Source organism: Sphingomonas sp. PR090111-T3T-6A, assembly GCF_000383095.1.
Classification (GTDB): domain Bacteria; phylum Pseudomonadota; class Alphaproteobacteria; order Sphingomonadales; family Sphingomonadaceae; genus Solisphingomonas.
In genome coordinates this window covers 56525-275493 of the sequence record NZ_AORL01000010.1, presented here as the reverse complement: position 1 = coordinate 275493, position 218969 = coordinate 56525, and the positions used below count along the sequence as shown (strand labels likewise).

Below are 218969 nucleotides of genomic sequence, written 5' to 3'. Positions count from 1 at the left end.
GCTCGCCATCGTCCATCGCAGCCATTTCGCCGAGATGGAGGTGAACCATGGCATCGCGCTGCGCCCGATGATCGGGGAACTGGCCTCCAATCTGCGCGCCTCCGTCCCCGCCGGCGCGGCGCCGCCCTCCGTGACGCTCGACCTTGCGCAGAGCTTTGTGCATCAGGATGTCGCCGTCTCGGTGGCCTTCCTGCTCGTCGAGCTGATCGAGACGGCCATGATGCGCGTGCCGGGCACCAGCATCGCCATCTCGCTCGACGAGATGGAGGATCAGCCCGAGCGTGCCCGGCTCACCGCCCGCTCCCCCGCCCTGCGTCGTGACGCCGCCCCCGTGGACCCGCATTTCGAGCAGTTCGAGCGCGTGATCGGCGGCCTTGCCCGCCAGCTCCGCTCACCACTGGAACGCGACGAGGGCATCGGGATCGTCGCGATCGAGATCATGGTGATGCCAGACCCCAACCTCCCCTGACGCTACGGCAAGGCGGCCCTCTGGAATAAATTTTCGAGGGCTTGGAACCAGCCCCGCGGCTTGGCCGTTTTGCACCCCGGATAGCGACCTTTTGCCCCCCCGCTCTCGCTATCCGCACATGAAATGGACCCGGTCACGCTGCCTTCCCCCCGGCTGTGTGGCCGGGTCCAAATTCTTTTGGGATCAAGGGCTTGGGGTCTCTCCCGGCCATAAGGCGGAACCATAACGCGGCCCCCCGCATTGTCTTCCCAACGGAACCCAGATTCCGTGCATGAGAAGGAGTGGGAACTTGGTTCGCAAGCTCATCGGCGCCGGGCTCATCTCGGCCGCACTGCTCATCACCGCGTGCAACACGATCCACGGGGCGGGCAAGGACGTCTCGTCGGCCGGCAACGCGGTCGCCAACGCGGCGGACAAGTCGAAATAGGCCAAGCGTCAGCGGTAGCAGGCAGGGCGTCGCCGAGGGTTTCGGCGGCGCCCTATTTGCGTTCAGGCGGTGGCGCTCTCCGCCTCCCGCGCGCGCTTGCGCTCGGTGAACCAGATCGCGATCAGCGCCAGTTCGTAGAGCAGGCACAGCGGCACCGCGAGCAGCAGCATCGACACCGCGTCCGGCGGGCTCAGCACCGCCGCCAGCGCGAAGGAGCCGACATAGGAATAGCGCCGCCCCTTCACGAGCTGCCTGCGGCTGACGATCCCCGTCCGCTCGAGCAGCATCAGCAGCACGGGCAGCAGGAAGGCCACGCCGAAGCCGAACATGAACTTGGTGACGAAGCCCAGATAGTTGCCGATGGCGGGCAGGGCCTCCTGCTGCACGCCGCCGATATTGCCCTGGAAGCCGAGCAGGAAATGCAGCGCCAGCGGCATTGCGATGAAATAGGCCATCGCCGCCCCCGACAGGAACAGCACCGGCGTCAGCAGCAGGAACGGGCGCAGCGCCCGCTTCTCCTTGGTGTAGAGCCCCGGCGCGACGAAGCGCCACAACTGGTTCGCCACGATCGGGAAGCTCAGCATGATCGCCGAGAAGAAGGCCACCTTCATCTGCGCGAAGAAGGCCTCGAACACATCGGTGTAGATCAGCTTGCCCTGCCCCGCGTGCAGCAGCGGCTGGACGAGGAAGGCGAAGATCGGCTTCGCGAAATAGAGGCAGACGAGGAACGCCGCGCCCAGCGCAAGGAAACTCCAGATCAGCCGCTTGCGCAGCTCGATCAGGTGATCGAGCAGCGGCGCGCGCGTATCTTCGAGTTCGTCTTCGACGTCGGCCATCGTTTTCAGCCCTGGCGTTGCGCGTCGGCGGGCGTCGCGATGGGGGGTGTGGTGTCGGAAGAGCTGACCGGAGCGGACGGAGCCTCCAGCGGCAGCATCTGCGGCTGCGCTGCGGTCTCCGGCTCGGGCGTGCTGTTGGCGGAGCCGATCAGATCGGAATGCTCGCGCATGATCCGCTCATTCTCCGCCTTCCACTTCTTCTCCATCTCCTGAAGCTCGGATTCGCGGATCATGTCGTCGATCGCGCCGCGGAAATGGCGGGCCATGGTGCGGCCACGGCCGACCCATTGCCCCACCACCCGCATCACGCGCGGCAAATCCTTGGGTCCGATGAGGACGATCGCGACCAGCGCCACGATCAGCATCTCGGAGGGCGCGATATCGAACATCGGCGCTGTGCTTCGTCAGTCGATGGCGCTCAGTTCCGCGGCCGATCTTCCGGCTGCGGCTGAAGATGCTGATCGGCGTTCGGCTCCAGCGGCGGCTGCGCCTGGAGGCGCTGCGCCGGCTTGGGCTGATCCTCATCCTCGTCGGCCATGCCCTTCTTGAAGCTCTTCAGCCCCTTGGCGACGTCACCCATCATCGAGGGAAAACGGCCGCCGCCAAACAGCACGATCGCGATGATCCCGAGGATGATCCAGTGAATTGGCGAACCGAAACCCATGACACTTTCTCCTAAGTCTTATCTATCTAGCCCTCATCGTCGCCGCTTTCCACCTCGACGTTGAGCATTACCTCATCAATCGGGTCGAGAAGGCCGGCGGCGCGCAGATCGTCGATGCCGGGCAGGTCGCGGCGGCTGGTGAGGCCGAAATGGGTGAGGAAGGCCGGCGTGGTGGCGTAGATCAGCGGCCGGCCGGGCACTTCGCGGCGGCCGGCGGGACGGACCCAGCCCGCCTCCATCAGCACGTCCAGCGTCCCCTTGGAGATCTGGACGCCGCGAATGGCCTCGATCTCCGCACGGCTGACCGGCTCGTGATAGGCGATGATGGCGAGCGTCTCGATCGCCGCACGGCTGAGCTTGCGCGGCTCCTCGCGGGTACGGCGGAGGATGTGGGCTAGGTCCGGCGCGGTCTGGAAGTGCCAGCGCCCGCCGCGCTCGACCGGGTGGATACCCCGCGCGGCATAGCTCTCGGCGAGCGCGCGCAGGCCTTCGGCGACATCGACGCCCTCGCCCGCCGCCGCCCGGATCTCGGCGAGCGTCATCGGTGCCTCGGCGGCGAACAGCACGGCCTCGACGGCGCGCTCGTCATGGCTGGGCGGGTTCACGCCGCGCGGACCCAGAGCGTGTCGAAGGCGCTTTCCTGCCTGAGTTCGAGCCGGCCCTGCTTGGCGAGTTCCAGCATCGCGAGGAAGCTGGATGCGCGTGAAGAACGGGCCAGCGACGGATCGGTGGTGGCGGGGAGGAAACGCTCCAGCGTCGTCCAGTCGAGCGCCTGCCCCAGCATCGCCTCGACGCGCTGGAGCGCCGCCTCCAGCGTCATCACCGGGCGGCGCGAGACGACGTGCATCACCGGCCGGTTGCGCGCGGTGATGGCGCCATAGGCCGCGATCAGGTCGAACAGATCGGCCTGCCACGCCGCCTTGCGGACGAGCTTCAGCCCCTCCGGCGCGCCGCGCGGGAAGACGTCGCGGCCGAGCCTGTCGCGGCCCATCAGCCGCGCGCCGGCCTCACGCATCGCGTCGAGCCTCTGGAGGCGGAGGTGCAAGCGCAGCGCCAGTTCTTCGGGCGACGGCTCCACCTCGGGATCGCGCGGCAGGAGCAGGCCGGATTTGAGGTAAGCCAGCCACGCCGCCATCACGAGATAATCGGCGGCGATCTCCAGCTTGAGCGCCTTCGCGCCCTCGATGAAGGCGAGATATTGCTCGACAAGGGCGAGGATCGACAGCTCGCGCAAGTCGACCTTCTGTTGCCGGGCGAGCGCCAGCAACAGGTCGAGCGGCCCTTCCCACCCGTCAATATCGATGGTGAGCGTATCCCCCGTCTCATCCATCGGATGAGCCTAGCAAAGCGTCAGGCGAGCGCCAGCAGCGAATCGCGCCGGGCAGCGAGTTCCTCGAAAGTCTCGGACGAAGCCTGCGTCGCCACCGTCGCCATGGCGCGCTGGAGGCGATCGTAGCTTTCCTTGGCGATCGGCCCGAGCGCGCCGGCCACCGCTTCCATCTCGGCCATGTCGCCCGAGCAATGGAGCGCGATGTCGCAGCCCGCGGCGATCACGCCGGCCGCCCGCTCACCGAAGCTGCCCGAGAGCGCGTGCATGCCGAGATCGTCCGACATCAGCAACCCGTCGAACCCGATCCGCCCGCGGATGATCTCGCCGATCACCACCGGCGACAGGCTGGCGCAGCGCTCCTTGTCCCACGCGGTGTAGACGACGTGCGCGGTCATCCCCATCGGCGCGTCCCGCAAGCCTGCGAAGGGCGCGACATCCTCGGCCAGTTCCGCCTCGGAGGCCTCGACGACGGGGAGTTCCTTGTGGCTGTCCGCCATGGCGCGGCCGTGGCCGGGCATGTGCTTGACGACGCCGACCACCCCGCCCTCGCGCAGGCCATCGATCACGAGACGGCCGAGCGCCGCCACCTGCGTCGGATCGGAACCGAGCGCGCGATCGCCGATGATCGCGTCCGCATCGGGGCGGCGCACGTCGAGCAGCGGCAGGCAGTCGACATTGACGCCGACCTCACGGAGCATCGTCGCGATCGCCTTGGCGTTGAGCCGCGCCGCCTCCATCGCAGAGACGGGTGCCTTCTCATAGAGTTTCGCGAAGGGCTCGGCCGAAGGGAGCTTCGGCCATTCGGGTGCGCCCATGCGCTGCACCCGGCCGCCTTCCTGATCGATCAGGATCGGCACATCATCCCGGCCGGAGAGCGAGCGGAGTTCGTCCGTCAGCGCCTTCATCTGCGCCCGATCGGTGCAGTTGCGCTTGAAGAGGATAAACCCCGCCGGCTCCACCGAGCGGAAGAAGGCCCGCTCGGCATCGCCGAGCGTCGGGCCGGCGAGGCCGAAGAACGCTGGTATCATGAGGATGAGGCGGTAAGCCTCACCCCACGACGACGCAAGCCTCGCCCGCGATCTTGAGCTTCGAGCAGATCGACGAGGCCTGGCCACCCGCCGAGGCGCGAAGGCGATAGACCGTCTTGCCGTTCGAGGTCACCGGCACGATCGACTTGTTGAGCGCCGCCAGATAGCCGAAGCGGCCCGAGAGCGACTTCCACGCCTCGTTCGCCTTGGCCTCGCTGGAGAAGGCGCCAAGCTGGATCTGCGCGCCGCCCGACGACGGGGCCGCAGCCTTCTCCTCCTTCGCGGGCGCAGGCTTCGGCTCGGGCTTCACCGGAGCGGCCTTGGCCACCTCAGTCTTCGGAGCGGCGGCCGGGGCCGGCTTCGACGCCGGCAGCGGAACCGTCTTCACGGGCGTGGGCGCCGGCACGGCCTTCGCGACCTCGACCGGCTTGGCCGGAGCCGGAGCAGGTGTCGGCGCGGCCGCCTGCTGCTGCGCGGGCTTGCCGTTGTCGCGCGCGATCGGCGCCTCCGGGATGGCGGAGAGGTCGATCTTGCCGTCCGGGTCCGCGCCCTCGCTGGCGGCGTAGCTGCTGTCGCCCTGGCCCTTGACGTCCATGCCGCCGGGCTCGGTGGGCTTCACCTTGTAGGCGCCCGGCTGGGCCGCGATCAGCGTCGGATCGCCCTTCGCGCTCGCCGAACCGTCTGCGCGCTGCTTCAGCCAATAGACGCCGCCCACGATCAGGCCGAGCGCGACCAGCGCCACCACCAGACCGGCCACCAGCCGACCTGCGGACACGCCCTCGTCGCCACCCTCGTCTTCGACAGGCTCAAGCCACGGCAGACGATCCTCTTCGGCCGTACCGCCACCGCCCATGCCACGCCCCAGATCGGACATCCGCTTACATCTCCTCGGCCGCGGCGACCCCCATGATCGCCAGCCCATTGCGGACAATCTGCCCCAAGCCTTCGGCGAGGGAAAGCCGGGCGCGGGTCATTTCCGGGTTGTCCTGAACCAAAAAGCGACGATCCGGGCGATCGTTGCCGCGGTTCCACAGCGCGTGGAAGGCCGCCGCCAGATCATAGAGATAGAAAGCGACGCGATGCGGCTCGCGCGTGTTCGCCGCCTGCTCGACGATGCGGGGGAACTGGGCGGCGAGCTTCACCAGCTCCAGCTCTTCGGCGTCGAGCAGCGTGATGTCGGACGCGCCCTGATCGAGGCCCATCTCCTTCGCCTTGCGCTGCACCGAGCGGACGCGGGCATGGGCGTACTGCACGTAGAAGACGGGATTGTCCTTCGAGGCTTCCACCACCTTGGCGAAGTCGAAGTCCATCTGCGCGTCGGCCTTGCGGGTGAGCATGGTGAAGCGCACCACGTCGCGGCCCACTTCGTTCACCACGTCGGCCAGCGTCACGAAGGTGCCCGCGCGCTTGGACATCTTCACCGGCTCGCCGTTGCGCAGCAGCTTGACCATCTGGACGAGCTTCACGTCGAAACGCTTGCCGCCGGTCAGCGCCGCGACGGCCGCCTGGATGCGCTTGACGGTGCCGGCATGGTCGGCGCCCCAGATGTCGATCAGCTCGTCGGCCTCGGCCGCCTTCTGCGCGTGATAGGCGAGATCGGTGCCGAAATAGGTGAGCCCGCCATCCGACTTGCGCACCGGGCGATCCTGATCGTCGCCGAACTCGGTCGCCTTGAAGAGGGTCATCTCGGTCGGCTCCCAGTCGTCGGGCAGTTCGCCCTTGGGAGCCTCAAGAACGCCCTCGTAGAGCAGGCCCTTGGCGCGGAGTTCCGCGAAGGCCGCCTCGACCTTGCCGGCATCCTGCACCGCCGCCTCGGAGGCGAACACGTCATGATGGATGCCGAGCAGCGCGAGGTCCGCCCGGATCATGTCCATCATCGCGGCGACCGCCCTGGTGCGGAACAGCGCGAGCCACTCGCTCTCGGGCGCGTCGACATAGCGCGTGCCGAACTCGGCGGCGAAGGCGATGCCGACCGGCTTCAGATAGTCGCCGGGATAGAAGCCCTCGGGGATCTCGCCGATGTCCTCGCCCAGCGCCTCGCGGTAGCGCAGGTGCGCCGAGCGGGCGAGCGTCTGCACCTGCGCGCCGGCGTCGTTGATGTAATATTCGCGCGTCACCGGATGGCCGACGAACGCCAGCAGGCTCGCCAGCGCATCGCCCACCACCGCGCCACGGCAATGGCCCATGTGCATCGGTCCGGTCGGGTTGGCCGAGACATATTCGACGTTGACGCGATGGCCGTTACCGGCGGTCGAGCGGCCATAGTCGCCGCCCTCGCCGAGGATCGTCGCCAGCTCCTCGTGCCACACCTCGTTGGCGAGGCGCAGGTTGAGGAAGCCCGGACCCGCGATCTCGACGGCCGTGACGCCTTCCACCTGCTCCAGCTTCGGCGCGAGCAGCCCGGCCAGCGCGCGCGGATTGCTGCCCGCCGGCTTCGCCAGCACCATCGCCGCGTTGGTGGCAAGGTCGCCATGGCTCGGATCGCGCGGCGGCTCGATCGTGATCGCACGTCGCGACAGCCCGGCGGGGATGGCCCCCTCGGCTTCGAGGCTGTCGAGAATGCGGCCGATCTCCTCGGCGAAGCGATTATAGAGCGTCACGGGCGTCCGGTTCTGTTGGATGGATCGAGCCCGCGCCCTTAGCGCGACCGGGCCTCCGGGGCAAATCACCCGCCCGTCAGCGATATTCGTGGGTGACGTCCCGCTTCAGGCCATGGAGCCGCACCACGCGCCCGCCCACGCACATCGGTGCGGCCGAAAGCCGCATCCAGCGATGTTCGCCGCCGACGGTGCGGATCTCGGCATCCAGCGTGAAGCCGCGGCGATGCTTGATGGCGTAGGCGCGCAGCCGCTCCATCGCCGCGCGAGACTCCTCGCAATAGAGCGCCACGATCTCCGGGCGGGACAGCACGGCGTCGCGGGGCAGGCCGAACAGGTCGAACACCTCCGCCGACCAGGTGAGGCTGCTGTCCGCAAGGTCGCATTGCCAGAGGCCGATGCCATGATCGGCCAGAAGGCGCGCATCGGCGGAGAAGGGCGCGGGCCCCGGCAGCAGGAACTCCTCGCCATCGCCAACGAAACCCAGATCGAAGCGCTGTCCACGCTCGAACAGCGGCCAGCTATGATCGAGTTGCAAGGGCCGTGCGGGCGTCACGATGGCAATCTCCCCGCCATAGCGAGACTTCTACCAAAGTCGATATTAACAACTGGTGAGGCTCTCCGCCACGGCGATCAGAAGCCCTCCGGCAAATCCACCGGGCCGACCACCTCCTTGTGCCGCGCGATGGCGTAGCGATCGGTCATGCCGGCGATGAAGTCCGCGATGTGGCGGGTGCGCTGCGGCTCCGCCTCGGGGAGCGCGGCGCGCCACTCGTCGGGTAGCAGCGACGGGTCCGCCGCATAGGCGGAGAACAGGCGCGAGAGCAGCCCGCGCGCCACCTCGGCCGCCGCGAGCTGCGAGGGGCTGTGATAGAGCGTCGCGTACATGAAGCGCTTGAGCGTGCGCTCGGCCTGCGCCATCTCGGGCGAGAAGCCGACAAGCTGGCGCCCGGCGGCACGGACATCGTCCACGGTCTCGACCCCCGTCTCCGCGATGCGGCGGCGGCTCTCCTCGATCACGTCGTTGACCATCACGCCGATCTGGTCGCGCACCAGCTCCGGCCGGAGCTTCGCGAGCGGGACGCCGGCATGGCGATCGCACACCGCCCCCCAGCGCGACGCCACCAGCGGCACTTCGCACAGCGCGTCGAGATCGAGGATGCCCGCGCGCAGGCCGTCGTCGATGTCGTGATTGTCGTAGGCGATGTCGTCGGCGATGGCCGCGACCTGCGCCTCCAGCGAGGCCCATTGGCCGAGTTCGAGCGGATAATCCGCATCCGCCTCGGCCAGCGCCCAGCTCGGGTGACGGACAGGGCCGTTATGCTTGGCGAGGCCCTCCAGCATGTCCCAGCTCAGATTGAGCCCCGGCCAACGCGGATAGGGGCTTTCGAGCTTGGTCAGGATGCGCAGCGTATGCGCATTGTGATCGAAGCCGCCCGCCGGCATCGTCGCCGCCTTCAGCGCATCCTCGCCGGCATGGCCGAAGGGCGGATGGCCGATGTCGTGGGCGAGGCAGAGCGCCTCGGTCAGATCCTCGTTGAGGCCGAGCTGGCGGGCGATCGTCCGCCCGATCTGCGCCACTTCGAGGCTGTGGGTGAGGCGCACGCGAAAATGGTCCCCATCGGGCGCGACGAACACCTGCGTCTTGTGGCGCAGCCGCCGGAAGGCGATGGCGTGGATGATCCGGTCGCGGTCGCGCTGGAAGGCGTCGCGGGGGCCGCGCGTCTCCCCGCCCGGCTCGATATGACGGCGCCCCCTGCTCCTCGCCGGGTCTGCCGCATAGGACGCCGTCCACCTCATTCGCCGCCGCCGACCTTCTCGACCTTCTGGCCCTTGGTCGTCTTCACGACGAAGCCCGACAGCCCCTTGCCGGACATCTTGTTGACGAAGGCCTGCGCCTCCGCCTCATCCTTGAACGGGCCGACCATCAGGCGATGCGTGGCGCGCAGCGGCGTGGTGGAGGGCGACTTGCCCTTCATCAGCTCGGGCGCCTTCTTCTTCACGCCGGCCCAGGCCTTGTCCATGTCGGCCTTGTTCGCGCCGCCCGCCACCTGGACATAGATGCGGCTGCCCTTGGCCGAAGCCTTGGTGTCGTCCTCATCGTCGGACGCCTTGCCCTTGTGCGTGGACGCCGTGGCCTTCTTGCCTTTGCCGCTGCTGTCGTCGGCGTCGTCGGACGCGGCCTTGGCCCCCTTCTTCGCGGTGGCCTTGTCGTCGGCGGCAGGCTTGCACACCGTTTTGGTGACGCTGTGGCTCTTGCCGTGGCGTCCCTTCACCGTGGATTTCACCGGCGTGCAATCCTCATCCGCGCTCGCGGACCTGGTGCTGCGCGACGAGGCCTTGGCGGTGGCGCTGTCGTCCGCATCGCGGGGCTTGCAGACCTGCTTGGTGGTCGCCTTCCCATGACGCCCCTTGGCGCGCACGCGCATCGTGGTGCAGTCCTCGTCGGCGTGCGACGCAGCCTTGCTCGCCGAGGTCTTGGACGGCGTGGCGTCGTCGTCCGCACGCGGCTTGCAGACCGTCTTGGTCGTGGCCTTGCCCTTGTGATGGCGCCCCTTCGCGGTCGTCTTGACGGTCGTGCAATCCTCGTCGGCGCGCGAGCCCGCCTTGCCGGCCGACTTCGCCGAGGAGCCGTCATCGCTGCGGGCCTTGCACGCCGTCTTCGTGGTGGTGTGGCCCTTGTGGTGCCGGCTGCCCTTCGAGGTGGTCCTGACCGTGGTGCAATCCTCATCGGCCTTGCCGCGGCTGGACGAGGCGCTCTCGGACGACTTCGAGCCCGACGCCTTGCACACCAGCCTGGTCGTCGCCGGCTTGCCCCGATGATGGCGCGTCGCACGGACGGCCGGCACCTTCACGCGGGTGCAGTCCTGCTCGTCGCTCGCGGACGAGGCGCGGCGCGCGCTGCTGTCGCCGTGGTAGACCGGCGTGCCGACCGTGCGGCGATCGGCGGCGACATGCGGCAGGTCGTAATGGCCGGTCGCGGCCGGGCTCGGCATCCCGATGTCCACCTGCGGCGGCGTGAGGCCGGTCGCCGGCGCGGCCGCAGGCGGCAGCGTCGTGGTGCGGACCGGCGCCAGCGCGGGCGCATTGGCGAGATCGCTCGACTGCGAGGCCACGATCGTGCCCGGCGTCGTCGGCTTGATCGGCGCGAGGTCACTGCGCGGCGCGGTGGCGGTCGAACCCGCATAAGTGGGCGGCGCGCCGATATTGGCGAGCTGCGTCGGCGTATAGTTGTGCCCGGCCGCCGGCATCTCGCCGAAATGCACCGCCTTGGCCTTGTCCGCCGCCGACAGCGTGCCGAGGCGCACGAGGAACGGCTGCAGCATGTCCGCCTGCTGCGGCATCATGATGTGAGTGATGTCGCTCGCGCCCTTGGCGTCGCCGGTCATCGCCAGCACGAAGGTCTTGTCGCGCCAGCCCGCGATGTCGCGTGCACGCAGCAGCGGATCGAGCGTGGCGAGCGCGGCCGCCTGATCGCCCGAAATGCCCTGCGACAAGGCGAGGCGGCGGCGTATGGTGGCATCCGCCGGGTGCGCAGCCAGCGCCGTCGCATAGTCGCGCTGCGCCTTCCTCGAATCCCCGGTCAGGTCATAAGCGAGGCCGCGATCCGCCGCGAAATCGGTCTCCGGCACGCCGAGCCGGCTCGCCTCGCCGAACAGGCGGAGCGCCTCCTGCGGCTTTTCGAGCTGCACCAGCGCCGAGCCGAGGCCCGCCTTCACCCGCCCGTCGCGCGGCGAAATCTCCTGCGCGCGGCCGAAGAAGCCCACCGCCGCGTTCGCATCGCCCAGCACCAGCGCATTATGGCCGGCGGCGGTCAGCGCCTCGAGATTGTTGGGCTCGGTCGCCAGCGTGCGCAGCGCGCGGGCGAGCAGCTCGCTCGGATCGTCATTCTGCTGCGCGGCGGGCGTGGGCGCCGGCAATTGCGCCAGCGCGACGGGCGTCACCGCGAAAAGCAGAACGGGAAGCATGAACCGGCGCAGCGCACCGGACGAAGGCAGGATCGGCATGGCCCATGGCTTTGGGCGAGGACGGCGACGCGCGCAAGGGGCTCCGGCCTGCTTCACGGCGGGCACGCTCCAGCGCGCGCCGATCCGATGATCCGGCCGCACCCACGAAAAGGGCACCGGAACCTCGCGGCCCGGCGCCCTCGCCCACCCCTCGGTGGAGGGAATTACTGGTTGTTCTGGCGGTTCAGGAAGCCCGGCAGATCGTTCGAGTCCCGGCGCTCGCTCGGGCGATCCTCGTCCACCTGCGCCTTGGCAGCGCCGCGCGCGATCGAGGACATGCGCTCGAACAGCGTGCCGCCGCTGCCGCCCGCGCCCGTGGTGCGCGCGGTGCGGGTCGGCTCGATGTCGGCGCCGGAGCTGAGCCAGCGGCGACCGGGCGCTTCCGGCTCGGCCTCGGCGGCGGCCGGACGCTCCGGCTGCTCCTCGGCCTGCGGGGTCAGCATGGTCTCGCTGCCGAGCAGCAGCTCGTCCTCGGCCGGCTCCGGCTCGGGAGCCGGTGCAGCGGCGACCGGCGGCTCGACCGGCGCGGGGGCGGGAGCGGCCACCGGCGGCGGCGCCACCGGGGCGGCCTCGACGCGCGGCTTGGCGGCCGGGAAGCTGAACACCTTGGCGGGCTCGGCATGGGCGCCGGCCTCGGCCTCGATACCCGTCGCGACGACCGACACGCGGATCTTGCCGTCCAGCTCGTTGTTGAACGCCGAGCCCCAGATGATGTTCGCGTCCGGGTCGACCAGCTCGCGGATATGGTTGGCGGCCTCGTCGACCTCCATGAGGCGCATGTCCTCGCCGCCGGTGATCGAGACGATGACGCCCTTGGCGCCCTTCATCGACACGCCGTCGAGCAGCGGGTTCGCGATCGCCTTCTCGGCCGCCTCGATGGCGCGGTTGTCGCCCGAGGCCTCGCCCGTGCCCATCATCGCCTTGCCCATCTCGCCCATCACCGAGCGGACGTCGGCGAAGTCGAGGTTGATGAGGCCCGGCATGACCATCAGGTCGGTGATGCCACGGACGCCCTGCTGGAGCACCTCGTCCGCCATCTTGAACGCTTCCTTGAAGGTCGTGTTCGGGTTGGCGATCAGGAAGAGGTTCTGGTTCGGGATGACGATCAGCGTATCGACGTGCTTCTGAAGCTCCTCGATGCCGCTATCGGCCGAACGCATGCGGCGGCTGCCCTCGAACGAGAAGGGCTTGGTGACGACGCCGACGGTCAGGATGCCACGATCCCGCGCCGCCTTGGCGATGACCGGGGCCGCGCCGGTGCCGGTGCCGCCGCCCATGCCGGCCGCGATGAAGCACATGTGCGCGCCTTCGAGCGCCTTCTCGATCTGCTCGATCGTCTCCTCGGCGGCAGCGCGGCCGATCTCGGGCCGCGAGCCCGCGCCGAGGCCCTGCGTGATGCGCAGGCCAAGCTGGATGCGACGTTCCGCCGGCGAATGGTTCAGCGCCTGCGCGTCTGTGTTCGCGACCAGGAAGTCCACCCCCTGCACTTCCGCGTCGATCATGTTGGCGATGGCGTTGCCGCCCGCGCCGCCGACGCCGATCACGCTGATGCGCGGCCGAAGCTCATCCACTTCCGGCCGAACGAATTCGATGCTCATACCTCAAACTCCCCGAACGCCCGGAATGCCCCAAAACACCTATCTCGGGCCGATTCTGCCAAAACACTCACTCGGACGCACGCAAAAAGACCAACAATCCACATATTTCTCAGGTCAGCCGTTCAATATCCGCTCCTGAACGCCGCGATGAGCCTGTTCACCAGCCCCGTCGGGGACACCCGCTCGGGCACGGGCCGCGTCGGATCGGCGCCGCGCAGGTCCACCGGGTTGGACGACGCATAGAGCGCCAGCCCCGACAGCGTGGCGAAGGCCGGCCCGGCATGAGCCTCCGGCAGCCCCGCCAGCCCGCGCGGCCGACCGATCCTGACGGCCCGGCCGAGCACACCCTGGATATAGTCGGCAATGCCCTTCAACTCTGCCCCGCCGCCGGTCAGCACGACCTGCCGGCCGACCGGCCCGGCGAAACCGAGCTGCTTCAGAGCGGCCGCAATGTCGCCCGAGAGCAGGTCGAGCCGCTGGCGGATCACCGAGATGAGCTGCGCGCGGGTGATGCGCTGCGGCTCGGTCCCCTCCTCGCCACCGGCCATCGGCGCGACGTCGATCATGTCGTGATTGTCGCGCGGAGACGTGGTCGCCGAACCGTAGAAGCATTTGATCCGCTCGGCTTGGCTGCGGCGCGTGCCGAAGGCGGAGGCGATATCGTCGGTGATGTCCGACCCGCCATAGGGGATCGCCGCCAGCCCGACGAGCATCCCGCCCGCGAACAGCGAGACGTTGGTGACGCCCGCCCCCAGTTCGACGAGCGCGACGCCCAGTTCCCGCTCCTCGTCGGAGAGGCAGGCGAGCCCCGTCGCGATCGGCGCCGCCACGATCGACTTCACCGCCAGATGCGCCGAACGCACCGACAGATCGAGATTGCGCACCGGCGAGGCGTCGGCGGCGATGACGTGGATGTCCACGCCCAGCTTGTCGGCATGAAGGCCGAGCGGCTTCTTGACGCCACGCACATCGTCCAGCGTGTAGAGCGTCGGCTGCGCGTGGAGCACCATGCGCCCTTCCGGGTCGATCGAGTTGCGACCGGCGTCGAGCAGGTCGTCGATGTCGCTCTGCTCGATGCGATGGCCGCCGAGTTCCACTTCCACCGACGCGACGCGGCTGACCAGCCCGCCCGCCGAGAAGCCGACCCACGCCTCCTCGATGTTCACGCCGGCGATGCGCTCGGCCTGCTCCACCGCCTCGCGGATCGCGACCTCGGTGCGCTCCATGTCGGCGATATAGCCGCGGCGCACGCCCCGGCTCTCGCGCTGGCCGGTGCCGAGCACGGTGAGTTCGCCCCCGTCGCCCTTCTCCGCGATCAGCGCGCAGACCTTGGAAGAGCCGATATCGAGAGCGGTGATGAGTTTGTCGTTGCGTCCCTGCGCCATTTGCCCCCCGGCCCCTCAGATCGCGTCCGTGCCGGCCGGCGCCGGCGGCGGAACCGTGGAGGGATCGGTCACCTCATGGCCCGGCTCCTTGGAGACGCGGACCACGAACTTGCCCGGTATTCTCATGTCGAAATGCACGAAGCCCTGTCCCAGCAGGCGCGCGGCCTGATCCATCCTGTCGAACTTGGCATAGGCCGCCCTGGCCGCATCGTCGCCCTCGGGCAGCGAGAGCGTCTCGCCCGACTGGAAGCGCATGTCCCAGCGGCGCATCCCCACCCAGGTCGCGCCCGCCAGCATCGGCTTGAGGCGCGGCGCGGCATCGATCAGCGCCGAGAGCTGCGTCGCCTGCTGGTTGGCGCCGGGGCCGACCACCACCGGCAGGTCCGGCATCGCGCGCGGATCGACCGGCTGAAGCACGACGCCGTCCTTGTCGATCAGGCTGAGCTTGCCCTGATACTGCCAGATCGCGGCCGGCTCCCGCTCCACCACATCGACCACCAGCGTGTCCGGCAGGCGGCGCGAGACGCGCGCGTCGGACACCCAGCCGAACTGGAGCAGCTTGCGGCGGATCTCGCCGAGATCGAGGAGCGGCATCGCGGTCGACGTCTGATCCAGCGCCACCGAATAGACCGGCAGGCGATCCATGTGATGGATGCCCTGAATCTCGACGCGCTTCACCGCGAAGCCCGCCTTGCCGACCAGCTCGCCGGCTTCCGTGCCCGCCATCTGCGGCAGGCCGAGATAGAACAGCCCGCCGATGGCCGCGACGCCCGCCGCCAGCCATGCCAGCTTCTGCCCCAGGCGCAGAAGCTGCTCCGCTGGAACGGGGATGGTCGCCAGCGCCTTGCCCGTCATCTTGCGGGCGCGCGCGTTGGCTGCGGCGGCACCGCGCCGCGCCGCCGTCGTCTGCCGCTTGTGTCGCGGCTGCGCGCCCCGCCTGATCCGGGCCCTTTCGCTCACGCCTTTGTCCCCCGATCCAGCGCCTTGCGCTCCAATGCTTCCTCGATCAGGCGCTGCACAAGCGCCTCATAGCTCATGCCGACATGCCGCGCCTGCTCGGGCACGAGGCTCAACGGCGTCATGCCGGGCTGGGTGTTGACCTCCAGCAGATAGAGGCCGGCTTCGCCCTGCGTATCGTCCCAGCGGAAATCCGAGCGCGAGCAGCCATGGCAGCCAAGCAGGCGATGCGCCTCGGCGGCCATGCGCTTGGCGGCCTCCGCGATGTCCGCCGGGATCTCGGCCGGGCAGACATGGGTGGTGATGCCATCGGTATATTTATGCTCGTAGTCGTAGAAGCCGCTGTCGATCTTCAGCTCGGTGACGGCGAGCGCGCGCGGCCCGTCCTTCTCGTCGAGCACGGCGACGGTCAGCTCCTTGCCGGCGATGAAGGGCTCGGCGAGGAGATGGTCGAAATGCCGCCACGGCCCTTCGGCGTCGCGGGCGATCGGGTTGCCGTAGTTGCTGGCGTCGGTGACGATCGCGACGCCGACCGAGCTGCCCTCGTTCACCGGCTTCAGCACATAAGGACGCGGCAGCGGATCGCCTGCATAGAGGCTCTCGCTCGCCACCACCTTGCCCGCCGGCATCCGGATGCCGTGGGGAACGAGCGCCTGCTTGGTCAGCTCCTTGTCGATCGCGATGACCGAGGTGGTGAGGCCCGAGTGCGTGTAGGCCACGCCCATGATGTCGAGCATCCCCTGCACCGCGCCGTCCTCGCCGGGCGTGCCGTGCAGCGCGTTGAACACCACGTCTGGCGCGGCCAGCGTCAGCTTCGCGGCGATGTCGCGCTCCATGTCGATCGCGACGACACGATGGCCCAGATTGTCGAGCGCCTTCGCCACGCCGCGCCCGGACGAAAGCGACACCTCGCGCTCGGCCGACCAGCCGCCCATCAGAACCGCCACATGGAGAGGCTTCACGCCGCTCACTTCGCCACACCCACGCGCTGAATCTCCCATTCCAGTTCGATGCCGCTCTGCGCCTTCACGCGCCGGCGGACTTCCTCGCCCAGTTCCTCGATATCGGCGGAGCTTGCTGAACCGAGGTTGAGCAGGAAATTGCAATGCTTTTCGGACACCTGCGCATCACCGACCTTGAGCCCACGGCAGCCCGCCGCATCGACCAGCGCCCAGGCCTTGTGGCCATGCGGATTCTTGAAGGTCGAGCCGCCGGTCCTGGAGCGCAGCGGCTGCGAGGCCTCGCGCTCGGCGGCGATGCGGTCCATCTCGGCCTGAATAGCCTCCGGCTCGCCGGGGATGCCCCGGAAGGTCGCCGAGACGACGATCGCGCCTTCGGGCAGCTCGCTGTGGCGATAGGTGTAGCCGAGATCACCGAGCGCCAGCGTCCGCCGCTCGCCCGAGCGCAGCACCACGTCGGCCTCGACGAGGATGTCCTTCACCTCGCGGCCATAAGCGCCGCCGTTCATCCGCACGAAGCCGCCGACCGTGCCGGGGATCGAGCGCAGGAACTCCACGCCCGCAATCCCCGCGTCCCGCGCCGCCGAGGAGACGAGGATGCCGCTCGCCCCGCCGCCGCACTTCAGCGTCTTGGGATCAATCCGCTCGACCTGCGCGAACGCCTTGCCGAGACGCACCACTACGCCCGGCACGCCGCCGTCGCGCACGATCATGTTGGAGCCGAGCCCCAGCCCCATCACCGGCGTCGCCGGATCGAGATCGGCAAGGAAACCGGCGAGATCATCGATGTCCTTCGGCTCGAACAGCCACTCGGCCGCCCCGCCCGCCTTGAACCAGACGAGCGGCGCCAGCGGCGCCTGGTTCGTCAGGCGCCCTGCGACTTTCGGCAGGACGGCAGCCTGGCTCACGCAGCCGCCCCTTCCGTCTTCGCGCGTTCCGCCTCGACGGCCGAAGCGAGGCCGGCGGCCCACTTGGTGATGTCGCCGGCACCGAGGCAGACCACCATGTCATCCGGCTTGAGCACGCCTGCCAGCTCCTTCGCCAGCGCATCGGCATTCGCGATCTCGTTGGCCGAGCGGTGGCCGCGCTGGCGCAGCCCTTCGACCAGCGCCGCCGCATCGACACCCTCGATCGGCTGCTCGCCCGCCGGATAGACCGGGGCGGCATAGACGATGTCGGCGTCGTTGAACGCCTGCTGGAACTCGTCCATCAGATCACGCAGGCGGGTGAAACGGTGCGGCTGGACCACCGCGATCACGCGGCCCTGCGCGCCCTCGCGCGCCGCGGACAGCACGGCGCGGATCTCGACCGGATGGTGGCCGTAGTCGTCGATGACGATCGCGCCGCCGACTTCGCCCACCTTGGTGAAGCGCCGCTTGACCCCGCCGAACTTGGCGAAGCCGGTCTTGATGACCTCGTCCTTGACGCCCAGCTCCAGCGCCACGCCAATCGCGGCCAGCGCGTTCGAGACATTGTGGCGGCCCGGCATCGGCATCTCGATGCCCTCGATCGAGCGGGTCGTGCCATCGCGATGGCGGATGATCGCCTCGAAGCGGTTGCCGCCGGGGATCGGCGTCACGTTCACCGCGCGAACGTCGGCCTGCGCCGAGAAGCCGTAGGTGACGACGCGGCGATCGCGGACGCGCGGGATCAGCTTCTGCACCTCGGGATGATCGAGGCAGAGCAGCGCGGCCCCGTAGAAGGGCACATTCTCGATGAACTCGACGAAGGCATCCTTCACCTTCTCGAACGAGCCGTAATGATCGAGATGCTCGGGATCGATGTTGGTGACGATGGCATAGGTGCCGTCGAGACGCAGGAAGCTGCCGTCGCTCTCGTCGGCCTCGACCACCATCCAGTCGGACGCGCCGAGGCGGGCGTTGGAGCCGTAGCTGTTGATGATGCCGCCGTTGATGACGGTCGGGTCCACCCCGCCCGCGTCGAGCAGGGCCGCCACCATCGAAGTGGTCGTCGTCTTGCCGTGCGTGCCCGCCACCGCGACGGTGGACTTGAGGCGCATCAGCTCGGCCAGCATCTCCGCACGGCGGACGACGGGGATACGCTCTTCCAGCGCGCGCTCCACCTCGGGGTTGCCGCGCTTGATCGCGGTGGAGGTCACGACCACCGCCGCGTCGCCGAGATTGGCGGCGTCATGGCCGATCATCACCTCGATGCCGCGCTTGCGCAGGCCTTCGACGACATAGCCCTCGGCCACGTCGGAGCCCTGCACGCTATAGCCCAGATTGTGCATCACCTCGGCGATGCCCGACATGCCGATGCCGCCGATGCCGATGAAATGGATAGTGCCGATGTCGGTGGCGACGCCCTTCACGCGAATGCTTCCTTGAGGTCTGTAGTGGGTTGGATCGGAGCCGGGGTCGGCCCGCTGAGATTCTCGACGAGGTCGGCGAGGTCCGACGTCGCATTGGGATAGCCGGCCTCGCGGGCGCGGCGCGCGGCATTCTCCAGCGCGCCGGGTTCGAGCGCCATCTTCTGCATCTGCTTGGCCAGCTCGACCGGGGTGAAGCGCGCCTGCGGGATCGAGCGCGCGCCGCCCGACGCCGCCATCTCGCGCGCATTGGCGGTCTGGTGGTCGTCCATGGCGGACGGCAGCGGCACGAGGATGGCGGGGCGGCCCGCGGCGGTCAGCTCCGCGATGCTCGACGCGCCGGAGCGCCCGACGAAGAGATGCGACCAGCCCAGCCGCTCGGGCAGGTCGCCGAGATAGGTGGCGAGGTCGGCGGGGATGTCCAGCTCGGCATAGCGCGCGCGGACTTTCTCGATGTCCTCGGGGCGGCACTGCTGCGTCACCTGAAGGCGCTGGCGCAGCACGATCGGGAGCAGGCCCAGCGCATCGGGCACCACGGTCGAGAGCACCGACGCGCCCTGCGACCCGCCCGTCACCAGCAGACGGAAGACGCCGTCCTCGCCGAGCGGCGGGTAAGGCTGGTCGCGCAGCGCGAGGATTTCGGCGCGGACCGGATTGCCGACCACGATCGGCTCGATGCCGTTCGGCACGCGATCGACCTGATGATAGGCCGTCGCCAGCGCATCCACGCGGCGCGCGAGCAGGCGATTGACGCGGCCCAGCACGGCGTTCTGCTCATGAAGCGCGGTCGGCACCTTGAGCGACAGCGCAGCGAGCAAGGTCGGCAGCGCGGGATAGCCGCCGAAGCCCACAACGGCCGCCGGCTCGAACTCGCGGATCAGCGCCCTTGCCGCCTTGCGGCCACGCCAGATACCGCCCGCCGCCTTGATCCAGCCGAGGATGCCACCGCCGAGACGCCCCGCCGGCAGGACATGCACGTCCACGCCGTCGAACAGGCCGGGAATCTTCGCCCCACGCGCGTCCGTCACCAGCGCGACCTTGTGCCCGCGGCGCATCAGCTCCTCGGCCAGCGCGTGGGCAGGAATCATGTGACCGCCGGTGCCGCCGGCGGCCAGCAGGAAATGACGTCTGATCTGGGCGGGCGTTTTGCTCACCGGCTCTGGTTCCATGTCACGACATAGGGGGAACGCGAGAGATACGGGTTCCGGCGCGTGAACGCCAGCAGCAGACCGAAGCCCATCGACAGCGCGACCATCGACGAACCACCATAAGAGATGAACGGCAGCGTCATGCCCTTCGACGGCGCAAGCTGGACGTTCACCGCCATGTTGATGATCGCCTGCGCGCCGAACTGCGTGGCGAGGCCGGCGCCCGCGAGCAGGATGAACTGGTCCTCCTCGTCGAGCAGCTTCACGAACACGCGCACGAGGATCGCCACATAGATCAGCGCGATCGCGAGGCAGGCGATCAGGCCGAACTCCTCGCCGATCACCGAGAAGATGTAATCGGTGTGCGGCTCGGGCAGCTTGAACTTCATCGTCCCCGCGCCCGGCCCGGTGCCAAACAGGCCGCCATGCATCAGCGTGCGGCGCGCCGAGTCCACCTGATAGGTGTCGCCCGACTGGAAGAGGAAGTTGTTAATGCGCAGCGTCGCCACCGGGTAGAACAGATAGGCCGCAACCACCGCCGCCACGCCGAGCCCGCCCAGCGCCGCCAGCCCCTTGAGCGGCGCGCCCGAAAGCGTCAGCAGCGCCGTCCACATCAGCAGGAAGATCACGGTCTGGCCGAAGTCCGGCTGCTTCATCAGGCAGGCGGCGATGAAGCCGGTCGCGAGGAAGCTGATCGGCACCACCGGAAGCGTCCGGTCATGCTGCTTCAGCGACAGCAGCCACGCCATCGCCACCACATAGAGGGGCTTCAGAAACTCCGACGGCTGCACCTGCGCCATGCCGACGCCGAGCCAGCGCCGCGCGCCGTTCACCTGATGGCCGATGAAGGGGGTCAGTGCCAACGCCACGACGAACACCGCCGCGCCGATCAGGCAGAGCCGGCGCGCCAGATCCTTGGGCAGCATCGAGACGACGAACATCACCGGCACGCCGATCGCGAGCCAGATGCACTGGCGGTAGAAATAATAGAGCGGCGGGAACTGCACCGCGCCGTCCGAATAGCGCACCCCCGCCGCCGGCGAGGCCGCGGCCACCGCGATCAGGCCGATGCCGATCAGCACCGTCACCAGTGCGAGCAGGACGAGGTCGATCTCCCAGAACCAGCGGCCCAGCGCCGAGCGATCCGCCCGGCCGAGGCGCGGAGCCTTGCCGTTGCGGAGCTTGGCCTTGCGGCTGCTGGTCGTGGTGACCGCGTCCATCTTCATCAGCGCGCCTCCAGCCCCGCCACGGCGACGCGGAACGCCTCGCCCCGTGCCTCATAATCGCTGAACTGATCGTAGGAGGCGCAGGCCGGCGACAGCAGCACCGTCTCGCCGACGCGCGCCACGCCCGCCGCCTGCCGCACCGCCTTGTCGAGCGTGCCGCAGTTGGTGGCGTGGATGCCGGCTTCGAGCAGGATCTTCTCGAACAGCTCGGCCGACTCCCCAATGGTGTAGGCCGCCACGACATGGCCGTAGAAGGGCACGCAGGCGTCGAGATCGTCGGTCTTGCGGCGGCCGCCCAAAATCCAGTGGACGCGCGGATAGGCCCCGAGCGCAGGCGCGGCCGAGGTCGCGTTGGTCGCCTTGCTGTCGTTGACGTAGAGCACGCCCTCGATCTCCGCGACACGCTCCATGCGGTGCGGCAGACCGGGATAGGTCTCCAGCGCGCGCTGGATCACCGCCTTGGTGATGCGCAGCGCACGGGCGACGGCCACCGCCACCGCGACGTTCTGCGCATTGTGCGGCCCCTGAAGCGCCGGCCATGCCGACTGGTCCTTCACGGTCGCCGCCGTCACCTCGACGACGGTCGGCCCGGTCGCGGGCATGGGCATCGGGATCGCCGAGCCCAGCATCCCCTCCATCGCCAGCGGCGGAGCGGGCGGCGTCGAGAGCCGCTCGGCCAGCGCGCGCGTCTCGTCGTCGTCGACGGCGATCACGGCGACCTGCCCGACCTGCTGCATCGCGAACAGCCGCGCCTTGGAGGCGGCATAGCCCGCGAAGCCGTCATAACGGTCGAGATGATCCGGCGTGATGTTGGTGATGACCGCCACGTCGCAGGCGAGGCTGTGCGTCAGGTCGATCTGGAAGCTCGACAGCTCCAGCACATAGACGCCGCCTTCCGGCAGCGGCTCCTGCCCGAGAATCGGGAGCCCGATATTGCCGCCCATCGTCGTCGGCACGCCCGCCGTCTGGAGGATGTGGTGGATCAGTGCGGTGGTGGTCGACTTGCCGTTGGTGCCGGTGATGCCGACGACCTTGTGCCTGGGCAGCGAGGCCCGCGCCAACGCGAACAGCTCGATATCGCCGATCACCGGCACGCCCGCTTCCTTCGCGCGCGCCGCGATCGGGTGCGAATTGAGTGGCACGCCCGGCGAGACGATGACGGCGTTATAGGCGCTGAGGTCGATCACCATCGGATCGCCCAGCTTCGCACCGGCCGGCACGATGGCGCGCGCCTCGGCCCGGCTGTCCCACGCGGTGACGTGGGCGCCGCTCTCGATCAGGGTCCGCACCGTGGCGAGGCCGGAGCGCGCGAGCCCCAGCACCACATAGCGCTTCCCCCAGAAGGCGGAGGAGGCGATCACCGGAGCTTCAGCGTGGCGAGACCCGCCAGCGCCAGCACGAAGGCGATGATCCAGAAACGGATCACCACGGTCGGCTCGGACCAGCCGATCTGCTCGAAATGATGGTGGATGGGGGCCATCTTGAACACGCGCTTGCCGGTGCGCTTGTAGAAGAACACCTGGATGATGACCGACAACGCTTCGACCACGAACAGGCCGCCGACGATGCCCAGCACGATCTCATGGTGCGCGACCACCGCGATGGTGCCGAGCGCGCCGCCGAGTGCGAGGCTGCCGGTGTCGCCCATGAAGACGGCAGCCGGCGGCGCGTTGAACCACAGGAATGCCAGCCCCGCCCCGATGATCGCGGCGCAGATCAGCGTCAGCTCGCCCGCGCCCGGAACGTGCGGGATGCCCAGATAGGTCGCGAACTTGGCGTTGCCGACCAGATAGGAGATCACGAAGAAGGCGAGGCAGGCGATGATGACCGGCATCGTCGCAAGGCCGTCGAGCCCGTCCGTCAGGTTCACCGCGTTGCCGAACGACACGATCGTGAAGGCGGCGAACGGCACATAGAACCAGCCCAGATCGATCACCGGCCCGTTGTAGAAGGGCAGGTAGAGATGGGTGTTGCCCATGTTGATGATGAGGTAGCTCGCGATGCCCGCGATCAGGAACTCAGCCGCGAGGCGCGCCTTGCCCGACACGCCCTTGGTCGAGCGCTTCTTCACCTTGTCGTAATCGTCGAGGAAGCCGATCGCGCCGAAGCCCAGCGTCACGAACAGCACTGCCCAGGTGTAGCGGTTGGAGAGGTCCATCCACAGCAGCATCGAGACGACGAGGCTGGTCAGGATCATCAGCCCGCCCATCGTCGGCGTGCCGCGCTTGGCGAGGTGCGTCTGCGGGCCGTCGGTGCGGATCGGCTGGCCCTTGCCCTGCCGGATGCGCAGCCAGCCGATGAACTTCGGCCCGATGATAAGGCCGAGGAACAACGCCGTGATCGCGGCCGCGCCCGCGCGGAAGGTGATGTAGCGCACCAGATTGAGCGCGTGGGGAAAACCCAGATATTCGGCGAGAAGGTAAAGCATTAGGCGATTTCCCCCGCCAGCGCCTGAACGACGCGCGCGAGCCCGATGGCGTTGGAACCTTTGACGAGCACCGCGTCGCCGGGGCGGAGCATCTCCGCCAGCCTGTCCTTCGCGGTTGCAGCGTCGGCGACATGCGCGACATCCATGTGCCCTGCAAGCGATTCGGCCAGCGGCGCCATACCCTCGCCGACGAGGATCACGGCCTGCGTGCGGGCCTCGATCAGCGGCTGGGCGAGCGCGGCGTGATAGCCGGCCGATCCCTCGCCCAGCTCGCGCATCTCGCCCAAGAGCGCGATGCGGCGCGTGGCCCGCTCTTGCCCCAGCTCGTGGATGGTCGCGGCCATGGAGGCGGGGTTGGCGTTATAGCTCTCGTCGATCAGCAGCGCCTCGCCCTTCTCCAGCACGACGGTGCGGCGCGCACCACGGCCGGGGAGCCCGCTCATCTCGCCGAGCGCGAGCCCGGCGGCGGCGAGATCGCCCCTCACCGCCTCGACGGCGGCGAGAACGGCGAGCGCGTTCGACACCCAATGCTCGCCGGGAAGCCCGATCGTGCAGGTGAGATGGCCCTTGGGCAGCTTGACGTTGACGAGCGTACCAGCGGCGCTGCGCACCGCCTCGGTGGCGCGAACATCGGCGCCGGGCGCGCGACCGAAGGTGACGATATGCGCCGCATAGGGCTCTGCCGCCGCAATCAGGCGATCCCGGTGCGGACTATCGAACGGGACGATCGCGGTGCCGCCGGGTTCGAGCCCGCGGAAGATCTCGCCCTTGGCATCGGCAATAGCCTCCTCCCCGGAGAAGAAGGCCGAATGCGCCGGCGCGATCGCCGTCACCAGCGCGACATGCGGGCGGACAAGCTTCGTCAGCGTATCCAGTTCGCCAGCATGGTTCATGCCCATCTCGAACACGCCGAAGCGCGTCTCCGCCGGCATCCGCGCGAGGCTGAGTGGCACGCCGACATGGTTGTTGTAGCTCTTCACCGAACGATGCACGCGGCCCGGCACGGCGCGGTCCAAAGCAGCGTAGAGTGCCTCCTTGGTCCCCGTCTTGCCGACCGACCCGGTGACGCCGATGATCTTCGCCTCGGTCCGTGCCCGCGACGCCGCGCCGAGCGCGTTGAGCGCCGCCGTGGTGTCGGCGACGAGGATGTGCGGGCCGTCTACCGGCTCGGAGACGATCACGCCTGCCGCACCCTGCGCGAAGGCTTGGGCCACGAAGCGATGCCCGTCGGTCGCCTCGCCTTTCAGTGCGACGAACAGGTCGCCGGGGCCGACTTCCCGCGAGTCATAGGCGACACCGGAGATGGCGAAGTCAGCCGAAGCCTTGCCGCCTGTCGCGGCCGCGACGGCGGCGGAGGTCCAGAGGCTCACGCCGCCACCTCGCGCGCGACCTGTACGTCGTCGAACGGCAGCACGAGATCGCCGACGATCTGGCCCGTCTCATGGCCCTTGCCAGCGACAAGGACGATGTCCCCCTCGCCCGCCTCCACCACCGCAGCGGCGATGGCCGAGCGACGATCGCCAATCTCCTGCGCGCCTGGAGCCGCCGCCATGATCGCGGCGCGGATCGAGGCCGGGTCTTCGGTGCGCGGATTGTCGTCGGTGACGATGGCGACATCCGCCATCTTGGCGGCGATCGCTCCCATCTCGGGACGCTTGCCGGTATCGCGATCCCCGCCTGCGCCGAACACGACGATCAGGCGATCCTTCGCATGGGGCTTCAGTGCCTCGATCGCGGCCTGAAGGCCATCAGGCGTGTGGGCATAATCGACATAGACCGGCGCGCCCTTCGCCGTGATGACCGCGCGCTCCAGACGCCCGCGCACCGGCTGGAGGCGCGCCATGCCGGCCAGCACGTCGGCGAGCTTACCGCCCGTCGCCAGCGCGAAGCCGGTCGCCACCAGCGCGTTCGCCGCCTGATAGGCGCCGATCAGCGGCAGGTTGACCTTGTGGGTCTTGCCCTCAGCCTCGATCAGGAGGTTCTGGCCGAGCTGGGTCGGCTGGCGATCGACGAGCTTGAGCGTCTCGCCCCTTGTGCCGACGCTGATGAGCTTCAGCCCCCGCTCCTGCGCGATCTCGGCAACGCGCGTGGAGGCCGGATCGTCCGCCCACACCACGGCCGTGCCGTCGCGGTCCACCACCTCGGTGAACAGGCGCAGCTTGGCCTCGAGATAGGCCTCCATCGTGCCGTGATAGTCGAGATGGTCGCGCGTCAGGTTGGTGAAGGCGCCGACACGCACGGGCAGGCCCTCGGTGCGGAACTGGGCGAGACCGTGGCTGGAGGCCTCGAACGCGGCGTGGGTGACGCCCTCCATCCGAAGGCCCGCCATGTTGGAGAGGAAGGTCACGATGTCGGGCGTGGTGAGCCCGGTCGAGACCTGCTGGGCATTGCCCTCGGCATCGGTGGTGGTGACGCCGAGCGTGCCGATCGAGGCGGCGACATGCCCCTGCATCCGCCACAACTGACGGGTCAGCTCGACGGTCGAGGTCTTGCCGTTGGTGCCGGTGACGGCAACCACCGTCTCGGGGAAAGGCGCGAAGAAATGTGCCGCGATGCGCGCGAAGGCGCGGCGCGGCTCGGCGTCAGCGATGTGGAGTGCTCCGGCCGGCACGTTCGCTTCCGGTCGCGCGACGACGGCGACGGCGCCGGCCTCGACCGCGCCTGCGATGAAGTCCTCGCCATTGCGGACCGCGCCGCGAAAGGCGCCGAACACCGTGCCGGGCGCCACCTTGCGATGGTCGATCGCGCAGCCTGTCACCCGTGCCTCGCCCGCTGGGCCCGACAGTCCTTCGATCAATTCGCCCAGTTTCATGCCTTCGATCTCAGTCCTTGTCGTGTGCCGCCGCGGCGGCGCCGGTCAATGCGGCCTTCTTGTCCTTGTCGGGCCGCCAGAGCAGCGGCAGCAGCTCGCTCTCGTCGACGTCATGCCGTTCGTCGGGGATGACGCCGAGCAGCGGGCCGATCCGCGCCACCGTATGCGCGATGGCGGGGCCGACCACCCAGGCCGCCGTCGTGAAGCCGAAGGTATCTTTCGTGCCATGCGGACTGTCGAGCGTCATCATGATGACATAGCGCGGATCATCCATCGGAAAGACGCCCGCAAAGGTCGAGACGTTGAGCTTGTGGTTGTAGCCGCCGCCCTGCGCCACCTCGGCAGTGCCCGTCTTGCCGCCCAGCCGGAAACCGGGCACGTCCGCCTTCTTGCCGGTGCCGTCCGCGATCGGCAGCACGACGAGGCGCAGAAGCTGCCGCACGCGCGCGCTCGTCGCCTCGGAGATGACACGATGGCCCTCGGGCACGGGATTGTCCGGTCCCCGCTTCAACAGCGTCGCCGGGTGGTAGACGCCGCCGTTCACCAGCGCGGCATAGGCGATGGCGAGGTTGAGCGGCGTCACCGCGATGCCGTGGCCGAAGCCGACGGTCATCACCGTTGTGCGCCCCCAATAGCCCGGCCACAGCGGATGGGCCGAGCCGGTCAGCTCCACCGCCGGCGGCTTGTCGAAGCCGAGCTTGCGGAACATCGCCACCTCGCGATCCTTGCCGAGTTCATCGGCGATGCGGGCGGTGACGATGTTGGACGACAGCACCATCATCTCCGGCACGTTCAGCCAGCGATTGGCGGGATGGTCGTCGTGGATCTTGTAGCGGCCGATCTGGAGCGGCTGGGTCGCGTCGTACTTCTTCGTCATCGACGTGACGACGCCGCTGTCGATGGCGTTGGCGATGGTGATCGCCTTGAAGGTGGAGCCCAGCTCATAGACCGACTGGGTGGCATTGTTCTTCAACGCGGCGATCGGCGTCGCGCCCGGATCATTGGGGTTGAAGGTCGGGAACGAGGTCATCGCGATCACCTCGCCCGTGCGCACGTCGAGCACGAGGCCCTCGCCGCCGGCCGCGGTGAACTTCTGCACGGCGGCGCCCAGCTCCGCCTCCATCGCCGCCTGCACGCGGCTGTCGATCGATAGCGACACCGGCGTGCCGCGTTTGTTCGGATCGAGCAGGCGGTTGTTCAGCACCTTCTCCATGCCGAACACGCCGCGCCCGTCGATGTCGGTCCAGCCGAGCACATGGGCAGCGAGCGTGGTCTGCGGATAGAGACGCTCCGGCTCGCGGGCGAGCGCGATGGCGGGCTCGCCGATCGTGTTCACCTCGGCCACCAGCTCGGGCGTCGCGCGGCGGCGCAGATAGATGAAGCTCTTGTTCGACTTCAGCATCGCATAATAGTCGGCGACGCTGTGCTCGGGCATCACGGCGGCGAGCTTCTTCGCCACCTCCATCGGATCGTTGACGAGCTGCTTGGGATGCAGGCCGATCGACCAGGCCTGGATGGTGCGCGCCAGCGGCACGCCGTTGCGGTCCACGATGTCGCCCCGCGCGGGCAGCAGGCCGTCGGCGGCCGGCGTGGAAGGAGCGCTGCCCGCGAAGATCGAGATCCACAGCAGACGGAGCGCAATCACGCCGACCACGCCCAGGAACAGCAGCATCACCACCATCAGGCGGAAATGAACAAGCGCCAGCGATTGCTGGCGCTGACCGGCGAGCCGGACCCTGTCAGGGCGCGTGACGGTTGCGGTCACGGCCGCCGGGTCTTCCCGCCCGTGTCGAGATACGCCATCCGCGAAGCCCCGCCGAGCGCGTCGGACGCCGGACGGCGCAGCGCCACACGGCGAAGCACCGGCTGCTGATCCGCCGGCGCGTCGAGGTCGAGCGACACCGAATGCACCAGCCGCGTCGCGGGCGCGTCGGTCACGCGACGATAGGCCACCTGCGCCACCGCGGCGGGCGCCTGGAGACCGGATGCGTCGGCGACGGCCACGGCAGCGGTCGCCGCGACGGCAGGGGTGGCAAGGCTGGCAAGCTGCATCTCGCCCGCCAGATACTGGTGCGCCTTGGGGGCGGTCAACGACAGCACGTCGGCATTCCACCGCTCCAGCTGCACGAGCCGGCTCCGCGTGTTGAGTTCGGTCTGGAGCGAGCGGATGTCCTCGCGGGTGGCGACGACGCGACGGGTGAGCTGATCGACCTGCGCCCGCTCGGCCGCCACGCGGAGCGAGACAAGGTAGCAGCCGAGCGCCGCGACCGCGACGCTGGCGACCCATCCCACAGTCCGGAAACGTGTCGCGATCATGATCTTGCTCCTCGGCGGGCGGCGCTTTTGCCGGACTTCGCCTGGCGGGTGGGTGCCTGGGTTTCCGCCGGCCAGGCCGGCGCTGCGGTGCGGTGCGCGGCGCGCAGGGTCGCCGAGCGGGAACGGGGATTACGGGTAAGCTCAAGCTCACTGGCACGGATGCCACGCGACACGGACTCGAAGCTGGGCGCGGGGCCTTGGGCCGCCGCCGGAAGATGACGCGAGCCGGCCGGGCGCGGCTTGCCCCGCATGTTCAGGAACCGCTTCACCATGCGGTCCTCAAGGCTGTGGAAGCTCACCACCGCCAGCCGCCCGCCGGGCGCCAGCAGCGATTCGGCGCCGGCCAGCCCCTCGTCCAGCTCCTCCAGCTCGCGGTTGAGATGGATGCGGATCGCCTGAAAGGTGCGGGTCGCCGGGTCTTTCGGCATCCCCGGATGATGGCCGACCGCGCGGCGCACGACCTCGGCCAGCTCGCCGGTGCGCGTCAGCGGGCGCGCCGCGACGATCGCGCGGGCGATGCGGCGGGCGCGGGTTTCCTCGCCATAGATGTAGAGGACGTCGGCGATCTCGGCCTCGTCGGCCTCGTTCACGAAGTCGGCGGCACTGGTGCCGGCCTGCTCCATCCGCATGTCCAGAGGCCCGTCGCCCTGGAAGGAAAAGCCGCGCGCGGCCTGATCGAGCTGCATGGACGATACGCCGATATCAAGCGTCACGCCGTCCACCTGCTCCACGCCGCGCGCGGCCAGTGCCTGGGACATCCGGGAAAAACGCTCCGCAACCAGTACGAGCCTGCCCCCGCTCTCCGCCTCCAGCGCGCGGCCGTTGGCGATGGCGTCGGGATCGCGATCGAAAGCGAACACGCGCGCGGCCCCCGCGGCGAGGATCGCCCGCGTGTAGCCGCCCGCGCCGAAGGTGCCGTCGACGATCGTGTCGCCCGGCTTCACCGCAAGCGCATCCATCACCTCGTCGAGAAGCACGGGGATGTGGGGAGCGTCGGTCATGCCGAGATCCCCCGCTCCTTGAGGAGGAAGGCCAGCGTCTTGCGGTTGCGCGAGCCATCCGGGAAGGCAGCCAGCGCCTTCACCGGGTTCCAAATCTGGAAGGACGAGCCCGCGCCCAAGAAGAAAGCCAGATCCTCGATCTCGCCGACCGCGCGCAGCATGGGGGAGAGCACCATGCGGCCCGCGCCGTCGAACTTCACGGCTTCGAGGCTGCCGAAGGCATCGACGCGGGCTTCCTCAAGCGCGGAGAGACGCTCGGCGGCGGGGAGGTCTGCCACGCCATCGCGAAGCTGCTGGTCGAATTCGGCCGAGGCGACGGCGTCGAGCGCGGTGAGGCAGTGGCCGCTCGAATGCTCGCCGATCATCAGCGTGTTGTCAGGGTCGAGAGCGTTCTTGAGGGCGCGCTTTTCGATGAGCGAACGGAAGCCCGCCGGCACGGACACCCGTCCCTTCGCGTCCACCGCGTTCAGCGCATGGCCTTGAAAGAGATGGCCGATGTCCAAGCTCTGCCCCGATCGGAGACGGCCTCGCCCCGTCCCCCTTCCACGATCCCGATGACCCCCGCTCCCCGACGGCCCCCTCGTGGACGACGTGGGAGTATCATGGGGAGGACATGGGTTTCAATACCACTGCATGGGTATCTCTGTGCATTTCCTGGGCGTCATTGGTCAAAGCTCTGGTGATGAAAGTGCGGAAAACCGCGCCTATTCCGCGTTTGTTCTTGCGATAAGCCTGTGGATAACTTCGTTGATTACAATCTTCGTCCACAGGCGGCAGGACGCGGGAACCCACTGCAAGGGGCGGAATCGGGCGCGAATCTCCGGGGTCCGGCCATGGAAGCCCATGCCGTCCCGTGACTCGGATGTGGATAAGAGCGGAGCCGGATCGGCCCGCTAGGGCTTAGCCCCGCGGCGCGGGGGGAGCCTCATGGTGCGCGGAGGCTCCCTGCGAAGCGCCGGCGGCCGGCGCCTGCTGCTGCGCCGGAAGGATGGGCGCCGGCGGCGACAAAGTGGGGATGGCCTTACCCGGCTGGGCCGGCGTCGCCGCCTTGGGCATGTTTCCGCCGGGGGCCACGCCCAGCTCGGCCAGCGGCTCCTTGGGCTGCTCGTCGCCCGCAGCCATATTGGAGGCGACCGCTCCATTGGCGAGCCGCGCGCCGTGCTGGTCGTCCTGGCCGAGCAGGTTGAAGATCGAGGCCGCCAGCAGGGTCAGCAGGAACACCGCCGCAAGGCCGGTCAGCCCCACGCGGACGCGCTGGATGATCGCATCGCGCTGCTCTCGGCCGGGGGCACCTTCCTCTTCGGACATGCCCCCTTCTATCGCAGGCTTCACCGGCGCTCCAGCCAGGACGGAACCTCGAAACCCTTGGCGCGCAGCCAGTCCGGATTGGACAGCGTCGAGAGATACCGCATTCCCGAATCGCACAGCATCGTCACCACCGTCTTGCCGGGGCCGAGCTGCTTCGCCAGCTCCACCGCGCCCGCGACGTTGATGCCGGATGACAGGCCGATATGCAGCCCCTCCTCGGTCAGCAGCCGATGGACCCAATGAAGCCCCGCCTCGTCAGAGATGCGGAACTGGGTATCGACGGGAGCGCCATCGAGATTGGCGGTGATGCGGCTCTGGCCGATGCCCTCGGCCACCGAGTTCCCCTCGGCCCGCAGCTCCCCGCAGGCGTAATAATTGTAAAGCGAGGCGCCGTACGGATCGGTGAGCGCGATCACCACATCCTCGCGATATTCCTTGAGGCCAAGCCCCACGCCCGCCAGCGTGCCGCCGGTGCCGGCCGCGCAGGTGAAGCCGTCGACCTTCCCTTCGGTCTGCGCCCAGATCTCGCGCGCGGTGGTGCGGATGTGGGCCATGCGATTGGCAGTGTTGTCGAATTGGTTTGACCAGAAGCCGCCCTCCGTCTCCTCCGCGATTCGGCGGGAGGTGTGGACGTAGTGGGCCGGGTTCGAATAGGCCGTCGGCGGCACCTCGACCAGCTCGGCGCCGAGCGCGCGCAGCGTGTCCTTCTTCTCCTGGCTCTGCGTCTCGGGGATGACGATGATCGTGCGATAGCCCTTGGCGTTCGCCACCAGTGCCAGGCCGATGCCGGTGTTGCCCGCCGTGCCCTCGACGATCGTGCCGCCAGCCTTCAGAAGCCCCCGCGCCTCGGCGTCTTCGACGATGTAGAGGGCCGCACGGTCCTTCACCGAGCCGCCGGGATTCATGAACTCGCACTTGGCGAGAATCTCGCACCCGGTCTCCGCACTGGGACCGGCGAGACGAACGAGCGGCGTATTGCCGATCAGCGAGAGCGCGTCGGACGCAACCTTGGTCATCGGCCGGACATAGGCGGCGGCAGGCGCGGCCGCAACGGAGCTTTGCTTGACGACAGCCAAGAGGTTGAGCATGTCATGCATGAAATATGTGTCATAGCGCTCGATCCGGGACGTCGGCGGGCGTAAATTTGTGCTATCCGACAACAAGTGGCTTGACCTGAGCGGCGACGTTCGGAATCAGCGGTGACGCTATGCGAACCCCCTTCCGCCCCCTCCGCGCCGCGCCGGCCCTCTCGGGTCTGCTCTTCCTCGCCCTTGCCGCCTGCAACAGCCAGCCCGAGAATATCGTGGTCGGCCCGCGGGACGACATGGAAGAGCAGCTTGCCCACGCCAAGCCGGTCGAGCTGCCGCCGTCCATCTCCGCCACCAAGACGTTCCGCTGCAAGGACAACAGCGTCGTCTATGTGGACTTCTATTCGGACGGCAAGAGCGCCGGCCTGCATCAGAAGAAGGATGGCGCGCCGACCATGGTGAAGGCTCCGGCCGCTGGCGAGCCGATGGTTGCCGACGGCGGCTACGCCCTCACCGGCACCGCCACCGCGGCGACCGTGTCGGTCACGCTGCCGGGCAAGCCGAAGCAGGATTGCGACAGCAACTGATCGCATCGCCTGCTTCCCGCGAACGTCAAACAGGCCGGCGGCATCCCCGCCGGCCTTTTTCTTTGCCCGAAAGCCCGCCTCGCGCTATCGGGCCGGGCCATGACCGACGCCACCGCCATCACCCCCGAAGTCGTCGCCCAGCACGGGCTTTCCCCCGAAGAATATGAGCGCGTCCTGCATGCGCTCGGCCGAGAGCCCAATCTCACGGAGCTCGGCATCTTCTCGGTGATGTGGTCGGAGCACTGCTCCTACAAGTCGAGCCGGCTCCACCTGAAGAAGCTGCCGACCAAGGGCCCGCAGGTGATCTGCGGCCCCGGCGAGAATGCCGGCGTGATCGACATCGGCGACGGCCAGGCCGCCATCTTCAAGATGGAGAGCCACAACCACCCGTCCTACATCGAGCCCTATCAGGGCGCGGCCACCGGCGTCGGCGGCATCCTGCGCGACGTGTTCACGATGGGCGCCCGCCCCGTCGCCAACATGAACGCGCTGCGATTCGGCCGGCCGGATCATCCCAAGATGCGCCACCTGATCGCGGGCGTCGTCCACGGCATCGGTGGCTACGGCAACTGCGTTGGCGTGCCGACCGTGGGTGGCGAGACCAATTTCCACGCCGCTTATGACGGCAACATCCTCGTCAACGCGATGACGGTGGGCGTCGCGGATACCGACAAGATTTTCTATTCGGCGGCGTCGGGCGTCGGCAATCCGATCGTCTATGTCGGCTCCAAGACCGGCCGCGACGGCATCCACGGCGCGACCATGGCGTCGGCCGACTTCGACGAGGATTCGGAGGAAAAGCGCCCGACCGTGCAGGTGGGCGATCCCTTCACCGAGAAGCTGCTCATCGAAGCCTGCCTCGAACTGATGGCGTCGGATGCGATCGTCGCCATTCAGGACATGGGCGCGGCGGGTCTCACCTCCTCCTCGGTCGAGATGGCGTCCAAGGGCGGCGTCGGCATCGAGCTGGACATGAACAAGGTGCCCCAGCGCGAAGTCGGCATGACGCCCTATGAGATGATGCTGTCGGAGAGCCAGGAGCGGATGCTCATGGTGCTTAAGCCCGGCCGCGAGGATTTCGCCGAAGCCATCTTCCGCAAGTGGGAGCTGGACTTCGCCGTGATCGGCACCGTCACCGACACCGGCCGCATGGTGCTGACCTTCAACGGCGAGACGGTGTGCGACATCCCGCTCGGCCCGCTGGCCGACGAAGCGCCGCTCTACGATCGCCCCTGGGTGAAGACCGAAGCCCCCGCCCCGCTCTCCGGCACCTTCGAATCGAAGGACATCGCCGGCGATCTGGTCAAGCTGATGGGCTCGGCCGACCTCGCCTCGCGCCGCTGGATCTGGGAGCAGTACGACCACATGGTCGGCGCCGACACCGTGCAGCGCCCCGGTGGCGACGCGGCGGTGGTCCGCGTCCACGGCACCCAGAAGGGCCTCGCCATCTCGACCGACTGCACCCCGCGCTATTGCTATGCGGACCCGTTCGAGGGCGGCAAGCAGGCGATCGCGGAATGCTATCGCAACATCTCGGCCGTCGGCGCGCTGCCGCTCGCCACGACCGACTGCATGAACTTCGGCAACCCGCAGCGCCCCGAGATCATGGGCCAGTTCGTCGGCTGCATCGAGGGCATGGCCGAGGCCTGCGCCACGCTCGACTTCCCGATCGTCTCGGGCAACGTCTCGCTCTACAACGAGACCAAGGGCGAGGACGGCACCGGCTCGGCGATCCTGCCGACGCCCGCGATCGGCGGCGTCGGCCTGCTGGCGGACTGGTCGAAGAGCGCGACCATCGCCTTCAAGGCCGAGGGCGAGGAAGTCTTCCTCCTCTGCCATTCGCACAGCCATCTCGGCCAGTCGCTGTGGCTGCGCGAGATTGCCGGCCTCGAAGGCCGCAACGCCGGCCCTGCGCCGTCGGTCGACCTCAAGGCCGAGAAGGCGGCGGGCGAGCTGGTCCGTGGCCTCATCAACGACGACCTCGTCACCGCCGTGCACGACTGCTCGGACGGCGGCGTCGCGGTCGCGGTCGCGGAGATGGCGCTGGCGTCGAACATCGGCGTCACCGTCCCCGTCGTGGCCGAGGCGCCCGCGCCGACCGGCCTACTCTTCGGTGAGGATCAAGGCCGCTACATCGTCACCACCACCGATCCCGAGGCGCTGCGCCAGCGTGCCGAGGCGGCGGGCGTCAACTGCATCGCGATCGGCGTGACCGGCGGCGACGCGGTGGCGTTCGACCTCGTCGGGCGCGGCGGCGTCTCCTCGGTGACGCTGGCGGACCTCCGCCGCGCGCATGAGGGCTTCTTCCCGGCGCTGATGGGCGCCGACGCCGCGCTCGCCTGAAGCCGTGGATTGACGCGGCGGTCATCTTACAGTGGTCTGTGCCGGCTTCGACTCAGGGGAGAAGAGCATGATCCGCAAGCTGATGACCGCCGCCGCCGTCCTCGCGCTGACGAGCGCACCGGCCTTCGCCGCGCCCTGCAAGGACGCCAAGGGCAAGTTCACCAAATGCCCTCCGGCCAAGGCCGCGCCGGCCACGCAGTGCAAGGATGCCAAGGGCAAGTTCGCCAAGTGCGGCACACCCGGCGCCACGCCCGTCAAGAGCAAGTGACCCATCCGGCGGCCCGGTGAGCGCCGGGCCGCCGGCTTCCCTTCCTCCAGCCGATGATGCGGCTCACCGCTTGACGGGCGCGCAGCGAACCGACAGGTCCGCGCCATGAACCCATCGCCGCGCTACGCCACGATCGACGGCCTTCGCGGGCTGGCGGTGATGGGCATCCTGCTCATGAACATCGCAGGCTTCGCGCTGCCGTCCGGCGCTTATTTCAACCCGCTTGCAGGCGGCGGCACCGGGCCTGCCGACCTTGCCGCCTGGGCCGCGAGCTTCGTGCTTGTCGACGGCAAGATGCGCGCGCTCTTCTCGATCCTGTTCGGCGCCTCGACGCTGATCGTGGTCGAGCGCGCCGAAACCGCCGGGCGAAGCGGCCCGCGCACCCACGGCCTGCGCATGGCGACGCTGGCGCTGTTCGGGGCCGCGCACCTGCTGTTCGTCTGGTCGGGCGACATCCTGCTCCATTATGCGCTGGTGGGCCTCATCGCCCTGCCCTTCGTTGCGCTGGAGAGCCGTCAGCAGCTTCGCATCGCGATGATGCTGCTGCTGATCCAGCTCGTCATCGGCGCGGCCTTCCTGGGCAGCTTCGTGGCCCTGCGCCATGCCGCCCAACTCCCCGACGCAGACGCTGCCACCATCTCCGCCTGGCGGGACTTCGCCGCCGGCGTCGGCATCGGTTCGCCGGCAGACGTGGCGAAAGAAGTCGCCCGGCTGCGCGGCCCGTGGAGCGGCATCGTCGCCGACAACCTCTCCCACGCGCTCGATGGGCCGCTCTTCCTGCTCGCCTTCGACGGGCCGGAGACGCTGGCCTTCATGCTGATCGGCATGGCGGCGCTCCGCTCGGGCTTCCTCACCGGCGAATGGCTCCGCAGGCGATACCTCAAGGCCGCCGCGATCGGCTTCGCCCTTGGCCTGCCGCCGACCGTCGCGCTCTGCTGGTGGTGCTTCGCAAGCGGCTTCGACACGCTCACCACCTTCGCGGCGGCCACCGAGGGCGGCATCGCCTTCCGCCCCATCCTCGGGCTCGCCGAGGCCAGCCTTGCGCTCGCATGGCTCTCGGGTCGCGAGAGCGGCCTCAAGGCCCGTCTGCGCGCCGCCGGGCGGATGGCATTCAGCAACTATCTCGGCACCAGCCTCGCCATGACCTTCCTCTTCTATGGCTGGGGGCTGGGCCTGTTCGACCGATTGGGGCGGCTCGCGCTTTACCCGGTCGTGGCGGTCGTCTGGCTGCTGATGCTGCTCTGGAGCCCCGCCTGGCTTGCCCGTTATCGCTACGGCCCGCTCGAATGGGCATGGCGCTCGCTGGCGCGCGGGAAAGCACAGCCGATGCGACGAACTGATATTGAGATTGTATCGCAATAGCCCTATAGAAGCCCCGTCGCCACGGAGGCCCTATGATCGTCTGTGTTTGCAACGCGTTGAAGGAACGTGAAGTCCGCGAGGCCGCCCGTGCCGGTTGCCGGGACCCGTTGTCCGCCTACGCGTCGCTCGGTTGCCGCCCGCGCTGCGGCCAGTGCGTCCCTTTCGCCCGAGACCTGATCGCCACCGAGCAGCAGGACAGCTGAGCTTCTGAGAACCGCTTGCGCGAGTCGTTCGCGGTGGGATTATCGCCCTACAAGCGGTAAAACGCCGGCTTTCCGAGGTAAGGAGGCCGATGATGAAGGGCGACGCGAAGGTTATCGAGCTGCTGAACCTCGCGCTCAAGAATGAGCTGACGGCGGTCAACCAATATTGGCTGCATTATCGCCTGCTCGACAATTGGGGCGTGCAGAAGCTGGCCGACTTCGAGCGGCACGAATCGATCGACGAGATGAAGCACGCCGATCTGCTGGCCGAGCGCATCCTGTTCCTCGACGGTCTTCCCAATTTCCAGATGCTCGGCCGCCTGCGCGTCGGCGAGACGGTGGAGGAAATCCTCAAGGCGGACCTCGCCGCCGAGGAGGAAGCCGTGCCCGTGCTGCGCGAAGGCATCGTCCAGGCCGAAGCCGTGCGCGATTTCGTGAGCCGCGATCTGTTCGTGAAGATCCTCGCCAACGAGGAAGAGCATATCGACTATCTGGAAAAACAGTTCGACCTCATCAAGCTGATGGGCATCCAGAACTATGTCCAGCTTCAGTCGAAAGCCGCCGACGAGGAAGGCGCTACCACCGGCGATTGAGGCCCGGTCATCCCGTCGCGCCGCCTTTCGGGGCGGCGCGGCCGGTGTCAGCGCTGGGCCATGCCGAAGCCGCCAGCGGGCTTGCGGCCGAAGGCGGGGCGGCGATCGGCGAGCGGGCTCACCTCGCGATCGAACAGGCGCAGCGTGGCGTCGAACAGCGGGCGCAGCTCGACCACACGCTCGATCAGCTCGTCCGGCGTCTCACGGGCCTCCACGCAGCGGCGGGAGGTCATCTCGATCACCTCGGCCAGCGCGGCGAGCGGCTCGGCACCGAACTGGCGCGATTCGCCCTTCAGCGTATGCGCGGGCAGCACCAGCGCGGCGGCATTGCGTTCCCGGATGGCCGTTTCGATCGCATCGACGGCCTTGGCGCCGTCCTCCCGGAAATAGCCGAGGATTCGCACGAAGCCGCTGCCCAGTTCCGCACGGACACGGGCAAACGCGTTCCAATCGACCAGTTCGGCGGCTCCCATCGCCACGAGCAGATCCCCCAATACTCTTACCCTGTTACCACGCCTATGCCGCGTTTCGGGTAAAGAGAGGGTTACGCCTGATCCGCAATTAGTCGAAGGGCCGCCCCGATCGGGCTGACGACCTCGGAAAAGCGCCATCCGCGCTCGGCCGCGACTGCGCCGATCTCGCGCGGGGCGATGGGATCGTCGGCCACCGCGACGATCGCCACGCCCGCGCCCGCCTCCCGGATCGCGCGCGCCACCCGAATCGCCGGCCAGGGGCAGCGCAGGCCCCGCAGATCGAGCAGAGTCTCGCTCATTCCTCGCCGGGCTTCTTCGCCCCATAGGGATTCTTGGGCGCGCGCAGCGTGAGGCGCACCGGCACCGCGCCGAAGCCCAGATCCTTGCGGATGCCGTTGATGAGATAGCGCTGATAGCTGGTGGGGAGCTGATCGACGCGCGTGCCGAACACCACGAAGCTCGGCGGCCGGGTCTTATTCTGGGTGAGATAGCGCAACTTGATGCGCTTGCCGCCGGGCGCGGGCGGCGGGTTCTTCTCGACCGCCATCTCGAACCAGCGGTTGAGCTGGCCGGTGGTGATGCGGCGCGACCAGGCGTCACGCGTCTCGAACGCCGCGCCGAGGAGCTGGTCGAGCCCCTTGCCGGTCGCCGCCGACACCGCGATCAGCGGCACGCCGCGGACCTGGCTGAGCCCCTCGTCGAGCGCCGCCTTGACGCCGTTGAACAGCGCCGACTGGCCTTCCGCCACATCCCATTTGTTGAGCGCGATGACGAGCGCGCGGCCCTCCTCCAGCACCTTGTCGGCGATGCGCAGGTCCTGCGCCTCCAGCCCGCGCGTGGCATCGAGCAGCAGCACGACCACTTCGGCGAAATCCACCGCGCGCATCGTGTCGGAGGCGGAGAGCTTCTCCAGCTTGTCCTCGATCTTGGCCTTCTTGCGCAGGCCTGCCGTGTCGATCAGGCGGACTTCGCGGGTGCGCCCCTCCGGGCTCGCCCACAGCCAGTCCACCGCGATCGAATCGCGGGTGATGCCGGCTTCGGGGCCGGTGATCATGCGCTCCTCGCCGAGCAGGCGGTTCACCAGCGTGGACTTGCCCGCATTGGGGCGGCCGACGATGGCGAGCTTGAGGATGGCGTCGGGGTTTTCCTCGTCCTCCTCTTCCTCCTCGAAATCCTCGCGGTCGATATGGGGGAGGAGCGCCTGGAACAGATCGCCCATGCCCTCGCCATGCTCGGCGGAAAGCGCAATGGGGTCGCCAAGGCCGAGGCCGAAGCTCTCATAGACGCCGGGCTCGGCCGCCTTCCCCTCCGCCTTGTTGCAGACGAGGATGATCGGCGTGTCGCTGCCGCGCAGCCAGTTGGCGACCGTCTCGTCGAGCGGGGTCACGCCGGCGCGGGCGTCGATCATGAACAGCGCGGCGTCGGCCTGCGCGACGGCGGCCTCGGTCTGCGCGCGCATCCGGCCTGGGAGCGTCTGCGGATCGTCGCTCTCGAACCCTGCGGTGTCGATCACCTTGAACGGCACGCCCAGCAGATCAGCGTCGCCCTCGCGACGATCGCGCGTCACGCCGGGGCGATCGTCGACCAGCGCGATGCGCTTGCCGACGAGGCGGTTGAACAGGGTCGACTTGCCGACATTCGGCCGGCCGACGATCGCGACGGTGGGCAGCTTCGCCATACTATCTCCGCAGCCGGCTCATCGCCGCTCGCTCTCCAGCGATCGGCGTCCGGCGGCTCTTCCATAAAGCCAATCCGCCCCAGGTCGAAGCGGTTCGCGCTTCGCCCTAGGGCGTGATCAGGGTTTTGGCCATGGGGCGGAGGGATAAGCCGCCCCGGGCCGGTTCAGCCCGGGACGTCCGGGAACTTAGCGCCAGGCCGACAGCTTGCCGTCGCTGGAGAGCAGGTACATCGTACCCCCCGCCACCACCGGAGCGAGCGTGAAGGGCTTGTTGCTCACCTGGCGGATGGTCTGCACCTTGCCGTCGGCGACCGACACATAGGCCAGCTCGCCCAGCGAATTGGTGAGGATCAGGCGGCCGCCCGCCAGCACCGGGCCGTTCCAGAAGACGAGCTTGTTCTTCTTGTCCGGGTTCTTCCAATGCTTGAGCTGGGTCGACCAGCGGATCTTACCCGTGGTGCGCTGGATGCAGTAGAGGCGCGCATCGTCACCCACCACGAACAGCCAGTCGCCGCCGAGCGCCGGGGTCGAGATGCCGCCGACGTTGATTTCCCACAGGCGCTGCCCGGTCACGAGATCGAGCGCCACCATGCGGCCGCCCGCGCCCACGGCGTAGACGCGCGTGTCGTCCACCACCGGGCTCGCGTCGACGTCGGTGACGTCGCCCACCGTCGTCGACATGCTGGTGCGCGTCAGCGCGTCCTGCCACACGACGCGGCCGTTCTCGTAGCGATAGGCGTCGAGATCGCCCGACGAATAGCCGGCGATCACCGTGCTGTGCGCGATGGCCGGAGCCGCCGCGCCGAACACGCCCGCCGTCTCCAGCGGGCCGCTGGCGGTCCACTGGGTGGAGCCGTCCGTGAGGCTGAGGGCGAAGAGCTGGTTGTCCTGGCTCATCACATAGGCCGAGCCGCCCGCGATCGAGGGCGCACCGCGCAGCGGGCCGCCCGGCGTCACCTTCCAGCCGATCTTGCCGGTCGCCGCATCGAGCTGCGCGACATCGCCGAGGCCGGTCGTGGCGTAGAGCTTGCCGTCCTCGAAGCTGACGCCGCCGCCGAACAGCGAGGCGGTGTAGCGCTTGCGCTCCTTGCGGCCGAGCAGGCCCATCACGCCCGCCTTCTTGAGCGCGGGGCCCATGCGGCCCTTGATCTGCATGGACCATAGCTGGCGGCCGGTCTGCGCGTCGAACGAGCGGACGTTCGCCATGGTGTCGATCACATAGACATGGCCGTTGGCGATCACCGGCGTGGCGGCGAGACGCTCATTCTTGCCCGACTTGCTGAGCTGCGCCGCCCACACACGGCCCGGACGCTCGGCCAGCGCGACGTTGCCCATCGCCTTCTGCGCGTCGCCGCCCGGCTGCGTCCACATCGCGTTGGCGTCGGCCGGCGGCACGATGACCGGCATCGCGGAGATGGAGGCGTCGGTGCCGGCGCTGCTTTCCACCGTCAGCACGGGGATGCGTTCGCCCAGCACGGCCGTCTTCGGCTTCTTGTCGCCGCCGCCGTGGAAGATGCCGCAGCCCGACAGCAGCGTCGCCGCCGTCAGCGCCGCCGCGAGCGAAGCCCGCTTTCGATCCGTCAATCCCCGCCCCATCATGTTCGTCTCACATCCATGTCCAGGCCCCGGGCTCCCCGCCCGCCGGGCCACGCGGCAAGCCGCAATCAGGAATCCGCGCTGTCGGTAGGCTGAACGGCGTCGACGCCGAGGTCCGCCGCAAGCTGCGACACGCGCGCGCGGAGCGAACGCGGCACCGACTTGTCCTTGGCGATCGCCGCGAAGAGCGCACCGGCCTGCTTGGGCTGGTTCAGCTTCATATACGCGACGCCAGTCATCTCGCCGGCGCTGCCGAACCACGGGTTGCCGGGCACGGCGAGCGGCTTGAGGCGGTTGATCACCTCGGCGGGCGGCAGCTTGTCGAAGTCGAGCGTCGTGCCGCGCAGGACGGCGACGTCGCGAAGCTGCTGCGGGACGCTGCTGTCGGCGGCGATCTTGGCGAAGGCGGCGGAGGCTTCCGGCAGCTTCTCGTCGCGCACCAGCATGTCGGCGAGCAGCATCCGCGAGAGCGGCGCATAGCCCTTCGAGCCCTCGTCCGCGAGCGCCTGAAGTTGCTTGCGCGCATCGGCTTCGTTGCCGGCGGTGAGCGACGACATCGCCTGAACGATCTTCTCGCCCTTCTCGCCGGCGACATCCTGCTGGTGCGAACGCCACCACAGCGTGCCGCCGAACGCGACGAGCGCGAGCAGCACGATCACGCCGACGATCACGCCATAACGGCGCGCGGCCTTCTCGACGCGCTCGCGCCGAACTTCGTCATCCACCTCGCGGAAGAAGGCTTCATTGCTCTGCGGGGTGAGTGCCAATCAACTTCTCCATAGGGCTGCAAGGCCCGAAAACGCGCCGGACCTTAGCGGCGCGCGCGCCGGAACGGAACAGCTATCACTTGGGCGCGTATGTTTCCGCCGCCGTCGGGAAGGTCCGTGCGCGGACTTCGCCGGCATAGGCCTCGGCCGCGGCCGAAATCCGGGGCGCGAGATCGTCGTACCGCTTCACGAAACGGGCGGTCCGCTCGAACATGCCCAGCATGTCGTCGATCACCAGCACCTGCCCGTCACACTGGACGGACGCGCCGATGCCGATGGTGGGGCAGGCGACTTCCCGCGTGATCCGGGCCGCGATGGGCTCGACCACGCCCTCGATCACCAGCGTGAAGGCGCCGGCATCGGCGATGGCGCGGGCGTCACGGACGATCTTCTCGGCCTCGGCGTCGCTGCGGCCCCGCGCAGCATATCCGCCGAGCACGTTCACGGCCTGCGGCGTGAGGCCGACATGTCCCACAACGGGAATGCCCCGCTGCGTGAGGAACGCGACCGTCTCGGCCATCGCCTCCCCGCCTTCGAGCTTCACGGCCGCAGCCCCCGTCTCCTTGAGGATGCGCGAGGCAGATTCGAAGGCCTGCGCGGGGGAAGCCTCATAGCTCCCGAACGGCATGTCGATGGCGACGACGCTGTGCCAGCTCCCGCGCACGACGGCCGCGCCATGCGCGCACATCATCTCCATGCTGACCGGAATGGTGGAGGGCAGGCCGTAGATCACCTGCCCCAGGCTGTCGCCGACCAGCAGGATGTCGCAATGCGGATCGAGGATCTGCGCCATGCGCGCCGTATAGGCGGTGAGCATCACGATCGGCTCGGCGACGGGCTCGCCCTTCGTCTTGCGGCCGCGAATCGCGGGGACGGTGAGGCGCTTGACCGGCGCGGGCGTGGGATTCGCCCGGCTGGTGGAGGTGTCGAGCGTGAAGGTCGTGGACATGGCCCTGAACTAGCCGCTTCGGCCTGAGGGAGCAAATCGCCGGGCGGCGATCAGCCCAGCGCCTCGGCATATTGCTCCGGCTTGAAGCCGACCAATGTGCGCCCGCCCAGATCGAGCACCGGGCGCTTGATCATGGAAGGCTGGGCCAGCATCAGGTCGATCGCCTTGGCCTCGTCGATCCCCTCGCGGTCGGCATCGGGGAGCTTGCGGAAGGTCGTGCCCGCGCGGTTGAGGATCTTCTCCCAGCCATGCTCGGCCACCCAGCCGCCAAGCGTCGCCCGGTCGATGCCGACGGCCTTATAGTCGTGGAAACCGTATGCCACGCCCCGCTCTTCTAGCCAGGTACGGGCCTTCTTCATCGTGTCGCAGGCCTTGATGCCGTAGATGGTGATCGCGTCAGTCATGGTTCGTCTTTTGCTGTTTCTGGAGCGTGGTGGCAAAATCGGCGCGGGATCGGGCGACGATCTGCCCCAGCAGGGCTGGATCGACCAGCGCACCGCGATGCGCGCGACCGATCACGTCGGCGATGTCGGGATGAGCGGGCAGCACCACGTCCGCCTTCATCGCACCGAGCGTGTCGAAGCTCTTGCGGAAATCGGCGACGATGCCGGGATAGGCCTTGTTGCCGACGAGCTTGTTGCCCGCGACGCTGATGCTGCACGGAAAGACGACGCCAAGCGGACGCCCCTTCTCGCGCACCTGCATCGTCCAGCTCATGCAGCCGGGCGTATGCCCAGGCGTCGCGCGTGCGGTGAGCGTGACGCCGCCGAGCGTCACCCGGTCGCCATCCCGGATCGGCCGGTCGACATGCACCGGCGGATAGGGTCTGGGCGTGTAGAGCACTTCACCGGGCGACCGCCCCTGCTCCAGCACAGCGACGTCGCCCGCGCCCGCCGCCACCTTGGCGCCGCTGTCCCGCGCGAGCGCCGCGACGGCACCGGCATGGTCGAAATGGGCGTGGCTGACGAGAATCCACTTCACGCGGCGGATGGGGACGCCCATCGCCTCGATATGCTGGCGGACCATGGCGGCGTTGGCCTGTGGCGTGCCGTCGATCAGGATCGCGCCGGCAGGCGTGTGGATCAGATAGGCCGCGATCCCGGCGCTGCCGACATAGTCGATCGGCCCGACCAGATGGAACGGCGCGATCGGCTGGGTCCATTCGGCGGGATCGGGCGTGTCCGCTGCGACCGGCGCAGCGATGAGCAGTGCGGCGAGCACAGCCCCGCGGCGGCTTGCACCGCTGAATGAAGCGGGCGGGCGCTTCACTCCCACTCGATCGTGCCCGGCGGCTTCGACGTGAAGTCGTAGACTACGCGGTTGATGCCCTGCACCTCGTTGACGATCCGGGTCGCCACCCGACTCAGGAAGCTCGCGTCGAACGGATAGACATCCGCCGTCATGCCATCGACCGAAGTGACGGCGCGCAGGCCGCACACCGAATCATAAGTGCGGTGATCGCCCATCACGCCCACCGTGCGCACCGGCAGCAGCACCGCGAAGGCCTGCCAGATCGCGTCGTAGAGCCCGGCGTTGCGGATCTCTTCGAGATAGATCGCGTCGGCCTTGCGCAGGATGTCGCAGCGCTCCTTGCTAACCTCGCCGGGGATGCGGATGGCGAGGCCCGGCCCCGGGAACGGGTGACGACCGACGAACGCCTCGGTCAGCCCCAGCTCGCGGCCGAGCAGGCGGACCTCGTCCTTGAACAGCTCGCGCAGCGGCTCGACCAGCTTGAGGTTCATCCGCTCGGGCAGGCCGCCGACATTGTGGTGGCTCTTGATCGTCACCGACGGGCCGCCGGTGAAGCTGACGCTCTCGATCACGTCCGGGTAGAGCGTGCCCTGCGCCAGGAACTCGGCGCCGCCGATCTTTTTCGCCTCTTCCTCGAACACCTCGATGAAGGTCTTGCCGATGAACTTGCGCTTGGCCTCGGGGTCGGTGACGCCCTCCAGCCCCTTCATGAACAGCGTCTCGGCGTCCACATGGACGAGCGGGATATTGTAGTGGTTGCGGAACAGCGAGACGACCTGCTCGCTCTCGCCGGCCCGCATCAGGCCGTGATCGACATAGACGCAGGTGAGCTGGTCGCCGATCGCCTCATGGATCAGCACCGCCGCGACCGACGAATCGACGCCGCCCGACAGCCCGCAGATCACCTTGCCCTTGCCGACCTGCTGACGAATCTCTTCGATCTTGGCGGCGCGGAAGCCGGCCATCGACCAGTCGCCTTCCAGCCCGCAGACATGGCGGACGAAGTTGGCGATCAGCTTGCCGCCATCGGGCGTATGGACGACCTCGGGGTGGAACTGCACGCCGTAGAAACGGCGGCTCTCGTCGGCGGTGATCGCGAAGGGCGCGCCTTCGGAGACCGCGATCGGGTGGAAGCCCTCCGGCAGGCGCGTCACCTTGTCGCCATGGCTCATCCAGACCTGATGGCGCTCGCCTTCCTGCCAGAGCCCGTCGAACAGCCCCGAACGATCCTTCACCTCGACGAAGGCGCGGCCGAACTCGCCGCCCTCGCCCGAGACGACCACTTCGCCGCCGAGCTGCTTGCACATCGTCTGCTGGCCGTAGCAGATGCCGAGGATCGGCAGTCCCGCCTCGAAGAAGCGCTGCGGCGCGGAGGGCGCGTTCTCCTCCGTCACCGAAGCCGGGCCGCCCGAGAAGATCAGGCCGGCGGGCTTCAGCCGGTCGAACGCGGCGTCGGCGGACTGGAAGGGCGCGATCTCGCAATAGACGCCCGCTTCACGCACGCGACGCGCGATGAGCTGGGTCACCTGGCTGCCGAAATCGACGATGAGGATGCAGTCTTGCGGGGCGACGGTCATGGCGAGCCCCTAATGTGCGAGGCCTCCCCTGTCCAGCGGCGGCGGCATGGTCAACGCTTCGTTTACACATGGGACTTAAGTCGAACGGCAATCGTTTTCGGTGGGGGATTACCGAATGCCGCGTCGTATCCGCTCGCTGCTGTCCACGCTTCGCGAGGAAGTGCAACATTACGCATCCGAAACGGAGGCCATCGCCGGACGGACCAATCTGCTGGCGCTGAACGCCACGATCGAGGCGGCGCGCTCGGGCGAGGCCGGGCGCGGCTTCTCGGTGGTGGCGCAGGAAGTGAAGGCGCTCGCCGGGCAGGCCCGCTCCAGCGCGGCCAATTTCCGCGCCGAGGTGCTCGACCGTCTCGCGCAAGGCGCCCATATCGCGGACGAGCTGGTCGGCGAAGTGGAGGGCGCGCGCCTCGCGGAGCTTGCCCAATCGATCATCCAGACGGTGGCCCGATCGCTCTATGACCGCTCGATCGACGTGCGGATGCTGGCGACCGACCCCGCCGTAGTCGCGGGCGCCGCCGAGGCGCTGACCGATCCGGTGGCGGAGCAGCGCGCGCTCGACCGGCTGCGGGCGATGCTCCATTTCTCGCCCTATTTCCTCAACGCCTTCATCACCGACGACAAGGGCAATATCGTCGCCTGCGCGCATGCCAATGCCGAGGTGCGCACCCACAATCTGCGCAACGAGCCGCAATACAACATGGCCCTCGCCGCGACCGGGATGGACGACTGGTTCACCGACGAGGTGTGGGAGAACCCCTTCTCCAACAATCGCCATGTGCTGATCTACGTCGCCCCGATCCGGCAGGACGGGCGCAATGTCGGCGTCTGCTATCTCGAATATGACTGGCAGGGGCAGGCCGACGCGATCCTCCACAATGTCGGGCAGGCGAGCGCCAACGCGCTGGTCAGCATCGTCGACGAGCAGGATCGGGTGGTGGCCACCACGGGCCGCTATGCCTTCAACGAGTTGCTGCGCATCGCCAATGCCGGCCTCGCCGAGGGGCGCCATGTCGAGACACGCGACGAATCGATCGTGGCGCAGGCGATGGCGATCCCGGCCAACGGCTTTGACGGACTCAAGCTGCGCTGCGTGATCGAGCAGCGCGTCCCCGGCGAGCGCGAGATCGCCGAGGCCCTCTCCGGCACGCGCGAGAAGGCGAAGGCCGCGGCCTAGAGCCGCAAGCCCGACCAATAGGCGGCGAACGCCCAGAGGTCCGCCACCTCCTCAATCTGCTTGGCGAGCGGCTTGCCCGCGCCATGGCCGGCGCGCGTCTCGATGCGGATCAGGTGCGGTTTCGGCCCGATGTCGGCGGCCTGAAGCGCGGCGGCATATTTGAAGCTGTGCGCCGGCACCACGCGATCGTCGGTATCGGCCGTCGCGATCAGGATCGCCGGATAGTCCGCGCCGTGGCAGATATTGTGGATCGGCGAATAGCCGAGCAGCGTCGCGAAATCCTCCTCGACGCCCGGATCGCCATAATCGTCGATCCAGTAGCGGCCCGCCGTGAAGCGGTTGAAGCGCAGCATGTCGTGGACGCCGACGCCCGGCAACGCGGCGGCAAACAGCTCCGGCCGCTGGTTGGTGACCGCCGCGACGAGCAGCCCGCCATTGGAATGGCCATGGATCACGAGCCCCTTCCGCGCCGCGATCCCGCGCGCCATCAGATGCTCGGCGGCGGCGATGAAGTCGTCGAAGACGTTCTGCTTGTTGGCCCGGCGACCGGCGTCGTGCCACGCCTTGCCATATTCGCCTCCGCCCCGGATGTTGGCGACGGCATAGACGCCCCCCATCGCCGCCCAGCCGAGCGCGGCCGGCGAGAAGCCCGGCGTCAGTGATATCTCGAACCCACCATAGCCGTAGAGGATGGTCGGCGCGGGCGACACAACGTCGCGACGGCGCAGCACGAAGATCGGCACCACGGTGCCGTCCCTGGACGTGCAGGCGGTCTGCTCGACCACGAACTCGGACGGATCGAAGGACAGCGGCGGCCGCGCGAACATGCTCGTCGCGCCGGTGGTGACGTCGAGACGATGGATCTCGGTCGGCCGGTCGTAGCTGGTGAAGGCGAAGAAGGCCTCCGGATCGCCGCCCTCCCCGTCCATCGCCGCGACCGCGCCGACGGCGGGCAGGCCGACATGGTCCATCAGCCGCCCTTCGAGGTCATAGATGCGCAACTCGCTCGCCACGTCGCGCAGCACCGAGACGAGCAGGCGCTCACCCACCACGCGCGCGTCGGCGATCAGGTCGTGCCCTTCGGCAATGATCTCGCGGCGGCGGCGCATCTCGGAGGCGACGTCGATCGAGACGATTCGGCGGCGCGGCGCCTCCAGATCGGTGACGAAATAGAAGAGGTCGCCCGCCGTGCCGGCCAGCCGCCAGTCATTCTCCAGCCCGCGCACCAGCGTGCGGGGCAGCAGCTTCTCGGCGGTGAGATCGATCAGCGTCAGCTCATAACGCGCCTCCGTCCCCTCGGCGGAGGAGATGAGCAGCCAGCGCCCGTCCTGCGTCACCTCGGCGACATGGGTGAGGCGTGGCCGGTCGGGCGTCGCGTGGACGAGGAAATCCTGCTCCTGCGCCGTGCCGAGGCGGTGGAACCACACCGCATGGTCGAGGTTCGAGGCCTGATGCTCGGCCCCCGCCTCGGGCTCGGGGAAACGCGAGTAGAAGAAGCCCGAGCCGTTGCCCGCCCAGGCAAGCGCGCTGAACTTCACCCAATGCACCTCGTCCGCCAGCGTCTCGCCGCTGTCGACATCGAGGATGCGGACCGTCCGCCAGTCGCTGCCGCCGTCCTGCACCGCATAAGCGAGCCGCCGGCCGTCGCGCGACACCTCCCATTCGCCGAGCGCGGTCGCACCGTCATCGGACCAGCCGTTCGGATCGATCAGCACGCGCGGCTCGGCCATCAGCCTGTCGCGCACGCACAGCACCGGCTGCGCGTCGAGCCCGCTGTTGCGCAGATGGAAATAGCGCCCGCCCCGCCGGAGCGGCAGCGAGACGCGCTCGTAATTCCACAACCCCGTCAGCCGCTCGCGGATCGCCGCGCGGCCGGGCAGCTTGGCGAGATAGGCCTCGGTCAGCCCGGCCTCAGCCTCCACCCATGCCTGCACACGCGCATCGTGACGGACATCGCCTTCGAGCCAGCGATAAGGATCGCTGATCGTCCGGCCGAACAGCGTGTCGACGATGTCGCCGCGGGTCGTCAGGGGATAGGCGATCGGTCCGTCAGGGCTCATCAACGAGGCATCCTCTGCTGTGCCGCGCCTGAAGCGCGGCAGGAACGGCGGGAGGCGACGTTCCCCATCTTCGCTCTAGCCGGCCGGGCGGGCGATTCAACCATGCGCCGCACACAAGCAAAAAGAGCCGCCCCGATCCGGGACGGCCCTCTTCACTGTTTCGGCGATGAGACCGGTGCGCAGCTTACGCCGCGTCCTCCAGCTCGTCCGCGATCTCAACCGGGCCCGAATCCTGGCCCTTGGCCGACGTGTCACGGTCGACGAACTCGATGATCGCCATCGGGGCGGCGTCCGAAGCGCGGATGCCGGCCTTGATGATGCGGGTGTAGCCGCCGTTGCGCGACGCATAACGCTCGGCCAGAACCTCGAACAGCTTCACGAGCTGCGCGTCGTCCTGGAGACGGGCGTGGGCCAGACGACGGTTCGAAAGGCCACCCTTCTTGGCGAGGGTGACGAGCTTCTCGACGTACGGGCGCAGTTCCTTCGCCTTGGCGAGGGTCGTCGTGATCTGCTCATGCTTGATGAGCGCCGCCGACTGGTTGCGGAACAGGGCGATACGGTGGGACGCGGTACGCTGAAGCTTACGACCGCCAACGCGATGACGCATGGTTTTCTTCCTTCATGTTCGTCCCGCAGCCGTTCAAGGTACTGCGGGCCAGGCGGTGAAACGGGGCACCGCCCATACCCCTATCGACTGGAAACTCGGTGCGGGGGCCGCAGCCCCCGCCACAGGATCAATATTCCTGTTCGAGCTTCTTCGCCATTTCCTCGATGTTCTCCGGCGGCCAGCCGGGGATGTCCATGCCGAGGCGCAGGCCCATGGACGAGAGCACTTCCTTGATCTCGTTCAGCGACTTGCGGCCGAAGTTCGGCGTGCGGAGCATCTCGGCCTCGGTCTTCTGGACCAGGTCGCCGATGTAGATGATGTTGTCGTTCTTCAGGCAGTTCGCCGAACGGACCGACAGTTCCAGCTCGTCCACCTTCTTGAGGAGGTAGCGGTTGAGCTGGTTGGCGTCCGTCTCCGGCTCGGCGCCCGCGGACGGCACGGCCACGCCGGCAACCGACGGGATCGAGGTCTGGAGCGTCAGGCCGTCGTCGAAGTGGACGAAGAGCTGGAGCTGGTCCTGAAGGATGCGCGCGGCATAGGCCAGCCCATCTTCCGGGGTGACGGTGCCGTCGGTCTCGATGGTCAGCGTGAGCTTGTCGTAATCGAGCTCCTGGCCGACGCGGGTGTTCTCCACCTTGTAGGCAACCTGACGGACCGGCGAGTAGAGCGCATCGACCGGGATGAGACCGATCGGCGCATCGGCCGGACGGTTCAGCGCGGCGGCGACATAGCCCTTACCGGTGGCAGCGGTCAGCTCCATGTTGAGCGTCGCGCCGTCGTCGAGATGGCAGATCACGAGATCCGGGTTCATCACCTCGATGTCGCCGGTGGTGGCGATCATGCCCGCGGTGACTTCGGCCGGGCCGGTCGCGGAGAGCTGAAGGCGCTTGGTGCCCTCGCCCTGCATCTTGAGCGCGATCTGCTTGACGTTCAGCACGATGTCGGTGACGTCCTCACGGACGCCCGCGAGCGACGAGAACTCGTGCAGCACATTCTCGATCTTGATCGAGGTGACGGCGGCACCCTGGAGCGACGAGAGCAGAACGCGGCGCAGCGCGTTGCCCAGCGTCAGGCCGAAACCACGCTCCAGCGGCTCCGCGACGAAAGTGGCGCGACGCTTGCCATCGCCGCCAGCCTTCTTCTCGAGGCCGTTGGGCTTCTTCAGTTCCTGCCAGTTCTTGGCGTTGACGGCCATATGTCTTCCCTCAAGGGTTGGGCTTTACTGGGGGTGCGTCCACCCCCGGCCGGAAGTACGGCGAGGCCGGCCCGAAGGCCGGCCACGCCGGTAGTACGATCAGACGCGACGACGCTTGGACGGGCGGACGCCGTTGTGCGGGATCGGGGTCACGTCGCGGATGGACGTGATCTGGAAGCCGACCGCCTGGAGGGCGCGGAGCGCCGACTCACGGCCCGAACCCGGACCCTTCACCTCGACCTCGAGCGTGCGGACGCCGTGCTCGGCGGCCTTCTTGCCCGCATCCTCGGCGGCAACCTGGGCGGCATACGGGGTCGACTTGCGCGAGCCCTTGAAGCCCATCATGCCCGCCGACGACCACGCGATGGCATTGCCCTGCGCGTCGGTGATGGTGATCATGGTGTTGTTGAAGCTGGCGTTCACATGGGCGACGCCGGCGGTGATGTTCTTGCGTTCGCGACGGCGAAGGCGCTGCGGTTCACGAGCCATTTTCTGCTGATCCTACCTGAGAGGAACGGGAGCCGCCCGAAGGCAGCTCGACCGACCTGCTTACTTCTTCTTACCGGCGATCGGCTTGGCCTTGCCCTTGCGGGTGCGCGCATTGGTGTGCGTGCGCTGGCCACGGACCGGCAGGCCCTTGCGATGACGGAGGCCGCGATAGCAGGCGAGGTCCATCAGACGCTTGATGTTCATCGCGGTCTGGCGACGCAGATCGCCTTCCACGGTGTAGCCGGCGTCGATCGCCTCACGAATCTGCAGCACTTCCTGATCGGACAGATCCTGCACGCGGCGCTCCTGGGCGATGCCCAGCTTGCCGGTGATCTCCTTAGCCTTGGCCGGGCCAATGCCGTGGATGTAGGTCAGCGCGATTTCGACGCGCTTGTTGGTCGGGATGTTGACACCCGCAATACGAGCCACTGTGTTCTTCTCCTGCTCCACAGGGCGCCTCGGGCAAGGCACCCCATCTCGTCGCTTCGACCCGCAACACTGCCCGGTCGACGCGCGACAGGGCGCCGACGGGATGTCGGGTTGCGGGATTGAGCGCACCTAATGATCGACTCGGGGTCTGTCAAGCGAGTCGCGGTGGATCGCAAGCCCCGAAAAGCAAAGGGGAGAGGCCCCGTCGGAGCCCCTCCCCTCATGCCGGTCCGCATCCTTGCCGTTCAGGCCGTCACGCGATCCAGGATGCCGTCGATGGCCTCGCCGACATGGGCGATATCCGCCATGCCGTCGACCCGGTCCACCAGACCCTTCGCCTCGTAATAGGGAAGGATCGGCGCGGTCTTGGCGCGATACTCCGCCATGCGGGTGCGCACAGTTTCCTCATTGTCGTCCGGCCGGCGCTTGAACTCGTGCCCGCCGCAGATGTCGCAGGTGCCTTCCACCTTCGGCCGCTTGAACGTGTCGTGATAGCCAGCACCACAGGTGGCGCAGGTGAAGCGGCCGACGATACGCTCGACCAGCGCATCTTCGTTCACCGCCAGCTCGATCACATGGTCGAGCTTGCGACCACGCTGGGACAGGATCGCGTCGAGCGAGACGGCCTGCGCGTGGGTGCGCGGATAGCCGTCGAAGATCACGCCCGTTTCCTGCGGCAGCGCGTCGAGCGCGTCGCCGATGATGCCCGAGACGATCTCGTCGGAGACGAGCTGTCCGGCATCCATCACCGCCTTCGCCTGGAGGCCGGTGGGCGTGCCCGCCTTCACCGCCGCGCGCAGCATGTCGCCCGTCGACAGCTGCACCATGCCACGCGTCTCGACCAGCCGGGTCGCCTGCGTTCCCTTACCGGCGCCGGGCGGCCCGAGCAGGATGATGTTCATCTATTCTTTCCCCCTCTCTTACTCGAGGTGTCGGCGGCGGCGTCAGCGACGCAGCGCGCCGCCCTTGAGCTTCGCCTTCTTGATCAGATCGCCATACTGGTGGGCGAGCAGATGGCTCTGGATCTGCGTCACGGTGTCCATCGTCACGTTGACGACGATGAGCAGGCTGGTGCCGGTGAGCGGCATCTGCGGAAGGCCGAACGCCTTGATGACGGCTTCCGGCACGAGGCAGATCGCGGTCAGGTAGGCTGCGCCGATCACCGTGATGCGGGTGAGGACGTAGTCCAGATAGTCGCCGGTCGCCTTGCCCGGACGGATGCCCGGGATGAAGCCGCCATAGCGCTTCAGATTGTCCGCCGTCTCCTCCGGGTTGAACACCACGGCCGTGTAGAAGAAGCAGAAGAAGATGATGCCGGCCGCATAGAGCGTCAGATAGAGCGGCGAGCCGTGCTGAAGCGCGGTGCTGACCGACAGCAGGATGTCGTTCCAGCGGCTGGAGCCCTGGACATGGTTGCCGGCGAACTGCGCGATCGTCAGCGGCATCAGCAGCAGCGACGAGGCGAAGATCGGCGGGATCACGCCCGAGGTGTTGATCTTGAGCGGCAGGTAGCTCTTGTCCCCCTGCATCATGCCGCGCGCGGTTTGTCGCTTGGGGTACTGGATCAGCACCCGGCGCATCGCGCGCTCCATGAAGCAGATGAAGTAGATCATGCCGAACGCGATCACGAACGCGGCGATGATCGTTAGCGGCGAGATCGAGCCCGAGCGGCCGCTCTCCAGCAGGTTGGAGATGACGGTCGGGAACTGGCTGACGATGCCGGCCATGATGATGAGCGACACGCCGTTGCCGATGCCGCGCGAGGTGATCTGCTCGCCCAGCCACATCAGGAACATGGTGCCGCCGATCAGCGAGATCACCGTGGTGATACGGAACAGCATCCCCGGCTCGACCACCGCCGACACGCCCGACGAGGCGCCCCAGCTCTCAAGGCCCACCGAGATGAAGTAACCCTGCACCGCCGTCAGGAAGACGGTGAGGTAGCGGGTGTACTGGTTGAGCTTCTTGCGGCCGGTCTCGCCTTCCTTCTTGATCGCCTCGAGCTGGGGCGAAAGCGAGGTGGCGAGCTGCACGACGATCGAGGCGGTGATGTAGGGCATCACGCCCAGCGCCACCACCGACATGCGATGGAGCGCGCCGCCCGAGAAATTGTTGAAGAAATCGAGCACGCCGCCGTTCGTCTTCTGGAACAGCGAGTTGAGCGCGCGCGGATCGATGCCCGGCAGCGGCACGAAGCTCAGCAGGCGGAACACGACCAGCGCGCCCAGCGTGAACCACAGCCGCTTCTTGAGATCGGTGGCCTGCGAGAACTTCGACAGGCTAAGCCCTGCGGCCGTCTGGTTGGCGGCGGATGCCATGAATTGAACGTCCCCGAAAAACGAAAAGCGGCGGGTCGCACAGATGCGCCCGCCGCTTCCATATAAGCCTCAATCGAGCTTGTCTAAGCCCTATGCGGCAAAAGGTTCGAACCGATCCCGGCTCAGGCGCGGGCGGCGCGCTTCGCGTCGCGGACGGTGTTCTTCTTGGCCGCGGCCTTCTCGGCGGCCGGAACCACCTCGATCACCTCGACCGAACCGCCGGCCTTCTCGATCGCGTCCTTGGCCGAAGCCGACACGCCGGCGACCTTGAAGGTCAGCTTCGCGGTCAGCTCGCCCTTGGCGAGAACGCGCACGCCGTCCTTGCCGCCACGGGCCACGCCGGCCGCCTTCAGCGTCGCATGGTCGATGAGCGCCGAGGCGTCGAGCTTCTTGGCGTCGACCAGCTTCTGGATCTGGCCGAGGTTCACCTCAGCGAAGTCCTTCGCGAAGATGTTGTTGAAGCCGCGCTTCGGGATACGCATGTGGAGCGGCATCTGACCGCCCTCGAAGCCGTTGATCGAGACGCCCTCGCGGGACTTCTGACCCTTCTGACCGCGACCCGAGGTCTTGCCCTTGCCCGAGCCGATGCCACGGCCCACGCGCATACGGCGGTGACGGGCGCCTTCGTTGTCGCGGATGTCGTTCAGTTTCATGATATGCACTCGCTTTCGCTTTTGTCGCGCGGATAGGAAGCGGCGGCCCTTAACGACATTCCGCCCGTTTGCCAACCTGATTCCCGAAGGAATCAGGGTGCGGTCATCGCGCGCTCGCCCGCCAGGGCCTCCCGGCGGCGGCGCAGATGCGTCGAGAGCTTCCGCCGGACGGGCGTATCATACCAGCGATCCACCGCCGCGCTCAGCAGCACCAGCGCCGCGATCGCGCCGAGTCCCGCCATCCAGACCGCATCCGTCCGAGGGCGCAGATAATGGAAGATCGCCAGTTTCGCGAACTGGAGCACCGGCCCGTGCAGCACATAGACCGCATAGGAGGTGAGCCCGGCCCAGCGGAACAGCCGGTCGAGCCCCGGCGCGGGCTCCAGCCGCAGCCCCACCCACACCAGCAGCGGCAGCACGAACAGCGCACAGGCGAGATCGAACAGCGGTCCGCCGCCGCCCATGGCGAGGATGGGCACGAGGCACAGCGGCACCAGCGCCGCCACCCACCCCCGGCGGACGCGCCCATCATAGGCGCGGAAGATCAGCACGCCGAGCGAGAAGGAATAAAGCACCCGCACCAGCCCGCCGGCAACCGAGCCCCAGGTCGAGCCCATGTCGACACCGCCATGCGCCAGGCTCGCGGCGGTGAGCACCAGCCCCGCCCCCGTCACCACGACCCATAGCAGCGCGTTCGACATGCGGCGCCACGTCCACGCGTAGAGCGCGTTGATCGCCAGTTCCAGCACCAGCGACCAGCCGGCGACATTGAGCGGCATCACCCAGTCATGCCCGGAGAGCGACGGCGACGGCAGCAGCGCGAGGCCCGTCACCAGCGCCATGGCGATGCTGGCGGGCGTGTCATGCCCCACCCCCATGTTGAGCCGCAGCAGCGCGAAGGCGAGCCCGATCAACAGGCTCAGCGCGAACAGCGGCCAGAGCCGGATGAAGCGGATTCGCATGAAGGCGCGCGTCGAGAGCCCGGCGGCCAGCCGCTCGCGATAGGAGGCCTCCAGCACGCAGCCGGAGAGCGCGAAGAAGAGGTCCACCGACAGATAGGCCGAGGCCGGGTGGAAATGCCCCACGATCGCGCGCGAATGGAACAGCACGATCATGATCGCGGCGATGCCCCGCAACCCATCCAGCGTCAGGAATATGCGCTTGTCCGCCTGCATGGCCTCTCGCAACGCCCCGGCGCGGGAGCCCCTGCCCCGGCCGCCTTCCATAAGACAAAGGCCCCGCTACCTTGCCGGCAGCGGAGCCCCTGTTTCTAGCACCCGGTGATCGGGCGAAGGGCTTAGCCCTCCACCTTCACCATGTGCTGCACCTTGCGGATCATGCCGCGGACTTCAGGGGTATCCTGAAGCTCGCTGGTCCGGTGCATCTTGTTCAGGCCCAGGCCGACGAGGGTCGCGCGCTGGTCCTTGGTGCGACGGATCGGAGAACCCGTCTGCGTCACCTTGATGGTCGCCATGGTCGATTACTCCACGATGGCGGCGGCATCGGCTTCGGCGGTCTGGGAACCACCGCGGCCGAGCAGGTCCGCAATCTTCTTGCCGCGGCGAGCCGCGACCGACTTCGGGCTGGTCTGATCCTTGAGCGCCTCGAAGGTCGCACGGATCATGTTGTACGGGTTCGACGTACCGACCGACTTGGTCACCACGTCGGCCACGCCCAGGCTCTCGAAGATGGCGCGCATCGGGCCACCCGCGATGATGCCGGTGCCCTGCGGCGCCGAGCGAACCGTCACGCGGCCGGCACCGAAGTGGCCGTTGCCGTCGTGATGGAGCGTGCGGCCGTCCTTGAGCGGAACGCGGACCATCGCCTTCTTGGCGGCGGCGGTCGCCTTCGAGATCGCTTCCGGAACTTCGCGGGCCTTGCCGTGGCCGAAGCCCGAGCGGCCCTTGCCGTCGCCGACCACGACCAGAGCGGCGAAGCCGAAGCGCTTACCACCCTTCACGGTCTTCGAGACGCGGTTGATGTGGACGAGCTTTTCGATCAGCTCTTCACCACCGTCCTCGGCGTTGTTGCGACGGTCGTCGCGACGGCCGCGCTGGCCGTCGCGGCCGCGGCCGCCACGATCGCCACCCGGGCCACGGCCACGGCCGCCACGCGGGCCACGGCCCTCGCGGGGCGCGCCCTCGGTGCCCTCGACGGGCGCCGGCTGGTTCTGCACTTCATCGGCCATCATCAGAACTCCAGACCACCCTCACGGGCGGCGTCAGCGAGCGCCTTGACACGCCCATGGAAGAGGAAGCCGCCACGATCGAACACAACCGCGGAGACACCGGCCGCCTTGGCGCGCTCGGCGACGCGCTGGCCGACGGCGACAGCCGCCTTGACGCCGGCGCCGGAGGTGCCGCGCACCTCCTTCTCCAGGGTGGAAGCCGAAGCGACGGTGCGACCCGCCGCATCGTCGATGACCTGCGCATAGATGTGCTGGCCCGAGCGATGGATCGACAGGCGCGGACGCCCACCGGCCTTGGCGCGCAGCTGCGTGCGGACACGCTGACGGCGCTTCGCGAAGAGAGAGAGCTTAGCCATCTTACTTCTTCTTCCCTTCCTTGCGGAAGATATACTCGCCCGCGTACTTGATGCCCTTGCCCTTATACGGCTCGGGCTTGCGCCAGCGACGGATCTCGGCGGCCACCTGGCCGACCTGCTGCTTGTCGATGCCCGAGATGTTCACGGTCACGGGATCGGGCGTCACAATCGTGATGCCCTCCGGGATCGCGAAATCCACGTCGTGGCTGTAGCCGAGCTGCAGCTTCAGGTTCTTGCCCTGAACCGCCGCACGATAGCCGACGCCGGTGATCTGGAGCGTCTTCGAGAAGCCCTCGGTCACGCCGGTGACGAGGTTCTGAACGAGCGTGCGCTGCATGCCCCAGAACGAGCGCGCGCGCTTGCCCTGGTTCGCCGGCTGCACGGAGACCGTGCCGTCCTCGACGGCATAGGTCACCTCGTTGGCGAGATCGATCGAGAGGGTGCCCTTCGGGCCCTTCATCGACAGCTTGCCATCGGCGATGCTGGCGGTGACGCCAGCAGGCACGATGACGGCCTTCTTACCAATGCGGCTCATCAGAACACCTCCGCCAGCACTTCGCCGCCGACGTTCTGCTCGCGCGCTTCCGCGTCCGAGAGAACACCCTTCGGCGTCGAGACGATGGTGATGCCGAGACCGTTGCGAACCACCGGAAGCTCCTTGGAGCCCGAGTAGACGCGGCGGCCCGGCTTCGAGACGCGCGCAACGTGCTGGATCGCGGGCTGGCCCTCGAAATACTTCAGCTCGATGCGGATGCCGGGGTGCTCGCCCAGCTTCTCGTCCGAATAGCCGCGGATATAGCCCTCGCGCTGCAGCACGTCGAGCACGCGGGTGCGCAGGCGCGAGGCGGGCGAAAGGACCGAGTCCTTGCGCGCGCGCTGGCCGTTGCGGATGCGGGTGAGCAGATCGCCCACGGGATCGTTGATCGCCATCTGTCTGCCCTTACCAGCTCGACTTGGTCACACCGGGGATCATCCCCTTGTTGGCGAGATCGCGCAGCATGACGCGCGCGAGCTTGAACTTGCGGTAATAACCGCGCGGACGCCCCGTCAGCTCGCAACGATTGCGGATGCGGGTCGGGTTGCCGTTGCGGGGAAGCTCGGCCATGCGGAGGCGCGCGATCAGGCGCTCGCCCTCGTCCAGGCTCTTGTCGGCCGCAATGGCCTTCAGCTTCGCGTACTTCGGTGCCGTCTTCTGAACGAGCTTCTTGCGACGCTCGTTCTTCAGGATCGAACTCAGTTTCGCCATGACTTAAGTTCTCTTTCTAGCTTACGCGGCCTGCTTCTGCTCGGCGTCGCCCACGAAGGGGAAACCGAACAGGCGCAGAAGCTCGCGAGCCTCGTCGTCGGTGTTGGCGGTGGTCGTGACGATCACGTCCATGCCACGGATACGGTCAACCTTGTCGTAGCTGATTTCCGGGAAAATCAGCTGCTCCTTGAGGCCGGTCGCATAATTGCCACGGCCGTCGAACGACTTCGGGCTGAGGCCACGGAAGTCGCGGACGCGCGGCAGAGCCACGGTCACGAAGCGGTCGAGGAACTCGTACATACGCTCACGGCGCAGGGTGACCTTGCAACCGATCGGCATGCCTTCACGCAGCTTGAACTGCGCGATCGACTTCTTCGCCTTGGTGATGACCGGCTTCTGGCCCGCGATGAGTTCCATCTCGGCAGCGGCCTGGTCGACACGCTTCTTGTCCTGGGTGGCGTCGCCGACACCCATGTTGATGACGATCTTCTCGATCTTCGGGACCATCATCGGGTTGGCGTAACCGAACTTCTCGGTCATCGCCGCGACGATCTTGTCCTCGTAGAGCTTCTGAAGCCGGGCCTTGTAGGCATCAGCCATCGATCTTCTCCCCGGTCTTGACGGCCACGCGGACCTTCTTGCCGTCCTGCGTCTCGAAGCGCACGCGAGTCGGCTTGCCATCGGCGGTCGCGATCGCGACCTTCGAGACATGCAGAGGCGCTTCGATGCGCTCCAGGCCACCCTGCGGGTTCGCCTGGGTCGGCTTGCGGTGGCGGGTCGCCACGTTCACACCGGCGACGACAACCTTGCCCTCCTGCGGGAGAGCTTTGGTGACCTCGCCGGTCTTGCCCTTGTCCTTGCCGGACAGGACGACGACCTTGTCGCCCTTCTTGATCTTCAACGCGCTCATTACAGCACCTCAGGCGCGAGCGAGATGATCTTCATGTGGTTCCGGGCACGGAGCTCGCGCACAACCGGGCCGAAGATACGGGTGCCGATCGGCTCCTCGTTCTTGTTGACGAGGACGGCGGCATTGCCGTCGAAGCGGATGGTCGAGCCGTCAGCGCGATGGATGTCCTTCGCGGTACGGACGATCACCGCGCGGTGAACGTCGCCCTTCTTGACCTTGCCGCGCGGCGCCGCTTCCTTGATCGAGACGACGATGATGTCGCCCACGGTCGCGAAACGACGCTTGGAGCCGCCGAGCACCTTGATGCACTGGACGCGCTTGGCGCCCGAGTTGTCAGCGACGTCCAGGTTGGACTGCATCTGAATCATGTGTCAGTCCTCCCCTTACGCGTTGTCGGTGGGGACCGGGGTGGTGATCGCAGCGCCGATGCGGCCGATCGCCTTCCAGGTCTTGAGCTTCGAGATCGGAGCACACTCTTCGATGCGGACGGTCTCGCCGATGCGATACTCGTTCGCCTCATCATGAGCGTGATACTTCTTCGACCGCTTGATGATCTTCCCGTAGAGTTCGTGCTTCACACGACGCTCGACGGAAACAACCACGGTCTTGTCGGTCTTATCGGAGACCACCGTTCCGGTCAGCACGCGCTTCGGCATGGCTGGTTGCTCCTTCAGGCCTTGGCCGCAGCGGCACGCTGCGTCTGGGCGGTCTTGATGCGGGCGATGGTCTTGCGGACCTCCGCCACGCGGCTCGGCTTCTCGAGCTGGCCGGTCGCGGCCTGGAAGCGCAGGTTGAACTGCTCGCGCTTCAGCTCTGCAAGCTGGGTGGCGAGCTGGTCGTCAGTCGCCACCTTGATGTCGTCGTTCTTCGCCATGGCTTACGCCTCCCCACCGAGGTGGCTGGTGTCGCCGAGGCGGGCGACGACCTTCACTTTGATCGGCAGCTTCTCAGCCGCGCGGCTGAAGGCCTCCGCCGCGAGCGGGCCGGCAACGCCTTCCAGCTCGAACAGGATACGGCCCGGCTTGACGCGGGCGACCCAGTATTCCGGGGCACCCTTACCCGAGCCCATGCGGACTTCGGCGGGCTTGGACGACACCGGCACATCCGGGAAAATGCGGATGTGCAGGCGGCCCTGGCGCTTGATGTGGCGCGTGATCGCGCGGCGAGCCGCCTCGATCTGGCGAGCGGTGATCCGCTCGGGCTCCATAGCCTTGAGGCCATAGGCGCCCTGGTTCAGCGTAGTTCCGCTCTTGGCGTCGCCGTGGATACGGCCCTTGAACGCCTTGCGGAACTTGGTGCGCTTCGGTTGCAGCATTGTTCTCTAACCTTCTGACACCGTGACGACGGTCGATCAGGCTAGCTGATGGGGGTTTCCCCGATCAGCGCGCCGGACGAACTCCGGACGTCTGAGCTTCCATCATCAGCCGATCCTGCGCGAGCGGATCATGACCCAGGATCTCACCCTTGAAGATCCAGACCTTGATCCCGCAGACACCGTAGGCGGTGTGCGCCTCGGCCTCGGCATAGTCGATATTGGCGCGGAGCGTATGGAGCGGCACGCGGCCCTCACGATACCACTCGGTGCGCGCAATTTCCGCGCCGCCCAGACGGCCGGCGCAGGTGATGCGGATGCCCTCGGCGCCGAGACGCAGAGCGGACTGCACCGCACGCTTCATGGCGCGACGGAACGCCACGCGGCGCTCCAGCTGATCCGCAACCGACTGCGCGACGAGCTTCGAGTCGATCTCCGGCTTGCGGATCTCGACGATGTTGAGGCTCACGTCGGCGCCGGTCATCTTGCCCAGCGCCTTGCGCAGCTTCTCGATGTCCGCGCCTTTCTTGCCGATGATGACACCGGGACGAGCAGCGTAGATCGAAATGCGGCACAGCTTCGCCGGGCGCTCGATCACGACCTTCGAGATCGCGGCCTGCGGCAGCGACTTGAAGATGTGCTGGCGGATGCGGAGATCCTCCAGCAGCATCCGGCCATATTCCTCGCCATCAGCGTACCAGCGGCTGTCCCAGGTACGGTTGATCTGCAGGCGCATGCCGATCGGATTGGACTTGTGACCCATTATTCGGCCTCCTGCTCGCGCACGACGATGCGCAGCCGCGAGAACGGCTTGATGATCCGGGCCGAACGACCACGGGCGCGGGTGGCGAAGCGCTTCATCACGAGGCCCTTGCCGACCGAAGCTTCCTTCACGACCAGCGAGTCCACGTCGAGATTGTGATTGTTCTCGGCGTTGGCGATCGCGGAAGCGAGGCACTTGCGGACGTCCACAGCCATCGCCTTCGTCGAGAAGGCGAGGATGTTGAGCGCGTCGCCGGCCTTCTTGTTGCGGATGAGACCGGCAACAAGATTGAGCTTGTACGGGCTGCCACGGACGGAGGTGGCGACCGCAAGGGCCTCCTTCTCACCGACCTTGCGGGGGGATGCGGGCTTGGACATCAGCGCTTGCCCTTCTTGTCGGCAGCGTGACCGGGGAAGTAGCGCGTCGGCGCGAACTCACCCAGCTTGTGACCGACCATGTCTTCGTTGACGGTGATCGGCACGAACTTGCGGCCATTGTACAGGTTGAAGGTCAGGCCGACGAAATCCGGGAGGATCGTCGAACGACGCGACCAGGTCTTGATCGGAGCGCGGGCGCCGGTCTCATGCGCGGTCTGCGCCTTCTTCAGAAGGTGCAGGTCGACGAACGGACCTTTCCAGACGGAACGAGCCATCTCGCTTACCTCTTCTTCTTCGCGTGACGGCTACGGATGATCATCTTGTCCGTCGCCTTGTTGTGACGCGTCTTGGCGCCCTTCGTCGGCTTGCCCCACGGGGTGACCGGATGACGGCCGCCCGAGGTGCGGCCTTCACCACCGCCGTGCGGGTGGTCGACCGGGTTCTTGGCAACGCCGCGGGTGAGCGGACGATAGCCGAGCCAACGGTTGCGACCCGCCTTCGCGAGGTTGGTGTTGCCGTTGTCGGGGTTCGACACCGCACCCACCGTGCACATGCAGTCCGAGCGGATGAAGCGCTGCTCGCCCGAGTTCAGGCGAACGATCACCATGCCGCGATCACGGCCCACCACCTGCACATAGGTGCCGGCGGCGCGCGCAATCTGACCACCCTTGCCGGGCTTCAGCTCGACATTGTGGACGATCGTGCCGACCGGGGTCTGGCCGATTTCCATCGCGTTGCCCGGCTTCACGTCAGTCTTCTTGCCCGAGACGACGACGTCGCCCGGAGCGAGACGCTGCGGCGCCAGGATGTACGCCAGCTCGCCGTCCTCATACTTCACCAGAGCGATGAAGGCCGAACGGTTGGGGTCGTACTCGAGACGCTCGACGGTCGCCGGAGCATCGAACTTGCGACGCTTGAAGTCGACAATACGATACTTCTGCTTGTGACCGCCCGCGATGCCGCGCGCAGTGGCGTGGCCCATGTTGTTGCGACCACCCGACTTGCGCAGGCCCTCGGTGAGCGCCTTGACCGGCTTGCCCTTGTGGAGCGCCGAGCGATCCACGAGGATGAGGCCGCGGCGCGCCGGCGAGGTGGGGTTATAATGCTTGAGCGCCATCGTCTCAGATCCCCGTCGTGACGTCGATCGACTGGCCCTCGGCCAGCGTCACAATCGCCTTCTTCACGTCCGAACGCTTGTAGGGAGCACCCTTCCAGCGCTTGGTCTTGCCCTTGACGACCATCGTGTTCACGCCCGTCACCGTGACGTTGAACAGCGCCTCGACGGCGGCCTTGATGGCCGGCTTCGTGGCGTCGCCCGCAACCTTGAACACAACGGCGTTGTGCTCGGACACGAGCGTGGACTTCTCGGTGATGTGCGGGCCGACGATCACGTCATAGTGACGGATGTCGATCGCGCCCTGCTCCTGCTTCTTAGCCATTGAAGCGCGCCTCCAGCTTCTCGACCGCGGCGCGCGTCAGAACGAGCGTATCGGCCTTCAGGATGTCGTACACATTGGCGCCGATCGCAGGCAGCAGGTCCACACCGACGAGGTTGGACGAAGCATGGGCGAACGAGATGTTCAGCGCCTCGCCGTCGATGACGAGCGTCTTCACGCCGACACCGAGCGCCGCGAACAGGTTCGCGAGCACCTTGGTCTTGCCCTCGGCGACGTCGAGCGCGTCAACGACGATCAGCGAACCGTCCTTGACCTTCGACGACAGCGCCATCTTCAGGCCCATCGCGCGAACCTTCTTGTTCAGCGACGGGTTGAAGTCACGCACGCGGGCGCCGTGAGCCTTACCACCGCCGATGAAGACGGGGGCGCGGCGATCACCGTGACGAGCGGCACCGCCGCCCTTCTGGTTGCCCAGCTTCTTGCCCGAACGGGCGACGTCGGCGCGCTCGCGGGTGCCGCGGGCGGTGCCGCGACGCTTCTCGAGCTGCCAGGTGACGACGCGGTGCAGGATGTCGGCGCGCGGCTCGAGGCCGAACACCGCATCGTTCAGCTCGATCTCACCGGCGGCGCCGGCGGCGAGCGTCTTCACTTCGAACTTCATGGCGCTCAGCCCTCCTGGCTCTCGCCGGCGGCCGGGGCTTCCGCCACCTGCGCATCGACGTTGGCAGCGTTGCTACGCAGCGCGGCCGGGAACGGAACACCCTCGGGGAGCTTCACCTTGACGGCGTCCTTCACGAACAGCCAGCCGCCCTTCGAGCCGGGCACCGAGCCCTTGACGAAGAGCAGGCCGCGCTCGGCGTCGGTGCGCACGATCTCGAGGTTCTGCTGGGTGCGGTTGCGGTCGCCCATGTGACCGGCCATCTTCTTGTTCTTGAAGACGCGGCCCGGATCCTGGCGGTTACCCGTCGAACCGTGCGAACGGTGCGACACGGACACGCCGTGGGTGGCGCGCAGACCACCGAAGTTCCAGCGCTTCATGGCACCGGCGAAACCCTTACCCTGGGTACGACCCTGGATATCGACGAGCTGCCCGGCGACATAGTGATCGGCCGAGATTTCCGCGCCGACGTCGAGGAGGTTTTCCTCGGTCACGCGGAACTCAGCGACGACCGCCTTGGGCTCGACCTCGGCCTTGCCGAAGTGGCCACGCTCGGGCTTCGTGAGATTCTTCGCCTTGGCGCTGCCCGCACCAAGCTGAACGGCCGTATAGCCGTCACGGTCCGTCTCGCGACGGGCAACAACCTGGACATTCTCAAGCTGAAGCACGGTGACGGGCACGTGGCGTCCGTCCTCCTGAAACAGCCGGGTCATGCCCATCTTCTTCGCGATCACGCCAGTGCGCATGATCAATTCTCCAAACAGAGGCTTCCGGAAATCCGGAAGCGTGCCAACGAAAAAGGCCCGTGGCTGCCCACGGACCTCCAGCCCACTCAAGCCATGCCCCCGCCCCGGGCTCGGTTTTCACACAACGGCGCTGCACGCACCGATCCATGAAAGGCGGGGACCAGGACAACGGCAACCCGGCAAAACCGGGGAGATACGCCGTTCGGTATCCCTTAGCTTTTCACCCGTCTCGACCGTTCAGCAGAACGGGAAACGACTCCGCGCGAGACGATTCGTCCCGCGCGGTGCACGCCCTTTAGGCGAGTTTGATCTCAACCGCAACACCCGCTGCAAGATCGAGCTTCATGAGAGCGTCGACGGTCTGCGGGGTAGGCTGCACGATGTCCAGGAGGCGCTTGTAGGTGCGGACCTCGAACTGCTCGCGCGACTTCTTGTCGATGTGCGGGCCACGGTTGACCGTGAACTTGTCGACGTGCGTCGGCAGCGGAATCGGACCGCGAATGAGAGCGCCCGTGCGGCGGGCGGTGTCGGCGATCTCGCCGGTCGCCTGATCGAGCACTCGATGGTCGAAGCCCTTCAGACGAATACGAATGTTCTGCGTGTCCATGTCCATCACCGATGCGAAAGAGCCAAGCCCCCTGCCCGTTCGGGCGTTACACGGGGCAAACAAAAGTGGCCGCCCGGCCCCTCGAAAGAGGCCGGGCGGCCGGTAACCAATTACTTCGTGATCGTGCCGACGACGCCGGCGCCAACCGTACGGCCACCCTCACGGATAGCGAAACGGAGGCCCTGGTCCATCGCGATCGGCGCGATCAGCTTGACGCCGATCGAGACGTTGTCACCCGGCATGACCATCTCGGTGCCCTCGGGCAGCTCGACGGTGCCGGTCACGTCGGTCGTGCGGAAGTAGAACTGCGGACGATAGTTGGCGAAGAACGGCGTGTGACGGCCACCCTCGTCCTTCGACAGCACGTACACCTCGGCCTTGAACTCGGTGTGCGGGGTGATCGAGCCCGGCTTGGCCAGAACCTGACCACGCTCGACCTCTTCACGGCCCACGCCGCGGAGCAGCGCGCCGATGTTGTCGCCGGCCTGGCCCTGATCGAGCAGCTTGCGGAACATCTCGACGCCCGTGACGGTCGTCTTGCGGGTGTCGTGGATGCCGACGATCTCGACTTCCTCGCCCACCTTGACGATGCCGGTCTCGACGCGGCCGGTCACCACGGTGCCGCGGCCCGAGATCGAGAACACGTCTTCGATCGGCATCAGGAAGGTCTTGTCGAGCGGACGCTCCGGCTGCGGGATGTATGCGTCAACCTGCGCCATCAGCTCGAGCACGGCGTTCTTGCCGATGGTGTCGTCCGAACCGTCGAGCGCCTTCACGGCCGAGCCCTTGACGATCGGAATATCGTCGCCCGGGAACTCGTACTTCGAGAGCAGCTCGCGAATCTCGAGCTCGACGAGCTCCAGGATCTCGGCGTCGTCGACGAGGTCGACCTTGTTCATGAACACGACGAGCGCCGGCACGCCGACCTGACGGGCGAGCAGGATGTGCTCACGGGTCTGCGGCATCGGGCCGTCGGTCGCCGACACGACGAGGATCGCGCCGTCCATCTGCGCGGCGCCGGTGATCATGTTCTTCACATAATCGGCGTGGCCGGGGCAGTCGACGTGCGCATAGTGGCGCTGCTCGGTCTCATACTCGACGTGCGCGGTCGAGATGGTGATGCCGCGCTCGCGCTCTTCCGGCGCCTTGTCGATGTTGGCGTAGTCAACGAACGTCGCGCCGCCGGTCTCGGCCAGCACCTTGGTGATGGCAGCCGTCAGCGACGTCTTGCCATGGTCGACGTGGCCGATGGTGCCGATGTTGCAGTGCGGCTTGGTCCGCTCGAACTTCGCTTTCGCCATTTTGTCCTACCTTCTTTCGAATCTCTCAGCGGACTCGCCGTCTGAAGCGGCGAGCCCCATAGCCAATGTTTTGGCGTTACGCCAGCTTCGCCTTGATCTCTTCCGCGACGTTCGTCGGGACTTCGTCATAATGCGAGAACTGCATCGAGTACTGGGCCCGGCCCTGGGTGAACGAGCGGAGCTGGTTCACATAGCCGAACATGTTCGCCAGCGGCACCATCGCTTCGACGACCTGGGCGTTGCCCCGGCTGTCCGTGCCCTGGATCTGACCGCGCCGCGAATTCATGTCGCCGATGACGTCGCCCAGATAATCTTCCGGGGTGACGACCTCGACCTTCATGATCGGCTCGAGCAGCTTGATACCCGCCTTCTGGGCCGCTTCGCGCATCGCGCCACGGGCGCAGATTTCGAAGGCCAGAGCGGACGAGTCGACGTCGTGGTACGCACCGTCCGTCAGGTGCACCTCGAAGTCGATGATCGGGAAGCCGATGAGCGAGCCCGTCTCGGCGGTCTCGCGGAAGCCCTTCTCGACCGACGGGATATATTCGCGCGGGATGTTGCCGCCCTTGACTTCATCCATGAACTGGAAGCCCGAGCCGCGCTCGCCGGGGATCAGGGTGACCTTCACGCGGCCGAACTGGCCCGAGCCGCCCGACTGCTTCTTGTGGGTGTAGTCCACGTCGACCTTCTTCGCGAGATACTCGCGATAGGCCACCTGCGGAGCGCCGACATTCGCCTCGACCTTGAACTCGCGCTTCATGCGGTCAACGAGGATTTCGAGGTGAAGCTCGCCCATGCCCTTGATGATCGTCTGGCCCGACTCATGGTCGGTCGAGACGCGGAACGAGGGGTCCTCGGCGGCCAGGCGGTTGAGCGCGATGCCCATCTTCTCCTGGTCGGCCTTGGTCTTCGGCTCCACCGACAGCTCGATCACGGGCTCGGGGAACTCCATGCGCTCCAGGATGATCGGCGCGGTCGGCGCGCAGAGCGTGTCGCCCGTGGTCGTCTCCTTGAGGCCGGCGAGAGCGACGATGTCGCCCGCATAGGCCTCTTCGATGTCCTCACGCGAGTTCGCGTGCATGAGGAGCATACGGCCGATCTTTTCCTTCTTGTCCTTCACCGAGTTCAGGTAGGTGCCCTTGGAGAGCGTACCCGAATAGACGCGGGCGAAGGTGAGCGAGCCGACGAACGGATCGTTCATGATCTTGAAGGCGAGCGACGCCATCGGCGCGTCGTCCTTGGCCGGACGCGAATCCTTGGTCTCGCCGTCGAGCTTCACGCCCTCGACGTCGGGGATGTCGAGCGGGCTCGGCAGATAGTCGACGACCGCGTCGAGCAGGGGCTGCACGCCCTTGTTCTTGAACGCCGAGCCGCAGACGATCGGCACGAAGTTCATGGCGAGCGTGCCCTTGCGGATCAGCTTCTTGAGCGTCGCGACGTCGGGCTCGTTGCCCTCGAGATACGCTTCCATCGCCGCATCGTCCTGCTCGACGGCAAGCTCGATCAGGTCGCTGCGATACTTCGCCGCCTTCTCGGCCATGTCGTCGGGGATCGGCTGATATTCGAACTTCGCGCCCAGCGACTCTTCGAGCCAGATGATCGCGCGGTTCTCGACCAGATCGACGAGGCCCTTGAAGCCACCCTCGATGCCGATCGGGAGATACAGCACGGCCGGGCGGGCGCCGAGGCGCTCGATGATCGAGTTGACGCAATAATAGAAATCGGCGCCGGTGCGGTCGAGCTTGTTGACGAAGCACATGCGCGGCACGCCGTACTTGTCAGCCTGACGCCACACGGTCTCCGACTGCGGCTCCACGCCGGCAACGCCGTCGAAGCAGGCAACCGCGCCGTCGAGCACGCGCAGCGAACGCTCGACTTCGATGGTGAAGTCGACGTGGCCCGGGGTGTCGATGATGTTGATGCGGTGCTCGGGGCCCTTGCCCTCTTCAGCCTTCCACACGCAGGTCGTCGCGGCCGACGTGATCGTGATGCCGCGCTCCTGCTCCTGCTCCATCCAGTCCATCGTGGCGGTGCCTTCGTGCACTTCGCCGATCTTGTAGGACTTGCCGGTGTAATAAAGGATACGCTCGGTGGTCGTCGTCTTGCCGGCGTCGATGTGCGCCATGATGCCGATGTTGCGATAACGCTCGAGCGGGTGGCTGCGGGCCATGATCTTAAACTCCGATGTCGGGGAAGGCCGATGGCCTTGCCCCGACGATATGGGAACGAAGTGTGACTCTTTCGAGTCGCTTCGCAATTACCAGCGGTAGTGCGAGAAGGCGCGGTTCGCTTCCGCCATGCGGTGCGTGTCTTCGCGCTTCTTCACGGCATTGCCGCGGTTGTTGGCGGCGTCCATCAGCTCGGCCGAGAGGCGGGCGTCCATGGTGTGCTCCGAACGGGCACGGGCCGCCGAGATGAGCCAGCGGATTGCAAGCGCCTGCGCACGCTCCGGACGAACCTCGACCGGAACCTGATAGGTCGCACCGCCGACGCGGCGGCTGCGGACCTCGATGCCCGGCTTCACGTTGGCCAGCGCATCGTGGAACACCTGGATCGGGTCACGCTTGGCGCGCGCCTCGATGGTGTCGAGAGCGGAATAGAGGATGCCTTCGGCGACGGCCTTCTTGCCGTCCAGCATGACCGAATTCATGAACTTGGAGAGGACGATATCACCGAACTTCGGGTCCGGCAGGATCTCGCGCTTCTCGGGGCGACGACGACGGGACATTTGTGTCTACCTTCTGATCTGAGCGTAAGGGGGAGCGCAGCCGAATTACTTCGGGCGCTTCGCACCGTACTTGGAGCGCGACTGCTTGCGGTCCTTGACACCCTGCGTATCGAGCACGCCGCGCAGGACGTGGTAACGAACGCCGGGAAGATCGCGCACACGGCCGCCACGGATCAGCACCACCGAGTGCTCCTGGAGGTTGTGGCCTTCGCCCGGGATGTAGCTGATGACTTCGCGCTGGTTGGTCAGGCGAACCTTGGCCACCTTGCGCAGAGCCGAGTTCGGCTTCTTCGGGGTCGTCGTGTAGACACGGGTGCAGACGCCGCGCTTCTGCGGGTTCTGCTCCATCGCAGGAACCTTGGACTTGGCCTTCTGCGGTTCGCGGCCCTTGCGGACCAGCTGGTTGATCGTCGGCATTGAAGCCTTCACCTTTCAAATGGTTACTTTGCCGTGCCCGGACTGCGCACGTGGGTCATGCTGGAAAGCACGAAGGCTCCGGGGGCCATGAGACCCGCCTGAGCCCGTCCACGCATCGGCAATGTTCAAGCGTTCGCCCACGAGTCATGGCCGTGACCAATGGCCCGGAGCGAGCGGCGCCTATAGCGAGGGAGTCTTACGCGGTCAACCGGACTCCGGCCCTTCCCTGCGGGCGCGGCGAAGCCTCAGTCGAACTCACCGCTGAGCGCCTGAATCAGCGCCACCTGAAAGCGCGCCGGGTCTTCCACCTGCGGCACGTGGCCGAGGCCCGGCAGCGGCACGAAACGGCCATGGCGCATCTTCGCCGCCGCCCGGTCGCCGAGTGTGGCGTTGTCGGGAATCTGGCTCGCCACCTCGGCCGGCGCCCAGGCCCGGCCGAACAGATTGCGGTCCTGCGTGCCCACCATCAGCACGGTGGGCGCGGTGATGCGTGCGAACTCGCTGGCGACGGGTTGCGTCTCGATCATCTCGGTGGTGCGCGCCTGTGCGTCGATCACCGCCTCGCGCCCCGGCCCCGCATACAGGCCGGCCAGCATGTCCGCCCAGCGATCATAATCGGCGCGCCAGCCGCCATGATAATAGGAAGCCCGCTGATCGGCCCGGATCGTCGCGGCGGTCTTCCTGCGCTCCAGCGCGGCGGCGTGGTCCACGGAGATATAGGGCACGCGCTGCGCCAGCCCGTCGGCGAGACCGAGCGGATCGACCAGCACCATCTGGTCCACGAGCTGCGGCATGGCGATCGCCATCCGCATCGCGATCAGGCCGCCCATCGAGTGCCCCACCAGCGTCACCCTTCCCGCCCCGCGCGAGCGGAGCATCGCCTCGGTAAGCGTCGCCAGCCCCTGCACGCTATATTGGAAGCCCCTGGGCTTGGAGGATTTGCAGAAGCCGATCTGATCCGGGACGATCACCCGATAGCCCGCCGCCGCCAGCACGCGCGCGGTGTCGCCCCAGGTCGCGCCGCAGAAATTCTTGCCGTGGAGGAGCACGATCGTGCGTCCGTTCGGCTTGGCCGGCGCCAGCTCCATATAGGCCATCTCGACCGCCTGCCCCTGCGCCGTCGTGCGGAACATGTGGACCGGGAAGGGATAGTCGAACCCCTCCAGCCGGGCGCCATAGGTGCGGACGGCGGTGGCGGCGGGCTTCGGGGCCGGCGCGGCGGCGGTCAGCGAAGAGAGCAGGAGCGGTGCGAGGAACACGGAAAGCAGGGCGCGTCGCAAGGGCAATCTCCGGTGCCGCCGGGCGGCGTTAACCATAGATCGCAATCGATAGACGCCAATGCGGGCCTCGGCCAGTCCCGCCACGGCACCGATTCGTCGCCAAATGAGACAGTTTTGGGAGGCTGGCGTCATCGCCAGGCCGGGCGGCCTGGGGCCCGCCGCCATGTCGGGCCTCGTGGCCCGCCCTCCGGCGCATCCGCGCGTGGCGCGGCACCGGGGTTGCGAGCGGCCGGCGGCGTCCGTCTATGGAGCCGCCAGCCGCCTCGCGAGATTACTGCGCGTTGGTGGTCGCAGCGGCGTTGGTGTCGGCCATCGCGCCGTTGTCCATCGCCATGTTGTCGGTGGCGCCCATCGAGGCGTTCATGTCGCCCATGGCGTTCTCATCGGCGGGGACGAGCATGTTGTCCTCGGCCGAGACGTTGGTGGTCGTCGTCTCCGACTTGTGGCAGGCGGCCGCGCCGAGCGCGAGAGCCGCAACCGCGGCGATCGTGAAAGCCTTCTTCATTAACTATCTCCTATTCCGTCACCAGCGGACGTTCGGCAACGCAGCACGTCCGCAGCCGTTCCGAAAAACGCGATAAATGCGGTCGTCGTCAAGCGGGGAGTTCGCGAAACCTTATTGAAATCCGGCCTCGTTTCGCTCCCGCGCCCTCCTTTTCCGGGCTCGAAGCCAGGATCGTTTCAGGCTTGCCCCTTTTCCAAGGCCCGCGTGAACGGTTCCTGACTCCGGGCACCGAATCCCTAAAAATGCAGCGCGCGACCGTAAGCGGAGAGCACGCTCTCGTGCATCATTTCGCTGAGCGTCGGGTGCGGGAACACCGTCTCGATCAGCTCCGCCTCGGTGGTTTCGAGCTGCTTGGCGACCGTATAGCCCTCGATCAGCTCGGTCACTTCCGCGCCGATCATGTGCGCGCCGAGCAGCTCGCCGGTCTTGGCGTCGAACACCGTCTTCACGAAGCCTTCCGCCTCGCCCAGCGCGATCGCCTTGCCGTTGCCGATGAAGGGGAACTTGCCGACCTTCACCTCATAGCCCGCTTCCTTGGCCTTCGCTTCGGTGAGGCCGACCGACGCAATCTGCGGACGCGAATAGGTGCAGCCCGGAATATTGCGGACGTCCATCGCGGGCGGATGCTTGCCGGCGATGGCTTCGGCCGCGATCACGCCCTCATGACTCGCCTTGTGGGCCAGCCACGGCGGCGCGGTGACGTCGCCGATCGCCCAGAGGCCGGCGACGTTGGTGCGGCACTGGCCGTCGGTGTCGATATGGCCCTTGGTGGTCTTCACGCCGAGCGCCTCCAGCCCGATATTCTCGGTGTTCGGCACGATGCCGACCGCGACGATGGCGTGGCTGTACTCGTTGGTCTCGACCTTGCCGTCGGCGAGCTTGATCTCAGCCTTCACGCCCTTGCCCGTGTTCACGAGGCTCTGGACGCCCGCCTTGGTGACGATCTTCATGCCCTGCTTGGTGAGCTGCTTGGTCAGGAACTCCGACACCTCGGCATCCTCCACCGGGACGATCCGGTCGAGCATCTCGACGATGGTCACTTCCGCGCCCATGTCGCTGTAGAAGCTCGCGAACTCGACGCCGATCGCGCCCGAGCCGATGACGAGCAGCTTGGTCGGCATCTCCTTGGGCGTCATCGCGTGACGATAGGTCCAGATGCGCTCGCCGTCCGCCTTGGCGAAGGGCAGGTCGCGGGCGCGCGCGCCGGTCGCGATGATGATGTCCTTGGCGGCGAGATCGGTGGTCTTGCCGTCCTTGGACACCGAGAGCTTGCCCTTGGCCGTGATCTTGCCCTCGCCTTCGACGACGGTGATCTTGTTCTTCTTCATCAGGCCCTTGACGCCGGCATTGAGCTGCCCCGCGACGCCGCGCGAGCGCTTCACGACCTTTGCGAGGTCGAAGCCCGGCTTCTCGTTCGAGAGGCCATAGGCCTCGGCGTGGGTCATGTAGTGGTAAATCTCGGAGGTGCGGAGCAGCGCCTTGGTGGGGATGCAGCCCCAGTTGAGGCAGATGCCGCCCAGATTCTCGCGCTCCACGATCGCGACCTTGAGGCCGAGCTGCGCCGCGCGGATCGCCGCGACATAGCCGCCGGGGCCCGAACCCAGCACGATGAGGTCGTAGGTGTCAGCCATGCTTGTCCTTCCTCAGGGGCCCGCCTCTGCCCGGCGGGGATCAATCTTCTATTCGATTCGGGCCACCGCGATGGCGGCCCATGCGATCAGCGTCACGCCGGCGAACACCAGCCAGGACCAGGGCAACTCGATGCCGCCGTCGATCGGGAGGTGGATGAGCCTGCCCGCCAGAAGGCCGTTCAGCGTCGTTTCGCTGCGCTCCGCGATCCAGGGGACGGCCACCCCCGCCACCGCTCCTATGAAGAGGGCGGGGGCGAGGCCGGCCATGGATCAGGCCGCGACTTCGCCGTCGACGGGCATCGGCGGCACCCGCCGCGGCTGGCGATCCTCGCCCACCGCGACGAAGATGAACGTCGCCTCCGTCACCTTGTAGCTGCTCTCGTCATGCCGCGCCCGGCGCCACGCCTCGACCGCGATCTTCATCGAGGTCCGCCCCGTGGAGAGGAGCGTGGCATAGACCGACACCTCGTCGCCGACGAACACCGGGCGATGGAAGGTCATGCCCTCCATCGCGATGGTGACCGCGCGGCCATGACTGTGGCGCGAGGCCACCGAGCCGGCGGCCGAGTCCATCATGCTCATCAGCCAGCCGCCGAAGATATCCCCATAGGGATTGGTGTCGGCCGGCATGGCGACCACGCGGACCGCCGGCGCCTCGATCGGCGGCTGGTCGTCGAGCGGCTTCTTCACGCGAGCATGCCCAGCGGGTTCTCGACGAGACGCTTGAACGCCTGCATCAGCTTGGCGCCATCCGCACCGTCGATGGCGCGATGATCGAAGCTGCCGGTCGCCGACATAACGGTGGCGACGGTCAGCTCGTCATTGACGACATAGGGACGCTTCTCGCCCGCGCCGATCGCCAGGATCATCCCCTGCGGCGGGTTGATGACGGCCTCGAACTGCTTGATGCCGTACATGCCCATGTTCGAGATGCTGGCGGTGCCGCCGGCATATTCCTCGGGCTTCAGCTTGCCGTCCTTGGCGCGGGCCGCGAGATCCTTGATCTCGGCGGCGATCGCCGAGAGGCTCTTGGTGTCGGCGGAGGTCACCACCGGGGTGATAAGCCCGTTCGGGATCGACACCGCCACCGAGATGTCGGCGCGCTGGAAGGTGACGAGCTGGTCGCCCGCGAGCATCACGTTGCAGCTCGGCACTTCCATGAGGGCGCCGGCCAGCGCCTTCACCAGCATGTCGTTCACCGACAGCTTCACGCCGCGGCTTTCGAGCCCCTTGTTGAGCTCGCCGCGCAGCTTGAGCAGCGCGTCGAGCTGGATGTCCACCGTGAGGTAGATATGCGGCACCTGCTGCTTCGATTCGGTGAGGCGGCGGGCGATCGTCTTGCGCATGTTGGAGAGCTTGGCGCTCTCATGCGGGATGTCGGGGATCTGCGCGGGCGCCGGAGCGGCGATCGCGGCAGGCGCGGCAGCGGCCGACGGGGCGGCAGCGGCCGGGGTGACGGCGCCCGGCTTGGCACCGGCGAGATCGGCCTTGACGATGCGGCCGTTCGGGCCGGAGCCCGCAACGCCGGCAAGGTCGATGCCCTGCTGCTCAGCGAGGCGGCGGGCGAGCGGGCTCGCCTTCACGCGGTCGCCCGAGGCGGCAGGCGCGGCGGCTGCCGGAGCCGGCGCGGCGGCCTTGGGCGCCTCAGCCTGCTTCGGCGCTTCCGCCTTGGGAGCCTCGGCCTTCGGAGCGGGCGCGGACGCGGGGGCGGAGGCGTCTTCGCCCTCGCCCGCCAGAATCGCGATCGGCGCGCCGACCTTCACGCCGTCCGAACCTTCCGGCACGAGGATCTTGGCGATCGTGCCTTCGTCGACGGCTTCAAATTCCATGGTGGCCTTGTCGGTTTCGATCTCGGCGAGGATATCGCCGGACTTCACCTCGTCGCCCTCCTTCACCAACCATTTGGCAAGGGTGCCCTCCTCCATCGTCGGGGACAGGGCAGGCATCTTCAGTTCGATGGGCATCGCGGCGAGGGCCTCTCTGGCAGTCGGTCTAGCGAGTGTGCCATTTCGGCCCTCGGCGGCTTATGGTCAAGGCTGACGCTTGCGTGAAATGGCGCAATGCCGCACCGTCCCCCTCATGGACGACGCCCAGACCCCCCGCACCTACCTCGTCGTGCTGGACGGGAGCCCCGAAGCGCGGGTGGCACTCCGCTTCGCAGCACGGCGTGCCGCCAAGACCGGCGGACGCGTGGAAATGCTCGCGATCGTCGAGCCTTCGGAGTTCGTGCAATGGGGCGGCGTGCAGGCCGCGCTGGAGGAGGAGGCCCGGCTCGGCGCCGAGGCGCTGCTCCATCAGGCGGCGGGCGAGATCATCGAGGAACTGGGCCTGAAGCCCGACCTCACCGTGCGACAGGGCGAGCGCATCAAGGCGGTGCGCACGCTGCTGGAGGAGCGGCCGGGAATCGCCGCGCTGGTGCTCGGCGCGCAGGAATCGGGCGGGCCGGGTCCGCTCGTCTCCTATTTCGCGGGGCCGCAATCCGGCCAGCTCCATTGCCCGCTGATGATCGTCCCCGGCTCACTCGACGACGAGGCCCTCGACCGGCTGAGCTGAAGCTGTGCCGGCGCCCGCGCTTGCGGACTAGCGGCCCTTCGCCTTGCTGCCCGGAATCGTGTGCGTCGTGGTGACGGTGGTGATGGTGCCGGGCGTGTAGCCGACCACCTGCATGCCGTCCGCGGCATAAGCGGCATTGCCCGTCCCCTCGGCCGCATAGCCCGCCACCGGCGCCGAGAAGGTCGGCGCGACATCGACCACCGAGGTGGTGACGACGGTGTTCTCATCCTTCTGGACGGTGGTGACGCGCGGCGTGCTGTTGACCGCGAATGGCACGCTCCGCGCAGGCGAGGCGGCGTAAGCGGCCGCATGGTAGCCGCCCTTCCAGTCGACGGCGTAGCGCACGTCCTTCACCTTGGCGGCATCGTCGATCAGCACGGCGTCGTCATAATAGCGGACCCAGCGGGTGCCCTGCGCCGGCTGCGCGAGGCCCCAGCCCCGCCAGTCGCTGATCGTGTAATCCGGGTTCAGCCAGATCTGCGGCAGCGTCGCGCCGGGTTCGGGCCGCTTGTAGGCGCCGACCTTCTTGCCGGAATGGATTTTCGTTCCCGCCGCGCTCGCCACGACGGGCGCGGCACCCGCCTGCCACCCGCTCTGGCCCCAGCTGCCCTGCTCGGTGGACAGGCCGATCGGCGCACCCACAGGCGGCGCAGGAGTCGCCGTCACATCCGCGGAAGCCATGGCCGGCACGCATCCGAGCCACACCGCCACTCCGGCCAGAATGTCGATCCTGCGCATCTTCGCCGTCCCCTGCCTATCGGGTCGCGAAGACCGTGCCTTGCACGCGGACCCCTGATGGAGGCGAAGCTATCACCCGCGACCGACGCCGCCCAAGCGACCTCCTGTCACGCGCGTCCCGTTTCGGGTCAGGCGGCGAGGCGCTCCGCCAGCAGCGCGCAAAGCCGCTCGGCGCCCGCCGCATCCTCGGCGTCGAACCGGCCGACATTCGGGCTGTCGAGATCGAGCACGGCGACCACGCGGCCGTCCACCACGATCGGCACCACCAGCTCGGAGGCGGAAGCGGCATCGCAGGCGATGTGGCCGGGGAAGGCGTGGACATCCTCCACCACCTGGGTCTCGCCGGTCGCCGCCGCCGTGCCGCACACGCCCTTGCCGAGCGCGATGCGGATGCAGGCCGCGCGGCCCTGGAACGGCCCGAGCACCAGCTCGCCGTCCACCATGCGGTAGAAACCCGCCCAGTTGAGATCGGGCAGCAGCTCCCACAGCAGCGCTGAGACATTGGCCATGTTCGCGATGGCATCCCGCTCGCCGCTGGTCACGCCGTCGGCGGCGCCCAGCAGATCGCCCCAGATGGTGGCTTTATCGGCATCGGCCTGCGGTTTGAAATCGAACATGGATGCTCCTTTGTTGAGGCGCACATAATCATTCGGCCGCCGCCGGGAAAGCCGCGGGGCAGGCAAGTTTCCCTTTCAGGCGCCCCAGTGCGCTTCCAGACGGATCGATCGGGGCAGAGCGCTTTCCTATGCCCGCCCCGCGCCGTAGAGGCTGCCGATCATGGTCGCCATTCCCGTCACCCGCTCCATCTCCATCGACTCGGACGAGATCGAGGAGTCGTTCACGCGATCGAGCGGACCCGGCGGCCAGCATGTGAACACGACGGATTCGGCCGTCCAGCTCCGCTTCGACGTGTGGGGATCGCCCAACCTGCCCGACATGGTGAAGCATCGCCTGACCGACATGGCCGGTTCGCGGATCACCAAGGATGGCGTCCTGATCCTGCGATCCGAAGGCGCCCGCTCGCAGCTTCTCAATCGCGAGGAGGTGCGCGAGCGGCTGTTCGCGATGATCCGCGAGGCAACTTTCATCCCCAAGAAGCGCAAGGCCACCAAGCCCACCCGCGCGAGCCAGACCCGCCGGATGGACTCGAAGGGAAAGCGCGGCACGGTGAAAAGCCTGCGCGGAAAGGTCCGCGACTAAGCGCCTGCCGCCACGAACTCCGCCCAGCGCGCGAAGCGTTCGGGCAGCGGCGCCAGCCCTTCGATCGCAGGTTTGGGATCGCGCGGCAGGCGCAGGCGCTGCGCATGGAGCAGCATCGACGCCCCGCCCCGCCCATAGACGGGATCGCCGACGATCGGCAGGCCGAGCCCCTCGGCGGCATGGACGCGGAGCTGGTGGGTCCGCCCGGTGCGCGGGCGGAACTCGACGAGCGCCTGCCCGCCGACCTGCCCGAGCAGCCGCCAGTCGGTGAAGGCGGGCTTGCCCTTCCGGTCGGGCACCATTCGCCAGCCCTCCTCCCGAGTCGACCTCTTGGAGAGCGCCAGACTGATTCGCCCCGATTCGCTCTCCGGCACGCCATCGAGCACGGCAAGATACGTCTTCTCCGCCAGCCCTTCCTCGAAGGCGGCGGCGAAGCGCTTGTGCGCCTTGGGATTGCGCGCGAGCAGCAGGCAGCCCGACGTGTCGCGATCGAGCCGGTGGACAGCGGCCGGGTTACGCTGGAAACCAAAACGCAAGGATTCCAGCGCAGATTCGACGCTCGCCCCGCCCGCGCGGGGGGCATCGACGGGCAACCCCGCCGGCTTGTCCAGCAGGATCGCCTCGGCGTCGATGAAGAGGATAAGGTCGGCCAGCATCCGGCCCCTGTGCCATGGCGGTCACGCCACGGCAAATTCCCCGCACGACCCGTCATTTACCACTTTACTCGTCATTAACCTTTCTAATTCATCTCTGTAATGGTTAATGCCAGTGCGGTTGCGCGGGGTGGCGTGACGGGGCAGACGGGGACGAACCATGCGCGTTCTTCTGATCGAAGATGATCCCACGACGGCGAAGGCCATCGAGCTGATGCTCGGCGCCGAAGGTTTCAACGTCTATACGACGGACCTGGGCGAGGAAGGCCTCGATCTGGGCAAACTGTACGATTACGATATCATCTGTCTCGATCTCAACTTGCCCGACATGCACGGTTACGAGGTGCTGAAGCGCCTGCGCGTCGCCAAGGTGCAGACGCCGGTGCTGATCCTCTCCGGTGTTTCCGAGATGGACAGCAAGGTCCGCGCGCTCGGCTTCGGCGCGGACGATTATGTCACCAAGCCCTTCCATCGCGAGGAGCTGGTGGCGCGCATCCATGCGATCGTGCGCCGCTCCAAGGGCCATTCGCAGTCGGTCATCAAGACCGGCAAGCTCTCGGTGAACCTCGACGCCAAGACCGTGGAGGTCGACGGCGCCCGCGTGCACCTGACGGGCAAGGAATATGCGATGCTGGAGCTGCTCTCGCTCCGCAAGGGCACCACGCTCACCAAGGAGATGTTCCTGAACCATCTCTATGGCGGGATGGACGAGCCGGAACTCAAGATCATCGACGTGTTCATCTGCAAGCTGCGCAAGAAGCTCAGCCTCGCCTGCGAAGGTGAGAATTATATCGAGACGGTGTGGGGCCGCGGCTATGTGCTGCGCGATCCCAACGACGTGGCCGCCGCCCAGGTCGCCTGACGTCCACCCCGCTTTCCGGTTTCACGAGGGGCCGCTCCGATCCGTCGGGGCGGCCCCTTCCCGTTCGGGGCGCCGCCGCCTATGGAATCGGGGTGAACGACGTCCCGACCTTCGACGAGACCTTCCGCGCCGGGCTGGAGACGCTGTTCGCCTGGCGGCGCGACGTCCGCCATTTCCGTACCGATCCGTTGTCTGACGGCGCGATGGACCGGCTGCTGACGGTGGCGCAGCTCGCGCCCTCCGTGGGCAATTCGCAGCCATGGCGGTTCGTGCGCATCGCCTCGCCCGGCCTGCGCGAGGTGCTCGCCGCCCATGTTGACGCCGCCAGTGCGAAGGCCGCCGAACGCTATGATGCGGAGCGCGCCGCCGCCTATCGCGCGCTGAAGCTCCACGGCCTGCGCGAGGCGCCGGAGATCGTCGCGGTGTTCAGCGACGAAGCGCCCGCCGCCGGTCACGGCCTCGGCATCCAGACCATGCCTGAGGCGCTGCGCTATTCGACGGTGATGGCGATCCACACGCTCTGGCTCGCGGCGCGGGCGGAGGGGATCGGGCTCGGCTGGGTGTCGATTCTCGATCCGGGGCCGGTCGCGACGCTGCTCGACGTGCCGGAGCATTGGACGATGGTGGCGCTGCTCTGCATCGGCTACCCGAGCGAGCCCTCCGACACGCCCGAACTCGAACGGCGCGGCTGGCAGAAGCGCGAGAGCCGCAGCGAGCGGATTTTCACCCGCTAGAGCGCCGCGCGGACCTGCGCCGCCAACGCGGCCACCGCTTGCGGATAGAATGGCCCGCCGCACACCGTCATCGCCTGCGGGAGGGTGAGCCGATGCCCCGGCGCCACCACCCGGTCGAGCAGCGGATGGTGCAGCATCTCGCTGCCCTTGTCGGCAACGACATCGGTGCGCGCCTCGACGATCAGGAAGTCCGGCCGCGCCATCGCCAGCACCTCCAGCGGGAGCTGGGAGAGCGACGGCCGCCCCAGCCGACTCGCGAGGTTCACCAGCCCGGCGCGCCGCATCATCTCGTCGACCAGCGTGCCGGTGCCGGTCAGATAGCCCTGCCGCTGATAATAGGCCGCCACCCGCCCCCGCCCCGGCGGAGGGCCGATCCGCGCGAGGTCCGCGTGCATGGTAGCGATCATCGCCTCGCCTCGCTCCCGATGCCCCACGGCGGCCGCGACCTGCCGGACGGAGGCTTCGATCGAGGCGAGGCTGTCGTCGAAGGGCAGATCGATCATCGGCACGCCGCTCTTCTGGAGCGGGGCCAGCGCGTGACGGGTAACGAAGGGCGCGCCGATGACGAGATCCGGGCGGAGCGTCAGCACCTCCTCGGCGGTACGGTGGGTGAAGGGGAGCATCCGCGCCTTCGCGGCATAATAGGACATGTCGGGATCGCGCGCCCATTCGGTGAGGCCCGCGATCTGCCCGGGATCGGCCAGCGCCAGCAGATACTGATCCGCGCAGAGATTGAGCGACACGATCCGGCGCGGCGCCGCGGCCCGGCCGATGGCAGGCGACAGCGCCAGCAGACCGGCGAACAGCAATAGCAACGGGCGGAACACGGCAGTCGGGCTTCCTCAATCGTGACGCGGGCGCTACGGATGCCGCGAACCGGCCCGCGATACAATCGTCGCGCGGCGCGCTCTGGACGAGGACAGCTTGTGCTGCACATGCCGCCCGCGCGGGGCGCCCCGCCTGCCCTGCTGATCGGCCTGCCGAGCCTCGCCGCGCTGCTCGCGGCGCTGGCGTCGCTGTTCATCGGGCCGGCGGGCATCCCGGTGGCGGACAGCCTCGCCGCGCTCGCCGGCCATGGCGACCCGATCGTCCGCGCCATCCTGTTCGAGCTGCGCCTTCCGCGCGTCGCGCTGGGGCTGCTGGTCGGGGCGATGCTGGGCGCGGGCGGAGCATCGCTGCAAGGCTATCTGCGCAACCCGCTGGCCGAGCCCTCGGTGCTGGGCGCCTCCAACGCGGCGGCTCTCGGGGCGGTGGTCGCGCTCTATTTCGGGCTCGCGCAGGCGCATCCCATGACGCTGCCGCTGCTCGCCATCCTCGCCGCGCTGGTGGCGCTGGCGCCGCTGCTGGGCCTCGCGGGGCGGAGCGAGAGCCCGCTCGGCCTGATCCTCGCCGGCATCGCGGTGGCGACACTCGCGGGTGCGGGGATCAGCCTCGCGCTCAATCTCTCGCCCAATCCCTTCGCGGCCATGGAGATCATGAGCTGGCTGCTCGGATCGCTGGAGGATCGCACGCCCCAGCATGTCTGGCTCGCCGCGCCCTGCATCGCCACCGGCCTCGCGCTGCTGTTGTGGGACGGCCGCGCGCTCGACGCGCTGACGCTGGGCGAGGACAGCGCCCGCACCCTCGGCATCGATCTCGGGCGCGTCAGGGTGCGGATGCTGATCGGCCTCGCGGTGGGCGTCGGCGGCGCGGTGGCGGTGTCGGGGGCGATCGGCTTCGTCGGGCTGATCGTGCCGCATCTGGTCCGTCCTTTCACCGACCGGCGACCGTCGTCGGTATTGATCCCTTCCACCATCGCGGGGGCCGCTCTGCTCACTGCCGCCGACGTCGCGGTGCGGCTGATCCCGACCAACGCGCCCCTGAAGCTCGGCGTCGTCACCGCTTTCCTCGGCGTGCCGGTGTTCGTCTTCCACCTGCTGAGGGAGCGCCGCCTGTGGTGACGATCCGCATCGAGGCGCTGGACGTCGCGCTGGGCGACCGCCGCGTGCTGACCGGCATCGACGCCGGCATGGAGGGCGGCGGCCTGATCGGCGTGATCGGCCCCAACGGCGCCGGCAAGTCGACGCTGGCGCGCGCGATGCTGGGGTTGCTCAAGCCACTCTCCGGCCGTGTGCTGCTCGACGGCGCGGAGGTAGGCACGCTCCGCCCCGCCGACCGGGCGCGGGCCATTGCCTATCTGCCGCAAGGCCAGACGTTGCACTGGCCGCTGTCGGTCGAGCGTCTGGTGGCGCTGGGGCGGATGCCGCATCTCGCGCCCTTCTCGCGCCTCTCCGCCGCTGACACCGCCGCGATCGAGGCCGCGATGGTCGCGACCGGCACGCTCGACCTCCGCGCCCGCGACGCGACCGAACTCTCCGGCGGCGAGCGCGCCCGCGTGATGCTGGCGCGGGCGCTGGCGGTGGAGGCGCAAGCCCTCATCGCCGACGAACCGCTCGCCTCGCTCGACCCCAGCCACCAGATGGAGATGATGGAGCTGCTCGCCGAGCGCGCGCGGGCGGGGATGCTGGTGGTGGTCGTGCTGCACGATCTCACCATGGCGGCGCGCTTCTGCGACCGGCTGCTGCTGCTCTCCCAAGGATTGCTGGTGGCGGATGGGCCGCCGGAAGCGGTGCTCACCGATGCGGCGCTGGCGGAGGTCTATGGCATCACCGCATGGCGAGGCGCGGCGGACGGCACGCCGCTGCTGGTCCCGCTCGGTCGCAGTTGACGCCCGCCCCGGCCCGAGCCTATCGCGGCGCTGCGACAGGTTCCCCGGCGACGGGGATCAAAAGGGAACGGGGTTCAAGGCCCCGGCTGCCCCTGCAACTGTAAGCGGCGAGCCATCGCGTCACAGGCCATTGAAGCTCCCGGCTTCGAGAAGGCGGCGCGAACGAGGCAATGACCCGCGAGCCAGGAGACCTGCCCGTCGCGGTCGTCCTTCGTCCGGCCAGGGTGCGCCGAACGGACGGGGTGAAAGCCCGCGTGACGACGCCGTGGATCGTGCCGCCCGTTCAGGGAGGCCGGTCGGTCGTCCAAGGGGTTCGCCATGGCCAAAGCCGTACTACTCACTCTCGCCACGCTCTCGTCCGGCACACTCGCGCAGGTCGCGCCGACGCCGGATGCCGCCTCCGATCCGGGCGCGCCTTCGATCACCGTCACCGCCACGCGCGTGCCGACTCCGATCGATCAGGTCGCATCGTCCGTCACCGTGCTCGACAAGGCGGCGATCGACGCCACGCAGGATATCGGCATCTCCGAACTGCTGCTCCGCACGCCGGGCATCAGCATCTCGCGCAATGGCGGCTACGGCACCGACACGACGCTCCGCCTGCGCGGCGCCGAGGGCGACCAGACCGTCATCGTGCTCGACGGCGTGAAGCTCACCGACCCGGCCTCGCCCGACGGCGCCTTCAACCTCGGCAATCTACTGACCGGCGATGCCCAGCGCGTCGAGATCCTGCGCGGGCCGCAATCGACCTTGTGGGGCAGCCAGGCGATCGGCGGCGTGGTCAACATCGTGACGGCGCTCCCCACCAGGCCGCTCGAAGGCAGCTTCGACATCGAGGGCGGCTCGCGCGATACGGTCGACGCCCGCGCCGGCGTCGGCGGCAAGGACGGCCGGGTGACGTGGCGACTGGCCGGCGAGGCCTTCACCACCGACGGCATCTCCGCGCTCGACACCCGCTTCGGCGGCCAGGAGCGCGACGGCTACACCAACCGCACCGCGACGGGCCGCGTCGAGATCGCACTGACCGACGACATCAGCGCCGACCTGCGCGGCTATTATGCGCGCGGCCGCACCGACCTGGACGGCTTCGACCCCGTCACCTTCGCGCCCGTCGATACCGCCGAATATGAGACCAACCGCCAGTTGCTCGGCTATGCGGGCCTGAACGCGGATCTGTTCGGCGGCCGCCTGCGCAACCGCATCGGCTACAGCTATACTGATACGAAGCGTAACAATTTCGATCCCTCGCAGACGACCGGCGCGCAGACGACCTTCCATGCGACCGGTAGCACGCAGCGCATCGATTATCAGGGCACGCTCGCGATCATCGAGGGCTGGAACGCGGTGTTCGGCGTCGAGCATGAGCATTCCCGCTTCCGCTCGATCTCGCCGCAGTTCCAGATCGATCCGGATCAGGGCTCGGCCTCGCTCACCGACGAATATGTGCAGGTGAACGGCGAGCTGGTGCAGGGCCTGACGCTCACCGGCGGCGTGCGGCACGATCATTACACGAGCTATGGCGGGCGCTTCCTCTTCTCGGGCGGTGCCGCGTGGAAGCTCCCGACCGGCACGATCCTGCGCGCGAGCTATGGCGAGGGCTTCAAGGCGCCGTCGCTCTACCAGCTCTATTCGCAATATGGGAACCCGACGCTCAAGCCCGCCAAGTCGACCGGCTGGGAAGCAGGCGTCGAGCAGCATCTCTGGGCGGAACGCATCACGCTAAGCGCCGCCTATTTCGAGCGCCGCACCCGCCAGCAGATCATCTTCAACAGCTGCGACTTCGTCTCGGCCGATCCGCTCTGCCTGACGCCGGGCACGGGCGTGCCGCGCTTCGGCTATTATCTCAACCTCGCCCGCGCGGTGGCGCATGGCGTGGAACTGACCGGATCGGTCAAGGCAACCGACCGCCTCACCCTCGACGGCAATTATAGCTGGACCATGGCCGAGGACCGCTCGCCCGGCGCCACGCATGGCAACTGGCTCCCCCGCCGCCCGCGCGAGGAGGCGAACGGATCGGTGAGCTATCGCTGGCCGCTCGACATCAGCACGACGGTGGCGGTGCGCTGGGCCGGGCACAGCTTCGACGATACAGCCAACCTCACCCGCCTCGCCGGCTATACGCTGGTGGACCTGCGCGCCGAGGTGCCCGTCGCCGGCCGCTTCACCCTCTTCGCCCGCGCCGAGAACCTGCTCGACAAGCATTACGAGACCGCCTTCCAGTTCGGTTCGCTCGGCCGCAGCGTCTATGGCGGCGTGCGGGCGCGGCTGTGACGCTGCTCCGTCCGGCCCCGAGCGGCCCCAGCGTCGTCGCCTGCTCCACCTGCCGCCACTCGGCCGAGGCGCAGACCGACGAGAGCGGACAGCGCGGCGGCGCCCGGCTTGCGGAAGCGCTGCGCGAGGTGCAGGCCGCCGATCCGCGCTATGCCGGGATCGCGATCGAGGAGATGGCCTGCCTCTTCGCCTGCGCCCAGCATTGCACCGTGCATCTGCGCGCGCCGGGCAAAGTGGGCTATGTCCTTGGCCGCTTCCGTCCCGATGCGGAGGCCGCACGGTCGATTCTCGACTATGCGCTGGCCCATGCCGCGAGCGAGGAAGGCAGCGTGCCCTACCGTCAATGGCCCGAAGGCGTGAAAGGCCATTTCATCGTCCGCGTCCCACCCGAGGGGTTTGTCGCCCAGTGAACAGTCCCGTGAACGGCTTTGCTTCCATCCCCGCGTTCGAGCTGGCGCTGGCTAGTCTGCCCGAGCATGACCCCGCCGCGCTGGCCGCCGCCCGCGCACGGCAGGCGGAGCTGACCAAGCCGCCAGGCTCGCTCGGCCGGCTGGAGGACATCGCCTGCTTCCTCGCGAGCTGGCAGGGGTGTTCCCGGCCGCATATCGATCACGGGCGAGTGCTGGTGTTCGCGGGCAATCACGGCGTCACCTCGCTCGGTGTCAGCGCCTATCCGGCGGACGTGACGCGGCAGATGGTCGCGAACTTCGAGGCGGGCGGCGCCGCCATCAACGCGCTCGCTCGTGCGGCGGGGCTGCACCTCAAGGTCATCGCGCTCGATCTCGACCGACCGACCGCTGACTTCACCGAAGAACCGGCGATGAGCGTCGCCGAATGCCTCGACGCATTGTCGGCCGGCGCGGCGGCGGTCGAGGATGGGCTCGACCTGATCGTCGTCGGCGAGATGGGCATCGGCAACAGCACCGCCGCCGCCGCGCTCTCCGCCTGCAGCTTCGGCGGGGAGGCGGACGAGTGGGTCGGCCCCGGCACCGGGGTCGATCGCCATGGCCTCGCACGCAAGGCCGCCGTGGTGACCGCCGGCATCGCCACGCATCTGGAGGCCGCGACCAGCGCCTTCGAGATCCTCCGCCGGCTGGGCGGGCGCGAGATCGCGGCGATCGCCGGCGCGGTGATCGCCGCGCGGCACAAGCGCATCCCCGTGGTGCTGGACGGGTTCATCAGCTGCTCGGCCCTCGCCCCGCTCGCGCGCCATCATCCGGCGATCACCGCGCATTGCATCGCGGGTCATCAGTCGGCCGAGCCCGGCCATGCGAGGCTGCTCGCCGAGCTGGGGCTGTCGCCGCTGCTCAGGCTCGACATGCGGCTGGGCGAAGGCAGCGGTGCCGCGGTGGCGGTAAACCTGATCCGCGCGGCGCTGGCCGCACACAACGACATGGCAACCTTCGCCGAGGCCGGAGTCTCGACCAGCGCATGACGCCGCGCCTGCTCCACCTGATGCGCCATGGCGAGCCGGAGGGTGCCGGACGCCTGCTCGGCCGCACCGATGTGGCGGCGACGGCGGCGGGCATCGCCTCCTGCGCCGATCAGGTGGAGGGGCTGGAGGTGGGCGCGGTCGTTTCCTCCAACCTGCAGCGCGCCCGTGCCTGCGCCGGAGCCGCAGAGGCGGTGCTGGGACAGCCGGTGTCGGTCGATCCGCGCTGGCGGGAGCTGGACTTCGGCGAATGGGATGGCCTCGCCCCCACCATGATCGACGCCGACGCGCTCGGCCGCTTCTGGAGCGATCCTGATACCAACCCGCCTCCCGGAGGCGAACGCTGGTCCACCCTCGTCGCGCGCGTGGACGAGGCGCTGGCGGCGCTCCCCGAAGGGCCAGTGCTGGTCATCACGCACGGCGGCGCGATGCGCGCGGCGCTGGCGCTGCTCTGCGGGATGGACCAGCGCGCGACATGGGTCATCGACCTGCCCTATGCGGCGCTGCTGACGCTCCGGGTCTGGCCGAGTGATCCGCCCTCCGCGCAGATCGTGGCACTGCGTCCGTGAAGCGCTTCCTCGTCGCGATCCAGTTCCTCACCCGCCTGCCGACGCCGCGCGTGGAAAGCGACGCCGAGGATTTCGCCGCCTCGATCCGCTGGTTCCCGGCGGTCGGCCTGCTGATCGGCGCGATCGTGGCGGGCGCGGAATGGCTCGGCGCCCACATCGATCCGTGGGTGGGCGCGATGGCCGCGCTGGCGGCGTGGGTGATGGTGACGGGGGCGCTCCACCTCGACGGTCTCTCCGACCTCGCCGACGGATGCGGCGCCGCGCACGGGAATCGTGACCGGCTGCTCGCGGTGATGGCCGATCCGCATGTCGGCAGTTTCGGCGTGGTGGCGATCGGGGTTCAGCTCCTCGCCAAGCTGGTGCTGCTCCATGCGCTCGGGGGGAACTGGCCGGCGCTGACCCTCATCCCCTTCGCGGCGCGGATCGGGCCGCTTGTCTGGGCGCGCTGGCTGCCTCCGCTCCATGCGGGGCTCGGGGCGAAGTTCGCCGGGGCGGTCGGGATGCCGCATCTGATCGCCTGGGGAGCGCTCCTGCTCGCCGTCGCCTGGGTGGCGCCGGGGCTGCTCGCGGCGCTCATGCTGGTGCCACTCTGGGCGCTATGGCTCCGGCGGAAGATCGGCGGGATTTCAGGCGACGGGCACGGCGCCGGGATCGAGCTGATCGAGACCGGGCTGCTCCTCGCCTGCCTCCTCTGAGAGCTTCAGCAACGCATCGATGTCGCAATGCTGCTCCAGCGTCGCGGCGATGGCATCGAGCGCGGCGTCGACCGAGGCGCGATAGTCCGCCCCGTTCCCCTCGCCGCCGATCCGCTTGAGCCACGCCGCCCGCTGAGCCGCCTCCGCGAGCAGGCCATGGACGTAGCTTCCCACGACCAACCCGTCCGCACTAATCGCACCGTCCGCGCGCCCATCGTTGAAGCGTGCGAGCGGCCGTGCCGTATCCGGCCCGGAGGTCTCGCCCATGTGCATCTCATAGCCTGTGAAGCGTGCGTCCAAGGCCTCGCCCTCCACCTGCCGGAGGGTCTTGTCGCCGGCCAGCACCGTCTCGACATTGAGCAGCCCCAGCCCCTCAACCGAACCCGCCGGCCCCTCGATGCCGAGCGGATCGGCGATCCGTCTACCGAGCATCTGATAGCCGCCGCACAGCCCTAGCACCGCACCCCCACGCCGGTTATGCGCGCGGATATCGATGTCCCAACCCTCAGCCCGAAGCGCCGCGAGATCGGCGATCGTCGCCTTGGAGCCCGCCAGCACCACCAGCGCTGCCTCCGCCGGGATCGGCTGGCCGGGAGGCACCATCACCAGTTCGACATCGGGCTCCAGCCGCAGCGGATCGAGATCGTCGAAGTTGGAGATTCGTGGCAGGATCGGGCAGGCGACGAGCAGCTTGCCCGCGCTCCGCCGCGCGCCGCGCTCCAGCACGACCGCATCCTCGCTCGGCAGCCGGACCGCATCGCCGAGCCACGGCACCACCCCGAAACCCCGCCAGCCGGCCAGCCGCTCGATCGCGCGATAGCCATCCTCGAACAGCACCGGATCGCCGCGGAACTTGTTGATGAGGAAGCCCCGGATCATCGCGGCATCCTCCGGGTCGATCACCGCGCGCGTCCCCGCGATGGCCGCGATCACGCCACCCCGGTCGATATCGCCCACCAGCATCACGGGCACGCCTGCCGCCCGCGCGAAGCCCATGTTGGCGATGTCGCCGCCGCGCAGGTTGATCTCGGCGGGCGACCCCGCACCTTCCACCACCACGATATCGCATTCCGCCCGGAGCCGCCGGTAACTCGCTAACACATCGCCCAGCAGCGCTCCTCGCGCCGCGCGGAAATTGCCCGAACCCAGAACCCCACGTACCTTGCCATGGACGATCAACTGCGAGGTACGATCCGCCTGCGGTTTCAGCAGCACGGGGTTCATGTCGGTCGTCGGCTCGACCCGGCAAGCGATGGCCTGCGTCGCCTGCGCGCGGCCGATCTCGCCGCCGTCGGCGGCGACGGCGGCATTGTTCGACATGTTCTGCGGCTTGAACGGCCGGACGCGAAGCCCCCGGTTGGCGAACGCCCGGCACAGCCCCGCCACCAGCACCGACTTGCCGACATCCGACCCCGTGCCCTGCACCATCAGAGCGCCCATGCCACGCCTCCCGCGATCAGCCACAGCAACAGGCAAGCGCGGCGATAGAGGCCGAGCGCCTGGGTGATATCGGCGGCGGTGGCCTCGCTCCGCCCCTCGCCGATCCAAGGCTTCACGTGCGTCACGCCGTCATAGGCGACGGGCCCCGCCAGCCGGATGCCGAGCACGCCCGCCATGGCCGCCTCGGGCCAGCCGGCGTTGGGCGAGGCGTGGCGGCGGCAGTCCCGCCACATCGTCCCGAAACCCCGCGCCGCGCCGAGGCAGATCAGCAACCCCGCGATCCGCGCCGGTATCCAGTTCGCCACATCGTCCGCCCGCGCCGCCGCCCAGCCGAAGGCGCGCCAGCGCGGCTCGCGATGGCCGATCAGGCTGTCGGCGGTGTTGAGCGCCTTGTACGCCCAGATCCCCGGCAACCCACCAATGAGCAGCCAGAAGAGCGGCGCGGCCACACCATCGCAGAAGCTCTCGGCGAGGCTCTCGATCGCGGCGCGGGCAATGCCGGCGGGGCCGAGGCTTGCCGTATTCCGCCCGACGATCCGCGAGACGGCCAGCCGCGCGCCCGCGACATCACCCTTCCCCAAGGCGCGGGCGACGGGCGCGACATGATCGCTGAGGCTCCGCTGGGCCAGCCCCGGCACCGCGAGCAACGCGAGCGCCGGCCATGCCCAGCGGCCGCACAAGGCCCGCACCTCGCGTTCGATCAGCCACGCCCCGCCGCCGACCAGGCCGAGCAGCAGCAGGACCAGCACGATGCCCGCAACACGCCGTGCCGCTTCCGGCCAGCCGGGCTTGTTCCAGTGCCTCTCGGCCGCATCGATCACCCGCGCGAACAGCCCGACCGGGTGGCCGATCCGCCGGTAGAGCGCATCCGGCCAGCCGACGACCGCCTCGATCGCCAGCGCTGCGAGGGCCACGGGCTCAGCCATGCGCCAGCGCCCCGTCGAGCCGCGCGAGCGCCTCCTCGCTCCCCGGCAGGCCGATGCGGAGCCAATCGGGCGCATAATCGAACGGCCGGGTCAGGATGCCCTGCCGCGCCAGCCGCTCGAACAGCGCGCCCGCATCCGGCGTCCGCACGAGCCGGAACAGCGGACATGCCCCCTGAGGGTCCAGCCCATGGCGGCGCAGCACCGTGTCGAGCCGCTCGCACCGCCGTGGCAGGCGGTCACGCATATCGGCCAGCCACGCTTCGTCACGATAAGCCGCCGTCCCGATGGCGATGGCCGCCGCCGACACCGGCCAGCTCCCCAGCCGCCGCCGCACGGCCGCCAGCCACTCCGGCGCGGCCACCATGAAGCCAAGCCGCACGCCGGCAAGCCCATACATCTTCCCGAAAGAGCGCAGCACGATCGCTCCCTGCGCCCCGCCCGCCTCGGTCAGCGGCAGAAGGCTCGCATCGGGGACGGCATCGGCGAAGGCCTCGTCGACGATCAGCCGCCCTCCCGCCGCCGCCAGCCGGTCGGACAAGGCGGCGAGCGCCAGCGGCGAGTGGAGCCGGCCGTCGGGGTTGGAGGGGTTGGCGAGCAGGATCGTGCCGCCGCGCGCGGCCTCGGCCACCAGATCGGTGGCGGCGACAGGGGCGCTCGCCCCGAACGCCTCCGCGTGGGTGCGATAGCCCGGCGATTGATGTCGCATCGGCTCCGGCAGGCCAAGCACGCCCAGCAGGCGCAGCCCCATCTCGCTCCCCGGCAACGCACAGACCCGCTCCGCCGCCACACCGAAGCAGCGCGCCGCAACGGCCTCCAGCCCGGCCAGCGCTTCCTCGTCGGGCAGGCGCGTCCAGTCGATCGGCCCGGCGCGCTCGACCGGCCATGCGTGCGGATTGATGCCGGTCGAAAGGTCGAGCCACGGCTCCGGCGCATCGGGCCAGCCCGCGCGCGCTGCCGCCAGCCGCCCCCCATGAATGCGCCAACCGTCCAAACCCGCTCCCTTTCCGTCGCCCGTGCCCTGCTCTAATCGCCAAAGCGGGCCGGGCCGCAAGCCCGATGACAAGGATCGGGCATGACGACTTCGACGCTTCTGGTGCTGGGCGGCGCGCGTTCGGGCAAGAGCCGCTTCGCGCAGATGCGTGCGGAGGCCGAGGATGGCGCGCTGGTCTATGTCGCCACGGGGCAGGCCTTCGACACCGAAATGGCCGAGCGGATCGATCGCCACCGGGCCGATCGCGGCCCGCGCTGGCGGACGGTGGAGGCCCCGCTGGCGCTTGCCGAAGCCATCGCCGCCGAAGCGCGGCCGGGGCAGGTCGTGCTGGTCGACTGCCTGACGCTGTGGGCCTCCAATCTGATGCTGGGCGGGCATGACATCGAAGCGGAGACGGAGCGGCTCGCCGGGGCGATCCGCTCCGCGCGGGGGCCGCTGATCCTCGTCTCCAACGAGGTTGGCCTCGGCATCGTGCCGGAGAACGCGCTGGCACGCCGCTTCCGCGACGTCGCAGGGCGGATCAATCAGGCGGTCGCCGGGGTCGTCGCGGAGGCCGTGTTCGTTGCCGCCGGCCTCCCGCTCCGGCTCAAGGGCTGACGGCATCGCGAGACGACCGGCGGATCGGCCGGGTGAGAGCCGCCGTTCATCGGCGCGGAGGAACGGCTCGGCACCCCTCGTTCCACCGCCTCGAATGGACGCGGATGCATCTTTCGCATTGCTTCCGCCCGCTCCATCCGCATTGTGGGGAACGGGAGGGGAGTTTCTCTCCCGTGCTGGAGTCTGCTTGTCCCGTGTCTGACACGATGCACCGCCGGATTTTTCCCGCAACCCTCGGGATCGCCCTCCTGTCCGCGACGTCGGGCCAGACGCAGACCCCGGCGCCACCCCCCACGCCGCTGCTGCCCCCCACGTTCGCGCAGCCGCCGGTCGCCCAGCCGCTGCCCGAGCCACCGGCAGCGCCGCACATCGTCCCGCAGCTCACCGACGCGCAGAAGGACCAGCTCCGCACGATGCTGGACGATGCCAAGGCGAACGGCATCGCCCCGCAGACGGCCGGTGTCGACACCGCGACGGCCAGCGCCGACGATACCGACGCACTGGTTCAGGCGGCGATGGACTATGCCAAGGCGCTCCACAGCGGCCGGCTCGACCCGTCGGACTTCCTGAAGGACTGGGGGTTGCGGCCCGCCGCCTATGATCCGTGGCCGGGCTTCACCACGGCCGTGCAGCAGGATCAGCTCGCCCAGTGGATCGCCGCGCTGCCGCCGCCCTATACCGGCTATGACACCCTGAAGAAGGGCCTCGTGGCCTATCGCAAGATCGACGCGGCCGGCGGCTGGCGCACGCTCGAGTCCGGTCCCGTGCTGACGCTGGGCGCGACCGGCGACCGGGTGGAAGCGCTGCGCAAGCGCCTCGCCGTCGAGGACAAGGATGTCTCGACGCAAGGGCCGGCCCGTTACGACACCGCGATGGTCGAGGCCGTCCGCCGCGCGCAGCGGCGCTACGGGCTGGAGCCCACCGGCACGCTCAATGCGGGGACGACAGCGGCGCTCAATGTGCCCGCGCATGAGCGGGTCCGCCAGATCGTGGCCAATATGGAGCGCTGGCGCTGGCTGCCGCCGGAGCTGCCGACGCACCGTATCCAGGTGAACATCGCCGCCGCCGTGCTCACCGTGTTCGAGGCGGACAGCCCGGTGCTGTCGATGCGGGCCGTCACGGGCCGGCCGGGCGACGAGACGCCGATGCTCCAGTCCGAAGTGCATAGCGTCGTGCTCAATCCGCCATGGAACGTCCCCACCTCGATCGCCACCCGGGAGTTGTGGCCCAAGGAGCGGGCGCATCCGGGCTACTTCAGGAAGCACGACTTCCGCGTGATCTCGACGCCCGACGGCGGCAAGCGCCTCCAGCAGCGCGCCGGCAAGCAGAGCGCGCTCGGCCGGATCAAGTTCGATTTCGACAATCCCTACGGCGTCTATCTCCACGACACGCCGACGCAGGGGACATTCGACCGGTACAGCCGCCTCGCCAGCCATGGCTGCGTGCGGCTGGCGCATCCGCTGGAACTGGCGAAGCTGGTGCTCAAGGATTCGACCGACTGGACGCCGGACGCGATCGACGCGACGCTGGCCAAGGGCGACACGGTGCGCGCCCGCCTTCCCGAGCGGATCGCGGTCTATCTGCTCTACTGGACGGCCTTCGGCAGCGCGGACGGCAAGATGAGCTTCCGCGACGATCCTTATGGTTGGGATTCGGTCCTGGCCAGCCGGATCGAGGCGCGCGCCAATCGCGCGCCGGTGCTGGCCTCCGGCCGATGAAGGGAATGGATATGAGCAAGATCACCCCCCGCGCCGCCCTTCCCCTGCCGCTGGTGGCGCTGGCCGCCGTGACGCTGCTGCTGCCCGGTTGCCACAAGGCTCCGGAGCAGACCCCGCAGAACATGACCATGGAGCTGCCCGAAACGCCGGCGCAACCTCCCGCGGCGCCCGCCCCCGCACCGGAGCCCGCATCCCAGCCGAAAGTGGAGAACAAGGTCGTCCTTCCCGCCCCGGCCGATCTTTCGGAAGACGAGCAGATGCGCGAGGATGCCGAAGCCACGGGCATGACGTCGCGCGTGTCGAGTCGCGGCGACAACGCCTCCGCCCCGTCTGCCGGGGGCAATCTGGTCGAGCATTGATTCCTTGACCGGCCGGGTTGCCGTCCCCGGCCGAGGCTTCACACGCCGACGGCGGCCTGGTTCCTGCCGGCGCGCTTGGCCTGATAGAGCGCCTTGTCGGCTGCCTCGAGCAGGCCTGAGTAATTCTCCTGATCCGGGACGGCGCTCGCTCCGCCGACGCTGATCGTCACCCACGGGGCGACCGTCGACGCCGCATGGGGAATGCGCAGCTTCTCGATGAGGGCGGGAAAGCCCTTCGCCAGATGTTCCAGCTCGGCGGCGCCCGTCAGCGGCAGCGCGATGACGAACTCCTCGCCGCCGAAGCGCGCGGCCACGTCGGTGGCGCGCTTGCAGTTCCTGCGCAGCGCGTCGGCGACCGAACGAAGCACCTCGTCCCCCGCCAGATGGCCGTAATGATCGTTATACTGCTTGAAATGGTCGATATCGATCATCAGCAGCGAGATCGGATACTGCCCGCGCAGCGCGGTGCGCCACTGCATCTCCATATAGTCGTTGAAATAGCGGCGGCTGCTCAGCCCCGTCAGCCCGTCGACATTGGTGAGCCGCTGGAGCTGGAGGTTGGTCTCCAGCAACTCCCGCTGGCTCTTGCGGAGCGCGCGATAGGCCTCGTCGCGCTGGATCTGCATCTGATAGGCGTGCGAGTGATAGCGGATGCGCGCGACCAGCTCGATCGTGTCGGGCAGCTTCACCAGATAGTCGTTGGCGCCGATGCGGAAGGCATCGCGCTTCACGGTCGCCTCCTCCTTGGTGGAGAGCACGATCACCGGGATGTTCGCCGTCACCGGGTCGCCGCGATATTCGCGCACGAGATCGAGCCCGTTGACCGACGGCATCACCAGATCCTGGAGGATCACCGTCGGGCGCACCTTCTTCGCCACCGACAAGGCGTCGAGCGGATCGGAGCAATAGTGGAACTCAATGCCGGGCTGATCGATGAGCGCGCGGCGGATCGCCTCGCCCACCACGATCTGGTCGTCGACGAGCAGCACCATGATGGGCTGCTCCCTTGATAGCGAGCCGAGCACCGACCGCGCCTCGGCGTCGGTCAATACGTCCATCGGCTTCCTCCTTTTCGATGGCCCTGCGCGAAGATGCCGGCGAGCGCCGCCGGGATTCCGTCCAGCGGCAGAATCTCGACGGCGGCGGCCAGCGCCGCGGCCGCCTTTGGCATTCCGTAGACCGCGCTCGTCGCGCGGTCCTGCGCGATAGTATGATGCCCGGCATCGCGCAAAGCCTTTAGGCCGCGCGCACCGTCCGATCCCATGCCCGTCAGCAGCACGCCCACGATCTCGCCGGACCAGTGGGCGCACAGGCTGTCGAAGAACACGTCGATCGAAGGGCGATAGATCGCCTCCGCAGGCTGCTGCGTATAGCCGAGCCGCCCGCCGGCCTTCGCCACCATGTGATCGCTCGTGCCCGCCAGCAGCGCCGTGCCGGCCTGCGGAACCGCCCCCTCGGTCGCGATGCGGACGGGGACGGCGCTGTGCATGCCGAGCCAGCCCGCCATGCCGGCGGCGAAGCGCTCGTCGATATGCTGGACGATGGCGATGGCGGCCGGAAAGTCGCCGGGCAGCTTCTCGAGGATCGTCGCCAGCGCCGCCGGCCCGCCGGCCGAGGCGCCGATGGCGATCAGCGGCGCGCCCGAGCGGCGGCGCGGCGCGTTCTGGCTGGCGCCCGCCGGCCGGGCTCCGCCCGCAAGCCCGTTGAGCGCGCGGATTTTGGTCAGCAGCAACCGCGCCGCCAGCTGCGGGTCGGCCGAGCCGAGCGCCGGCGTGTCGATCGCATCGAGCGCGCCATGCCCCATGGCGGCAAACACGCGCGCGGCCTGATCCTCCACGCTGGAGGTGACGATCAGGATCGGGCACGGCGTCTCGGCCATGATCCGGCGGGTGGCCTCCACACCGTCCATCTCGGGCATGATGAGGTCCATCAGCACCAGATCAGGCCGGTCGGCGGCGCACATCCGCACGGCTTCCACCCCGTTGGCGGCCGTCCAGACGACGCGATGCTCGGGCGCGGTCGCCACGATGCGCCGGAGCGCCTCCGTCGCCGTCACCATGTCGTTGACGATGGCGATCCTCATGCCGTCGCCGCGCCGATGAGATCGGCGACCGCTTGGACCAGCCCGTCGCTGTGGAAGCTGCCCTTGGTGAGATAATGGTCGGCCCCCGCGTCGAGCCCGCGCCGCCGGTCCTCCTCGCGGTCCTTGTAGGAGAGGATCATCACCGGCAGCGAGCCGAGCTTCGCGTGCTGGCGGATCAGGCCGACCAGCGCGATGCCGTCCATGCGCGGCATGTCGATATCGGTGATGACCAGATCGAAGCCGCCGGTGCGCACGACGTTCCAGCCGTCCATGCCATCGACCGCGACCTCCACCTCATAGCCCTGCTGCTCCAGCACCTTCCGCTGAAGCTCGCGCACCGTGAAGCTGTCGTCGACGATCAGGATGCGGCGCCGATGCCCGGCGGCCGAGGGGCCGGCATCGCGCTCGACGCCCTTCAGCCGGTCGGCGGCGGCCAGCTTCTCCATCGAGCGGACCATGTCCTCGACATCGACGATCAGCAGCGGGGAGCCATCCTCCATCAGCGCGCCGGCAGCGATGTCCTTCACCTTGCCGAGGCGCGGATCGAGCGGCTGCACCACCAGCTCGCGCCCGCCGAGGAAGCGGTCGACGACGAGGCCGTACACCGACGGGCCCGCGCCCAGCATCACGACCGAAAGCTCGTCCGCCGTCGCCGGAGGCGGCCCGCAATCCAGCACCTGATGCGCGGAGACGAGGCCGATCTGCCGGTCGTCGAGGCTGAAATATTCCCGCCCGCCGAGCGTCGAGATATCCGCCCGCGCCACCTTCAGCGTCCTGAGGATGCGCGCGAAGGGGAAGGCGTAAGGCTCGCCGCCGATCTCGACGAGCAGTGCGCGCGTCACCGAAAGGGTGAGCGGCAGTTGCAACTGGAAGCGCGTCCCCCCGCCGATCTCGGACGAGACGCGCACCCGCCCGCCGACCTGCCGGATCATGTCCTGCACCGCATCCAGCCCGACGCCGCGCCCCGAAATCTCGCTGACGCTTTCCTTCATCGAGAAGCCGGGCAGGAAGAGGAACTCGAACAGCTCCGCCTCGCCGAGCTTCCCCGCGACATCGACGGGCGCGAGCCCCCGCGCCAGCACTACCTGCCGGATCTGCTCGGGATCGACGCCGTGGCCGTCGTCCGACAGCACGACCTGAAGCGTGCCCGCGCTGTGATAGGCCTCCAGCCGGATGCGCCCTTCCTCGGGCTTGCCGAGCCGCCGCCGCTCCTCGGGGCTCTCGATGCCATGGTCCACGGCGTTGCGCAGCAGATGGCCGAGCGGAGCGTCGAGCCGTTCGAGGATGTCGCGATCGACCTGCGTCGCCTCGCCCTCGATCTCCAGCCGCACCTCCTTGCCGAGGCTGTGCGCCACATCGCGGACCATGCGCGGCAGCGCCTGCACGCCGTCGGCGAAGGGCCGCATCCGCACCTTGAGCGCCTGATCGTAGAGCCGGTGCGCCAGCGCGCCCGACTGCTGATCCCAGCCCTCCACCTCCGCGATCCGGTCGGCGAGCGCATGGCGGCAGGCGCCCATGCGGTTCTGCGCGTTGGTGAGCGCCATCGCCACCGCATCGGTCATCGCCTCGCGGGGCAAGGCATCGCGCAGCGCTTCGAGGGCCTTGGCGGCCTCGTGCTGGAGCCGCTTCAACTGATGGAGCGCCTGCCCGAACGGCTTGAGGCGGCGGGATTCGACCAGCGCCTCGCCGGAGAGATCGAGCAACTGGTTAAGGCTGTCGACGCTCACCCGCAGCGCCCGGTCGGCGGCCTCGGCGATGCGGGCAGGCGCAGGCGGCGGCTCGGGCGGGCGGACCGGCTGCGCGACGGGCGTCCGTTCGAGGCCGCCTTCCAGCTCCGTCACGAACGCCTCGGCGCGGACCTGCCAGATGCCGCCGGTATCCTCCTCCAATGCGATCGCCTTGAGCAGGTCGACACCCTGCAACAGCTTGTCGATGTGCGATCGTTCGAGCACCAGCCGCCCTGCCTGCGCGGCGACGAACAGCTCCTCCATCGCGTGCGCCAGCGTGACGGCCGCCGCCATGTCGACGATCCGCGCGGCGCCCTTCAACGAGTGGGCGGCGCGCATGCAGGCTTCGAGCTGGTCTGCCTGGGCCGGGTCTTGCTCCAGCGCGAGAAGCCCGGCGACGAGCACCTGCGCCTGATTGTCTAGCTCCACGCCGAACAGATCGCGCATCGAGAACTGGCTGAGATCGGTCATGCGAGGCTCTGCTCCACCGCCTCGGCCAGCCGGTCGCCGTCGATCAGCGCCGCCATCCCCTGCGCGACCCTGAGCAGGCCCACCATATAGGCAGCCTGCGACTTGCGGACCGTCACGGGCGTCGGCAGCACCTCGCCTTCGTGGAAGCGGCAATGGTGCTGCACCTCGTCGACCGGCACGACGACCCGTCCGCCCGCGCAGCGCATCACGATCATCCGCCGCCGGTCATCTCCCGCGGCCTCATCGGCGATCCCCAGCACATGCGCGAGCGACACGCAGAGGAGGAGCTGCCCGCGCACATTCGCCATGCCGAGCAACGCGGGGCTCCGCCGGTGTGGCAGCGAGTGGATGGGGCGATGCCCGGTCACCTGATCGAGCAGCAGGATCGGCAGCGCGAACCATTCCTTGCCGATCCGCGCGAGAATGGCGGAGCGCGTCTTGCGCTGCTCGGCCGGAGCCTCGGCGGCGAAGTCGCGCTTCCAGTCATCGTCGATCGCCCCGCGCTGGTCGCGGTCGAGCAGGGTCGCGGCGGTGGCGGCATAGGCCGGGCAGTTGCGGCAATGGGCGTGGCGGGCAAGTTCGGGGCAGCTCTTGTCGCCGCGCACGCCGATGCTGTTCCAGCAGTCGTGGACCTCGCGTCCGGCAAGGAGCGCCTGATCCATTTAGCGGCCCTCGCTTTGTTGCAGCCGGGCCGTACGCGCGTTCAGCCGGCGCGCGCCCGCCACATCGCCGCGCCGCTCAAGCAGCAGCGCCAGATGATCCAGCGCCTCATGATGAAGCGGGTCGAGATAGAGAACCTTGCGATAACAATCCGCCGCGCGCGCCTGCTGGCCCGCCGCATCGCTGATGACGCCGAGCAGGTAGAGCGCGTCCGCCGAAGGACCATGCCAGCCGAGATAGGCCTCGCACGCGCTCGCCGCCTCGGCGAGACGCCCCTGATCGGCGAGACGCTGGATTTCAGGCAGCTCCGCCACTGTCCGGCGGGGCATCGCCGCCGCGCGCGCCACGGCCGCTCTCGGACGAACCGCGACCGGAGCCGGACGCGGACGCGGCATGGGCGCGCGCGGTCGTGCCGTTCCGGTGCCTGCCTTGCGGAACGCGAAGGCGAGCGGGATGCGGGTGGATTCGAATCCCTTGTCGAGAAGGATGCCCGATTCCGAATGGCCGACGAAGAACATGCCGTCCGCCGCCAGCATCCGCCTGAGCGTCGCCACCGCGCGCGCCTGATCGGCGGCGTCGAAATAAATCAGCAGGTTGCGGCAGAAGACCACGTCATATTCCGCGCCCTGCCCGAACATCGGATCCATCAGGTTGCCCGCCGCGAAATGGACGCCCTCGCGCACCCTGGCGGACAGACGATGCGCGTTGCCCACCGGCTCGAAGAAGCGATCGCGGAACGCCAGATCGCCGCCCCGGAACGAGTTGCGGCCATAGACGCCCTCGCGGGCCTGACCGAGCACCTTCTCGCTGATGTCGAAGGCATCGATGCGGAAGCGCCCGGCCGGGAAGCCCGCGTCGAGCAGCGCCATCGCCATCGTATAGGGCTCCTCCCCCGTCGAGCAGGGCAGGCTGAGCAGCCTGAGCACGCCCTCGGGATGCGCAGGAAGCCATTGCTCGACCGCGAAGCGCGCCATCGCCGCGAAGGCCTGCCTGTCACGGAAGAACCAGGTCTCGGGAACCGCCACCGCCTCGACAAGCTGCTGAAGCTCGGCCCGTGACGCGGTGGCAAGCGCGTAATAGGCATCGTCGGACGCGATCCCGCACGCCCGTTGCCGCGCCTGTACCGCCCGCTCGATCGCGGAGATGCCGACGGACTCGCTGTCGAGCCCCATCGCCTGCTTGAGCAGCGTCTGGAAGCGGACGAGCGTCATCCCACCGCCATCGCATCGAACAGGGCGAAGCGCAGATGTTCCGGCACCAGCGCGTCCACGTCGGCCCGCTCGACCAGTCCGCGCGGCCCCGTCGCGAAGGGCGCGAACGCCTCGGGCTCGCAGCGCAGGATGTCGGTGGCGTTCTCGACGATCAGGCCGAGCGGCCGTTCGGCCCCCTCCCGATCGGCGACGCGCGTGACGATGATCCGGGTGCTCATCCGGTCACACGCCGGCTCGCCCCGCTCCAGCACGCAGAGATCGACCACCGGCATGAACACGCCGCGATAGCGCAGCGAGCCCGCCATTCCCGGCGGAGCGCCACGCACGGCGCGTAGTTCCGTCATCGGCAGTATCTCCGCCACCTGCGAGGCCGCCAGCGCATAGCCTGCCTCGCCGATCTGGAAGAGAACGAACAGCATCGCCGCTCAGCCTGTCGCGAGGCGGAAGCGCGAGATGCTGCCGTGCAGATTGCCCGACACCTGGCTCAGATCGTCGATCGCCGAGCTGGACTGGCGGAGCGATTCCACCGTCTGCTGGGTCGCCTCGCTCAATTGCTGGAGCGCTTCGCTGATCTGCTCGGCACCGGTAGCCTGCGCCTCCATGCCGTCGTTCACCGTCTCGAAGCGTGGCGCCAGCGTCTGGACATGCTGGATCACGTCGGAGAGCTTGCCGCCAATCTCATGCACATCGTGCATCCCGCGGCGAACCTCCTCGGCGAACTTGTCCATCCCCATCACGCCGGCGGAGACGGCCGCCTGAATCTCGGTCACCATCTGCTCGATGTCGTAGGTGGCGACCGCCGTCTGGTCCGCGAGGCGGCGGATCTCGGACGAGACGACCGCGAAGCCACGGCCATATTCGCCGGCCTTCTCCGCCTCGATCGCGGCGTTGAGCGACAGGAGATTGGTCTGGTCCGCCACCTTGGTGATGGTGGTGACGACCTGGTTAATGCCGCCCGCCTTCTCGTTGAGCACGGCGAGCTTGGCGTTGATCGAGGCAGCGGCGTCCATGATCTGCGCCATCGTGCCTTCCATGTGGGAAAGCTCGGCCTGACCGCTACTGGCGAGGTCGGCGGCGCGCTCAGCCACCGACGTCACCTCGTTCATGGTGCGCGCCAGTTCCTTGGAGGTCGCGGAAATCTCGCGGCTGGTGGCGCCGATCTCGGTGGTGGTGGCGGCGACTTCGGTGGCCGTCGCCTGCTGCTGCTTGGCGGTGGCTGCGATCTCGGTCATCGAGGTGCTGACGCGGATGCCGGACTTCTGCACCTGCCCCACCAGCTCCATCATGTCGTCGGCCATGCGGTTGAAGCCGTCGGCCAGATCGCCGAACTCGTCGTGCCGCTCGATCGGCATACGCTGGGTGAAATCGCCCTTGCGCATCGCGTCCATGATCGGGGCGAGGCGGCGGAGCGGCACCATGATGGCGCGCATCAGCAGCGTTCCGCTCACCAGCGCGATCAGCAACACGATCAGCACGCAGGCGATCAGCGCGGCGCCCAGCCGCGCGAGATCGTGGTTCACCCGCTCGGCGGCGGCATAGCCGAAGCGGCTGTCGCTGGCGGTGAAGGTGCGCGCCTCGGCGAGCACGTTGGCGAAGGCCGCGTCGAGCCCGCCGCTGCCCCCGTCCCGCGCCCGGACATAATCGTCGAAGCGCAGCTTGAGCTGGTCGAAATGCTGGCGCTCATCGGCGGAATTGACCGTCGCCTCGAAGCGGCCGAGCGTGTCGCGCAGCGCGTCATGGCTGGCGCGGGCATCGCCGCCCGCCGTATTCCGCGCGCTCAGCATATAGTCGCTGGTCAGCGCGTCCTTGAACGCCTCGTTGGCGACGAGCCCCGGAATGGCATCGCCCTGAACGTGAGCGGCTTCCCGCTCGATGCTGCTGAGGCGCAACCAGGCGGCGACACCAACCGTCATCATCACGGCGAGGATGAGCCCGAAACTCATCATGATACGGAGGCGGATGGTCAGACTCTTCATACAAACGCGGCTCCAGCCCCGCGACACGGCCGGCTTGCCTTCTGGCACAAGGGCTTCCGGCACCTGATCGATGCGCACTTCGCAAGCGCCCGGATTTTGTAACCATTTATCTCTAACAGAAAGCTAACGATCCCGGCCGGAGGCCCCTGCGCGCGGGCGGATGGCGCGAAGCAAGCCTTGCGGCTAAAGGCACGCCATGCTCCGCCTTACCGAACTCAAGCTCCCCCTCGATCATCCGCCAGAGGCGCTGCGCGCCGCCATCCTGGAGCGGCTGGGCATCGAGCCGGATGCGCTGATCGACTTCACCGTCGCCCGCCGCGCCAACGACGCGCGGCGCAAGTCGGCGATCCTGCTGGTCTATTCGGTCGACGTGACGGTGAAGGACGAGGCCTCGATCCTCGCCCGCTTCACCGGGGACAAGGATGTGAAGCCCACCCCCGACACCGCCTATCGCTTCGTCGCCCGCGCGCCCGAGACGCTGGAAAAGCGCCCGGTGGTGATCGGCGCCGGCCCCTGCGGCCTGTTCGCGGGGCTGATCCTCGCCCAGATGGGTTTCCGCCCGATCATCGTCGATCGCGGCAAGGTGGTGCGCGAGCGGACTAAGGACACCTGGGGCCTGTGGCGCCGCGGCGTGCTCAATCCGGAGAGCAACGTCCAGTTCGGCGAGGGCGGCGCCGGCACCTTCTCCGACGGCAAGCTCTACAGCCAGATCAAGGACCCGCGCTTCCTCGGCCGCAAGGTGCTGGAGGAGTTCGTGAAGGCCGGCGCACCGGAGGAAATCCTCACCGAGGCGCATCCGCATATCGGCACCTTCCGGCTGGTGACGATGGTCGAGAGCATGCGCGAGACGATCCAGAGCCTCGGCGGCGAATATCGCTGGCAGCATCGCGTCGAAGATCTCGACATCGAGACGCGCGCCGACGGCTCGCGCCATCTTCGCGGCCTGCATTTCCAGGACGGCAGCACTCTGGAGGCCGATCATGTCGTGCTGGCCGTCGGCCACAGCGCGCGCGACACGTTCGAGATGCTCCATGAGCGCGGCGTCCATATCGAGGCCAAGCCCTTCTCGATCGGCGTGCGGATCGAGCATCCGCAGAGCTGGATCGACCGGGCCCGCTTCGGCGAATGCGCGGGGCATCCGATCCTGGGCGCGGCGGCTTATGCTCTGTCGCACCATTGCCAGAACGGGCGGACGGTCTACAGCTTCTGCATGTGCCCCGGCGGGCGCGTGGTGGCGGCGACCTCCGAGGAAGGCCGCGTCGTCACCAACGGCATGAGCCAATATTCGCGCGCCGAGTTCAACGCCAATTCGGGCTTCGTCGTCGGCATCGATCCCGAGCGCGACTTCCCCGGCCATCCGCTCGCCGGCATCCATCTCCAGCGCGCGCTGGAGGAGAAGGCGTTCGTGGCAGGCGGCTCCAATTATGCCGCGCCCGGCCAGCGCGTGGGGGATTTCCTCGCCGGCCGGCCATCCACCGGGTTCGGGGCGGTGCAGCCCTCCTACAAGCCCGGCGTGACGCCGACCGACCTTGCCACCGTCCTGCCCGATTTCGTGGTCGAGGCCTTCCGCGAGGCGCTGCCCGTCTTCGGCCGCCAGATCGCGAACTACGACCATCCCGACGCGATGATGACCGGCGTCGAGACGCGCACCTCCTCCCCGCTCCGCATCACGCGCGGCAAGGACATGCAGAGCCTCAACCTCGCAGGCCTCTACCCTGCCGGCGAAGGCGCGGGCTATGCAGGCGGCATCCTCTCGGCAGCGGTGGACGGCATCAAGGTGGCCGAGGCGGTCGCGCTCAGCCTGACGGGGGTCGCCGCCTAACGCGGCAGGCGGAACAGCTCCTTGGGAATATGAGTGATCCGGCAGGCGAGGTCCGCCTCGCCGGACGCCACGATGTAGTGATCGCCGGCATCGACGACGCCGGTCGTGAACACCACGTCGTGGACGTACATCTGATCGTTGATCGGCGCCGTGAGATCGGGCGCCGGATCAAGCAGCGAAACATTCCCGGTATGGAGGATGCGGCTCGGATCGTCGCGATCGAGCAGCGACCAGTAGGTGCGATAGACGCCGACGATCTCGCGCGGCTCGACCCCATGCCACAGGCTGAGCCAGCCCTCATCGGTGAGGATCGGCGGCGCGCCGCCGCCCATGCGCGCCGTCGCCACCGTGCCCGAATGCGGGCGGATGCCGGGCTCGCGGCAGGGTTTCCAGTGCAGCAGGTCAGGTGAGGTGGCGAGGTTGATCGAGGGCCCGGCCTTCCACTCGCTGCCCGGCGGATAGGCGAAATAGAGGCTGCCGAGCGGCCGCGTCTGGGCCCAGTAGCGACCGTCGATCCGGCCCTCGAAGATCAGCATGTCCTTGTTCTGGTGATCGAGCACGATGTCCTCGAACGTCCAGTCCAGTCCATTGGTCGAACTGTAGAGCGTGGTGGAATGGCGCTCGGGGCTGACCGAGCAGCTCGTCATCAGCCAGCGTCCCTCGACATGGCTGATCCGCGCGTCCTCCACACCGTAGCATTGGAAGGGATATTGCGGCGCGACGGCGCGATCATAGTGGATCGCCTCCACCCGCAGCCCGTCGGGATCGAACTCGACCGGCAGCAGCCAGGAGAGCGAGGTCAGCGCCACCACCCGCCATCCGCCGCCGAGGATCGCGAATTTGCGCGGGTCCGCCGTGTCGACCATGTCGAGCGGCCAGGCGTCGAGGATATAGCGCCCCGCCTCCCAGCGGATCGCATGGATATGTCCGTTGCGGATCGGCTCGCGCAGCGCCTCGGCGATCCGCACCATCATCAGCAAATTGCCGTTGGGCAGGCGCGTCAGACCCGGATTGAAGGCGCCGAGCACGTAGGTCTCGGCATCGAAATGCCCCGCCATGGGGGAGCGGGCGAGATCGAGGTCGGCGGGCGCCAGCACCAATCGGTCGACCGGGAAGGAAGGCCGCGGGGCGGCATCCGATTGTCCGGTGACGGCGGTATGCGACATCGCGGCTCTCCTCACGCTCGGCGAACGGGAGACGCAGCGGCAGGCTGCCCGGTTCCGCCTCCGCGCAGCCGATCCGGCAAAAGCCGCGCCGTTTACCGGAGATTAGGGACGGCCAGTCTAGACTCGGGGCTGGAAGGGAAACCATGGCTCCCAAACTCGCCCTCCTAGCGCTGACGCTTTCTGCCGGGGCCGCCGCACCGGCCATGGCGCAGGTCCACACGCTCGATCCGTCGCTGACCGACATCCCGCCCGGCGTGATGCGCACGATCAGTTTCGCGGCCGATGGGCATCCCGTGGTGGTCGACCGCCCTTATGCCGGCCGGCAGGACATCCAGCCCGTTCAGGTGGTGACCGTCCAGACGACCGAGGAAGACGAGGACGGCAACCCGATCCGTACCACGGTCGAGACGCGGCTCGAACCTCTCGCGGCCTTCGCCTACACGCCGCAGGGGCCGCAGATGGCCTATGCGCCCGCACGGGCGGCACAGCCGATCCAGCCCCCGCATGTCGACGGGCCGATGCTCGCCAGCCTCCTGTCTTCCGCGCCCGACGGGGAGGATGCGGCGGATACGGACGCGCAGCCCGTTCTCCAGACGGCACTCGACATTCCCGCCCCCGATTTCGGGCCTGCGGAGGCCGCGCCTGTCGATCTCGCGCAGCATGTGCCGATCCGCGCAGGCGATTTCGACTCCTTCACCTTGCCCGTGCTGCTGCGTTCGGCGCCCATGATCGTGCCGATCCAGGCCGCGCAGGCCGTCCCGGCGCCCGATTACCGTCTCGCCGTGCTGACGCCTGCCACGGCGCAACCGCTCAGCATCCATCGCGATCCGCGCACGGGCCATTTCATCGCCCCGATCCGCATCAACGGCGTCGCGATCCAGGCGATCGTCGATACCGGCGCGCAGGACACCATCCTCTCCGCCCGCGATGCCCGCGCCACCGGTGCCGCCCAGAACATCGTCCGTTCCGAGCCGATGGCGGGCATCGGCGGCTATACGATGCTGAGCGTCGCGCGGCTCCGCTCGATGGAGGTCGCCGGGCAGAATCTCGGCAGCTTCACCGCCGCGATCGGGCAGGAGGGCATTCCCTACACGCTGCTCGGCCAGACCGAAATCAACCGCCTCGGCCGCATCGTCATCGAGAATGGCGTGATGACGATCACGCCCCGCGCCGCCCAGGTCGCCTTCCGCTAACCGCCATCTCCGAAACGCCCCAAAAAAGGGACCCCGCCGGCGGTGGGGCGCCGGCGGGGCTGTGGGATAGGGACAGGAGACCGGCATGGGGGAACAACAGACCGCCGATCTCAAGAGGCCGAACGCGCGCACCCGGTTTCCGGGATCGTCACATTAGCGAATATTTCCGTTCATCAGCGAAGATTGCCGGGGCGCCTTTCGTCAGGCGAGCGCCCCTCGCCCGAAGATGCGCGCCAGGCCCACCAGCAACTCATCGGCGCGGAACGGCTTGGCCAGCCGCGTCACGTTGGCCGGCACGTCTCCGGCGACGCTCGCATAGCCGGTGACGAGCAGCACCGGCGTCTCCGGCCGGCGCTTGCGCATTTCGCGGATCAGATCGGCGCCGGTGCGCTGGGGCATCAGATAATCGGTCACCACGGCATCCATGTCCGGCATCTCGTCGAGGATCGCCAGCGCCTGGTCGACGCTCGCAGCCTCGATCACGTCATGCCCGGCGGCGGTCAGCATCTCTGCCGTCGAGGCACGGACGGCCTGATCGTCGTCCACCACGAGAATGCGTCGCCGCGTCAGTCGGGCGACCTCGGGCCGAGCCTCCTCGCCGACCGGCTCGCCCGTGCCCGCCGGCAACACGATCTTCGCCACCGTGCCGACCCCGAACCGGCTCGCGATATGGAGCATCCCGCCCGATTGCGCCGCGAAGCCGTGGACCATCGAAAGGCCGAGCCCCGTGCCCTTGCCCATCGCCTTGGTGGTGAAGAAAGGGTCGATCGCCTGCCGTGCCGTCGCCTCGTCCATGCCGATGCCGGTATCCGTCACGGCGATGCTGACATAATCCTTCGCCGGCAGATCGAGCGTCTCGGCTTCCGTCGCCCGTTGCGCGCTGATGGTGATCGCGCCGCCATTGGGCATCGCATCGCGCGCGTTGATCGCCAGATTGAGGATCGCGAGTTCGAGCTGCGCGGGATCGACCAGCACCGGCGGCAGGCGATCCGCGATGGACCACTCCAGCCGCACCTGCGCCGTCACCGACTGGCGGATGAGATCGGAGAGCCCCGTCAGCAGCGCCCCCACATCGATGTTGCGCGGAGCCAGCGCCTGCCGCCGGGAAAAGGCGAGCAGCCGGCCGATCAGCGTCCGCGCACGCTCGGCGCTGGCCATCGCCGTCTCGATATAGCGCTGGGCCTTCGGGTCGTCCGGCACGCGCCGGCGCAGCAGATCGAGCCCGCCCATCACCGGCGTCAGCAGATTGTTGAAATCGTGCGCCACGCCGCCCGTCAGCCGGCCCAGCGCTTCCATCCGCTGCCGCTGAAGCTCGCCCCGCTCGCGTGCGCGATAATGGCGCAGCTCCACGATCAGCAGCCGCGCCAGCAGCGCGAAGAGCAGCAGGCTGACGATCGCCGCCCCCGCCAGCAGGGCTATCGCGTGACGCAGCGGCCCCGAATAGTCATGCGCCGGAGCCGAGAGATATACCGCCCAGTCCGTTCCCGCGACCGGCGCCCACATGCCGACCGCCAGCGATCCGTCGAGCCTGCGGAAGCGATAGAGGTTGAGCACGCCCTTGCGCTGCGCGGCGATCACCGCGGGATTGGCGGGCTGGCCCACGCGACGCCAGTCGAAGCCCGCATTGGCGACGATATCACCGCTGCCGTCGATGATTCCCGAGCGCCATCCCGCCGCCAGCGGCTGCGTCTCCAGCAGTTCGTTGAGCGAGCGGGAAGGAACCATCAGGGTCAGCACCCGGACGATCCTGCCATCCCGGACGATCGGCGCGTGGACGGCGAAGGCCTGGCTTCCGTCCGGCTCCGTCACCACGCCCCCGACGATCGGCCGCTTCGTTGCCACCGCGCGAGCCAGGCTGTCGGCATCGCCGGCCTCGGGGTTGGCGGGAACGTCGATCAGGGGACGGCCAGAGGGATCGCTGACCCGGATCGACCGCCATCGCCCGTCCGCCTCGATCGCGCGCGCGACCAGCGCACGCACCGCCTCCTCGTTCCAGGCACCGTCGAAGGCGGTCGACGACGAGAGCGCACGCGCGGCCCGGCGATCAGCATCCAGCTCACGGGCGAGCAGCACGGCGGTGAAGGTGACGCACGCCCGCGCCTGCTGCTCGATCGCGTCCCGCTGGCTTCGGAAAGTGGTGGTGCCGACGATCCCGCCCAGCACGACGACCGGCAGTAGCCCGGTGATGGCGAACAGCGAGATGGAGCGACGCATCGTGTGCAACCTCCTCCAACTCCCTGACCGCGGACCTGAACGCTACTCGCGCGCCGTCCTCACACCCGAAGAGAGGCCGAGCCAGCGCGCCATATCGGCGATCTCGGCATCCAGCGCCTCTCCGGCTTCGGCCGGTGCATGAGGCTCGAAATGGATACGCAGCACCCGAAGTTCCCTGAGCGCCCGATCGGCCTTGAGATCGACACGGCCGACCAGCCGGTCGCCGAGCAGGAAGGGCAGGTCGTAATAGCCGTGCGTGCGCCGCTCGGCGGGTGTGTAGATGCCGATCCGGTAATGGAAATCGAACAGTCTTTCCGTGCGGGACCGCTCCCAGATCAGCGGATCGAACGGCGCGAGAAGCGCGCGGGCCGCGATGCGGCGAGGACGGCGGGCATCGCGGTGGAGGAAAGCCGGGCGGTTCCAGCCCTCGACCGTGACAGGCTGCAATTCCCCCGCCTCGACCAGCTCGGCGATCGCCTGACGGGCTTCCTCGGGCGGCTGGCGGAAATAGTCGCGCAGGTCGGTGGCCGTGGCGACGCCCAGCGCACGGGCGGCATAAGCGATGAGCGCGCGATGGGCGTCCGCCTCATCCGGCGTCGGAAGCGAGAAGATCGCCGACGGGATGACCCGTTCGCTGAGATCATAGACACGCTCGAAGCTGCCGCGCCGCTCGGCGGTGGTGATGTGCCCCGCCCAGAACAGCCATTCGAGCGCGCGCTTGGTGTCGCCCCACTCCCACCAGCCGCTGCGGCCCTTGCTCTCCTCGAAATCGGAGGCCGCCATCGGCCCCTCGGCCCGGATGCGGGCGAGCACGGCCATCGCCTCGGCCCGGCGCTCGGTGGCGAAGGGGCGCAGGCCGCCCCAGCCCGTCTCGCCCCGATCCGCCGCCGCCATGCGCCAGCGCAGCAGCGGATGCAGCGCCAGAGGCAGCAGCGACGCCTCGTGCGCCCAATATTCGAACAGCCTGCGCTCGGACCTGCGCCCCCACGCCGCCCGGTCGATCAGCGCGCGGTCATAGACGCCCAGCCGCGAGAAGGCCGGCAGGTAATGGGCGCGCACCACGACATTGACGCTGTCGATCTGGTGGAGGGCCAGCCGCTCCACGGTGCGGCGCAGATGGCCGGCGCCGGCCTGCTCGGGCCGCGCGGCACCAAAGCCCTGCGCGGCAAGCGCGATGCGCCGCGCGGCCGCTGCCGCCAGCCGCTCACTCAGAGCGTTCGGCCTCGTCCATCGCGCGGATATAGGCTTCGGCCGCAGCGCGCTCGTCCGCGTCCTTGAAGGCGACCGACGGCTCCGGCGCCTCGTCGAGGCCGTGCAGCACCACCCACATGGCGAAGCGGCGGCCGGGCTCCGTCTCCGTGCCGAAGGCGATGCGCAGCCATTGCACGCCGCGATCGATCTGCTCGTCGTCGAGGGAATCGAGATCGGTCGTGCCGAAATAGTGCTGGAGGAGGGCGTCGAGATCCATATGCCTGCGTTGCGCAAGAGCGGCGCAAAATACAAGCCCGCAGGAGGGCTGGTCAGGAGCCGTCTATCGGCTATTCATCGCACCATGATCGAACGCATTGGCCATATCAACATCCGCACACCGATCCTCAAGGAGACGATCCGCTTCTATGAGGAGCTGTTCGATCTGGTGGCGGCCGGCCAGACCATGGGCCATCAGGAGCTGCACGCCTGGCTCTACGGCAAGGATGGGCGTGCGATCATCCACGTCAACACCCCGCCGGACGGCGAGGTGCCCGCCCCGCCGGGCGTACGGGCGCGGTTGGATCACATCGCCTTCGATTGCAGCGATGTCGGGGAGATGGAGCGCCGGCTGAATGCGTTCGGCGTGCCTTACGTGAAGCGCGCCACCCGTGTGGCGGGGCTCACCCAGATCGTGCTCAGCGATCCGAACGGCATCCGGCTCGAACTGGCCTTCGGCGCGGACAAGGCCATGGCCCCGTCCTGACAAGCGAACAGGGAGCGACCCGTGAGGCCGCCCCCCGCATCCGGGATCAGATCACCGAGAGGCGAACGTCCAGGCTGCCCTTCGTCGCGTGCGAATAGGGGCAGACGACATGGGCGGCGGCGACCAGCGCCTCGGCCTCGGCCTTCTCGATGCCCGGAAGGTGGATCGCGAGCGCGACGTCGAGGCCGAAGCCCTGGCCGTCGTCACGCGGGCCGATGCCGACCTGCGCGGTGACCGTCGTGTCCTCCGGGATCTTCACCTTCTTCTGGCCGCCGACGAACTTCAGCGCGCCCAGGAAGCAAGCCGAATAGCCGGCCGCGAAAAGCTGCTCCGGATTGTTGCCCGGGCCGCCCGCGCCGCCCAGTTCCTTCGGCGTGTCCAGCGTCACCTTGAAGGCGCCGTCCGTGGTCGCGGCGCTGCCGGTGCGGCCGCCGGTGGCCGTGGCTTCGGTCTTGTACAGAACGTTCATCGCCTTGCTCCTTCATGGGGCCGATTGCCGGCCAGTGTTTCGCGATAATTGTTATCGCGATATGGAAATTCTTCTAGGCGCGATTCGATTCGATGTCCAGCCATTATTTATCGCGCCAATCTTTATCCCGAAAATTCTCTGCCCTATATAACAGGGCGCCCCGCAGGAGATGCCCCATGTCAGCCATTCCCCCGCTGAGTCTCGACCAGCACCTCTGCTATTCCCTCTATTCAGCCAGCCTCGCGATCGGCCGCGCCTACAAACCGGTGCTCGACGCGATGGGAATCACTTACCCGCAGTATCTCGTCCTGAGTGTGTTGTGGGAGAAGGACAACCTACCCGTCGGTATGATCGCGGATCGCCTTTTGCTCGAATCGAGCACGCTCACGCCGCTGCTCAAGCGGCTGGAAGCGGCGGGCATGGTTCAGCGCACGCGCAATCCCGAGGATGAGCGGCAGGTGCTGATCCAGCTCACCGGACAGGGCCGCGCGCTGCGCGAGCAGTCGGTCTGTCTGGCCCAGACGATGCTGGAGACGTCCGGCCTGTCGATGCAGCAGATCGGTGCGCTCAACGATCAGGTGCGGGCGCTGCGCGACTCGGTTGCCACCGCGCTCAACGAGCGCTGATCAGGAACGCGGCACGGGCAGGCAGTCGAAGCCGCCCGCCGCCGCCGTCGCGCACAGGCGAAGCGCCCCCGCCTTGTCATCCGCTGCACCGACCTGGAGGCGGACGAGCGGGCTGTGCGGCACGTCCTCATAATGGGGATGGTAGGCGGCCAGCGACGGCAGCCGGCCCCGCGCCCGCGTCCACGCTGCTTCGGCCGCCGGCTTGCCGGTGAAGGCGCCGAGCTGGATGCGCCACGACGCGCCGGTATCCACATGCGCCGCCACGACGGCCGCGACAGCCGTTTCCCGAGGCGTCACGATCCGGGCGGCGAGCTGCGTCGGCGGCGGCGCGGTCCGGCGCCCGGCCTGCCACGCGGCCAGATCGCGCCGATAGCTCGCATAGGCGCGGTAATAATCGAGGATCGGCGCTTCGAGCTTGTCGAGCGCCCCCGGCGCGAACTGCGGCAACCCGTTGGCCGGTTGCGCGGCGGCCTGTTCGGACACCTCGGCGGCAGCGCGGCAGAAGCTCACCTGTGCCGGCGGCTGCGCGAAGAAATTATAGAGCCGCGTCATATGCTGATCGAGCGCGCTGCCGCCCGATCGCACCGTTTCGGAGGCATATGCGGTGGCGAAGACGGCCTTTCGCTGGGTGAGCAGCGCATTGTAGCGTGCGACGATCGCCGCTCCGCCCGGCCGGCCGCCACAGCTCAGGGCCGCGACATTGAGCGCGGCGCGGACATGCCACAACGCCTCTTCCGTGCCGATGTGGCTGTTGATCGTCTCGAAGCGCCCGTCGCTGCCCGGTTCGGGCACCGTCTGGCCCGCGGCAGAGCCCGCCGGTGGCTGCGGCTCGGCAGCGGGAGGCGCGGTCGGTTGCGGCGCTTCCGGCTTGCCCCGATGATGATGGGCGCAACCTGCCAGAAGCAGGACTGTCGCCAGCCCCGCGCAGCGCGCCGTTCCCCTTCGCCCCACCGTCATGGCGTCAGGTCATGCCACGCCCGTTCCGGAGTAAAGACTCGCGCGCCGATCCGTGCCTCTTCTGCGGCGGAAAATGCCGGATTCCAGCCGATCGCCCCCAATGACGCCCCATCCTCTTGACACGAACCGGGGACAATAAGATTGGTAGCGCTATCAAGTTGTAACAAGGCGAGAGGATATGACCGGCAAGGCGTTCGTGGCAGCCGAGGCGCTGCCGGAAGACTGGCGCGCGGGCCTGTTTCTGGGGCGTATCGATCTGGGCGAAGGCCCTACCCCCGTGCTCGTGTCGGGCGGCATCGCTTATGACATGACAGCGGTGGCGGCGACGATGTCCGAGCTGGTCGCACTCAAGGCCTTTGATCCCTCCGCCGGCAAGCCGCTCGGCGATCTGGAGACCCTCGGCCTCTCCGCCGCCGTCGACGCGCCGCACCGCCTGCTGAGCCCGATCGACCTTCAGTGCGTGAAGGCCGCCGGCGTCACCTTCGCCGTCTCCGCGTTGGAGCGCGTGATCGAGGAGCGCGCGCGCGGCGACGCGAGCGCGGCCGCCGAGGTCCGCTCGCGCATCGAGACGCGCATCGGCGGCGGCATCCGCACCGTGAAGCCCGGCTCGCCCGAGGCCGCGACTCTCAAGGCGACGCTGATCGAGGAGGGCATGTGGTCCCAGTATCTCGAGGTCGCGATCGGCCCTGACGCGGAGATCTTCACCAAGTCGCCAGTGCTTTCCACCGTCGGCTGGGGGGCGCTGATCGGCGTGCGCTCCGACTCGACCTGGAACAACCCGGAGCCGGAAGTCGTGCTGCTTGCCGACAGCCATGGCACGGCGGTGGGCGCGACGCTCGGCAACGACGTCAATCTGCGCGACTTCGAGGGCCGCTCGGCGCTGCTGCTCAGCAAGGCCAAGGACAACACCGCGTCGTGCGCGATTGGGCCGTTCATCCGCCTGTTCGACGCCAGCTTCTCGATGGACGATGTCCGCACCGCCAAGGTCGATCTCAGGATCGAGGGCGAGGAAGGCTATGTGCTGAACGGCACCAGCACGATGAGCGAGATCAGCCGCGATCCCGAGGACCTCCTCGCGCAGGCGATGAGCGAGCATCATTACCCGGACGGCTACACCCTCTTCCTCGGCACGCTGTTCGCGCCGATCCAGGATCGCGACGAGCCGGGCCGCGGCTTCACCCACAAGCTGGGCGACGTCGTCACCATCTCGACGCCAAAGCTCGGCCGCCTCGTCAACCGCGTGACGACGTCGAAGGCCGCTCCGGCCTGGACACTCGGCATCGCCGGCCTCATGCGCAACCTCGCGGGGCGCGGCCTACTGGCTCGCGCCTGACCCTTTCCCCGAATTCGGAGTTCGCCCCCTTGTTGCAGGCATCCCTCACCGCCTCCCGCGCCGCCATCTACCCCAGCCTCGCCGGCAAGCGCGTGCTCGTCACCGGCGGCGGATCGGGGATCGGCGAAGCCCTGACCGAGGCCTTCGTCCGCCAGGGCGCGCGCGTCGCCTTCGTCGACATCGCCGACGAGGCGTCGCGGGCACTGGTCGAGCGTCTGTCGGAAGGCACCGACCATGCCCCGCTCTACCGGCATTGCGACCTCACCAACATCGACCAGCTCCGCTCGGTCATCAGCGATATCGTCGAGCAGTTCGGCGGCATCGACGTGCTGGTGAACAACGCCGCCAACGACGACCGTCACGCCATCGCGGACGTCACCCCCGAATATTGGGACAACCGCATCGCGGTGAACCTGCGCCACCTGTTCTTCGCGGCGCAGGCCGTCGCGCCGTCGATGAAGCAGGCGGGCCATGGCGTGATCCTGAACTTCGGCTCGATCAGCTGGCACCTCGCGCTGCCCGACATCGTGCTCTACCAGACCGCCAAGGCCGGCATCGAGGGCATGACCCGCGCGATGGCGCGCGACCTCGGCGAGCACGGCATCCGCGTCAACACAATCGTGCCCGGCGGCATCAAGACGCCGCGCCAGGACATGCTGTGGCATGACGACAGCGAGACCGCCCGCATCCTCGCCAACCAGTGCCTCAAGGAGCGCGTGCTGCCGGCCGACGTGGCGGCGCTCACCCTGTTCCTCGCCTCCGACGACGCCCGCATGTGCACCGGCCATGACTATTTCGTGGACGCCGGCTGGCGCTGAGCCGCCTGTCGATCCGTCATGCCGGCCGGGGCTGGCACGGCGGATCGCCTCCTTCGAAGTTGACACGAGCGACGCCGAAATTCGGCGTGGCCTCCCCGCCCGAGCAGCGCTGAGAAAGATCGCGCCACGGCGCGCCCAGCCGCCTTCCGACAGGCGAAATCCTGCATGGGAAGGGCGCCTCCCCCGCCCAAGATGAACGCCAGCCGACCATCGCGTTCAGCAACGCCTCAGTCCGGATGGCGGATCAAGATGGCGTGGACGAGGGTTATCGGGTGCGTCGAAGTCCCCGACCACCGTGGATTGAGGGAGTGTATCATGAAGAAGCTAGCCATTATCGCGAGCACCGCCAGCCTGCTCATCGGCGTGGCCGCCGTGCCCGCCCATGCCCAGAGCGCGGGTCATGTCCTGCGCGGCGCCGGCATCGGTGCTGCGGGCGGCGCCGTCGCGGGCGCGCTGATCCCCGGCATGTCGGTGGGCACCGGCGCGCTGGTCGGCGCGGCGGGCGGCGCGGCCTATAACGGCCTCATCAACAAGGGCCATCACCGCCATTATTACCGGCGCCATTATCGCCGCCACCGCCATTGAGGTGACACGCGCCCCGGAGGATCGACCTTCCGGGGCGCTGCCCATTCCGTTACGCTTCCGGGCCGTGTAGAGGGGAGGCGATGCGCCGGATCGCCATCCTGTTGGGCCTGCTCGCCTGCTCCTGCGGGCAGAAGGCCGCGCATGACGATCTGAGGACCAGGGCGCTGCTCGCCACGGTCGAACGCCACGTCACCACCTGTACGGCCTCCACCGGCCGCCTCGGGCCGCTGGTCGCCCGCAACGAGCGGCGCGCGCTGATGAACGCCGCGATCGACGCCCGCAACCGCTGCTCGGACGCCCGTGCCCAGATCGCCCGCGCGATCGGCAAGGACGCCGTGCTCGACGCCTGCCGCCGCGACGTGGATGCGCAGGAGCGGATCAGCCTCGCCCAGATGGCGGTGCTCGACAATCCGACGCCCGAGGGACGCGCCGCCGTGCTCCAGCGGCTGGACGAGGCCGTCCCGCTCCAGGAGGCCTGCGGTCAGGCGATCGACACGCTGCGCAGCGGCCGGTCCTGAGGGGAAACGGCGCAAAGGCCGCCTCCCCTTCGGCATCTCAATGGTTGTGGCGCGGCGTCTTCGCCGAGATGCCGCGATACTTGACCGCCATCTCCAGCACCGCCCCCTCGCCCATCTGGCCGGTCTTCTCGCGGAAGATCTCCTCCCACGGCGTATGGCTGGCGGGCACCTCGGGCAGGCCCTCGCCCTTGCGGCGGGCGATCTCGGCCTCGTCCACCAGCGCGTTGCAGTAGCCGGTGTTGAGATCGACGCGGACCATGTCGCCGGTGCGCAGCCACGACAGGCCACCGCCCACGGCGCTCTCCGGCGAGGCATTGAGGATCGACGGGCTGTCCGACGTGCCGGACTGACGGCCGTCGCCCAGCGTGGGCAGCCACATGATGCCCTTGCGGATCAGCGCGGCTGGCGGCTGCATGTTCACCACCTCGGCCGAGCCCGGCCAGCCGATCGGCCCCGCGCTGCGCATCACGAGGATGCAATTCTCGTCGATGCCGAGCGCGGGATCGTCGATGCGGTGATGATAATCGTCCGATCCGTCGAACACGACCGCACGGGCCTCGAACACGCCCTCCGCGCCGGGCCGCTCCAGATAACGCTGACGGAACTCGTCCGAGATCACGCTGGTCTTCATGATCGCGAAGTCGAACAGATTGCCCGACAGCGCGAGGAAGCCCGCCTTCTCCTTCAGCGGATCGGCGAAGGGGCGGATCATCTCGCGATCCTTCGTCGCACGGCCGGCAATATTCTCGCCCATCGTGTGGCCGGTGACGGTGAGGCAGCCGGTGTCGAGCTTGCCGGCCTCGGCCAGCTCCCACATCACCGCCGGCACGCCGCCCGCGCGGTGGAAGCGCTCGCCCAGATATTGCCCCGCCGGCTGCATGTTGAGCAGCAGCGGCAGGTCATAACCATATTCGGTCCAGTCCGAGTGATTCAGCTCGACGCCGGCATGGCGCGCCATCGCGGCGATGTGCGGCTGGGCGTTGCTCGATCCGCCGAGCGCGCTGACCGTGCGGATGGCGTTGAGGAAGCTCTCGCGCGTCAGGATGCGCGAGGGGCGCAGATCCTCATAGGCCATCTCGACGATGCGCTTGCCGGTCTCGTACGCGATCTGCCCGCGCTCGCGGTAGGGCGCCGGGATCGCCGCGCAGCCGGTGAGCGAGAGGCCCAGCGCCTCCGCCACGGCGTTCATCGTCGAGGCCGTGCCCATGGTGTTGCAATGGCCCGCCGACGGCGCGCTGTCGCAGGCGCGGTTGAGGAACTCCTCCTCGTCGATCTCGCCCGCCGCGAGCTTGCGGCGCGAGCGCCAGATCACGGTGCCCGAGCCGACCAGCTCGCCCTCATGCCAGCCGTCGAGCATCGGCCCGCCCGACAGCACGATCGCCGGGATATCGACCGTGGAGGCGGCCATCACGCCGGCCGGCGTCGTCTTGTCGCAGCCGGTGGTGAGGACGACGGCGTCGATCGGATAGCCGTAAAGGATCTCGACGAGGCCCATATAAGCGAGATTGCGGTCCAGCGCCGCGGTCGGGCGGCGGCAATTCTCGAAGATCGGGTGGACCGGAAATTCCATGCAGATGCCGCCCGCATCACGGATGCCATCGCGCACACGCTTGGCCAACTCGACATGGATGCGGTTGCAGGGCGAGAGATCGCTGCCGGTCTGCGCGATGCCGATGATCGGCCGGCCGGAGCGCAGCTCGGCGGGCGTGATGCCGTAGTTCATGAAGCGCTCGAGATAGAGCGCGGTCATGTCCGACCGGGCGGGATCGGCGAACCAGTCGCGCGAACGGAAGGGTTTGACGGGTGTGCGATCCAACGGCGCTCTCCTGGCACGGCGCCCTCGCGACGCCTCATGTTAGCGCTAACTCAGCCCGCGGGAACCATCAAGGCCATGCGGGCGGCGAAGAACGCGATTTGCGCTCTTCGCCGCCCGCACTCAAGCCCAGGAAAGGAGGAAAAAGGGGGCGGCCCTTGGTCCCTGGCCGCCCCCAGCGGGGATCAGAAGGTGCCGCGCACGCCGATCAGGAACTGACGGCCCGGCTTATATTCGGTGAAGGTCGCGTTCGGGAACTGGAAGTAGGTCCGCAGCTTCGAATTGGTCAGGTTGACCACGTCGAAGGTGATCTGCGGCGCATTGTGGACGCCCAGCATCTTGTCCAGATCGAAGATCGAGGAGAAATCCCACTGGCGATAATTGTCGGAGAAGAGAGCGGCGTTGGGAATGCCGTTCTGGTTCGCGGTCGACTGCTGCGAGCCCTTCTGGAACGTCTCCGAGATGCGCAGGCTGACGCCGTGATTCTCGTAATAGGCGCTGATGTTGTAGGTGTACTTGGCCACGCCGAGCGCCACCGCAGGCGCCGCACCGGTGCCCTTCTGGTCGACGATCGTGGCGTTGGCGTTGAAGCCGAAGCCCTTGATGCCGAAGCGCTCGGTGATGAAGTCGAGCGGCTGCACCCACTGGAACTCAAGGCCGTTCACCGTCAGCGTGCCGCTGGCGTTGACCTGCTGCTGCACCTGGACGGTCGCATTGTCCGGGCCGCCACGGGCGTTGATCGCATCCTGCTGGGTCGGCGTCAGCGAGCCGTAGGTGATGCCGTAGAGCGCCAGCGCCGAGAAGGGCACGGTGACGATGCCGTTGGTGGTGAAGCCCTTCAGCTGCTTGCGGAAGGCCGCCATGCTGATGAGGCCCTCATGCCCGGTATAATATTCGATACCGAGATCGAGGTTGGTCGAGGTGTAGGGCTTGAGCGCCGGGTTGCCGATCGTCGCCACGTCCGCCGACGGGGTGGAGAAGTTCACGCCCGGAAGCTGCGCGTTCGGATCGGGCCGCGTCATCGTCTTCGAGACCGCGAAGCGGGCCACCGCATGATCGCCCACGTCATAGGCGAAGTTCGCCGCCGGCAGCCACTTGGTATAGCTGCTGTGCGTCGTCACCGTGTTGACGATGTTGGGGTAGAGGCCGCCCTGCGCCGCCGCGATGTCGGCAGCGGCGGTCGGGTTGCGCGGATCGGGCAGCGAGACCTGACCGGCGATCGTCTGATCGGTGTGGACGTAGCGCACGCCGACGTTGAAGCGCAGGTCGCTGTCGGCGATGCGCTGGATGCCGTTCACCTCGATGAAGGCCGCCGGCGACTTCTCGCGGATATAGCCGCCGCTGGCGCCGGTGTTGGCCGAACCCGCCACCGGTTCGGAGGCGTGGAAGGCGTCGTAGTTGGTCGCCTTCTTGAACTTGTCCCAATCGACCGTGACGAAGCCGTCCGGCCCCTTGGTCAGGAAGTTCGCGATCTGGGCCGCCGGAACCAGCGAGCCGCCGTAGGTGACCGGGCCGGTCATGCCCGAGGTGAAGCCCGTGCCATAGCCCGGATAGGTCGGATAGCCGGCGGGCGCGGCGCCCGCGACGTTCAGGCCTTCGCAGGGCGGCTGCGCATTGGGCGAGCCCACGAACACGCTGGGATTGTCGCCGCAGACCGCATTCTGCCACGCCTGGCTGTTGTCGAAGGCGCTGATGCGACGCGAGATATCGTCGTAATTGCCGCCGACGCGGATGTTGAGATGCTCGTCACCCCAGGTCAGGTCGCCGCGAACACCCTTGTTCTTGTTGAGGCGACGCTCGTCCTGGATGTTGACGCGGCCACCGCCGGTCCAGCCGAACTGGGTCGGATCGTTGAGATCGACGTTGCTGGCCATGGTCGGGATGCCGCCATCATTCTTGTAGTCGACCGTCACGCCCGAATTGGCCGGCGTGGTCACCAGCACCGACGGCGATTCGCGGTGGAAGGTGCTGCGCGTGTAGTTGCCCTGGATGTTGAACTTCAGCTTGTCGGTGATCTGCCACTCGGCGCCCGGATTGACACCGTAATAGCGCGTCGTCTCGATGAAGGGGCGGTATTCGAGGAAATATTGCGCATTGGCGAAGGTCGCCGAGGTCACGGTGCAACCCTGGCTGCAATCCGACTTGTCGACCGTCATATCGAGCGGGATCATCGCGCCGTTACGGCCGACCCAGTCCATGTCGATGCGCTGGAGGTCGTTCTTCTTCCAGCCGTACATGCCGTCGACATAGAAATGCAGATCGTCGCTCGGGCGCCACTCGGCGCTCAGCACCGCGTTGATGCGGTTGCGCGTGCCGAACTCGTCGGACGGGCGGCCGAGGCGCGGGATGATGGCGTTGTCGAGCTGCTGGATCGTGAGGCCGGGATTGTGCGCGAGCAGGAAGGCCTGATCGATCGTCGCGCCCGGCGTCAGGCCGTTGCCCGCATTGGACGGCACGGTGCCGGGGATCGTCCAGTTGCCGCCGCCGGTCGAGTTGCAGCCCGTGGTCGCGCCGCACTGCGCGGCCGAAAGGTTCGGGTTGGTCCAGCCGATCGTCTCGAAGCCCGTGACGCGCGACTTGGTGCGGTTGCCAGCGATGCCAGCGAGGATGCCGAAATTGCCGAAGGTGGCGCTGGCGACGGCCGAGCCGCGCTGGCCCCAGCCCGATGCCTCGCTCTGCTTCGTGCCCTGGAAATTGTAGGTGAAGTGCGTGCCCGGATGATCGAACGGCCGCGCGGTGCGGATATCGACGTTACCGGCGGCGCCGCCTTCGAGCAGATCGGCCGTATAGCTCTTGTTGACCGTCAGCTTGGTGAAGAGATCGGTCGGGAAGAAGCTCAGGTCGACCTCGCGGCCGGTGCCCTGCGCGTCGGTGGTGCCCGACGACGCGATCGCGATCGGCGCGCCGTTCAGCGTCACCTCGGTGAAGTTGGAGCCGAGGCCGCGGATCGCGACGTTGGTGCCCTCGCCGGTGATGTCGCGGCTGATCGTGATGCCGGGGATGCGGTTCAAGCTCTCCGCGATGTTCGTATCCGGGAACTTGCCGATGTCTTCCGCGAAGATGGAATCGCTGAAGCCGATGGAGTTGCGCTTGGAGTTGATCGACTGTGCAAGGCTGCTGCGATAGCCGGTGACGATGATATCGCCCGCGCCGGCATCGGTGCCCGATGGATTGGTGGTGGAGGCCTGCTCCTGCGGCGAGCCCAGGGCGGGCTGCGCGGCCGGCGCGGCCTGATCCTGCGCGAAGGCGGGGGCGGTGGCCACGCCCGCCAGCATGGTAGCGCCAAGCAGGGCAATCCGCCGCACAGCGACGCGGGTCGTCGACACATAAGTCATGATAATGTCCCTCTCCTGTTCCCTTTGCGCCTTTTGCAGCGTCTCGTGGGGTGCCATCTGGATGACAGCCTGCGCCACCTTCGTGGTAGCGTTCACATCAGCGAGCTAACGCTGCGTCTTCTTCTCTGTCAACATTTATAATTTGTCGGATATTTCACTCTGTTTCACGCATGATATCGCCTAGTTTCCCGGCCGTATGGGAAAACGCAGGGATTCATAATATTCGAGCGTTTGCGCCGGTGGCGTAACACCGGCGGGCAGTGGCCTTTTGGACACACTCTGGAAGTAAGCGATGCTGGCGTCGCGCCACCACTGCGCCTCGCGCTGCTGGATCGAGAGGAAGACGCTCGTCTCCGCGAAGCGATCCGCATCGACATAGGGCCGGAGCTTCGCCCACTCCGCCCGCATCGTCCCGACATCCGCCACGCCCGCGTCGTAATGCGCGATCAGGTCCGCCCAGAGCGTGCGGCCCGAGGCCATGCGGGTGTCCCACGGCATATGGTGGAACCAGAGCAGCAGCGTCTCGGGCGTGGTCTTCGGATTGGCGAACATTCGCGCCACCGGCGGGGCGTATTGCGCCATCGCATTGCTGCCGGTCGCGGTGCGGTCGAAGCCGATTCCGCTGGCGTCGGCACGGCTGTAGTAGGTCGGGTTCCACTCAGGGCGCGCGAGATCGCTCACCCACGGCGCGGGGCCATAATGGTGGCTGGTCCCCATCTGATGCGCGAGGCCGAGCGGGGTCATGTAGTCGACCGCCGCTTCGCGCGAGCCCATCATCATCTTCACCGCCGGCGCGACGAAGGCGGGGTCGGGCGTGAAGGTCATCCGCGCCCACTCGGCCGCGATCTTCTCGGCCGAGGCATCCGGGTCCCAGGCGAAGCGGCCGAAGGCATACCAGTTCGCCTGATTGAACACCGAGCCCGACCAGTTGCGGTCGCTGCCGATATTGGCGACGCCGGCCATGCCGGTCAGCCTGTAGGGGTCGACCTTGCCTTCGAGGACATGCGCGACCGTCGAGCCCTTGCCGTGCGCATAGGTGTCGCTTTCCAGCGTCTCCTGGAAGAGCGGGCCGAGATAGACGAGGTGGGTCGCGAAGCCGAGATATTCCTTGGTGATCTGGAATTCCATCATCAGCGGCGTCTTCGGCATCGCGCCGAAGAGCGGATGGAAGGGCTCACGCGGCTGGAAGTCGATCGCGCCGTTCTTCACCTGCACGATCACGTTGTCCGCGAACTTACCGTCGATCGGCTTGAAGTCCGAATAGGCCTGCTTGGCGCGATCCTCGGCATTGTTCTCGCTATAAACGAAGGCGCGATACATCACGATGCCGCCATGCGGCTTCACCGCGTCGGCCAGCACATTGGCGCCGTCGGCATGGGTGCGGTGATAGTCCTGCGGGCCGGGCTGGCCTTCGCTGTTCGCCTTGACGAGGAAACCGCCGAAATCGGGGATGGCACGGTAGATCTCGTCGGCCTTGGCCTTCCACCAGGCCTTCACCTCAGGGTCGAGCGGATCGGCCGTCTTGAGGCCGCCGATCTCGATCGGGGCCGAGAAACGCGGCGAGAGATAGACCTTGATCCCATAAGGCCGGAACACGTCCGCCAGCGCCGCCGCCTTGGCGATGAAGGGCGCGGTGAGGCTCGCGGGCTGAGCGTTGACGTTGTTCAGCACCGCGCCGTTGATGCCGATCGAGGCGTTGGCGCGGGCATAGTCGGTGTAGCGCGGCGCCTTCCAGTCGGGCAGCTTCCACCAGTCCCAGATCGATTGCCCGGCATAGCCGCGCTCCACGGTGCGATCGAGATTGTCCCAATGGTCGAGCACGCGCAGTTGCAGCTTGGGCGCGGACTGGATGTCGAGCTTGTCGAGCGGCTGCCCCGCCTCGGCGAGTTCCAGCAGGCGGAAGGCGCCGTAGAGCAGGCCGATATCGCTGTTCGCCGTGACGAGCGTCACCGGCTGGCCGCCGATGGCGATGCTGCGGATCAGGAAGCCTTCCTTGCCGAGCGCGCCCAGCGGCAGCTTCAGCGCCGCCACATCCGGCGATTCATCAGGCGTCGCGAGCAGGATCGCGCCCGCCCCCGCGCCGGTCGCGCGCTCCGGCGCATGGCCCGTCATCCCGCCGAAGCCGCGCCGCAGCTCGTCCACCGCGACGCGCACCGTGTCGGAGGAGCCCGGCGCCACGATCGCGCTGGCGTGCGCGGCCATCGCGGACTGCTCGGCAGCGGGGAGAGGCTTGTAGCGAAGCCACAGCTCGTAGCCGTCCTCGGCATGGGCCGCACCGGACATGCCGGCCAACAGGGCCGCCGCCGCCAGCGGCCGCCAGACGCACGGGAATAATCTCAACGCCGATCCTCCTCATCCTCGGCGGACCGCTTTCGTGGGCGCCCCGTCCGCATCGCTCCCGCCCGGACAGCCCGGCATTGACAAGCTTTGCCGGCTTAGATCATGGTAGCGTTATCAATACAACGGCATCAAGAAGAATGTCGAGCGGGTTCATCCGCACATCGAAAGGGAGAAGGATGCGCTTCAGCGCCATCAGCCGTCTTGCCGCTACTGTTGCGACCGTGGGCCTTCTCGTGCCGTCATCGGTCGTTCATGCCGCGCCGCGCCGCCCCGTGGCCGCCGACAATTCGCTGGCCCATGCTCTCTACAAGGATGCCTCCCAGCCGATCGAGGCGCGTGTCGACGACCTCCTCAAGCGCATGACGCTGGAGGAGAAGGTCGCCCAGATCACCACCGTGTGGGAAGGCAAGAAGGCCTTTTTCGACGCGCACCTCCAGCTCGATCCGACGAAGCTCGGCACGCTCTACCCCAACGGCATGGGCCAGCTCGCCCGCCCGTCCGACGCGGAGGGGCCGGTCAGCCCGCGCGTCGTCCCCGGCCGGGATGCGCGCCAGACGGTCGCGCTCGTCAACGGGCTCCAGCATTGGGCCATGACCCAGACGCGGCTGGGCATCCCGATCCTGTTCCATGAGGAGGGGCTGCACGGCTATGCCGCCGTCGGCGCGACCAGCTTCCCGCAGGCGATCGCTCAGGCTTCGTCCTGGAACCCGGACCTGATCCGCTCGATCGACACGGTGGTGGCGCGCGAGGCTTCGGCGCGGGGCGTCAGCCTCGTCCTCTCGCCGGTGGTGGACGTGGCGCGCGATCCGCGCTGGGGCCGCATCGAGGAAACGTTCGGCGAAGACCCCTATCTGGTCGGCGAACTGGGCGTCGCGGCGGTGGAGGGCCTGCAAGGCCCCGGCCGCGTGCGGCAGGTGACACCGGGCCATGTCTTCGCGACGCTCAAGCATCTGACCGGCCATGGCCAGCCCGAGAGCGGCACCAATGTCGGCCCCGCCCCGATCTCCGAGCGCGAGCTGCGCGAGAATTTCTTCCCGCCCTTCGAAGAGGTGGTGAAGCGCACCGGGATCGAGGCGGTGATGGCCTCGTACAACGAGATCGACGGCGTGCCCTCCCACGCGAACAAGTGGCTGCTGGGCCATGTGCTGCGCGGCGAATGGGGTTTCCGGGGCGCGGTGGTCAGCGACTATTCGGCCATCGACCAGCTCATGAGCATCCACCATATCGCGTCCGATCTCGAAGGCGCGGCCCGCCGTGCGCTCGACGCGGGCGTCGATTCGGATCTGCCCGAGGGCCTCTCCTACGCGACGCTCACCAAACAGGTGCGCGAGGGCAAGGTGAGCGAGGCGCAGGTGGACATCGCGGTGCGTCGGATGCTGGAGCTGAAGTTCCGCGCCGGCCTGTTCGAGCATCCCTATGCCGACGCCAATCATGCCGTCGCCGTCACCAACACGCCGGAGGCCGTCGCCCTCGCGCGCAAGGCCGCGCAAGAGTCGATCGTCCTCCTCAAGAATGACGGGATGCTCCCGCTGGCGCTCCCCGCCGCAGGCGCGGCCAAGCCCACCATCGCGGTGATCGGCCCCAACGCCGCCGTGGCGCGTCTGGGCGGCTATTACGGCCAGCCGCCGCACACCGTCTCGATCCTCGACGGGATCAAGGCGAAGGTCGGCAATCGCGCCAATATCGTCTTCTCACAGGGCGTGAAGATCACCGAGAATGACGACTGGTGGGAGGACAAGGTCACGCTCGCCAGCCCGGCCGAGAATGCCAAGCTGATCCAGCAGGCGGTGGAGGCCGCGAAAGGCGCGGACCGCATCATCCTCTGCCTCGGCGACACCGAGCAGACCAGCCGCGAAGGCTGGGCCGACAACCATCTCGGCGATCGCACCAGCCTCGATCTGGTTGGCCAGCAGCAGGATCTGTTCGATGCGATCAAGGCGCTCGGCAAGCCGGTGACGGTGGTGCTGCTGAACGGCCGCCCCGCCTCCACGGTGAAGATCGCCGACGAGGCGAATGCGCTGGTCGAGGGCTGGTATTTGGGCGAACAGGGCGGCAACGCCATGGCCGACGTCCTGTTCGGCGACGTGAACCCCGGCGGCAAGCTGCCCCTCACCATCCCGCGCTCGGTCGGCCAGTTGCCGATGTTCTACAACGCCAAGCCCAGCGCGCATCGCGGCTACCTGTTCGACACCACCAAGCCGCTGTTCCCGTTTGGCTGGGGTTTAAGCTACACCAGCTTCGCGATCTCGCCGCCGCGCCTGTCACAGCAGACGATCGGCACCGGCGGATCGGTGCAGGTGTCGGTGGACGTGAAGAATACGGGCCAGCGCGCCGGCGACGAGACGGTGCAGCTCTATATCCACGACAAGGTGTCGTCGGTCACGCGGCCTGTGAAGGAGCTGAAGGGCTTCCAGCGCGTCACGCTGAAACCGGGCGAAAGCCGCACGCTGACCTTCACGCTCACGCCCCACAGCCTCGAGATGTGGAACATCGACATGAAGCGCGTGGTGGAGCCGGGCGACTTCGACGTCATGGTCGGCCCCAATTCGGTCGATCTCCAGACGACGACGCTGACCGTGGCGGGTTGATTGCACGCGCGCTGCCAGTGCGACATCATGACGGCCCCCGTGCTTTTCTCGGGGGCCGTGCGAGCGGCGTCCCCTTGCTCTTGGTGATCGTGTGAACCTGCCTCTTTCCAAACCAGCGGGGCGGGTCCGCTGGATCGTGTGCTCGCTGCTCTTCGCGGCGGTGGTGCTGAGCTATATCGACCGGCTCGTCCTGCCCACGCTCAAGCCCGAATTGCAGGCCCGCTACGGCTGGAGCGAGACCGGCTATGCCGATCTCGCCATCTGGTTCCAGGGCGCCTACGGCCTCGCTTATGTCCTGTTCGGGCGGCTGGTCGACCGGGTCGGCGCGCGGATCGGCTATGCGCTGGCGGTGACGCTGTGGACGATCGGCCATGTCGCCCATGCGCTCTTCACCTCGACCACGGGGATGTTGATCGCGCGCGTCCCGCTGGCGATCGGCGAGGCGGGCACCTTCCCCTCGGCGCTGGCCGCGACCAACGAGTGGTTCCCCAAGCGCGAGCGGGCGCTCGCCATCGGCATCTTCAACGCCGGCTCGAACGTCGGCGCGATCGTGACGCCGCTGGTGGTGCCGATCATCGCGGTCACCTTCGGCTGGCGCTGGGCCTTCGTCGCGACCGGCGCGCTGACCGCGCTGTGGATCGTGGCGTGGCTCGGCTTCTATCGCCGCCCGCGCGAGCATCCCCGCGTGACATCGGAGGAGCTGGCGTGGATCGAGAGCGAGCCCATGGAGGCACAGCGCCCGGTGAAGTGGCGCACCCTGCTCCGCCTGCGCCAGACATGGGCCTATATGGCCGGCCGCTTCCTGATCGATCCGGTGTGGTGGACCTTCCTCTTCTGGCTGCCGGACTTCTTCAACCGCCAGTACCATGTGAAGATGCTGGACTTCGGGCCGCCGCTGGTCGCGGTCTATATCCTCGCCGACGTGGGCTCGGTGGCAGGCGGCTGGTTCTCCTCGCGACTGCTCGGGCGGGGCATGAGCGTCAATCGCGCGCGCAAGACGGCGATGTTCGTCTGCGCCCTCTTCGCGCTCCCCATCGCGGTGGCGAGCCATGCGCCCGGCATGTGGTGGGCGGTGCTGCTGATCGGGCTGGCCTGCGCCTGCCATCAGGGCTTCTCGGCCAATGTCTACGCGTTGCCTGGCGATCTCTTCCCGCGCGGGATGGCAGGCTCCGTGATCGGGCTCGGCGGGTTGTCGGGGGCGATCGGCGGGATGCTGATGGCCAAGTTCGCAGGCGTCATCCTTGAGACTTTGGGCAGCTACGAGCCGATCTTCGTCGTCGCGGCCTGCGCCTATCTCGTGGCGCTCGGTGTCGTCCACCTGCTCGTGCCGAACTATACGCCCGTCGAACCGGAGCAACTTGCATGATCCGCACTGCCTGCGCCGCCGCCCTCCTCGCGCTGGCCCCGCTGCCGGCCATCGCCGCGCCGGCCCATTGGGTCGGGAGCTGGGCGGCCTCGCAGCAGGTGCCCGAGCCGCAGAACGCGCTCGCCCCCGCCGACCTGCATGATGCGACGCTCCGGCAGGTGGTGCGCCTCAGCGCCGGAGGAAGCCGCATCCGGCTGCGTCTCTCCAACGCCTTCGGCACGCAGCCGCTGGTGATCGACAATGTCCATGTCGCCCGCGCCGTCTCGCCGGCCGGGGCACGGATCGATCCGGCGAGCGACAAGGCCGTCACCTTCAACGGCAGCGCCAGCGTCACCATCCCGGCGGGCGCCTCCTATCTCTCCGATCCCGTCGCGATGAACGCCGCGCCGCTCGCCGTGCTCGCCGTCAGCCTCCATCTCCCCGAGGCGCCCGATCGGCAGACCGGCCATCCGGGCTCGCGCAGCACCTCCTATCTCGTCCATGGCAACCAGAGCGCCGCCGCCGATCTCGCGAACGCGCAGAAGGTCGAGCACTGGTATCAGCTCGCCGGCATCGAGGTGGAGGGCCCGGCCGGCGCCGGCGCGGTCGTGACGCTGGGCGATTCGATCACCGACGGTCACGGCGCCACCACCAACGGCAATGATCGCTGGCCCGACAAACTCGCCGAGCGGCTTCAGGCGAGCCCCGCCACGCGCAGCCTGTCGGTGCTCAATCAGGGGATCGGCGGCAACCGGCTGCTGCTCGACGGGCTCGGCCCGAACGCGCTCGCCCGCTTCGATCGCGACGTGCTCGCCCAGCCCGGCGTTCGGACGGTCGTGCTGCTCGAAGGCGTCAACGATCTCGGCACCCTCACCCGCGACGCGTCCGTAACACCCGAAGGCCATGCCGCGCTCGTAGAGCAGATCATCGGCGCCTATCGCCAGATCATCGAGCGCGCCCACGCGCAGGGCGTGAAGGTGATCGGGGCGACCATCCTGCCTTATGCGGGCTCGTCCTATTATCATCCCGACGCCGCCAACGAAGCGGATCGTCAGGCGGTCAATCGCTGGATTCGCGAGCCCGGCCATTTCGATGGCATCGTCGATTTCGACCGGGTGACGCGCGACCCGGCGCACCCGGACCATCTCCGCCCGGACTTCGACTCGGGCGATCATCTCCATCCCTCGCCCGCCGGCTACAGGGCGATGGCCGACGCGGTGCCGCTGGCGCTGCTCCGCTAGATCTTACAGCGCGTCCCGAGCCAGCAGGCGATTCCGCCTGCCTCGGAATCGCTCTAGGTGGTGCGGAAGCGCCAGAGGATGCGATGCTCATAGACCTCGCCCGGATCGAGCCGGGCCGAGGGGAAGTCCGGCCGGTTGGGCGTGTCCGGGAAGGGCTGTGGCTCCAGGCATAGCCCATCCGACTGGCGATAGACGCGGCCGCCCTTGCCGATGATCGTACCGTCGAGGAAGTTGCCGGAATAGACCTGCACGCCCGGCGCGGTGCCGTGCAGCTCCAGCACGCGGCCCGAGCCCGGATGCTCCACCGTCGCGATATGGCGCAGGCTGCCGCCGGCGTCGCGCAGAATGAAATTATGGTCATAGCCGCGGCCGAGCAGAAGCTGCTCCTCGACGCCGGCCTCGCGGATGCGCGAGCCGACCAGCGCGCCCTCGCGGAAATCGAAGGCCGAGCCCGCCACCGCGCGCCGCTCGCCGGTGGGAATCGCACCCGGCGCGACCGGCAGATAGGCATCCGCCGCGATCGTCAGCCGATGGCCGAGCACCGTCTCGCCACCATCCGTACCGGCGAGGTTGAAATAGGCGTGGTTGGTCATTCCCACGACGGTCGGCCTGTCGGTGGTGGCGCGATAGGTGATGCCGAGGCCGTCCGCCGACAGGGCATAGGTCGCCTCGGCGCGCAGTGTCCCCGGATAGCCCGCGTCGCCGTCGACGCTCACCAGCGACAGCCGCACGAACGCCGCCTCGCCACCGCCGATCTCCTCGACCGTCCATATCCGCCGGTGGAAGCCATCCGGTCCGCCATGGAGATGGTGCGCGCCATCGTTCACCGGCAGGTGGTGCTCCACCCCGTCGAGCGTGAAGCGACCGCCCGCGATCCGGTTGGCGTAACGGCCGATGGTCGAGCCCAGATAATGGCCCTCGGTGGCGTAGCGCCCGCCCTCGTCGAAGCCGAGGACCACGTCCGCCACGCGCCCCTCCCGATCCGGCAGCGAGAGCGACTGGAGCGTCGCGCCCAGCGTCAGGATGCGCGCCCGGATGCCTCGCCCGTTGTCCAGCTCGACCGCGCCCACCGCCTCGCCCGAAGGCGTCGCGCCGAAGGGGTGGAGACTTGCCGTCGCGGGCTGCGAGACGGGCGTGGCGGGCGAAATCGGGGGCGTCGTCATAAAGAGGCCGATGTCATGCCGGCCGTCGCCGGGCAAGGGGGCGGAGGCGGATAGCCGCTTCACATAGGCCGCGGCAAGCAAATTTATTACATGGACGGAATGATCTCGATTACCGCCGGATAAGTTATGAACAGTTGTTCATATTCGCTTTGGCGATGCTCCGTGGAAACTTTCTAATTCTTAAGTAGACGGGAACTTGATCAATCAGCGCGAATGCGTAGATACACCCCGCTCAACGGCGCGTATTGTCAGTCGTTGCCGAACACTGGGTGCAGGAGGATCGCGCCATGGCCGAAGAAACGAATACAGAGCTGCTTAGCCTGACCGCCGATATCGTCGCGGCGCATGTTGCCAACAATCGCGTGGCGACAAATGAGGTGTCCGATCTCATCGCGCAGGTGCACGCCGCGCTCGCCGGTCTCACCGAACCGAAGAAGGTCGACGAGCCCGAGCCGCAGCCGGCAGTCCCCGTCCGTTCGTCGATCAAGCACGACTATATCGTGTGCCTCGAAGACGGCAAAAAGCTGAAGATGCTCAAGCGCTATCTGCGCACCAACTACAACATGACGCCGGAAGAATATCGCGCCAAGTGGAAGCTGCCGCGCGATTATCCGATGGTGGCGCCGGCTTATGCCGAGCAGCGCCGCGGCCTCGCCCGCGCGATCGGCCTCGGCCGCAAGAAGGACGAGGAAGCCGCCGCCGCGCCGAAGAAGGCGGCCGCCAAGCCCCGCGCCCGCCGCACCAAGGCTCAGGACAGCTCGACCGAAGCCTGATATGTCCGGCCGCCATGGCCGAGAATGATGCTAAGCAGGCGGCTGCCGAAGCCGCCATCGCCGAGGTCCGCGACGACATGCTCGTGGGCCTCGGCACCGGAAGCACCGCCGCTTTCGCCATCGCGGGACTGGGCCGCCGCATCGCCAGCGGCCTTCGCATTTCCGCCGTCGCCACGTCGCTTGCCACAGAGGCTGCGGCGCGCGCGGCGGGCATCCCCCTCCTCCCCTTCGAGGATGTCGCCCAGGTCGACATCGCGATCGACGGAGCCGACGAGATCGATCCGGCTTTCCGCGCCATCAAGGGCGGCGGCGGCGCGCTGCTGCGCGAGAAGATCGTCGCCGCGTCCGCCGCGCGGATGATCTGCATCGTGGATGCGAGCAAGACGGTCCGCCAGCTCGGCGCCCACCCCCTTCCCATCGAGGTGCTGCCCTTCGCACGCTCCTTCGTATCGGATGCGATACGGAGACTCGGCGGAGAGCCCCGACTCCGCCTTGCCCCGAGCGGCGAACCGGCGCGGAGCGATCAGGGCAATCTTCTGATCGATTGCGCCTTCGGCCCGATCGCGGACCCCGAAGCCCTCGCCGCCGCTCTCTCCGACATCCCCGGAATGCTGGGCCACGGCCTGTTTCTGCGGGAGATCGACGCGCTCGTGATCGGCGGCCCGAACGGCATCGAACGGCGTGAAAGAGGCACGTCCCTGCGCTGAGACCGGAACCGACCCTTGCGTCTCGCCGTTCGAGGGGGCAGAGCGCGCGCACATTCTGCGCTTCCGGGGACTCGTCTGATGAACGACACCGACACCGCCTTCCGCCCCTCCACGTCCGTGGCGGAGGACGGCTCTCCCGACCGCCTCGCCATCGACACGATCCGCACGCTGTCGATGGACGCCGTCCAGAAGGCGAACAGCGGCCATCCGGGCACGCCGATGGCGCTCGCGCCCGTCGGCCATGAGCTTTGGACCAAGTTCCTCCGCTACGACCCCGCGCAGCCTCTCTGGCCCAACCGCGACCGTTTCGTGCTGTCGGTCGGCCATGCGTCGATGCTGCTTTATTCGCTGCTCCACCTCGCGCAGGTGAAGGAGTTCGACCGCCACGGGAAGCCGACCGGCAAGCTCGCCGTCAGCCTCGAGGACATCGAGCAGTTCCGCCAGCTCGACAGCAAGACGCCGGGCCACCCGGAATATCGCTTCACCACCGGCGTCGAGACGACCACCGGCCCGCTGGGCGCGGGTTGCGGCAACTCGGTCGGCATGGCGGTGGCCGAGCGCTGGCTCGCCCAGCACTTCAACCGCGAGGGCTTCCCGGTCTTCGAGCATGACGTCTACACGCTCTGCGGCGACGGCGACATGATGGAGGGCATCTCGAGCGAGGCCGCGTCGACCGCCGGCCACCTCAAGCTCTCCAACCTCTGCTGGATCTACGACAGCAACACCATCTCGATCGAGGGCCATACCGACATCGCCTTCACCGAGGATGTCGCGCTGCGCTTCAAGGCCTATGGCTGGGCGACGCACATCATCGAGGACGCCAACGACACCGCCGCGCTCGGCCGTGCGATCGAGGCGTTCAAGGCCGAGCAGGACCGCCCGACCTTCATCCTCGTCAAGTCGATCATCGGCTGGGGCAGCCCCAAGGCGAACAGCGAGAAGGCCCATGGCGAGCCGCTCGGCGCCGATGCGATCAAGGCCACCAAGGAAGCCTATGGCTGGCCGCAGAAGGACTTCTATGTCCCCGAGGGCGTGACCGAGCGCTTCTCGGGCGCGATGAAGGCGCGTTCGCAGCCGCTGCGCGAAGAGTGGGAGGCGATGGTCGCCCGCTATCGCACCGCGCACCCCGACCTCGCCGCCGAACTCGACACCATGCTCGCCGGCAAGCTGCCGGAAGGCTGGGCCGACAAGCTCCCCGTGTTCGATGCCGACCCCAAGGGCCTCGCCAGCCGTGACTCGGGCGGCAAGGCGGAGAACGCCATCGCCGCCACCGTGCCGTGGCTGGTCGGCGGCTCGGCCGACCTCGCGCCGTCGACCAAGACGCTGATCGCGGGTTCGGAAGGCTTCCAGCCCGGCGCCTATGGCAATCGCAACATGCACTTCGGCGTGCGCGAGCACGCGATGGGCGCGATCGTCAACGGTATGGCACTCTCCTATCTGCGCAGCTTCGGGGCGACCTTCCTGGTCTTCTCCGACTATATGCGCCCGCCGATCCGCCTCGCGGCGATCATGGAGCTGCCGTCGATCTTCGTGTTCACCCACGATTCGATCGGCGTTGGCGAGGACGGGCCGACCCACCAGCCGATCGAGCATCTCGCTTCGCTGCGCGCCATTCCGGGCCTCGACACGATCCGTCCGGGCGACGCCAACGAAGTGACCGAGGCCTGGAAGGCCGCGGTCGCCTCGCACGAGACGCCGACCTGCCTGATCTTCTCGCGCCAGGCGCTGCCGACGCTGGACCGCTCGAAGTTCAACCCGGCGGAAGGTCTCCACAAGGGCGCCTATGTGCTGACCAAGGACGAGGGCACGCCCGACATCATCCTGATCTCGACCGGCTCCGAGCTGAGCCTCGCGGTCGAGGCGGCGGACGAACTGGCCAAGGGTGGCACCAAGGTACGCGTCGTGTCGATGCCGAGCTGGTATCTCTTCGAGAAGCAGGACAAGGCCTATCGCGACAACGTGCTGCCTCCCGCGGTCAAGGCCCGCGTCGCGATCGAGCAGGGCGGCGAGATCGGCTGGGATCGCTATGTCGGCATCGACGGCGCGACCGTCACCATGTCCACCTTCGGCGCCTCGGCCCCGCTCAAGAAGCTCCAGGACAAGTTCGGCTTCACGGTCGAAAATGTCGTCAAGGTCGCCCGCGAAGTGATGGGGAAGTAACACCATGACCAACCGTCTGAAGAAGCTCGGCGAAGCCGGTCAGGCCGTCTGGCTCGATTTCGTCGATCGCAAGTTCCTGAACGAGGGCGGGCTCAAGAAGCTGGTGGAGGAGGACGGCCTGACCGGCGTCACCTCCAACCCCTCGATCTTCGAGAAGGCGATCGCCCAGTCCTCCACCTATGACGATCAGCTCCAGGCCGATCTCGCCAAGGCCGACGCGCCGGTCGAGACCGCCTATGAGGCGCTCGCCATCAAGGACATCTCGGACGCCTGCGACACGCTGCGCCCGGTCTACGATCGCACCGGCGGCCATGACGGCTTCGTCTCGATCGAGGTCTCGCCCTATCTGGCGATGGAAACCGACGCGACCATCGCGGCCGCCAAGCGCCTGTGGGCGACGATCGACAAGCCCAACCTGATGGTGAAGATCCCCGGCACCAAGCCGGGCACTCCCGCCATTCAGGAGGCGCTGACCGCGGGCGTCAACATCAACGTCACGCTGCTCTTCGCGCTCGACGCCTACAAGGCGGTGCTAGAGGCCTATATCGCCGCCCTTGAGGCGCGCGCCGCCAAGGGGCTTCCGATCGATCGCATCGCGTCGGTCGCCAGCTTCTTCGTCAGCCGCATCGACGCCGTGATCGACGGCAAGATCGAAAAGCTCGGCACGGCGGAAGCCAAGGCGCTGGCCGGCAAGGTCGCCATCGCCAACGCCAAGCTCGCGTATCAGCATTATCTGGCGGTGCTCGCTTCGCCGCGCTGGCAGGCGCTCGCCGCCAAGGGCGCACGTCCGCAACGCCTGCTCTGGGCGTCGACCGGCACCAAGAACCCGGCTTATTCGGACGTGCTCTATGTCGACACGCTGATCGGCCGCGACACAGTCAACACCATGCCGCCCAAGACCATGGACGCCTTCCGCGATCATGGCGAAGTGGCCGAGACGCTGACCGCCGACATCGACGAGGCGAAGCACGTCCTCGCCGAAGCCGAGCGTCTCGGCCTCGATCTCGATGGCGTGACCGCCAAGCTGGTGGAGGACGGCGTGCGCCTCTTCGCCGATGCCGCCGACACGCTCTACGGCGCGGTCGCTGACAAGCGCATCGCCTTCCTCGGCAAGAAGCTCGACAGCCTGAAGGCCGAGCTCCCCGCCGATCTCGAAGCGGCGGTGAAGGACGAGCTGGAGAAGGCCCGCGCCGGCGGCTGGTCGCGCAAGCTCTGGGCGCATGACGCCTCGCTCTGGACGGGCGGCGAAGAGGCCAAGTGGCTCGGCTGGCTCGCGGCCGCCAAGGGCGAGCAGGTCGATTTCGGCGCGCTCGCCAAGCTCGGTCAGGAAGCCAAGGCATATAGCGACGTCGTGCTGCTCGGCATGGGCGGTTCCAGCCTCGGGCCGGAAGTGATCGGTGACATCCTCGGTTCGGCTTCGGGTTCGCCGAAGCTGCACGCGCTCGACAGCACCGATCCGGGGCAGGTCGCGACCGTCGCGGGCGCGATCGACTTCGCGAAAACCCTGTTCATCGTCGCCTCCAAGTCGGGCTCGACGATGGAGCCGGAGTTGCTGCGCGCCTATTTCTTCGATCGCTGCGAGCAGGCGGTGGGCAAGGGCCAGGCCGGCAAGCGCTTCGTCGCCGTCACCGATCCGGGCTCGAAGCTCGAAGCGCTGGCGAAGAAGGACGGCTACGCCCACATCTTCCTCGGCGATCCGGCGATCGGTGGCCGTTACTCGGTGCTCTCGGTGTTCGGCATGGTGCCGGCCGCCGCGATCGGCATCGACGTCGCGGGCTTCTTCGAGACGACCAAGGCGATGGTCAACTCGGTCGGCCCCGACGCGCCGCCCGCTTCCAACCCCGGCGTGAAGCTCGGCGTCGTCATCGGCACTGCGGCGGTGAAGGGTCGCGACAAGCTCACCCTCGTCCCCTCGCCCAGCCTCAAGTCCTTCGGCTCATGGCTGGAGCAGCTCCTCGCCGAGAGCACCGGCAAGCATGGCAAGGGCATCGTGCCGGTCGATCTGGAGCCGCTCGGCGATCCGTCGGCCTATGGCGACGACCGCCTGTTCGTGCACCTGCACCTCGACGGCGACGAGATGTCGGCCGATCACGCGAAGCTCGATGCGCTGAAGGCGGCGGGCCAGCCGATCGTCCACATCCACCTCGCGAACAAGGCCGACATCGGGCAGGAGTTCGTCCGCTGGGAGGTCGCGACCGCGATCGCCGGTGCAGTGATCGGCATCGACCCCTTCGACCAGCCCGACGTCGAGGATGCCAAGATCCAGACGCGTCAGCTCATCGAGGCCTATGAGAAGTCCGGCGCGCTCTCGCCCGAGACGGCTTTCTTCGAGGATGGCGACTTCGCCTTCTTCGCGCCGTCGAAGATCGAGGGCGGCGATGCGGCCGCGATCCTGAAGACGCATTTCGCCTCGGCCAAGGCCGGCGACTATGCGGGCTTCCTTGTCTATTGCGAGCGCAACGCCGCCGACGAGGCCGTGGTGGAAGAGCTGCGCGTCGCCGTGCGCGATACGAAGAAGGTGGCGACCGTCGCCGGCTTCGGCCCGCGTTTCCTTCACTCGACCGGCCAGGCCTACAAGGGCGGCCCCAAGACCGGGCTGTTCCTCGAGATCACGCGCGAGCCTGCTGCGGATGTCACCATTCCGGGCAACCGCGCGAGCTTCGGCACCGTGCAGCTCGCACAGGCGCGCGGCGATCTCGACGTGCTCGCCTCGCGCGGGCAGCGCGTGCTGCGCGTGCATCTGAAGAATGAGAAGACCGGGCTGGATGTGTTGGCCCGTGCGTTGAAGGCGGCCCTCGCGGCCTAATCGGGAAAGCGGACTATGCAGATCGGGATCGTCGGACTGGGTCGGATGGGGGCGAACATCGCCCGCCGTCTGATGCGGAATGGGCATGAGGCCGTCGTGTTCGACCGCAACGAGCCGGCGGTCGCCGGTCTGGTGGGCGAGGGCGCCACGGGCGCCGCTTCGCTCGCGGAGGTGGTGCAGAAGCTCACGGCGCCGCGCACCGTCTGGGTCATGCTGCCGGCAGGCGGCCCGACCGAGCAGACGATCGAGGCGCTGTCGGGCCTGCTCTCCTCGGGCGACACGATCATCGACGGCGGCAACACCTTCTACAAGGACGACATCCGCCGCGCGAAGGCGCTCTCCGCCAAGGGCCTCCATTATGTCGACGTCGGCACGTCCGGCGGCGTCTGGGGTCTGGAGCGAGGCTATTGCATGATGATCGGCGGCCCCGACGAGACGGTCACCCGCCTCGATCCGATCTTCGAGGCGCTGGCGCCCGGCATCGGCACCATCCCGCGCACCAAGGGCCGCAACGGCGCCGATCCGCGCGCCGAGAAGGGCTATATCCATGCCGGGCCGGCAGGCTCGGGCCACTTCGTGAAGATGGTCCACAACGGCATCGAATATGGCCTGATGGCGGCCTTCGCCGAGGGTTTCGACATTCTCAAGACCAAAAGCTCCGATCGCCTGCCCGAGGATGAGCGCTTCAACCTCAACCTCACCGACGTGGCCGAGGTCTGGCGGCGCGGCTCGGTGATCTCGTCCTGGCTGCTCGACCTGTCGGCGCAGGCGCTCACCGAGAACCACGAACTCAGCCAGTATAGCGGCAAGGTGGCCGACAGCGGCGAAGGCCAGTGGACCATCGACGCGGCGATGGAGGAGGCGGTGCCCGCCTACGTCCTCTCCGCCGCGCTGTTCGCCCGCTACCGCTCGCGGTCGGACAACACATTCGGGGACAAGTTGCTCTCCGCCATGCGCCACGGCTTCGGTGGCCATGTCGAGATGCCGCAATAATGGCGCGGCCGGCCAAGATCGCCCCGGGTGATCCTGCGCCGCCGGCCACGCTGGTCATTTTCGGCGGCGCGGGAGACCTCTCGCGCCGCCTTTTGACTCCCGCGCTGGTCAACCTGACGCGCGACGGCCTGATCGGGGACGATCTCGACATCCTCGTCGTCAGCCGCGGCCCCGACGAGGGCATACAGGATCAGCTCGCCGAACATCTCGACCTCGGGGACAAGGCGACCAAGGCGGCCTGGGCCACCCGCCGCAAGCGCATCGTCTATTTCCAGGGCGAGTTCGACGATCCCGCGACCTACTCCGGCCTTGCCGACCGGCTGAAGGACGCCGGCAACATCGCCTTCTACCTTGCCACCGCGGCCAGCTATTTCGGCCCCGTCTCGGAAGCGCTCGCCAAGGTCGGCCTGCTGCGCGAGACGGACGGCTTCCGCCGCGTGGTGGTGGAGAAGCCCTTCGGCCACGATCTCAAGACCGCCCGCGCGCTCAACAAGACGCTGCTCGGCGTGATGGAGGAGAGCCAGATCTTCCGCATCGACCATTTCCTCGGCAAGGAAACGGTGCAGAACATCATGGTGGCGCGCTTCGGCAACGCCTTCCTCGAAGCGGTGTGGAACAACCGCTATATCGACCATGTCCAGATCACCGCCGCCGAGACGGTCGACGTCGGCACGCGCGGCGCCTTCTATGACGCGACCGGCGCGCTCCGCGACATGGTGCCCAACCATCTCTTCCAGATTCTCGCGATGGTCGGTATGGAGCCGCCCAACAGCTTCGGCGCCGAGGCGATCCGCAACGAGAAGGCGAAGCTCCTCGACGCCGTCCGCATCCCGACCGCCGGCGAGGCGAAGCGCGATGCGGTCCGCGGCCGCTACACCGGCGGCACGATCGCGGGGACGAAGGTCACGCCCTATCTCAAGGCCGCCGATATCGCGAAGGGCAGCCATACCGAGACCTACGCGGCGTTGAAGCTGATGATCGATAGCTGGCGCTGGGCGGGTGTGCCCTTCTATCTGCGCACCGGCAAGGCGATGGCGGCGCGCGACACCGAGATCGTGATCCAGTTCAAGCCGATCGCGCTCGCGATGTTCCGCAACGCCGACATCTCGAAGATCCCGCCCAACAAGCTCATCATCCAGATCCAGCCCAATGAGGGCATCGACCTCCACTTCAACGCCAAGAAGCCGGGGCCGGTGGTCGATACGGGTCAGGTGATGATGGACTTCCGCTACAAGGACGCCTTCGATCTCGGCCACCGCACCGGCTATGAGACGCTGCTCTACGACGTGCTGATCGGCGATCAGGCGCTGTTCCAGCGGGCCGACATGGTCGAGCGCGGCTGGGCGATCGTGCAGCCGATCCTGCGCCAATGGGCCAAGGACGGCGACCCCGAGGACTATAAGGCAGGCTCGCAAGGGCCGGCCGGAGCCGACGCGCTGATGGAGCGTGACGGCCGCGAATGGCACCCCGTCGACTGAGGACCAGAAGACCGATGAAGCATCCGATCCGCCTCTTCGTGTCCGATGTCGACGGCACGCTGGTCCGCCGCGACAAGAGCCTGTCCGACGCGACCATCGAGGCCGCCCATCGCCTCGCCCACGCGCAGGTCGCGATGACGCTCATCAGCGCGCGGCCGCCTTCGGGCATCCTGCCGCTTGCGAGAGCGCTGGGACTGACCAACACGCTGGCGGCGTTCAACGGCGGCACGCTGGTGTCGCCCGAGGGCGAGATCCTCGTTGCGCGCCATATCGACGCGGACGCCAGCCGCACGGCGGTCGCGCTGATCCGGGCGAGCGGCGCCTCGCTCTGGGCCTTCGCCGATGGGCAATGGTATATCTCGGACGGCGAGAACCCGCACCTCGCGCGCGAGGAGCGCTCGTCGATGGTCGCGCCCATCGTCCGCGACGATTTCGAGTCCCTCCACGGGCGCATCGACAAGCTGGTCGGCGTCAGCGATGACGAACCGCTGGTCGCGAAGCTGGAGGCAGACTGCAAGGCGGCGCTGGGCGGCAGCGCCGAGGTCTCCTGCTCGCAGACCTATTATTGCGACATCACGCACCCGAAGGCGAACAAGGGCGACGGCATCGCCGCGCTCTCCGCCGCGCTGGACATCCCGCTGGAAGAGACGGCGGCGATCGGCGACATGCCCAACGACATCCCGATGCTGCGGCAGGCGGGCATGGCCATCGCCATGGGTCAGGCGCCGGCCACCGTGAAGGCCGAGGCGGACTGGATCAGCGCCACCAACGACGAGGACGGCGTCGCCAAGGCGATCGAGCGTGTCCTCCTGCCCGAGGTCGCCCGCCATCGCCTCTAGGTGTCAGGAGAGCGCCACCAGAGCCGCGCGCAGGCCATTCGCGTCGAGGCCGGGCAACCCCGCCTCGATCGCGCGGTGCGTCTCGCGCCAGATCGGCACGGCCGAGGCCAGCACCTCCCTGCCCTGATCGGTGAGCCGCAGGCGGCGGCTGCGCCGATCCTTCAGCCCCACCTCGATCGACACCAGACCACGCCGCTCGAGCGGCTTCAGTGCGGCGGTGAGCGTCGTGCGGTCCATCGCCAGCAGGTCCGCCACCGGCTTCATCGGCGGCGGCTCCGGCCGGTTCAGCGACATCAGCAGCGAGAATTGCCCGTTGGTGAGCCCCACTGGCCGCAAAACCTCGTCGAACCGCCGCGCCAGCGCACGCGCGGCCCGCTGGGCATGGAGGCACAGGCAGCTATCGCGCACCTCCAGCGTTGTCTCGAACGGGACGGGCATCTTTGACACGACATAATTATGTTGATACCAACATTTCACGTCAAGATGGTTCCGAGTCTCTTGGGAGAGGGAAGATGCAGAACCTTGCCGATCACCCTGTCGTATCGCGTTCCGAGTGGATCGAGGCCCGCCGCGCGCTCCTCAAGCGCGAGAAGGAGGAGACGCATCTGCGTGATGCGGTGAACGCCGAGCGACTGGCGATGCCGTGGGTCGAGGTGAACAAGGCCTATCGCTTCGAGACGCCGGCCGGCAGCAAGTCGCTCGCCGGGCTGTTCGACGGGCGCAGCCAGCTCGTCGTCTATCACTTCATGCTCGGGCCGGACTGGGAGGCGGGCTGTCCCGGCTGCTCCTTCCTCGCCGATCATCTCGACGGCTCGCTGCCGCATCTCAACCATCATGACGTGACCCTCGTGGCCGTCAGCCGCGCGCCGCTCGACAAGATCGAAGCGTACAAGCGGCGCATGGGCTGGCACTTCCCCTGGGTGTCGTCGTCGGGCAGCGACTTCAATTACGACTTCCACGTCTCCTTCACGGAGGATCAGCTCTCCGCCGAGACGATCGATTATAATTTCACCCAGATCCCGGCCAAGGACGGCTTCGACGAGTTGCCGGGCCTCAGCGCCTTCTATCAGGACGGGTCCGGCCGCATCTTCCACACCTATTCGAGCTATGCGCGCGGGCCGGAGCCCCTGATCGGCACGCTGATGATCCTCGATCGCGCGCCCAAAGGCCGCAATGAGGACGGGACGATGGATTTCGTCCGCCGTCACGACGAATATGAGGGAGCAGAGAAGGCCGCCTGCTGCCACGCTGAGCCGGCCTGATCCTTCAGCAGCACTGCGTCCCACAGTCATCGGCGATCGAGGAGAGGATCATGACGACAGGCAATGGCGCGTTCGTCTGGTATGAGCTGGTCACCGCAGACCCGGCGGCGGCCGAGGGTTTCTATTCCAAGGTAATCGGCTGGACGACGGCCGATTCCGGCATGCCCGATATCCGCTACACGCTCGCCAAGGTGGGCGACCGGCCGGTTGCGGGGATGATGGGCTATCCGCCCGGCATGCCCGATCCGCAGCCCGCATGGCTCGGCTACGTCCATGTCGACGATGTCGACGCCATGACGAGCCGCGTGAAGGATCTCGGCGGCGCCATCTATCGCGAGCCTGCCGACATCCCGACCGTCGGCCGCTTCTCGGTCGTCGCCGATCCTCAGGGCGCGGTGTTCATGCTGTTCCGCGGCGACGGCACGCCACCGCCCGAGCTGGCCCCCGGCACGCCCGGCCGCCCCGCCTGGCATGAGCTGCATTCCACCGACTGGGAAGCCGGCTTCGCCTTCTACACCAAGCTGTTCGGCTGGACGCAGGCCGAGAGCTACGACATGGGGCCGCAGGGCCATTACCAGATCTTCGCGCTCGGCGGGCTGTCGATCGGGGGGATGATGAACAACCCCCAGGCGCCGCACCCCTTCTGGCTCTATTATTTCGTGGTCGACGATATCGACGCCGCGCATCAGCGCCTCACCGACGCCGGTGGCAAGCTGCTCAACGGCCCGATGCCCGTGCCCGGAGACATGTGGATCATCCAGGCCTTCGACGCGCAGGGCGCGATCTTCGGCATGGTCGGCCCGCGCAAGGCGAGCTGACATCCTGCCCAAGGGCCGGCGCTAGATTCAGGCGTCGGCCCAGCGGCGCAGCAGATTGTGATAGACCCCGGTGAGCTGGATGATCGCCGGGTCGGCCTGCCCGCGATCGGCCGCGAGCGTCTGGATCGCCTCGTCCAGCTCGAACAGGTGTCGCCGCGCCTCGCCGTCGCGCACCATCGACTGAAGCCAGAAGAAGCTCGCCACCCGCACCCCGCGCGTCACCGGCTCGACCCGGTGGAGGCTGGAAGCGGGATAGAGGATCATGTGCCCGGCCGGCAGCTTCACCGCCTGTGCGCCGAACGCGCCTTCGATCACCAACTCGCCGCCGTCGTAGCTTTCGGGATCGGAGAGGAAGAGCGTCGCCGACAGATCGCTGCGGATACGGAAATCGGTGCCGCGCTTCATGCGGATGGCGTTGTCGATGTGCAGGCCGAAGCCCTGCCCGCCGGCATAGCGGTTGAAAAGCGGCGGGAAGACCTTGGCGGGCAGCGCGGCGGCGATGAACAACGGGGTGCGGCCGAGCGCATCCATCACCATCGCTCCCCCTTCGCGGGCGGCGGCGCTGTCCTCGACGAGCTGCTCGTTACGCTTGGCGAGCGCGGACTGCGGGCCGGAGGTGGCGTTGCCGTCCACCCATTCGCCCGCGTCGATCACCGAGCGCAGCCGCGCCACACCAGCGGCGTCGAGCAGACCCGGTATCTCGATCATCATCGCCCGCTATTCCTTTCCATCCCGACCGCCTCGACGCTGCTAGTGATAATGGTTCGCAACGATGTCAATCGCCCCCGCGCCGGTGTGGCCTCCAGCCCGCATCGCGGGGTTAAACTTCGGACAGCCACGAAATCGATACGCAACCGTCATGGGGCTGTCAGACAGCCCGCTTAGGCGCCCCCTGCACTGCACCGCAGCAAAAGGGGTTTCCATGCGTACGTCCCGCCACACCGCTCTCCTCGCCCTGTCGGCGAGCTTCGCTTTCGGCCTGCCCATCCAGGCCGCCCATGCGGGCGACGCATCTGCCGCAGCCACGACGGACACGGCCGCCTCCACCGACGCGTCGGATACGGAAGACAGCAATTCCATCATCGTCACGTCGCGCCGCACGCGCTCGGTGGTTGCGATGGAAGGCCCCGAGATCCAGAAGATCCTGCCCGGCATCAGCCCGCTGAAGGCGATCCAGACGCTGCCCGGCGTCACCTATCTGACCGCCGATCCGTGGGGCAACAACGAACAGAACATCTCGCTCTTCGTCCACGGCTTCAACGCGCAGCAGCTCGGCTACACGCTCGACGGCGTGCCGCTCGGCGACCAGACCTACGGCAACTTCAACGGCCTCTCGCCGCAGCGCGCGATCATCTCGGAAGATGTGGGCCGCGTCACGCTGGCGTCGGGCGCGGGCGATCTCGGCACCGCGTCGACCAGCAACCTCGGCGGCACGATCGACACCTTCTCCAGTGATCCGCGCGACGAGCAGACCACGACGATCCAGCAGACCTTCGGCAGCTACGACACCTTCCGCACCTATGGCCGAATCGACACCGGCACGTTCGGCAACGGCAACAAGCTCTATTTCTCCGCCGTCCGCCAGGACGCGAAGGCGTGGGACTTCAACGGCAAGCAGGGCGGCTATCAGGCCGACATCAAGTTCGTCCACGACGACTCGACCGGCAAGCTGACCTACTACTTCGCTTATTCGGACAAGACCGAGCCCAACGAGGACGCCACGGTCATCAACCCGGCCAAGGGCGAGACCGTGGCCAAGGCTCCCTATACGCGCCCCTTCTTCTACGGCGACCTCGCCGCTGCCGAGGCCTATTATCCGTCGGCCGCCAACGGCTTCAAGGGTTCGGCCGCCTATCAGGCCGCGGGCGACAATTACCGCAACTATTACAGCGACGCCCAGCGCACCGACTATCTGACCTACGCCAAATATGACTGGAACGTCAGCGACAAGATTCACTGGAGCAACCAAGGCTATTTCCACCACGACGACGGCGTCGGCGTGGTGGCCGGTCCGATCGGCGCCGCCGGCCTGCCGCAGCTCTTCTCCTTCTACTTCCCGCTGCCGAACCCCGGCGCCCCGGCGACCGATCCGGCCAACCTCGCGGGCCTGTCCAAGATCTTCGGCAATTCGGGCATGGCGACCCGCACCACCGAATATCGCATCGATCGCGGCGGCGTGATCTCCACGCTGCGCGCCTCGCTCGGCAATCATGAGATCGAGGTGGGCGGCTGGTACGAGCACCAGAGCACGTCCGCCTATCGTCGCTGGTACGCGTTCGACATCAACAACCCGACGACGCCCTATCAGCGCCCGCTCAACATCGCGAACCCGCTCATCACCCAGTATGGCAGCGAGGTCCGGGTCAACGAATATCAGTACCATGTGCAGGATGCCTGGCACATCCGCCCGAACATCACGCTCCAGGCGGGCTTCAAGGGCGAGTTCCAGGACGCCAACCAGCGCGTGACCGTGCAGCCGATCCCCGGCTCCTTCTCCGGCTCGCGCGAGCTTCCCAACGGCAGCATCAAGACCAATCGCGGCTTCCTGCCGCAGGTCGGCGGCACCTGGGACGTGACCGGCCACGACCAGCTCTTCTTCAACATCCAGAAGAATATGCGCCAGTTCCAGACCAGCGCGGCGGCGGGCCTCTCGCCCTTCGCGCTGGGCAGCCAGACGCTGTTTGACGCGTTCAAGGCCAACACCAAGCCGGAGACGAGCTGGACCTACGAGTTCGGCGCGCGCACCCAGCATGAGCTGCACCTCGGCCCGATCACCGGCTTCGAGGGCCAGCTCAGCTATTACCACGTCAACTTCCAGAACCGCCTGCTGGCCGTGAGCCCCACCCAGACGATCACCGCGATCGTCAGCGGCGCCACGATCATCAACAATGTCGGCGGCGTGACCACCGACGGCGTCGATATCGCCGGCACGCTGCACTTCGGCCCGCATTTCTCGTTCTACGACGCGCTGTCGTACAACAACTCGGAGTTCGACGATAACTACGTCACCGGCTCGGGTGCCGCCCAGACCACCGTGCACACCAAGGGCAAGAAGGTACCGGGCTCGCCGGACTGGCTGAACAAGTTCATCGCGTCCGCCAATTACGGCATCTTCGATGTGCAGCTCGTCGGCGATTACATGGGCAAGCGCTACGCCACCTACACCAACGACCTCAGCACGCCGGCCTATTTCACCATGTCGGCCCGGATCGGCGCGAAGGTGCCCTTGGGCGCCAACAGCGTGATCCACGAGATGAATGTCAGCCTGAACGTCACCAACCTCACCGACAAGAAGGCGGCCTCCACGCTGTCGATCGGTGCGGCGTCGGGCACCTACAACTACTTCCCCGTGGCGCCGCGCGAAGTGTTCGGCACCATCGGCTTCAAGTTCTGATAGAGGGGCGCCGGGAGATGATCCGCATGACACGACGTGAAGCGCTGACGGCTTCCGGCGCCGCCCTCCTCGCCTCCACCACCGTCGCAGGGCCTGCGGCGGCGGAAGCGAAGAAAATCCTGATCTACGGGCACCGGGGCGCCTCCGCGCTCCGGCCCGAACATACGCTCGCCTCCTATGCCAAGGCGATCGCGGACGGGGCGGACTTCATCGAGCCCGATCTCGTCTCCACCAAGGACGGCGTGCTGATCATTCGGCACGAGAACAACATCGTCGAGACCACCGACATCGCCAGCCACCCCGAGTTCGCGGATCGCAAGACCGAGAAGCTGATCGACGGCGAGAAGCAGGTCGGCTGGTTCACCGAGGACTTCACTCTCGCCGAGCTGAAGACGCTGCGCGCCAAGGAGCGGCTCGGCCAGCTCCGTCCGCAGAACGCCGCGATGGACGGCTGGTTCGATCTGGTGACTTGGGCCGAGATGATCGACTTCGCCGCCGCAGAGTCGCTGGCGCGGGGCCGCACGATCGGTCTGGTGCCCGAGATCAAGCACTCCACCTATTTCGCCTCGATCGGCCTGCCGATGGAGGACCGCTTCCTCGCCAGTCTTGCGGCGCACCACTACACCCGCACCGCGCCGGTGGTGATCCAGTCGTTCGAGACGGCGAACCTCAAATATATCCGCCAGAAGCTCGGCCGCCCCGCGAACGTGCAGCTCATGCAGCTCACCGCCGGCTCCGACCTGCCCCCCGCCGACATCGCCAAGGCGGGCGGCAAGACCAGCTATAACGATCTGATGAAGCCCGAGGGCCTCGCCGGGATCGCGCGCTATGCCGATATCCTTGCGTCCGATACGCGCAGCATCATCCCGCTCAGCCCCGATGGCCGCCTCGCCAAGCCCTCGCCGGTGACGGCGGACGCGCACAAGGCCGGCCTGCTCGTCCAGCCCTGGACCTTCCGCCCGGAGAATTACTTCCTCGCCAAGGACTTCCAGGATGCGAACGGCCCGGCCGCACGCAACGTCGCGGGCTCGGTGGCGGAGATCCGCGCCTATCTCGCGGCCGGCATCGACGGCTTCTTCACCGACGACCCCGCGATCGGCCGCGAAGCGATCGACCATCGATCGATGCGTTCCTGATCATACAAATCTTGCCCTGTCGCCGCAGATGCGCGACGACAGGGCATGACGGAAAACGGCCTGCCCACCAATCGCCCGCTTTCGGGACGCAACCTCACCTATGGCCTGCTCGACGAGCTGGGCCGGGCGATCGTCACGGGGGCCTTCGCCGACACCCCCTTCCCCACCGAAGCGGAGCTGGCCAAGCATTATAGCGTCAGCCGATCGGTGACGCGCGAGGCGGTGAAGATGCTCACCGCCAAGGGGCTGCTCTCGGCCCGCCCGCGACAGGGCACGGTGGTGCGGCCCGAGTCCGCGTGGAACCTGTTCGACCCGGACGTGCTGCGCTGGCTGCTGGAGCGGAAATTCTCGCTGGTGCTGCTGCGCCAGTTCAGCGAGCTGCGCGTCACCATCGAGCCGGGCGCCGCCGCCCTCGCCGCCCGCGCGGGCACGCAGGAAGGGCTGGCGCTGATCGAGGCGGGGTATCGCCGGATGGTCGCCGCCGAGGAAGGGCGCGACGATCCGCTCGATGCGGACATCGCCTTCCACGTCTCGATCCTTCAGGCGTCGGGCAACCCCTTCTACGCCCAGTTCCGCGATGTGGTGGTGACGGCGCTGCGCACGTCGATCCTGTTCACCAACCGCTTCAAGGGCCGCACCGCGAGCCTGCCCGCCCACCGCGCCGTGAAGGACGCGATCGAGGCGCGCAACCCGGAGGCCGCTCAGGCCGCGATGGATCATATCATCCGCGACGTGCTGGTGCTGATCGACGCCGCCGAGCAGCAGGACGCCAACACCGCCGCCTGATCCCCTCGCCCCGTCCGCGCACTGGCACGGACGGGGCGATCGCGAGGCTTACTTCGCCGCCGGCGCGCCGGGGCAGACTGCGCCCGCCGGATCGGTGTCCAGCTTCACGCCCACGATCGACACCGTGAAGCCGCCATCGCTGCCCAGCACGAAGGGCTGCGTGACATGGCCGACATCCGCGCCCGCCGCCTTGAAACAGGCGAGCGGCACCTTCACGCTGGTCCACTGGCCGGGCGCAGCGGCGGCGAACAGGCTGGTGGCGTCCACCGGCGTCGCCTGATCGCCGACACCCAGCGTCACCTTACCCTTGGGCGCGACGTCCACGCGATAGTCGATGCGGAGGCTGAGTTGCGCGTTGGTCTGGCGGGTGAGATCGATCGACGGGCCGGAAACGCGGACATGGCCTGCGCCGTTGAAGGCGTACTGGCGCGCGCCCTCCTGCTTGCCGCCGCCGTCGACATTCTTCTCCGTGACCGCGCCGTCGCTGGCGAGCTTCCACGGCGCGACCGCCTTGCCCGGCACATAGTAGACCGAGATGTTGGCGAGCGAGGCATCCACCCCTGCGACCTCGCTGAGCTGCGGGATCGCCTTGTGATCGGCGTAGGTCAGGCCATAGCCATAAGCAAAAAGCGGGTCGTAGCCCGGCTGGCCGACATTGTTCGCGAACTGCCCGGCGGTCTTCGGCCAGCTATAGCTGAGCTTGCCGCGGAAATCCTTGTTCGGCGTGCCGTCCTTCTTCGCCACGAGCACGTCGGCGATACCCTCGCCCTCCGAGCCCGGCAGGAAGGCCGCGACGAAGGCGTCCGACTGGTTCAGCTCCGGGTTCACCCACAGCGGACGGCCCGAGATGAACACCGACACCACCGGAATGCCCTGCCCCTTCAGCGCCTTGAGCTGGGCCAGCGCCTGCTTGTCGCCGGGCTGGAACTCCAGCGTCGAGATATCGCCGACCATCTCGGCATAGGGCGTCTCGCCGAACACGACGACGGCGACATCGGGCTTCGCGCCCGTCACCTTACCGTCCTTGCTCAGCGTCGCGGTGCCGCCCGCCGCCTCGATCGCGGTCTTGAGCCCGCCCCAGATCGAGGTCGCGCCGGGGAAGTCGGCATTGGTGTTGCCCGTGCCCTGCCACGAGAGCGTCCACCCGCCCGTCTGCATCCCGATGTCGTCGGCGTGGGTGCCGGTGACGAGCACCTTCTGGCCCGGCCTGATCGGCAGCAGCGCATTGTTGTTCTTGAGCAGCACCAGCGATTCCGCCACCGCCTGACGCGCGATCGCGCGATGCTCGGGCGAGCCGAGGATATTCTTCTGCTCATAAGGACGCGCCGGATCGAACAGGCCGAGCTTCACCTTCACGCGCAGGATGCGGCGCACCGCATCGTCGACGCGGGCCATCGGGATCGTGCCGTCCTGCACTTCCTTCAGCGTGTTGTCGAAGAGCGCCTTCCAGTCGGACGGCACCATCGCCATGTCGAGCCCGGCGTTGAAGCTCTGCGGGCAATCGGCGGTGGTGCAGCCCGGCACCTGACCATGCGCGTTCCAGTCGCCGACGACGAAGCCCTCGAAGCCGAGCTTGCCTTTCAGCACGTCGGTCAGCAGCGACTTGTTGCCGTGGTTCTTCACGCCGTTCCACGAGGAGAAGCTGGCCATCACCGTCATCGCGCCCGCGTCGATGCCGGAGATGTAGCCCGGTGCGTGCGTCTCGATCAGCGTCTTCTCGTCGATCTGGGCGTCGCCCTGATCGATGCCGTTGTGCGTACCGCCATCGGCGAGGAAATGCTTGATCGAGGCGGCCACCTTGCCGTTCTGGATGCGCCCCGTCCCCGGCGCGCCCTGAAGCCCGCGCACCATCGCGGCGGAATAGAGCTTCGTGATGTCCGGGCGCTCCGAATAGCCCTCATAGGTGCGGCCCCAGCGATCGTCCTGCGGCACCGTCACGGTCGGGCCGAAGGCCCAGTCGAAGCCGGAGGCAGCGCTCTCCTCGGCCGTTGCCGCGCCGATCTTCTCCATGAGCGCCGGATCGCGCATCGCGCCGAGGCCGATATTGTGCGGGAAGATCGTCGCGCCGAAGACGTTGGAATTGCCATGGACCGAATCCATGCCGAAGATCGTCGGGATCGGCACATGGCCGGGCCGCTTCTCGATCGAGACCTGACGGAAGGCCTCCGCCGTCTTGATCCAATCGCCCACCGGGCCGCGATCATTGCCCGACAGCGGCGGAGAATTGCCGCCGCCCAGCACCGAGCCCAGCGGATAGTCACGCAGCTCCTCGGGCTTCACCGAGGCGATGTCGCCCTGGATCATCTGGCCCACCTTCTCGCGCAGGCTCATCTGCTTCATCAGCGAGGTGACGAAGGCTTCCGTCCTGGCGTCAACCAGCCCGACGCTGTGCGCCGCCGGCCAGAGCGCGGGATGCGCCGTCGCGTTCGCGGGCAGCGGCACGATGGCGGGCGCCGCCAGCACGGGCGCGGACGACGCCGTAACGATCGCGATCAGGCTCGCGGTGATGAGTGCGCGCATTGAGGACCCTCTCCTGGACTGTGCGATCAGCGGCCGCACCTAAGTCGATTAATCACCCTATTTCCATGAGCCCATGGATGACAAGCGCTGTCATCTCTCGAACGGGGATGCTACAGCCGTCCCCATTCATGCGGTCATAGCCGGCGCGGGGCTGCCGGCGGACCGACTGGGAGAGGCTGGATGACCGAACTCGTCGCCGTCGATATCGGCGGGACCAATGCACGTTTCACCATCGCCACCGTTAGGGACGATGGATCGATCGATATGGGCGAAGTGGTGACGCTCCCCACCCACGCCTATGCCAGCCTGCGCAGCGCGTGGGAGGCGTTCGCCGAGAAGATCGGCCGGCCGCTTCCCGACGCAGGTGCCATCGCCATCGCCGCGCCCGTCGACGGCTCGGTGATCAAGCTCACCAACAGCCCCTGGGTGATCCGCCCGTCGCTGATCCCCTCTGTGCTCGGATTGGAGCGTTACACCCTCATCAACGATTTCGGCGCGGTCGCCTATGCGGTGAGCCGGGTGCAGGACAAGGATCTGCGCCACCTGTGCGGGCCGGACGAGCCGCTGGGCAAGGAAGGCACGATCAGCGTCGTCGGCCCCGGCACCGGGCTTGGCGTCGCCCAGCTCCATCGCCACAACGGCCAGATCACGGTCGTCGAGACCGAGGGCGGCCATATCGACTTCGCCCCGCTCGACAAGCTGGAGGACCAGATCCTCGAACGGCTGCGCCAGCGCTATCGCCGCGTCTCGATCGAGCGGCTGGTGTCCGGCCCCGGCCTTTCCAACATCTATGAGGCGCTGGCCGCGATCGAGGGCCGCATCGTCCCCGTGGGCGACGACAAGGAGCTGTGGAAGCTGGCGCTGAGCGGCGAGGATATCCTCGCGGCGGCGGCGCTCGACCGCTTCTGCCTGACGCTGGGCGCCGTCGCGGGCGATCTCGCGCTGGCGCATGGCGCGTGGAGCGGCACCGTGATCGCCGGCGGCGTCGGCGCGCGCGTGGCGGACCATCTCCCGATCTCGGGCTTCGCGGGTCGCTACATGGCCAAGGGCCGCTTCGAGGCGCGCATGGCGCGCATCCCGGTGAAGCTCATCACCCACGAGCAGCCCGGCCTGCTCGGCGCGGCGGCGGCCTTCGCGGAGAAGCACTGCCGCTGATCCTTCATGCTGCACCTCTTCGCACTTGCAGCATGAGGCTTGCCTCGCGGCTCCAAGGGCGTAGAGGTGTGCCATGGACGGAACCAGTCGCATCGACGAGATGAACCCGCACATCGCGAAGCCCGGACCCCATGCGGGGATGGGCTTCCGGGAATTTGTGGGGATCGTCGCCTCGATGATGGCGATGGTGGCGCTGGCCATCGATACGATGCTGCCGGCGCTGCCGGCGATCGGCACCTCGCTCGGCGTGGTCGAGGAGAATCAGCGCCAGCTCATCGTCACCGCCTTCCTGCTCGGCTTCGGCGCGGCGCAGCTCTTCTACGGGCCGCTTTCGGATCGGTTCGGACGGCGTCCGATGCTGCTGTTCGGCACGGCCGCCTATGTGCTGTTCAGCATCGGCGTGGCGCTGGCGCCTACCTTCGGCGTGCTGCTCGCCTTCCGCGCCCTTCAGGGGACGGCCGTGGCCGCCACCCGCGTCGTCACCATCTCGGTGGTGCGCGATTGCTATGGCGGGCGGCAGATGGCGCGCGTGATGAGCCTCGCCTTCATGGTGTTCCTCGCCATCCCGGTGATGGCGCCATCGATCGGGCAGTTCTTCCTGCTGTTCCTGCCGTGGCGCGGGCTGTTCTGGGTGCTGGCGGCCTATGGCCTGTTCGTGCTGACCTGGCTCATCACCCGCCTGCCTGAGACGCTTCACCCCGAATATCGCCGTCCGATCGACATCGCCTCGATCACGGCCGCGATCCGCCGGACGCTCACCGCGCGGCAGGGCGTCGGCTATATGCTGGCGCTGACGGTGATCTCGGGCGCGCTCTACGGCTTCATCAACTCGGTGCAGCAGATCTTTGCCGACGCCTTCCATGCGCCCAGGCTGATGCCGCTGGTCTTCGCCGCGATCGCCGGGACGATGGCGGTCGCGGCGCTGATCAACTCGCGCATCGTCGAGCGGCTGGGCACGCGGCGCGTGTCGCACACCGCGCTGCTGGGCTTCACGGGGATCGAGATCCTGCATCTCGTGATCGTGCTGACGGGGCATGAGACGCTGATCAGCTTCGCGATCTGTCAGGCGGCGGCGATGTTCTGCTTCGGCCTGTCGACCGCCAATTTCGGCGCGATGGCGATGGAGCCGCTCGCCGAGGTGGCGGGCACGGCGGCGTCGGTGCAGGGCTTCGTCACCACGGTGGGCGGCGCGCTGCTGGGCTTCGCGATCGGGCAGAGCTTCGATGGCAGCAGCCTGCCGATGACGGCGGGCTTCGCGATGGCGGGGCTGGTCGCGCTGGTGATCGTGCTGATCACCGAAGGCGGACGACTCTTCCACCCGCGCATGGGGTCGTAAAGGGCCACCCCGGATCGGCTCCGGGGCGGCCCCTCAGTCTCAGTCAGCGAAGAGCAGCGCCGGCACTTCGAGCAGCTTGCGCACCGCCTGGATGAACTTGGCCGCGTCCATGCCGTCGACCACGCGATGGTCGAAGGAGGAGGACAGGTTCATCATCTTGCGGACCTCGATGCGGCCCTCGATCACCACCGGCCGCTCGACCATGCGGTTGACGCCGACGATGGCGACTTCCGGCCGGTTGATCACCGGCGTCGAGACGATGCCACCCAGCGCGCCCAGCGAGGTGAGCGTGATGGTCGAGCCCGACAGTTCCTCGCGCTTGGCCTTGCCGCGGCGGGTGGCGTCGGCGAGGCGGACGATCTCGGAGGCCAAGCCCCACACGTCATAGGCCTGCGCGTCGCGGATCACCGGCACCGAGAGGCCGGCGTCGGTCTGCGTCGCCATGCCGAGGTGCATGGCGGAGTGACGGCTGACCACGCCCGCCTCGTCGTCGAAGCGCGCATTGACCATCGGGAAGTCGGTCGCCGCCTTCGCCATCGCGCGGATGAGGAAGGGCAGCATGGTGAGCTTCGGCCGCTCGCCGCGCGTCTCATTCATCGCCTGACGCAGCGCCTCGACGGCGGTGACGTCGACTTCCTCGACATAGGCGAAGTGCGGGATGCGGCGCTTGGCCTCGGCCATGTTCTCCGCGATGCGGCGGCGAAGGCCCGTGACCTTGATCTCCTCGACATCGTCATACCCGGCGGCAACCGGCGCGGCGGCGCGCGGGGCGGCCTTCGGAGCCGAGCCACCGCCCTGATACTTCAGGAAGGCGTCGAGGTCGGAATGCTTCACCCGGTCGCCTGCGACGGGGCGCACGTCGGCGAGGTCGACGCCCAGTTCCTTGGCGCGCTGGCGGACGGCCGGCGAGGCCAGCACCTTGTGCGACGACGTAGCGTGCGCCTTGGGCGCCGGAGCCTCGACGGCAGCGGCGGGCGCCTCCGCCTTGGCGGGGACCGGATCGGCCTTCGGAGCGGGCACAGGCTCGGCCTTGGGTGCTTCGGCCGGCGCCGGGGCCGCCGCTTCGCCACCCTCGGTCTCGAACACGATCAGCGTCGAGCCGATGGCGATCTGGTCGCCGACGGCACCCGCCAGCTCAACCACCTTGCCCGACACGGGGGCGGCCATCTCGACGGTCGCCTTGTCGGTCATCATGTCGGCGACCGGCTGGTCCTCCTCGACCATGTCGCCGATCTTGACGTGCCAGGTAACGATCTCGGCCTCGGCAATGCCTTCACCGATGTCGGGGAGACGGAAAGGTACGCGTGCCATGCCGATCAATCCTTCATCACGCGCTTGAGCGCTTCGCCGAGCCGCACCGGCCCCGGAAAATAGGCCCACTCCAGCGAGTGGGGATAGGGCGTGTCCCACCCCGTGACGCGCTCGATCGGCGCCTCCAGGAAATGGAAGCAGCGCTCCTGCACCTGCGCCGACAGCTCCGCGCCGAAGCCGGAGGTGCGCGTCGCCTCGTGGACGATCACGCAGCGGCCGGTCTTCTCGACCGAGGCGGCGATCGTCTCGATGTCGAGCGGCAGCAGGGTGCGCAGATCGATCACCTCGGCGTCGATGCCGCTCTCGGCCACCACGCCGAGCGCGACATGGACCATCGTGCCATAGGAGAGGATCGTCACCGCCTCGCCCTCGCGCACCACGGCGGCCTTGCCGAGCGGCACGGTGTAATGCCCCTCCGGCACTTCCGACGAGGCGTGCTTGGACCAGGGTTGCACCGGGCGGTCATAATGGCCGTCGAACGGTCCGTTATAGATGCGCTTCGGCTCGAAGAAGATCACCGGGTCCGGGTCTTCGATCGCCGCGATCAGGAGGCCCTTGGCGTCATAGGGGTTGGACGGGATCACCGTCTTCAGGCCCGCGACATGGGTGAAGATGCCCTCGGGCGACTGCGAGTGCGTCTGCCCGCCGAAGATGCCGCCGCCGAAGGGCGAACGCACCGTGATCGGGCAGGTGAACTCGCCCGCCGAGCGATAGCGCAGACGCGCGGCCTCGGAGATGAGCTGGTCCATGCCCGGATAGATGTAATCCGCGAACTGGATCTCCGGCACGGGACGCAGGCCGTAAGCCGCCATGCCCACCGCGACGCCGATGATGCCGCATTCGTTGATCGGCGCGTCGAACACGCGCGTCTTGCCGTATTTCTTCTGGAGGCCCGCCGTCGCGCGGAACACGCCGCCGAAATAGCCGACATCCTCGCCCATCACCATCACGCCGGAGTCGCGCTCCATCGCGACGTCCATGGCCGAGTTGATCGCCTGGATCATGTTCATGGTCGTCATACGCCGGCGACCCTCCGCTCTTCGGCCATCTGCTCGCTCTGTTCCTTGATGTGCGCGGGCATCTCGGCGAACACGTCCTCGAACATCGTCTCGAAGCTGTGCACGAAGCCGGTGCCCGACAGCACGCCCAGCTTCTCCGCCTCGCGGCCGGCGTCGCGGACCATGTCGGCCAGCTCGACCTGGAGCGCGTCATGGCTCGCCTCGTCCCATTCGCCGAGCTTGATGAGATGCTCCTTGAGGCGCTGGATCGGATCGCCGAGCGGGAAGTTCTTGGCCTCCTCCGCCGAGCGGTACGCCGAGGGATCGTCCGACGTGGAGTGCGCCTCGACGCGATAGGTGAAATGCTCGATCAGCGTCGGGCCGGCGTTGGTGCGCGCGCGCTCGGCGGCCCACTCGGTCGCGGCATAGACCGCCAGCGGATCATTGCCGTCGATGCGCAGCGCCGCGATGCCATAGCCGAGGCCGCGCGCCGCGAAAGTGGTCGACTCGCCGCCCGCGAACCCTGCGAAGGACGAGATCGCCCACTGGTTGTTGACGACGTTCAGGATCACCGGCGCGCGATAGACCGACGCGAAGGTGCAGGCGGCGTGGAAGTCGCCCTCGGCGGTCGAGCCCTCGCCCACCCAGCTTGCGGCGATGCGCGTGTCGCCCTTCGCGGCCGACGCCATCGCCCAGCCCACCGCCTGCGGATATTGCGTGGCGAGGTTGCCGGAGATCGAGAAGAAGCCCGCTTCCTTGGCCGAATACATGATCGGAAGCTGGCGGCCCTTCAGCCGGTCACCCGCGTTCGAATAGACCTGGCACATCATGTCGACCAGCGGCCAGTCGCGCCCGATCAGCAGGCCCTGCTGGCGGTAGGACGGGAAGCACATGTCGTCGCGGTGCAGCGCCTCGACAGCGCCTATCGCGACGGCCTCCTCGCCGGTGCACTTCATGTAGAAGCTGGTCTTGCCCTGGCGCTGGGCGCGGAACATGCGGTCGTCATAGGCCCGCGTCAGCATCATGCCGCGCAGGATGCGCTTGACGCGCTCGACCGGCAGGCGCGGGTTCCATGGACCGACCGCGTTGCCATCCTTGTCCAGCACGCGGATCAGCGTGAAGGGCAGATCGCGCATCGTCGCGGGATCGGCATCGACCGAGGGGCGCGCAACGCTGCCAGCCTCGGGAAAGACCATGTCGTCGAACGACACGGCATCGCCCGGCCGGAACTTCGGCTCGGGCACATGGAGCGTCAGCGACCGCAGATTGCGGCCCGCCTCGTCGGCCATCCTCATCCTCCTCAGGCCCCTCGCGTGTTCGGCATGAACGCCGCGATGGCCTTGTCCGCTCCCTAGCGTCAGGCGAGGAGCGTGGAAAGAGGTTTCGCAATTATATTACATGCATGTGAATGCTAGTTGCTGCGTTGCGAAATATCCTGCGGCGAGGTGAGAGCCTGCTGCGGCCGGGTGCCGGGCGGCGGCGCGACCGGCGGAGCGCCCTCCCAACCGCCACCCAGCGCCTTGAACAGCGACACCTGCGAGTCGGCCACGTTGGTCTCGGACTGGGCTAGCGCCTGCCGCGCCTCGGCGCGATTCTGCTCGGCGACCAGCAGGTCGAGGAAATTGTCGCGGCCGGTGTCGAAGCGGATGCGCGAGAGCTTGGCGGCATCGTCCGCCGCAGCCGACGCGCGCGCCAGTGCTTCGTTGCGCTCCAGCGCCGCGGAATAGCGCGCCAGCGCCTGTTCCGTCTCCTTGAGCGCGGTCAGGATCGTGCCCTGGAAGGCGGCGAGCGAGGCGTCGGCCTGCCCCTTCGCCTGCCGGATGCGCGCGCGCGCAACGGCGATGTTGGGGAAAGTCCACGAGATCAGCGGCCCGAGCGAATAGCCGAACGAGGCCGACTTGCCGATGTCGCCGATATGCGGCGCGCCGAGCGTCGCCGAACCGGCCAGCGTCACCGACGGGAAGAGCTGCGCCGTCGCGATGCCGATCCTCGCCGTGTCGGCGGCCAGCGTGCGCTCCGCCGCGCGGACGTCGGGGCGGCGGGCGAGCAGGGTCGCGCCGTCGCCGACCGGGATCACCGTCGCCACCTTGGGCACGGCGCGGCACTGGGCGGCATCGGCGTCGAGTTCGGCGGGCGGGCGCCCGGTCAGCGCCGCGAGCGCGTAGAGCTGGGCGCGGCGCTCGGCCTCGAGCTGCGGCACCTGCGCATTGGCCTGCTCGACCAGCACGGCCGCCTGATCGACGTCGCGACGCGTGCCGCGACCGGCATCGAGCAGGCGCTGCGTCAGGTCGCGGGTATTGCCTTCGAGCTTGGCCGTCTCGCGTGCGACATCGGCCTGCGCCGCGAAGCCACAGGCGTCGGCATAGCTCTGCGCCACCTGCGCGGCGATCGAGATGCGCGCGCCGTCCAGCTCGGCGGCGGCGGCCTCGGCATCGCGATGCGCCGCCTGGATCGAGCGGGTCACGCGGCCGAAGATGTCGACTTCGTAGCTCGCGTCGAAACCGGCCTGGTAATAATTGAAGTCGAAATGGCTCGGCCCGCCGGCAGCACCGGCGCCGGTGCCCGCGCCGCTCTGGATGGAGTCAGCCCCGATCCGCTCGCGCTGGTAGCTCGCCGAAAGCTCGGTGCTGGGCAACCGCCCGGCCCGCGCCTCGGACAGGAAGCCGCGCGCCTTGCGGAGGTTGCCCGCCGCCTGCCGGATATCGGTGTTGTAGGTGAAGGCATCCTGGATCAGCCGGTCGAGCACCGGGTCCTGGAACATCTCCCACCATTTGGCCGGCAGCGGCCCGCCCGACAGCATCGGGCCGGAATGCGATTCCATGAAGGGCTGGGTCGCATCGGCCTGCACGGCGGGCCGGTGATAGTTGGGCCCGACCGCGCATCCCGCCAGCGCCATCGCCGGGATCAGCGCGCCGGCCGCGCGCAGCATCGCCACCCGGCTCATGAGAGGCCTCCTTCCGCCGCCGCTCCGCCGCTCTGGCGGCTCGAGCGCAGGCCCTTCGCCCAGTCCGACACGCGTTCGCCCAGCATCTTGGTGATGACATAGAAGCTCGGCGTGAAGAGCAGGCCGAACATCGTCACGCCGATCATCCCGAAGAACACCGCCACGCCCAGCGCCTTGCGCATCTCCGAACCCGGACCGTTGGAGATCACCAGCGGCAGCACGCCGAGGATGAAGGCGATCGAGGTCATCAGGATGGGCCGCAGGCGCTGATGCGCCGCCCGCTCGGCCGCGTCGCGGTGGGAGAGGCCGTCATCCTCGCCCTGTCGCGCGAACTCGACGATCAGGATCGCGTTCTTGGCCGCCAGGCCGACCAGCACGACGAGACCGATCTGGGTGAGGACGTTGTTGTCCATCCCCATCAACTCGACGCCGAGGATCGCGGCCAGCAGGCACATCGGCACGATCAGGATCACCGCCAGCGGCAGGATCACGCTCTCATATTGGGCCGCCAGCAGCAGGAAGACGAACAGCACGGCCAGACCGAACACGAAGATGCCGGTATTGCCCGCCTGCTCCTGCTGGAAGGCAAGGTCCGTCCATTCGTAGGTCATGCCCTTGGGCAGGATCTTCTCCGCCAGCCCGGCCATCGTCTTCAGCGACTGGCCCGACGAATAGCCGCGCGCCGTATCGCCCTGAAGCTCCGCCGCCGGATAGAGATTGTAGCGGACCACGCGATAGGGGCCGGAATCGTTCTTCATCGTCAGCACCGCGCCCAGCGGCACCATGCCGCCGCTGCTGGCGCGGGTGCGCAGCTGCTCGACGTCGGAGGTCTGCTGGCGGAAGGGCGCATCGGCCTGCGCCGTCACGCGCCAGGTGCGGCCGAGATAGTTGAAGTCGTTGATATAGGTCGAGCCGAGATAGGTGCCGAGCGTCGAGAAGATGTTCTGCACCGGCACGCCGATCTGCTCGGCCTTCTCGCGGTCGATATCGGCGTAGAGGCGCGGCGTGCGGATGTTGAAGGTGGTGAAGGCCGCCTGGATGCCCTCCGCCTTGTTGGCCGCCATCATCATCCCGAAGGCCGCCTTCTGGAGCGCCGCATAGCCTTCGCCGGTGCGATCCTCGATCTCCATCTTCCAGCCGCCGCCGGTGCCGATACCGCGAACGGGCGGTGGCGGGATGACGAGGATGTTGCCCGCCGTAATCTGGCCATAGGCCTTGCGCAGCTTCACCGCGAACTCGTCGGCGGTGAGCTTGCGGTCCTTCTGCTCCTTCATCAGCACGAAGATCACGCCGGTGTTGGGAGCGTTGGTAAAGGTCGCGCCGTCGAAGCCGGCGAAGGCCACGGTGTCGCGCGCCTCGGGCAGGCTCATGGCGATCTTGATCGCCCCGCGCATGACCTGGGTGGTCCGCTCGAGCGAGGTGCCCGGCGGCATCTGCACGGCGCTGATCAGATAGCCCTGATCCTGCGCGGGGATGAAGCCGGTCGGCGTCGCGTTGAAGCGCCACACCGCGAACAGGATCAGCCCGACATAGACGATGCCGACCAGCGCGAGCTTGCGCACCAACCGCCCGGTCAGCTTGCCATAGCGATCGGACAACCGCTCGAAGCCATGGTTGAAGCCGTTGGCGAAGCGCGCCGGCCAGCCGCGCCAGCCTTCGCGCACCTGCCGGTCCTCATCGAGCCGATGCTTGAGCAGCAACGCCGCGAGCGAAGGCGACAAGGTGAGCGATACGAAGGCCGAGATCGCCGTCGCCGACACGATGGTCAGCGCGAACTGCTTGTAGAACTGGCCCGAGATGCCCGGAATGAAGGCGGTCGGGATAAACACGCCGCACAGCACGAGGCAGATGGCGATCAGCGCGCCGGACACCTCGTCCATCGTCTTGTGCGCCGCCTCGCGGGGACTGAGCCCCTCCTCCTCCATCAGGCGCTCGATATTCTCGATCACGACGATGGCGTCGTCGACGACGATGCCGATGGCGAGCACCAGCCCGAACAGCGACAGATTGTTCAGCGAGAAGCCGAAGCCCGCCATGAAGGCGAAGCTGCCCACCAGCGAGATCGGGATCGCGATCAGCGGCACGATCGCCGCGCGCCAGCTCTGGAGGAACAGCAGCACCACCAGCGCCACGAGGACCAGCGCGATGTAGAGCGTGTGCTCCACCTCGTCGATCGACGCAGAGATATAGTCGGTCGGGTGGTAGCCGATGTTGTAGGCCATCCCGGCAGGGAAGCTCTTGGACGCATCCGCCAGCGCCGCCTTCACCTTGTCCGCGGTCGCCAGCGCGTTGGAGCCGGGGAGCTGCGTCACGATCAGGACGGTCGCGTCCTGGCCGTTGAAGATGCCGTTGGTGGTGTAGTCCTGCGCGCCCAGCTCGATGCGGGCGATGTCGCGCAGCCGCGTGAGGCCGCCATCGGCGCGGCGCTTGAGGATGATGTCGCCGAACTGCTCGGGCGAGGTCAGCCGGCCCAGTGTCTGCACGCCGAGCTGGAAGGCATTGCCCTTGATGCCGAAGGGCGGCGATCCGATCGAGCCGGCGGCGACCTGCGCATTCTGCGCGCGGACCGCGGCGGCCACTTCGTCCACCGTCAGGTCGCGCGCGGCGGCGAGATCGGGATCGATCCAGATCCGCATCGAGAAATCGCGCCCGCCGACGAGGCGCGTGTCGCCCACGCCCTGGATGCGCTTGATCCGGTCATTGACCTGGAGCGTGATATAGTTGGAAATATACTGCTGGCTGAGGGACTTGTCCGGCGAATAGAAGGCCACGCCCATCAGGATGTCCGGCGACGCCTTGCGCACCGTCACGCCGATCGATCGCGTCTCGTCGGGCAGACGGGGCTCGGCTTCCGACACGCGGTTCTGCACCAGAACCTGCGCTTCGTTGATGTCCGTGCCCAGCGCGAAGCTGATCGTGATCGTCAGCGATCCGTCGCCGATCGACGAGGAGGACATGTAGATCATGTTCTCGACGCCGTTGATCTGCTGCTCCAACGGCACGGCGACCGTCTCGGCCATCGTCTCGGCGGTGGCGCCCGGATAGCTGGCGTTCACCGTCACCGTCGGCGGCGCGATCTCCGGATACTGGCCGACCGGCAGCGACGGATAGGCGATCGCGCCGATGATGACGATCAGGATCGAGACGACCGCCGCGAAGATCGGGCGCTCGATGAAGAAATGCGGGAAGCGCATCGCCGCGCCCTCAGCCGGCCGACGGCGTGGCGAAGGACGGCTGCGGCGTGGTGACCGTCGGCATTTGCGGCCCGGTATCGGGCGCGCGCGGTTTGATGACCGTGCGCTTGGCCTCCACCTTGGCGCCCGGCGCGAGCTGGGCGATGCCGTCGAGCAGCACGAGGTCGGTCGGCGCGATGCCGTTGCGGATGGCGCGCAAGCCTTCCACTTCCGGCCCCGTCTCCACCTCGCGCTGCGCCACCGTGCCGTCGCGGGCCATCACGAAGACGAGCTTGCGCGCCTGATCGGCGGTGATCGCCTCGTCCGGCACCAGCAGCGCCTTGTAGGTGCCCGAACCGAGCAGCCGGGCGCGGCCGAACATGCCGGGGGTCAGGAAATGATTCGGGTTCGCCACCACCGCATGGGCGCGAATCGTGCCGGTCTGCGGATCGAGGGCATTGTCGACGAACTGCATCCGGCCATGCCAGTTGTAGCCCGTCTCGTCGGAAAGCTGGATGTCGACCGGGTTGGCCTTGCTCCGCGAGGAATCGCGCAGCCCCTTCTGCGCCTCGCGCAGATATTTGAGGTAGAAGCTCTCGGCGCCGTCGAAGGTGAACCAGATCGGATCGAGCGACACCACCGTGGTCAGCAGCGTCTGCCCGTTGATCACCTGATCGCCCAGAGACACGCGCTTGTCCGACACGCGACCGGACACGGGAGCGCGGACCGTGGTGAAACCGAGGTTGAGCCTGGCGTTATAGGTGTTGGCCTCGGCAGCCTGGAGGTTGGCGGCGGCGGTGCGCACGGCCGCCTCGTTATTCTCCAGCTCCTCCTTGGAGACCGCCTGCACCTTGACCAGTTCGGTCGAACGGGCGGCCACCGACCGCGCGTTGATCAGCGTCGCGCGCGCACTCGCCACCTGCGCCACGGCCTGATCATAGGCGGCCTTGTAGGGACGCGGATCGATGATGAAGAGCGGCTGCCCCTCCTTCACGTCCTGCCCGTTGCGGAACAGGATCTGCGTCACCACGCCGGTGACGCGGGCGCGCAGGTCGACGGACTGCGGCGCCTCGAAGCGGCCGATATACTCGTCCCAGTCGACCACGTCGCGCTGAAGCGGCTGGGCGACGGAAACGTGCGGAGTCGGCGGGCCTTTCGGCCCCTGATTCCCCTTTGAGCATCCGGCCAGGAGGGCGATCATGACCAACGCGGTGGATGTGCGGATCATCCAGGTCCCCTTTATTGCGACGCAACATTTAGCCGGTCGCTTTCCACACACAAGTCAAATGTTACCGAGCAGTACAATAGCCCGGGATTCGGTACAACGCCCCCGGAAAGGCCGTTCGCTTTCCGGCCGGAATGAGCCGGCGCCGTAACCTACGCTCCCTCCATCGCCTTGCCTAGCCACCCCCTCTTTCGCTTGCGGGATGACATCGCTAGGCAGGCGGCGCCCCATATTCTTGCTGAGGAAGTGCCCGATGGCCGATGTCGATGCCCTGATGCGCAAGGCGCCCGTGATCCCCGTGCTGGTGATCGACCGGCTGGAGGATGCCGCCCCGATCGCCGAGGCGCTGGTGGCCGGTGGCCTGCCGCTGCTCGAAGTGACGCTGCGAACCCCCGTGGCGCTCGATGCGATCCGTGAGATGTCCAAGGTGCCGGGCGCGATCGTCGGCGCGGGCACCGTGCTGAACGAGCGCCAGCTCCACGCCGCACAGGAAGCCGGCGCCACCTTCATCGTGTCGCCGGGCCTCACCGTGCCGCTCACCAGGGCCGCGCAGACCGCGAACATCGATTTCCTGCCCGGCGTCGCCAACCCGGCCGACATCATGGCGGGCATGGACCTCGGCCTCAATCGCTTCAAATTCTTCCCGGCCGAGGCGGTCGGCGGGCTGAAGGCGCTCAAGGCCTATGCCTCGGTGTTCCGCGACGCCCGCTTCTGCCCGACCGGCGGCATCACGCTGGAAACGGCGCCGCAGTGGCTGGCCGAGGACGCGGTCCTGTGCGTCGGCGGCTCGTGGCTGGTGCCCTCGGGCACGATCGACGAGGCGGCGATCCGTCAGCGCGCGGAAGCCGCCTCCAAACTCCGCGGCTGACGGACCGGCTGGCGGCGGCTCAGGCCGCCGCCACGCTGCGCCGCCGCGCGTAGAGGAAATAAACCAGCAGCCCGAGCCCGTTCCACGCGAAGAAGCGGACCTGCGTGCCGAGCGGCAGGTTCCAGAACAGGTAGAGGCACCCCAGGATCGCCACCGCGCCGACCAGCGGCGCCAGCGGCGTGCGGAAGGCCCGCTCCCGGCCCGGCTCGCGCTTCCTGAGGATCAGCATCGACGCGCCCACCGCCACGAAGGCGCAGAGCGTCCCCGCATTGGCCAGCGCCGCGATCTCGGCGAGCGGCAGGAAGGCCGCGATGATGGCGACGATGATCGCCGTCCCGATCGTCACCGCCACCGGCACGCCGCTCTTGGGATGCACGCGGCCGAGGCGCTCCGGCAGCAGTCGGTCGCGGGCCATCACGAAGAAGATGCGCGTCTGGCCGAACAGGAAGGCGAGGATGACGGTGGGCAGCGCCACCACGGCGACCGCACCGAAGATCTTGGCCGTCCCCGCGCTGCCCAGCGTGCGCAGCACCAACGCCAGCGGCTCAGCCGAGTTGGCGAAGCTCGCCACCGGCACCGCGCCGATCGCGCAGGCCGCGACGCCCATGTAGATCACCACGCAGGCCAACATCGATCCGACGATGCCGATCGTCATGTCGCGGCCGGGATTCTTGGCCTCCTCGGCCGCCGTCGAGACGGCATCGAAGCCGTAGAAGGCGAAGAAGATGATCGACGCCGCCGCCATCACGCCGCGCTTGGTCCCGTCCGGCCCGAGATGCTGGAAGAAGCCGTCGGGCATGAAGGGATGGAAGTTCGCCGCATCGAAATGCGGCAGCGTCACCGCCACGAACATCGCCAGTGCCGCGATCTTGAGCGCCACGAGGCAGGCGTTCAGCGTCGCCGACTCGCGCGTGCCGACCAGCAGCAGCCCCGCCACGACCGCGATGATGCCCACCGCCGGCAGGTTGATGAGTCCGCCTGCGTCCGGTCCTCCGGCGAGCGCCTTGGGGATGGTCCAGCCGATGCCGTCCATGAAGCCGGTGAAATAGCCCGACCAGCCGACCGCCACCGTCGAGCAGACCACCGAATATTCGAGGATCAGGCTCCAGCCGACGATCCACGCGATCGTCTCGCCCACGGCGACGTAGGAGTAAGTGTAGGCGCTGCCCGACTGCGGAATCATCGCCGCCAACTCGGCATAAGCCAGCGCCGCCGCCGCGCAGACCGCGCCCGCGATCAGGAAGGAGAGGATGACGCCCGGCCCCGCCAGCGCGGCGCCGACGCCGGTCAGCGTCAGGATGCCGGTGCCGACGATCGCGCCGACACCGAGCGCCACCAGATGCGGCCAGCCCAGCGTGCGGTGCAGCTTATGCGCGGCGTCGGCGGGCGGCGCCTCGATCGACTTCAACGGTCCCCAGAACGACATTCTTATCCTCTCTTATCTCTTATTCCTCGTCCGGATAGGGCCCCTTGCCGCCTTCGGCAATGAACTGGTCGACGCGGGCGTTGAGCGCGCTCATCGGCACCGATCCGAGCGCGAGGATCGTGTCGTGGAAGGCGCGGATGTTGAACTTCGGCCCCAGCGCCTTCTCGGCCCTGGCGCGGGCATCGCGGATGGTCTTCTCGCCGAGATAATAAGAGAGCGCCTGCCCCGGCCACGAGATGTAGCGATCCACCTCCGTCTCGATCTCATGATCGGAGAGCGCGGTGTTGTCGTGGAGGAAAGCGATCGCCTGCGCGCGCGTCCAGCCGAGATGGTGGACGCCGGTGTCCACCACCAGCCGCGAGGCGCGCCACATCTGGTAGGAGAGCATCCCGAACTTGTCGTAAGGCGTGGCGTACATCCCCATCTCGTCGCCCAGCCGCTCGCAATAGAGCGCCCACCCCTCGCCATAGGCCGAGATATAACCGGAGGAGCGATACTCGGGCTGGTCCTTCGCCTCGGCGGCGAGAGGTATCTGGAAGGCGTGGCCCGGCGCGCTTTCATGCAGCGTCAGCGCGGTCAACTGATAGAGCGGGCGACTGGGCAAATTCTGGGTGTTGACCAGATAGACGCCGTCGCCGCCGCGTCCCGCCGTATAGAAGGGCGCAATCGCCGCCGGCACGGGGATGATCGCGAAACGGCGGCGCGGCAGATGGCCGAAATAGGTGGCGGCCTTGCCGTCGAAGGTCTTGGCGATCCACGCCGCGTCCTTGAGCAGCTCGTCCGGCGTCTTGGCGTAGAAGCGCGGATCGGTGCGCAGGAAGGTCAGGAAGGCCGGGAAATCGCCCTTGAAGCCGACCTGCTTCATCACCTCCAGCATCTCGGCATGGATCGACGCGACCTCCTGCAAGCCGATCGCGTGGATCTGGTCCGGCGTCAGGTCGAGCGTCGTGAACTCGCGGATCTTGGAACGGTAATAGGCCTCGCCGCCCGGTTGCTTCTCCGCCGCCAGCTCGGGGTTGGCGTGGGGGACATAATCGTCGCGCCAATAGGTGAGCAGCTTGGCGTAGGACGGCACCACGCTCGTCATGATCGCCTTACGCGCCTCGGCGCGAAGCGCCTCCTGCTCGGCCGCCGGGATATTGGCCGGCATCGTCTTGAACGGACCCCAGAAGCCCGTCTCCTCGGCGGTCTTCGCGTTCGCGACCATCGCGATCGAGCTGTCCCGGCCGGTCAGCGTCACCTGGGGCGGCGTGAAGCCGCGCGCCTCGCCGGCCTTCATGTTGGCGATCTGCTGGTCGAAATAGCGCGGCACCTCGCCGAGCTGGGAGATGAAGTTGCGATATTCCTGCGCCGAGCGCAGCGGCTTGTCGTCGACGCTCGAGAGATCGCCCCAGAAGCTCGAATCCGAATTGGCCGGCTTCTCCCATTCGCGGAAGCGCTGGTCGGCGAGCAGCGCGTCGATCTGGCCCTTGTAGACCGCGAAATTGACGCGATTCTCGGGCGTCAGCCGGTCCTGCGGGATGGTAGCGAGCTGGCCCTCCACCTTCTCCCACATGGCGGTGCGCTCCGCCTGCGCGGCGAGCGACACGTCGGGAAGATGGGCGCTCATGATGCGCTTGGCCCTCTCCCCCTCGGGCAGCGCGAAGCTGTGCAGGCGCCAGGCATATTCGTCGGATGTGATCGCCTTGAAGCGAGCGTTCCAGTCCTGCGGCGCAGCGCCGGCGAGCAGGGGAAGCAACAGCAGGGCAGCGCGACGCATGAGGCAGCTCCGGATCGGAAAGGCGGGTCGGCCGGCACCCTGCCGGGTGACCCCGCCCGCCGCAACCACCCGCCGGACGATCGGACCGGCAGCGTCACATATGTGCCACCCTCCCCTCCTGCACGATTGCGAGGCTCGTGGACGCCCGCTATCCATCGCAGCGCATGGCCGACCCCGTCCATCCCGCCGCCCAGGGCTTCGACCCCGCCGCCGCCGCCCGCATGGTCGCGGCCTTCGGCCATAATGGCGCGCTCGGCGCCCGCTTCGTCGCGCATGGCGAGGACTGGTCGGAGCTGGCGCTCGACTATCGCGAGGACCTGATTGGCGACGAGGAGACCGGCGTGCTCGCCTCCGGCCCGATCATCGCGCTGATGGACATGGCGACCAGCATCGCCGTCTGGATCAAGCGCGGCGCATTCAAGCCGCAGGCGACGCTGGACCTGCGCATCGACTATCTGCGCGCCGCGACGCCGGGGCGGACCGTCTTCGGGCGCGGCGAATGCTATCGCCTCACCCGCCGCGTCGCCTTCGTGCGCGGCATGGCGCATGACGGCGACCCGGCCGACCCCATCGCGCATGTCGCCGGCACCTTCATGATGACGGACGAGGCCTGAGCGCATGGGTGTGTGCGAGACGAAGCTGCCGCCCTACGCGCACTTCCTCGGCATCACCGTCGAGCGCGACGGGGATCGCGGGCCGCTCTTCCAGATGCCGTTCGAGACACGCGTGGTCGGCCGCCCGCACTTCCTCCACGGCGGCGCTATCGCCGGCCTGCTGGAGATCGCCGCCGTCGGCACGGTGCTCGACGCGCTGGCCGCCGAGCCGGGCGTCAGCGTCAAGCCGATCAACGTCACCGTGGATTTCATGCGCGGCGGGCGCGAGCGGCTGACCTTCGCCGCCGCCACCATTGCGCGGCTGGGCAACCGCATCGCCAATGTCGAGGCCTTCGCCTGGCAGGACGATCGCACCCGCCCGATCGCAGCCGCGCGCATGACGCTGATGCTGCGCCGCGCGCCTCAGGGAGAATGAGATGGCCTTTTGGGTGCTGCGTTCCGAACCCGACGCCTATTCATGGGACGATCTCGTCCGCGACGGCGGCACCGAGTGGAATGGGGTCCGCAACTATACCGCGCGCAATTTCCTGAAGGAGATGGCGGTCGGCGATCAGGCGCTGTTCTACCACTCGAACACGGAGAAAGCGGCGGTCGGCATCATGGAGGTGACGCGCGCGTGGCAGCCGGACGGCGACGACGGCAAATGGGCGAGCGTCGCGGTGAAGGCGGTCCGACCACTGGCGCACCCGGTGACGCTGGCGGCGATCAAGGCCGAGCCGAAGCTCGCCGAGCTGATGATGCTGAAACAGTCCCGGCTGTCGGTGTCGAAGGTCGAGCCGGCGGAGTGGGCGCTGCTGCTGAAGATGGCGGAATGAACGCCTACCATTTGCATGGGGAGGACTAGGAGCCGCGCATCGCCTCGCAATCGATCGCCCCACCCCAGATACAATTCGGGCCGCCACTCCTGTGAGTGACGGCCCGTATCGTTTCGCTTACGCCGCGGAGCGCTTGGCGCGCTTGCGCTCGTGCGGATCGAGGTGGCGCTTGCGCAGACGGATCGTCTTCGGCGTCACTTCGACCAGCTCATCGTCGTCAATGTAGGCGATGGCCTGCTCCAGCGTCATGCGCTTCGGCGGGGTCAGGCGGATCGCGTCGTCCTTGCCGCCCGAAGCGCGGAAGTTGGTGAGCTGCTTCGCCTTCATCGGATTGACTTCGAGGTCGTCATCCTTGGCGTTCTGGCCGACGATCATGCCCTCGTAGAGCGCCTCGCCATGGCCGACGAACAGGATGCCGCGCTCTTCGAGCGGGCCCAGCGCGTAGCTGTTGGCTTCGCCCGAACCGTTCGAGATCAGAACGCCGTTCTTGCGGCCTTCGATCGAGCCCTTGTGCGGGCCATATTTCTCGAACAGGCGGTTCATGATGCCCGTGCCGCGCGTGTCGGACAGGAACTCGCCATGATAGCCGATGAGGCCGCGCGACGGCGCCGAGAAGGTGATGCGCGTCTTGCCGCCACCCGACGGGCGCATGTCGGTCATCTCGGCCTTGCGCTGGTTCATCTTGTCGACGACCGTGCCCGAGAATTCCTCGTCCACGTCGATCACGACGGTCTCGTACGGCTCGGTCCGGCCACCGGTCTCGTCCTCGCCGAACAGCACGCGCGGACGCGAGATGCCGAGCTCGAAGCCCTCGCGGCGCATCGTCTCGATGAGCACGCCGAGTTGGAGTTCGCCACGGCCGGCGACCTCGAACGAGTCCCTGTCGGCGCTCTCGGTCACCTTCACGGCGACGTTCGATTCCGCCTCGCGGAACAGGCGGTCGCGGATCATGCGCGACGTGACCTTCGAGCCTTCACGGCCGGCGAAGGGCGAATCGTTCACCGCGAAACGCATCGAGAGCGTCGGCGGATCGATCGGCTGCGCGACGATCGGCGTGTCGACCGAGGTGTCGGCGATGGTGTTCGCCACAGTCGCGACGGTGAGGCCGGCCAGCGAGATGATGTTGCCCGCCTGCGCTTCTTCGACCGGAACGCGGTCCAGACCGTGGAAGGTCATGATCTTGGAGGCGCGGCCCACCTCGATCACATTGCCCTCGGCGTCGAGCGCATGGATCGGCTGGTTGAGCTTGACCGTGCCCGAGTTGATGCGACCGGTGAGGATGCGGCCCATGAAGTTGTCGCGATCGAGCAGCGTCACCAGGAAGGTGAAGGGCGCGTCGACGTCGACCGACGGCGCGGGCACGTGGTTCACGATCTTCTCGAACAGCGGACGCAGCGTGCCTTCGCGGGCATTCTCGTCGGTCGAGGCATAGCCGTTGCGGCCCGAGGCGTAGAGCACCGGGAAGTCGAGCTGCTCTTCGGTCGCGTCGAGGCTGACGAAGAGGTCGAACACCTCGTCGAGCACTTCCTGCACGCGCGAATCCGGGCGGTCGATCTTGTTGACGACGACGATCGGCTTGAGGCCGAGGGCGAGCGCCTTGCCGGTCACGAACTTGGTCTGCGGCATCGCGCCTTCGGACGAGTCCACGAGCAGGATCACGCCGTCGACCATCGAGAGGATGCGCTCCACCTCGCCGCCGAAGTCGGCGTGGCCGGGGGTGTCGACGATGTTGATGCGGGTGCCTTCCCACTCGATCGAGGTGGGCTTGGCGAGGATCGTGATGCCACGCTCCTTTTCGAGGTCGTTCGAGTCCATGGCGCGCTCTTCAACGCGCTGGTTGTCACGGAAGGTGCCGGACTGACGGAAGAGCTGGTCGACGAGCGTGGTCTTGCCGTGATCGACGTGGGCGATGATCGCCACGTTGCGGAGCGCCATGAGATTATGATCCTGCAGGAGTTTCAGCGCGCGCCCATAGCGGAAATGGCGCGCTGCAACAAGGGCGGGCGGCTCAGGCGGTGCGCGCGGCGATCAGCCCGGCCCCGAACATGAAGAAGAGCGCGCCGGTCCCGCGGTCGAACGCCCGCTGTCTCCGCCCGTCCGAAAGCCAGCCCGACAGACGCCGTCCGCCCGCCGCATAGGCGACGTACCAGCCCGTCTCGATCGCCACGAACGTCGCGACGAGGATCGCGAACTGCGGCGCCCAGCCGGACTTCTGCGAGATGAACTGCGGGAAGAGGGCTGCGGCGAAGAGGATCAGCTTCGGGTTGGAGAGCCCGGTGAACAGCGCATCCCGATAGAGCGCGAAGGTCGAGACGCCGGGTGTCACGGGCACGTCCGGGTCCATCCCCGCCGCGCCCTTCCCCGCCCCGCGCCACGCCTTGATGCCGAGCCATGCGAGATAGGCAGCCCCCGCATAGCGCAGCACGTCGAACAATCGCGGCGAAGCCAGCAGCAGCGCGCCAACGCCCGCGGCCGAGGCGGCGAGCGCGATCAGCACGGCGGTCATGCAGCCCGCCATCGCCCACACCGAGCGGCCGAAGCCGTAGCGCACCGAACGCGTCATGACATGGAGCATGTTCGGCCCCGGCGTTCCCGAAATGAGGAACACCGTCACCACGAACAGCCACCAGCGATCCCAGCTCATCCCTTGATCCAGACTTCCAATATCAGCGCGACGAGGCCGAGCGTCGCCACGCTCAGCGCCCACAGCCCCACGAACCAGCCGAGGCGGCGCGCCCACATCTCAGTGATAGCCCCCCTCGCCCACCTTGCCCCGGAAGACCCAGTAGGCCCAGCTCGTATAGGCAAGGATGACGGGGATGAGAACAACCGCGCCGACCAGCATGAAACCCTGGCTCACGCCGGGTGCGGCGGCCTGATAGATCGAGACGCGGCCGGGGATCACATCGGGGAAGATCGACACCGCCAGCCCCGCCATCGACAGCAGGAACAAGGCGACCGTCAGGAAGAAGGGCGCGCGCTCGCGCCCCTTGGCGAGCGCCCAGAGCAGCAGCACCGCCACGATCGCGACCAGCAGCGGCACCTGCGCCGCCGCCAGCACGTTCGGCCAGGCGAACCAGCGCTTGTAATATTGCCCGGACAGGAAAGGCGTGGCGGCGCTCACCGCCGCGATCGCCAGCACGAGCAGCGGCGCCAGCATCTTCGCGAGCTTGCGGGCATCCTCGTGCACCAGCCCCTCGGTCTTCCACAGCAGGAAGCAGGCGCCGAGCAGCGCATAGCCGATCAGCAGGCTCACGCCGGTCAGCATCGAAAAGGGGGTCAGCCAGTCCCACCAGCCGCCCGCATAGGCGCGACCCTCGACATGGATGCCCTGCAACAGCGCGCCGAGCGTGATGCCCTGCGCCAGCGCCGCCACGGCGGAGCCGGAGAAGAAGGCGAAGTCCCACACCGGACGGTGCCGCGGGTCGCGCCAGCGGAACTCGAACGCGACGCCCCGGAAGACGAGGCCGAGCAGCATCGCGATGATCGGCGGATAGAGCGCCGGCAGGATGATCGAATAGGCCAGCGGGAAGGCCGCCAGCAGGCCGCCGCCGCCCATCACCAGCCATGTCTCGTTGCCGTCCCACACGGGGGCGATCGCGTTCATCGCCTGATCGCGTTCCTTGCCGACCTTGAACAGCGGGAAGAGAATGCCGATGCCGAGGTCGAAGCCATCCATGAAGACATAGGCCGCGATGGCAAAGGCGATGATGCCGGCCCATATCAGCGCCAGCATGGGATCGGGCTCGATCATGCGCGGCCTCCTTCGATCGCGGGCGCGGGCGTGATGCCGGCAGCGTGGATGGGCTGGTCGGGATGGTCGGGCTCGCCGGTCGCGGGGGGCTTCGCCATCAGGCGCAGGATGTACCAGATGCCCGCCGAGAAGGCCGTGAGATAGACGATGGCGAAGGCCACCAGCGACCATCCCACCCCCGGCGCAGCGATCGGCGAGACGCTGTCCGCCGTGCGCAGGACGTGGAAGATGGTGTAAGGCTGGCGCCCCACCTCGGTGGTGACCCAGCCCGCCGTGGTGGCGACGAAGCCCGCCGGCCCCATCACCAGCGCGAAGCGGTGCAACCAGCCCCACTCATAGAGCCCCTTGCGCGCCCGCGCCGCGAGGCTCGACAGGCCGAGCAGCAGCATCAGCGAAGCAAGGCCCACCATGATGCGGAACGACCAGAAGACGATCGGCACCGGCGGCCATTCGTCGCGGGGGAAATCGGTCAGCCCCTGAAGCGGCGCATGAGGATCGTGGCGCAGGATCAGAGAGCCGGCGTGCGGGATCTCGACCTTCGCCTTCACCTCGGCGGACCGGCTGTCGGGCAGGCCGAACAGGATCAGCGGCGCGCCGTCCGGGCTCGGGCGGTAATCGCCCTCCATCGCCAGCACCTTGGCGGGCTGATGCTCCAGCGTGTTGAGGCCATGCTGGTCGCCGACGAGGATCTGCACCGGCGCCACCAGCGCCGCCATCCACATCGCCATCGAGAACATCTTGCGCACCTGCGGCGTCGCGTGGCCGCGGATCAGGTGCCATGCGCCGACCGCCCCCACCACCAGCGCAGTGGTGAGATAGGAGGCGATCAGCGTGTGGATCAGGCGATAGGGGAAGCTCGGCGTGAAGATCACCGGCCACCAGCTTCCCGCCGGCACGAACTGGTGGGCGGAATTGAGCGTCCAGCCCTGCGGCGTCTGCATCCAGCTATTGGCCGAGATGATCCAGAAGGCCGAGATGCAGGTGCCCAGCGCTACCGCGCAGGTGGCGAAATAATGGAGCCCCGGCCCCACCTTCTTCATCCCGAAGATCATCACGCCGAGGAAGCCCGCTTCGAGAAAGAAGGCGGTCAGCACCTCATAGGCCATCAGCGGCCCGACGATCGGCCCGGCGCGATCGGAGAAGACCGACCAGTTGGTGCCGAACTGGTAGGACATGACGATGCCGGACACGACGCCCATCGCGAAGTTGATCGCGAAGATCTTGGTCCAGTAGCGGAACAGGTCGAGATAGACGGCCTGTTTCGTCTTCAGCCACAGCCCTTCCAGCACCATGAGATAGCTGGCCAGCCCGATGGTGAAGCTCGGAAAGATGAAGTGGAAGGACAGGGTGAAAGCGAATTGCGCTCGCGCGAGCAGCAACGCGGCCTGATCGTGCATGACGGTATACCCCGGCGCGTTTTGATGCGGATCTCAACCTTGCCCATGCCTTAGGCCAGACCCCCGTTTATTGCACGTCCGAAACACGATTTTTCCGCCCTTTTCCTTCAAGAGGCGCAACAAATGCGTCATGCGGACCCGCTAGTCGGCGGCCATGACCCTCCTCACCCCGTCGCGTCGCGCCGTGATCGGCGGCCTCGTCGCCGCCCCCTTCATCCTGCCCGCCGGCCTCCGTGCCCAGACGCTGGGATTTGTGGACTATCCCTTCACGCTGGGCGTCGCGTCCGGCGATGCGCTGCCCGACGGTTTCGTGATCTGGACCCGACTCGCTCCCCGGCCTCTGGAGCCGCGGGGAGGAATGCCGATCAAACCCGTCGCGGTGGACTGGGAGGTGGCCGAGGATGACAGCTTCAGGACCATCGTCGCCAAGGGCAGCGAGGTGGCGCATCCCGAACTGGCCCATTCGGTCCATGTCGAGGTCGCGGGACTGAAGCCCGGCCGTCCCTACTGGTATCGCTTCAAATGCGCGGGCGAGAAGAGCCTGACCGGCCGGGCCCGCACCCTCCCCGCGATCGGAGCCGTCGTCGACAAGGTGCGCTTCGCCGCCGTCGGCTGCCAGCATTTCGAGGCGGGCTACTACACCGCCTATCGCCATGTCGCCGAGGAGGAACTCGATTTCGTGTTCCACTACGGTGACTATATCTACGAATATCATCCCGGAACGGTGACGAACGAGCTGCATCAGCCGATCGACCCGGTGCGCCTCTATGTCGGCGGCGAGCCCTATACGCTCGGCGACTATCGCATCCGCTATGCGCAGGAGACGATGGACACCGACCTGATGGCGGCCCGCGCCGCGCATCCGTGGTTCTGCACCTATGACGACCATGAGGTCGACAACAACTGGGTGTCGGACCGCGATCAGGACGGCACCGATCCGGCACTGTTCCTGCTCCGCCGCCGTCAGGCGTTGCAGGCCTGGTATGAGCATATGCCGGTCCGCAAGGCGTCCTTCCCGCAGGCGGACGGCGCCGTCGAGTTCCGCCGCCGCGCCGATTATGGCGACTTGATGCGCGGGCATTTCCTCAACACCCGCCTCTATCGCACCGACCAGCCCTGCGGCGACGATTACAAGCCCGCCTGCGCCGGCGTGAGCGCGGCCGACGCGCAGATCCTGGGGCAGCAGCAGGAGCACTGGCTCGGCGAGGGCCTCGCCTCCAGCCATCAGCGCTGGCAGCTCGTGGCGCAGCAGGTGATGGTCTGCCCGCTCGACCGGCGCGAGCATGACGAGCCGCAGCCGCTCTACAACATGGATAGCTGGGCCGGTTACCAAGGCCCCCGCACCCGCCTGTTCGACCAGTTCGCGAGCCACAAGGGCGGCAACATCGTCGTCGTCACCGGCGACGAGCACCAGAATTTCGCCAACGACCTGATCCACCACGACAAGGTGGTGGCGAGCGAGTTCGTCTCGACCTCGATCAGTTCGGGCGGCGACGGCCATGAGACGCGCCCCGGCAACGAGGCGTGGATGCGCCGCAACCCCTGCCTCAAATGGACCGGCGATCGCCGGGGCTATGCCCTGAGCGAAGTCACGCGCGACGCCTGGACCTGCCATTTCCGGGCGGTCGACGCGGTGAGCGTCAAGGGGATGCCGATCCGCACGGCCTCGCGCTGGGCGGTGCAGGCGGGCAAGCCGGGGCTGGTGCAGGCGTAAAGCCCGCACGGCCCAGCGTATCACTTGAATAAAACAGCGTCGCCGTCCTATCTTCCCCTGTGAACAGAGAGGGCAGGATCACCGGATGGCGACGACGACGCAGACTGCGACCGACACTCCGATCGAGTTGACGCCGCCCACGCCCGTGGCGGCCATCTCGCCCGAGCGCGCCGCCGGGCTCGTGCCGCTCGACGACGGCCAGAAGAGCAAGCTCGACGAGCGCGTGGACGGCTTCATTGCCGAACTGGTCGCCGCCGACAGCAACTCGCCCGAATTCGGCAAGAAGGTCGACCAGATCACCAACATGGGCCGGCGCGAGATCGCCGAGGCCGCCGGCCATTCCAACCGCTTCCTCGATCGCCCCACCAAGGCGATGGACAAGGACAGCAATGTCGGCACCGATCTGGCCGCGCTCCGCCGCACGATCGAGGATCTCGATCCCTCGACGCGCGGCAATCTGCTGGCGCCCAAGAAGCTGTTCGGGGTGCTCCCCTTCGGCAACAAGCTGCGCGATTATTTCGACGGCTATAAATCCGCGCAGAGCCATATCTCGACGATCCTCGCCCGCCTCGCAGGCGGCAAGGACGAGCTGCTCAAGGACAATGCCGCGATCGACGTCGAGCGGCAGGGGCTGTGGGCGTCGATGGGCCGGCTGGAGCAGATGATCCACGTCGCCAAGGCATTGGACGCCGGGCTGGAGCAGAAGGCGCTCGACCTCGACGCCACCGATCCCGCCAAGGCCAAGGCGATCCGCGAGAGCGCGCTCTTCTACGTCCGCCAGCGCACGCAGGATCTGCTGACGCAGATGGCGGTGACGGTGCAAGGCTATCTGGCGCTCGATCTGGTCAAGAAGAACAATGTCGAGCTGGTGAAGGGCGTCGATCGCGCATCCACCACCACCGTCGCAGCGCTGCGCACGGCGGTGACGGTGGCGCAGGCGCTCACCAACCAGAAGCTCGTGCTCGACCAGATCACCGCGCTCAACACCACGACCGCGAACATGATCGATTCGACCGGCGAGCTGCTCCGCACGCAGACCGGCAAGATCCACCAGCAGGCGGCGGCGTCCACCATCCCGATCGACACGCTGAAGCGCGCCTTCCAGAACATCTATCAGACGATGGATGCCATCGACACGTTCAAGCTCCAGGCGCTCGACAATATGAAGACGACGGTCAACGTGCTGACCGACGAGGTGGAGAAGTCGCGCGGCTATATCGCGCGGGCCGAGGGCGCCGCGCAGGCGCAGGCCTCCGCGTCGCGAGAGGAGCCGTTCCGGATCGAGTGATGGGCACCTCCGACGACATCATCGAGCACGCCGCGGAATTCCTCCGCCGCATCTCGCCTGAGGGCCGCGCCGCGGCCCGGAGGCGGCGCGAGCGGCGGCAGGCGGCCTTCCGGCGCATCGCCAGGCGGCTGGTGCTGGCCTCCATCGTCATCCTCGGGGCGGCGCTGGCGGCGGGCCTTGTCATCGGCCCGATCGGGATCAACGGCCTGCTGGCGGTCATCCTCGCGATGGTGCTGGCGTGGGCGGCGATCCTGATGTGGTCGCGCTCGCCCGAGCCGACGCCGGAGCGCCTCGCCACCAGCGATCTGGCCCAGCTCCCCGCGCAGACCGAGGAATGGCTGGAGAAGCAGCGCCCCGCCCTTCCTGCGCCGGCCCAGCGCCAGCTGGATGCGCTCGCGCTCAGCCTGGAGGCGATCGGGCCGCAGCTCGCCGCGCTCGATCCCCGCCTGCCCGAGGCGATCGAGGCGCGCCGGCTGATCGGCGACGAGCTGCCCGAGCTGGTGCGCGGCTATCAGCGCGTGCCGCCGTCTCTGCGCCGCCAGCCGATGAACGGCGGCCCCTCGCCCGACAAGCAGCTCGCCGACGGGCTCGGCACGATCGGCGAGGAGATCGCGCGCATGAACGCACGGCTCGCAGACGGCGACTTGAAGGCGCTCGCCACACAGAACCGCTTTCTTGAGATCAAGTACAAGGGCGATGGGGAGATGGGCGAGGGCTGAGCCCTCTCCTCAGGCGACGGGCCGGGCCTCGGCGCGGCGCGTGAGCTGGAGCAGGTGCGTCGCCATCGCCGCCCCCAGCACGGGCGCCAGCAGGTTCACCACCGGCAGTACGAACACGCCCGTCGTGACCGCGCCCATCAGCATCCGGTCGACCCGTGTCTCGCGCAACCATAGCCGCCTCCCCGGCCGGTCGAGATGCCGCGCCGCGACCATCTCGCCGAGGTCGCGCCCGAAGGCCACGCCGTTCACCGCGACGAACAGCAGCACCGTCCCCACGCCAGTAACGAGCAGCAGGATGTAGAAGGGCAGCGCGATCAAATTGTAGAGGAGCACCCGCAGCGACGACCGGAGCCCGAGCAGCGCCCCGCCCGCCCAGCCGAGCGGCCGCGCCGAGGCCAGCGCCGCCGGATAATGCCGCGCCTCCACGGCCGCGACGATACGGTCCATATAGGCGGAGATCACGCCGATCGCGATCGCCGGGAACAGGAACCACAGGCCGATCGCCGTCAGCAGGAAGGCCCCGAACCCGCTCGCCGAAGGCCCCAGCGGGCAGCTGTCGTCGGACCAGAGCGCACACGGGTCCGCGCCGTCCAGCGTGAAGCCCAGCACCACGCCGATGCCGACGAAGATGAGCAGCGTGATCAGCAGCGACCGGCCGAGAATGGCCAGCACCCTCCGATCGCTCAGATCCCCGATCGCCAGCAGGAAGGCACGAAGCACCATGACGCCTCCTACGGACGGGAGCCCGGGCTGGTTCCGATCTTCCCGAATCCACGGCCCGCCGAATCGATCGCGGCGATGCTCCGCAAGCATTCCGGCACCCGGAAACGGCGCGCGGCCGTTGCGCACGCGCGAACCGGTGCACGAAGGATCGGCGCAACGCACAACAAGTGCGTCAGCGGCTCACACCGCTGTCTCGAAAAACCATTTCTGTCAGGGAGAAAGCCGCTGGATGCCCCGTGAGGATTCGAACCTCAATTGACGGAGTCAGAGTCCGTAGTCTTACCTTTAGACGACGGGGCACCGACGGCAGGCGCGCCATCTAGAATCCCCTCACCGGCCTGTCAACGGCCCTTTTCCGTGTCGACCTTGCGGGGAGGACAAAGCGACTATACCTTCCTTCTCAAGCAGCGGCGGGATGGTCCGCCGAGACGTTGACATTGAAGGATGCGGCCGATGGCGCAAGAAGCCGCCACCGTCAGGCCGCGAGCCGGGGGAGCACCCGGCACGCAGGGCCGAAAGCCCCCGCCCCGGCGGGAGATCGAGCGGCGCACCTATGCCGCGCTCGATCTGGGCACGAACAATTGCAGGCTTCTGATCGCGAGGCCCTCGCCCGAGGGGTTCGTCATCATCGATGCCTTTTCCCGAATCGTCCGCCTGGGCGAAGGGCTCGCGACGAGCGGACGGCTGTCCGACGCGGCGATCGAGCGCGCCATCGCGGCTCTCACGATCTGCGCGGACAAGCTGAAGCGCCGTCATGTCACGCTGGTCCGCTCGGTCGCGACCGAGGCCTGCCGTCAGGCGGCCAACGGGCGCGACTTCGTGCAGCGCGTCCATGCCGAGACGGGCATCCGCCTCGATGTCATCAACCCCGGCGAGGAGGCGCGGCTGGCCGTGCTCGGCTGTCAGGCGCTGTTGCCGCAGGGCGAAGGGCCGGCGCTGATCTTCGACATCGGCGGCGGATCGACCGAGCTGGTGCTGGTCGAGACGACGCCCGAGGGCTGCCGGATCATGGACTGGTTCTCGGCGCCGTGGGGTGTGGTGTCGCTCACCGAGGCGGAGGGCGGCAGCCGGTCCGACGATTCAGCGCAGGCGCTCGCCGCCTATCAGCGAATGAAGGCCCGCGTCGCCGGCGCCTTCGCCGATTTCGCCGCCACTCTGCCCCGGCCCGAGGCACCGCCGCGCCTGCTCGGCACGTCCGGCACGGTGACGACGCTCGCCAGCCTGCATCTCGGCCTGCCCGCCTATGACCGCCGCGCGGTGGACGGGCTGGTCGTGCCGGTCGATGCGATGCGGGACATCGGCACGCGGCTCTCGCGGATGACCGTCGCCGAACGGTCGCGCGTGCCGTGCATCGGCAATGAGCGCGCCGATCTGGTGGTGGCGGGCTGCGCGATCCTGGAGGCGATCATGGACATCTGGCCGGCGGCCCGCCTCGGCGTGGCGGATCGCGGCATTCGCGAGGGCATCCTGCGGTCTCTGATCGCGCGCGACCTCCGCGCGTGATAGGGCGCGCGCCATGACGATACGACGCACCGGCCCGGGCGGCCGCCAGAGGGTCAAGACCGCCAAGGGCCGCACCAATGCCTCCGTTCGCTGGCTGGAGCGCCAGTTGAACGATCCCTATGTCCGCATGGCCAAGTCCGAGGGCTATCGCAGCCGCGCGGCCTACAAGCTGATCGAGCTCGACGAGCGCTTCGGCTTCCTGCGCGGCGCGCAGCGGGTGGTCGATCTCGGCATCGCGCCCGGCGGCTGGACGCAGGTGGTGCGCAAGAAATGCCCCAAGGCGAAGGTGGCCGGGATCGACCTCCTGCCCGTCGACCCGATCGAGGACGTCACCATCTTCCAGATGGACTTCATGGACGATGCCGCGCCGGGCCTGCTGGCGGACGCGCTCGGCGGCCCGGCGGACCTCGTCCTCTCCGACATGGCGGCGAACACCGTCGGCCACCAGCAGACCGATCACCTGCGCACCATGGCGCTGGTCGAGGCCGGCGGCCTGTTCGCAACCGAGGTGCTGAAGAAGGGCGGCACCTATGTGGCGAAGGTGCTGGCCGGCGGGGCGGACAGCGGCCTCGTCGCCGAACTCAAGCGCAACTTCACTAGCGTGAAGCACGCCAAGCCGCCGGCGAGCCGCAAGGAATCGTCCGAGTGGTACGTCATCGCGCAGGGCTTCAAGGGCCGCGCCGAGGACTGAGGCCTCCTCCGATGCCCCGGCCCCGTCCCGTCGGCCTTCCCGTCACCCCGGCGAGCGCCAGGGTCCAAAGCCGCGAGCGCGACGTCTGCCGCTCTGGATCCGCTTCTTCGTCACCCCGGACTTGATCCGGGGTCCAGCTGCCTTGCTCCACCTCGAAGAAGAAGCGGGATCCCGGATCAAGTCCGGGATGACGGGGCAAGGGAACGATACGGACGAAGCGAGCAACACAGGAGTTGCGCTCCCTGCGCCGCCCCCCAATATCCCGCCCGTAACATGAGTAGCGGGACTTTCATGAGCGAAGACAAGATCGGCTGGCACGGCACCACGATTCTCTCGGTGCGACGGGGCGGCAAGGTGGTGATCGCCGGCGACGGCCAGGTCTCCATGGGCAACACCGTGATGAAGCCCAATGCGCGCAAGGTGCGCCGTCTGCATGACGGCAGCGTGATCGGCGGCTTCGCGGGCGCCACCGCCGACGCCTTCACCTTGTTCGAGCGGCTGGAGGCCAAGCTGGAGCGCCACTCCGGCCAGCTCATGCGCGCCGCGGTCGAGCTCGCCAAGGACTGGCGGACCGACAAATATCTGCGCAACCTCGAAGCGCTGATGATCGTCGCGGACAAGGACGTGACCCTCATCCTCACCGGCAATGGCGACGTGCTGGAGCCCGAGCATGGCATCGCGTCGATCGGCTCGGGCGGCAATTACGCCCTCTCCGCCGCGCGCGCGCTGGTCGATTACGAGCCCGACGCCGAGACCATCTGCCGCAAGGCGATGGCGATCGCCGCCGAGGTCTGCGTCTTCACCAACGATCGCCTGACGATCGAAACGCTGGATTCCGCGAACTGAGCTGAAAGCCCCTCCCTGAAAGGGAGGGGTTGGGGTGGGTTCGCAGCCGATGCCGCAGCCCCCACCCCAGACCGACCCACCCCCGGCCCCTCCCTTCTCAGGGAGCGGAAAAGGACTGACATGAACGACGCCCTCACCCCGAAAGCCATCGTCCGCGCGCTGGACGAGCACATCATCGGCCAGACCGACGCCAAGCGCGCCGTCGCCGTGGCGCTGCGGAATCGTTGGCGCCGCCAGCGCCTCGGTGCCGACCTGCGCGATGAAGTCAGCCCCAAGAACATCCTGATGATCGGCCCCACCGGCTGCGGCAAGACCGAGATCAGCCGCCGCCTCGCCAAGCTCGCCGACGCGCCGTTCGTGAAGGTGGAAGCCACCAAGTTCACCGAGGTCGGCTATGTCGGCCGCGACGTCGAGCAGATCGCGCGCGATCTCGTCGAGGAAGCGATCCGTCTGGAGCGTGAGCGCCGCCGCACCGCCGTCAAGGACAAGGCCGAGGAAGCCGCGCTCGGCCGCCTGCTCGACGCGCTCGTCGGCAAGGATGCGTCGGAGGCGACCCGCATGGCCTTCCAGCAGCGCTTCCAGGACGGCCAGCTCGACGACAAGGAAATCGAGATCGAGGTCGAGGACACGCCCCAGACGCCGTTCGAGATTCCCGGCATGGGCGGGCAGGTCGGCATGATCAACTTGAGTGACATGATGGGCAAGGCGTTCGGCGGCAACAAGCCGGTCAAGCGCCGCAAGCTCGCGGTCGGCGCCGCCTGGGCCAAGCTGGTCGAGGAGGAGAGCGACAAGCGGCTCGACAGCGACGATCTCAACCGCGCCGCGCTCGCGGATGCCGAGGCCAACGGCATCGTCTTCCTCGACGAGATCGACAAGATCGCCGTCTCCGACGTGCGCGGCGGCTCCGTCTCCCGCGAAGGCGTGCAGCGCGACCTGCTGCCGCTGATCGAGGGCACGACCGTCGCCACGAAGTACGGCCCGATGAAGACGGATCATGTCCTCTTCATCGCATCAGGCGCCTTCCATGTCGCCAAGCCCGCCGATCTGCTCCCCGAGCTTCAGGGCCGCCTACCGATCCGCGTCGAGCTGAAGGCGCTGACCGAGGAGGATTTCGTCTCGATCCTCACCGACACGCGCGCCAGCCTGACGCAGCAATATGTCGGCCTGATCGGCACCGAGGGCGTCACCATCGGCTTCACCGACGAGGGCATCCGCGCGATCGCGCGCATCGCGGCGCAGGTGAACGAGACGGTCGAGAATATCGGCGCCCGCCGCCTCCAGACCGTGATGGAGAAGCTGCTCGAAGAGGTCAGTTTCGACGCCGAGGACCGCAAGGGCGAGACGCTCACCGTTGACGCAGCCTATGTCGAGGCGCAGCTTTCGGGCGTCGCGAAGAACACCGATCTCAGCCGCTACATCCTGTAACGGCGTGATGATGCGGCCGCCGGCGCGACGGGGATGCGAAGCATGACCATGTCGCGTTGCGCGGCCGCCGTTGCGGCCATAGGCCTGTTGTTCGCCGCCCCCGTGGCCGCGGCGCGGGTCAAGCCCGGCCAGCCGGCGCCGGCTTATACGCTCACCACCTTCGACAAGACGAAGATCGCCTCGGATCAGCTCCGGGGCCAGGTGGTCGTCCTCAATTTCTGGGCGACATGGTGCGCCCCCTGCCGGCAGGAGCTGCCCGCGCTGGACCTCTATAGCCGCCGCCACGCGCAGGAGGGCCTCCGCATCTTCGCGGTGGCAACCCAGGATTCGGTGGCGGAATCCTATCTGAAACCGCTGGCCGGCGCGCTCTCCTTCCCGCTCGTCCACCGGATCGAAGGGCGCGGCCTCGCCCCGCTCGGCGGGGTGCCGACCAACATCGTGATCGATCGCCACGGCGTGATCCGCTGGGCCGAGGCCGGTGCCTTCGATGCCGCGACGCTGGATCAGGTGATCGGGCCGCTGCTCGCCGAGCCCATTCCCGCCGCCGGCACGCCGTCCGCCAGCGCGGCGCCCTGACAAGCGGGGCTGTCGGCGCCCCAAGTCCAATCCGCTCGACACCGGCCCTCCCCTCCTCCAGGAGCGGCGCCATGTTCGCAGCCGCAGCACCCGCCCTCTTCGTCCTGATCTGGTCCACCGGCTTCATCGCCGCGCGGGCGGTGGTGCCCCATGCCGATCCGCAGCTTTTTCTCGTGGTGCGCATGGGGCTGGTGGCGTTGCTGTTCGCGGGCATCGCGCTCGCCTCGAAGGAGAGCTGGCCGCGCGGACGCAAGCTGCTGCTCCACATCCTCGCCGGATCGATGCTGCCGGGCTTCTACCTGACCGGAAGCTGGTGGGCGGTGCAGCATAATATGCCGGCGGGCATCATGTCGCTGCTGGGCGCGCTCCAGCCGCTGATCGTGGCCTTCCTCTCCTTCCTGATCCATGGCGAGCGGCTGCATGGACGCGGCTGGATGGGGCTCGGCGTCGGCGTGGCGGGCATGGCAATGGTGCTGATGCCCGCCCTCCAGCATGGCAGCGGCGCGTTATCGCCGGCCGCCGCGGGGGTGGCGATTCTGTCTATCCTCGCCATGGCGGGCGCGACGATGATCCAGCACGCCCATCTCGCCGCCGATCCGATCCGCAGCGCGGGCGCCGTGCAGAACGCCACCGGCACGCTCGTCGCCATCGTCGCGGCGCTGCTGCTCGGGCATGGCCGGTGGGACAATTCGCCGACGCTGTGGATGGGGCTCGCCTGGTCGGTGCTGCTCCTCTCGGCGGCGGCGCTGTCGCTGCTGTCGTGGATGCTCCGTCATCAGGGTGCGACGCGGGTGAGCAGCCTGCTGCTGCTCGTCCCCGCGCTGGCCGCCGTCGAGGCGTGGGCCATCTTCGGGGAGAAGCTCGGCCCGATCCAGCTCGCGGGCTTCCCGCTCGCGCTGGGCGGCGTGCTGCTCGCCCGCTCGCGCAGTGCCGCGCCGCCGCCCGAGCCCGCCTGAGCGACACACGCGCGGCATGGCCTAGACAAGACCGTCGCGCTCGCCCAAGGCTCGGGCCCATGCTGCACACGCTTCTCGGCCACGTCGCGACGTGGATCATCTCCGTCATCTCCGCCATGGGCTATGCCGGCATCGTCCTGCTGATGGGGATCGAGAGCGCCTGCATCCCGCTCCCTTCCGAGATCATCATGCCCTTCTCGGGCTATCTCGTGTCGACCGGCCGCTTCGATCTGCTCGCGGTAGCGACGGCGGGGGCGATCGGGTGCAACCTCGGCTCGATCCCGGCCTATTTCGCAGGGCAATATGGCGGGCGCGCCTTCATCCTGCGCTGGGGCAAGTGGGTGCTGATCGGCGCCGACGAGCTGGACAAGGCCGAGCGCTTCTTCGCCCGCTTCGGCAGCCTCGCGGTGCTGATCGGACGGTTGCTGCCGGTGATCCGCAGCTTCATCGCCTTCCCCGCCGGCATGGCGCGGATGAACCAGGTGCGGTTCCATATCTACACCTTCGTGGGCTCATGGCCGTGGTGCTTCGCGCTGGCGCTGGTGGGCGACCGGCTGGGCGTCGCCTGGCGCACCGATCCCCGGCTGGGCGAGGTGTTCCATAAGCTCGACGCCGTGGTGGTGGTGGCGATCCTCGCCCTCGGCGCCCTCTATGTCTGGCATCGGGTGCGCGCGCTGCGCAACGGCCGCGCCTGCAACTGATCCCGCCCGGAAAGCCGGAAAAAGAAAAGGGCCTCTCCGCCGGGAGAGGCCCTTTCCGTTTGAGCCGGTGGGGCCGGATCAGCCCTGACGGCGCGCGCCGCCGCCCGGCTGGCCACCGCGATTGCCGCCGCCCCGGAAGGGACGACCGCCGCCGCCATTGCCGCCACCCGGACGATCGCCGCGCGCGGCCATCCGCTCACCCTGCGGACGCGGGGCGCGCTCGGCGCGATCGGCCTGACCGTCGACGGGGCTCCAGCCGCCCGGACGCGACTGGCCCGAATGGCCGCGGCCGCCCTGCGGATGGGTCATCGAGCCGCGCGGCGAGGCATCGCGCGAGGTTTCGCGGTTGGTGCCGCCGCGATGGACCTGACCATGCTGCGGACGGCCACGGCCACCACCGCGACCATCGTTGCGGCCCCGCGCGCCGAGCGCATCCCTCTCGCGATCGTCCCGGCTGGCCATCGCCGGCAGCGGCAGGCGCTTCTGCTCGACGACGAAATTCTCCGGCAGCGGCAGCTCGGTCGGGTGGACGCGGGTGAGCTTGGTGATGTCGCGCATGTTGCCGCGCTCGTCCGGCGAGACGAAGGCCAGGGCCATGCCGGTCGCACCTGCACGCGCGGTGCGGCCGATGCGGTGGACATACTGCTCCGGCACGTCCGGGATGTCGAAGTTGAAGACGTGGGTCACGCCGTCGACGTCGATGCCGCGCGCGGCGATGTCGGTCGCGACGAGGATCGGCACCTTGCCCGAGCGGAAGTCCGCCAGCGTGCGCTCGCGCTGCGGCTGGCTCTTGTTGCCGTGGATCGCGCCCGAGGCGAGGCCGGCGGCGCTCAGGTGGCGCACGATGCGGTCCGCGCCATGCTTGGTGCGGCTGAACACGAGCGCGCGGCCGATCTCGAACTCGCGCAGCTTCATGGTGAGCAGCGCCTGCTTCTCGGGCTGGTTCACATAAGTGAGATACTGGTCGACGCGCTCGGCGGTGGTCGAGACGGGGGCGACGGCCACCTTCACCGGATCAGTCAGGAACCTGTCGGCCAGCTCGCCGATCGTCTTGGGCATGGTGGCCGAGAAGAACAGCGACTGGCGCTTCTTCGGCAGCAGCGGCACGATGCGCTTCAGCGAATGGATGAAGCCGAGGTCGAGCATCTGGTCGGCCTCGTCGAGCACGAAGATCTCGACGCTCTGGAGCGACAGCGCGCGCTGGTCGATCAGGTCGAGCAGGCGGCCGGGGGTGGCGACGAGGATGTCGATGCCGGTCGAGAGCTGGCGGATCTGGCGGTTGATCGGCACGCCGCCGAACACGGTCGCGACGCTGAGCTTCAGGTTCTTGCCGTAGGCGCGCATCGAGTCCGCGATCTGACTGGCCAGCTCGCGCGTCGGCGAGAGGACGAGCATGCGGACATGGTGCGGCTTGCGCGGCTTCTGCGAGGCCGAGAGATGGTGCAGCGACGGCAGCGAGAAGGCCGCGGTCTTGCCGGTTCCGGTCTGCGCGATGCCGAGCAGGTCGCGGCCTTCGAGCAGCGGCGGGATGGCCTGCGCCTGGATCGGCGTCGGCGTCACATAGCCTTCGGAGGCGAGCGCCTGCTGGATCGGCGCGGCAAGCCCGAGGTCGGAGAATTGGGTCAAATGGATATCTTCCATGCAAAGGCACGGCGCGGGCTCGCATCATGCGAACACGCGGCGGCGGGTTCGATGACGACCCGCGTGAAAAGGGTAGCCTTCAGGCAAAGCGTCATCGAGGGACCGTGCGCTCGGATCGCCCGTGGGGAGCGATCGAATCACGCAGCGACGATCCAGCGGTCGTTTCGGCCGCTGACGCTGGCGCGCATATGGGCCAATCCGCTCGCAATTGCAACATGACCCGGTTTTCAGTAGCCTTTTGCCACTTGGGGCGTTGAGTCGGGCAGGTCGGGGGAGAACGACTGGAGCCAGACATGGACGTTGGACTTCCGTGGGCCAAGGCGAGCGAGACGAAGGCCCCGATCGAACGCAAACCGGCCGCACAGCGCGCCAATCCCCTGCCCCGCCGCCCGCTGATCCTGCGCATCGGAAAGAAGCTCCGCCGCACCGTCGACCGGGTGGTCGAAAAATCCTCCCTCGTCTCCAACGGCCCGGTGCTGGACGCCGCCGATTTCCCCTGGACGGCCATGCTGCGCACGCACTGGCGCGAGATCCGCGACGAGGCGATGGCGGTGGCACGCAATCCGGACGTCGTCCCTGCACTCAGCCGCATCTCGCCGGACCATGCCCGCATCGCGCCGACCGAAAGCTGGCGATCCTTCTTCCTCGTCGGTTATGGCGCGCGGATCGAGCCGAACATCGCCCGCTGCCCGAAGACGATGGCCGTGCTCGATCGCATCCCCGGCCTCAACAGCGGCTTCTTCTCGATCCTGAGGCCCGGCACGCACATTCCCCGGCATCGCGGCGTCACCAAGGGGTTGATGACCTGCCATCTCGGCCTCGTCGTGCCGCCGGGGCCGCTTCGGATGCAGGTCGACGGGCGGACGGTCGGCTGGGCCGAGGGCGAGACGCTGCTGTTCGACGACACATGGCCGCATGAGGTGTGGAACGACACCGGCGGCACGCGGATCGTCCTTCTCGTCCAGTTCGCGCGGCCGCTGCGCCAGCCGGGACGCGCGCTCGCCTCCGCCTTCCTGGCCGGCATCCGCCGCTCGCCCTTCGTCAAGGAGGCGGTCGACAATATCGCGTTGTGGGAAGAAAGCATGAAGCGGGTGGAACAAGCCGCCAATTGAGACGCGCAAGCCTTGCACAGCCGGCCGGGACGTACCAATTGAGGGCCATGTTGATAGAAACCGAAACGACGCCCAATCCGTCGACGCTGAAGTTCCTCGCCGGCCGCACTGTGATGGATGCCGGCACCCGCGATTTCGCGACGCCGGAGGAGGCCGAGGCCTCGCCGCTCGCCGAGGCGCTGTTTGCGCTCGGCGATGTCGAGGGCGTATTCTACGGGCGGGACTTCATCTCCGTCACGGCCGCGCCGGGCAGCGACTGGCGCGATCTCAAGCCGCAGGTGCTGGGCGTGCTGCTCGACCATTTCGCGGGCGGCGCGCCGCTGTTCCGCATGGGCGGCAACGGCATCGAGGTGGCGGCCGACGATCAGGAGTTCGGCGAAGACCCCGCCGACGCCGACATCATCGACCAGATCAAGGACCTCATCGACACCCGCGTCCGCCCGGCGGTGGCGCGCGACGGCGGCGACATCGTCTATCGCGGCTTCTCCAAGGGCACCGTCTATCTGGCGATGCATGGCGCCTGCTCGGGCTGCCCCTCCTCCACGGCGACGCTGAAGCAGGGCATCGAGCAGCTGCTCAAGCATTACGTCCCCGAAGTCACCGACGTTCGTGCGATCTGATCTTCCCAACCCTCGTTCCGTATCGGGAGCTTACATGACCAAGACCCTCGACGACGCCGGCCTTGATCTCATCTTCCGCGAAGCCCGCACCTACAACGGCTATACCGATCGGCCCGTGAGCGAGGACACGCTCCGCGCGATCTGGGATCTGACGAAGATGGGGCCGACGTCCGCCAACCAGTCGCCCGCGCGGATCGTCTGGTGCGTGTCGGACGAGGCCAAGGCAAAGCTTGCCGGCCTCGCCTCCGAAGGCAATGCGCCCAAGATCCTGAAGGCGCCGGTCACCGCGATCATCGGCATGGATTACGAGTTCTACGAGAAGCTGCCGACGCTCTTCCCGCACACCGACGCGCGTTCGTGGTTCGCGGGCAACCAGCCGCTGATCGAGACCTCGGCCTTCCGCAACTCGACGCTTCAGGGCGCCTATTTCATCATCGCGGCGCGCGCGCTCGGCCTCGATACCGGGCCGATGTCCGGCTTCAACAATGCGGCGGTGGATGAGGCCTTCTTCGCGGGCACCGCGATCAAGTCCAACTTCATCTGCACGCTGGGGTATGGCGATCCTTCGACGCTGTTCGGCCGCAGTCCGCGGCTCGGCTTCGAAGAGGCGACCCGGATCGCCTGACCGATGCTGCTTGCGATCGACACGGCGACGGCGGCCTGCTCGGCAGCGTTGATCGAGGGCGGTGAAGTCGTCCATGCGATGCGCGAGCTGGTCGGCCGCGGCCATGCCGAGCGGATCGTGCCGATGGTCGAGACGCTGCTGGCGGGCGCCGATGGGGTCACGCCGTCGGCAGTGCTGGTCGATTGCGGGCCGGGCAGCTTCACGGGCGTGCGCGTCGGCCTCGCGGCGGCGATCGGCATGGGCATGGGCTGGTCCGCCCCCGTCGCCGGCTGCTCGTCGATGGCGCTGGTCGCGGTGCGCTGCTTCGCGGACAGGCCGGAGCTGGAGCATTGCGCCGTGGCGCTCACCGGTGGCCATGGCGAGCTGTTCGTCCAGCGCTTCGCCGCGCGGCCCTTCGCGGCGACGGGCGATCTGGTGTCGTTGCCCCCGGCCGAGGCGGCGGCGTTCGCGCCGGACGTGGTGGTCGCCGGATCGGGCGCGGAGGCGCTGGTCGCTGCGCGCGGCACCGGCGAGGCGCTCGACATCCTGCCCGAAGCGGCCGACGCCGCGCGCCTGCCCGAGGCCTTCCGCTCGCTCCCGCCGCAGCCGATCTACGGCCGGCCGCCGGACGCCAAGCCCAAGGCGGCATGAGCACCGCTCGCGCCTCCCTCCCCGAAGTGGTCGCCGGTGGCCCGGCCGACCTCGACGAGGTGATGGCGACGATGCACGCCGCTTTCGATCCCTGCTTCGGTGAGGCGTGGACGCGCGGGCAATGCGCCGGGATCCTGGGCCTGAGCGGCGTCTGGCTGCTGCTCGCGCGGGTCGACGGGCGCGCCGCCGGCTTCGCGCTCGCCCGCATGGTGCTGGACGAGGCGGAGCTGCTGCTGCTCGCCGTCGCGCCGGCCGAACGCCGCGCCGGCGTGGGGCGGCTGATGCTGGATGCCGTGGCGGAAGGCGCCCGTATCCGGGGCGCGACGCGCCTCCATCTGGAGATGCGCGAAGGCAATCCTGCCTATTTCCTCTATAGTGCCGCCGGCTTCATCGAAATCGGCCGCCGCAGTCGCTACTACCGGGGCAAGGACGGACGCATCTTCGACGCAATCACTTTGTCATGTCCGCTCGACGTGGAGACAATAAACGCAAGTTGATCACAAATACACTTGCACACTGTCCCAACATCGGACAGAGGATTTCCAGCCTACCCCCAGGGGGCCAGTGTGCAGCGCCCCTATAGTACGAGGTAATCAGTATGTCCGACGTCATTGACATGACCGAAACGCTCATCACGCTCACCGCCGACATCGTCTCGGCCCATGTCAGCAACAACAGCGTCGCTGTCGCGGATGTCCCCGGCCTGATCCAGAACGTCCATGGCGCGCTCACCCAGCTCGGCCTCGGCACGCCCGAGCCGGAAGTGAAGCAGGAGCCGGCGGTTTCGATCCGTTCTTCGGTGAAGCCCGACTACATCGTGTGCCTCGAAGACGGCAAGAAGCTCAAGATGCTGAAGCGCCACCTGATGACGCACTATCAGATGACCCCGGAACAGTATCGCGCCAAGTGGAACCTTCCGGCCGACTATCCGATGGTCGCCCCCAACTATGCCGAGCAGCGCCGCAGCCTCGCCAAGAAGATCGGCCTCGGCACGCGCCGCCGCAAGTCGCGCTGATCGATCGGCCCGGCGGGAAATGCGAACCGTTCGCGCTTCCCGTCGACGATCGAAATCCCTACATTCGGCCCATGCGTAAGATCGATCTTGAGGCGCTCTGCGCCGAAAAGGGCCTGCGGATCACGGAGCAGCGGCGAGTCATCGCCCGCGTCCTGTCCGAAGCCGAGGACCATCCCGACGTCGAGGAAGTGCATGCCCGCTCCTCCGCGATCGATCCCGGTATCTCGATCGCGACCGTCTACCGCACCGTCCGCCTGTTCGAAGAGGCCGGCATCCTGGAGCGCCACGATTTCGGCGACGGCCGCTCGCGCTACGAAGCCGCGCCCGAGACGCATCACGATCACCTGATCGATGTCGAGACCGGCCGCGTCATCGAATTCGTCGACGAGGAAGTGGAGGCGCTCCAGCAGCGCATCGCCGAACGGCTCGGCTTCCGCCTCGTCGATCATCGCATGGAACTTTACGGCGTCCCCCTCAGCCGCAAGGACTGAGCGGGCCGGCCAGCCGCCGCGCGCCGGCGCCATGTCCGCGAAGCTCCGGGCATGGCGGCGGATCGCGTCGGTGGCGCTGCTGATGCTCGCCTGCCTGCCGCTGCATGGGCTGTGGCGGCTGGCGCGCCTCCCTTCGCCATGGCCGCGCCGGTTTCTGGGAACCGCCGCATGGATCGCGGGCGCCGAGGTGCGGGTCGCGGGACGGCCGCTCTCCCGCGACGTGCTCTATGTCGCCAACCATCTGAGCTGGCTCGACATCCTCCTCATCGGCGGGGCGACCAACAGCCGCTTCGTCGCCAAGGACGAAGTGCGCCAATGGCCGCTGATCGGCTGGCTGGCGAGCCTGCACGCCACCGTCCATGTCGCGCGCACCGAGCGCGGGCGGGTGCATGAGCAGGCGGATCGTGTCCGTTCGGCGCTGGCCGAGGGGCTGCCCGTCACGCTCTTCCCCGAAGGCGGCACCGGCCATGGCCATCATGTCGGCCCCTTCCGCGCCTCGCTGATGGAGGCACTGCTGCCGCCGCAGCCGGGGATGCGGCTCCAGCCGCTCGCGATCGACTACGAGGATGCGCCGCTGGTGGCGTGGGAGGGCGACCTCTCGGTCGGGGCGGAGGCGATGCGGTTGCTCGGGCTGCCGGGGCGCAGGCGCGTGACGCTGCACTTCCTCGATCCGATCGACCCTGTGGCACTCCCCGACCGCAAGGCGCTCACCCACGCCGCACGCGAGGCGATCCGGCAGGCACTTTGCGAGGACGACGCACAACCTGTATAGGCGCGCGCCATGTCCTCCCCCCAAACCTCGACTCCACGCCCCACGCCCCAGACCTATTCGGTCAAATCCTTCGGCTGCCAGATGAACGTCTATGACGGCGAGCGCATGGCCGAGCTGCTGGGTGCGCAGGGCATGCGCGCGGCGGCCGAGGGCGAGGCGGCCGATCTGGTCGTGCTCAACACCTGCCACATCCGCGAGAAGGCGGCCGAGAAGGTCTATTCGGACATCGGCCGCATCGTGAAGGGCGCGCATGAGGATGGCCGCGCCAAGCCGCTGATCGCCGTCGCCGGCTGCGTCGCGCAGGCGGAAGGCGCGGAGATCCCGCACCGCGCCAAGGCTGTGGACATCGTGGTCGGCCCGCAGGCCTATCACAACCTGCCCCAGCTCGTCGCCGATGCGGCGGCGGGGAAGAACGCGCTCGACACCGACATGCCCGCCGCCAGCAAGTTCGGCGCGCTGCCGGCGCGGCGCAAGGTCGGGTCGACCGCCTTCCTCACCGTGCAGGAAGGCTGCGACAAGTTCTGCACCTATTGCGTCGTGCCCTACACGCGCGGCGCCGAGGTGTCGCGCCCGTGGGGCGATGTGGTCGACGAGGCCAAAGCGCTGATCGACGCCGGCGCGCGCGAGATCACCCTGCTCGGCCAGAACGTCAACGCGTGGACCGGCGAGGACGACAAGGGGGCGATGCAAGGCCTCGACGGCCTGATCCGCGTGCTCGACCGTCTGCCGGGGCTGGAGCGCATCCGCTACACCACCAGCCACCCGAACGACATGGCGCAGGGCCTGATCGACGCGCACGCCGACGTCGGGAAGCTGATGCCCTTTCTCCATCTCCCCGTGCAGGCCGGCTCGGACCGCATCCTGAAGGCGATGAACCGCAGCCACACGGTCGACCGCTATCTGCGCATCATCGAGCGCGTGCGTCAGGCGCGGCCGGACATCGCGCTGTCGGGCGACTTCATCGTCGGCTTCCCCGGCGAGACCGAGGAGGACTTCGCCGCCACCCTCGCACTGGTGGAGCAAGTGAACCACGCGCAGGCGTTCAGCTTCAAATACAGCCCCCGCCCCGGCACCCCCGCCGCGACGATGACCGACCAGATCGCCGCCGAGGTCATGGACGAGCGCCTCCAGCGGCTTCAGGCGCTCCTCAACCGCCAGCAGCACGCCTTCAACGAGGCGACCGTCGGCAAGCGTACCCGCGTGCTGATCGAGCGCGCCGGCAAGCTCCCCGGCCAGATGCTGGGCAAGTCGCCCTGGCTCCAGTCGGTCCATCTCCAGACCGAGGCGAAGATCGGGGACATGGTGGAGGTCGAGATCACCGCCGCCGGGCCGAACAGCCTCGGCGGCGTCGAGCTGGTCCGCGCCGACGCCTGAGCGCATTCAAGCGCGGTTCAGCGCGCGAGGCGGAGCATGGCCCCTTCCTTGGGAGGGGACCATGACTCGCTTCGCCCTGCTGCTTGCGCTGTTGCCCGCCACCGCTGCCGTCGCCGGCACGCATCATGAGAAGCCCAGTGACGCGGTCGGCTGCGCCCGCAACCAGCCCGAAATGGTGCAGGGCAAGGGCAAGGCCGGCTTCCAGCGGCTCGACAAGCTCCCGCCCGCCAATGAGCAGCTCACCGTCATCCACTCGGTCGATGGCTGCCAGAAGCCGGTGATCGTCCGCTACGGCATCGGCGGCGACCCGAAGGCTACCGCCCCAGCCAAGCCTTAACGCTTCGCCAGCGCCTTTTCGATCGCGGCCTCGGCGATCGGAGCCATCCTCGCATAGCCTGCCGCGAGCGGGTGGACGCCGTCCTCGGTGAGGCCACGCTGCATCAGGCCGTGCTCGTCGACCAGCGCGCTGTAATAATCCGCATAGACATAACCCCGCCGCGCGCAGAACGCCTTGAGCCATGCATTGATGGCGCGCAGCTCGTCGGGATGGCGCTCCTTCACCACGTCGCGCGCCTTCTCGCTATAGTCGTTGACCGGCAGGATCGAGGCGAACACCACGCGGATATGATGCGCGTCGGCGATGTCCGCCATCGCCTCGTCATTGGCCTCGATGCTCTCGGCGGTTTCCTGCTGCATGAAACCCTGCACGTCGTTGACGCCGGCGAGGATGACCACCGCAGAAGGCTTCAGCGCCACCACGTCCTGATGGAAGCGCAGCAGCATCTGCGACGTCACCTGGCTGCCGATGCCGCGGTTCACATAGGGCTTGCCGGGGAAGTAGCTCGACAGGTTCCAGAGATCGGTGATCGAGTCACCGAGGAAGACGACACGTTTCTCGCCCTCAGCCGGCGGCGGGAGCGCCGCGTCAGCGGGGGCGTAGAGATAGCGTTCGCCGAAATCCTGCATCAGGCTCGGCACCAGCTTGGCGCGGAACGGCCCGAGCCATGGCCCCCAGTCCTTCTCCTGCACCGTGCGACGCTCGGGCGAGCTTTGATAATGCTCGGCCATCGCCGGCGCCGCCATCTGCGCCGCCGCGGCCGCCGCCAACACCCAGCCCGCAACCCGTCCCATCATCGCCCTCTCCATTGTCGTCACTTTCAACCTACTGATGGAATCAATTTTCACAAATGAAATCACCTTCATCCCGACTGTGGCCCGGCTGCATCGCATGGGGGGCACCGCAAAAGCCGTCGCTTGGGCACTAGCAATTGTCATGATGCAGGCTCACCTTGGGGCCAGCACTCAAGCTCGAAAGGATCGAATGAGCCGCAAGCCCGTACCCGCGCAGGCCGGCGAACGTGCCCGCATCGAGGTTCTGTTCGACAAGCCCCAGCTCCTCGGCCGATTGTTCGGCGAGTACGATCAAAACCTGATCGCCATTGAGAGCCGTCTGGGCGTCTACATCTCCGCGCGCGGCAACAAGCTGGTCATCGAAGGGGTCGCCGAGCAGATCGGCCGTGCCCGCGACGTGCTGACCGGGCTCTACAACCGCATCGCGCAGGGGCAGGAGATCGATACCGGCGCGGTCGACGCCGTGATCGCCATGTCGGCCGAGCCGACGCTCGACGGCATCATCCGCCAGGACGTCAGCCAGCCGCCCGCAGTGATGATCCGCACGCGCAAGAAGACGATCGTCCCGCGCTCGGCCAACCAGATCCGCTATATGGAGGCGCTGGCCCGCGACGAGATCGTGTTCGCGCTCGGTCCGGCGGGCACCGGCAAGACCTATGTGGCGGTCGCGCAGGCAGTACAGATGCTGATCCAGGGGCAGGTCGATCGCCTGATCCTGTCGCGCCCGGCGGTCGAAGCCGGCGAGCGGCTGGGCTTCCTGCCCGGCGACATGAAGGAGAAGGTCGATCCCTATCTCCGGCCGCTCTACGACGCGCTCTACGACATGCTCCCCACCGAGCAGGTCGAGCGCCGCATGGCGTCCGGCGAGATCGAGATCGCGCCGATCGCCTTCATGCGCGGCCGCACGCTCTCGGACGCCTTCATCATCCTCGACGAGGCGCAGAACACCACGCCCGCGCAGATGAAGATGTTCCTCACCCGCTTCGGCATGAACAGCCGCATGGTGATCTGCGGCGATCCGCGTCAGGTCGATCTTCCCGAGATCGGCAAGTCCGGCCTCGCCGACGCGGTGGGCAAGCTGGAGGGCATCCCCGGCATGACGATGATCCGCTTCGGCGCGGCGGACGTGGTCCGCCACCCGCTCGTCGGCAAGATCGTCGAGGCTTACGAAGGCCCCGACGCCTGATCCCTGTTGGCGCCGGGTGAAGCTCGACTTCGCCCGGCGCGACCGGATAAGGGGACCCCATGCTGCAAGTCGAAACCGATGCCGAGGGCTGGCCCGAGTCCGATCGCTGGACCGAACTGGCCGACCGCGCCGTGCGCGCCGCGATCGCCCACTCGCCCGACGCCCGCTTCCTCACCGAGCCGATGATGGTGGAGGTCTCCGTCAAGTTCACCTCCGACGACGAGGTGCACCAGCTCAACCGCGACTATCGGCAGAAGGACAAGCCCACCAACGTCCTCTCCTTCCCGATGGTGCAGGAAGACCTGCTCGACGCGCTCGACAATTCGGACGATGGCGAGGTCCTCCTGGGCGACATCGTGCTCGCGCACGGCGTCTGCGTCCGCGAGGCGGAGGAGAAGGGCGTCACCGTCGAGGCCCACGCTACGCATCTGGTCGTCCACGGCACCTTCCACCTGCTCGGCTTCGATCACATGACCGATCAGGACGCCGAGGAGATGGAGGCCGCCGAGCGCGAGGCGCTGGCCTCGCTCGGCATCGACGATCCTTATGCGGTCGATGATGACTGAAAGGTTCAAACGGGCGCGTAATGGTGGCTCGACTCGGGGCCGCCGCCGCCCGTACATTGCAGACTTGAAGCAACGAGGGGTTTTCCACCACCACCATGCCTGACGATTCCAGTAGAAGCCCCGCCGGACAAGGCGGGAACCTGTGGTCGGGACTGCGCAACCTGCTGTTCGGCGACGACGCCGAGCCGACGTTGCGCGACCAGATCGCCGAGGCGATCGAGGAACATGAGGACGACGCGCCCAACGCCCGCGACCTGTCGCCGGCCGAGCGCATCATGCTCCAGAACCTGCTCGATTTCGGTGCGCGCTCGGTGCGCGACGTCGCCGTGCCGCGCGGCGACATCATCGCCATCGAGGAGAGCGCCAGCTTCGATGCCCTGGTCGAACTCTTCGCCGAGGCCGGCCATTCGCGCCTGCCCGTCTATCGCGAGACGCTCGACACCGTCACCGGCATGATCCACGTCAAGGACGTGTTCGCCATCCTCGCCGGCAAGGCGCCGAAGCCGGAGAATATCTCCGCGCTGATCCGCCAGCCGCGCTACGTCCCCGAATCGATGGGCGTGATCGACCTGCTGGCGGAGATGCGCACCCACCGCACCCACCTCGCCATCGTGGTCGACGAATATTCGGGCACCGAGGGCCTCGTGACGATCGAGGATCTGGTCGAGGAGATCGTCGGCGACATCGAGGACGAGCATGACGACGCCCCCGTCGAGCTGCTCGTGCCGCTCGACGACGGCTGCTGGGACGCCGACGCCCGCGCCGAGCTGGAAGACGTCGCCGAAACGATCGACCCCCGCCTCGCCGAGACGGACGAGCCTGTCGATACGCTCGGCGGCCTCGCCTCGCTGATCGCGGACCGCATCCCGCAGGTGGGCGACAAGCTCGTCCATGACAGCGGCTGGACGCTGGAGGTGACCGGGGGCGACCATCGCCGCGTCACCCGCCTGCGCCTCCATCCCCCCATTGCGGAACCGGCCGAAGAGGAGTGATGTTGTCTCCCTTGGCCTCGGCGCCCGCCGGTGGCCCGAGGGAGACTGCCTCATGCGCCTGCTGAAGCCCGCCCTGCTCCTGTCGCTGGCAATGATGCTGCTGCTCGCCGGCTGCGGCGATAGGGCGACGCTCGACGAATCCGCCGGGCAAGGCCCCAACCCCGCTCTGCCCGACGAGGTGCACGACTGGATTCCCACCGTGAAGGTGGCCTCCGTCGTCGGCTGGGCGGACGGGCAGACGCCCAAGCCCGCCACCGGCCTCGCGGTCAACGCCTTCGCGCGCGATCTTGCGCATCCGCGCTGGCTGGCGGTGCTGCCCAATGGCGACGTTCTGGTGGCCGAGGCAAGTGCCCCGCCCCAGCCCGGCGAGGCCAGGGGCATCCGCGGCGCCGTCCAGCGCTGGCTGTTCAAGAAGGCGGGCTCGGCGGTGCCGTCGGCCAACCGCATCACGCTGCTGCGCGATACCAACGGCGATGGCGTGGCCGACGTGAAGACCACCTTCCTCAACGATCTCCACAGCCCGTTCGGCATGGCGCTGGTGGGGAACACGCTCTACGTCGCCGACACCGACGCGCTGCTCGCCTTCCCCTATCAGCCGGGCGAGACCGCGATCCACACCGCCCCCGTCAAGATCGCCGACCTGCCCGGCGGCCCGATCGACCATCACTGGACCAAGAACGTCATCGCCTCGCCGGACGGCTCGAAGCTCTATGTGACGGTGGGCTCCAACTCCAATGTCGGCGAGAACGGCATAGCCGCCGAGCAGGGCCGCGCCGCGATCTGGGAGATCGATCCGAAAACGCACGCGCATCGCATCTTCGCGGGCGGCCTGCGCAATCCCAACGGCATGGGCTGGGCGTCGGACGGGCGGCTCTGGACGGTGGTGAACGAGCGCGACGAGCTGGGCTCCGATCTGGTGCCCGATTATCTGACCTCGGTGGAGGACAGCGACTTCTTCGGCTGGCCCTGGCGCTATTGGGGCAGCCATGTCGACGCCCGCGTGAAGGCGCCCGCGCCCGACTATGTCGGCAACACCCGCGCGCCCGATTATGCGCTGGGCGCGCACACGGCCTCGCTCGGTCTCACCTTCGCGACCGGGCAGCGGCTCGGGCCGGGCTATGCCGAGGGTGCCTTCATCGGCCAGCATGGATCGTGGAACCGCAATCCGCCGTCGGGCTACAAGGTGGTGTTCGTGCCCTTCTCGGCCGGCCACCCGACGGGCGCCAAGCCCGTGACCGTGCTCGACGGCTTCCTGGTGGGCGGCAAGGCGCACGGGCGGCCGGTGGGTGTCGTCATCGACAAGCCGGGCGACCTGCTCGTCGCGGACGATGTCGGCAATGTCGTGTGGCGCGTCACCCCGGCGGGCGGGCAGGCGCCGACGCGGATGGCCGCCGCCGTGCCCCAAAGGCTTGCTGGCTGGTGAATGCGCCTCTCATCCGACGTTCAGTTGCCCCGCGATAAAAGAGGTTAACGTCGAACGAATCGGAGATGCTGTCATGCGCATCATGCCTGTTGCCCTCACCGCGGCTGCCGCACTGGCCGGCGCCGCCATCGTCGCCACCCCGGCCTCGGCGCGAACCTTCGTGTCGGTCGGCATCGGTGCGCCGGTCTATCCGGCCTATTATCCCGGCTACTACCCCGGTTATTACGCGCCCGGCTATTATGGCTACGCGCCGGTCTATTACGGCGGCTATTATGGCGGCGGGTATCGTCATTATTATGGCCGCGGCTATTACGGCCATCGCGGCTATTACGGTCATGGCTATGGCCACGGCTGGCATGGCCGAGGACACAGGCGCTGATCGCCACGCTTCAGCGGAACATTTGAAGAGGCCGGACGAAAACGTCCGGCTTTTTCTTTATGATCCCGCCAATATGACTTTCATTTCACTGAACATCCACCTCAGGCAGAGTTCATGACGATTGTTGCAAGGTGATTCCCGTCATCGCGAAAGGAGATTTTCCATGCGAACGGGTCTGATCATTCTTGCTACCGCCGCCACGCTGGCCACGGGCGCGGTCGCCGCGCCGGCCATGGCCGCCGGCCAGTATTACGGTAACGGCTATGGTTATGGCGATCGCCACGACCATCGTTGGGACCGCAACAATCGCTGGGACCGTCACGACCGCGACTGGCGTCGCGACCATTGGCGCCACGAGCGTGAGCGCGAGTGGCGCCATCGCCACCACCGCGACTACAGCTACGGCTACGGCAACTATTACGGCTGGTGATCGAGCCGGCTGATGGCCGAAGGGGCCGGGTGGAAACGCCCGGCCCCTTTGCCGTGCCGCTCAGGCAGTGGCGAACAGCTTGGCCGGATCGCGAAACGCCTTGAATTCCAGCGCATTGCCGGACGGATCGCGGAAGAACATGGTCGCCTGCTCGCCCGGCTGGCCGACGAAGCGGATGTGCGGCGCGATGCCGAAGGAGACGCCCGCCGCCTCCAGCCGGGCGGCCAGCGCGTGCCATTCCTCCCAGCCCAGCACGACGCCGAAATGCGGCACCGGCACGTCATGGCCGTCGACCGCGTTGGCGGTCGCATCCCCCGATAGCGCGCGGGAGGCGTCGAGATGGGCGACGATCTGGTGGCCGTAGAGATCGAAATCGATCCACGAGTCGGCGCTCCGCCCCTCCGGACACTCCATCAGGCCGCCGTAAAAGGCTCTCGCCGCATCGAGATCATGGACCGGGAAGGCGAGATGAAAGGGGCGCATCGTCATAGTCCCATCGTAGTTCCCTCGAAACGATCCGGGAAGATCGCCGCAGGCAGCCGCTTCAGGCCGCGCGCGCCGTGCAATACCAACGCCTGGACGGCAGGCTCGTTCGCGATCCGCTGGCATTCGCCGTCGAGGCGGGTTAGCGGACGCAGCATGGCACCGCTTCTCTCGGCCCTTGCGCTTGGCCTGCTGTCCGCCTTCGGTTTCGCACCCTATGGGCTGTGGCCGCTGACTCTCCTCTCCTTCGCGCTGCTCTTCCTGTTCCTCGGCCGCGCCCGGACGGTGGGCCAAGCAGCGGCGATCGGCTGGTGCTTCGGCTTCGCCCAGTTCGTGCTGGGGCTGGACTGGATCGCCACCGCCTTCACCTATCAGGCCAACATGCCGGCGTGGCTCGGCTGGATCGCCGTGGCGCTGCTCTCGGTCTATCTCGCGCTCTACCCGGCACTCGCGACCGCATCCGCCTGGTGGGCGACCAGGCGCATAGGCGGCGGGGCGGCGACGCTCACCCTCTTCCTCGGCGCGAGCTGGGCGGTGAGCGAGTGGCTGCGCGGCACGATGTTCACGGGCTTTCCGTGGAATCCGATCGCCGTCTCGGTGGTGGATCTGCCGCTGGCGCATCTCGCCCGCATCACCGGCACCTATGCGCTATCCGGCCTCGTCGTGGCGTCGGCGGGCTTCATCCTGATCCTCGCCACGCGCCCTCGCGAGGCGCTGACCCGCGCGAACATCCTGAGTTCCGCCAACATTCCCGGCGCGGTCGGGCTCGGGCTGCTGGTCGGCCTCTATGCGGTGCCGGCGGTGCTGCTGCGCTTCGCGCCGCCCGCCCGCCGCCTGCGACGACGGGGCCGACCGTCCATCTCGTCCAGCCCGACATCGGGCAGGGCGAGCGCTGGGCGCCGGAACTCTCCGCCCGCCACCTCGCCCGGCTTGAGGCGCTGTCGGGCATCCCCGGCGCCAGGCCACGCCTGATCCTCTGGCCCGAGTCGGCGATCGAGGACAATGTGCAGGAGGAGCCGGCCGCGCGCGCCAGGCTCGCCTCGATCCTCGGCCCCAACGACATCCTGCTCGGCGGCGGCGAGGCCCCGATCCGCGACTCGAAGGGCGAGGAGATCGCCGCGCGCAACTCGATCTTCGCGATCGGCGCAGGCGGACGGCTGATCGCGCGCTACGACAAGGCGCACCTCGTGCCCTATGGCGAATATCTGCCGATGCGGCCGCTGCTCGAACCGATCGGCATCTCGCGACTCGTGCCCGGCGTGCTGGACTTCATCCCCGGCCCCGGCCCGCGGAGCATCGACCTGCCGGGCTTCGGCGCCGTCGGGATGCAGCTCTGCTACGAGATGGTCTTCTCCGGCCGCGTCGTCGACGAGGCGCATCGCCCGGCCTTTATCTTCAATCCGTCCAACGATGCGTGGTTCGGCCCGTCCGGTCCGGTGCAGCATCTGGCGCAGGCGCGGCTGCGCGCCATCGAGGAGGGCATCCCCATCGCCCGCGCCACGCCCACCGGCGTCTCCGCGCTGATCGACACCGACGGCCGCCTGCTGAAGTCGCTGCCCGCGCACGCGATGGGCATGGTCGAGCTGCCGATGCCCCCCGCCCTGCCGCCGACCATCTTCGCGCGGATCGGCAACTGGGCGGTGCTGCTGATAGCCCTGCTTCTGGGTGGGCTGGCATTTGGCGCTAGGCGATATAAAGAGAGCTTTATATAAAGCTTCCTCTAACTGCTTCCTTCCAAGGATCATCTGAAACGATGCGCAGCGATTATCTCTTCACGTCCGAGTCCGTATCCGAGGGCCATCCCGACAAGGTTGCCGACCAGATCTCCGACGCCGTCGTCGACCTGTTCCTCTCCAAGGACCCGGAAGCCCGCGTGGCGTGCGAGACGATGACCACCACCAACAAGGTCGTCCTCGCCGGCGAAATCCGCTGCAAGGGCGTGTTCGAGAACGACGCATGGGCGCCGGGCGCGCTCGACGAGATCGAAGCCGCCGTCCGCGCGACCGTGAAGCGCATCGGCTATGAGCAGTCGGGCTTCCACTGGCAGACCTTCGAGTTCGAGAACAATCTCCACGGCCAGTCCGCGCACATCGCGCAGGGCGTCGACGAGAGCGGCAACAAGGACGAAGGCGCCGGCGATCAGGGCATCATGTTCGGTTACGCGACCGACGAGACGCCCGACTATATGCCGGCCACTCTCTATTACTCGCACCGCATCCTCGAGAAGATGGCGGCGGATCGTCATGCCAAGACCGTCCCCTTCCTGGAGCCGGACGCCAAGAGCCAGGTGACGCTCCAGTATGAGGGCGGCAAGCCGGTCCGCGCGACCGCGCTGGTCGTCTCGACCCAGCACGCGCCGGGCTATTTCTACGACGGCAACGAGGGTTCGCCGGAGCGCTACAAGGAGCTTCGCGACTACGTCGTCGGCGTGATGACCGAAGTGCTGCCGGAAGGCTTCATCACCGACGAGACCAAGATCTACGTCAACCCGACCGGCCGCTTCGAGATCGGTGGCCCGGACGGCGACGCCGGCCTCACCGGCCGCAAGATCATCGTGGACACCTACGGCGGCGCGTCCCCGCACGGCGGCGGCGCCTTCTCGGGCAAGGATCCGACCAAGGTGGATCGCTCGGCCGCCTATGTGTCGCGCTATCTCGCCAAGAACGTCGTGGCCGCCGGCCTCGCCAAGCGCTGCACCATCCAGCTCTCCTACGCGATCGGCATCGCCGAGCCGCTGTCGATCTATGTCGACACGCACGGCACCGGCACCGTCGATGAAGCGAAGATCGAGGAAGTGCTGCCCAAGCTCGTGCGCCTGACGCCGAAGGGCATCCGCACGCATCTCGGCCTGAACAAGCCGATCTATCAGAAGTCGGCCGCCTATGGCCACTTCGGCCGCCAGCCCGAGGGCGACTTCTTCTCCTGGGAGAAGACCGACCTCGTCGACGCGCTGAAGGCCGCGCTCTGATCTGCATCGGGCCGGCGTGGGGGGACTGCCTTCCGCGCTGGCCCGAATGAATCTGCCGATAACTTGATCTGCCTTAGTACGCGAGGCGCCCGATCTGCTATGGTGCCTTCCATCGCCGGCCGTCTTCCGCAGGTGCCGGCGACGAGAGATAGTCTGTGCTCTGGCCTGCATCCGGCAGGAGCGTAACATGCATTATCGGCTCTACGGCCTCGACGATTCCACCGGAAAGATCGTCAACGGCAACGACTTGCAGGTGAAGACCGACGAGGAAGCGATCCGCGTCGGCCACGAGACCTTCCCCGAGAAGAGCTTCGAGATCTGGTGCCGCGCGCGTCGCGTGCACACCCACCGCACCGCCGCCTGAGTTGCGGTGGAGCGAGTCGCCTTCTAACGACGCAGAGCCTTGAAGCGGGCCTGGCTTTCCGCCGGCCAGAGCTGCTTCGGGCTGTAATATTCCTCCACCGCCGGCACGCCCTCGGGGATCGCCACCCACGGCAACTTCGAGCGCGTGTAGATATGCACGTCGGGCCTCACCGCCGTCGGATCGTCGAGCGTCCCCGCCCGCACGAAGGCGATCGCCTCGCCCGAGCCCGCATAATGGCTCCACAGCGCCACCCGGCAGGCCGGGCAGCGGCGGATATCCTGCCCCTTGCCGCTGGCGGACGGCGTCGGCACCGACTCGGGCTCGCCCGACAGCAGCTCGATCTGCCCGCGCTCGACCAGCGCGTTGATCGCGAAGGCCGATCCCGTCTCGCGCTGACAGTCGCGGCAATGGCAGCAATGCACGAACATCGGTGTCACATGAATGCGATAGCGCACCGCTCCGCATGCACAGCCGCCGTCCATCATCCTCTCCTCCGCACCTTGCGCCCAAGACCTGTCATGCCCACTTCGGAGGAGGTTGCCCTCCCCGAACAAATCTGGAACAAACCAGCCCCATGCTGACTCACATCTCCGTCCGTGGTGCCCGCGAGCACAACCTCAAAGGTGTCGATCTCGACCTGCCGAGGGACAAGCTGATCGTCATCACGGGGCTTTCGGGCTCGGGCAAATCCTCGCTCGCCTTCGACACCATCTATGCCGAGGGGCAGCGGCGCTATGTCGAGTCGCTGTCGGCCTATGCGCGCCAGTTCCTCGAGCTGATGCAGAAGCCCGACGTCGATCATATCGAGGGCCTCTCCCCCGCCATCTCGATCGAGCAGAAGACGACCTCGCGCAATCCGCGCTCGACGGTCGCGACCGTCACCGAGATCTACGACTATATGCGCCTGCTCTGGGCGCGCGTCGGCATCCCCTATTCGCCCGCCACCGGCCTGCCGATTAGCGCGCAGACGGTCAGCCAGATGGTCGACCGGGTGATGGCGCTGCCCGAGGGCACACGCTTCCTGCTGCTCGCGCCGACCGTCCGCGGCCGCAAGGGCGAGTATAAGAAGGAGCTGGCCGAGTGGCAGAAGGACGGCTTCCAGCGTGTCCGCATCGACGGCACGATCTACGAGATCGAAGAGGCGCCTGCGCTCGACAAGAAGTTCAAGCATGACATCGAGGTGGTGGTGGACCGCCTCGTCGTCCGCCCCGACATCGAGACGCGCCTCGCGCAGAGCTTCGAGACGGCGCTGAAGCTGGCCGAGGGGCTGGCCTATGTCGACGTGCTCGGCGAGGTGCAGCCGACCTCCGATCTCAAGAAGGGCATCAAGGCCCTCGCGCTGCCCGAGGGCGTGGCCGAACGGATCACCTTCTCCGAGAAGTTCGCCTGCCCCGTCTCGGGCTTCACCATCGCTGAGATCGAGCCGCGCCTCTTCTCCTTCAACGCGCCGCAGGGTGCCTGCCCGGCCTGCGACGGCCTTGGCGAGAAGCTCTATTTCGATCCGGACCTCGTCGTCCCCAACGAGCATCTGTCGATCAAGCAGGGCGCGGTGGTGCCGTGGGCCAAGTCCAACCCACCCTCGCCTTATTACATGCAGGTGCTCTCTAGCCTCGCGGCCGAGTTCGGCTTCGATCTCACGACGCCGTGGAACGAGCTGGCCGAGGAGCAGCGCGACCTGATCCTCCACGGCTCGAAGGGCCGCGCGGTGACGCTCCGCTTCATGGACGGGCGCAAGTCCTACGAGGTGAAAAAGCCGTTCGAGGGCGTGATCGGCAATCTCGAACGCCGCATGCTCTCGACCGAGAGCGCGTGGATGCGCGAGGAGCTGTCGAAGTACCAGTCCTCGCGCCATTGCGAGGTGTGCGAGGGCGCACGCCTCAAGCCCGAGGCGCGCGCGGTAAAGATTGCCGGCGAGGACATCTCGATCGCCACCCGTCGCGCGGTCGGCCCGGCGCTGGCCTTCTTCCGCGATCTGCCCAACCATCTGAACGATCAGCAGAAGCAGATCGCCGAACGCATCCTCAAGGAGATCGTCGAACGCCTCGGCTTCCTCGACAATGTCGGCCTCGATTATCTCAACCTCGACCGCACATCGGGCACGCTGTCGGGCGGCGAGAGCCAGCGCATCCGCCTCGCCTCACAGATCGGCTCGGGCCTGTCGGGCGTGCTGTACGTCCTCGACGAGCCTTCGATCGGTCTCCACCAGCGCGACAATGACCGGCTGCTGGTGACGCTGCGGCGTCTCCGCGATCTCGGCAACACGGTGATCGTCGTCGAGCATGACGAGGACGCGATCCGCACCGCCGACCATATCGTCGACATGGGTCCCGGCGCCGGCGTCCATGGCGGCGAAGTGGTGGCCGAAGGGTCGCTCGCCGACATCCTCGCCAACGAGAACAGCATGACCGGCGACTATCTCGCCGGCCGCCGCATGGTCGGCGTGCCGTCCGAGCGCCGCAAGGGCAATGGCAAGAAGCTGACGGTCAAGGGCGCGAAGGCGAACAACCTCAAGGACGTCACCGCCTCGATCCCGCTCGGCACCTTCACCTGCATCACCGGCGTCTCGGGATCGGGCAAGTCGACCTTCACGATCGACACGCTGTTCGCCTCAGCAAGCCGCACTCTCAATGGCGCGCGGGTTCTCGCCGGCGCGCACGAGAAGATCGAGGGGCTCAAGCATCTCGACAAGGTGATCGACATCGACCAGTCGCCGATCGGCCGCACCCCGCGCTCGAACCCGGCGACCTACACCGGCGCCTTCACCCAGATCCGCGACTGGTTCGCGGGGCTACCGGAATCGCAGGCGCGCGGCTACAAGCCGGGCCGCTTCAGCTTCAACGTCAAGGGCGGGCGCTGCGAGGCGTGCAGCGGCGACGGGCTCATCAAGATCGAGATGCACTTCCTGCCCGACGTCTATGTCACCTGCGACGTCTGCCACGGCAAGCGCTATAACCGCGAGACGCTGGAAGTGACGTTCAAGGGCAAGTCGATCGCCGACGTGCTCGACATGACCTGCGAGGATGCGGTCGAGTTCTTCAAGGCGGTGCCCGGCATCCGCGACAAGATGGCGATGCTGGTCGAGGTGGGGCTCGGCTACGTCAAGGTCGGCCAGCAGGCCACCACGCTATCGGGTGGTGAAGCCCAACGCGTCAAACTCGCCAAGGAACTGTCGCGCCGCGCCACCGGCAACACGCTCTACATCCTCGACGAGCCCACGACGGGCCTGCACTTCGAGGATGTGCGCAAGCTGCTGGAGGTGCTCCACGCGCTCGTCGAGCAGGGCAACACCGTGGTGGTGATCGAGCACAACCTGGAGGTCATCAAGACCGCCGACTGGATCATCGACCTCGGCCCCGAAGGCGGCGACAAAGGCGGCGAGATCGTCGCCACCGGCACGCCCGAACAGGTGGTGAAGGAGAAGCGGAGCTATACGGGCGCGTATCTCAAGCCGCTGCTGGAAGCGCGGAGCGGTGAGAGAGTGGCGGCGGAGTAGAATCTCTCCACTTCGCACCTGCAATCGACCGGCCGGAGCGGGACGCAGAAAGCCCCGTGACGAGGGGGACCGTCACGGGGCTTTCCGAAATTCCGCTTGCGCGGACCAAGCAACGTCTAAGCAACTTCCCCGCCCAGAGGCGGGGCACAAAACTCAGTTGGCGGCCAGCGCCTGGTTGGCCGGCACCTCGGTGTCGAGCTGCGCCATCAGCTTATGCGAGACCGAGAAGGACACGTTGCTGAAGCCGATGCGGCCGTCGACACGGCCGTTCGCCACATGCAGCTTGAACGCGTCGCCCGTGGTTTCGACACGGCCGTTGAGCTGGATCGAGCCGTCCGCCAGACGATCCGCGGTGTAGCTGTAGCGGTCACCGTCGCGGGTGAAGGTGTGGAGATCCGAAGCCAGCGCCGGGGCGGCAGCGGAAGCGAACAGCAGGGCGGGAACGAGGAAACGACGCATGTGAGGGGACTCCGATGTCGCCGGTCTTGCCAGCGGTGTCATTTACGGAGGCCGAGATAATGTCCCGCGCTGTCATTTCAAATGTGGAAGAGGGATCGCCGCTTGCACAACACGCACGCAGATGCAGCAATCCCGATGGCGCGCGGACCGCGATCCAAGGAAATGGTCGCGGCGAAGCGGCTCATCTCCACACGGATCGGAGGCCCCGCGTTTCTCAATCGTGCCGATGATCCGGCGGATCGGTCGGACGCTCGGCCACTCCGCCCCGGCTCGCCGAAGTGCTGCCAATCGGCAGCGCGTCGTGACGATCATGATGACGCGGTGCAGCACCCGGACCGTCCTGGCGCTCTCCCACAGGGCGTCCGGGTTCGAACGGCTCCACCGGCTGTTCGGTATCCGGTTCTGGCTGGCCGACGGCGTTGAGGTGCGGTTTCCCGCCCTTGTCAGGAGTCATCATCACGCCTTCTCCCGCGACTAATTCTCATGCACGATCAACGCACCGGGCCTCGGGATGGTCCTCGCATCGTCCTGTCTCGCCGGATGTTGATCGAGGGAGATGGCTGAAGCGCAACCTTGCAACCCGACGAACGGAGATTCCCATGACGATCCGTACAGCGACCGCGCATTACGAAGGCCTCGGCAAGACCGGCAAGGGCCGCGTCTCCACCCAGTCGGGGGTGCTCCAGGATCAGGCCTATGACTTCACCACCCGCTTCGGCGAAGAGCCCGGCACCAATCCGGAAGAGCTGATCGCCGCCGCGCACGCCTCCTGCTTCACCATGGCGTTGTCCTTCGCGCTCGCGGGTGCCGGCTATGAGGAGGGCACGCTCGACACCAGGGCGGCGGTGACGCTGGAGAAGGATGGCGACGGCTTCAAGGTGTCCAGGTCCGCGCTGACGCTCACCGCGCGCGTGCCGGGCATCGATCAGGCCGAGTTCGACCAGATCGCCGCCGGCGCGAAGGCGGGCTGCCCGATCTCGAAGCTGATGAACGCCGAGATCACCCTCGACGCGACGCTGGAGGGCTGAGCCTCATGCGCCTTCCGCTGATCGCGCCTGCCGACCTCACCGAGGAGCAGAAGCCGCTCTACGCCGACATGAAGAAGGGCATCTCGTCCAACTTCAACGCCTTCATCACGGTCGCGCCCGAGGGCACCACCGAGGAAGGCGCGCTGATGGGCCCGTGGAACCCCTGGCTCCACGAGCCGCGCATCGGCGGCGCGGTGTGGGAGCTGACCAAGGCCATGTCGATGGAGGCGACGCTGCCCGATCCGGTGCGGCAGATCGCCATCCTCGTGACGGGCGCCCATTTCGACGCAGCCTATGAGCTTTATGCCCATATCGCCGTCGCCGAGAGGGACGGCATGTCGGACGTGCGCCTCGCGACGCTCGTGTCGGGCTCCCGCCCCACCGACCTCTCGCCGGAGGAAGGCATCGGCCATGACGTCGCCTATGCGCTGGTGAACGGCGGCGTGCTGCCCGAGCCGGTCTATCGCCTTGCGGTCAAGACCTTCGGCCAGCATGGGGCCAATGAGCTGATCTATCTGGTCGGCCTCTATTGCCTCGTGTCGATGACGCTCAATGGCTTCAACGTGCCGGTGCCCGAGCGCGACTGATTGACTTATCCGGCGGGGGACCGCCATCCTCAGCGGATATGGCCACCCCGCCCCTTCCCATGCCGATGCCGGCCGCCGAGACGATCGCCCACACCATCCAGCTCGCGGTGGCGCCCGTCTTCCTGCTGGCGGGGCTGGGGCAGCTACTCAATCTGCTGGCGACCCGGCTGAGCCGCGTGATCGACCGCGCGCGCTGGATCGAGGAGCGCTATCACGAACTCGACCGCTCGCGCGCGGTGCGGGAATTGCGACTGCTCGACCGGCGCATGTCGATCATCAGCTGGGCGATCACGCTCTGCACGGTGAGCGCGGTGGCGGTCTGCCTCGTGGTGGCCGGGCTGTTCCTGGCGCGGCTGATGGGGATGGGCTTCGGCCGCTCCGTGGCGGGGCTGTTCATTTTGGCGATGGCGCTGCTGGTGGCGGCGCTCGGCCTCTTCCTGTTCGAGGTTCATTTCGCCAACCGCAGCATCCGCATCCGCAACGAGCTGCTGGAGCGCGACGAGACGGAACGCCCGCCCGGAATGGGGAGCAGGCACCCCTGAAACGAGAAAGACCGCCGGGGGCGTCCCCGGCGGTCCCGCATGGTCAGCGACCGGATGATCGGCCCGGAAGACCCTGGCCGCGCCTAGCGCGACATCTCCCGAACGGATTGTACCGACCTCTCGGCTGAACCATGAGACATCGGTCACCTCCTTTCGCCAGTTAACGGGACGAGAGGGAGGATGAATCATCCCGAATCGCGATGCAAGCCCCTTTGCGGCCGGCCTGAATCAAATTCTGCCGAACAGCCGGCGCAGCTCGTCCTTGGCCGCTTCCAGCGTCTTCTTCTGCTTCGGTTCGAGCGTGCTGCCCGCGCGATTGATGTAGAAGCTCAGCATCGACATCGCCGACTGATACGGCGTGCCGCGCCGTCTTCGGCTGTGCTCGGCGGAGCGCTTGAGCGAGGCGGCGATCTCGGCCGGATCGTCGCGCGTGAACACCTCGCGGTCGAGATCGAGCGCGTTCGAATGCTTGGTCACATGCTGCGACCAGTGCTGCTGGTGCGCCATGGTTCAGTGCCGCTTGAAATACTGGATTTCGCGCTCGTGCTTCTGCGCGGCATCCTTGGTGTCGAACGTACCGAGATTGCGGCGCTTGCCCGTCTCCGGGTCCTTGTGCCGCGCGTAGATGCGATACTGGCCGCTCTTGAGCTTCCGGATCATCTTCCCTCTCCTTGCGCGACCAACGAAGGAGAGGCGCGGAGGGTTGCTAGAAGCGGCAATCCTCGATCACGCGCGCCACCTCGGGCCAGGCGGGAAGCACGAGCCGCGGCTGGCCGGCGACGTCGACGAGGAAGCGCCCGCGGCTGAAAGCGATCTGGTCCATGCGCGGATCGCGCGCCGTCGCCTGCGCGACGATCGCCGGGGGCTGCCCCCCGCCATTGCCGGCGGTGAGCGAGAAGGGCGTGAAGGAGGTGGTGAACTGCATCGCGGCGGTCGGCGTCGTCAGGCTGCCGGCGCGCGAGAAGAGGATGGCGCGCGTCGAGAAATCGCAGCGCAGCGCGAACTGGATCGGCTGGCCCGGCACCCCGAACTGGGCGATGGACGTCTGTCCTGCGACGCCCCGCCAGAACCAGCGACCCGGCGTCAGCGGCACATCGCGCCAGTCGGCGGCAGCCGGCGCGGGAGGAAGGGCCACAGGCGGCGGCGGTGGGGCCGGTCGCGGCGCAGGGGCCGGCGGCGTGGAGGCGCAGGCCGCCAGCGTCGCCATGGTGAGAAGAACCGCCCCCTGCCGGGAAACGCGCCCGATACGCCGCATCATCATGCCCGATCCATGGCGGCCTATTGCGACAGGGGCAAGGCCCGGCTTGCCGAAGATCGGACGGAACGCCGCCGATTACCGACCGCGCGCGCGCTTCTCCGCCCGCACCTGCTTGGCCTTGCCGTAGCGCGTCTGGCGCGTGCCGGGCTTGCCGAGCGTGGAGTTGCCGCGTGGGGCGGCGCGATGCTGCTCGACCGGCAGGCCCAGCTCCTCCTGCTCCAGCTTGCGGATCTCGTCGCGCAGGCGGCCGGCCTCCTCGAACTCCAGATCGGCGGCGGCCTTGCGCATCTGCTTTTCGAGATCCTCGATATAGGCGCGCAGATTGTGGCCGACCATGTGCGGCGCGTCCTCGATGCCGGTGTCGACCGTCACCTGATCGCGGCTGGCGAGGTGCGCCACGATGTCGGTGACGTTGCGCTTCACCGTCTCGGGCGTGATGCCATGTTCGAGGTTGTAGGCCTGCTGCTTCTCGCGGCGGCGCTCGGTTTCGGCCATCGCGCGTTCCATCGAGCCGGTGATGCTGTCGGCATAGAGGATCACGCGCCCCTCGGCGTTACGCGCGGCGCGACCGATCGTCTGGATCAACGAGGTCTCGGAGCGGAGGAAGCCTTCCTTGTCCGCATCGAGGATCGCCACCAGCCCGCATTCGGGGATGTCGAGCCCCTCGCGCAGCAGGTTGATGCCGACGAGGATGTCGTAGACGCCGAGCCGCAGGTCGCGGATCAGCTCGATGCGCTCCAGCGTCTCGACGTCGGAGTGCATGTAGCGGACCTTGAGCCCCGCTTCGTGGAGATACTCCGTCAGATCCTCGGCCATGCGCTTGGTGAGCGTCGTCACCAGCGCGCGATAGCCCTTGGCGGCGGTGTCGCGGCATTCCTGCACCAGATCGTCGACCTGATGCTCGACCGGGCGCACCTCGACCGGCGGATCGATCAGGCCGGTGGGGCGGATGACCTGTTCAGCGAAGACGCCACCCGCCTGCTCCATCTCCCACGGTCCCGGCGTCGCGGAGACGGCGATGGTCTGCGGGCGCATCGCGTCCCACTCGTTGAAGCGCAGCGGCCGGTTGTCGATGCACGACGGCAGGCGGAAGCCATACTCCGCCAGCGTGATCTTCCGCCGATGGTCGCCCCGCGCCATGCCGCCGACCTGCGGCACCGTCTGGTGGCTTTCGTCGACGAAGAGGATGGCGTTTTCGGGCAGATATTCGAACAAGGTCGGCGGCGGCTCGCCGGGCAGGCGGCCGGTGAGGAAACGGCTGTAATTCTCGATGCCCGCGCACGAACCCGTCGCCGCGATCATCTCCAGATCGAAGTTGGTGCGCTGCTCCAGCCGCTGCGCTTCCAGCAACTGCCCCGCGCCGACCAGCTCCTTCAGCCGCTCGCCAAGTTCGTGGCGGATCGCCTCGGTCGCCTGCTTGAGCGTCGGCCCCGGCGTCACATAGTGCGAGTTGGCGTAGACCTTCACATAATCGAGGTTCGCCACCTTCTTGCCGGTGAGCGGATCGAACTCGGTGATGCTCTCGATCTCGTCGCCGAAGAAGGTGAAGCGCCAGGCGGTGTCCTCATAGTGCGAGGGGAACAGCTCCAGATTGTCCCCGCGCACGCGGAAGGCACCGCGCGCGAAGGCGGCGTCGTTGCGCTTGTACTGGAGCGCCACCAGCTTGCGGATCAGCTCGCGCTGGTCGACCGTGTCGCCCTTCTTGAGCGCGAAGGTCATCGCCGAATAGGTCTCGACCGAGCCGATGCCGTAGAGGCACGACACCGACGCCACGATCAGCACGTCGTCGCGCTCCAGCAGAGAGCGCGTGGCCGAATGGCGCATCCGGTCGATCGCCTCGTTCACCGAGCTTTCCTTCTCGATGTAGGTGTCCGACCGGGGGACATAGGCCTCGGGCTGGTAATAGTCGTAATAGGAGACGAAGAACTCCACCGCATTGTCGGGGAAGAACTGTTTGAACTCCCCATAGAGCTGGGCGGCGAGGATCTTGTTCGGCGCCAGCACCAGCGCCGGCCGCTGGAGCTTCTCCACCACCTTGGCCATGGTGAAGGTCTTGCCCGAGCCGGTGACGCCCAGCAGCACCTGCGTGCGCTCGCCCTCGTCGGCGGCGGCGGTCAGCTCGGCGATGGCGGTCGGCTGGTCGCCCGAGGGCTCGTAATCGGAGACCAGGCGAAAGGGCTTGCCGCCTTCGGACTTTTCCGGGCGATTGGGCCGGTGGGGCACGAAGGTCTGCCCGAGGTCGGTTTCCTCAAGGCTGGTGCGAATCTCGATCGGCATGATCGAAATATGGGCACGAAAGGCGAACGCCGCAACGGCGGTCTGGCCCCGCCCGTATCAGGCGGGCGGGGCCCGTCGGTCAGAAGCGGATGCCGGCGCCCGCCAGCACCTGGTTCCGGTCGAACCGCACGCGCGTGTCGGCAAGGCCGATCTCGTCGGCGCCGAAGCTCTTGAAGCGGGTGTAGTCATACTCCGCCTTCACATAAGCGTGGCGGTTGACGGCATATTCCACGCCCGCGCCGGCGCGCCATCCGTCGCGATTGGCGTGGCCGGAGACATAGTCGACGCCGTCCGAGAAGGTGCCGCGGAGCTGGCCGTTCACATAGGCGCCCTTGGCGTAGACGAGCGCCTTGTCGCCCATCTTCGCGCCGAAGCGCGCGCCGCCTTCAATCTCGCGGCCGGCCTTGAGGCAACCGTTCAGCTCGCCCGCCGGCGCGCCGTAGCTGCAATCTTTCGCGGTCGAGATCGCATAGCTGCCGAAGGCGCCCACCACGAAGCGATCGCCCACCGGCATGTCGTAGCCGAGCAGCGCGCCCGCGGTCGCGCCGTTGCGGTGCGAGCGGTCGGTCACCCGGGTGGTGCCGTCGTCGAAGCGGGTGCGGGTACCGACGCGATCCCAGCCGCCGAAGAACTCGGCGCGGGGGCCGGCGAAGGTGGGGCCGTCGGCCGGGGCGGCCGTCTGCTGGGCCAGAGCGGGGGCGCCAGTCGCCACCAGAAGCGCGGCCGACGCGAACAGGATCGTCTTCATACAAGACCTCATAAGCTACCATCAGGACGCCACCGTCGCGGGCGGCGCCTGGGAGGTCAGCCGATCAGAGGCCTTGATCGTTCCTCGGAATATCCCGTTTTCCCCGAGCCTTAGTGAAACTGTGACCTGCGGGGCACGGTTTCTGTCACCCCCATGAACGAAATGGGGCGGGGTTGCGGCCGTGGCACGGCAATGCAGGGGCGTCCCTCATGACGAAGGGGAGCCCCGCGCTGGCGGAACTCCCCTTCCCTGTCATGCCGAGCTGACGATCAGGCGTTTTCGAGCAGCTTTTCCTTCGCGATCTTCTCGCGCCACACCAGCGGGCCGGTGGCGTGGACGCTTGTCCCCGTGGAATCGACCGCGACGGTGACGGGCATGTCAGCCACGTCAAACTCGTAGATCGCCTCCATGCCGAGATCCTCGAAGCCGACGACCTTCGACGCCTTGATCGCGCGGCTGACCAGATAGGCCGCCCCGCCGACCGCCATCAGATAGGCCGACTTGGCCTTCTTGATCGCCTCGATCGCGATCGGCCCGCGCTCGGCCTTGCCGACCATCGCGAGCAGGCCCTGATCGAGCATCATGCCGGTGAACTTGTCCATGCGGGTCGCGGTGGTGGGGCCGGCCGGGCCGACCACCTCGTCGCGCACCGGATCGACCGGGCCGACATAATAGATCACGCGGCCCTTGAACTCGACCGGCAGCTCCTCGCCGCGCGAGAGCATGTCCTGGATGCGCTTGTGCGCGGCGTCGCGGCCGGTGAGCATCTTGCCGTTGAGCAGCAGGCGGTCGCCCGGCTTCCAGCTCTGCACCACCTCGGGGGTGAGCGTGTCGAGATCGACGCGGATCGCCTCCTTCGACGGCTTCCACTCGACCTGCGGCCAGTCCTCCAGCTTCGGCGTTTCGAGGAAGGCGGGGCCGGAGCCGTCGAGATGGAAATGCGCGTGGCGGGTGGCGGCGCAGTTCGGGATCATCGCGATCGGCTTGGAGGCGGCGTGGGTCGGCCAGGTCTCGATCTTGACGTCGAGCACGGTGGCGAGGCCGCCCAGACCCTGCGCGCCGATGCCGAGCGCGTTGACCTTGTCATGCAGCTCGATGCGCAGCGCCTCGACGTCATCCTGCGGCCCACGCTGCTTCAGCTCGGCCATGTCGATGTCGCCCATCAGCGACTCCTTGGCGAGCTTCATCGCCTGCTCGGCGGTGCCGCCGATGCCGATGCCGAGCATCCCCGGCGGGCACCAGCCCGCGCCCATCTTCGGAAGCTGCTCCAGCACCCAGTCGACCACCGAGTCCGACGGGTTGAGCATCGCGAACTTGGACTTGTTCTCGGAGCCGCCGCCCTTGGCCGCGACCGTCACGTCGACATGGTTGCCGGGCACCATCTCGACATGCATCACCGAGGGGGTGTTGTCCTTGGTGTTCTTGCGGCCGAACGCCGGGTCCGCGACGATCGAGGCGCGCAGGCGGTTCTCCGGGTGGAGATAGGCGCGGCGCACACCCTCGTCGACGACCTCCTGAAGCGACTTCTCGCTATCGAGCACGCAGCCCTGCCCCCACTTCACGAACACCGTGACGATGCCGGTGTCCTGACAGATCGGGCGATGCCCTTCCGCGCACATGCGGCTGTTGGTGAGGATCTGCGCGATGGCGTCCTTGGCGGCGGGCGACTGCTCGGCCTCATAGGCCTTACCCAGCGCGCGGATATAATCCATCGGGTGATAGTAGGAGATGAACTGGAGCGCGTCGGCGACGCTCTCGATCAGGTCGGCTTCGCGGATGATGGTGGTCACGGCTCAATTCCCGTCCGATGGATTTGGGAGGCGCCTTAGTCCTGTTAGGCGCGCCGTTCCAGCCATTCGGTCGCGAAGAGCAGCAGCACGACCGCACCCAGCACCGCACCGGCGCCCATCGCGCCCCACCAGCCCGCCGCATGATAGGTGAGCGTCGCGATCGCGGAACCGCAGGCGCCGAGCACGAACAGGATGGTCATATAGACGGCGTTGACCCGGCCGCGATCCTCGCCCGGCAGCGAGAAGATTACGCGCTGGCCGAGCACCTGATTGACCTGCGTCGCCCCGTCCAGCGTCAGCGCGAAGACGACCAGCAGCAGCAGCGAGTGCAGCGCACCCGCCCAGCCCGCCAGCAGGCAGGAGGCCGCGATCGTCGCCAGCGCGCCGGCGGTGCCGAGCCGGATATAACCCCGGTCGCCCAGCCGCCCCGCGACCGGCGCGGTCAGAGCGCCCGCAGCACCCGCCAGCGCGAAGAGGGCGATGCCGGTCTGCCCGAAACCGAACTGGTCCGCGAGGAGCAGCGGCACCGACGTCCAGAACAGGTTGAAGATCGCGAAGACAAAACCCTGATAGACCGCGCGGCGCTGGAGCGGCCGCTCACGCATCAGGATCTGCCCCATCGAGCGCAATATCTCGCCATAGCCATGGCCGCTCGCCGGCCGCCGCTCGGGCAGCTCGCGAGCGAGCCACAGGGCCAGCACCAGCATCGCCACCGCCGACACGCCGAACACCGCGCGCCAGCCGGCGACCTCCGCGATCAGGCTCGCCACCGGCCGCGCCAGCATGATGCCGGCGAGCAGGCCCGACATGACGTTGCCGATCGTCCGCCCGCGCGTCTCCTCCCGCGCCAGCGAGGCGGCGAAGGGGATGACCACCTGCACGCCCGCCGAGCAGAAGCCCACGGCCATCGATGCGGCGAGAAAAGCCTCTGCGGAAGGCGCCGCCGCCAGCGCCGCCAGCGCCAGTGCGACGATGCCGATGGTCGCAAGGATGAGCTTGCGGTTCTCCACCCGGTCGGCGAGCGGCACGACGAACAGCAGGCCGCCCGCATAGCCGAGCTGGGTGAGCGTCACGATCAGCCCGGCGATGCCGGGGCGCAGGTGCAGCTCCGGCGCGATCAGCGCGATCAGCGGCTGGGCATAATAGAGGTTCGCCACGATCACCCCGCACGCCACCGCGCAGGCGAAGGTCACCGCCGGCGTGATGCCGGGGGCGACGGCCGGCCGTCCGGCGGAAGCATGGGGCTTGTCGTGCATCGCATCTCTCGATCGGGGCTGTGCTGCACCGCAGCGCGCGAGCCCAGATAGGCGCTCGGCCCCGCACATGCGAGTCCCCCAATGGCTTTTCGCGTGCCGGACTGGTAGCGCTATATTGAATTATCAGATGAATGGGATTCGAGGATGCTGACACGCCGCCATCTGCTCCAGACCGGGGGCACCGCCGCCCTGCTCGGTGCGACGCGGGCGATGGCAGGGCCCGTGCAGCCCAACTGGAACTCGCTGGTCGGCGCCTACAGGACGCCCGACTGGTTCCGGGATGCCAAGTTCGGCATCTGGGCGCACTGGAGCGCGCAGTGCGTGCCCGAGTTCGGCGACTGGTACGGCCGCCAGATGTATATTCAGGGCAATCCCTTCTACGAGCATCACGTCAAGACCTACGGCCATCCCAGCAAGTTCGGCTTCATGGAGATCGAGAATCTTTGGAAGGCCGAGCACTGGGAACCCGAGACGCTGATCGGCCTCTACAAGAAGGCCGGCGCGCGCTATTTCGTGGCGCTCGCCAACCATCACGACAATCTCGACACCTTCGATAGCGCGCACCAGCCGTGGAACACGCTGCGCGTCGGGCCGAAGCGCGACATCATCGGCACCTGGGAGAAGATCGCGCGGGCCGAGGGCCTGAAGTTCGGCGTCTCCAACCACAGCGCGCATAGCTGGCACTGGTGGCAGACGGCCTATGGCTATGACGCCGAAGGCCCGCTCCACGGCAAGCGCTACGACGCCTATACGCTGCGCAAGGAGCAGGGCGCGGGCAAGTGGTGGGAGGGCCTCGACCCGCAGGATCTCTACAACGGCCCGTACTTCGCGCCGCCGGACGGCATCCGCTCGATCAAGTCCATGAACGCGTGGCACGACGCGCATGACGGCCAGTGGATCGACTATGCCCCGCCGGGTGCCCGTGGCCGCGCCTATGTCGCCAAGTGGCTCGCCCGCCAGAAGGATCTGGTCGCCAAATATCGGCCGGACCTAGTCTATTTCGACGATTATCGCCTGCCCTTCGGCGACGCCGGGCTGGAGGCCGCGGCCGATTATTATAATCAGGCGATCGGCTGGCACGGCACGCCCGACGTCGTGCTCAACGCCAAGCAGCTCTCGCCCTATCAGCGCTACGGCATCGTCGAGGATATCGAGCGCGGCTTCGCCAGGGACATCCACCCGCTGCCGTGGCAGACCTGCACCTGCATCGGCAACTGGCACTATGACCGAGCGCTGTTCGAGCGCCATGGCTACACGCCCGCCAAGGCCGTGGTGCAGCGCCTCTGCGACATCGTGGCGAAGAACGGCAACCTGCTGCTCTCGATCCCCCTCAAGGGCGACGGCACCATCGACAGCGACGAGGAGAAGATCCTCGCCGACCTCGCCCGCTGGTTCGCGGTGAACGGCGAGGGCATCTACGGCACGCGGCCGTGGCGCGTGTTCGGCGAAGGCCCCAACGTGCCGCCGACGGGGATGCAGAGCGAGGAGGCGATGAAGCCCTACACCGCCGAGGACGTCCGCATCACGGCGAGCGGCGGCGGGCTCAACCTCTTCCTGCTCGACTGGCCGACCGGGGAAGCGGCCATCGCCTGCCTCGGCCAGCGCGCGGCAGGCGGCGTGATCGAGAAGCTGACGCTGAACGGCGGCGGCGCGGTCGACTTCCGGCAGGACGAGGACGCGCTGCGCTTCACCCTCCCCGCGCCGGTGGCCGGGGCCTTCGTGCCGGGCCTGCGCATCGAGGGGCGCGGCCTCGTCTGAAGTTGACGAAGTTGACACGAGTGGCGGGAAAATTCTTCGCGGGATCGGGGCATCCGCCCCGCTCCTCTCCGGATGACAGGCGAAATCCTGCATTGAAAGCCTCGGCCCTCTGCGGCCAGAAGGGGCGTCCATGGCGAGGAAATATTATCTGACGGCGACGATGCCCGACGGCTATGTGAAGCGCATCGGGCCGACCAACGCGCCGCTCACCCATTATTGGCGGATCGTCGCGCTGCTCGCCAACGGCAAGACCGAGGTCTTCTGGGGCCACACCAGGTCGCTCGCCGACGCCAGACGCAAGAAGACCGCCGCCGAGGAAGCCTCGAAGCAGCGCAAATGGCGGAGCTACCAGTTCGAAATCGCCGAGCTGGAGAAAAGCTACGACTAGGCCCGCCTAGGCGATCATCTTCCAGCGACCCTGCGCGCGCCGCCGCAGCGAGGAGGCCAATTCCGGCATCTCGGCCAGCGCCGCCATCTCCGCTGGCGTCGCCGCGCCATGGTTGACGATCGTCACCAGCCGCGAGAAGCGGAAGGCCGGTTGCGGCCGCTCGACCAGCGTCACCGCGTCTCCGGCGCCCAGTTCGCCCTCCTCCAGCACGCGATAGTACCAGCCCGCACGGCCGGTGCGGACCATCGCCTTGGGCAATCGATTGTCCTCGAAACGGAGCGCGAGCTTGAAGCAGGGCTGGCGCGGCTGGCAGACCTGCAGCACCGCGCTGCCGATCCGGTGGATGTCGCCGACGCAGATGGCGTCCTCATCCAGCCCCTCGATCGTCAGGTTCTCGCCGAAACCGCCAGGGGTGAGCCGCGCGGCATGTTCGGGAAACTCCGCCTGCCAGCTGGCGTAATGGCGGGCGGCATAGCCATAGACCGCCTTTTCCGGCCCGCCATGAACCGTGAGATCGGCCTGCTCGTCCCCCGTCAGCCCCAGCGCCGCGACCGGGATGCGCCCCGACACCGCACGCTTCACGAAGCCGCTGGGAACATTCTCCGGCCCAAGGGGCGCGGCCCGGCCGACCTGCACGGAGTGGAGATTCATCATCGCGCCATTTTAGATCCGTTGGCGGACGCATCCAGATCGAATGCGCCCGCCGGCCATCCCGGCGCTTGTTTCCGCGGCACCGCGATCAGCGATAGGTGGCGAGGCGCACCTTCAGCACCTGCGGCACCGAGGTGAAGTTCAGGCCGTAATCGGTCTGGTCGCCGTTCCAGAGGCGCTCGAACACCCATTGGCCGGCGGCATCGAAATGGCCTTCCTCGATCCGGTCGATGATCATGTGCTCGCCGGGTTTCGGCGCGGCCAGCTCGAAGTTGATGCGGGTGTGATAGCCGGTGACGAGATATTCGTTCGGCCCCAGCTCCGCGATCACGGCGCCGCCCGAAGGCTCGGGATTGCCCTTGGGCGGATCGAAACCGAACATGCCCTGCCCGAAGGTGGCGGTCGCCTTCCAGCGGCCGAGGTCCATCTCCTGCTTGTGCTGCGCCTGCGGGTCGGTCGGCTCGGCGACGCCCCAGGTCTTCTTCTCGAAGGCGATCTTCGCCCAGACGCGGTCCATCGGGCGGAACAGGCGATAGTTGGCGGCGAACGCCTCCACCGTCTCCGGGTCGAGCTTGGACGCGCCGAGCGGGAAGTTGAAATAGCCCGTGAAGTCCATCCCGAAGGGCGAGAAGCCGATGCCGTGGCGGCCCATCACCGGGAAGAAGAAGCGGGCATAGTCCTTCGAGTTGCCCGTCTCGGGGATGAACAGCGGATTGTCCGCCCGCCCGTAGAAATCGAGCAGCTTCATGTAGGCCGCATGATCGTGGTTGTAGATGTCGGGCGACAGCACGTCGATGTCGGGCGCGGACGCCTTCCACATGTCGATCGTCTGGAAGGTGGGGCCGCCGCTGGCATAGGTCTTGGGATCGAGATTAGGCTTGAGCGGATCGGGCACCGAGGCGTTGACGTACATCGGCAGCGGCTTCACCGCCTTGCCCGCCTTGGCGACCGCATCGACATAGCTGGCGATCGCCCAGGCGTGGAAATATTCGTCGGCATGGTCGCCGAAGGCCTGCCGCCAGGTGCCGCCCTTCACGCCCATGCGCTTCGCCACCTCGGCCGGCACGGGCGCGTTGAATGCCTTTTCCGCCGCCGGCGAATGATCGCGCACGCACTGATAGGTGCCCGTCTCGTTCTCGACCTGCACCATGATGACGCGGTTGTCGGGATCGGCCGCCTTCAGATGCTCCATCAGCTTCACGAACGCCTTGCGATCGGCATCGAGCGTCGTTCTGGCGAAGGGGGAGAGCGCGTAATGCACCTCGCCCTTCTCGTTCAGCATCCGGGGGAAGCGCTTATTGTCGAGCTTCACCCAGTCCGGCGCGTAGCTTGGCGCGGTGTTCTTCCAGGTGCCGAACCACAGGAGCACGAGGCGCACGTCATGATCGCGCGCCTGCGAGAGCAAGGTGTCGAGGAAGGAGAAATCGAACTGGCCCTCCCTGGGCTCGATCTGCTCCCACGCGATCGGCACCTCGACGGTGTTGGCGCGGAGCTGCTCGATCGCCGGCCACACTTTGGGCAGCGCGGACGGCCAGTTGCTCGAATTGTTCACCTGCGCGCCCAGCATCAGATAGGGAGCGCCGTCGACGAAGAGCGCGTGATGCCCGTCCTTGTTGACGATGCGCGGCAGCTCGGACGGGGCCGCGGACGCCATCGCCGGCAGCGCCAGCGCGGAAAGCCCCAGCAGCATCCGGCGCATCGCGCGCGCGAACGGCATCGTCTCGATCATCAACCTCTCCCTTCACGCAGACCCGCCTCAGCCGGGCGAAGGCGCGCATGCGCAGCTTCGTCCGCCGGCCGATCGTCCGTCCCTGGTAGCGTTACAATCGAACCGGGGCCGCATCGCGTCAAGTATGAAAGCCGATCACCACCCGTAAAACTCAGACCATTGGTCAGTGCGCGTCGCGGGGCCTCCGGCGGGGAGCCGCGTCCGACTGGCGGCGGACCAGCTCGAAATCCAGCAGCAGATGGCGGCGCGGCTCGGGCCGGTGGTTGCGGCGCGCGCGGATGTCCCGGACCAGCAGGTCCACCGCCTCACGG

222 protein-coding genes, 1 tRNA gene, 1 pseudogene and 1 riboswitch (2 of these 225 running past the window's edge) are annotated in these 218969 nt (G+C 67.9%); of the genes and pseudogenes, 88 read left to right on the top strand and 136 right to left on the bottom strand.

Translation table 11 applies throughout. The features are described from left to right. Together ST3T6A_RS0104145 and ST3T6A_RS0104140 are read left to right on the top strand one after the other, a co-directional pair. Positions 1 to 469, top strand: partial view of a sensor histidine kinase gene (locus ST3T6A_RS0104145; protein ID WP_019831635.1) — the 3' portion only. 983 nt of this gene lie to the left of the window's left edge; 469 of the gene's 1452 nt are visible here — the last part of the coding sequence; the start codon falls outside the window, past its left edge; it ends in the stop codon at positions 467 to 469. Positions 470 to 758: 289 nt separating this feature from the next. Further along, a complete protein-coding gene (locus ST3T6A_RS0104140; protein ID WP_019831634.1) occupies positions 759 to 896 on the top strand; it encodes an entericidin A/B family lipoprotein in 138 nt (45 codons plus the stop codon). 62 nt (positions 897 to 958) lie between these two features. On the opposite strand, the gene tatC is transcribed toward ST3T6A_RS0104140, so the two are convergent. The 29 genes from tatC to ST3T6A_RS0103995 form a co-directional block, all read right to left on the bottom strand. Continuing rightward, positions 959 to 1732: a twin-arginine translocase subunit TatC gene (gene tatC / locus ST3T6A_RS0104135; protein WP_019831633.1), complete on the bottom strand. Its 774-nt coding sequence runs from the start codon at positions 1730 to 1732 to the stop codon at positions 959 to 961. A 5-nt stretch (positions 1733 to 1737) separates the two neighbouring features. Then, complete coding sequence (gene tatB, locus ST3T6A_RS22185) at positions 1738 to 2121, bottom strand: Sec-independent protein translocase protein TatB (protein WP_019831632.1); 384 nt, start codon at positions 2119 to 2121, stop codon at positions 1738 to 1740. Positions 2122 to 2150: 29 nt separating this feature from the next. Beyond that, positions 2151 to 2396 (bottom strand): Sec-independent protein translocase subunit TatA, encoded by a 246-nt coding sequence (locus ST3T6A_RS0104125; protein WP_019831631.1) that lies wholly within the window; start codon positions 2394 to 2396, stop codon positions 2151 to 2153. A gap of 26 nt (positions 2397 to 2422) precedes the next feature. Further along, complete coding sequence (scpB, locus tag ST3T6A_RS0104120) at positions 2423 to 3001, bottom strand: SMC-Scp complex subunit ScpB (protein WP_019831630.1); 579 nt, start codon at positions 2999 to 3001, stop codon at positions 2423 to 2425. After that, complete coding sequence (locus ST3T6A_RS0104115; protein ID WP_019831629.1) at positions 2998 to 3726, bottom strand: segregation and condensation protein A; 729 nt, start codon at positions 3724 to 3726, stop codon at positions 2998 to 3000. The genes scpB and ST3T6A_RS0104115 overlap by 4 nt, the downstream gene beginning before the upstream one ends. 20 nt (positions 3727 to 3746) lie before the next feature. After that, positions 3747 to 4754 (bottom strand): beta-N-acetylhexosaminidase, encoded by a 1008-nt coding sequence (nagZ, locus tag ST3T6A_RS0104110; RefSeq protein WP_019831628.1) that lies wholly within the window; start codon positions 4752 to 4754, stop codon positions 3747 to 3749. Between the two features lie 19 nt (positions 4755 to 4773). Continuing rightward, on the bottom strand, positions 4774 to 5628 hold the full coding sequence (locus ST3T6A_RS0104105) for an SPOR domain-containing protein (protein WP_019831627.1): 855 nt from the start codon (positions 5626 to 5628) through the stop codon (positions 4774 to 4776). Positions 5629 to 5632: 4 nt separating this feature from the next. Next, positions 5633 to 7354 carry an arginine--tRNA ligase gene (argS, locus tag ST3T6A_RS0104100; protein WP_019831626.1) on the bottom strand — a complete coding sequence of 574 codons (1722 nt, stop codon included), beginning with the start codon at positions 7352 to 7354 and terminating at the stop codon, positions 5633 to 5635. Between the two features lie 76 nt (positions 7355 to 7430). Continuing rightward, positions 7431 to 7907 (bottom strand): PAS domain-containing protein, encoded by a 477-nt coding sequence (locus ST3T6A_RS19225; protein ID WP_083937324.1) that lies wholly within the window; start codon positions 7905 to 7907, stop codon positions 7431 to 7433. 77 nt (positions 7908 to 7984) lie between these two features. Then, positions 7985 to 9151, bottom strand: coding sequence for a deoxyguanosinetriphosphate triphosphohydrolase (locus ST3T6A_RS0104090; protein WP_019831624.1), 1167 nt, complete (start codon positions 9149 to 9151; stop codon positions 7985 to 7987). After that, positions 9148 to 11358 (bottom strand): SPOR domain-containing protein, encoded by a 2211-nt coding sequence (locus ST3T6A_RS20715; protein ID WP_051103374.1) that lies wholly within the window; start codon positions 11356 to 11358, stop codon positions 9148 to 9150. The genes ST3T6A_RS0104090 and ST3T6A_RS20715 overlap by 4 nt, the downstream gene beginning before the upstream one ends. A 164-nt stretch (positions 11359 to 11522) precedes the next feature. Further along, positions 11523 to 12956: a cell division protein FtsZ gene (gene ftsZ / locus ST3T6A_RS0104080; protein WP_019831623.1), complete on the bottom strand. Its 1434-nt coding sequence runs from the start codon at positions 12954 to 12956 to the stop codon at positions 11523 to 11525. 122 nt (positions 12957 to 13078) lie between these two features. Next, entirely contained in the window at positions 13079 to 14341 is a 1263-nt protein-coding gene (ftsA, locus tag ST3T6A_RS0104075) for a cell division protein FtsA (RefSeq protein WP_019831622.1), read from the bottom strand. Positions 14342 to 14356: 15 nt separating this feature from the next. Continuing rightward, complete coding sequence (locus tag ST3T6A_RS19215; RefSeq protein WP_019831621.1) at positions 14357 to 15301, bottom strand: cell division protein FtsQ/DivIB; 945 nt, start codon at positions 15299 to 15301, stop codon at positions 14357 to 14359. Further along, positions 15298 to 16299, bottom strand: coding sequence for a D-alanine--D-alanine ligase (locus ST3T6A_RS0104065; protein WP_051103373.1), 1002 nt, complete (start codon positions 16297 to 16299; stop codon positions 15298 to 15300). The genes ST3T6A_RS19215 and ST3T6A_RS0104065 overlap by 4 nt, the downstream gene beginning before the upstream one ends. Then, a complete protein-coding gene (murB, locus tag ST3T6A_RS0104060; RefSeq protein WP_019831619.1) occupies positions 16266 to 17165 on the bottom strand; it encodes a UDP-N-acetylmuramate dehydrogenase in 900 nt (299 codons plus the stop codon). The genes ST3T6A_RS0104065 and murB overlap by 34 nt, the downstream gene beginning before the upstream one ends. Then, positions 17162 to 18589 (bottom strand): UDP-N-acetylmuramate--L-alanine ligase, encoded by a 1428-nt coding sequence (murC, locus tag ST3T6A_RS0104055; protein WP_019831618.1) that lies wholly within the window; start codon positions 18587 to 18589, stop codon positions 17162 to 17164. The genes murB and murC overlap by 4 nt, the downstream gene beginning before the upstream one ends. Further along, on the bottom strand, positions 18586 to 19755 hold the full coding sequence (murG, locus tag ST3T6A_RS0104050) for an undecaprenyldiphospho-muramoylpentapeptide beta-N-acetylglucosaminyltransferase (protein WP_051103372.1): 1170 nt from the start codon (positions 19753 to 19755) through the stop codon (positions 18586 to 18588). The genes murC and murG overlap by 4 nt, the downstream gene beginning before the upstream one ends. Continuing rightward, positions 19737 to 20960: an FtsW/RodA/SpoVE family cell cycle protein gene (locus ST3T6A_RS0104045; protein WP_019831616.1), complete on the bottom strand. Its 1224-nt coding sequence runs from the start codon at positions 20958 to 20960 to the stop codon at positions 19737 to 19739. The genes murG and ST3T6A_RS0104045 overlap by 19 nt, the downstream gene beginning before the upstream one ends. Further along, a complete protein-coding gene (gene murD, locus ST3T6A_RS0104040) occupies positions 20960 to 22321 on the bottom strand; it encodes a UDP-N-acetylmuramoyl-L-alanine--D-glutamate ligase (RefSeq protein WP_019831615.1) in 1362 nt (453 codons plus the stop codon). The genes ST3T6A_RS0104045 and murD overlap by 1 nt, the downstream gene beginning before the upstream one ends. After that, complete coding sequence (gene mraY, locus ST3T6A_RS0104035; RefSeq protein WP_019831614.1) at positions 22318 to 23388, bottom strand: phospho-N-acetylmuramoyl-pentapeptide-transferase; 1071 nt, start codon at positions 23386 to 23388, stop codon at positions 22318 to 22320. The genes murD and mraY overlap by 4 nt, the downstream gene beginning before the upstream one ends. Then, entirely contained in the window at positions 23388 to 24758 is a 1371-nt protein-coding gene (locus ST3T6A_RS0104030; RefSeq protein ID WP_019831613.1) for a UDP-N-acetylmuramoyl-tripeptide--D-alanyl-D-alanine ligase, read from the bottom strand. Before ST3T6A_RS0104030 ends, mraY begins: the two co-directional genes overlap by 1 nt. After that, positions 24755 to 26200 carry a UDP-N-acetylmuramoyl-L-alanyl-D-glutamate--2,6-diaminopimelate ligase gene (locus ST3T6A_RS0104025; RefSeq protein WP_019831612.1) on the bottom strand — a complete coding sequence of 482 codons (1446 nt, stop codon included), beginning with the start codon at positions 26198 to 26200 and terminating at the stop codon, positions 24755 to 24757. The genes ST3T6A_RS0104030 and ST3T6A_RS0104025 overlap by 4 nt, the downstream gene beginning before the upstream one ends. A gap of 10 nt (positions 26201 to 26210) precedes the next feature. Continuing rightward, complete coding sequence (locus ST3T6A_RS0104020; protein ID WP_019831611.1) at positions 26211 to 27965, bottom strand: peptidoglycan D,D-transpeptidase FtsI family protein; 1755 nt, start codon at positions 27963 to 27965, stop codon at positions 26211 to 26213. Beyond that, a complete protein-coding gene (locus tag ST3T6A_RS20710) occupies positions 27962 to 28516 on the bottom strand; it encodes a hypothetical protein (RefSeq protein ID WP_019831610.1) in 555 nt (184 codons plus the stop codon). Before ST3T6A_RS20710 ends, ST3T6A_RS0104020 begins: the two co-directional genes overlap by 4 nt. Next, entirely contained in the window at positions 28513 to 29517 is a 1005-nt protein-coding gene (rsmH, locus tag ST3T6A_RS0104010) for a 16S rRNA (cytosine(1402)-N(4))-methyltransferase RsmH (RefSeq protein WP_019831609.1), read from the bottom strand. Before rsmH ends, ST3T6A_RS20710 begins: the two co-directional genes overlap by 4 nt. After that, positions 29514 to 30020, bottom strand: a complete 507-nt coding sequence (locus ST3T6A_RS0104005; RefSeq protein WP_019831608.1) for a division/cell wall cluster transcriptional repressor MraZ — start codon at positions 30018 to 30020, stop codon at positions 29514 to 29516. Before ST3T6A_RS0104005 ends, rsmH begins: the two co-directional genes overlap by 4 nt. 397 nt (positions 30021 to 30417) lie before the next feature. Beyond that, positions 30418 to 30825 (bottom strand): hypothetical protein, encoded by a 408-nt coding sequence (locus ST3T6A_RS21760; protein WP_019831607.1) that lies wholly within the window; start codon positions 30823 to 30825, stop codon positions 30418 to 30420. Positions 30826 to 30845: 20 nt separating this feature from the next. After that, positions 30846 to 31841 (bottom strand): cysteine synthase A, encoded by a 996-nt coding sequence (locus tag ST3T6A_RS0103995; RefSeq protein ID WP_026359407.1) that lies wholly within the window; start codon positions 31839 to 31841, stop codon positions 30846 to 30848. A gap of 191 nt (positions 31842 to 32032) precedes the next feature. On the opposite strand from ST3T6A_RS0103995, the gene ST3T6A_RS0103990 reads away from it, so the two are divergent. The 6 genes from ST3T6A_RS0103990 to bfr all read left to right on the top strand — a co-directional run bounded on the left by ST3T6A_RS0103990 (position 32033) and on the right by bfr (position 37209). Then, positions 32033 to 32440: a hypothetical protein gene (locus tag ST3T6A_RS0103990; protein ID WP_019831605.1), complete on the top strand. Its 408-nt coding sequence runs from the start codon at positions 32033 to 32035 to the stop codon at positions 32438 to 32440. 99 nt (positions 32441 to 32539) lie between these two features. Then, on the top strand, positions 32540 to 34783 hold the full coding sequence (gene purL, locus ST3T6A_RS0103985; protein ID WP_019831604.1) for a phosphoribosylformylglycinamidine synthase subunit PurL: 2244 nt from the start codon (positions 32540 to 32542) through the stop codon (positions 34781 to 34783). A 67-nt stretch (positions 34784 to 34850) separates the two neighbouring features. Further along, positions 34851 to 35051 (top strand): hypothetical protein, encoded by a 201-nt coding sequence (locus tag ST3T6A_RS0103980; protein WP_019831603.1) that lies wholly within the window; start codon positions 34851 to 34853, stop codon positions 35049 to 35051. Positions 35052 to 35156: 105 nt separating this feature from the next. Then, positions 35157 to 36413, top strand: coding sequence for a DUF418 domain-containing protein (locus tag ST3T6A_RS0103975; RefSeq protein WP_019831602.1), 1257 nt, complete (start codon positions 35157 to 35159; stop codon positions 36411 to 36413). Positions 36414 to 36445: 32 nt separating this feature from the next. Then, complete coding sequence (locus ST3T6A_RS0103970; protein ID WP_019831601.1) at positions 36446 to 36616, top strand: (2Fe-2S)-binding protein; 171 nt, start codon at positions 36446 to 36448, stop codon at positions 36614 to 36616. A 92-nt stretch (positions 36617 to 36708) separates the two neighbouring features. Then, positions 36709 to 37209 carry a bacterioferritin gene (bfr, locus tag ST3T6A_RS0103965; RefSeq protein WP_026359406.1) on the top strand — a complete coding sequence of 167 codons (501 nt, stop codon included), beginning with the start codon at positions 36709 to 36711 and terminating at the stop codon, positions 37207 to 37209. A gap of 47 nt (positions 37210 to 37256) precedes the next feature. Here bfr and ST3T6A_RS0103960 read toward each other — a convergent pair whose 3' ends face one another. The 9 genes from ST3T6A_RS0103960 to guaA form a co-directional block, all read right to left on the bottom strand. Next, the gene (locus ST3T6A_RS0103960) at positions 37257 to 37682 is read right to left on the bottom strand and encodes an Hpt domain-containing protein (RefSeq protein WP_037537716.1); all 426 of its coding nucleotides are present in this window, start codon (positions 37680 to 37682) and stop codon (positions 37257 to 37259) included. 71 nt (positions 37683 to 37753) lie between these two features. Then, complete coding sequence (locus tag ST3T6A_RS0103955; protein WP_019831598.1) at positions 37754 to 37981, bottom strand: sulfurtransferase TusA family protein; 228 nt, start codon at positions 37979 to 37981, stop codon at positions 37754 to 37756. Beyond that, positions 37978 to 39360: a ribosome biogenesis GTPase Der gene (gene der / locus ST3T6A_RS0103950; protein ID WP_019831597.1), complete on the bottom strand. Its 1383-nt coding sequence runs from the start codon at positions 39358 to 39360 to the stop codon at positions 37978 to 37980. The genes ST3T6A_RS0103955 and der overlap by 4 nt, the downstream gene beginning before the upstream one ends. 186 nt (positions 39361 to 39546) lie before the next feature. Next, positions 39547 to 40944 (bottom strand): outer membrane protein assembly factor BamB family protein, encoded by a 1398-nt coding sequence (locus ST3T6A_RS0103945; protein WP_019831596.1) that lies wholly within the window; start codon positions 40942 to 40944, stop codon positions 39547 to 39549. 80 nt (positions 40945 to 41024) lie between these two features. Beyond that, positions 41025 to 41723 carry a tetratricopeptide repeat protein gene (locus ST3T6A_RS0103940; protein WP_019831595.1) on the bottom strand — a complete coding sequence of 233 codons (699 nt, stop codon included), beginning with the start codon at positions 41721 to 41723 and terminating at the stop codon, positions 41025 to 41027. Between the two features lie 76 nt (positions 41724 to 41799). Continuing rightward, positions 41800 to 42672, bottom strand: a complete 873-nt coding sequence (gene panB, locus ST3T6A_RS0103935; protein WP_019831594.1) for a 3-methyl-2-oxobutanoate hydroxymethyltransferase — start codon at positions 42670 to 42672, stop codon at positions 41800 to 41802. 50 nt (positions 42673 to 42722) lie between these two features. Then, a complete protein-coding gene (locus ST3T6A_RS0103930) occupies positions 42723 to 43076 on the bottom strand; it encodes an ArsC family reductase (RefSeq protein WP_019831593.1) in 354 nt (117 codons plus the stop codon). Continuing rightward, positions 43069 to 43893, bottom strand: a complete 825-nt coding sequence (gene bla / locus ST3T6A_RS0103925; RefSeq protein ID WP_019831592.1) for a subclass B3 metallo-beta-lactamase — start codon at positions 43891 to 43893, stop codon at positions 43069 to 43071. Before bla ends, ST3T6A_RS0103930 begins: the two co-directional genes overlap by 8 nt. A 44-nt stretch (positions 43894 to 43937) precedes the next feature. Beyond that, positions 43938 to 45500 (bottom strand): glutamine-hydrolyzing GMP synthase, encoded by a 1563-nt coding sequence (gene guaA / locus ST3T6A_RS0103920; protein ID WP_019831591.1) that lies wholly within the window; start codon positions 45498 to 45500, stop codon positions 43938 to 43940. A gap of 115 nt (positions 45501 to 45615) precedes the next feature. Between guaA and ST3T6A_RS0103915 the strand changes: the two genes are divergently transcribed. After that, positions 45616 to 46677 carry a methyl-accepting chemotaxis protein gene (locus ST3T6A_RS0103915; RefSeq protein WP_019831590.1) on the top strand — a complete coding sequence of 354 codons (1062 nt, stop codon included), beginning with the start codon at positions 45616 to 45618 and terminating at the stop codon, positions 46675 to 46677. Here ST3T6A_RS0103915 and ST3T6A_RS0103910 read toward each other — a convergent pair. The 39 genes from ST3T6A_RS0103910 to ST3T6A_RS0103720 form a co-directional block, all read right to left on the bottom strand. After that, a complete protein-coding gene (locus tag ST3T6A_RS0103910) occupies positions 46674 to 48737 on the bottom strand; it encodes a prolyl oligopeptidase family serine peptidase (RefSeq protein ID WP_019831589.1) in 2064 nt (687 codons plus the stop codon). The two genes, ST3T6A_RS0103915 and ST3T6A_RS0103910, sit on opposite strands and share 4 nt — an antisense overlap. Before the next feature lie 184 nt (positions 48738 to 48921). After that, positions 48922 to 49344: a 50S ribosomal protein L17 gene (gene rplQ / locus ST3T6A_RS0103905; RefSeq protein ID WP_019831588.1), complete on the bottom strand. Its 423-nt coding sequence runs from the start codon at positions 49342 to 49344 to the stop codon at positions 48922 to 48924. A gap of 127 nt (positions 49345 to 49471) precedes the next feature. Beyond that, positions 49472 to 50539 (bottom strand): DNA-directed RNA polymerase subunit alpha, encoded by a 1068-nt coding sequence (locus ST3T6A_RS0103900; RefSeq protein WP_019831587.1) that lies wholly within the window; start codon positions 50537 to 50539, stop codon positions 49472 to 49474. A gap of 99 nt (positions 50540 to 50638) precedes the next feature. Next, positions 50639 to 51028: a 30S ribosomal protein S11 gene (gene rpsK / locus ST3T6A_RS0103895; RefSeq protein ID WP_019831586.1), complete on the bottom strand. Its 390-nt coding sequence runs from the start codon at positions 51026 to 51028 to the stop codon at positions 50639 to 50641. Between the two features lie 60 nt (positions 51029 to 51088). Continuing rightward, the gene (rpsM, locus tag ST3T6A_RS0103890; RefSeq protein WP_026359403.1) at positions 51089 to 51457 is read right to left on the bottom strand and encodes a 30S ribosomal protein S13; all 369 of its coding nucleotides are present in this window, start codon (positions 51455 to 51457) and stop codon (positions 51089 to 51091) included. Between the two features lie 245 nt (positions 51458 to 51702). After that, entirely contained in the window at positions 51703 to 52359 is a 657-nt protein-coding gene (locus tag ST3T6A_RS0103885) for an adenylate kinase (protein ID WP_019831584.1), read from the bottom strand. 42 nt (positions 52360 to 52401) lie between these two features. Next, entirely contained in the window at positions 52402 to 53775 is a 1374-nt protein-coding gene (secY, locus tag ST3T6A_RS0103880; protein WP_019831583.1) for a preprotein translocase subunit SecY, read from the bottom strand. 122 nt (positions 53776 to 53897) lie between these two features. Further along, the gene (gene rplO / locus ST3T6A_RS0103875; protein ID WP_026359402.1) at positions 53898 to 54428 is read right to left on the bottom strand and encodes a 50S ribosomal protein L15; all 531 of its coding nucleotides are present in this window, start codon (positions 54426 to 54428) and stop codon (positions 53898 to 53900) included. Positions 54429 to 54520: 92 nt separating this feature from the next. After that, positions 54521 to 55603 (bottom strand): acyltransferase family protein, encoded by a 1083-nt coding sequence (locus ST3T6A_RS0103870; protein ID WP_019831581.1) that lies wholly within the window; start codon positions 55601 to 55603, stop codon positions 54521 to 54523. A 122-nt stretch (positions 55604 to 55725) separates the two neighbouring features. Next, on the bottom strand, positions 55726 to 55902 hold the full coding sequence (gene rpmD, locus ST3T6A_RS0103865; protein ID WP_019831580.1) for a 50S ribosomal protein L30: 177 nt from the start codon (positions 55900 to 55902) through the stop codon (positions 55726 to 55728). Between the two features lie 6 nt (positions 55903 to 55908). Next, complete coding sequence (rpsE, locus tag ST3T6A_RS0103860) at positions 55909 to 56616, bottom strand: 30S ribosomal protein S5 (protein ID WP_026359401.1); 708 nt, start codon at positions 56614 to 56616, stop codon at positions 55909 to 55911. A 2-nt stretch (positions 56617 to 56618) separates the two neighbouring features. Next, the gene (gene rplR / locus ST3T6A_RS0103855) at positions 56619 to 56972 is read right to left on the bottom strand and encodes a 50S ribosomal protein L18 (protein WP_019831578.1); all 354 of its coding nucleotides are present in this window, start codon (positions 56970 to 56972) and stop codon (positions 56619 to 56621) included. Position 56973: 1 nt separating this feature from the next. Further along, positions 56974 to 57507: a 50S ribosomal protein L6 gene (rplF, locus tag ST3T6A_RS0103850; RefSeq protein ID WP_019831577.1), complete on the bottom strand. Its 534-nt coding sequence runs from the start codon at positions 57505 to 57507 to the stop codon at positions 56974 to 56976. After that, complete coding sequence (gene rpsH / locus ST3T6A_RS0103845) at positions 57507 to 57902, bottom strand: 30S ribosomal protein S8 (RefSeq protein WP_019831576.1); 396 nt, start codon at positions 57900 to 57902, stop codon at positions 57507 to 57509. The genes rplF and rpsH overlap by 1 nt, the downstream gene beginning before the upstream one ends. A 10-nt stretch (positions 57903 to 57912) precedes the next feature. Then, entirely contained in the window at positions 57913 to 58218 is a 306-nt protein-coding gene (rpsN, locus tag ST3T6A_RS0103840) for a 30S ribosomal protein S14 (protein WP_019831575.1), read from the bottom strand. Between the two features lie 21 nt (positions 58219 to 58239). Beyond that, on the bottom strand, positions 58240 to 58818 hold the full coding sequence (gene rplE / locus ST3T6A_RS0103835; RefSeq protein WP_019831574.1) for a 50S ribosomal protein L5: 579 nt from the start codon (positions 58816 to 58818) through the stop codon (positions 58240 to 58242). Further along, positions 58811 to 59128 carry a 50S ribosomal protein L24 gene (gene rplX / locus ST3T6A_RS0103830; protein WP_019831573.1) on the bottom strand — a complete coding sequence of 106 codons (318 nt, stop codon included), beginning with the start codon at positions 59126 to 59128 and terminating at the stop codon, positions 58811 to 58813. Before rplX ends, rplE begins: the two co-directional genes overlap by 8 nt. Continuing rightward, complete coding sequence (gene rplN / locus ST3T6A_RS0103825) at positions 59128 to 59496, bottom strand: 50S ribosomal protein L14 (protein WP_019831572.1); 369 nt, start codon at positions 59494 to 59496, stop codon at positions 59128 to 59130. The genes rplX and rplN overlap by 1 nt, the downstream gene beginning before the upstream one ends. A 15-nt stretch (positions 59497 to 59511) precedes the next feature. Then, positions 59512 to 59784, bottom strand: coding sequence for a 30S ribosomal protein S17 (gene rpsQ / locus ST3T6A_RS0103820; protein WP_019831571.1), 273 nt, complete (start codon positions 59782 to 59784; stop codon positions 59512 to 59514). 14 nt (positions 59785 to 59798) lie between these two features. After that, a complete protein-coding gene (rpmC, locus tag ST3T6A_RS0103815; protein ID WP_019831570.1) occupies positions 59799 to 60002 on the bottom strand; it encodes a 50S ribosomal protein L29 in 204 nt (67 codons plus the stop codon). A gap of 3 nt (positions 60003 to 60005) precedes the next feature. Next, positions 60006 to 60443, bottom strand: a complete 438-nt coding sequence (gene rplP, locus ST3T6A_RS0103810; protein WP_019831569.1) for a 50S ribosomal protein L16 — start codon at positions 60441 to 60443, stop codon at positions 60006 to 60008. A 64-nt stretch (positions 60444 to 60507) separates the two neighbouring features. Next, entirely contained in the window at positions 60508 to 61203 is a 696-nt protein-coding gene (gene rpsC, locus ST3T6A_RS0103805) for a 30S ribosomal protein S3 (protein WP_019831568.1), read from the bottom strand. Next, on the bottom strand, positions 61203 to 61580 hold the full coding sequence (gene rplV, locus ST3T6A_RS0103800) for a 50S ribosomal protein L22 (protein WP_019831567.1): 378 nt from the start codon (positions 61578 to 61580) through the stop codon (positions 61203 to 61205). Before rplV ends, rpsC begins: the two co-directional genes overlap by 1 nt. Further along, entirely contained in the window at positions 61580 to 61855 is a 276-nt protein-coding gene (gene rpsS / locus ST3T6A_RS0103795; RefSeq protein ID WP_019831566.1) for a 30S ribosomal protein S19, read from the bottom strand. Before rpsS ends, rplV begins: the two co-directional genes overlap by 1 nt. A 5-nt stretch (positions 61856 to 61860) precedes the next feature. Further along, complete coding sequence (gene rplB / locus ST3T6A_RS0103790) at positions 61861 to 62697, bottom strand: 50S ribosomal protein L2 (RefSeq protein ID WP_019831565.1); 837 nt, start codon at positions 62695 to 62697, stop codon at positions 61861 to 61863. A 4-nt stretch (positions 62698 to 62701) separates the two neighbouring features. After that, positions 62702 to 63019, bottom strand: coding sequence for a 50S ribosomal protein L23 (locus ST3T6A_RS0103785; RefSeq protein WP_019831564.1), 318 nt, complete (start codon positions 63017 to 63019; stop codon positions 62702 to 62704). Next, positions 63012 to 63638 (bottom strand): 50S ribosomal protein L4, encoded by a 627-nt coding sequence (rplD, locus tag ST3T6A_RS0103780; RefSeq protein WP_019831563.1) that lies wholly within the window; start codon positions 63636 to 63638, stop codon positions 63012 to 63014. The genes ST3T6A_RS0103785 and rplD overlap by 8 nt, the downstream gene beginning before the upstream one ends. A 5-nt stretch (positions 63639 to 63643) precedes the next feature. Continuing rightward, complete coding sequence (rplC, locus tag ST3T6A_RS0103775; protein WP_019831562.1) at positions 63644 to 64381, bottom strand: 50S ribosomal protein L3; 738 nt, start codon at positions 64379 to 64381, stop codon at positions 63644 to 63646. Positions 64382 to 64676: 295 nt separating this feature from the next. Further along, positions 64677 to 64988, bottom strand: a complete 312-nt coding sequence (rpsJ, locus tag ST3T6A_RS0103770) for a 30S ribosomal protein S10 (RefSeq protein ID WP_022691831.1) — start codon at positions 64986 to 64988, stop codon at positions 64677 to 64679. 110 nt (positions 64989 to 65098) lie between these two features. Further along, positions 65099 to 66289: an elongation factor Tu gene (gene tuf / locus ST3T6A_RS0103765; RefSeq protein ID WP_019831560.1), complete on the bottom strand. Its 1191-nt coding sequence runs from the start codon at positions 66287 to 66289 to the stop codon at positions 65099 to 65101. Positions 66290 to 66365: 76 nt separating this feature from the next. Further along, positions 66366 to 68459 carry an elongation factor G gene (gene fusA, locus ST3T6A_RS0103760; RefSeq protein WP_019831559.1) on the bottom strand — a complete coding sequence of 698 codons (2094 nt, stop codon included), beginning with the start codon at positions 68457 to 68459 and terminating at the stop codon, positions 66366 to 66368. 87 nt (positions 68460 to 68546) lie between these two features. Beyond that, entirely contained in the window at positions 68547 to 69017 is a 471-nt protein-coding gene (rpsG, locus tag ST3T6A_RS0103755) for a 30S ribosomal protein S7 (RefSeq protein ID WP_019831558.1), read from the bottom strand. 45 nt (positions 69018 to 69062) lie between these two features. Further along, complete coding sequence (gene rpsL / locus ST3T6A_RS0103750; protein ID WP_019831557.1) at positions 69063 to 69434, bottom strand: 30S ribosomal protein S12; 372 nt, start codon at positions 69432 to 69434, stop codon at positions 69063 to 69065. Positions 69435 to 69679: 245 nt separating this feature from the next. Then, positions 69680 to 70714, bottom strand: coding sequence for an alpha/beta hydrolase (locus tag ST3T6A_RS0103745; RefSeq protein WP_019831556.1), 1035 nt, complete (start codon positions 70712 to 70714; stop codon positions 69680 to 69682). 271 nt (positions 70715 to 70985) lie between these two features. Continuing rightward, positions 70986 to 71219: a hypothetical protein gene (locus ST3T6A_RS0103740; RefSeq protein WP_019831555.1), complete on the bottom strand. Its 234-nt coding sequence runs from the start codon at positions 71217 to 71219 to the stop codon at positions 70986 to 70988. Positions 71220 to 71455: 236 nt separating this feature from the next. After that, complete coding sequence (gene lpdA, locus ST3T6A_RS0103735; RefSeq protein ID WP_019831554.1) at positions 71456 to 72850, bottom strand: dihydrolipoyl dehydrogenase; 1395 nt, start codon at positions 72848 to 72850, stop codon at positions 71456 to 71458. A gap of 48 nt (positions 72851 to 72898) precedes the next feature. Continuing rightward, entirely contained in the window at positions 72899 to 73117 is a 219-nt protein-coding gene (locus ST3T6A_RS21380; protein WP_157602388.1) for a hypothetical protein, read from the bottom strand. 3 nt (positions 73118 to 73120) lie between these two features. Beyond that, entirely contained in the window at positions 73121 to 73480 is a 360-nt protein-coding gene (locus ST3T6A_RS0103725; RefSeq protein ID WP_051103394.1) for an acyl-CoA thioesterase, read from the bottom strand. A 56-nt stretch (positions 73481 to 73536) separates the two neighbouring features. Continuing rightward, a complete protein-coding gene (locus ST3T6A_RS0103720; protein WP_019831551.1) occupies positions 73537 to 74814 on the bottom strand; it encodes a pyruvate dehydrogenase complex dihydrolipoamide acetyltransferase in 1278 nt (425 codons plus the stop codon). Between the two features lie 115 nt (positions 74815 to 74929). Between ST3T6A_RS0103720 and ST3T6A_RS0103715 the strand changes: the two genes are divergently transcribed. Continuing rightward, the gene (locus tag ST3T6A_RS0103715) at positions 74930 to 75403 is read left to right on the top strand and encodes a universal stress protein (RefSeq protein WP_026359400.1); all 474 of its coding nucleotides are present in this window, start codon (positions 74930 to 74932) and stop codon (positions 75401 to 75403) included. 27 nt (positions 75404 to 75430) lie between these two features. On the opposite strand, the gene ST3T6A_RS0103710 is transcribed toward ST3T6A_RS0103715, so the two are convergent. Together ST3T6A_RS0103710 and ST3T6A_RS0103705 are read right to left on the bottom strand one after the other, a co-directional pair. Next, positions 75431 to 76141: an RcnB family protein gene (locus ST3T6A_RS0103710; RefSeq protein ID WP_019831549.1), complete on the bottom strand. Its 711-nt coding sequence runs from the start codon at positions 76139 to 76141 to the stop codon at positions 75431 to 75433. A gap of 128 nt (positions 76142 to 76269) precedes the next feature. Continuing rightward, positions 76270 to 76758 (bottom strand): GAF domain-containing protein, encoded by a 489-nt coding sequence (locus ST3T6A_RS0103705; protein WP_019831548.1) that lies wholly within the window; start codon positions 76756 to 76758, stop codon positions 76270 to 76272. Between the two features lie 160 nt (positions 76759 to 76918). Between ST3T6A_RS0103705 and arfB the strand changes: the two genes are divergently transcribed. Beyond that, positions 76919 to 77341 (top strand): alternative ribosome rescue aminoacyl-tRNA hydrolase ArfB, encoded by a 423-nt coding sequence (gene arfB / locus ST3T6A_RS0103700; protein WP_019831547.1) that lies wholly within the window; start codon positions 76919 to 76921, stop codon positions 77339 to 77341. Here the strand turns inward: arfB and ST3T6A_RS0103695 are convergent. Beyond that, entirely contained in the window at positions 77338 to 77997 is a 660-nt protein-coding gene (locus tag ST3T6A_RS0103695) for an RluA family pseudouridine synthase (protein ID WP_019831546.1), read from the bottom strand. The two genes, arfB and ST3T6A_RS0103695, sit on opposite strands and share 4 nt — an antisense overlap. A 157-nt stretch (positions 77998 to 78154) precedes the next feature. On the opposite strand from ST3T6A_RS0103695, the gene ctrA reads away from it, so the two are divergent. Then, a complete protein-coding gene (ctrA, locus tag ST3T6A_RS0103690) occupies positions 78155 to 78856 on the top strand; it encodes a response regulator transcription factor CtrA (RefSeq protein ID WP_019831545.1) in 702 nt (233 codons plus the stop codon). A gap of 92 nt (positions 78857 to 78948) precedes the next feature. Then, positions 78949 to 79590 (top strand): 5,6-dimethylbenzimidazole synthase, encoded by a 642-nt coding sequence (gene bluB, locus ST3T6A_RS0103685; protein ID WP_019831544.1) that lies wholly within the window; start codon positions 78949 to 78951, stop codon positions 79588 to 79590. Here the strand turns inward: bluB and ST3T6A_RS0103680 are convergent. Beyond that, on the bottom strand, positions 79587 to 80417 hold the full coding sequence (locus ST3T6A_RS0103680; protein ID WP_193378611.1) for an ABC transporter substrate-binding protein: 831 nt from the start codon (positions 80415 to 80417) through the stop codon (positions 79587 to 79589). The two genes, bluB and ST3T6A_RS0103680, sit on opposite strands and share 4 nt — an antisense overlap. Positions 80418 to 80525: 108 nt before the next feature. Here ST3T6A_RS0103680 and ST3T6A_RS0103675 point away from each other — a divergent pair, with 108 nt between their 5' ends. The 7 genes from ST3T6A_RS0103675 to cobS all read left to right on the top strand — a co-directional run bounded on the left by ST3T6A_RS0103675 (position 80526) and on the right by cobS (position 87264). Further along, on the top strand, positions 80526 to 81530 hold the full coding sequence (locus ST3T6A_RS0103675; RefSeq protein WP_037537713.1) for a FecCD family ABC transporter permease: 1005 nt from the start codon (positions 80526 to 80528) through the stop codon (positions 81528 to 81530). Next, positions 81524 to 82297, top strand: a complete 774-nt coding sequence (locus ST3T6A_RS0103670) for an ABC transporter ATP-binding protein (RefSeq protein WP_019831541.1) — start codon at positions 81524 to 81526, stop codon at positions 82295 to 82297. The genes ST3T6A_RS0103675 and ST3T6A_RS0103670 overlap by 7 nt, the downstream gene beginning before the upstream one ends. 20 nt (positions 82298 to 82317) lie before the next feature. Next, a riboswitch (cobalamin riboswitch) is annotated at positions 82318 to 82510 on the top strand. Between the two features lie 105 nt (positions 82511 to 82615). Continuing rightward, positions 82616 to 84568, top strand: coding sequence for a TonB-dependent receptor plug domain-containing protein (locus ST3T6A_RS0103665; RefSeq protein ID WP_019831540.1), 1953 nt, complete (start codon positions 82616 to 82618; stop codon positions 84566 to 84568). Between the two features lie 2 nt (positions 84569 to 84570). Further along, on the top strand, positions 84571 to 84978 hold the full coding sequence (locus tag ST3T6A_RS0103660) for a DUF1636 domain-containing protein (RefSeq protein ID WP_026359398.1): 408 nt from the start codon (positions 84571 to 84573) through the stop codon (positions 84976 to 84978). 8 nt (positions 84979 to 84986) lie between these two features. Further along, complete coding sequence (cobT, locus tag ST3T6A_RS0103655; RefSeq protein ID WP_019831538.1) at positions 84987 to 86003, top strand: nicotinate-nucleotide--dimethylbenzimidazole phosphoribosyltransferase; 1017 nt, start codon at positions 84987 to 84989, stop codon at positions 86001 to 86003. Continuing rightward, complete coding sequence (locus ST3T6A_RS0103650) at positions 86000 to 86569, top strand: histidine phosphatase family protein (RefSeq protein WP_019831537.1); 570 nt, start codon at positions 86000 to 86002, stop codon at positions 86567 to 86569. Before cobT ends, ST3T6A_RS0103650 begins: the two co-directional genes overlap by 4 nt. Further along, positions 86566 to 87264, top strand: coding sequence for an adenosylcobinamide-GDP ribazoletransferase (gene cobS, locus ST3T6A_RS0103645; protein WP_019831536.1), 699 nt, complete (start codon positions 86566 to 86568; stop codon positions 87262 to 87264). The genes ST3T6A_RS0103650 and cobS overlap by 4 nt, the downstream gene beginning before the upstream one ends. On the opposite strand, the gene ST3T6A_RS0103640 is transcribed toward cobS, so the two are convergent. Genes ST3T6A_RS0103640 through cobD form a run of 3 tightly spaced genes read right to left on the bottom strand, consistent with a single transcriptional unit; the run spans position 87196 to position 90621 of the window. After that, entirely contained in the window at positions 87196 to 88704 is a 1509-nt protein-coding gene (locus tag ST3T6A_RS0103640; RefSeq protein WP_019831535.1) for a cobyric acid synthase, read from the bottom strand. The genes cobS and ST3T6A_RS0103640 overlap by 69 nt on opposite strands. Continuing rightward, positions 88692 to 89630, bottom strand: a complete 939-nt coding sequence (gene cbiB, locus ST3T6A_RS0103635) for an adenosylcobinamide-phosphate synthase CbiB (RefSeq protein WP_019831534.1) — start codon at positions 89628 to 89630, stop codon at positions 88692 to 88694. Before cbiB ends, ST3T6A_RS0103640 begins: the two co-directional genes overlap by 13 nt. Beyond that, positions 89623 to 90621: a threonine-phosphate decarboxylase CobD gene (gene cobD, locus ST3T6A_RS0103630; RefSeq protein WP_019831533.1), complete on the bottom strand. Its 999-nt coding sequence runs from the start codon at positions 90619 to 90621 to the stop codon at positions 89623 to 89625. The genes cbiB and cobD overlap by 8 nt, the downstream gene beginning before the upstream one ends. Positions 90622 to 90702: 81 nt before the next feature. Between cobD and cobU the strand changes: the two genes are divergently transcribed. From cobU to ST3T6A_RS19200, 3 genes are all read left to right on the top strand, one after another. After that, positions 90703 to 91218 (top strand): bifunctional adenosylcobinamide kinase/adenosylcobinamide-phosphate guanylyltransferase, encoded by a 516-nt coding sequence (gene cobU / locus ST3T6A_RS0103625; protein ID WP_019831532.1) that lies wholly within the window; start codon positions 90703 to 90705, stop codon positions 91216 to 91218. 206 nt (positions 91219 to 91424) lie between these two features. Next, on the top strand, positions 91425 to 92936 hold the full coding sequence (locus ST3T6A_RS0103620; protein ID WP_019831531.1) for a L,D-transpeptidase family protein: 1512 nt from the start codon (positions 91425 to 91427) through the stop codon (positions 92934 to 92936). Positions 92937 to 92947: 11 nt separating this feature from the next. Next, complete coding sequence (locus ST3T6A_RS19200; protein ID WP_019831530.1) at positions 92948 to 93295, top strand: hypothetical protein; 348 nt, start codon at positions 92948 to 92950, stop codon at positions 93293 to 93295. A gap of 38 nt (positions 93296 to 93333) precedes the next feature. On the opposite strand, the gene ST3T6A_RS0103610 is transcribed toward ST3T6A_RS19200, so the two are convergent. Genes ST3T6A_RS0103610 through ST3T6A_RS0103580 form a run of 7 tightly spaced genes read right to left on the bottom strand, consistent with a single transcriptional unit; the run spans position 93334 to position 101423 of the window. Next, the gene (locus ST3T6A_RS0103610) at positions 93334 to 94353 is read right to left on the bottom strand and encodes a diguanylate cyclase domain-containing protein (RefSeq protein WP_019831529.1); all 1020 of its coding nucleotides are present in this window, start codon (positions 94351 to 94353) and stop codon (positions 93334 to 93336) included. Beyond that, positions 94341 to 95378, bottom strand: coding sequence for a chemotaxis response regulator protein-glutamate methylesterase (locus ST3T6A_RS0103605; protein WP_019831528.1), 1038 nt, complete (start codon positions 95376 to 95378; stop codon positions 94341 to 94343). The genes ST3T6A_RS0103610 and ST3T6A_RS0103605 overlap by 13 nt, the downstream gene beginning before the upstream one ends. After that, positions 95375 to 97576: a hybrid sensor histidine kinase/response regulator gene (locus ST3T6A_RS0103600; RefSeq protein WP_019831527.1), complete on the bottom strand. Its 2202-nt coding sequence runs from the start codon at positions 97574 to 97576 to the stop codon at positions 95375 to 95377. Before ST3T6A_RS0103600 ends, ST3T6A_RS0103605 begins: the two co-directional genes overlap by 4 nt. Then, positions 97573 to 98238: a chemotaxis protein CheW gene (locus ST3T6A_RS0103595; protein WP_019831526.1), complete on the bottom strand. Its 666-nt coding sequence runs from the start codon at positions 98236 to 98238 to the stop codon at positions 97573 to 97575. The genes ST3T6A_RS0103600 and ST3T6A_RS0103595 overlap by 4 nt, the downstream gene beginning before the upstream one ends. Continuing rightward, the gene (locus tag ST3T6A_RS0103590) at positions 98239 to 99447 is read right to left on the bottom strand and encodes a CheR family methyltransferase (RefSeq protein WP_019831525.1); all 1209 of its coding nucleotides are present in this window, start codon (positions 99445 to 99447) and stop codon (positions 98239 to 98241) included. After that, positions 99444 to 99866 (bottom strand): chemotaxis protein CheW, encoded by a 423-nt coding sequence (locus ST3T6A_RS19195; protein ID WP_019831524.1) that lies wholly within the window; start codon positions 99864 to 99866, stop codon positions 99444 to 99446. The genes ST3T6A_RS0103590 and ST3T6A_RS19195 overlap by 4 nt, the downstream gene beginning before the upstream one ends. 6 nt (positions 99867 to 99872) lie before the next feature. Further along, a complete protein-coding gene (locus ST3T6A_RS0103580) occupies positions 99873 to 101423 on the bottom strand; it encodes a methyl-accepting chemotaxis protein (protein ID WP_019831523.1) in 1551 nt (516 codons plus the stop codon). A 196-nt stretch (positions 101424 to 101619) separates the two neighbouring features. Between ST3T6A_RS0103580 and ST3T6A_RS0103575 the strand changes: the two genes are divergently transcribed. Beyond that, positions 101620 to 103245 carry an NAD(P)/FAD-dependent oxidoreductase gene (locus tag ST3T6A_RS0103575; RefSeq protein ID WP_019831522.1) on the top strand — a complete coding sequence of 542 codons (1626 nt, stop codon included), beginning with the start codon at positions 101620 to 101622 and terminating at the stop codon, positions 103243 to 103245. Here ST3T6A_RS0103575 and ST3T6A_RS0103570 read toward each other — a convergent pair. Beyond that, positions 103242 to 104411: a glycosidase gene (locus ST3T6A_RS0103570; protein ID WP_019831521.1), complete on the bottom strand. Its 1170-nt coding sequence runs from the start codon at positions 104409 to 104411 to the stop codon at positions 103242 to 103244. The genes ST3T6A_RS0103575 and ST3T6A_RS0103570 overlap by 4 nt on opposite strands. A 143-nt stretch (positions 104412 to 104554) precedes the next feature. Between ST3T6A_RS0103570 and ST3T6A_RS0103565 the strand changes: the two genes are divergently transcribed. Then, the gene (locus tag ST3T6A_RS0103565; protein WP_157602385.1) at positions 104555 to 105604 is read left to right on the top strand and encodes a retropepsin-like aspartic protease family protein; all 1050 of its coding nucleotides are present in this window, start codon (positions 104555 to 104557) and stop codon (positions 105602 to 105604) included. 201 nt (positions 105605 to 105805) lie between these two features. On the opposite strand, the gene ST3T6A_RS20700 is transcribed toward ST3T6A_RS0103565, so the two are convergent. From ST3T6A_RS20700 to ST3T6A_RS21910, 3 genes are all read right to left on the bottom strand, one after another. Next, entirely contained in the window at positions 105806 to 107818 is a 2013-nt protein-coding gene (locus ST3T6A_RS20700; RefSeq protein ID WP_019831519.1) for an ATP-binding protein, read from the bottom strand. Between the two features lie 42 nt (positions 107819 to 107860). Then, positions 107861 to 108922, bottom strand: coding sequence for a winged helix-turn-helix domain-containing protein (locus tag ST3T6A_RS0103555; RefSeq protein WP_019831518.1), 1062 nt, complete (start codon positions 108920 to 108922; stop codon positions 107861 to 107863). Between the two features lie 100 nt (positions 108923 to 109022). After that, the gene (locus ST3T6A_RS21910) at positions 109023 to 109286 is read right to left on the bottom strand and encodes a hypothetical protein (protein ID WP_019831517.1); all 264 of its coding nucleotides are present in this window, start codon (positions 109284 to 109286) and stop codon (positions 109023 to 109025) included. Positions 109287 to 109370: 84 nt separating this feature from the next. On the opposite strand from ST3T6A_RS21910, the gene ST3T6A_RS0103545 reads away from it, so the two are divergent. Beyond that, positions 109371 to 109772 carry a VOC family protein gene (locus tag ST3T6A_RS0103545; RefSeq protein ID WP_019831516.1) on the top strand — a complete coding sequence of 134 codons (402 nt, stop codon included), beginning with the start codon at positions 109371 to 109373 and terminating at the stop codon, positions 109770 to 109772. Between the two features lie 46 nt (positions 109773 to 109818). Here ST3T6A_RS0103545 and ST3T6A_RS0103540 read toward each other — a convergent pair whose 3' ends face one another. Beyond that, complete coding sequence (locus ST3T6A_RS0103540) at positions 109819 to 110241, bottom strand: Ohr family peroxiredoxin (RefSeq protein WP_019831515.1); 423 nt, start codon at positions 110239 to 110241, stop codon at positions 109819 to 109821. Between the two features lie 176 nt (positions 110242 to 110417). On the opposite strand from ST3T6A_RS0103540, the gene ST3T6A_RS0103535 reads away from it, so the two are divergent. Then, positions 110418 to 110867 (top strand): MarR family winged helix-turn-helix transcriptional regulator, encoded by a 450-nt coding sequence (locus ST3T6A_RS0103535; protein WP_019831514.1) that lies wholly within the window; start codon positions 110418 to 110420, stop codon positions 110865 to 110867. Here ST3T6A_RS0103535 and ST3T6A_RS0103530 read toward each other — a convergent pair whose 3' ends face one another. Further along, a complete protein-coding gene (locus ST3T6A_RS0103530; protein WP_026359395.1) occupies positions 110868 to 111824 on the bottom strand; it encodes an SPOR domain-containing protein in 957 nt (318 codons plus the stop codon). 178 nt (positions 111825 to 112002) lie between these two features. On the opposite strand from ST3T6A_RS0103530, the gene ST3T6A_RS0103525 reads away from it, so the two are divergent. The 4 genes from ST3T6A_RS0103525 (at position 112003) to ST3T6A_RS0103510 (ending at position 115078) form a co-directional block, all read left to right on the top strand. Beyond that, positions 112003 to 113157, top strand: coding sequence for a fumarylacetoacetate hydrolase family protein (locus tag ST3T6A_RS0103525; protein ID WP_019831512.1), 1155 nt, complete (start codon positions 112003 to 112005; stop codon positions 113155 to 113157). A gap of 32 nt (positions 113158 to 113189) precedes the next feature. Next, positions 113190 to 113975: an SDR family oxidoreductase gene (locus ST3T6A_RS0103520; protein ID WP_019831511.1), complete on the top strand. Its 786-nt coding sequence runs from the start codon at positions 113190 to 113192 to the stop codon at positions 113973 to 113975. 315 nt (positions 113976 to 114290) lie between these two features. Continuing rightward, positions 114291 to 114560, top strand: coding sequence for a hypothetical protein (locus ST3T6A_RS0103515; protein WP_019831510.1), 270 nt, complete (start codon positions 114291 to 114293; stop codon positions 114558 to 114560). 80 nt (positions 114561 to 114640) lie between these two features. After that, on the top strand, positions 114641 to 115078 hold the full coding sequence (locus tag ST3T6A_RS0103510; protein WP_019831509.1) for a hypothetical protein: 438 nt from the start codon (positions 114641 to 114643) through the stop codon (positions 115076 to 115078). Between the two features lie 37 nt (positions 115079 to 115115). On the opposite strand, the gene ST3T6A_RS0103505 is transcribed toward ST3T6A_RS0103510, so the two are convergent. From ST3T6A_RS0103505 to ST3T6A_RS0103495, 3 genes are all read right to left on the bottom strand, one after another. Beyond that, the gene (locus ST3T6A_RS0103505; RefSeq protein ID WP_019831508.1) at positions 115116 to 116894 is read right to left on the bottom strand and encodes an IlvD/Edd family dehydratase; all 1779 of its coding nucleotides are present in this window, start codon (positions 116892 to 116894) and stop codon (positions 115116 to 115118) included. Between the two features lie 182 nt (positions 116895 to 117076). Continuing rightward, the gene (locus ST3T6A_RS0103500; protein ID WP_235785720.1) at positions 117077 to 120322 is read right to left on the bottom strand and encodes a TonB-dependent receptor; all 3246 of its coding nucleotides are present in this window, start codon (positions 120320 to 120322) and stop codon (positions 117077 to 117079) included. An 84-nt stretch (positions 120323 to 120406) separates the two neighbouring features. Further along, complete coding sequence (locus tag ST3T6A_RS0103495) at positions 120407 to 122509, bottom strand: alpha-glucuronidase family glycosyl hydrolase (protein ID WP_051103392.1); 2103 nt, start codon at positions 122507 to 122509, stop codon at positions 120407 to 120409. 233 nt (positions 122510 to 122742) lie between these two features. On the opposite strand from ST3T6A_RS0103495, the gene ST3T6A_RS0103490 reads away from it, so the two are divergent. The 3 genes from ST3T6A_RS0103490 to ST3T6A_RS0103480 all read left to right on the top strand — a co-directional run bounded on the left by ST3T6A_RS0103490 (position 122743) and on the right by ST3T6A_RS0103480 (position 127740). Next, positions 122743 to 125154 carry a glycoside hydrolase family 3 N-terminal domain-containing protein gene (locus ST3T6A_RS0103490; RefSeq protein WP_019831505.1) on the top strand — a complete coding sequence of 804 codons (2412 nt, stop codon included), beginning with the start codon at positions 122743 to 122745 and terminating at the stop codon, positions 125152 to 125154. Between the two features lie 91 nt (positions 125155 to 125245). Then, complete coding sequence (locus ST3T6A_RS0103485; RefSeq protein WP_026359391.1) at positions 125246 to 126520, top strand: MFS transporter; 1275 nt, start codon at positions 125246 to 125248, stop codon at positions 126518 to 126520. Beyond that, entirely contained in the window at positions 126517 to 127740 is a 1224-nt protein-coding gene (locus ST3T6A_RS0103480) for an SGNH/GDSL hydrolase family protein (protein WP_019831503.1), read from the top strand. The genes ST3T6A_RS0103485 and ST3T6A_RS0103480 overlap by 4 nt, the downstream gene beginning before the upstream one ends. 53 nt (positions 127741 to 127793) lie before the next feature. On the opposite strand, the gene ST3T6A_RS0103475 is transcribed toward ST3T6A_RS0103480, so the two are convergent. After that, positions 127794 to 128903, bottom strand: coding sequence for an aldose epimerase family protein (locus tag ST3T6A_RS0103475; RefSeq protein WP_026359389.1), 1110 nt, complete (start codon positions 128901 to 128903; stop codon positions 127794 to 127796). A 287-nt stretch (positions 128904 to 129190) separates the two neighbouring features. Between ST3T6A_RS0103475 and ST3T6A_RS0103470 the strand changes: the two genes are divergently transcribed. From ST3T6A_RS0103470 to ST3T6A_RS0103440, 7 genes are all read left to right on the top strand, one after another. Further along, positions 129191 to 129676 carry a MucR family transcriptional regulator gene (locus ST3T6A_RS0103470; RefSeq protein WP_019831501.1) on the top strand — a complete coding sequence of 162 codons (486 nt, stop codon included), beginning with the start codon at positions 129191 to 129193 and terminating at the stop codon, positions 129674 to 129676. Between the two features lie 14 nt (positions 129677 to 129690). Then, positions 129691 to 130383, top strand: a complete 693-nt coding sequence (gene rpiA, locus ST3T6A_RS0103465) for a ribose-5-phosphate isomerase RpiA (protein WP_019831500.1) — start codon at positions 129691 to 129693, stop codon at positions 130381 to 130383. 78 nt (positions 130384 to 130461) lie between these two features. After that, complete coding sequence (gene tkt, locus ST3T6A_RS0103460; protein WP_019831499.1) at positions 130462 to 132543, top strand: transketolase; 2082 nt, start codon at positions 130462 to 130464, stop codon at positions 132541 to 132543. 4 nt (positions 132544 to 132547) lie between these two features. Beyond that, complete coding sequence (locus tag ST3T6A_RS0103455; RefSeq protein WP_019831498.1) at positions 132548 to 135349, top strand: bifunctional transaldolase/phosoglucose isomerase; 2802 nt, start codon at positions 132548 to 132550, stop codon at positions 135347 to 135349. A gap of 15 nt (positions 135350 to 135364) precedes the next feature. Continuing rightward, positions 135365 to 136342: a phosphogluconate dehydrogenase (NAD(+)-dependent, decarboxylating) gene (gene gnd / locus ST3T6A_RS0103450; protein WP_019831497.1), complete on the top strand. Its 978-nt coding sequence runs from the start codon at positions 135365 to 135367 to the stop codon at positions 136340 to 136342. Further along, a complete protein-coding gene (gene zwf / locus ST3T6A_RS0103445) occupies positions 136342 to 137820 on the top strand; it encodes a glucose-6-phosphate dehydrogenase (RefSeq protein ID WP_019831496.1) in 1479 nt (492 codons plus the stop codon). The genes gnd and zwf overlap by 1 nt, the downstream gene beginning before the upstream one ends. Positions 137821 to 137834: 14 nt before the next feature. Next, the gene (locus ST3T6A_RS0103440) at positions 137835 to 138659 is read left to right on the top strand and encodes a Cof-type HAD-IIB family hydrolase (protein ID WP_019831495.1); all 825 of its coding nucleotides are present in this window, start codon (positions 137835 to 137837) and stop codon (positions 138657 to 138659) included. 3 nt (positions 138660 to 138662) lie between these two features. Here ST3T6A_RS0103440 and ST3T6A_RS0103435 read toward each other — a convergent pair whose 3' ends face one another. After that, positions 138663 to 139097 (bottom strand): MarR family winged helix-turn-helix transcriptional regulator, encoded by a 435-nt coding sequence (locus tag ST3T6A_RS0103435; RefSeq protein ID WP_019831494.1) that lies wholly within the window; start codon positions 139095 to 139097, stop codon positions 138663 to 138665. 74 nt (positions 139098 to 139171) lie between these two features. Between ST3T6A_RS0103435 and ST3T6A_RS0103430 the strand changes: the two genes are divergently transcribed. After that, positions 139172 to 139921 carry a DUF899 domain-containing protein gene (locus ST3T6A_RS0103430; protein ID WP_019831493.1) on the top strand — a complete coding sequence of 250 codons (750 nt, stop codon included), beginning with the start codon at positions 139172 to 139174 and terminating at the stop codon, positions 139919 to 139921. Positions 139922 to 139971: 50 nt separating this feature from the next. Beyond that, complete coding sequence (locus ST3T6A_RS0103425) at positions 139972 to 140739, top strand: VOC family protein (protein WP_019831492.1); 768 nt, start codon at positions 139972 to 139974, stop codon at positions 140737 to 140739. A 27-nt stretch (positions 140740 to 140766) separates the two neighbouring features. On the opposite strand, the gene ST3T6A_RS0103420 is transcribed toward ST3T6A_RS0103425, so the two are convergent. Continuing rightward, complete coding sequence (locus tag ST3T6A_RS0103420) at positions 140767 to 141450, bottom strand: Fe2+-dependent dioxygenase (RefSeq protein ID WP_019831491.1); 684 nt, start codon at positions 141448 to 141450, stop codon at positions 140767 to 140769. Between the two features lie 211 nt (positions 141451 to 141661). Between ST3T6A_RS0103420 and ST3T6A_RS0103415 the strand changes: the two genes are divergently transcribed. From ST3T6A_RS0103415 to ST3T6A_RS0103405, 3 genes are read left to right on the top strand one after another with little or no spacing between them, the layout of a single operon-like run. Further along, entirely contained in the window at positions 141662 to 144133 is a 2472-nt protein-coding gene (locus ST3T6A_RS0103415; protein ID WP_019831490.1) for a TonB-dependent receptor, read from the top strand. A 17-nt stretch (positions 144134 to 144150) separates the two neighbouring features. Next, positions 144151 to 145269 (top strand): glycerophosphodiester phosphodiesterase, encoded by a 1119-nt coding sequence (locus tag ST3T6A_RS0103410; RefSeq protein WP_019831489.1) that lies wholly within the window; start codon positions 144151 to 144153, stop codon positions 145267 to 145269. A gap of 45 nt (positions 145270 to 145314) precedes the next feature. Continuing rightward, positions 145315 to 146055 carry a FadR/GntR family transcriptional regulator gene (locus ST3T6A_RS0103405; RefSeq protein WP_019831488.1) on the top strand — a complete coding sequence of 247 codons (741 nt, stop codon included), beginning with the start codon at positions 145315 to 145317 and terminating at the stop codon, positions 146053 to 146055. Between the two features lie 48 nt (positions 146056 to 146103). On the opposite strand, the gene ST3T6A_RS0103400 is transcribed toward ST3T6A_RS0103405, so the two are convergent. Continuing rightward, positions 146104 to 148575 carry a glycoside hydrolase family 3 protein gene (locus tag ST3T6A_RS0103400; protein ID WP_019831487.1) on the bottom strand — a complete coding sequence of 824 codons (2472 nt, stop codon included), beginning with the start codon at positions 148573 to 148575 and terminating at the stop codon, positions 146104 to 146106. A 180-nt stretch (positions 148576 to 148755) separates the two neighbouring features. On the opposite strand from ST3T6A_RS0103400, the gene glk reads away from it, so the two are divergent. Both glk and ST3T6A_RS0103390 read left to right on the top strand, forming a co-directional pair. Beyond that, complete coding sequence (glk, locus tag ST3T6A_RS0103395) at positions 148756 to 149730, top strand: glucokinase (protein WP_019831486.1); 975 nt, start codon at positions 148756 to 148758, stop codon at positions 149728 to 149730. A 73-nt stretch (positions 149731 to 149803) separates the two neighbouring features. Further along, positions 149804 to 151066, top strand: coding sequence for a multidrug effflux MFS transporter (locus ST3T6A_RS0103390; protein ID WP_019831485.1), 1263 nt, complete (start codon positions 149804 to 149806; stop codon positions 151064 to 151066). Positions 151067 to 151105: 39 nt separating this feature from the next. Here ST3T6A_RS0103390 and ST3T6A_RS0103385 read toward each other — a convergent pair whose 3' ends face one another. The 6 genes from ST3T6A_RS0103385 to ST3T6A_RS0103360 form a co-directional block, all read right to left on the bottom strand. Beyond that, positions 151106 to 152377 carry a dihydrolipoamide acetyltransferase family protein gene (locus ST3T6A_RS0103385; RefSeq protein ID WP_019831484.1) on the bottom strand — a complete coding sequence of 424 codons (1272 nt, stop codon included), beginning with the start codon at positions 152375 to 152377 and terminating at the stop codon, positions 151106 to 151108. A 5-nt stretch (positions 152378 to 152382) separates the two neighbouring features. Beyond that, on the bottom strand, positions 152383 to 153387 hold the full coding sequence (locus tag ST3T6A_RS0103380) for an alpha-ketoacid dehydrogenase subunit beta (RefSeq protein ID WP_026359386.1): 1005 nt from the start codon (positions 153385 to 153387) through the stop codon (positions 152383 to 152385). A gap of 5 nt (positions 153388 to 153392) precedes the next feature. Then, positions 153393 to 154664, bottom strand: coding sequence for a thiamine pyrophosphate-dependent enzyme (locus tag ST3T6A_RS0103375; protein WP_019831482.1), 1272 nt, complete (start codon positions 154662 to 154664; stop codon positions 153393 to 153395). Positions 154665 to 154786: 122 nt separating this feature from the next. Continuing rightward, positions 154787 to 156319 carry an efflux transporter outer membrane subunit gene (locus ST3T6A_RS0103370; RefSeq protein ID WP_019831481.1) on the bottom strand — a complete coding sequence of 511 codons (1533 nt, stop codon included), beginning with the start codon at positions 156317 to 156319 and terminating at the stop codon, positions 154787 to 154789. Beyond that, positions 156316 to 159513 (bottom strand): efflux RND transporter permease subunit, encoded by a 3198-nt coding sequence (locus ST3T6A_RS0103365; protein ID WP_019831480.1) that lies wholly within the window; start codon positions 159511 to 159513, stop codon positions 156316 to 156318. Before ST3T6A_RS0103365 ends, ST3T6A_RS0103370 begins: the two co-directional genes overlap by 4 nt. A 10-nt stretch (positions 159514 to 159523) precedes the next feature. Further along, positions 159524 to 160720 (bottom strand): efflux RND transporter periplasmic adaptor subunit, encoded by a 1197-nt coding sequence (locus tag ST3T6A_RS0103360; RefSeq protein ID WP_019831479.1) that lies wholly within the window; start codon positions 160718 to 160720, stop codon positions 159524 to 159526. Positions 160721 to 160970: 250 nt separating this feature from the next. Here ST3T6A_RS0103360 and eda point away from each other — a divergent pair, with 250 nt between their 5' ends. Next, a complete protein-coding gene (eda, locus tag ST3T6A_RS0103355) occupies positions 160971 to 161585 on the top strand; it encodes a bifunctional 4-hydroxy-2-oxoglutarate aldolase/2-dehydro-3-deoxy-phosphogluconate aldolase (RefSeq protein WP_019831478.1) in 615 nt (204 codons plus the stop codon). A gap of 19 nt (positions 161586 to 161604) precedes the next feature. Here the strand turns inward: eda and ST3T6A_RS0103350 are convergent, their stop codons facing one another. Continuing rightward, complete coding sequence (locus tag ST3T6A_RS0103350) at positions 161605 to 163011, bottom strand: amino acid permease (RefSeq protein WP_026359385.1); 1407 nt, start codon at positions 163009 to 163011, stop codon at positions 161605 to 161607. A 19-nt stretch (positions 163012 to 163030) separates the two neighbouring features. Beyond that, on the bottom strand, positions 163031 to 164770 hold the full coding sequence (locus tag ST3T6A_RS0103345) for a DUF885 domain-containing protein (protein WP_019831476.1): 1740 nt from the start codon (positions 164768 to 164770) through the stop codon (positions 163031 to 163033). Positions 164771 to 164934: 164 nt separating this feature from the next. Between ST3T6A_RS0103345 and ST3T6A_RS0103340 the strand changes: the two genes are divergently transcribed. Genes ST3T6A_RS0103340 through ST3T6A_RS0103330 form a run of 3 tightly spaced genes read left to right on the top strand, consistent with a single transcriptional unit; the run spans position 164935 to position 166199 of the window. Continuing rightward, on the top strand, positions 164935 to 165384 hold the full coding sequence (locus ST3T6A_RS0103340; protein WP_026359384.1) for a PaaI family thioesterase: 450 nt from the start codon (positions 164935 to 164937) through the stop codon (positions 165382 to 165384). A 4-nt stretch (positions 165385 to 165388) separates the two neighbouring features. Next, positions 165389 to 165799 carry a PaaI family thioesterase gene (locus tag ST3T6A_RS0103335; protein ID WP_019831474.1) on the top strand — a complete coding sequence of 137 codons (411 nt, stop codon included), beginning with the start codon at positions 165389 to 165391 and terminating at the stop codon, positions 165797 to 165799. 1 nt (position 165800) lies between these two features. Continuing rightward, entirely contained in the window at positions 165801 to 166199 is a 399-nt protein-coding gene (locus tag ST3T6A_RS0103330) for an EVE domain-containing protein (RefSeq protein ID WP_019831473.1), read from the top strand. A 117-nt stretch (positions 166200 to 166316) separates the two neighbouring features. Here the strand turns inward: ST3T6A_RS0103330 and typA are convergent, their stop codons facing one another. The 5 genes from typA to ST3T6A_RS0103305 all read right to left on the bottom strand — a co-directional run bounded on the left by typA (position 166317) and on the right by ST3T6A_RS0103305 (position 171350). Further along, positions 166317 to 168134 carry a translational GTPase TypA gene (gene typA, locus ST3T6A_RS0103325; protein WP_019831472.1) on the bottom strand — a complete coding sequence of 606 codons (1818 nt, stop codon included), beginning with the start codon at positions 168132 to 168134 and terminating at the stop codon, positions 166317 to 166319. A 73-nt stretch (positions 168135 to 168207) separates the two neighbouring features. After that, positions 168208 to 168843, bottom strand: a complete 636-nt coding sequence (locus ST3T6A_RS0103320; RefSeq protein WP_019831471.1) for a LysE family translocator — start codon at positions 168841 to 168843, stop codon at positions 168208 to 168210. After that, complete coding sequence (locus ST3T6A_RS21050) at positions 168840 to 168941, bottom strand: DUF2474 family protein (protein WP_019831470.1); 102 nt, start codon at positions 168939 to 168941, stop codon at positions 168840 to 168842. The genes ST3T6A_RS0103320 and ST3T6A_RS21050 overlap by 4 nt, the downstream gene beginning before the upstream one ends. Before the next feature lies 1 nt (position 168942). Then, entirely contained in the window at positions 168943 to 169953 is a 1011-nt protein-coding gene (cydB, locus tag ST3T6A_RS0103310; RefSeq protein ID WP_019831469.1) for a cytochrome d ubiquinol oxidase subunit II, read from the bottom strand. Further along, positions 169950 to 171350: a cytochrome ubiquinol oxidase subunit I gene (locus tag ST3T6A_RS0103305; RefSeq protein ID WP_019831468.1), complete on the bottom strand. Its 1401-nt coding sequence runs from the start codon at positions 171348 to 171350 to the stop codon at positions 169950 to 169952. Before ST3T6A_RS0103305 ends, cydB begins: the two co-directional genes overlap by 4 nt. A 154-nt stretch (positions 171351 to 171504) precedes the next feature. On the opposite strand from ST3T6A_RS0103305, the gene ST3T6A_RS0103300 reads away from it, so the two are divergent. From ST3T6A_RS0103300 to ST3T6A_RS0103290, 3 genes are all read left to right on the top strand, one after another. Further along, complete coding sequence (locus ST3T6A_RS0103300; RefSeq protein ID WP_019831467.1) at positions 171505 to 173064, top strand: alkaline phosphatase D family protein; 1560 nt, start codon at positions 171505 to 171507, stop codon at positions 173062 to 173064. An 85-nt stretch (positions 173065 to 173149) separates the two neighbouring features. After that, complete coding sequence (locus tag ST3T6A_RS0103295; RefSeq protein WP_019831466.1) at positions 173150 to 174352, top strand: toxic anion resistance protein; 1203 nt, start codon at positions 173150 to 173152, stop codon at positions 174350 to 174352. After that, positions 174352 to 175071: a hypothetical protein gene (locus ST3T6A_RS0103290; protein ID WP_019831465.1), complete on the top strand. Its 720-nt coding sequence runs from the start codon at positions 174352 to 174354 to the stop codon at positions 175069 to 175071. Before ST3T6A_RS0103295 ends, ST3T6A_RS0103290 begins: the two co-directional genes overlap by 1 nt. Before the next feature lie 9 nt (positions 175072 to 175080). On the opposite strand, the gene ST3T6A_RS0103285 is transcribed toward ST3T6A_RS0103290, so the two are convergent. Together ST3T6A_RS0103285 and ST3T6A_RS0103280 are read right to left on the bottom strand one after the other, a co-directional pair. Beyond that, complete coding sequence (locus ST3T6A_RS0103285; RefSeq protein ID WP_019831464.1) at positions 175081 to 175794, bottom strand: EI24 domain-containing protein; 714 nt, start codon at positions 175792 to 175794, stop codon at positions 175081 to 175083. Positions 175795 to 176020: 226 nt separating this feature from the next. Next, positions 176021 to 176094 (bottom strand) — tRNA-Gln (locus ST3T6A_RS0103280). 153 nt (positions 176095 to 176247) lie between these two features. On the opposite strand from ST3T6A_RS0103280, the gene ST3T6A_RS0103275 reads away from it, so the two are divergent. The 7 genes from ST3T6A_RS0103275 (at position 176248) to ST3T6A_RS0103245 (ending at position 182492) form a co-directional block, all read left to right on the top strand. Next, a complete protein-coding gene (locus ST3T6A_RS0103275) occupies positions 176248 to 177297 on the top strand; it encodes a Ppx/GppA phosphatase family protein (protein WP_019831463.1) in 1050 nt (349 codons plus the stop codon). Positions 177298 to 177316: 19 nt separating this feature from the next. Beyond that, positions 177317 to 177988, top strand: a complete 672-nt coding sequence (locus tag ST3T6A_RS0103270) for an RlmE family RNA methyltransferase (protein WP_026359383.1) — start codon at positions 177317 to 177319, stop codon at positions 177986 to 177988. A gap of 291 nt (positions 177989 to 178279) precedes the next feature. Continuing rightward, positions 178280 to 178834: an ATP-dependent protease subunit HslV gene (gene hslV, locus ST3T6A_RS0103265; RefSeq protein WP_019831461.1), complete on the top strand. Its 555-nt coding sequence runs from the start codon at positions 178280 to 178282 to the stop codon at positions 178832 to 178834. Positions 178835 to 178954: 120 nt separating this feature from the next. Beyond that, complete coding sequence (gene hslU / locus ST3T6A_RS0103260) at positions 178955 to 180259, top strand: ATP-dependent protease ATPase subunit HslU (RefSeq protein ID WP_019831460.1); 1305 nt, start codon at positions 178955 to 178957, stop codon at positions 180257 to 180259. 42 nt (positions 180260 to 180301) lie between these two features. Further along, a complete protein-coding gene (locus ST3T6A_RS0103255) occupies positions 180302 to 180835 on the top strand; it encodes a TlpA family protein disulfide reductase (protein ID WP_019831459.1) in 534 nt (177 codons plus the stop codon). A 71-nt stretch (positions 180836 to 180906) separates the two neighbouring features. Next, the gene (locus ST3T6A_RS0103250; RefSeq protein ID WP_019831458.1) at positions 180907 to 181791 is read left to right on the top strand and encodes a DMT family transporter; all 885 of its coding nucleotides are present in this window, start codon (positions 180907 to 180909) and stop codon (positions 181789 to 181791) included. A 59-nt stretch (positions 181792 to 181850) separates the two neighbouring features. Next, positions 181851 to 182492 carry a DedA family protein gene (locus ST3T6A_RS0103245; protein WP_019831457.1) on the top strand — a complete coding sequence of 214 codons (642 nt, stop codon included), beginning with the start codon at positions 181851 to 181853 and terminating at the stop codon, positions 182490 to 182492. Between the two features lie 78 nt (positions 182493 to 182570). Here the strand turns inward: ST3T6A_RS0103245 and ST3T6A_RS19185 are convergent, their stop codons facing one another. Continuing rightward, complete coding sequence (locus tag ST3T6A_RS19185; protein ID WP_019831456.1) at positions 182571 to 184133, bottom strand: DEAD/DEAH box helicase; 1563 nt, start codon at positions 184131 to 184133, stop codon at positions 182571 to 182573. Positions 184134 to 184426: 293 nt separating this feature from the next. On the opposite strand from ST3T6A_RS19185, the gene ST3T6A_RS0103235 reads away from it, so the two are divergent. The 10 genes from ST3T6A_RS0103235 (at position 184427) to ST3T6A_RS0103190 (ending at position 191109) form a co-directional block, all read left to right on the top strand. Next, the gene (locus ST3T6A_RS0103235) at positions 184427 to 185245 is read left to right on the top strand and encodes an aspartyl/asparaginyl beta-hydroxylase domain-containing protein (RefSeq protein ID WP_019831455.1); all 819 of its coding nucleotides are present in this window, start codon (positions 184427 to 184429) and stop codon (positions 185243 to 185245) included. A 47-nt stretch (positions 185246 to 185292) separates the two neighbouring features. Continuing rightward, on the top strand, positions 185293 to 185865 hold the full coding sequence (locus tag ST3T6A_RS0103230; protein ID WP_019831454.1) for a NifU family protein: 573 nt from the start codon (positions 185293 to 185295) through the stop codon (positions 185863 to 185865). 34 nt (positions 185866 to 185899) lie between these two features. Then, a complete protein-coding gene (locus tag ST3T6A_RS0103225; RefSeq protein ID WP_019831453.1) occupies positions 185900 to 186490 on the top strand; it encodes a malonic semialdehyde reductase in 591 nt (196 codons plus the stop codon). Between the two features lie 3 nt (positions 186491 to 186493). Further along, positions 186494 to 187120, top strand: a complete 627-nt coding sequence (gene tsaB / locus ST3T6A_RS0103220; RefSeq protein ID WP_019831452.1) for a tRNA (adenosine(37)-N6)-threonylcarbamoyltransferase complex dimerization subunit type 1 TsaB — start codon at positions 186494 to 186496, stop codon at positions 187118 to 187120. Continuing rightward, positions 187117 to 187617, top strand: coding sequence for a GNAT family N-acetyltransferase (locus ST3T6A_RS0103215; protein ID WP_019831451.1), 501 nt, complete (start codon positions 187117 to 187119; stop codon positions 187615 to 187617). Before tsaB ends, ST3T6A_RS0103215 begins: the two co-directional genes overlap by 4 nt. Before the next feature lie 101 nt (positions 187618 to 187718). After that, entirely contained in the window at positions 187719 to 188135 is a 417-nt protein-coding gene (locus ST3T6A_RS0103210) for a MucR family transcriptional regulator (protein ID WP_019831450.1), read from the top strand. Positions 188136 to 188206: 71 nt separating this feature from the next. Continuing rightward, positions 188207 to 188626 carry a Fur family transcriptional regulator gene (locus ST3T6A_RS0103205; RefSeq protein ID WP_019831449.1) on the top strand — a complete coding sequence of 140 codons (420 nt, stop codon included), beginning with the start codon at positions 188207 to 188209 and terminating at the stop codon, positions 188624 to 188626. Positions 188627 to 188657: 31 nt separating this feature from the next. After that, positions 188658 to 189398 carry a lysophospholipid acyltransferase family protein gene (locus ST3T6A_RS0103200; RefSeq protein WP_019831448.1) on the top strand — a complete coding sequence of 247 codons (741 nt, stop codon included), beginning with the start codon at positions 188658 to 188660 and terminating at the stop codon, positions 189396 to 189398. A 9-nt stretch (positions 189399 to 189407) separates the two neighbouring features. Continuing rightward, on the top strand, positions 189408 to 190772 hold the full coding sequence (gene miaB / locus ST3T6A_RS0103195) for a tRNA (N6-isopentenyl adenosine(37)-C2)-methylthiotransferase MiaB (RefSeq protein WP_026359382.1): 1365 nt from the start codon (positions 189408 to 189410) through the stop codon (positions 190770 to 190772). Positions 190773 to 190833: 61 nt separating this feature from the next. Further along, on the top strand, positions 190834 to 191109 hold the full coding sequence (locus tag ST3T6A_RS0103190) for a hypothetical protein (protein WP_019831446.1): 276 nt from the start codon (positions 190834 to 190836) through the stop codon (positions 191107 to 191109). Here the strand turns inward: ST3T6A_RS0103190 and ST3T6A_RS0103185 are convergent. After that, positions 191106 to 191906: a GDSL-type esterase/lipase family protein gene (locus ST3T6A_RS0103185; protein WP_019831445.1), complete on the bottom strand. Its 801-nt coding sequence runs from the start codon at positions 191904 to 191906 to the stop codon at positions 191106 to 191108. The genes ST3T6A_RS0103190 and ST3T6A_RS0103185 overlap by 4 nt on opposite strands. Positions 191907 to 192093: 187 nt before the next feature. Here ST3T6A_RS0103185 and ST3T6A_RS0103180 point away from each other — a divergent pair, with 187 nt between their 5' ends. From ST3T6A_RS0103180 to ST3T6A_RS19175, 6 genes are all read left to right on the top strand, one after another. After that, the gene (locus ST3T6A_RS0103180; protein WP_019831444.1) at positions 192094 to 193089 is read left to right on the top strand and encodes a PhoH family protein; all 996 of its coding nucleotides are present in this window, start codon (positions 192094 to 192096) and stop codon (positions 193087 to 193089) included. A 59-nt stretch (positions 193090 to 193148) separates the two neighbouring features. Next, complete coding sequence (gene ybeY, locus ST3T6A_RS0103175) at positions 193149 to 193655, top strand: rRNA maturation RNase YbeY (protein WP_019831443.1); 507 nt, start codon at positions 193149 to 193151, stop codon at positions 193653 to 193655. Between the two features lie 95 nt (positions 193656 to 193750). Continuing rightward, the gene (locus ST3T6A_RS0103170) at positions 193751 to 194647 is read left to right on the top strand and encodes a hemolysin family protein (protein ID WP_019831442.1); all 897 of its coding nucleotides are present in this window, start codon (positions 193751 to 193753) and stop codon (positions 194645 to 194647) included. A gap of 52 nt (positions 194648 to 194699) precedes the next feature. Beyond that, a complete protein-coding gene (locus ST3T6A_RS0103165) occupies positions 194700 to 196070 on the top strand; it encodes a PQQ-dependent sugar dehydrogenase (RefSeq protein ID WP_019831441.1) in 1371 nt (456 codons plus the stop codon). Between the two features lie 73 nt (positions 196071 to 196143). Then, a complete protein-coding gene (locus tag ST3T6A_RS19180) occupies positions 196144 to 196449 on the top strand; it encodes a hypothetical protein (protein WP_019831440.1) in 306 nt (101 codons plus the stop codon). Between the two features lie 163 nt (positions 196450 to 196612). Further along, positions 196613 to 196879, top strand: coding sequence for a hypothetical protein (locus ST3T6A_RS19175; RefSeq protein ID WP_019831439.1), 267 nt, complete (start codon positions 196613 to 196615; stop codon positions 196877 to 196879). A 60-nt stretch (positions 196880 to 196939) separates the two neighbouring features. Here the strand turns inward: ST3T6A_RS19175 and ST3T6A_RS0103150 are convergent, their stop codons facing one another. Next, positions 196940 to 197368, bottom strand: a complete 429-nt coding sequence (locus tag ST3T6A_RS0103150) for a VOC family protein (protein WP_019831438.1) — start codon at positions 197366 to 197368, stop codon at positions 196940 to 196942. Then, positions 197365 to 197520, bottom strand: a complete 156-nt coding sequence (locus ST3T6A_RS21375) for a hypothetical protein (protein ID WP_019831437.1) — start codon at positions 197518 to 197520, stop codon at positions 197365 to 197367. Before ST3T6A_RS21375 ends, ST3T6A_RS0103150 begins: the two co-directional genes overlap by 4 nt. Here ST3T6A_RS21375 and ST3T6A_RS21905 point away from each other — a divergent pair. The 4 genes and pseudogenes from ST3T6A_RS21905 to ST3T6A_RS21370 form a co-directional block, all read left to right on the top strand. After that, positions 197519 to 197980 (top strand): annotated as a pseudogene (locus ST3T6A_RS21905) (apolipoprotein N-acyltransferase); the annotation flags it as partial. The gene ST3T6A_RS21375 and the pseudogene ST3T6A_RS21905 sit on opposite strands and share 2 nt — an antisense overlap. Continuing rightward, the gene (gene lnt / locus ST3T6A_RS21045) at positions 197905 to 199074 is read left to right on the top strand and encodes an apolipoprotein N-acyltransferase (RefSeq protein WP_328285171.1); all 1170 of its coding nucleotides are present in this window, start codon (positions 197905 to 197907) and stop codon (positions 199072 to 199074) included. The pseudogene ST3T6A_RS21905 and the gene lnt, both read left to right, overlap by 76 nt. 41 nt (positions 199075 to 199115) lie before the next feature. Next, positions 199116 to 200330 (top strand): methionine adenosyltransferase, encoded by a 1215-nt coding sequence (gene metK, locus ST3T6A_RS0103135; RefSeq protein WP_019831435.1) that lies wholly within the window; start codon positions 199116 to 199118, stop codon positions 200328 to 200330. A gap of 187 nt (positions 200331 to 200517) precedes the next feature. Continuing rightward, positions 200518 to 200694, top strand: coding sequence for a hypothetical protein (locus ST3T6A_RS21370; protein WP_019831434.1), 177 nt, complete (start codon positions 200518 to 200520; stop codon positions 200692 to 200694). Between the two features lie 23 nt (positions 200695 to 200717). Here ST3T6A_RS21370 and ST3T6A_RS0103125 read toward each other — a convergent pair whose 3' ends face one another. Further along, entirely contained in the window at positions 200718 to 201176 is a 459-nt protein-coding gene (locus tag ST3T6A_RS0103125) for a GFA family protein (RefSeq protein ID WP_019831433.1), read from the bottom strand. Between the two features lie 92 nt (positions 201177 to 201268). Here ST3T6A_RS0103125 and uvrA point away from each other — a divergent pair, with 92 nt between their 5' ends. Then, complete coding sequence (gene uvrA / locus ST3T6A_RS0103120) at positions 201269 to 204187, top strand: excinuclease ABC subunit UvrA (RefSeq protein ID WP_019831432.1); 2919 nt, start codon at positions 201269 to 201271, stop codon at positions 204185 to 204187. A 153-nt stretch (positions 204188 to 204340) separates the two neighbouring features. Here uvrA and ST3T6A_RS0103115 read toward each other — a convergent pair whose 3' ends face one another. Together ST3T6A_RS0103115 and ST3T6A_RS21365 are read right to left on the bottom strand one after the other, a co-directional pair. Then, entirely contained in the window at positions 204341 to 204646 is a 306-nt protein-coding gene (locus tag ST3T6A_RS0103115) for a hypothetical protein (RefSeq protein WP_019831431.1), read from the bottom strand. Positions 204647 to 204860: 214 nt separating this feature from the next. Continuing rightward, entirely contained in the window at positions 204861 to 205103 is a 243-nt protein-coding gene (locus tag ST3T6A_RS21365; protein WP_157602377.1) for a hypothetical protein, read from the bottom strand. A gap of 142 nt (positions 205104 to 205245) precedes the next feature. Here ST3T6A_RS21365 and ST3T6A_RS0103105 point away from each other — a divergent pair, with 142 nt between their 5' ends. Genes ST3T6A_RS0103105 through ST3T6A_RS0103095 form a run of 3 tightly spaced genes read left to right on the top strand, consistent with a single transcriptional unit; the run spans position 205246 to position 206803 of the window. Further along, positions 205246 to 205674, top strand: coding sequence for an OsmC family protein (locus tag ST3T6A_RS0103105; protein WP_019831429.1), 429 nt, complete (start codon positions 205246 to 205248; stop codon positions 205672 to 205674). 5 nt (positions 205675 to 205679) lie between these two features. After that, on the top strand, positions 205680 to 206261 hold the full coding sequence (locus tag ST3T6A_RS0103100) for a carboxymuconolactone decarboxylase family protein (RefSeq protein WP_019831428.1): 582 nt from the start codon (positions 205680 to 205682) through the stop codon (positions 206259 to 206261). A 38-nt stretch (positions 206262 to 206299) separates the two neighbouring features. Next, the gene (locus ST3T6A_RS0103095) at positions 206300 to 206803 is read left to right on the top strand and encodes a DUF2721 domain-containing protein (protein ID WP_235785716.1); all 504 of its coding nucleotides are present in this window, start codon (positions 206300 to 206302) and stop codon (positions 206801 to 206803) included. Between the two features lie 228 nt (positions 206804 to 207031). Here the strand turns inward: ST3T6A_RS0103095 and ST3T6A_RS0103090 are convergent, their stop codons facing one another. The 7 genes from ST3T6A_RS0103090 to ST3T6A_RS0103060 all read right to left on the bottom strand — a co-directional run bounded on the left by ST3T6A_RS0103090 (position 207032) and on the right by ST3T6A_RS0103060 (position 214132). Beyond that, positions 207032 to 207310: a DUF3175 domain-containing protein gene (locus ST3T6A_RS0103090; RefSeq protein ID WP_019831426.1), complete on the bottom strand. Its 279-nt coding sequence runs from the start codon at positions 207308 to 207310 to the stop codon at positions 207032 to 207034. 3 nt (positions 207311 to 207313) lie between these two features. Continuing rightward, positions 207314 to 207463: a hypothetical protein gene (locus tag ST3T6A_RS21750; RefSeq protein WP_019831425.1), complete on the bottom strand. Its 150-nt coding sequence runs from the start codon at positions 207461 to 207463 to the stop codon at positions 207314 to 207316. Positions 207464 to 207509: 46 nt separating this feature from the next. After that, positions 207510 to 208064 (bottom strand): hypothetical protein, encoded by a 555-nt coding sequence (locus ST3T6A_RS0103080; RefSeq protein ID WP_019831424.1) that lies wholly within the window; start codon positions 208062 to 208064, stop codon positions 207510 to 207512. 72 nt (positions 208065 to 208136) lie between these two features. Further along, positions 208137 to 210338 (bottom strand): excinuclease ABC subunit UvrB, encoded by a 2202-nt coding sequence (gene uvrB / locus ST3T6A_RS0103075; protein ID WP_019831423.1) that lies wholly within the window; start codon positions 210336 to 210338, stop codon positions 208137 to 208139. A 79-nt stretch (positions 210339 to 210417) separates the two neighbouring features. Further along, positions 210418 to 211086: an outer membrane protein gene (locus tag ST3T6A_RS19165; protein ID WP_019831422.1), complete on the bottom strand. Its 669-nt coding sequence runs from the start codon at positions 211084 to 211086 to the stop codon at positions 210418 to 210420. A 269-nt stretch (positions 211087 to 211355) separates the two neighbouring features. Beyond that, complete coding sequence (locus ST3T6A_RS0103065; protein ID WP_019831421.1) at positions 211356 to 212876, bottom strand: fumarate hydratase; 1521 nt, start codon at positions 212874 to 212876, stop codon at positions 211356 to 211358. A gap of 44 nt (positions 212877 to 212920) precedes the next feature. Then, positions 212921 to 214132, bottom strand: coding sequence for an MFS transporter (locus ST3T6A_RS0103060; protein WP_019831420.1), 1212 nt, complete (start codon positions 214130 to 214132; stop codon positions 212921 to 212923). 144 nt (positions 214133 to 214276) lie between these two features. Here ST3T6A_RS0103060 and ST3T6A_RS0103055 point away from each other — a divergent pair, with 144 nt between their 5' ends. Both ST3T6A_RS0103055 and ST3T6A_RS0103050 read left to right on the top strand, forming a co-directional pair. Beyond that, the gene (locus ST3T6A_RS0103055) at positions 214277 to 215890 is read left to right on the top strand and encodes an alpha-L-fucosidase (protein WP_019831419.1); all 1614 of its coding nucleotides are present in this window, start codon (positions 214277 to 214279) and stop codon (positions 215888 to 215890) included. 130 nt (positions 215891 to 216020) lie between these two features. Then, entirely contained in the window at positions 216021 to 216278 is a 258-nt protein-coding gene (locus ST3T6A_RS0103050; RefSeq protein WP_019831418.1) for a hypothetical protein, read from the top strand. 6 nt (positions 216279 to 216284) lie between these two features. Here the strand turns inward: ST3T6A_RS0103050 and ST3T6A_RS0103045 are convergent, their stop codons facing one another. The 3 genes from ST3T6A_RS0103045 to ST3T6A_RS0103035 all read right to left on the bottom strand — a co-directional run. Continuing rightward, the gene (locus ST3T6A_RS0103045; protein ID WP_019831417.1) at positions 216285 to 216932 is read right to left on the bottom strand and encodes an MOSC domain-containing protein; all 648 of its coding nucleotides are present in this window, start codon (positions 216930 to 216932) and stop codon (positions 216285 to 216287) included. Between the two features lie 85 nt (positions 216933 to 217017). Beyond that, positions 217018 to 218658 carry a DUF5597 domain-containing protein gene (locus ST3T6A_RS0103040; protein WP_019831416.1) on the bottom strand — a complete coding sequence of 547 codons (1641 nt, stop codon included), beginning with the start codon at positions 218656 to 218658 and terminating at the stop codon, positions 217018 to 217020. 163 nt (positions 218659 to 218821) lie between these two features. Next, on the bottom strand, positions 218822 to 218969 hold the 3' portion of the coding sequence (locus ST3T6A_RS0103035; RefSeq protein ID WP_026359380.1) for a LacI family DNA-binding transcriptional regulator. The gene runs 920 nt beyond the window's last position; only the last 148 of its 1068 coding nucleotides appear in the window; the start codon falls outside the window, past its right edge; it ends in the stop codon at positions 218822 to 218824.

What these genes read in the sequence shown, in the direction of transcription:
- tatC (WP_019831633.1), bottom strand. Translation starts at nt 1,732, where the DNA reads ATGGCCGACGTCGAAGACGAACTCGAAGATACGCGCGCGCCGCTGCTC.
- tatB (WP_019831632.1), bottom strand. Translation starts at nt 2,121, where the DNA reads ATGTTCGATATCGCGCCCTCCGAGATGCTGATCGTGGCGCTGGTCGCG.
- ST3T6A_RS0104125 (WP_019831631.1), bottom strand. Translation starts at nt 2,396, where the DNA reads ATGGGTTTCGGTTCGCCAATTCACTGGATCATCCTCGGGATCATCGCG.
- ST3T6A_RS0104115 (WP_019831629.1), bottom strand. Translation starts at nt 3,726, where the DNA reads ATGGATGAGACGGGGGATACGCTCACCATCGATATTGACGGGTGGGAA.
- nagZ (WP_019831628.1), bottom strand. Translation starts at nt 4,754, where the DNA reads ATGATACCAGCGTTCTTCGGCCTCGCCGGCCCGACGCTCGGCGATGCC.
- ST3T6A_RS0104105 (WP_019831627.1), bottom strand. Translation starts at nt 5,628, where the DNA reads ATGTCCGATCTGGGGCGTGGCATGGGCGGTGGCGGTACGGCCGAAGAG.
- ST3T6A_RS0104090 (WP_019831624.1), bottom strand. Translation starts at nt 9,151, where the DNA reads ATGAGGTGGACGGCGTCCTATGCGGCAGACCCGGCGAGGAGCAGGGGG.
- ST3T6A_RS20715 (WP_051103374.1), bottom strand. Translation starts at nt 11,358, where the DNA reads ATGCCGATCCTGCCTTCGTCCGGTGCGCTGCGCCGGTTCATGCTTCCC.
- ftsZ (WP_019831623.1), bottom strand. Translation starts at nt 12,956, where the DNA reads ATGAGCATCGAATTCGTTCGGCCGGAAGTGGATGAGCTTCGGCCGCGC.
- ftsA (WP_019831622.1), bottom strand. Translation starts at nt 14,341, where the DNA reads ATGGCGCAGGGACGCAACGACAAACTCATCACCGCTCTCGATATCGGC.
- ST3T6A_RS0104065 (WP_051103373.1), bottom strand. Translation starts at nt 16,299, where the DNA reads ATGGGAGATTCAGCGCGTGGGTGTGGCGAAGTGAGCGGCGTGAAGCCT.
- murG (WP_051103372.1), bottom strand. Translation starts at nt 19,755, where the DNA reads ATGGAACCAGAGCCGGTGAGCAAAACGCCCGCCCAGATCAGACGTCAT.
- ST3T6A_RS0104045 (WP_019831616.1), bottom strand. Translation starts at nt 20,960, where the DNA reads ATGAAGATGGACGCGGTCACCACGACCAGCAGCCGCAAGGCCAAGCTC.
- mraY (WP_019831614.1), bottom strand. Translation starts at nt 23,388, where the DNA reads ATGCTTTACCTTCTCGCCGAATATCTGGGTTTTCCCCACGCGCTCAAT.
- ST3T6A_RS0104025 (WP_019831612.1), bottom strand. Translation starts at nt 26,200, where the DNA reads ATGAAACTGGGCGAATTGATCGAAGGACTGTCGGGCCCAGCGGGCGAG.
- ST3T6A_RS20710 (WP_019831610.1), bottom strand. Translation starts at nt 28,516, where the DNA reads ATGATCGCGACACGTTTCCGGACTGTGGGATGGGTCGCCAGCGTCGCG.
- rsmH (WP_019831609.1), bottom strand. Translation starts at nt 29,517, where the DNA reads ATGACCGACGCTCCCCACATCCCCGTGCTTCTCGACGAGGTGATGGAT.
- ST3T6A_RS21760 (WP_019831607.1), bottom strand. Translation starts at nt 30,825, where the DNA reads ATGTCCGAAGAGGAAGGTGCCCCCGGCCGAGAGCAGCGCGATGCGATC.
- ST3T6A_RS0103995 (WP_026359407.1), bottom strand. Translation starts at nt 31,841, where the DNA reads ATGACCAAGGTTGCGTCCGACGCGCTCTCGCTGATCGGCAATACGCCG.
- ST3T6A_RS0103990 (WP_019831605.1), top strand. Translation starts at nt 32,033, where the DNA reads ATGCGAACCCCCTTCCGCCCCCTCCGCGCCGCGCCGGCCCTCTCGGGT.
- purL (WP_019831604.1), top strand. Translation starts at nt 32,540, where the DNA reads ATGACCGACGCCACCGCCATCACCCCCGAAGTCGTCGCCCAGCACGGG.
- ST3T6A_RS0103980 (WP_019831603.1), top strand. Translation starts at nt 34,851, where the DNA reads ATGATCCGCAAGCTGATGACCGCCGCCGCCGTCCTCGCGCTGACGAGC.
- ST3T6A_RS0103975 (WP_019831602.1), top strand. Translation starts at nt 35,157, where the DNA reads ATGAACCCATCGCCGCGCTACGCCACGATCGACGGCCTTCGCGGGCTG.
- ST3T6A_RS0103970 (WP_019831601.1), top strand. Translation starts at nt 36,446, where the DNA reads ATGATCGTCTGTGTTTGCAACGCGTTGAAGGAACGTGAAGTCCGCGAG.
- bfr (WP_026359406.1), top strand. Translation starts at nt 36,709, where the DNA reads ATGAAGGGCGACGCGAAGGTTATCGAGCTGCTGAACCTCGCGCTCAAG.
- ST3T6A_RS0103960 (WP_037537716.1), bottom strand. Translation starts at nt 37,682, where the DNA reads ATGGGAGCCGCCGAACTGGTCGATTGGAACGCGTTTGCCCGTGTCCGT.
- ST3T6A_RS0103955 (WP_019831598.1), bottom strand. Translation starts at nt 37,981, where the DNA reads ATGAGCGAGACTCTGCTCGATCTGCGGGGCCTGCGCTGCCCCTGGCCG.
- der (WP_019831597.1), bottom strand. Translation starts at nt 39,360, where the DNA reads ATGGCGAAGCTGCCCACCGTCGCGATCGTCGGCCGGCCGAATGTCGGC.
- panB (WP_019831594.1), bottom strand. Translation starts at nt 42,672, where the DNA reads ATGTCCACGACCTTCACGCTCGACACCTCCACCAGCCGGGCGAATCCC.
- ST3T6A_RS0103930 (WP_019831593.1), bottom strand. Translation starts at nt 43,076, where the DNA reads ATGACTGACGCGATCACCATCTACGGCATCAAGGCCTGCGACACGATG.
- guaA (WP_019831591.1), bottom strand. Translation starts at nt 45,500, where the DNA reads ATGACCGTCGCCCCGCAAGACTGCATCCTCATCGTCGATTTCGGCAGC.
- ST3T6A_RS0103915 (WP_019831590.1), top strand. Translation starts at nt 45,616, where the DNA reads ATGCCGCGTCGTATCCGCTCGCTGCTGTCCACGCTTCGCGAGGAAGTG.
- ST3T6A_RS0103910 (WP_019831589.1), bottom strand. Translation starts at nt 48,737, where the DNA reads ATGAGCCCTGACGGACCGATCGCCTATCCCCTGACGACCCGCGGCGAC.
- rplQ (WP_019831588.1), bottom strand. Translation starts at nt 49,344, where the DNA reads ATGCGTCATCGCGTTGGCGGTCGTAAGCTTCAGCGTACCGCGTCCCAC.
- ST3T6A_RS0103900 (WP_019831587.1), bottom strand. Translation starts at nt 50,539, where the DNA reads ATGGCCGTCAACGCCAAGAACTGGCAGGAACTGAAGAAGCCCAACGGC.
- rpsK (WP_019831586.1), bottom strand. Translation starts at nt 51,028, where the DNA reads ATGGCTCGTGAACCGCAGCGCCTTCGCCGTCGCGAACGCAAGAACATC.
- ST3T6A_RS0103885 (WP_019831584.1), bottom strand. Translation starts at nt 52,359, where the DNA reads ATGAACATCATCCTGCTCGGGCCGCCCGGCGCCGGTAAGGGAACGCAG.
- secY (WP_019831583.1), bottom strand. Translation starts at nt 53,775, where the DNA reads ATGGCATCCGCCGCCAACCAGACGGCCGCAGGGCTTAGCCTGTCGAAG.
- rplO (WP_026359402.1), bottom strand. Translation starts at nt 54,428, where the DNA reads ATGAAACTGAACGACATCCGCGACAACGAAGGCGCCCGTCACCGCCGT.
- ST3T6A_RS0103870 (WP_019831581.1), bottom strand. Translation starts at nt 55,603, where the DNA reads ATGCAGGCGGACAAGCGCATATTCCTGACGCTGGATGGGTTGCGGGGC.
- rpmD (WP_019831580.1), bottom strand. Translation starts at nt 55,902, where the DNA reads ATGGCGACCATCAAGGTGACGCAGACGGGTTCTCCGATCCGTCGCACC.
- rpsE (WP_026359401.1), bottom strand. Translation starts at nt 56,616, where the DNA reads ATGGCCGATGAAGTGCAGAACCAGCCGGCGCCCGTCGAGGGCACCGAG.
- rplR (WP_019831578.1), bottom strand. Translation starts at nt 56,972, where the DNA reads ATGGCTAAGCTCTCTCTCTTCGCGAAGCGCCGTCAGCGTGTCCGCACG.
- rplF (WP_019831577.1), bottom strand. Translation starts at nt 57,507, where the DNA reads ATGAGCCGCATTGGTAAGAAGGCCGTCATCGTGCCTGCTGGCGTCACC.
- rpsH (WP_019831576.1), bottom strand. Translation starts at nt 57,902, where the DNA reads ATGGCGATCAACGATCCCGTGGGCGATCTGCTCACCCGCATCCGCAAC.
- rpsN (WP_019831575.1), bottom strand. Translation starts at nt 58,218, where the DNA reads ATGGCGAAACTGAGTTCGATCCTGAAGAACGAGCGTCGCAAGAAGCTC.
- rplE (WP_019831574.1), bottom strand. Translation starts at nt 58,818, where the DNA reads ATGGCTGATGCCTACAAGGCCCGGCTTCAGAAGCTCTACGAGGACAAG.
- rplX (WP_019831573.1), bottom strand. Translation starts at nt 59,128, where the DNA reads ATGAGCGCGTTGAAGATCAAGAAGGGCGACAAGGTCGTCGTCCTGTCC.
- rplN (WP_019831572.1), bottom strand. Translation starts at nt 59,496, where the DNA reads ATGATTCAGATGCAGTCCAACCTGGACGTCGCTGACAACTCGGGCGCC.
- rpsQ (WP_019831571.1), bottom strand. Translation starts at nt 59,784, where the DNA reads ATGCCGAAGCGCGTGCTGACCGGAACGGTGGTCTCCGATAAGACCGAC.
- rpmC (WP_019831570.1), bottom strand. Translation starts at nt 60,002, where the DNA reads ATGGCGAAGAACGACGACATCAAGGTGGCGACTGACGACCAGCTCGCC.
- rplP (WP_019831569.1), bottom strand. Translation starts at nt 60,443, where the DNA reads ATGCTGCAACCGAAGCGCACCAAGTTCCGCAAGGCGTTCAAGGGCCGT.
- rpsC (WP_019831568.1), bottom strand. Translation starts at nt 61,203, where the DNA reads ATGGGTCACAAGTCCAATCCGATCGGCATGCGCCTGCAGATCAACCGT.
- rplV (WP_019831567.1), bottom strand. Translation starts at nt 61,580, where the DNA reads ATGTCCAAGCCCGCATCCCCCCGCAAGGTCGGTGAGAAGGAGGCCCTT.
- rpsS (WP_019831566.1), bottom strand. Translation starts at nt 61,855, where the DNA reads ATGGCTCGTTCCGTCTGGAAAGGTCCGTTCGTCGACCTGCACCTTCTG.
- rplB (WP_019831565.1), bottom strand. Translation starts at nt 62,697, where the DNA reads ATGGCGCTCAAGCATTATAACCCCACCTCGCCGGCGCGCCGCGGCCTC.
- ST3T6A_RS0103785 (WP_019831564.1), bottom strand. Translation starts at nt 63,019, where the DNA reads ATGGCTAAGAAGCAGGAGCAGGGCGCGATCGACATCCGTCACTATGAC.
- rplD (WP_019831563.1), bottom strand. Translation starts at nt 63,638, where the DNA reads ATGAAGTTCGAAGTGAAGACGCTCGCCGCCGGCGCCGCCGGTGAGATC.
- rplC (WP_019831562.1), bottom strand. Translation starts at nt 64,381, where the DNA reads ATGCGCACTGGCGTGATCGCGAAGAAGATGGGCATGACCCGGCTGTTT.
- rpsJ (WP_022691831.1), bottom strand. Translation starts at nt 64,988, where the DNA reads ATGGACACGCAGAACATTCGTATTCGTCTGAAGGGCTTCGACCATCGA.
- tuf (WP_019831560.1), bottom strand. Translation starts at nt 66,289, where the DNA reads ATGGCGAAAGCGAAGTTCGAGCGGACCAAGCCGCACTGCAACATCGGC.
- fusA (WP_019831559.1), bottom strand. Translation starts at nt 68,459, where the DNA reads ATGGCCCGCAGCCACCCGCTCGAGCGTTATCGCAACATCGGCATCATG.
- rpsG (WP_019831558.1), bottom strand. Translation starts at nt 69,017, where the DNA reads ATGTCCCGTCGTCGTCGCCCCGAGAAGCGCGAGATCCTGCCGGACCCG.
- rpsL (WP_019831557.1), bottom strand. Translation starts at nt 69,434, where the DNA reads ATGCCGACGATCAACCAGCTGGTCCGCAAGGGCCGCGAACCGCAGAAG.
- ST3T6A_RS0103740 (WP_019831555.1), bottom strand. Translation starts at nt 71,219, where the DNA reads ATGAAGAAGGCTTTCACGATCGCCGCGGTTGCGGCTCTCGCGCTCGGC.
- lpdA (WP_019831554.1), bottom strand. Translation starts at nt 72,850, where the DNA reads ATGGCTGACACCTACGACCTCATCGTGCTGGGTTCGGGCCCCGGCGGC.
- ST3T6A_RS21380 (WP_157602388.1), bottom strand. Translation starts at nt 73,117, where the DNA reads ATGGCCGGCCTCGCCCCCGCCCTCTTCATAGGAGCGGTGGCGGGGGTG.
- ST3T6A_RS0103725 (WP_051103394.1), bottom strand. Translation starts at nt 73,480, where the DNA reads ATGCCGGCCGACACCAATCCCTATGGGGATATCTTCGGCGGCTGGCTG.
- ST3T6A_RS0103720 (WP_019831551.1), bottom strand. Translation starts at nt 74,814, where the DNA reads ATGCCCATCGAACTGAAGATGCCTGCCCTGTCCCCGACGATGGAGGAG.
- ST3T6A_RS0103715 (WP_026359400.1), top strand. Translation starts at nt 74,930, where the DNA reads ATGGACGACGCCCAGACCCCCCGCACCTACCTCGTCGTGCTGGACGGG.
- ST3T6A_RS0103710 (WP_019831549.1), bottom strand. Translation starts at nt 76,141, where the DNA reads ATGCGCAGGATCGACATTCTGGCCGGAGTGGCGGTGTGGCTCGGATGC.
- ST3T6A_RS0103705 (WP_019831548.1), bottom strand. Translation starts at nt 76,758, where the DNA reads ATGTTCGATTTCAAACCGCAGGCCGATGCCGATAAAGCCACCATCTGG.
- arfB (WP_019831547.1), top strand. Translation starts at nt 76,919, where the DNA reads ATGGTCGCCATTCCCGTCACCCGCTCCATCTCCATCGACTCGGACGAG.
- ST3T6A_RS0103695 (WP_019831546.1), bottom strand. Translation starts at nt 77,997, where the DNA reads ATGCTGGCCGACCTTATCCTCTTCATCGACGCCGAGGCGATCCTGCTG.
- ctrA (WP_019831545.1), top strand. Translation starts at nt 78,155, where the DNA reads ATGCGCGTTCTTCTGATCGAAGATGATCCCACGACGGCGAAGGCCATC.
- ST3T6A_RS0103675 (WP_037537713.1), top strand. Translation starts at nt 80,526, where the DNA reads ATGCCGCCCGCGCGGGGCGCCCCGCCTGCCCTGCTGATCGGCCTGCCG.
- ST3T6A_RS0103665 (WP_019831540.1), top strand. Translation starts at nt 82,616, where the DNA reads ATGGCCAAAGCCGTACTACTCACTCTCGCCACGCTCTCGTCCGGCACA.
- ST3T6A_RS0103650 (WP_019831537.1), top strand. Translation starts at nt 86,000, where the DNA reads ATGACGCCGCGCCTGCTCCACCTGATGCGCCATGGCGAGCCGGAGGGT.
- ST3T6A_RS0103640 (WP_019831535.1), bottom strand. Translation starts at nt 88,704, where the DNA reads ATGGGCGCTCTGATGGTGCAGGGCACGGGGTCGGATGTCGGCAAGTCG.
- cbiB (WP_019831534.1), bottom strand. Translation starts at nt 89,630, where the DNA reads ATGGCTGAGCCCGTGGCCCTCGCAGCGCTGGCGATCGAGGCGGTCGTC.
- cobU (WP_019831532.1), top strand. Translation starts at nt 90,703, where the DNA reads ATGACGACTTCGACGCTTCTGGTGCTGGGCGGCGCGCGTTCGGGCAAG.
- ST3T6A_RS0103620 (WP_019831531.1), top strand. Translation starts at nt 91,425, where the DNA reads ATGCACCGCCGGATTTTTCCCGCAACCCTCGGGATCGCCCTCCTGTCC.
- ST3T6A_RS19200 (WP_019831530.1), top strand. Translation starts at nt 92,948, where the DNA reads ATGAGCAAGATCACCCCCCGCGCCGCCCTTCCCCTGCCGCTGGTGGCG.
- ST3T6A_RS0103610 (WP_019831529.1), bottom strand. Translation starts at nt 94,353, where the DNA reads ATGGACGTATTGACCGACGCCGAGGCGCGGTCGGTGCTCGGCTCGCTA.
- ST3T6A_RS0103605 (WP_019831528.1), bottom strand. Translation starts at nt 95,378, where the DNA reads ATGAGGATCGCCATCGTCAACGACATGGTGACGGCGACGGAGGCGCTC.
- ST3T6A_RS0103600 (WP_019831527.1), bottom strand. Translation starts at nt 97,576, where the DNA reads ATGACCGATCTCAGCCAGTTCTCGATGCGCGATCTGTTCGGCGTGGAG.
- ST3T6A_RS0103595 (WP_019831526.1), bottom strand. Translation starts at nt 98,238, where the DNA reads ATGGATCAGGCGCTCCTTGCCGGACGCGAGGTCCACGACTGCTGGAAC.
- ST3T6A_RS0103590 (WP_019831525.1), bottom strand. Translation starts at nt 99,447, where the DNA reads ATGACGCTCGTCCGCTTCCAGACGCTGCTCAAGCAGGCGATGGGGCTC.
- ST3T6A_RS19195 (WP_019831524.1), bottom strand. Translation starts at nt 99,866, where the DNA reads ATGCTGTTCGTTCTCTTCCAGATCGGCGAGGCAGGCTATGCGCTGGCG.
- ST3T6A_RS0103580 (WP_019831523.1), bottom strand. Translation starts at nt 101,423, where the DNA reads ATGAAGAGTCTGACCATCCGCCTCCGTATCATGATGAGTTTCGGGCTC.
- ST3T6A_RS0103575 (WP_019831522.1), top strand. Translation starts at nt 101,620, where the DNA reads ATGCTCCGCCTTACCGAACTCAAGCTCCCCCTCGATCATCCGCCAGAG.
- ST3T6A_RS0103570 (WP_019831521.1), bottom strand. Translation starts at nt 104,411, where the DNA reads ATGTCGCATACCGCCGTCACCGGACAATCGGATGCCGCCCCGCGGCCT.
- ST3T6A_RS0103565 (WP_157602385.1), top strand. Translation starts at nt 104,555, where the DNA reads ATGGCTCCCAAACTCGCCCTCCTAGCGCTGACGCTTTCTGCCGGGGCC.
- ST3T6A_RS20700 (WP_019831519.1), bottom strand. Translation starts at nt 107,818, where the DNA reads ATGCGTCGCTCCATCTCGCTGTTCGCCATCACCGGGCTACTGCCGGTC.
- ST3T6A_RS21910 (WP_019831517.1), bottom strand. Translation starts at nt 109,286, where the DNA reads ATGGATCTCGACGCCCTCCTCCAGCACTATTTCGGCACGACCGATCTC.
- ST3T6A_RS0103545 (WP_019831516.1), top strand. Translation starts at nt 109,371, where the DNA reads ATGATCGAACGCATTGGCCATATCAACATCCGCACACCGATCCTCAAG.
- ST3T6A_RS0103540 (WP_019831515.1), bottom strand. Translation starts at nt 110,241, where the DNA reads ATGAACGTTCTGTACAAGACCGAAGCCACGGCCACCGGCGGCCGCACC.
- ST3T6A_RS0103535 (WP_019831514.1), top strand. Translation starts at nt 110,418, where the DNA reads ATGTCAGCCATTCCCCCGCTGAGTCTCGACCAGCACCTCTGCTATTCC.
- ST3T6A_RS0103530 (WP_026359395.1), bottom strand. Translation starts at nt 111,824, where the DNA reads ATGACGGTGGGGCGAAGGGGAACGGCGCGCTGCGCGGGGCTGGCGACA.
- ST3T6A_RS0103525 (WP_019831512.1), top strand. Translation starts at nt 112,003, where the DNA reads ATGACCGGCAAGGCGTTCGTGGCAGCCGAGGCGCTGCCGGAAGACTGG.
- ST3T6A_RS0103515 (WP_019831510.1), top strand. Translation starts at nt 114,291, where the DNA reads ATGAAGAAGCTAGCCATTATCGCGAGCACCGCCAGCCTGCTCATCGGC.
- ST3T6A_RS0103510 (WP_019831509.1), top strand. Translation starts at nt 114,641, where the DNA reads ATGCGCCGGATCGCCATCCTGTTGGGCCTGCTCGCCTGCTCCTGCGGG.
- ST3T6A_RS0103495 (WP_051103392.1), bottom strand. Translation starts at nt 122,509, where the DNA reads ATGTCCGGTGCGGCCCATGCCGAGGACGGCTACGAGCTGTGGCTTCGC.
- ST3T6A_RS0103490 (WP_019831505.1), top strand. Translation starts at nt 122,743, where the DNA reads ATGCGCTTCAGCGCCATCAGCCGTCTTGCCGCTACTGTTGCGACCGTG.
- ST3T6A_RS0103480 (WP_019831503.1), top strand. Translation starts at nt 126,517, where the DNA reads ATGATCCGCACTGCCTGCGCCGCCGCCCTCCTCGCGCTGGCCCCGCTG.
- ST3T6A_RS0103475 (WP_026359389.1), bottom strand. Translation starts at nt 128,903, where the DNA reads ATGACGACGCCCCCGATTTCGCCCGCCACGCCCGTCTCGCAGCCCGCG.
- ST3T6A_RS0103470 (WP_019831501.1), top strand. Translation starts at nt 129,191, where the DNA reads ATGGCCGAAGAAACGAATACAGAGCTGCTTAGCCTGACCGCCGATATC.
- rpiA (WP_019831500.1), top strand. Translation starts at nt 129,691, where the DNA reads ATGGCCGAGAATGATGCTAAGCAGGCGGCTGCCGAAGCCGCCATCGCC.
- tkt (WP_019831499.1), top strand. Translation starts at nt 130,462, where the DNA reads ATGAACGACACCGACACCGCCTTCCGCCCCTCCACGTCCGTGGCGGAG.
- ST3T6A_RS0103455 (WP_019831498.1), top strand. Translation starts at nt 132,548, where the DNA reads ATGACCAACCGTCTGAAGAAGCTCGGCGAAGCCGGTCAGGCCGTCTGG.
- gnd (WP_019831497.1), top strand. Translation starts at nt 135,365, where the DNA reads ATGCAGATCGGGATCGTCGGACTGGGTCGGATGGGGGCGAACATCGCC.
- zwf (WP_019831496.1), top strand. Translation starts at nt 136,342, where the DNA reads ATGGCGCGGCCGGCCAAGATCGCCCCGGGTGATCCTGCGCCGCCGGCC.
- ST3T6A_RS0103440 (WP_019831495.1), top strand. Translation starts at nt 137,835, where the DNA reads ATGAAGCATCCGATCCGCCTCTTCGTGTCCGATGTCGACGGCACGCTG.
- ST3T6A_RS0103435 (WP_019831494.1), bottom strand. Translation starts at nt 139,097, where the DNA reads ATGCCCGTCCCGTTCGAGACAACGCTGGAGGTGCGCGATAGCTGCCTG.
- ST3T6A_RS0103430 (WP_019831493.1), top strand. Translation starts at nt 139,172, where the DNA reads ATGCAGAACCTTGCCGATCACCCTGTCGTATCGCGTTCCGAGTGGATC.
- ST3T6A_RS0103425 (WP_019831492.1), top strand. Translation starts at nt 139,972, where the DNA reads ATGACGACAGGCAATGGCGCGTTCGTCTGGTATGAGCTGGTCACCGCA.
- ST3T6A_RS0103420 (WP_019831491.1), bottom strand. Translation starts at nt 141,450, where the DNA reads ATGATGATCGAGATACCGGGTCTGCTCGACGCCGCTGGTGTGGCGCGG.
- ST3T6A_RS0103415 (WP_019831490.1), top strand. Translation starts at nt 141,662, where the DNA reads ATGCGTACGTCCCGCCACACCGCTCTCCTCGCCCTGTCGGCGAGCTTC.
- ST3T6A_RS0103410 (WP_019831489.1), top strand. Translation starts at nt 144,151, where the DNA reads ATGATCCGCATGACACGACGTGAAGCGCTGACGGCTTCCGGCGCCGCC.
- ST3T6A_RS0103405 (WP_019831488.1), top strand. Translation starts at nt 145,315, where the DNA reads ATGACGGAAAACGGCCTGCCCACCAATCGCCCGCTTTCGGGACGCAAC.
- ST3T6A_RS0103400 (WP_019831487.1), bottom strand. Translation starts at nt 148,575, where the DNA reads ATGCGCGCACTCATCACCGCGAGCCTGATCGCGATCGTTACGGCGTCG.
- glk (WP_019831486.1), top strand. Translation starts at nt 148,756, where the DNA reads ATGACCGAACTCGTCGCCGTCGATATCGGCGGGACCAATGCACGTTTC.
- ST3T6A_RS0103390 (WP_019831485.1), top strand. Translation starts at nt 149,804, where the DNA reads ATGGACGGAACCAGTCGCATCGACGAGATGAACCCGCACATCGCGAAG.
- ST3T6A_RS0103385 (WP_019831484.1), bottom strand. Translation starts at nt 152,377, where the DNA reads ATGGCACGCGTACCTTTCCGTCTCCCCGACATCGGTGAAGGCATTGCC.
- ST3T6A_RS0103380 (WP_026359386.1), bottom strand. Translation starts at nt 153,387, where the DNA reads ATGAACATGATCCAGGCGATCAACTCGGCCATGGACGTCGCGATGGAG.
- ST3T6A_RS0103375 (WP_019831482.1), bottom strand. Translation starts at nt 154,664, where the DNA reads ATGGCCGACGAGGCGGGCCGCAATCTGCGGTCGCTGACGCTCCATGTG.
- ST3T6A_RS0103370 (WP_019831481.1), bottom strand. Translation starts at nt 156,319, where the DNA reads ATGAGCCGGGTGGCGATGCTGCGCGCGGCCGGCGCGCTGATCCCGGCG.
- ST3T6A_RS0103365 (WP_019831480.1), bottom strand. Translation starts at nt 159,513, where the DNA reads ATGCGCTTCCCGCATTTCTTCATCGAGCGCCCGATCTTCGCGGCGGTC.
- ST3T6A_RS0103360 (WP_019831479.1), bottom strand. Translation starts at nt 160,720, where the DNA reads ATGATCCGCACATCCACCGCGTTGGTCATGATCGCCCTCCTGGCCGGA.
- eda (WP_019831478.1), top strand. Translation starts at nt 160,971, where the DNA reads ATGGCCGATGTCGATGCCCTGATGCGCAAGGCGCCCGTGATCCCCGTG.
- ST3T6A_RS0103350 (WP_026359385.1), bottom strand. Translation starts at nt 163,011, where the DNA reads ATGTCGTTCTGGGGACCGTTGAAGTCGATCGAGGCGCCGCCCGCCGAC.
- ST3T6A_RS0103345 (WP_019831476.1), bottom strand. Translation starts at nt 164,770, where the DNA reads ATGCGTCGCGCTGCCCTGCTGTTGCTTCCCCTGCTCGCCGGCGCTGCG.
- ST3T6A_RS0103340 (WP_026359384.1), top strand. Translation starts at nt 164,935, where the DNA reads ATGGCCGACCCCGTCCATCCCGCCGCCCAGGGCTTCGACCCCGCCGCC.
- ST3T6A_RS0103335 (WP_019831474.1), top strand. Translation starts at nt 165,389, where the DNA reads ATGGGTGTGTGCGAGACGAAGCTGCCGCCCTACGCGCACTTCCTCGGC.
- ST3T6A_RS0103330 (WP_019831473.1), top strand. Translation starts at nt 165,801, where the DNA reads ATGGCCTTTTGGGTGCTGCGTTCCGAACCCGACGCCTATTCATGGGAC.
- typA (WP_019831472.1), bottom strand. Translation starts at nt 168,134, where the DNA reads ATGGCGCTCCGCAACGTGGCGATCATCGCCCACGTCGATCACGGCAAG.
- ST3T6A_RS0103320 (WP_019831471.1), bottom strand. Translation starts at nt 168,843, where the DNA reads ATGAGCTGGGATCGCTGGTGGCTGTTCGTGGTGACGGTGTTCCTCATT.
- ST3T6A_RS21050 (WP_019831470.1), bottom strand. Translation starts at nt 168,941, where the DNA reads ATGTGGGCGCGCCGCCTCGGCTGGTTCGTGGGGCTGTGGGCGCTGAGC.
- cydB (WP_019831469.1), bottom strand. Translation starts at nt 169,953, where the DNA reads ATGATCGAGCCCGATCCCATGCTGGCGCTGATATGGGCCGGCATCATC.
- ST3T6A_RS0103305 (WP_019831468.1), bottom strand. Translation starts at nt 171,350, where the DNA reads ATGCACGATCAGGCCGCGTTGCTGCTCGCGCGAGCGCAATTCGCTTTC.
- ST3T6A_RS0103300 (WP_019831467.1), top strand. Translation starts at nt 171,505, where the DNA reads ATGACCCTCCTCACCCCGTCGCGTCGCGCCGTGATCGGCGGCCTCGTC.
- ST3T6A_RS0103295 (WP_019831466.1), top strand. Translation starts at nt 173,150, where the DNA reads ATGGCGACGACGACGCAGACTGCGACCGACACTCCGATCGAGTTGACG.
- ST3T6A_RS0103290 (WP_019831465.1), top strand. Translation starts at nt 174,352, where the DNA reads ATGGGCACCTCCGACGACATCATCGAGCACGCCGCGGAATTCCTCCGC.
- ST3T6A_RS0103285 (WP_019831464.1), bottom strand. Translation starts at nt 175,794, where the DNA reads ATGGTGCTTCGTGCCTTCCTGCTGGCGATCGGGGATCTGAGCGATCGG.
- ST3T6A_RS0103275 (WP_019831463.1), top strand. Translation starts at nt 176,248, where the DNA reads ATGGCGCAAGAAGCCGCCACCGTCAGGCCGCGAGCCGGGGGAGCACCC.
- hslV (WP_019831461.1), top strand. Translation starts at nt 178,280, where the DNA reads ATGAGCGAAGACAAGATCGGCTGGCACGGCACCACGATTCTCTCGGTG.
- hslU (WP_019831460.1), top strand. Translation starts at nt 178,955, where the DNA reads ATGAACGACGCCCTCACCCCGAAAGCCATCGTCCGCGCGCTGGACGAG.
- ST3T6A_RS0103255 (WP_019831459.1), top strand. Translation starts at nt 180,302, where the DNA reads ATGACCATGTCGCGTTGCGCGGCCGCCGTTGCGGCCATAGGCCTGTTG.
- ST3T6A_RS0103250 (WP_019831458.1), top strand. Translation starts at nt 180,907, where the DNA reads ATGTTCGCAGCCGCAGCACCCGCCCTCTTCGTCCTGATCTGGTCCACC.
- ST3T6A_RS0103245 (WP_019831457.1), top strand. Translation starts at nt 181,851, where the DNA reads ATGCTGCACACGCTTCTCGGCCACGTCGCGACGTGGATCATCTCCGTC.
- ST3T6A_RS19185 (WP_019831456.1), bottom strand. Translation starts at nt 184,133, where the DNA reads ATGGAAGATATCCATTTGACCCAATTCTCCGACCTCGGGCTTGCCGCG.
- ST3T6A_RS0103235 (WP_019831455.1), top strand. Translation starts at nt 184,427, where the DNA reads ATGGACGTTGGACTTCCGTGGGCCAAGGCGAGCGAGACGAAGGCCCCG.
- ST3T6A_RS0103230 (WP_019831454.1), top strand. Translation starts at nt 185,293, where the DNA reads ATGTTGATAGAAACCGAAACGACGCCCAATCCGTCGACGCTGAAGTTC.
- ST3T6A_RS0103225 (WP_019831453.1), top strand. Translation starts at nt 185,900, where the DNA reads ATGACCAAGACCCTCGACGACGCCGGCCTTGATCTCATCTTCCGCGAA.
- tsaB (WP_019831452.1), top strand. Translation starts at nt 186,494, where the DNA reads ATGCTGCTTGCGATCGACACGGCGACGGCGGCCTGCTCGGCAGCGTTG.
- ST3T6A_RS0103215 (WP_019831451.1), top strand. Translation starts at nt 187,117, where the DNA reads ATGAGCACCGCTCGCGCCTCCCTCCCCGAAGTGGTCGCCGGTGGCCCG.
- ST3T6A_RS0103210 (WP_019831450.1), top strand. Translation starts at nt 187,719, where the DNA reads ATGTCCGACGTCATTGACATGACCGAAACGCTCATCACGCTCACCGCC.
- ST3T6A_RS0103205 (WP_019831449.1), top strand. Translation starts at nt 188,207, where the DNA reads ATGCGTAAGATCGATCTTGAGGCGCTCTGCGCCGAAAAGGGCCTGCGG.
- ST3T6A_RS0103200 (WP_019831448.1), top strand. Translation starts at nt 188,658, where the DNA reads ATGTCCGCGAAGCTCCGGGCATGGCGGCGGATCGCGTCGGTGGCGCTG.
- miaB (WP_026359382.1), top strand. Translation starts at nt 189,408, where the DNA reads ATGTCCTCCCCCCAAACCTCGACTCCACGCCCCACGCCCCAGACCTAT.
- ST3T6A_RS0103190 (WP_019831446.1), top strand. Translation starts at nt 190,834, where the DNA reads ATGACTCGCTTCGCCCTGCTGCTTGCGCTGTTGCCCGCCACCGCTGCC.
- ST3T6A_RS0103185 (WP_019831445.1), bottom strand. Translation starts at nt 191,906, where the DNA reads ATGATGGGACGGGTTGCGGGCTGGGTGTTGGCGGCGGCCGCGGCGGCG.
- ST3T6A_RS0103180 (WP_019831444.1), top strand. Translation starts at nt 192,094, where the DNA reads ATGAGCCGCAAGCCCGTACCCGCGCAGGCCGGCGAACGTGCCCGCATC.
- ybeY (WP_019831443.1), top strand. Translation starts at nt 193,149, where the DNA reads ATGCTGCAAGTCGAAACCGATGCCGAGGGCTGGCCCGAGTCCGATCGC.
- ST3T6A_RS0103170 (WP_019831442.1), top strand. Translation starts at nt 193,751, where the DNA reads ATGCCTGACGATTCCAGTAGAAGCCCCGCCGGACAAGGCGGGAACCTG.
- ST3T6A_RS0103165 (WP_019831441.1), top strand. Translation starts at nt 194,700, where the DNA reads ATGCGCCTGCTGAAGCCCGCCCTGCTCCTGTCGCTGGCAATGATGCTG.
- ST3T6A_RS19180 (WP_019831440.1), top strand. Translation starts at nt 196,144, where the DNA reads ATGCGCATCATGCCTGTTGCCCTCACCGCGGCTGCCGCACTGGCCGGC.
- ST3T6A_RS19175 (WP_019831439.1), top strand. Translation starts at nt 196,613, where the DNA reads ATGCGAACGGGTCTGATCATTCTTGCTACCGCCGCCACGCTGGCCACG.
- ST3T6A_RS0103150 (WP_019831438.1), bottom strand. Translation starts at nt 197,368, where the DNA reads ATGACGATGCGCCCCTTTCATCTCGCCTTCCCGGTCCATGATCTCGAT.
- ST3T6A_RS21375 (WP_019831437.1), bottom strand. Translation starts at nt 197,520, where the DNA reads ATGCTGCGTCCGCTAACCCGCCTCGACGGCGAATGCCAGCGGATCGCG.
- metK (WP_019831435.1), top strand. Translation starts at nt 199,116, where the DNA reads ATGCGCAGCGATTATCTCTTCACGTCCGAGTCCGTATCCGAGGGCCAT.
- ST3T6A_RS21370 (WP_019831434.1), top strand. Translation starts at nt 200,518, where the DNA reads ATGCATTATCGGCTCTACGGCCTCGACGATTCCACCGGAAAGATCGTC.
- ST3T6A_RS0103125 (WP_019831433.1), bottom strand. Translation starts at nt 201,176, where the DNA reads ATGGACGGCGGCTGTGCATGCGGAGCGGTGCGCTATCGCATTCATGTG.
- uvrA (WP_019831432.1), top strand. Translation starts at nt 201,269, where the DNA reads ATGCTGACTCACATCTCCGTCCGTGGTGCCCGCGAGCACAACCTCAAA.
- ST3T6A_RS0103115 (WP_019831431.1), bottom strand. Translation starts at nt 204,646, where the DNA reads ATGCGTCGTTTCCTCGTTCCCGCCCTGCTGTTCGCTTCCGCTGCCGCC.
- ST3T6A_RS21365 (WP_157602377.1), bottom strand. Translation starts at nt 205,103, where the DNA reads ATGATGACTCCTGACAAGGGCGGGAAACCGCACCTCAACGCCGTCGGC.
- ST3T6A_RS0103105 (WP_019831429.1), top strand. Translation starts at nt 205,246, where the DNA reads ATGACGATCCGTACAGCGACCGCGCATTACGAAGGCCTCGGCAAGACC.
- ST3T6A_RS0103100 (WP_019831428.1), top strand. Translation starts at nt 205,680, where the DNA reads ATGCGCCTTCCGCTGATCGCGCCTGCCGACCTCACCGAGGAGCAGAAG.
- ST3T6A_RS0103095 (WP_235785716.1), top strand. Translation starts at nt 206,300, where the DNA reads ATGGCCACCCCGCCCCTTCCCATGCCGATGCCGGCCGCCGAGACGATC.
- ST3T6A_RS0103090 (WP_019831426.1), bottom strand. Translation starts at nt 207,310, where the DNA reads ATGGCGCACCAGCAGCACTGGTCGCAGCATGTGACCAAGCATTCGAAC.
- ST3T6A_RS21750 (WP_019831425.1), bottom strand. Translation starts at nt 207,463, where the DNA reads ATGATCCGGAAGCTCAAGAGCGGCCAGTATCGCATCTACGCGCGGCAC.
- ST3T6A_RS0103080 (WP_019831424.1), bottom strand. Translation starts at nt 208,064, where the DNA reads ATGATGATGCGGCGTATCGGGCGCGTTTCCCGGCAGGGGGCGGTTCTT.
- uvrB (WP_019831423.1), bottom strand. Translation starts at nt 210,338, where the DNA reads ATGCCGATCGAGATTCGCACCAGCCTTGAGGAAACCGACCTCGGGCAG.
- ST3T6A_RS19165 (WP_019831422.1), bottom strand. Translation starts at nt 211,086, where the DNA reads ATGAAGACGATCCTGTTCGCGTCGGCCGCGCTTCTGGTGGCGACTGGC.
- ST3T6A_RS0103060 (WP_019831420.1), bottom strand. Translation starts at nt 214,132, where the DNA reads ATGCACGACAAGCCCCATGCTTCCGCCGGACGGCCGGCCGTCGCCCCC.
- ST3T6A_RS0103055 (WP_019831419.1), top strand. Translation starts at nt 214,277, where the DNA reads ATGCTGACACGCCGCCATCTGCTCCAGACCGGGGGCACCGCCGCCCTG.
- ST3T6A_RS0103050 (WP_019831418.1), top strand. Translation starts at nt 216,021, where the DNA reads ATGGCGAGGAAATATTATCTGACGGCGACGATGCCCGACGGCTATGTG.
- ST3T6A_RS0103045 (WP_019831417.1), bottom strand. Translation starts at nt 216,932, where the DNA reads ATGATGAATCTCCACTCCGTGCAGGTCGGCCGGGCCGCGCCCCTTGGG.
- ST3T6A_RS0103040 (WP_019831416.1), bottom strand. Translation starts at nt 218,658, where the DNA reads ATGATCGAGACGATGCCGTTCGCGCGCGCGATGCGCCGGATGCTGCTG.